The 230,686-nt window shown below is 52.8% G+C and carries 169 protein-coding genes and 1 other RNA gene (1 of these 170 only partly in view); 138 read left to right on the plus strand and 32 right to left on the minus strand.

All coding sequences use genetic code 11. From position 1 onward, the window contains the following. Positions 1–803: the 5' portion of a phosphatase PAP2 family protein gene (locus NSU14_RS04025; protein WP_076245250.1), read on the minus strand. It extends 22 nt beyond the left edge of the window; the window shows 803 of its 825 coding nt (coding positions 1–803); its start codon is at positions 801–803; the stop codon falls past the left edge of the window. Between the two features lie 116 nt (positions 804–919). Then, a complete protein-coding gene (locus NSU14_RS04030; RefSeq protein WP_340943029.1) occupies positions 920–1,312 on the minus strand; it encodes a TIGR04086 family membrane protein in 393 nt (130 codons plus the stop codon). Between the two features lie 322 nt (positions 1,313–1,634). Between NSU14_RS04030 and NSU14_RS04035 the strand changes: the two genes are divergently transcribed. After that, the gene (locus tag NSU14_RS04035) at positions 1,635–2,435 is read left to right on the plus strand and encodes a YetF domain-containing protein (RefSeq protein WP_418793972.1); all 801 of its coding nucleotides are present in this window, start codon (positions 1,635–1,637) and stop codon (positions 2,433–2,435) included. Positions 2,436–2,445: 10 nt separating this feature from the next. Here NSU14_RS04035 and spoVB read toward each other — a convergent pair whose 3' ends face one another. Next, complete coding sequence (gene spoVB, locus NSU14_RS04040; protein ID WP_076245172.1) at positions 2,446–4,047, minus strand: stage V sporulation protein B; 1,602 nt, start codon at positions 4,045–4,047, stop codon at positions 2,446–2,448. A gap of 211 nt (positions 4,048–4,258) precedes the next feature. On the opposite strand from spoVB, the gene NSU14_RS04045 reads away from it, so the two are divergent. From NSU14_RS04045 to NSU14_RS04070, 6 genes are all read left to right on the plus strand, one after another. After that, the gene (locus NSU14_RS04045; RefSeq protein WP_042238721.1) at positions 4,259–4,510 is read left to right on the plus strand and encodes a post-transcriptional regulator; all 252 of its coding nucleotides are present in this window, start codon (positions 4,259–4,261) and stop codon (positions 4,508–4,510) included. Between the two features lie 231 nt (positions 4,511–4,741). Then, positions 4,742–5,995 carry a protein translocase subunit SecD gene (gene secD, locus NSU14_RS04050; RefSeq protein WP_039294486.1) on the plus strand — a complete coding sequence of 418 codons (1,254 nt, stop codon included), beginning with the start codon at positions 4,742–4,744 and terminating at the stop codon, positions 5,993–5,995. After that, on the plus strand, positions 5,985–6,887 hold the full coding sequence (gene secF, locus NSU14_RS04055; protein ID WP_042238718.1) for a protein translocase subunit SecF: 903 nt from the start codon (positions 5,985–5,987) through the stop codon (positions 6,885–6,887). The genes secD and secF overlap by 11 nt, the downstream gene beginning before the upstream one ends. Before the next feature lie 120 nt (positions 6,888–7,007). Next, positions 7,008–7,970 carry a cation diffusion facilitator family transporter gene (locus tag NSU14_RS04060; protein ID WP_340943034.1) on the plus strand — a complete coding sequence of 321 codons (963 nt, stop codon included), beginning with the start codon at positions 7,008–7,010 and terminating at the stop codon, positions 7,968–7,970. Positions 7,971–7,999: 29 nt separating this feature from the next. Next, positions 8,000–10,402: a single-stranded-DNA-specific exonuclease RecJ gene (gene recJ, locus NSU14_RS04065; protein ID WP_340943036.1), complete on the plus strand. Its 2,403-nt coding sequence runs from the start codon at positions 8,000–8,002 to the stop codon at positions 10,400–10,402. Positions 10,403–10,490: 88 nt separating this feature from the next. Beyond that, positions 10,491–11,009 (plus strand): adenine phosphoribosyltransferase, encoded by a 519-nt coding sequence (locus tag NSU14_RS04070; protein ID WP_039294499.1) that lies wholly within the window; start codon positions 10,491–10,493, stop codon positions 11,007–11,009. Positions 11,010–11,115: 106 nt separating this feature from the next. On the opposite strand, the gene uraA is transcribed toward NSU14_RS04070, so the two are convergent. Beyond that, positions 11,116–12,426, minus strand: a complete 1,311-nt coding sequence (gene uraA / locus NSU14_RS04075) for a uracil permease (protein ID WP_042139539.1) — start codon at positions 12,424–12,426, stop codon at positions 11,116–11,118. Between the two features lie 308 nt (positions 12,427–12,734). Here uraA and NSU14_RS04080 point away from each other — a divergent pair, with 308 nt between their 5' ends. The 5 genes from NSU14_RS04080 to NSU14_RS04100 all read left to right on the plus strand — a co-directional run bounded on the left by NSU14_RS04080 (position 12,735) and on the right by NSU14_RS04100 (position 16,869). After that, the gene (locus NSU14_RS04080) at positions 12,735–14,915 is read left to right on the plus strand and encodes a RelA/SpoT family protein (RefSeq protein WP_039294505.1); all 2,181 of its coding nucleotides are present in this window, start codon (positions 12,735–12,737) and stop codon (positions 14,913–14,915) included. 37 nt (positions 14,916–14,952) lie between these two features. After that, positions 14,953–15,396, plus strand: coding sequence for a D-aminoacyl-tRNA deacylase (gene dtd, locus NSU14_RS04085; protein WP_042139538.1), 444 nt, complete (start codon positions 14,953–14,955; stop codon positions 15,394–15,396). A gap of 168 nt (positions 15,397–15,564) precedes the next feature. After that, a complete protein-coding gene (locus NSU14_RS04090) occupies positions 15,565–15,720 on the plus strand; it encodes a hypothetical protein (RefSeq protein WP_156118723.1) in 156 nt (51 codons plus the stop codon). A gap of 162 nt (positions 15,721–15,882) precedes the next feature. Continuing rightward, a complete protein-coding gene (locus NSU14_RS04095; RefSeq protein WP_336102555.1) occupies positions 15,883–16,389 on the plus strand; it encodes a type 1 glutamine amidotransferase domain-containing protein in 507 nt (168 codons plus the stop codon). A 33-nt stretch (positions 16,390–16,422) separates the two neighbouring features. After that, positions 16,423–16,869, plus strand: coding sequence for a hypothetical protein (locus NSU14_RS04100; RefSeq protein ID WP_039294513.1), 447 nt, complete (start codon positions 16,423–16,425; stop codon positions 16,867–16,869). A 698-nt stretch (positions 16,870–17,567) separates the two neighbouring features. Here the strand turns inward: NSU14_RS04100 and NSU14_RS04105 are convergent. Next, complete coding sequence (locus tag NSU14_RS04105; protein WP_340943043.1) at positions 17,568–17,750, minus strand: hypothetical protein; 183 nt, start codon at positions 17,748–17,750, stop codon at positions 17,568–17,570. 507 nt (positions 17,751–18,257) lie between these two features. Here NSU14_RS04105 and hisS point away from each other — a divergent pair. From hisS to NSU14_RS04130, 5 genes are all read left to right on the plus strand, one after another. Continuing rightward, positions 18,258–19,511: a histidine--tRNA ligase gene (gene hisS / locus NSU14_RS04110; RefSeq protein WP_042139535.1), complete on the plus strand. Its 1,254-nt coding sequence runs from the start codon at positions 18,258–18,260 to the stop codon at positions 19,509–19,511. A gap of 78 nt (positions 19,512–19,589) precedes the next feature. After that, positions 19,590–21,368: an aspartate--tRNA ligase gene (gene aspS, locus NSU14_RS04115; protein ID WP_340943046.1), complete on the plus strand. Its 1,779-nt coding sequence runs from the start codon at positions 19,590–19,592 to the stop codon at positions 21,366–21,368. Positions 21,369–21,444: 76 nt separating this feature from the next. After that, positions 21,445–22,203 (plus strand): tRNA threonylcarbamoyladenosine dehydratase, encoded by a 759-nt coding sequence (locus NSU14_RS04120; RefSeq protein ID WP_039294521.1) that lies wholly within the window; start codon positions 21,445–21,447, stop codon positions 22,201–22,203. A 234-nt stretch (positions 22,204–22,437) separates the two neighbouring features. Next, the gene (locus NSU14_RS04125; RefSeq protein ID WP_042139533.1) at positions 22,438–23,739 is read left to right on the plus strand and encodes an NCS2 family permease; all 1,302 of its coding nucleotides are present in this window, start codon (positions 22,438–22,440) and stop codon (positions 23,737–23,739) included. Between the two features lie 181 nt (positions 23,740–23,920). Continuing rightward, on the plus strand, positions 23,921–26,122 hold the full coding sequence (locus NSU14_RS04130; protein WP_340943050.1) for a HelD family protein: 2,202 nt from the start codon (positions 23,921–23,923) through the stop codon (positions 26,120–26,122). A 342-nt stretch (positions 26,123–26,464) separates the two neighbouring features. Here the strand turns inward: NSU14_RS04130 and NSU14_RS04135 are convergent, their stop codons facing one another. After that, positions 26,465–28,480: a methyl-accepting chemotaxis protein gene (locus NSU14_RS04135; RefSeq protein ID WP_042139531.1), complete on the minus strand. Its 2,016-nt coding sequence runs from the start codon at positions 28,478–28,480 to the stop codon at positions 26,465–26,467. 602 nt (positions 28,481–29,082) lie between these two features. Between NSU14_RS04135 and NSU14_RS04140 the strand changes: the two genes are divergently transcribed. The 4 genes from NSU14_RS04140 (at position 29,083) to NSU14_RS04155 (ending at position 36,934) form a co-directional block, all read left to right on the plus strand. Next, on the plus strand, positions 29,083–29,364 hold the full coding sequence (locus NSU14_RS04140; RefSeq protein WP_039294537.1) for a CD3324 family protein: 282 nt from the start codon (positions 29,083–29,085) through the stop codon (positions 29,362–29,364). Positions 29,365–29,551: 187 nt separating this feature from the next. Beyond that, positions 29,552–30,862 carry a replication-associated recombination protein A gene (locus tag NSU14_RS04145; protein WP_171720885.1) on the plus strand — a complete coding sequence of 437 codons (1,311 nt, stop codon included), beginning with the start codon at positions 29,552–29,554 and terminating at the stop codon, positions 30,860–30,862. Positions 30,863–31,315: 453 nt separating this feature from the next. Next, complete coding sequence (locus NSU14_RS04150) at positions 31,316–34,006, plus strand: glycoside hydrolase family 9 protein (protein WP_340948881.1); 2,691 nt, start codon at positions 31,316–31,318, stop codon at positions 34,004–34,006. Positions 34,007–34,036: 30 nt separating this feature from the next. After that, positions 34,037–36,934 carry a glycoside hydrolase family 48 protein gene (locus tag NSU14_RS04155; protein ID WP_340948883.1) on the plus strand — a complete coding sequence of 966 codons (2,898 nt, stop codon included), beginning with the start codon at positions 34,037–34,039 and terminating at the stop codon, positions 36,932–36,934. Between the two features lie 157 nt (positions 36,935–37,091). Here NSU14_RS04155 and mnmA read toward each other — a convergent pair whose 3' ends face one another. Next, positions 37,092–38,213, minus strand: coding sequence for a tRNA 2-thiouridine(34) synthase MnmA (mnmA, locus tag NSU14_RS04160; protein WP_340943058.1), 1,122 nt, complete (start codon positions 38,211–38,213; stop codon positions 37,092–37,094). 319 nt (positions 38,214–38,532) lie between these two features. On the opposite strand from mnmA, the gene cymR reads away from it, so the two are divergent. The 24 genes from cymR (at position 38,533) to NSU14_RS04280 (ending at position 68,866) form a co-directional block, all read left to right on the plus strand. Further along, on the plus strand, positions 38,533–38,952 hold the full coding sequence (gene cymR / locus NSU14_RS04165; RefSeq protein ID WP_039294546.1) for a cysteine metabolism transcriptional regulator CymR: 420 nt from the start codon (positions 38,533–38,535) through the stop codon (positions 38,950–38,952). Between the two features lie 657 nt (positions 38,953–39,609). Next, positions 39,610–39,807 carry a hypothetical protein gene (locus NSU14_RS04170; RefSeq protein WP_081970197.1) on the plus strand — a complete coding sequence of 66 codons (198 nt, stop codon included), beginning with the start codon at positions 39,610–39,612 and terminating at the stop codon, positions 39,805–39,807. Further along, positions 39,800–41,059: a DNA polymerase IV gene (locus NSU14_RS04175; protein ID WP_042139526.1), complete on the plus strand. Its 1,260-nt coding sequence runs from the start codon at positions 39,800–39,802 to the stop codon at positions 41,057–41,059. Before NSU14_RS04170 ends, NSU14_RS04175 begins: the two co-directional genes overlap by 8 nt. Then, positions 41,056–41,532 (plus strand): hypothetical protein, encoded by a 477-nt coding sequence (locus NSU14_RS04180; RefSeq protein ID WP_340943061.1) that lies wholly within the window; start codon positions 41,056–41,058, stop codon positions 41,530–41,532. Before NSU14_RS04175 ends, NSU14_RS04180 begins: the two co-directional genes overlap by 4 nt. A 701-nt stretch (positions 41,533–42,233) precedes the next feature. Then, complete coding sequence (locus NSU14_RS04185) at positions 42,234–43,979, plus strand: sensor histidine kinase (RefSeq protein ID WP_042139524.1); 1,746 nt, start codon at positions 42,234–42,236, stop codon at positions 43,977–43,979. Continuing rightward, positions 43,976–45,169, plus strand: a complete 1,194-nt coding sequence (locus tag NSU14_RS04190; RefSeq protein WP_340943064.1) for a response regulator transcription factor — start codon at positions 43,976–43,978, stop codon at positions 45,167–45,169. Before NSU14_RS04185 ends, NSU14_RS04190 begins: the two co-directional genes overlap by 4 nt. A gap of 149 nt (positions 45,170–45,318) precedes the next feature. Then, positions 45,319–46,575 (plus strand): ABC transporter substrate-binding protein, encoded by a 1,257-nt coding sequence (locus NSU14_RS04195; protein ID WP_340943067.1) that lies wholly within the window; start codon positions 45,319–45,321, stop codon positions 46,573–46,575. 32 nt (positions 46,576–46,607) lie between these two features. Then, complete coding sequence (locus NSU14_RS04200; protein WP_076245145.1) at positions 46,608–47,486, plus strand: carbohydrate ABC transporter permease; 879 nt, start codon at positions 46,608–46,610, stop codon at positions 47,484–47,486. Next, entirely contained in the window at positions 47,486–48,304 is an 819-nt protein-coding gene (locus tag NSU14_RS04205) for a carbohydrate ABC transporter permease (protein ID WP_076245142.1), read from the plus strand. Before NSU14_RS04200 ends, NSU14_RS04205 begins: the two co-directional genes overlap by 1 nt. Positions 48,305–48,338: 34 nt before the next feature. Then, positions 48,339–49,505, plus strand: a complete 1,167-nt coding sequence (locus NSU14_RS04210; protein ID WP_340943071.1) for a glycoside hydrolase family 172 protein — start codon at positions 48,339–48,341, stop codon at positions 49,503–49,505. A gap of 47 nt (positions 49,506–49,552) precedes the next feature. Further along, complete coding sequence (locus tag NSU14_RS04215) at positions 49,553–50,989, plus strand: glycoside hydrolase family 32 protein (protein ID WP_340943074.1); 1,437 nt, start codon at positions 49,553–49,555, stop codon at positions 50,987–50,989. 160 nt (positions 50,990–51,149) lie between these two features. After that, positions 51,150–52,610 carry a glycoside hydrolase domain-containing protein gene (locus NSU14_RS04220; protein WP_042139514.1) on the plus strand — a complete coding sequence of 487 codons (1,461 nt, stop codon included), beginning with the start codon at positions 51,150–51,152 and terminating at the stop codon, positions 52,608–52,610. 15 nt (positions 52,611–52,625) lie between these two features. Continuing rightward, positions 52,626–53,975, plus strand: a complete 1,350-nt coding sequence (locus NSU14_RS04225) for an ABC transporter substrate-binding protein (RefSeq protein WP_042139513.1) — start codon at positions 52,626–52,628, stop codon at positions 53,973–53,975. Positions 53,976–54,045: 70 nt separating this feature from the next. After that, positions 54,046–54,939 (plus strand): carbohydrate ABC transporter permease, encoded by an 894-nt coding sequence (locus tag NSU14_RS04230; RefSeq protein ID WP_083705588.1) that lies wholly within the window; start codon positions 54,046–54,048, stop codon positions 54,937–54,939. Then, entirely contained in the window at positions 54,939–55,775 is an 837-nt protein-coding gene (locus tag NSU14_RS04235; RefSeq protein WP_081970193.1) for a carbohydrate ABC transporter permease, read from the plus strand. The genes NSU14_RS04230 and NSU14_RS04235 overlap by 1 nt, the downstream gene beginning before the upstream one ends. 72 nt (positions 55,776–55,847) lie before the next feature. Further along, positions 55,848–57,587, plus strand: coding sequence for a cache domain-containing sensor histidine kinase (locus tag NSU14_RS04240; RefSeq protein ID WP_340943078.1), 1,740 nt, complete (start codon positions 55,848–55,850; stop codon positions 57,585–57,587). A 27-nt stretch (positions 57,588–57,614) separates the two neighbouring features. Next, entirely contained in the window at positions 57,615–59,198 is a 1,584-nt protein-coding gene (locus NSU14_RS04245) for a response regulator (protein WP_340943082.1), read from the plus strand. Between the two features lie 382 nt (positions 59,199–59,580). After that, complete coding sequence (locus NSU14_RS04250; protein WP_042139508.1) at positions 59,581–60,909, plus strand: ABC transporter substrate-binding protein; 1,329 nt, start codon at positions 59,581–59,583, stop codon at positions 60,907–60,909. A 157-nt stretch (positions 60,910–61,066) separates the two neighbouring features. Beyond that, on the plus strand, positions 61,067–62,848 hold the full coding sequence (locus NSU14_RS04255; protein ID WP_340943087.1) for a cache domain-containing sensor histidine kinase: 1,782 nt from the start codon (positions 61,067–61,069) through the stop codon (positions 62,846–62,848). A gap of 5 nt (positions 62,849–62,853) precedes the next feature. Continuing rightward, the gene (locus NSU14_RS04260; RefSeq protein WP_042139507.1) at positions 62,854–64,473 is read left to right on the plus strand and encodes a response regulator transcription factor; all 1,620 of its coding nucleotides are present in this window, start codon (positions 62,854–62,856) and stop codon (positions 64,471–64,473) included. A gap of 95 nt (positions 64,474–64,568) precedes the next feature. Beyond that, positions 64,569–66,482, plus strand: a complete 1,914-nt coding sequence (locus NSU14_RS04265; RefSeq protein WP_340943090.1) for a GH32 C-terminal domain-containing protein — start codon at positions 64,569–64,571, stop codon at positions 66,480–66,482. 17 nt (positions 66,483–66,499) lie between these two features. Then, positions 66,500–67,435, plus strand: coding sequence for a carbohydrate ABC transporter permease (locus tag NSU14_RS04270; protein ID WP_081970191.1), 936 nt, complete (start codon positions 66,500–66,502; stop codon positions 67,433–67,435). 23 nt (positions 67,436–67,458) lie between these two features. Continuing rightward, positions 67,459–68,298, plus strand: coding sequence for a carbohydrate ABC transporter permease (locus NSU14_RS04275; protein ID WP_042139506.1), 840 nt, complete (start codon positions 67,459–67,461; stop codon positions 68,296–68,298). Between the two features lie 388 nt (positions 68,299–68,686). After that, positions 68,687–68,866, plus strand: a complete 180-nt coding sequence (locus NSU14_RS04280; RefSeq protein WP_039300892.1) for a hypothetical protein — start codon at positions 68,687–68,689, stop codon at positions 68,864–68,866. Between the two features lie 112 nt (positions 68,867–68,978). On the opposite strand, the gene NSU14_RS04285 is transcribed toward NSU14_RS04280, so the two are convergent. The 3 genes from NSU14_RS04285 to NSU14_RS04295 form a co-directional block, all read right to left on the minus strand. After that, complete coding sequence (locus tag NSU14_RS04285) at positions 68,979–69,287, minus strand: hypothetical protein (protein WP_340943094.1); 309 nt, start codon at positions 69,285–69,287, stop codon at positions 68,979–68,981. 565 nt (positions 69,288–69,852) lie between these two features. Further along, positions 69,853–71,685 carry an alpha-glycosidase gene (locus NSU14_RS04290; RefSeq protein WP_083705587.1) on the minus strand — a complete coding sequence of 611 codons (1,833 nt, stop codon included), beginning with the start codon at positions 71,683–71,685 and terminating at the stop codon, positions 69,853–69,855. A gap of 255 nt (positions 71,686–71,940) precedes the next feature. Further along, on the minus strand, positions 71,941–72,624 hold the full coding sequence (locus NSU14_RS04295; RefSeq protein ID WP_076245122.1) for an SOS response-associated peptidase: 684 nt from the start codon (positions 72,622–72,624) through the stop codon (positions 71,941–71,943). 132 nt (positions 72,625–72,756) lie between these two features. Between NSU14_RS04295 and NSU14_RS04300 the strand changes: the two genes are divergently transcribed. The 9 genes from NSU14_RS04300 to NSU14_RS04340 all read left to right on the plus strand — a co-directional run bounded on the left by NSU14_RS04300 (position 72,757) and on the right by NSU14_RS04340 (position 86,830). Beyond that, the gene (locus NSU14_RS04300) at positions 72,757–73,245 is read left to right on the plus strand and encodes a DUF523 domain-containing protein (RefSeq protein ID WP_076245120.1); all 489 of its coding nucleotides are present in this window, start codon (positions 72,757–72,759) and stop codon (positions 73,243–73,245) included. 233 nt (positions 73,246–73,478) lie between these two features. Then, complete coding sequence (locus tag NSU14_RS04305; RefSeq protein ID WP_042139499.1) at positions 73,479–74,630, plus strand: cysteine desulfurase family protein; 1,152 nt, start codon at positions 73,479–73,481, stop codon at positions 74,628–74,630. Between the two features lie 88 nt (positions 74,631–74,718). After that, positions 74,719–75,240 carry a PRC-barrel domain-containing protein gene (locus tag NSU14_RS04310; protein ID WP_039300903.1) on the plus strand — a complete coding sequence of 174 codons (522 nt, stop codon included), beginning with the start codon at positions 74,719–74,721 and terminating at the stop codon, positions 75,238–75,240. 14 nt (positions 75,241–75,254) lie between these two features. Continuing rightward, on the plus strand, positions 75,255–75,464 hold the full coding sequence (locus NSU14_RS04315; RefSeq protein ID WP_039300906.1) for a hypothetical protein: 210 nt from the start codon (positions 75,255–75,257) through the stop codon (positions 75,462–75,464). A gap of 386 nt (positions 75,465–75,850) precedes the next feature. Continuing rightward, positions 75,851–80,389, plus strand: a complete 4,539-nt coding sequence (locus NSU14_RS04320; RefSeq protein ID WP_076245117.1) for a carbohydrate binding domain-containing protein — start codon at positions 75,851–75,853, stop codon at positions 80,387–80,389. A gap of 132 nt (positions 80,390–80,521) precedes the next feature. Next, entirely contained in the window at positions 80,522–81,919 is a 1,398-nt protein-coding gene (locus NSU14_RS04325) for a sugar ABC transporter substrate-binding protein (RefSeq protein WP_052422056.1), read from the plus strand. Between the two features lie 74 nt (positions 81,920–81,993). Further along, complete coding sequence (locus tag NSU14_RS04330) at positions 81,994–82,974, plus strand: carbohydrate ABC transporter permease (protein WP_081970185.1); 981 nt, start codon at positions 81,994–81,996, stop codon at positions 82,972–82,974. Then, a complete protein-coding gene (locus NSU14_RS04335) occupies positions 82,971–83,828 on the plus strand; it encodes a carbohydrate ABC transporter permease (RefSeq protein ID WP_076245114.1) in 858 nt (285 codons plus the stop codon). Before NSU14_RS04330 ends, NSU14_RS04335 begins: the two co-directional genes overlap by 4 nt. Positions 83,829–83,860: 32 nt before the next feature. Further along, positions 83,861–86,830: a GH36-type glycosyl hydrolase domain-containing protein gene (locus tag NSU14_RS04340; RefSeq protein WP_340943110.1), complete on the plus strand. Its 2,970-nt coding sequence runs from the start codon at positions 83,861–83,863 to the stop codon at positions 86,828–86,830. 5 nt (positions 86,831–86,835) lie between these two features. On the opposite strand, the gene NSU14_RS04345 is transcribed toward NSU14_RS04340, so the two are convergent. Beyond that, the gene (locus NSU14_RS04345) at positions 86,836–88,443 is read right to left on the minus strand and encodes a response regulator (RefSeq protein WP_076245112.1); all 1,608 of its coding nucleotides are present in this window, start codon (positions 88,441–88,443) and stop codon (positions 86,836–86,838) included. After that, positions 88,421–90,148: a sensor histidine kinase gene (locus NSU14_RS04350; RefSeq protein ID WP_340943116.1), complete on the minus strand. Its 1,728-nt coding sequence runs from the start codon at positions 90,146–90,148 to the stop codon at positions 88,421–88,423. The genes NSU14_RS04345 and NSU14_RS04350 overlap by 23 nt, the downstream gene beginning before the upstream one ends. Positions 90,149–90,291: 143 nt before the next feature. Between NSU14_RS04350 and NSU14_RS04355 the strand changes: the two genes are divergently transcribed. Continuing rightward, positions 90,292–91,872: an extracellular solute-binding protein gene (locus NSU14_RS04355; RefSeq protein WP_340943119.1), complete on the plus strand. Its 1,581-nt coding sequence runs from the start codon at positions 90,292–90,294 to the stop codon at positions 91,870–91,872. A 64-nt stretch (positions 91,873–91,936) separates the two neighbouring features. On the opposite strand, the gene bglS (NSU14_RS04360) is transcribed toward NSU14_RS04355, so the two are convergent. Continuing rightward, positions 91,937–92,671, minus strand: coding sequence for a beta-glucanase (gene bglS, locus NSU14_RS04360; protein WP_445670082.1), 735 nt, complete (start codon positions 92,669–92,671; stop codon positions 91,937–91,939). Positions 92,672–92,862: 191 nt separating this feature from the next. Continuing rightward, positions 92,863–93,552, minus strand: a complete 690-nt coding sequence (bglS, locus tag NSU14_RS04365) for a beta-glucanase (protein WP_371916283.1) — start codon at positions 93,550–93,552, stop codon at positions 92,863–92,865. Between the two features lie 228 nt (positions 93,553–93,780). Between bglS (NSU14_RS04365) and NSU14_RS04370 the strand changes: the two genes are divergently transcribed. Together NSU14_RS04370 and leuS are read left to right on the plus strand one after the other, a co-directional pair. Continuing rightward, on the plus strand, positions 93,781–94,848 hold the full coding sequence (locus NSU14_RS04370) for an AI-2E family transporter (protein WP_076245106.1): 1,068 nt from the start codon (positions 93,781–93,783) through the stop codon (positions 94,846–94,848). Between the two features lie 868 nt (positions 94,849–95,716). Beyond that, positions 95,717–98,164 carry a leucine--tRNA ligase gene (leuS, locus tag NSU14_RS04375; RefSeq protein WP_336101182.1) on the plus strand — a complete coding sequence of 816 codons (2,448 nt, stop codon included), beginning with the start codon at positions 95,717–95,719 and terminating at the stop codon, positions 98,162–98,164. 208 nt (positions 98,165–98,372) lie between these two features. Here leuS and comER read toward each other — a convergent pair whose 3' ends face one another. Beyond that, positions 98,373–99,224, minus strand: coding sequence for a late competence protein ComER (gene comER, locus NSU14_RS04380; protein ID WP_042139487.1), 852 nt, complete (start codon positions 99,222–99,224; stop codon positions 98,373–98,375). Between the two features lie 147 nt (positions 99,225–99,371). Between comER and NSU14_RS04385 the strand changes: the two genes are divergently transcribed. The 3 genes from NSU14_RS04385 to NSU14_RS04395 all read left to right on the plus strand — a co-directional run bounded on the left by NSU14_RS04385 (position 99,372) and on the right by NSU14_RS04395 (position 104,516). Continuing rightward, the gene (locus tag NSU14_RS04385; protein WP_340943125.1) at positions 99,372–100,361 is read left to right on the plus strand and encodes a ComEA family DNA-binding protein; all 990 of its coding nucleotides are present in this window, start codon (positions 99,372–99,374) and stop codon (positions 100,359–100,361) included. 566 nt (positions 100,362–100,927) lie between these two features. Continuing rightward, positions 100,928–101,446, plus strand: a complete 519-nt coding sequence (locus NSU14_RS04390; protein ID WP_039300969.1) for a deoxycytidylate deaminase — start codon at positions 100,928–100,930, stop codon at positions 101,444–101,446. A 193-nt stretch (positions 101,447–101,639) separates the two neighbouring features. Beyond that, entirely contained in the window at positions 101,640–104,516 is a 2,877-nt protein-coding gene (locus NSU14_RS04395; RefSeq protein WP_340943128.1) for a ComEC/Rec2 family competence protein, read from the plus strand. Between the two features lie 27 nt (positions 104,517–104,543). On the opposite strand, the gene NSU14_RS04400 is transcribed toward NSU14_RS04395, so the two are convergent. From NSU14_RS04400 to nrdI, 4 genes are all read right to left on the minus strand, one after another. Continuing rightward, positions 104,544–105,323, minus strand: coding sequence for an alpha/beta fold hydrolase (locus tag NSU14_RS04400; RefSeq protein WP_336103140.1), 780 nt, complete (start codon positions 105,321–105,323; stop codon positions 104,544–104,546). Between the two features lie 337 nt (positions 105,324–105,660). Continuing rightward, a complete protein-coding gene (nrdF, locus tag NSU14_RS04405) occupies positions 105,661–106,620 on the minus strand; it encodes a class 1b ribonucleoside-diphosphate reductase subunit beta (protein WP_171720951.1) in 960 nt (319 codons plus the stop codon). Positions 106,621–106,657: 37 nt separating this feature from the next. After that, positions 106,658–108,742, minus strand: a complete 2,085-nt coding sequence (gene nrdE / locus NSU14_RS04410) for a class 1b ribonucleoside-diphosphate reductase subunit alpha (RefSeq protein WP_076245094.1) — start codon at positions 108,740–108,742, stop codon at positions 106,658–106,660. After that, positions 108,729–109,088, minus strand: a complete 360-nt coding sequence (gene nrdI, locus NSU14_RS04415) for a class Ib ribonucleoside-diphosphate reductase assembly flavoprotein NrdI (RefSeq protein ID WP_042139483.1) — start codon at positions 109,086–109,088, stop codon at positions 108,729–108,731. The genes nrdE and nrdI overlap by 14 nt, the downstream gene beginning before the upstream one ends. 385 nt (positions 109,089–109,473) lie before the next feature. On the opposite strand from nrdI, the gene NSU14_RS04420 reads away from it, so the two are divergent. From NSU14_RS04420 to NSU14_RS04445, 6 genes are all read left to right on the plus strand, one after another. Next, a complete protein-coding gene (locus NSU14_RS04420) occupies positions 109,474–110,433 on the plus strand; it encodes a carbohydrate ABC transporter permease (protein WP_076245091.1) in 960 nt (319 codons plus the stop codon). Next, entirely contained in the window at positions 110,433–111,281 is an 849-nt protein-coding gene (locus tag NSU14_RS04425; protein WP_076245089.1) for a carbohydrate ABC transporter permease, read from the plus strand. Before NSU14_RS04420 ends, NSU14_RS04425 begins: the two co-directional genes overlap by 1 nt. Positions 111,282–111,392: 111 nt before the next feature. Then, positions 111,393–113,147 carry a sensor histidine kinase gene (locus tag NSU14_RS04430; RefSeq protein ID WP_076245086.1) on the plus strand — a complete coding sequence of 585 codons (1,755 nt, stop codon included), beginning with the start codon at positions 111,393–111,395 and terminating at the stop codon, positions 113,145–113,147. After that, positions 113,125–114,717, plus strand: a complete 1,593-nt coding sequence (locus NSU14_RS04435) for a response regulator transcription factor (RefSeq protein WP_076245084.1) — start codon at positions 113,125–113,127, stop codon at positions 114,715–114,717. Before NSU14_RS04430 ends, NSU14_RS04435 begins: the two co-directional genes overlap by 23 nt. A 155-nt stretch (positions 114,718–114,872) precedes the next feature. Further along, positions 114,873–116,177 carry an ABC transporter substrate-binding protein gene (locus tag NSU14_RS04440; protein ID WP_340943141.1) on the plus strand — a complete coding sequence of 435 codons (1,305 nt, stop codon included), beginning with the start codon at positions 114,873–114,875 and terminating at the stop codon, positions 116,175–116,177. 227 nt (positions 116,178–116,404) lie between these two features. Further along, positions 116,405–121,591 carry an S-layer homology domain-containing protein gene (locus NSU14_RS04445; RefSeq protein ID WP_340943144.1) on the plus strand — a complete coding sequence of 1,729 codons (5,187 nt, stop codon included), beginning with the start codon at positions 116,405–116,407 and terminating at the stop codon, positions 121,589–121,591. 397 nt (positions 121,592–121,988) lie between these two features. Here the strand turns inward: NSU14_RS04445 and NSU14_RS04450 are convergent, their stop codons facing one another. The 3 genes from NSU14_RS04450 to NSU14_RS04460 form a co-directional block, all read right to left on the minus strand. Beyond that, a complete protein-coding gene (locus NSU14_RS04450) occupies positions 121,989–123,791 on the minus strand; it encodes an ABC transporter ATP-binding protein (RefSeq protein ID WP_340943146.1) in 1,803 nt (600 codons plus the stop codon). Beyond that, a complete protein-coding gene (locus tag NSU14_RS04455; protein ID WP_340943149.1) occupies positions 123,748–125,484 on the minus strand; it encodes an ABC transporter ATP-binding protein in 1,737 nt (578 codons plus the stop codon). The genes NSU14_RS04450 and NSU14_RS04455 overlap by 44 nt, the downstream gene beginning before the upstream one ends. Positions 125,485–125,557: 73 nt before the next feature. Beyond that, positions 125,558–126,547 carry a LacI family DNA-binding transcriptional regulator gene (locus NSU14_RS04460; RefSeq protein ID WP_336103149.1) on the minus strand — a complete coding sequence of 330 codons (990 nt, stop codon included), beginning with the start codon at positions 126,545–126,547 and terminating at the stop codon, positions 125,558–125,560. Positions 126,548–126,794: 247 nt separating this feature from the next. On the opposite strand from NSU14_RS04460, the gene NSU14_RS04465 reads away from it, so the two are divergent. From NSU14_RS04465 to NSU14_RS04475, 3 genes are all read left to right on the plus strand, one after another. Then, the gene (locus NSU14_RS04465; protein ID WP_042139479.1) at positions 126,795–127,334 is read left to right on the plus strand and encodes an RNA polymerase sigma factor; all 540 of its coding nucleotides are present in this window, start codon (positions 126,795–126,797) and stop codon (positions 127,332–127,334) included. Then, on the plus strand, positions 127,331–128,440 hold the full coding sequence (locus NSU14_RS04470) for a hypothetical protein (protein ID WP_340943155.1): 1,110 nt from the start codon (positions 127,331–127,333) through the stop codon (positions 128,438–128,440). Before NSU14_RS04465 ends, NSU14_RS04470 begins: the two co-directional genes overlap by 4 nt. A 759-nt stretch (positions 128,441–129,199) precedes the next feature. After that, positions 129,200–130,225, plus strand: a complete 1,026-nt coding sequence (locus tag NSU14_RS04475; RefSeq protein WP_336103152.1) for a LacI family DNA-binding transcriptional regulator — start codon at positions 129,200–129,202, stop codon at positions 130,223–130,225. Between the two features lie 154 nt (positions 130,226–130,379). Here the strand turns inward: NSU14_RS04475 and NSU14_RS04480 are convergent, their stop codons facing one another. Next, positions 130,380–131,333, minus strand: coding sequence for a sugar kinase (locus tag NSU14_RS04480; RefSeq protein WP_042139476.1), 954 nt, complete (start codon positions 131,331–131,333; stop codon positions 130,380–130,382). 497 nt (positions 131,334–131,830) lie between these two features. Between NSU14_RS04480 and NSU14_RS04485 the strand changes: the two genes are divergently transcribed. The 6 genes from NSU14_RS04485 to holA all read left to right on the plus strand — a co-directional run bounded on the left by NSU14_RS04485 (position 131,831) and on the right by holA (position 136,307). After that, positions 131,831–132,472, plus strand: coding sequence for a bifunctional 2-keto-4-hydroxyglutarate aldolase/2-keto-3-deoxy-6-phosphogluconate aldolase (locus tag NSU14_RS04485; RefSeq protein ID WP_042139475.1), 642 nt, complete (start codon positions 131,831–131,833; stop codon positions 132,470–132,472). A gap of 199 nt (positions 132,473–132,671) precedes the next feature. Continuing rightward, a complete protein-coding gene (locus tag NSU14_RS04490; protein WP_042139474.1) occupies positions 132,672–132,914 on the plus strand; it encodes a hypothetical protein in 243 nt (80 codons plus the stop codon). An 88-nt stretch (positions 132,915–133,002) separates the two neighbouring features. Further along, the gene (locus NSU14_RS04495) at positions 133,003–133,167 is read left to right on the plus strand and encodes a hypothetical protein (protein WP_179093540.1); all 165 of its coding nucleotides are present in this window, start codon (positions 133,003–133,005) and stop codon (positions 133,165–133,167) included. A gap of 25 nt (positions 133,168–133,192) precedes the next feature. Beyond that, positions 133,193–133,744: an RNA polymerase sigma factor gene (locus NSU14_RS04500; protein ID WP_039309588.1), complete on the plus strand. Its 552-nt coding sequence runs from the start codon at positions 133,193–133,195 to the stop codon at positions 133,742–133,744. After that, positions 133,741–135,000: a zf-HC2 domain-containing protein gene (locus NSU14_RS04505; protein ID WP_340943163.1), complete on the plus strand. Its 1,260-nt coding sequence runs from the start codon at positions 133,741–133,743 to the stop codon at positions 134,998–135,000. The genes NSU14_RS04500 and NSU14_RS04505 overlap by 4 nt, the downstream gene beginning before the upstream one ends. A gap of 287 nt (positions 135,001–135,287) precedes the next feature. Continuing rightward, positions 135,288–136,307, plus strand: a complete 1,020-nt coding sequence (holA, locus tag NSU14_RS04510; protein ID WP_340943165.1) for a DNA polymerase III subunit delta — start codon at positions 135,288–135,290, stop codon at positions 136,305–136,307. Between the two features lie 165 nt (positions 136,308–136,472). Here holA and rpsT read toward each other — a convergent pair whose 3' ends face one another. Beyond that, positions 136,473–136,745: a 30S ribosomal protein S20 gene (rpsT, locus tag NSU14_RS04515; protein ID WP_039309591.1), complete on the minus strand. Its 273-nt coding sequence runs from the start codon at positions 136,743–136,745 to the stop codon at positions 136,473–136,475. A gap of 180 nt (positions 136,746–136,925) precedes the next feature. On the opposite strand from rpsT, the gene gpr reads away from it, so the two are divergent. The 6 genes from gpr (at position 136,926) to NSU14_RS04545 (ending at position 144,092) form a co-directional block, all read left to right on the plus strand. Next, positions 136,926–137,936: a GPR endopeptidase gene (gpr, locus tag NSU14_RS04520; RefSeq protein WP_042139471.1), complete on the plus strand. Its 1,011-nt coding sequence runs from the start codon at positions 136,926–136,928 to the stop codon at positions 137,934–137,936. 160 nt (positions 137,937–138,096) lie between these two features. Beyond that, positions 138,097–139,509 (plus strand): stage II sporulation protein P, encoded by a 1,413-nt coding sequence (locus NSU14_RS04525; protein ID WP_076245063.1) that lies wholly within the window; start codon positions 138,097–138,099, stop codon positions 139,507–139,509. 30 nt (positions 139,510–139,539) lie between these two features. After that, the gene (locus NSU14_RS04530) at positions 139,540–140,058 is read left to right on the plus strand and encodes a hypothetical protein (protein WP_076245060.1); all 519 of its coding nucleotides are present in this window, start codon (positions 139,540–139,542) and stop codon (positions 140,056–140,058) included. A 225-nt stretch (positions 140,059–140,283) separates the two neighbouring features. Next, positions 140,284–142,095 carry a translation elongation factor 4 gene (gene lepA / locus NSU14_RS04535; RefSeq protein ID WP_042216867.1) on the plus strand — a complete coding sequence of 604 codons (1,812 nt, stop codon included), beginning with the start codon at positions 140,284–140,286 and terminating at the stop codon, positions 142,093–142,095. A 240-nt stretch (positions 142,096–142,335) separates the two neighbouring features. Then, positions 142,336–143,508, plus strand: a complete 1,173-nt coding sequence (gene hemW, locus NSU14_RS04540) for a radical SAM family heme chaperone HemW (protein WP_042139467.1) — start codon at positions 142,336–142,338, stop codon at positions 143,506–143,508. A gap of 92 nt (positions 143,509–143,600) precedes the next feature. Next, positions 143,601–144,092 carry an N-acetyltransferase gene (locus NSU14_RS04545; protein ID WP_042141548.1) on the plus strand — a complete coding sequence of 164 codons (492 nt, stop codon included), beginning with the start codon at positions 143,601–143,603 and terminating at the stop codon, positions 144,090–144,092. Positions 144,093–144,309: 217 nt separating this feature from the next. Here the strand turns inward: NSU14_RS04545 and NSU14_RS04550 are convergent, their stop codons facing one another. Continuing rightward, on the minus strand, positions 144,310–145,014 hold the full coding sequence (locus tag NSU14_RS04550) for a hypothetical protein (protein ID WP_179093539.1): 705 nt from the start codon (positions 145,012–145,014) through the stop codon (positions 144,310–144,312). Between the two features lie 233 nt (positions 145,015–145,247). Between NSU14_RS04550 and hrcA the strand changes: the two genes are divergently transcribed. The 4 genes from hrcA to dnaJ all read left to right on the plus strand — a co-directional run bounded on the left by hrcA (position 145,248) and on the right by dnaJ (position 150,220). After that, positions 145,248–146,279 (plus strand): heat-inducible transcriptional repressor HrcA, encoded by a 1,032-nt coding sequence (hrcA, locus tag NSU14_RS04555; RefSeq protein WP_039309603.1) that lies wholly within the window; start codon positions 145,248–145,250, stop codon positions 146,277–146,279. Between the two features lie 73 nt (positions 146,280–146,352). Then, entirely contained in the window at positions 146,353–146,919 is a 567-nt protein-coding gene (gene grpE, locus NSU14_RS04560; protein WP_144026116.1) for a nucleotide exchange factor GrpE, read from the plus strand. A gap of 110 nt (positions 146,920–147,029) precedes the next feature. Continuing rightward, entirely contained in the window at positions 147,030–148,877 is a 1,848-nt protein-coding gene (gene dnaK / locus NSU14_RS04565; protein WP_042139465.1) for a molecular chaperone DnaK, read from the plus strand. Between the two features lie 218 nt (positions 148,878–149,095). Further along, positions 149,096–150,220 carry a molecular chaperone DnaJ gene (gene dnaJ / locus NSU14_RS04570; protein ID WP_042139464.1) on the plus strand — a complete coding sequence of 375 codons (1,125 nt, stop codon included), beginning with the start codon at positions 149,096–149,098 and terminating at the stop codon, positions 150,218–150,220. A gap of 94 nt (positions 150,221–150,314) precedes the next feature. Here the strand turns inward: dnaJ and NSU14_RS04575 are convergent, their stop codons facing one another. Both NSU14_RS04575 and NSU14_RS04580 read right to left on the minus strand, forming a co-directional pair. Beyond that, positions 150,315–150,794: a GNAT family N-acetyltransferase gene (locus tag NSU14_RS04575; protein WP_083705586.1), complete on the minus strand. Its 480-nt coding sequence runs from the start codon at positions 150,792–150,794 to the stop codon at positions 150,315–150,317. 558 nt (positions 150,795–151,352) lie between these two features. Further along, positions 151,353–155,891: a S8 family serine peptidase gene (locus NSU14_RS04580; RefSeq protein ID WP_340943179.1), complete on the minus strand. Its 4,539-nt coding sequence runs from the start codon at positions 155,889–155,891 to the stop codon at positions 151,353–151,355. A 304-nt stretch (positions 155,892–156,195) separates the two neighbouring features. Here NSU14_RS04580 and NSU14_RS04585 point away from each other — a divergent pair, with 304 nt between their 5' ends. The 12 genes from NSU14_RS04585 (at position 156,196) to mtaB (ending at position 170,743) form a co-directional block, all read left to right on the plus strand. Beyond that, positions 156,196–156,552 (plus strand): hypothetical protein, encoded by a 357-nt coding sequence (locus tag NSU14_RS04585; protein ID WP_171720967.1) that lies wholly within the window; start codon positions 156,196–156,198, stop codon positions 156,550–156,552. A gap of 35 nt (positions 156,553–156,587) precedes the next feature. After that, the gene (locus NSU14_RS04590; RefSeq protein ID WP_039300782.1) at positions 156,588–156,767 is read left to right on the plus strand and encodes a YfhD family protein; all 180 of its coding nucleotides are present in this window, start codon (positions 156,588–156,590) and stop codon (positions 156,765–156,767) included. Positions 156,768–156,887: 120 nt separating this feature from the next. Further along, entirely contained in the window at positions 156,888–157,262 is a 375-nt protein-coding gene (locus NSU14_RS04595; RefSeq protein ID WP_340943182.1) for a hypothetical protein, read from the plus strand. Positions 157,263–157,559: 297 nt separating this feature from the next. Then, positions 157,560–158,471, plus strand: a complete 912-nt coding sequence (locus NSU14_RS04600; RefSeq protein WP_042139457.1) for a methyl-accepting chemotaxis protein — start codon at positions 157,560–157,562, stop codon at positions 158,469–158,471. Positions 158,472–158,705: 234 nt separating this feature from the next. Continuing rightward, complete coding sequence (locus tag NSU14_RS04605) at positions 158,706–159,203, plus strand: RNA polymerase sigma factor (RefSeq protein ID WP_231575442.1); 498 nt, start codon at positions 158,706–158,708, stop codon at positions 159,201–159,203. Beyond that, the gene (locus NSU14_RS04610) at positions 159,163–160,821 is read left to right on the plus strand and encodes a DUF4179 domain-containing protein (RefSeq protein WP_340943186.1); all 1,659 of its coding nucleotides are present in this window, start codon (positions 159,163–159,165) and stop codon (positions 160,819–160,821) included. The genes NSU14_RS04605 and NSU14_RS04610 overlap by 41 nt, the downstream gene beginning before the upstream one ends. Positions 160,822–160,999: 178 nt before the next feature. Then, entirely contained in the window at positions 161,000–165,532 is a 4,533-nt protein-coding gene (locus tag NSU14_RS04615; protein WP_340943188.1) for an S-layer homology domain-containing protein, read from the plus strand. A gap of 407 nt (positions 165,533–165,939) precedes the next feature. Then, entirely contained in the window at positions 165,940–166,503 is a 564-nt protein-coding gene (locus NSU14_RS04620; RefSeq protein WP_445669808.1) for a DNA-3-methyladenine glycosylase I, read from the plus strand. 214 nt (positions 166,504–166,717) lie between these two features. Continuing rightward, positions 166,718–167,788 (plus strand): 50S ribosomal protein L11 methyltransferase, encoded by a 1,071-nt coding sequence (gene prmA, locus NSU14_RS04625; RefSeq protein WP_042139451.1) that lies wholly within the window; start codon positions 166,718–166,720, stop codon positions 167,786–167,788. Positions 167,789–167,790: 2 nt separating this feature from the next. Further along, the gene (locus NSU14_RS04630) at positions 167,791–168,474 is read left to right on the plus strand and encodes a site-2 protease family protein (protein ID WP_042139450.1); all 684 of its coding nucleotides are present in this window, start codon (positions 167,791–167,793) and stop codon (positions 168,472–168,474) included. A gap of 157 nt (positions 168,475–168,631) precedes the next feature. Then, a complete protein-coding gene (locus NSU14_RS04635) occupies positions 168,632–169,396 on the plus strand; it encodes an RsmE family RNA methyltransferase (protein WP_042139449.1) in 765 nt (254 codons plus the stop codon). A 3-nt stretch (positions 169,397–169,399) separates the two neighbouring features. Beyond that, a complete protein-coding gene (gene mtaB, locus NSU14_RS04640) occupies positions 169,400–170,743 on the plus strand; it encodes a tRNA (N(6)-L-threonylcarbamoyladenosine(37)-C(2))-methylthiotransferase MtaB (protein WP_042139448.1) in 1,344 nt (447 codons plus the stop codon). 134 nt (positions 170,744–170,877) lie between these two features. Here mtaB and NSU14_RS04645 read toward each other — a convergent pair whose 3' ends face one another. Beyond that, entirely contained in the window at positions 170,878–172,044 is a 1,167-nt protein-coding gene (locus NSU14_RS04645; protein WP_042139447.1) for an acyltransferase family protein, read from the minus strand. A gap of 401 nt (positions 172,045–172,445) precedes the next feature. Here NSU14_RS04645 and NSU14_RS04650 point away from each other — a divergent pair, with 401 nt between their 5' ends. The 4 genes from NSU14_RS04650 (at position 172,446) to NSU14_RS04665 (ending at position 178,055) form a co-directional block, all read left to right on the plus strand. Then, positions 172,446–174,680, plus strand: coding sequence for an Ig-like domain-containing protein (locus NSU14_RS04650; RefSeq protein ID WP_340943193.1), 2,235 nt, complete (start codon positions 172,446–172,448; stop codon positions 174,678–174,680). 177 nt (positions 174,681–174,857) lie between these two features. Further along, positions 174,858–175,427 (plus strand): ECF-type riboflavin transporter substrate-binding protein, encoded by a 570-nt coding sequence (locus tag NSU14_RS04655; protein WP_340943195.1) that lies wholly within the window; start codon positions 174,858–174,860, stop codon positions 175,425–175,427. 97 nt (positions 175,428–175,524) lie between these two features. After that, complete coding sequence (locus NSU14_RS04660; RefSeq protein WP_340943198.1) at positions 175,525–177,231, plus strand: ABC transporter ATP-binding protein; 1,707 nt, start codon at positions 175,525–175,527, stop codon at positions 177,229–177,231. Next, complete coding sequence (locus tag NSU14_RS04665; RefSeq protein ID WP_336102392.1) at positions 177,228–178,055, plus strand: energy-coupling factor transporter transmembrane component T family protein; 828 nt, start codon at positions 177,228–177,230, stop codon at positions 178,053–178,055. The genes NSU14_RS04660 and NSU14_RS04665 overlap by 4 nt, the downstream gene beginning before the upstream one ends. 88 nt (positions 178,056–178,143) lie before the next feature. On the opposite strand, the gene NSU14_RS04670 is transcribed toward NSU14_RS04665, so the two are convergent. After that, positions 178,144–179,133 carry a Na/Pi cotransporter family protein gene (locus NSU14_RS04670; protein ID WP_076245031.1) on the minus strand — a complete coding sequence of 330 codons (990 nt, stop codon included), beginning with the start codon at positions 179,131–179,133 and terminating at the stop codon, positions 178,144–178,146. A 102-nt stretch (positions 179,134–179,235) separates the two neighbouring features. Here NSU14_RS04670 and NSU14_RS04675 point away from each other — a divergent pair, with 102 nt between their 5' ends. From NSU14_RS04675 to rnpB, 30 genes are all read left to right on the plus strand, one after another. Then, positions 179,236–180,636, plus strand: coding sequence for a class I SAM-dependent rRNA methyltransferase (locus tag NSU14_RS04675; RefSeq protein WP_340943201.1), 1,401 nt, complete (start codon positions 179,236–179,238; stop codon positions 180,634–180,636). 772 nt (positions 180,637–181,408) lie between these two features. Further along, a complete protein-coding gene (gene addB / locus NSU14_RS04680) occupies positions 181,409–184,993 on the plus strand; it encodes a helicase-exonuclease AddAB subunit AddB (RefSeq protein WP_340943203.1) in 3,585 nt (1,194 codons plus the stop codon). Next, on the plus strand, positions 184,990–189,180 hold the full coding sequence (locus NSU14_RS04685) for a UvrD-helicase domain-containing protein (RefSeq protein WP_340943205.1): 4,191 nt from the start codon (positions 184,990–184,992) through the stop codon (positions 189,178–189,180). Before addB ends, NSU14_RS04685 begins: the two co-directional genes overlap by 4 nt. A 934-nt stretch (positions 189,181–190,114) precedes the next feature. Further along, complete coding sequence (locus NSU14_RS04690) at positions 190,115–191,302, plus strand: exonuclease SbcCD subunit D (protein WP_042139437.1); 1,188 nt, start codon at positions 190,115–190,117, stop codon at positions 191,300–191,302. Further along, positions 191,299–194,943: an SMC family ATPase gene (locus tag NSU14_RS04695; protein ID WP_340943208.1), complete on the plus strand. Its 3,645-nt coding sequence runs from the start codon at positions 191,299–191,301 to the stop codon at positions 194,941–194,943. Before NSU14_RS04690 ends, NSU14_RS04695 begins: the two co-directional genes overlap by 4 nt. A gap of 607 nt (positions 194,944–195,550) precedes the next feature. Then, entirely contained in the window at positions 195,551–195,910 is a 360-nt protein-coding gene (locus tag NSU14_RS04700; protein ID WP_340943210.1) for a histidine triad nucleotide-binding protein, read from the plus strand. Positions 195,911–196,048: 138 nt separating this feature from the next. Further along, positions 196,049–196,222 (plus strand): 30S ribosomal protein S21, encoded by a 174-nt coding sequence (gene rpsU, locus NSU14_RS04705; RefSeq protein ID WP_005547957.1) that lies wholly within the window; start codon positions 196,049–196,051, stop codon positions 196,220–196,222. Positions 196,223–196,237: 15 nt separating this feature from the next. Then, positions 196,238–196,681 (plus strand): GatB/YqeY domain-containing protein, encoded by a 444-nt coding sequence (locus NSU14_RS04710; protein WP_039310385.1) that lies wholly within the window; start codon positions 196,238–196,240, stop codon positions 196,679–196,681. A 379-nt stretch (positions 196,682–197,060) separates the two neighbouring features. Further along, positions 197,061–198,401 (plus strand): NfeD family protein, encoded by a 1,341-nt coding sequence (locus NSU14_RS04715; protein WP_340948885.1) that lies wholly within the window; start codon positions 197,061–197,063, stop codon positions 198,399–198,401. A gap of 87 nt (positions 198,402–198,488) precedes the next feature. Further along, positions 198,489–199,490 (plus strand): flotillin-like protein FloA, encoded by a 1,002-nt coding sequence (gene floA, locus NSU14_RS04720; RefSeq protein ID WP_039310446.1) that lies wholly within the window; start codon positions 198,489–198,491, stop codon positions 199,488–199,490. A 16-nt stretch (positions 199,491–199,506) separates the two neighbouring features. Then, positions 199,507–200,121 (plus strand): hypothetical protein, encoded by a 615-nt coding sequence (locus NSU14_RS04725; protein WP_076245020.1) that lies wholly within the window; start codon positions 199,507–199,509, stop codon positions 200,119–200,121. A gap of 263 nt (positions 200,122–200,384) precedes the next feature. Next, on the plus strand, positions 200,385–200,678 hold the full coding sequence (gene yqfC, locus NSU14_RS04730; protein ID WP_039304110.1) for a sporulation protein YqfC: 294 nt from the start codon (positions 200,385–200,387) through the stop codon (positions 200,676–200,678). Next, entirely contained in the window at positions 200,675–201,856 is a 1,182-nt protein-coding gene (gene yqfD / locus NSU14_RS04735; protein ID WP_076245018.1) for a sporulation protein YqfD, read from the plus strand. Before yqfC ends, yqfD begins: the two co-directional genes overlap by 4 nt. Positions 201,857–201,871: 15 nt before the next feature. Then, positions 201,872–202,843: a PhoH family protein gene (locus NSU14_RS04740; protein WP_039304117.1), complete on the plus strand. Its 972-nt coding sequence runs from the start codon at positions 201,872–201,874 to the stop codon at positions 202,841–202,843. A gap of 17 nt (positions 202,844–202,860) precedes the next feature. Beyond that, a complete protein-coding gene (locus NSU14_RS04745) occupies positions 202,861–205,140 on the plus strand; it encodes an HD family phosphohydrolase (protein WP_076245016.1) in 2,280 nt (759 codons plus the stop codon). Continuing rightward, complete coding sequence (gene ybeY, locus NSU14_RS04750; protein ID WP_076245014.1) at positions 205,112–205,615, plus strand: rRNA maturation RNase YbeY; 504 nt, start codon at positions 205,112–205,114, stop codon at positions 205,613–205,615. Before NSU14_RS04745 ends, ybeY begins: the two co-directional genes overlap by 29 nt. Continuing rightward, on the plus strand, positions 205,615–206,010 hold the full coding sequence (locus tag NSU14_RS04755; RefSeq protein WP_042139429.1) for a diacylglycerol kinase family protein: 396 nt from the start codon (positions 205,615–205,617) through the stop codon (positions 206,008–206,010). Before ybeY ends, NSU14_RS04755 begins: the two co-directional genes overlap by 1 nt. Positions 206,011–206,341: 331 nt before the next feature. Continuing rightward, on the plus strand, positions 206,342–206,761 hold the full coding sequence (locus NSU14_RS04760) for a cytidine deaminase (RefSeq protein WP_039304130.1): 420 nt from the start codon (positions 206,342–206,344) through the stop codon (positions 206,759–206,761). An 860-nt stretch (positions 206,762–207,621) separates the two neighbouring features. Continuing rightward, complete coding sequence (gene era / locus NSU14_RS04765; protein ID WP_039304132.1) at positions 207,622–208,515, plus strand: GTPase Era; 894 nt, start codon at positions 207,622–207,624, stop codon at positions 208,513–208,515. Between the two features lie 107 nt (positions 208,516–208,622). Then, entirely contained in the window at positions 208,623–208,766 is a 144-nt protein-coding gene (locus NSU14_RS04770) for a YqzL family protein (RefSeq protein WP_076244089.1), read from the plus strand. A gap of 36 nt (positions 208,767–208,802) precedes the next feature. Then, entirely contained in the window at positions 208,803–209,558 is a 756-nt protein-coding gene (gene recO, locus NSU14_RS04775; protein ID WP_076244088.1) for a DNA repair protein RecO, read from the plus strand. A gap of 461 nt (positions 209,559–210,019) precedes the next feature. Next, a complete protein-coding gene (gene glyQ, locus NSU14_RS04780) occupies positions 210,020–210,907 on the plus strand; it encodes a glycine--tRNA ligase subunit alpha (protein WP_039304138.1) in 888 nt (295 codons plus the stop codon). Beyond that, the gene (gene glyS / locus NSU14_RS04785) at positions 210,900–212,981 is read left to right on the plus strand and encodes a glycine--tRNA ligase subunit beta (RefSeq protein ID WP_340943218.1); all 2,082 of its coding nucleotides are present in this window, start codon (positions 210,900–210,902) and stop codon (positions 212,979–212,981) included. Before glyQ ends, glyS begins: the two co-directional genes overlap by 8 nt. 179 nt (positions 212,982–213,160) lie before the next feature. Then, positions 213,161–213,634, plus strand: coding sequence for a YaiI/YqxD family protein (locus tag NSU14_RS04790; protein ID WP_039304144.1), 474 nt, complete (start codon positions 213,161–213,163; stop codon positions 213,632–213,634). Positions 213,635–213,658: 24 nt separating this feature from the next. Then, positions 213,659–215,494 carry a DNA primase gene (gene dnaG / locus NSU14_RS04795; protein WP_216626863.1) on the plus strand — a complete coding sequence of 612 codons (1,836 nt, stop codon included), beginning with the start codon at positions 213,659–213,661 and terminating at the stop codon, positions 215,492–215,494. 40 nt (positions 215,495–215,534) lie between these two features. After that, positions 215,535–216,668, plus strand: coding sequence for an RNA polymerase sigma factor RpoD (gene rpoD / locus NSU14_RS04800; RefSeq protein ID WP_039304147.1), 1,134 nt, complete (start codon positions 215,535–215,537; stop codon positions 216,666–216,668). Between the two features lie 160 nt (positions 216,669–216,828). Then, the gene (locus NSU14_RS04805) at positions 216,829–217,653 is read left to right on the plus strand and encodes a hypothetical protein (protein ID WP_076244084.1); all 825 of its coding nucleotides are present in this window, start codon (positions 216,829–216,831) and stop codon (positions 217,651–217,653) included. Next, a complete protein-coding gene (locus NSU14_RS04810) occupies positions 217,650–218,438 on the plus strand; it encodes a tRNA (adenine(22)-N(1))-methyltransferase (protein WP_340943223.1) in 789 nt (262 codons plus the stop codon). The genes NSU14_RS04805 and NSU14_RS04810 overlap by 4 nt, the downstream gene beginning before the upstream one ends. Further along, a complete protein-coding gene (locus NSU14_RS04815) occupies positions 218,414–219,529 on the plus strand; it encodes a Nif3-like dinuclear metal center hexameric protein (protein WP_042139420.1) in 1,116 nt (371 codons plus the stop codon). Before NSU14_RS04810 ends, NSU14_RS04815 begins: the two co-directional genes overlap by 25 nt. A 72-nt stretch (positions 219,530–219,601) precedes the next feature. Further along, an RNA gene (gene rnpB, locus NSU14_RS04820) (RNase P RNA component class A) lies at positions 219,602–220,018 on the plus strand. Positions 220,019–220,132: 114 nt separating this feature from the next. Here rnpB and NSU14_RS04825 read toward each other — a convergent pair. Beyond that, positions 220,133–221,347, minus strand: a complete 1,215-nt coding sequence (locus NSU14_RS04825; protein ID WP_340943226.1) for an aminotransferase-like domain-containing protein — start codon at positions 221,345–221,347, stop codon at positions 220,133–220,135. 95 nt (positions 221,348–221,442) lie between these two features. On the opposite strand from NSU14_RS04825, the gene pdxR reads away from it, so the two are divergent. Then, positions 221,443–222,885 (plus strand): MocR-like pyridoxine biosynthesis transcription factor PdxR, encoded by a 1,443-nt coding sequence (gene pdxR / locus NSU14_RS04830; RefSeq protein WP_340943228.1) that lies wholly within the window; start codon positions 221,443–221,445, stop codon positions 222,883–222,885. A gap of 37 nt (positions 222,886–222,922) precedes the next feature. On the opposite strand, the gene NSU14_RS04835 is transcribed toward pdxR, so the two are convergent. Further along, entirely contained in the window at positions 222,923–224,800 is a 1,878-nt protein-coding gene (locus tag NSU14_RS04835; protein ID WP_336103777.1) for a S8 family peptidase, read from the minus strand. A 281-nt stretch (positions 224,801–225,081) separates the two neighbouring features. On the opposite strand from NSU14_RS04835, the gene NSU14_RS04840 reads away from it, so the two are divergent. The 6 genes from NSU14_RS04840 (at position 225,082) to thiI (ending at position 229,890) form a co-directional block, all read left to right on the plus strand. Then, complete coding sequence (locus tag NSU14_RS04840) at positions 225,082–225,579, plus strand: YpuI family protein (protein WP_042139416.1); 498 nt, start codon at positions 225,082–225,084, stop codon at positions 225,577–225,579. 176 nt (positions 225,580–225,755) lie between these two features. Beyond that, positions 225,756–225,977 (plus strand): DUF1540 domain-containing protein, encoded by a 222-nt coding sequence (locus NSU14_RS04845; protein WP_042141544.1) that lies wholly within the window; start codon positions 225,756–225,758, stop codon positions 225,975–225,977. Positions 225,978–225,988: 11 nt separating this feature from the next. Then, positions 225,989–226,390: a hypothetical protein gene (locus NSU14_RS04850; RefSeq protein ID WP_336103776.1), complete on the plus strand. Its 402-nt coding sequence runs from the start codon at positions 225,989–225,991 to the stop codon at positions 226,388–226,390. A 191-nt stretch (positions 226,391–226,581) separates the two neighbouring features. Further along, positions 226,582–227,295, plus strand: a complete 714-nt coding sequence (locus NSU14_RS04855) for a lytic transglycosylase domain-containing protein (protein ID WP_340943233.1) — start codon at positions 226,582–226,584, stop codon at positions 227,293–227,295. Between the two features lie 144 nt (positions 227,296–227,439). Further along, positions 227,440–228,591, plus strand: coding sequence for a cysteine desulfurase family protein (locus NSU14_RS04860; RefSeq protein ID WP_042139410.1), 1,152 nt, complete (start codon positions 227,440–227,442; stop codon positions 228,589–228,591). Between the two features lie 72 nt (positions 228,592–228,663). Next, on the plus strand, positions 228,664–229,890 hold the full coding sequence (gene thiI, locus NSU14_RS04865) for a tRNA uracil 4-sulfurtransferase ThiI (RefSeq protein WP_371916271.1): 1,227 nt from the start codon (positions 228,664–228,666) through the stop codon (positions 229,888–229,890). Positions 229,891–229,971: 81 nt separating this feature from the next. Here the strand turns inward: thiI and NSU14_RS04870 are convergent, their stop codons facing one another. Continuing rightward, positions 229,972–230,673, minus strand: a complete 702-nt coding sequence (locus NSU14_RS04870) for a TerC family protein (RefSeq protein WP_039304177.1) — start codon at positions 230,671–230,673, stop codon at positions 229,972–229,974. Positions 230,674–230,686: the final 13 nt, after the last annotated feature.

Genomic DNA, 230,686 nt, shown 5'->3' on the forward strand with positions numbered 1-230,686 from the left:
CTTCGTACTCTCAGCCGTTCTTCCCCGCTGCGCAGGGTGAATTTGGCAAGCTGCACTGCGACAGTTGTGGACAGAACGGCCAGCAAAGTGCCGCCGAGCATATCGGTCAGCCAGTGGATACCGAGATAGAATATTCCGAAGACGATAGCAACGGCCGAGATTGTACTAATCACCATCCAGCGGCGGTTGCCGGAACGGTAGGCCAGCAGCGCCATAGATACGGAAATGGCAGTATGCAGGCTGGGAAAGCAGTTGTTAAGGCCCGATAGCGGCCGGTACTCCTGTTCAAACTTCGGAAAAACATCCAGCATGGTAAATCGCACCCCTGCGGGCAGATAGGACCACACCTCATTTACCGGAAAATACAGATAGAATGGAATAGCAACAGCATAGGTTATCATGATCGTGTAGCAGGTCGCATAGAGCATCACGCGGTTCTTATCCAGCAGATAGATACCTAGCGAGGCGGCGAGCACCGATTGCAGCATGAAGATATAGAAGAAGACGATGATTGGGGTCAGCCAAGGCGTAAAGAACAGCTCTTGCACATGTCTGACAAAGTGGCCCTCGAGACCAAAGACAAAGGCTGTGTAATCCGAAGTCAGGTTCATCTTCCGCTCGATCTGCAGCTCATATTTATTCAGAGCAAGCACGCTGAACATTCCTATAATAATCAGAGTGAATTTATAGGACCGCAGCAGCTCTCTCCCGATTTCAACTAGGGCCATTAGCGGATTGCGCCGGGCGCCGATCCAAATCAATACCACTACAATGGCAACGGTGTATACAACTACAAGATTCATGGACTGGTAAAGCAAAGCATTCAAAGCCTCCTTGATAAATCCCTCATATGAAGTCAGATGCACTCAGTGTAACATATTTTCAAGGATAGGTTTCAAATTTCGAAAAATTATATTAATTAGGATTTTTGCAAATTAACCCCAAATATTCCCCCGAGTGCACCAATGCCTGCTGCAGCCATTACCCAAAGGAAATCAATTCCTGCCGGGGCGCTGTCCAGAGCCAGGAATCCGATCAGCAGAACAATTAATCCATAGAATGCGCCGGTGAGTGCTCCCTGATACCAGCCTTTGCTTGAAGCTCTGCCGCCTGCGGTCAAGCCTCCGAAAGCGGCAGCTATGCCGTGTACAATATAGGTGTACATGGTAAGATCCTGTTCCTGCAGTCCGCTGCCCCAGAGCAGCAGGGAGAGAACGAATGCGCCCAGCAGCATCCACAGGAACGACCGGCATAAACCCGACAATACAGGACTAGATATTTTCCATGAGAATAGACGCCTAATTAACGACATGGTAAAACCTCCTAAAAGTTTGTTTGCGTTACTTCCTGGACGGGCTCCTTACAAACTGGCTTGGAAAGCATACGCTAAGTTTGTTTGCGTTACTTTCTGGTTGGGCTTTGAAAAAAAGTGTCCTGCCTGAGCTGGTACTAATCATTGTATGGGAAGGCTTGCCCCAATAGTACAAGAATGGCAGACTGGACTTTTACCAGTAATTAATCAGCAGGCTTCCGAATGTTCCCTTGGCAGGCAGGTCAGAATAGGGGTACATTAATCCGCCCGTTACGGCTCTCAGCCGCCGGGTGAGAAGCGGAAGGGGAGCGAAGAGAATATGTTGTTCCAGCATATTACTGCCCATATCTTTCTGACCGTGCTGATGTATATCTTCATTTTCCTGAGTATGCGGATCATGGGCAAACGGGAGATCGGCAAATTGTCGGTATTTGACCTCACGATTTCCATTATGATTGCTGAGATCGCTGTGTTTGTAATTGAAGATATCGAGCGGCCCATCTATGACGGGTTCGTGCCCATGGCAACGCTGGTTCTGATTCAGGTGTTGGTCGCACAGCTCAGTCTGAAGAGCCGGAAGCTTCGCCTGCTGGTGGATGGCAAGCCGAGTATCCTCATCTCGGACGGTAAGCTCCACCGGGGCGAGATGCGTAAACAGAGATATAACATTGATGATCTGCTGCTGCAGTTACGCGGGCAGAACATAGACAGTCCGGCCGATGTAGAGTTTGCCATTCTTGAAACAAGCGGGCAGCTTACCGTGATTGAGAAGAATAAGGGTGTATCTTCGTCCAATCAGACCGGAAACAGCAGTTCAAGCGCTGAGCAGAAGGAGCAGAACAGCGGAGGCCAGGAGAGCTCCGGAGGTTCAGACAAATCAGACAAATCAGACAGTTCCGGTAAAGTTAAGCTTCCGAAGCACAAGATCCGCTACGAAGGCCTCCCGATTCCGCTGATAATGGACGGAAAGGTGCAGGACGACAACCTGGAGATGATCGGTAAGAACAGATTCTGGCTTAGAACCCAGATCCGCCAGAAGGGTGTCTCCGATTTCCGTGATGTTTTCCTATGCTCAATTGATCATAAGGGACAGATATATATTGACCCGATCGGCTCAAGATAAGGAGAAGATGTTAGCTGCGCCAGCGTTTGAAGAAGGGCACACGCTCCAGATCACGCCTGGAAATCAGGCCCGATAACAGGCAAATGCTAAAGTATACGCCCATCCCGCAGGCAGCGGCAGCCAGAAACTGTATCCACTGTGAGGAGGAGATGTGAACTGAGGTATAGACGTAAGACATTCCGGCAGCCATGATGATCGTAGCCGCTATAATTTTGACCGGATCCGACCATCTTAAGGACATGGCTGTCAGCCGGATAACACTGTATCCATGAAGTATAGTCACAAGGAGGCTATTGACAATAATGGCGATGATGGCTCCTTGAATCCCGTATTCCGGCCGGGAGGCGAGCAGGAGAATCAGCAGGATTTTGACGACCGCACCAATCAGTGTATTAATCAGTGCCTTGCCCGGGCGGTCCATTGCCTGAAGTGCAGCCTGCAGCGGGGCCTGGACATAGAGGAATAAAGCGAACGGTGCCATCATCCGCAGCATAGGTGCCGTATCCGCTGCATTGCCGTACATCAGTGTACACAACGGTACGGCAAGAACGTACATAACAGCAGCAAACGGAGCGCCCGTTACCATAGCCAGCCGCAGGGCCTGATGCATTCTTTTATGAATCGTGGGCAGGTCATTCCGGGCAGCCGCCTCGGATAAGGAAGGGACAAGGGACACGGCCAGCGAGGAGCTGAGCACACCCGGCAGCAGCAGCAGCGGGATAACCATTCCCTGCAGGGAACCATATTGTGCAGTTGCAGCTGCAGCAGCTATTCCGGCAAGTGCAAGGCTGCGCACAGTAATAATGGATTCGAGCAGATACGAGAAGGAACCGATCAAACGTCCGGCGGTTACAGGTACAGAGATGCCGATCAGCCGCTTAAGCACACTCCCTGGTTGTCTCTGCGGTTCATCTCCGGACTCAGCAGAGCTACCGGAAACAGCCGTTCCGGCAGGAGGCGGAGCCTCATTCTTGTCCTTTTTAACGATATAATAATATTGCAGCAGCAGGGCCAGCATTCCGCCAATCTCACCCACAGTAACGCCCAGCATCGCACCTGCCGCTGCAAAAGCAATTCCTTTCGGGAGCAGCAGCCAGGAAAACCAAAGCATAAAGAAGATCCGGATGACTGATTCCAGCACAGAGGAAAACGCTGAGGGAAGCATATTCTGCCTGCCCTGGAAATATCCGCGGTAGATGGACGAAACGGCCACGATTGCAATCATTGGAGTCATGCTGACAAAGGTGTAATATACCCGCTGGTCGGTCAGAATAACGCTTGATACCCATGAGGCGCTGAGTAGAGCTACAATGGTGAAAAAAATACCGAGCGTAAGGCTGATTGCCAGGCCCGTATGCAGGATTTTGCGGGACTGCTCCGGCCGGTTCTCTCCTTCTGCTTCAGCAACCATTTTGGCAATTGCCAGCGGGAGCCCGCCGGTAATGACGGTTACCAGTACGATAAAGAACGGATATCCAAGCTGATATAGTCCTACTCCTTCGGCGCCGATGATCCGCGGCAAAGCAATCCGGGGAATAAAACCAAGCATCCGGTTAATGATGCCTGCAAATAACAGGATTAATGTTCCTTGTATAAAGGTCTGTTTCCTCAAAGGGCACTCCTTCTTCCCAAATTAGATGAAAACTTCCGGTGAATTTGTTCCTCTCTCAAGCAGGCTTGTATAAGGATATGCTGCTACAGGTCAACTCCATGACAAGCTTTCCATATGACAAGTTTTTGGCCGAAAGAAGGAAAGAGCGGCAGAGGGGTCGAATATTTATCTCTGAGCATACGTAACGGGGAATCTTTGGAGGTGTCAACACGTGGAATCGGAACAATGGAGATATGACGAGCTTAGTGAAGAAATCGAAGCCATGTGCATCAGCAAAGCGGAGGAATTCCGCCTCCTCGGCTATGAATATGTGACCGGTAAGGATATTTGGGATTGTGTCAGCCGTAATTATGTTAAGGAAGGAAGACCTCCTCTGCATAAACTGGTCAATGATATTTATTCGCTGAAATCAGGCAGTTACATGAATTACCTGACCATTGCGGCCTACCGGGGGTTGAACTGACGGCCTAATTTGCCAAAAGGAACGATTTTCTTTTGCAAACGGCTACAGGAAGCAGTAAAGTAAGAGAAGAGTAATTCAACAGTTCCTATCCAAACGGATGGTTTGCGCCCAGAAGCAGAACCGGCCGTTTCTTTGTGTGAATCCGGCACCGTCATTCCTCTTGAATTGACGGTGATTTCGCACGTAGCTATAATAGGAATATTGAGTAATGAAAGGGGAACTAGCTAGAGCATGAAGAGAATGTTGAGCTTTATCATCACCGTGGTCGTTCTAACCGGCGTCATGGGATTTACAACTCCCGGGCTGCTGGACAAGGTCCGTCTAGGTCTTGACCTGAAGGGCGGATTTGAGATTCTGTACCACGCCGAGCCGATGGATACGGGAGGAACCCTGACCCGTGCTTCGCTGCAAAAAACAGCGGAGAGCCTGGAGAAACGGGCGAATGCACTCGGAACAAGCGAGCCTGAGGTTACAACCGAAGGTACGGACCGCATCCGTCTGAAGATTGCGGGCGTTACTGACGAAGCCGAGGTCCGCAAGAAAATGAAAGAACCGGCAGTTCTGACCTTCCGCAGTGCCGCTGATGGTGATGCACCCGGAGTCTTCAGCAAGATTGAACTGGTAGGCAGTGATTTTGTTGAAGGCGCGGCAGACGTGCAACGCGATAACCTCAACCGTCCGGAGATCAGCATCTCTATTAAGGACAAAGATAAATTTGCGGAAATTACTGAACGTCTCCTGGGTAAGCAACTCGCCATTTATCTGGATGAGACATTATTGTCCGAGCCTCCTTATGTTAGGGCAGTCCTGACCGATGGTAAAGCTTCCATATCAGGGGGATATACACTGGATGAGGCCCGTGAGATTGCAGATACGATCAATCTCGGTGCATTGCCGCTGAAGCTTACGGAGAAATATTCCCAGAGCGTAGGGGCAACACTTGGTAAACAGTCTCTTGACCAAACGGTTAAAGCAGGTATTGTGGGTTCCCTGATCATTCTGGTCTTCATGATGTTTATGTATCGTCTTCCGGGTGTACTGGCCAGCTTCGCGCTGATTCTTCATACCTGGCTGTTGATTCTGGTGTTCGTTATAGCTGATTTCACCTTGACCCTTCCCGGTATTGCCGCGTTCATTCTCGGTATAGGGATGGCGGTCGATGCCAATATCATTACCAATGAACGGATTAGGGAAGAAATGCGCAGCGGTAAGAGTATTTTGTCTTCCGTCAAAGCAGGTAACAAAACTTCATTCCGTACCGTTATGGACGCGAATGTCACTACGATCATTGTAGCGGCTGTCATGTTCGCCTTCGGTACAGGTGCGGTTAAAGGCTTCGCGCTGATTCTGATCGTGGAAATTGTACTTAGTATTGTAACAAACCTTTATTTTGCCCACTGGCTGCTGACAGTGCTGGTTAAAGCCGGCGCACTCAAAAAGCCGAAGCAATTTGGGGTAAAGGAGAGTGACATCAGTGCGCTTTAAGAAAGAGCTTGATTTCGTACATTTAAGTAAATTTTTCTATATTTTCTCCATCGCCCTTACTGTGGCGGGTCTGGTCTTTCTGGCAACCTTTGGCCTGAATTACAGCGTTGATTTCAAGGCCGGGTCCAACGTGGACGTGGCTCTCTCCAAGAGCATGACGCTGGCTCAGCTGCAGCCGGCGTTGGATGAAGCTGGAATTGGTCATGATCCTACAATTACCGTCGGGGATAAACGGGTTAATATCCGCTACGATGAAGAACTGGATGATACTCAGAGTGAAACCCTGAAAACGGCAATCAACAAGATTGACGATCAGGCATCTTTCGAAGTCAACACAGTAGATACAGAGATGGCTAAGGAATTGGCCCGCAATGCGATCTATTCTGTGCTTCTGTCCAGTATCGGGATTATTATTTATGTCAGTATCCGCTTTGAATGGCGGTTTGCGCTGGCTTCCATCGTGGCGCTGCTCCATGATGCCTTTATGGTTGTAGCGATCTTCTCCATCTTCCGTCTGGAGGTAGACCTGACCTTCATTGTTGCGGTGCTGACCATTATCGGTTATTCCATTAATGATACGATCGTTATCTTCGACCGGATCCGCGAGAACCTGCGGTTCGGTAAACAGAAGTCGTATGAGGATCTTAAGTCCCTGGTCAATAAGAGTGTGTCCCAGACCCTCATGCGCTCACTGTATACAGCCTTTACGGTATTTATTGCCGCATTCTTCCTGCTGATTATGGGCGGAGAGTCGATCAAAATGTTCTCACTTGCCATGGTAATCGGTTTGCTCTTCGGAGCCTATTCTTCGATCTTTATTGCAAGCCCGCTCTGGCTGCTGCTCAAGAAACGCCAGAAGACACCGGTAAAGAGCAACCCGGCCAAAGCCTAAAACTTAAGTTTCCCGGAAAGCCGTGTCACAAGCGACGCGGCTTTTCGGAATCTTTGGATCAGCATCTTAGCTGGTTTCATCATCATGAGATTACTTGCTAGTGGTAAGGAGGGCCTCGTTATGAATGACAAACAATTAGCTGCAAAAGACACCGTTGTCTGGACCGGAATCCTCAGTGATGTTGGGCTGGCTCTGGCCAAAGGCGCCTTCGGTTATCTTTCAGGCAGCAAAGCATTGATGGGGGATGCCATCTATTCCGGAGCAGATGCCGCCGCCAAGCTGGCAGGGGTTATTCCGTGGAACTCGAAGCAGAGTCACAAGTATGCAGCATCATCGGGCAGCCGGGCCGGTCAACGAAATAAAGAGCCGATGGCGGCCATTCTTTTTTCTGTGCTTATTCTTATGGGCGGGCTGCAGATTGCTTTCTCGGCCATTCGTGATTTAACCCGGGGACATTTATCGGCACCTGGGCAGTCGGCACTTGTAACCGTCCTGATTTGCATTGTGTTCAAAGAGGCTATCTTTCAATACCAATACCGTTATTATAAAAAAAAGAACGACGGCAGTCATGCCGCGTATGCGGATACCCACCGTTTCAGTCTATATACTTCCATAACCGTATTTATAGGTATTGCTCTGGCCATGACTGGCGGGTATTTCAATTGGCATCCTATGCTCTATATGGACCCGATTGCCGCACTGCTGACCGGATGTCTTGTTATCCGCAAAGGCTATTCTCTGATTACTTCCTCTGTCTACAGCAAAAAGATTCAGGAGCTTCCTTCCGAAGAGGCCGCCAGCTTCATTGAGACCGTCCAGCGTGTGCATGGAGTCATCCGGGTGGAGCAGCTCAAGGCAATGGAGGAAGGCAGTTATGTGAATCTTCATGTCAAGATCAGCGTAAATCCGCGGATTAGCGTGATGGAAGCCCAGGATATCTCGGAATGTGCCCGGAAGCTGCTGCAGCACCGGTTCGTTCATGTAGGCGAGGTTCAAATGGATGTGGTGCCGTATGACCCGGGTTATCCCTATAAAAGCAACCATGAGCTCGTGGATAATGATATTCCCACGCTGCTTCAGTAGTCTGCAAGGTGAGAGAAAGGTGAGCTGTATTGCTTCATTCAAAAACAAGATGGCAATCTCCGGCAGCCGATCCCGAGAAAAACCGGGAACTGGCCCGGAGCCTTTCTATTTCTCCGCTTCTGTCCTCACTGCTCGTGCAAAGAGGCATGGATACTGCCGATAAGGCGCTGGTATTCATGGATGGCGGAGCGGAGGATAGTCATGATCCATTCCTGCTCAAAGGAATGGCCGAGGCTGTGCCACGGATTCGAAAGGCATTGCAAGATGAAGAACATATTCTGGTGTATGGCGATTATGATGCAGACGGGGTGTCCAGTACTGCGCTGATGATCTTTCTTCTGCGTCATCTGGGTGCTTCTTTTGACATTTATATCCCGCATCGTTCCAACGAAGGCTATGGTCTGCATAATCATGCGCTCGACTGGGCGCTGCAGCAGGGAGTATCTCTCGTTATTACTGTGGATACTGGTATCAGTGCCTACCATCAGATTGCCTACGCTTCAGAGCTGGGCATTGATGTCATAGTCACAGATCATCATGAGCCGCCGGAGCTGCTGCCTGAGGCCTATGCACTCATTAATCCGAAGCTGCCGGACTGCCCGTATCCTTTCAAGGGGCTTGCCGGAGTGGGGGTAGCTTACAAGCTGGCCGAAGCTCTTCTTGGTAGCGGAGTTCCTGAAGAATGGTGTGAGATTGCCGCTATCGGTACCGTTGCGGATCTGATGCCGCTGCTTGGGGAGAACCGGAGTCTAGTACGCCGGGGGCTGACCAGCATGCGGAATTCGCCGTTTCCTGGAATTCGGGCGCTGCTCTCTGTCAGCGGAATTACGATGAGCACCGTAAGCGCTGTTAATATTGCCTTCGGCATGGCTCCGCGCATTAATGCCAGCGGAAGGCTGGACCATGCAGGCCGGGCGGTCACACTGCTCACTACCGCAGATGCTGAAGAGGCAGAACAATTTGCCGGTGAGCTTGACCTCCTGAATAAAGAACGTCAATTGGTCGTGGAGAGAATTGTAGGGGAAGCTACGGCCAAGCTGGAGCAGAGAATCAGTCAAACCGGGCTTCCGGATATTATTGTGCTGGCTGAGCAGGGCTGGAATGTCGGTGTTGTCGGGATTGTGGCCTCTAAGCTGCTGGAAAAATATTATCGTCCGGTTATTATTCTGGATATTTACCCGGATACAGGGATGTGCAAAGGCTCTGCCCGCTCGATCCCCGGGCTGGATATCTATGCGGCCTTGTCTTCATGTGCCGGATTGATGGACCATTTCGGCGGGCATCCGGCTGCGGCCGGAATGAGCCTGCCGCAGGACAAGCTTGAAGACTTTGATGCAGCGCTTAATGCTTATGCTGCATCTATCCTGACACCAGAGGACTTTGTAGCCGTGACGGCTGCAGACGGTGAGGTCTCTATTGCTGATTTGTCACTCCAGGCTGCGCTTGAACTGGAGCGGCTTGCCCCTTTCGGGATGGCTAACCCGCTGCCGAGATTCATTCTGCGCGGAGCTACTGTGAAGGAGACCCGCAAGATGGGTCAGGACGGCAAACATATGAGGCTTGTCCTGCAGCAGGATAAGGTGACGATCGAAGCGGTGGCCTTCGGCAAGGGATCGCTGGCTGATCTGCTGCCTGATGGTACAATCATTGATGTACTGGCGGAGCTGTCGGTGAATGAATGGAACGGCTCACGCAAGCCTCAGCTGATGCTGCAGGATCTTGCAGTGCCTGCCGCGCAGCTGTTCGACCTGCGCGGTGCTGCCGATGCGGTTAAGCAGGCAGCGCATATTCAGGAGCTGCTCCGTTCGTACAACGGCAGCAGTCCGGTTAAGACAGCGGCGGTATTTCAGAACAGCCGCAGATCTCCACTGCGCGAGCTGAAGGGCATGTCGCTGTGGGTCTACGATGAGGATGCAGGAATTTCACAGGTGCATCAGGGTGAGCCGGGGAATGACGAAGCAGAGATAACGCTGCTCTGTCTGCTGGATATGCCGGAAACGCCGGAGCAGCTGGAAGCACTGTTCACTGCGTTTCCCCGCACAGAGAATATTGCCCTGCTGCATTCGATCCGCGACGGCCGTGACCGGTTGCAGGTTCCTACACGGGATCATTTCAAGTCATTATATAAATTGATCGCCTCGATCGCAGCAATGGCAACCCCCGAGCATGAAGTACTGCTGCGGCTCAGCCGCCAGTCTGCACTGGGTGTGCGCATGCTGGGCAGGATGCTTGATGTGTTCGCTGAGCTTGATTTCATTGAACGCAGCGGCGGCAGCATTACCTTTGTCACGCAGCCTGCCGCCAAGAGCCTGACGACGTCAGAGCACTTCATCAGGCTGGGCAAGACTGCTGAAATGGAGCAGTATTTCATGGAGGGCAGCCGCGGCGAACTGCAGGAATTCATGCTGTCACGCCGGTTAGGCGCCTCGTAACGGGTGTAGCGTGCTTTCAGAGTAAGAGCTTTTACAGAGAATTCAGGTGAGGATAGCCTATCCTCATAACTTTTAGGAGATGATACTTTTGGATTTCAAAGACAGTATTCGTGTGATTCCGGATTTCCCGCAGCCGGGAATCAGCTTTAAGGATATTACTACCCTGCTTAAAGACGGGGCCAAGTACCGTGCCGCTATTGATGAGCTTAAGGCTCTCGTTGCCCATCTGGAGATTGATGTCATTGCCGGACCGGAAGCGCGCGGCTTTGTAGTAGGCGCACCGCTGGCGTACGCACTGGGCGTTGGCTTCGTGCCCATCCGCAAAAGCGGCAAGCTTCCTTACGAGACGATTGAAGTGGGATACGATCTGGAATACGGCAAAGATACCCTTGCTGTACACACGGATGCTATCCAGCCGGGACAGAAGGTTCTGATTGCCGATGATCTGCTCGCTACCGGCGGCACGATCGCTACTTCGGTAAGCCTGGTGGAACAGCTTGGCGGACAAGTTGTCGGCGCTGCCTTCCTGATTGAGCTAACGGCTCTGGCCGGACGCAATAAGCTGTCCGATATTGAAGTGGTTACCCTGTTGACTTACGAGGATTAATTCGCCCGGACAACTTTTCCCGGGAAATATAAAGCGGACTGCTGTCGATTTAAGACAGCAGTCCGCTTTTTATATTATAGGTTGAACGTGGTAAATGGTAAGAGGCTTAATGAGCGGATTTCTCTGTTTCCTGTTCATTGGACAGGCCAAGAACTTCAAACAGCTTGAAGAGCAAGGAGAGAAGCATACCGACGATAGTCGCCAATGCCATCCCTTTCAGCTGTACACCGCCAACCGTTAATGTGATGCCGCTGATACCTACCACCAGCACCAGAGTAGCCAGAATCATGTTGGTGGCTTTGGAGAAATCGACCTTCTGCTCTACGAAAATACGCAGGCCCGATGCGGCAATTACACCAAACAGTAAGAGTGAGACACCGCCCATGACCGGCTGGGGGATATTGGCAATGACCGACGAGAACGTTCCGGAGAACGAGAGCAGGATAGCGATCACTGCAGCGCCGCCGATTACGTATACCGAGTAGACTTTGGTAAGCGCCATAACGCCGATATTTTCACCATAAGTGGTATTCGGGGTGGAGCCCAGGAATCCTGAGAGTACCGTGGAAATCCCGTTACCCATCAGTGAGCGGTCCAGTCCGGGATCCTTGGTCAGGTCTTTGCCGACAATGTTGCTGGTAACCAGCAGGTGGCCGATATGCTCAACAATTACAACAAGCGATACAGGGATGATCGTCAAGATAACCTGCCAGTCGAAGGATGGGGTGATAATCGTTGGATGGGACAGGAAATGGGCTTCAGAGATAGCACCAGTATTTACCTGGCCCAGGATATAAGCGAGTACATAACCGGTAACGATACCGATGAGGATATGAATGATTTTGGGGAAGCCGCGGAATAACACGGAGCCGAGTACGGTAACGCCCAGCGTGACCATGGATAAGGTAATAGCTTTGCCGTCCGGAATCCAGTCAGTGGCGGCCACACCTTCAGGAGCGATCAGTCCGGCCATACGTGCTGCAACAGGAACGAGCTCCAGTCCGATGGTGGCTACGATAGCGCCCATAACCGCCGGAGGGAATACGACATTAATCCAGCCGGTGCCCGCATAACGAACGATCAAAGCGACTAGAATAAAAATAACACCGGTAACAATAAATGCGCCAAGTGCAAGCGAATATCCATGCTCATGATCGTCTGTGTGTTTAGCCAGGACCATAAGTACCGGCGAAATAAAAGCAAAGCTTGAGCCAAGATATGCGGGGATTTTGCCGCGGCAGATCCAAATGTAAAGCAAGGTGCCGATACCATTCATCAGCAGGATCATGCCGGGATCTACCCCGAACAGGTTGGGAACAAGCACTGTGCTGCCGAACATGGCGAACAAATGCTGAAGACTCAGGAGGAAACCCGGGCCCCAAGGGAGTCTTTCGTTAACTTGAATTTCGCGTTGCAATGGAGTTCACTTCTCTTTCTGATCTAATTTGATGTAAGCCTGGCGCTAAAAAACCGCCTTTACTAGATTAAATAGATCGGCGCCTTTTTACAACAACATTTTTGCGCGCGCCACAAAATTGTCTTTTCTTGTCCCTTTCCCTTACAGGAATACCACGCTATGGCAAGTGTTGACGTAATCCTCCGTAAGCGTCATAATTATAGACAACTTTAATCTGTGCGTAGTGCAGTTTGGAACATATGGAACCTGCAAATTCTGCACGGCTTGCGGGTTCATTTTATTATAGAAGGGAAACGGATACGACGAGAATGGGCATAGAGCAATTAACCGAAAAGGCCGGCGCCTATATAAAAGAAAAAGATCTTCTCCGCATCCGGGAAGCTTATGAGTTTGCCGATCAGGCTCATCACGGGCAGGTTCGGAAATCGGGGGAGCCATACATTCTGCATCCGCTGGCGGTCGCAGATATTGTCGTCAATATGCAAATGGATGTTATATCTATTATTGCAGCGCTGTTACACGATGTTGTAGAAGATACGACGGTGTCACTGGACCAGATTCGCGCGAAATTTGGCGATACCTGCGCAATGCTGGTGGATGGTCTGACCAAGCTGGAACGCATCCGGTTCCGCTCCAAGGAAGAGCAGCAGAACGAGAATTACCGCAAAATGTTCATCGCTATGGCTCAGGATATCCGGGTCATTGTGATCAAGCTGGCGGACCGTCTGCATAATATGCGCACGCTCAAGTACCAGTCGGAAGAGAGCCAGCGCCGAATTTCCTATGAGACTCTGGAGATTTTTTGTCCCATTGCAGACCGCTTGGGGATCTCTGCGATTAAATGGGAGATGGAGGATATTGCCCTCCGTTATCTGAATCCGCAGCAGTACTACCGGATTGCCAATCTTGTACACAAGAAACGGGCAGAACGTGAGCAGTTTATCGATAGCGTTATCGGGCGAATCCGCGCCAAGCTGGATGAAATGGGCATCGAAGGCGATCTTTCGGGACGTCCGAAGCATATTTACAGTGTCTATAACAAGATGAGCACCAAGAACAAGCAGTTCAACGAAATCTATGACCTGCTGGCCATCCGCATTATCGTCGACAATATTAAGGATTGTTATGCTACGTTAGGAATTATCCATACTCTTTGGAAGCCGATGCCTGGCCGGTTCAAGGATTATATCGCCATGCCCAAAGCGAATATGTATCAGTCTTTGCATACAACGGTAGTGGGTCCCGGCGGGGAGCCTACTGAAGTGCAGATCCGTACCTGGGAGATGCACCGCACTGCCGAATTCGGGATAGCCGCGCATTGGGCGTATAAGGAAGGCAGCAGCAACAATGTGAATCCGGAGAACCGGATGCCGTTCTTCCGCGAGATTCTGGAGCTGCAGCATGAAGCCAAGGATGCGGAGGAATTCGTGGAGTCGCTCAAAATGGACTTTTTCTCCGACCTCGTCTTCGTGTTCACGCCTAAGGGTGAGGTTGTAGAGCTGCCTGCAGGCTCTGTGCCGCTTGATTTCGCCTTCCGCATCCATACAGAGGTCGGCAACCGGACGATCGGCTCCAAGGTCAACGGGCGCATCGTACCGCTCGACCATAAGCTGAAGACCGGGGATATCGTGGAGATCCTGACCTCGAAGAACTCGTACGGGCCGAGCCGTGACTGGCTGAAGATTGCCCAGTCTTCACATGCACGCAGCAAGATTAAGCAATGGTTCAAGAAGGAGAAGCGGGAAGAGAACGTTGAAAAGGGCCGTGAAGCGATCGAACGCGAGCTGAAGCGCCTGAACGTGGAGATCTCTGACTGGCTGACGGAAGATAAATTGTCAGAAGCGGCGAAGAAATTTGCCTTTAATGATGTAGAGGATATGCTGTCCGCAGTAGGCTTTGGCGGAATTACGGCCGCGCAGATTGCCTCCAAGCTGACCGAGAAGCTGCGTAAGGACCAGGAAGAAGCTGCCGGTCATCTGGAGCTTACTTCTGAGATGAAGGAGATCAAGTCCAGCGGGGAGAAGCGCAATCAGCCGACCAACGGTGTGCGTGTCAAAGGGATTGATAATCTGCTTGTACGCTTCGCACGATGTTGTAATCCCGTGCCGGGCGACGATATTATCGGTTATGTAACCCGCGGACGCGGCGTATCCGTGCACCGTGAGGATTGTCCGAATATTCCGGGTGAAGGAGACGGGGAGGAATCAGCCCGTGTCATTGAAGTGGAATGGGAAGGCAGCATGGAAGCCAATTATAGCGTCGATATTGAGATTACGGGCCATGACCGCAACGGACTGCTGAATGAAGTGCTGCAGGCGGTATCGGAGAGCAAGACCAATATCTCGGCGGTTACGGGACGCTCTGACAAGAACAAGATGGCGATGATTCATATGACGATTCTGATCCGCAACACCGATCATCTGCAGTCTGTGGTGGATAAGGTCAAGCGCGTGAAGGATGTCTATACGGTTAACCGTATTATGCAATAAGGCTTGAAGGCAACAAGGCAAGGAGCTGAAGGATGGTATGAGAGTGGTTGTACAGCGCTGCAGGGATGCGAGTGTTACGGTGGACAGAACAGTGACCGGAGCGATTGGGGAGGGCCTGATGCTGCTGGTCGGCGTAACCCATGAGGATACGGAGAAGGATGCCAAGTATTTGGCTGATAAGGTAGCCGGACTGCGGATTTTTGAGGATGACGCCGGTAAAATGAACTTCAGCGTAACGGATGCCGGAGGCAGCGTCCTGTCCGTGTCCCAGTTCACCCTGTACGGGGACTGCCGCAAAGGGCGGCGGCCCAATTTCATGGCTGCGGCGGCTCCGGCAGAGGCCGAGCGGCTCTACGACTACTTCAACCAGGAGCTGCGCAGAGGCGGGCTTCAGGTGGAGACCGGTATTTTTGGAGCGATGATGGACGTCTCCCTGACGAATTGGGGACCGGTTACCCTGCTGCTGGACAGCCGGGGCTAGGCCTTGAATGAGGCGCAGCAGAGCGGGCTTAATATGCCGGTCTAATTTTACAGCTTGATGTGAGGACTCCACGTTGTGGGGTCTTTTTTGATATAGGATAGCGTTCTCCCCTGCTGGATAAACTAGTGATGAACGAATAATATTCACAAGTTGCGGGGAGCCAGTAGCATGAGACAATCACAGAAAGCGTGGATATGGAACAGTATACAGGGCCATACGGCGGGGTCGATGACAGAAGCTTCTGCAACGGCAAGGGGAGCCGGGGAGCAGAGGGATCTGCAGGTGCTGAAGGGAACAAGCCGCAATCTTCTGCCGCGAACGTAAGGAGTGCGGGGAAGGCGGCTTATTTCTCTGTTTTTTGGAGCGTACAAATGGTGTTTAGCCGGCGGGAATTCGCGAAACCTGTGAGGGCTCGTTAGAAAGCCGGGGAATGCGGGTAATAGAATGACGAGAACAGAATAGCGTAGAGAGGAGAAATTAATCTCAATGAGTAAAGTAGCATTTCTGCTCGCTAATGGTTTTGAAGATTCCGAAATGAAGGTGCCTTATGAAGAAGTACTGCAGGCAGGACATCAGGCAGAGATTATTGGTCTGAAGAAAAATGAGACCCTGCTCGGTAAAAAAGGCAGCGTGTCTTATGCCGCCGATAAAGCGGTCAGCGAGGTGAAAGCCGGAGAGTATGATGCTGTAGTCATCCCGGGCGGATCTTCGCCGGAGAACCTTCGTCTTGACCAGGATATCCTGCAATTTGTAAAAGATGCGGACAGTGCCGGCAAGCCTATAGCTGCTATCTGTCACGGGCCGCAGATTCTGATCAGTGCCGGTCTGGTACAAGGCCGCACGCTTACCTCCTATCCGCCGCTGAAGGATGATCTCATCAATGCCGGTGCGGAATTCAAGGATGAAGAGGTCGTCCTGGACGGCAATTATATTACTTCACGCACACCCAAGGATGAGCCCGCATTTGTGCGTGAGCTGCTTAAGGTGTTGTAATACATTTAAACAAACCACTGGGAGGGATTGACAATGACTAAAAGAATCCAAGCCTATTTCAGCACGGAAGATGCAGCGGAAGGTGCCAAGACTGCACTGATTCCATACGGTGTGGAAGGAATTGAAGTGTCGGCGCTGACAGATCCTCTGGATACGGGCGGAAACAACCGCCGCAATATTCTGATTCCGCTGGCTCCCTACAATACTTCGGCTACAGCTGCCGGAGGGGTCTACGCAGCAGGGGGCGCGACAGGGCCGCTTACCGGAGCAGCCATTGTGCCTGGAGTTACTGTTGATGATGATCTGGGCCGGACAGATGATGAACGTACGGCGGGAGAGGTTCACAGCGGCTCTGATTTGAAAAACAGCGATCTGGAGAACCTGCATTACGTCATGGATCTCAAAGTGGCCGAGAATCATTACAATGAGGTTGTTGAGGTTCTGCGCGGCAAGCAGGCCTATGTGGAGATTTTTGATTAAGCAGGAGGCCCTGCGTAGTCCGGATAACCAATTCAGCTCCAGTCCTCCCTCAGGGAGAGGCTGGAGCTGTTTATTTACCCGCAGGGCAGCGGAAACTGCATGAATTCTCTAGACAGGGAATAGGGTTGTAGTGTAACCTGTTGTGTAGGGTTTAGACACAGGCATGGACCACTCAATAAAACGCTTTCTTTTCTGTAATGCAACTGTAATATTACATTCATGATTCCTTAATATAGCGTGTTTATAATAGAAGCATGACCCCCTTTTTTATAATATATGATGATGGACCTGCAGCAATCGGCTGCAGGTCATTTTTTTTGAAATCTAAGAATTTACATGCTTCGCGCTATAAATTATCCTCATATTTCTCGCTGAAACGGTTCTGTCCTTATACAAGGACAGCAAAGCTGTTTCCACTTGTTTACAATATCAGAATCTACATGTTTCGGGGTCCCCGCAAAGTACCTGAGTCATCTATCTACGCCAAAGCCCCACTTTGTGGGGGTATTTTAGAGGGGGTTTGTGACTTATTGCTACTGTGGCGGGCATGCTTGGAGCAGAAGGGCGTCAGTAATCGGCAGCGTGAAGCAGACCGTGTAGCGGATCGTCTAGCGGACCGTGAAGCGGACTGAGAAGCCCTTATTTTCCATAAAAGCTTACGCTAGAGGATGAAACGGACTGAGATTCCGTTATCTTGTTCATTCCAGCTCGAAATGAGGCATCTCTGGACACATAACGGAATCTGAGTCCGCTTGCCCCGCGATTTTGCCGGATTTGTTCAAATAACGGAACCTCAGTCCTCCTGGCTGCAGGTAATCCTGAGGAGCCGCGCCCAGTTCCTGCGCAGGCCATGTGCGCTTGCACAGCTCCGGCTGATTCACCCTGGCTGCGGGCCGGGATACTCAATTCAATTCATTCCTTGACTTTAGCGCAGTGGTTCAGTAGAATCTAACAATATACGGTATGTTATATTGTTTTGATGACGGGACCAAGTAATCCGTAACCCACAACCCCAGAGAGGAATCCCGCTGATCCGGCGGCTGTCCAAGATAAGGACGGCAACACCTGATCCGCACGGCTGTAAGGATTCTGTTGATGAACGGATGAATGACCTCCCCGAGAACGCACGGCGAAAGCAGGCAGCAGCAGGTTGCCCAGAGTCAGTAGCCGATTGCGCGTAGGCGGGCGTTAACCGCTTAGAGCGGATTTGGAGCAGCGCAGCTGCTTAAGTCCGGAATGTGGGTGGTACCACGGGTGAATTATTGGTTATGATAATCCCTCGTCCCTGTTTGTAATTAAACAGGGCGGGGGATTTTTTGTTGTTTTTAGAAGCAGAGACAATGGGTTCCATGAGGAGTAAGAGGGGTTATTTTCAGGAGGGATAGGCTGTGGCTAAAGAAAGATTCGAGAAACCAACCGGTACGCAGGATGTGCTTCCGGGTGCAGTGGAGAAATGGCAGTACGTTGAGGGCAAAGCAAGAGATCTCTGCCGCCGCTTCAACTACCGGGAGATCCGCACACCGCTGTTCGAGCACACCGGGCTGTTTGAGCGTGGTGTAGGCGAGACAACGGATATTGTAGAAGGGGAAATGTATACCTTCAAGGACAAAGGCGACCGCGATCTGGCACTGCGTCCCGAAGGGACTGCAGGCGTTGTACGCGCGTATGTGCAGAACAAGCTGTATGGTGAGCCGGATGTCAGCAAGCTGTATTATATCGGCCCGATGTTCCGCTACGAACGTCCGCAGGCAGGCAGATACCGCCAGTTCCACCAATTCGGCATTGAAGCCTTCGGTGCAGTGGACCCGGCAATCGATGCGGAAGTGATTTCGCTCGGGTACCAGTTCTATCTTGATCTGGGGCTGAAGGATGTCAGAGTGGAGCTGAATTCCGTGGGCAACGCGCCTAGCCGCGCGGCTTACCGCGAGAAGCTGCTGGACTTCCTGAGACCGATGAGAGAGAGCCTGTGCAGCGACTGCCAGCGCCGGATGGAGCGTAATCCGCTGCGCGTGCTGGACTGCAAGGTCGATCAGGATAAGTTCGGCGGTGCCCCGTCTATTCTGGACAGTCTGGATGAAGAGTGCACAGAGCATTTTGCCAAGGTAAAGGGCCATTTGGACGTGATGGGCGTGGAGTACAGCATTAACCCCCGTCTGGTACGCGGCCTGGATTATTACACGCATACAGCGTTTGAGTATAAAGCGGCAGGCATCGGCTCCATCGACACGGTGGGCGGCGGCGGCCGGTATAACGGCCTGGTGGAAGAGATCGGCGGACCGGATCAGCCGGGTATCGGTTTCGGGATCGGCCTTGAGCGTATTCTGCTGATTCTGGAGAATCAGGGGGTAGAGCTGGAAGCAGTGAAGCCACTGGATGTGTACTTTGTCGCACTCGGTGAAGCCGCAGATCTGGAGATCACGAAGCAGCTGTTCCATCTGCGCAGCCTGGGCTTCTCCGCAGAACGCGATTACCTGGGGCGGAAGATGAAGGCACAGATGAAGTCGGCGGACCGCATGTCGGCCCGGTATACGGCGATTCTTGGCGAAGATGAGCTGAACAGCGGCGTTATCGCCCTGAAGTCGATGGAAACCGGCGAGCAGCGGACCGTTAAGCTGGAAGAGCTGGCGCAGGCGTTGAGTTAGGATTTTAAGTATGGATGTATCCGCAAGTAAGCTGCAGTCAGCACATGTAATTTTAACCATGAAGGGGTAGGATAAAAGATGACCAGAAGCCATAACTGTGGACAATTAACAACGGCGAGCATCGGCGAGACAGTAACACTGAACGGTTGGGTACAGACCCGCCGTGACCTTGGGGGCGTACTGTTTATTGACCTGCGCGACCGCACAGGGATTGTACAGATTGTATTCAACCCCGACTATTCCGGAGAAGCGCTGCAGATTGCCGATAAGGTGCGCAGTGAATACGTGCTTGCCGTAACGGGTAAAGTGGTTAAACGGGATGATGAAACCATCAACCGCAACCTGCCGACCGGCGAGATTGAAGTCCAGATTACAGATATTGAAGTATTGAATGCTGCCAAGACGCCTCCGTTCTTCATCGAAGACGGTGTGGAAGTGGATGAATCGCTGCGGATGAAATACCGTTACCTGGATCTGCGCCGTCCGGAAATGCACAAGACGCTGCTGCTCCGTTCGAAAGCGGCGAAGATCTTCCGTGACTTCCTGGACAGCGAAGGCTTCATCGATGTGGAAACTCCGATTCTGACCAAAAGCTCACCGGAAGGCGCACGTGATTATCTCGTGCCAAGCCGTGTGCATGAAGGGGAATTCTTCGCGCTTCCGCAGTCACCGCAGATCTACAAGCAGCTGCTGATGGTCGGCGGCATCGAGCGTTATTACCAGATGGCACGCTGTTTCCGCGATGAGGATCTGCGTGCAGACCGCCAGCCGGAATTCACCCAGTTCGACATCGAGACCTCCTTCATGCCGCAGGATGAATTGCTGTCCATGATGGAAACCCTGATGCAGCGCCTGCTGAAGGAAACCATTGGTGTTGAGGTTGCTACTCCGTTCCAGCGGTTGACCTATGCCGAAGCTATCGGCAAATACGGCTCGGACAAGCCTGACCTGCGGTTTGGCCTGGAGCTGATAGAGATGAACGATATCGTTGCTGCCAGCGGTGTGAAGGTGTTCGCCTCCGTGATCGAAAAAGGCGGAGAAGTGAAATGCCTTAACGCCAAGGGCTGCGGTACTTGGACCCGTAAGGAAATTGATGATCTAGGACCTTACGCTGCACGTTACGGCGCCAAGGGCCTGGCCTGGATTCAAGTCAAAGACGGCGAGTTCAAAGGACCGATTGTGAAGTTCTTCTCCGAAGAGGAAATTGCCGCCGTGAAGGAACGCACGGGTGCTGAAGAAGGCGACCTTCTGCTCTTCTCCGCTGACACTAAGAAGGTCGTTGCAGATGTACTCGGCGCACTCCGCCTGAAGATCGGCCGTCAGCTTGGCCTCATCGACGACAGTGTGTTCAAGTTCGCCTGGGTTACAGAATTCCCGCTGCTCAGCTATGACGAAGACCAGAAGCGTTACATGGCGGAGCATCATCCGTTCACACGCCCGATGGATGAAGACCTCCATCTCTTCGATACAGATCCGGGTGCGATCCGTGCGCAGGCTTATGACATCGTGCTTAACGGTTACGAGGTGGGCGGCGGCTCCCAGCGTATCTATAAACGTGAGGTTCAGGAGAAAATGTTCGAGGCACTGGGCTTCACACCGGAGCTGGCCCATGAGAAATTCGGTTACCTGATGGATGCCTTCGAATACGGAACGCCTCCGCATGGGGGAATCGCGTTTGGCTTCGACCGTCTGATTATGCTGCTGGCAGGCCGCACGAACCTGCGTGAGACGATTGCCTTCCCTAAGACAGCAAGTGCAACCGACCTGCTGATGGATGCTCCGGCACCTGTAGATGCTGCACAGCTCGAGCAGCTGCATATCAAGCTGGCGCCAAAACCGGAAAAAGAAAAGAAATAAAACATAAATGGCTGACGGGGCATAGGGCGGACTTAAGCGGCTATGCCCCGCAGGCTTGCTAAAGGAGGCTGACATCATGCTGAATCAGTTCTCGCGTACGGAACTGGCGATCGGACCGGAAGGTCTCGAGATCATGAAGAACAGCACAGTGGCTGTGCTGGGGATTGGCGGAGTGGGCGCCATGGCTGTAGAGGCCCTCGCCCGTACCGGTATCGGACGCATCATCCTGATTGATAAGGATTCCGTCGATATTACCAATATCAACCGCCAGATCCATGCGCTGACGACGACCATCGGCCAGAACAAAACCGATCTGATGGTAGACCGCGTCAAGCTGATCAACCCGGATTGCGAAGCGATTGCCCTAAACATGTTCTATACCGAAGAGACCTATGAGGAGCTGTTCAAATACAAGCTGGATTATGTCATTGACGCTTCGGATACGATTATCTACAAAATTCATCTGATCAAGGAATGTCTGACCCGGAAGATCCCGATGATCTCCAGCATGGGAGCGGCGAATAAGATGGACCCGACCCGTTTCCAGGTGGCCGATATTTCCAAGACGAGTATGGACCCGATTGCGCGGGTGATCCGCACAAAGCTGCGCAAGGAAGGGATCAAGAAAGGCGTTAAGGTAGTATTTTCAACCGAAAAGCCTGTGAAGCCGCGTGAGGATGTCACCGAGCAGATTGTTCCCGCCAATGCGCCGGACCGGCGTAAGGCGAAGCAGCCTCCGGCCAGTACGTCCTTCGTGCCTCCGGTAGTTGGTCTGATTATGGTTAGTGTTACGGTACGTGATTTGCTGGAGACCGGCGGCATCACGTTTGAATGAGGGTTTGACAGGATTCAAGGGCGTGCAGCTGATTCCCCGCTGCATGCCCTTTTATTGCTGCCTGGAGCAGCATACCGGTGAGATGGCTGATTACAGACCAGACAAGCCGGGTAATAGCCAGCGGAACTTAACATCATAATATAAGAAAACTTAAGATGGAGCAGTGGGCTGCGGCATTATTGCAGCTTCTTGTATAACATTCTTAAGTTCACGTTCTCTAGTGGAGGTTTTTAGATGAAATCGAATTTTTGGCGGGATAGCGTGGGACTTGCGCCGGGCGACAACTGGAAACGGGAGTGGGCGGCAGGCATCCTATCGTATTTCGCTTCGGTATATATTGTTATGGTCAATGCAGCGATTCTGCATGATGCAGGAATGCCGCTGCGGGCGGGAATGGTGGCCACACTGCTGACAGCGATTACAGGCTGTCTGCTAATGGCTTTTGGCGGCAAAACGCCGATTATCGTCGTCCCGGGTATGGGCATCAATGCCTTTTTCACCTATACATTGGTGCATTCTATGAAGCTGGATTGGCGTGAGGCGCTTGCCGTTGTTGTGGTGACGGGTGTGCTGTTCGCCATTGTAGCGTTCACTTCGCTCTACCGCATACTGAGTGATGCCATACCCCATAATCTGCAGCATGCGATAACTGTCGGAATCGGTCTGTTTCTGACGTTTATCGGCCTGCAAAAAAGCGGGATTGTCATTGCCCATGCCACGACATTTGTCGCCATCGGGCATTTCAGCGATCCTGCCGTCATTACCTCGGTGGTGACGCTGCTGCTCGCCCTGGTCCTGTTCATCCGCGGCACGCGCGGCGGCCTGCTGATCAGCATGCTGGCGGGGACAGGCCTGGCCTACCTGCTGGGAGCGGCTCATGCGCCTGAGAATACCGAATCCGGACATGTGTTCAGCGGATATGGCGATGTGTTCGCCAGTATGCAATGGAGCGGCTTCATCAGCCTCGTCTTTTGGATTGCCGTATTCCTGCTGCTGCTGATCGTTGTCTTCGAGAACATCGGCCTGATCTCCTCCCAGACACTGATGATAGGCCGTCCGGAACGCTTCAAAAGCAGTCTGCGGGCGCTGTCCATAGCCAACATCGCAGCAGGTCTGTTCGGCAGCAGTCCCGTAGTAGCCGCTGCCGAATCTACAGCCGGCATCGCTGCCGGCGGACGCTCCGGCTTAACCTCACTCGTCACCGGTCTCTTGTTCGGGGCGACGTTCCTGTTCATTCCGCTGCTGGCTTATGTGCCGGACAGCGCAATTGCGCCGATTCTGATCGTGATCGGCGGACTGATGGTCCAGAGTGTGCGCGAGATGGATCTCAGCGACATGACGGAGCTGTTCCCCGCGTTTCTGATTATGGTGATGATTCCATTCACCTACAGCATCGTGGACGGGATGGCGTTTGGGTTCATCACTTACCCGGTTGTGAAGCTGGCTACAGGCAAAGGCAAGGATGTCCCGCCGGCGCTGTACGGCATTGCCGGGCTGTTCGTAGCGAACTTTGTGCTCCATGCGCTGATGGGCTAAATGCGCCTCATATAGGGCAGGTGAGCCGTTCTATACGGCAGTTTGAAATATATGGCTTTCCCTGTCCTCTTGTGATATGATGTACTGCTCACATCACTTAAGGTGCATGCTTCCGGAGCGAGTTTTGCTCGGAGAGATTCAGGAAGCTAATGCCCGCATAACTTTTAGGAGGTAACTGAAATTGGAAGACAACTTTCAAAGTGCCTATCAAGAGGAAGAAGACAGGCTGAACCATGCGCTTATAGAGATTGACTCTACCCTTGAGCGGTTGCGCAGCACTCCGGTGTACACGGGACACGAGTATACGGAGCAAGTGCTGGAGGACTCCAGGGAACAGAAGCGCAAAGATCTTGCCAAGCTTAGGCAGGAGCCTTATTTCGGACGGCTTGATTTTCAGGGCAATGACGAGGAAGAACGCAAGGCACTTTATATTGGTAAAATCGGCGTAGACCGTGAGCAGGTAAGCGACCGTCCGCTGGTCATTGACTGGCGGGCACCGGTGGCAAGCCTGTTCTATTCGTTTACAGGAGGGACAGAAGCGGCCTCCTATGAAGCACCGGAAGGGCTGATTGAAGGGCTCGTCTACCTCAAACGCAACGTGGTCATCCGCAAGCAGATTCTGGAGCGGGTTGCGGATACGTATAACCGCGACAGTGATGCGCCGGCGGTGTCGGATGAATTCCTGGTGTACCGGCTCGGTGAGAACAAGGACAACCGGCTGCGTGATATCGTCTCGACGATACAGGAGGAGCAGGACAAGATTATCCGGGCAGCGAAGAACACGGCGCTGATTATTCAAGGGGTGGCGGGAAGCGGTAAAACCACCGTCGCGCTGCACCGGCTGGCTTTTTTATTGTATCAATACAAGGATCAGGTCTCGGCGGAGAAAATGATTATTTTCGCTCCGAACCGGATGTTCCTGGATTATATTTCAGATGTGCTGCCGGAGCTCGGCGTCGGCAATATTGCCCAGAGCACCTTCCCGGACTGGGCGGTGGGTGTGCTGGGCGTAACTTTGCCGGAGCAGGACGCTTCGGAAACGATGAACCGCTGGTTCGAAACAGCAGGAGCGATGCCTGTCATTACAGAAGAGACCCCGGGACGCTTCAAAGGCTCCACGGTGCTGATGAGTGTCATTGAATCCAGCATTAAGCTGCTGGAGACCAGCGCCGTGCCTGAAGGGGATTTCAGCCCGTGGGACGGGGCTGTGCTGCGCCGCTCGATGATTCTGCGCTGGCATAATGAGGAATATGCTCCGTATCCGCCGGCCAAACGCAAGGAACGCGTGATGGCGCGGATTCACCGCTGGATCGAGATGGAGCTGAAGAAGAGCCCGTCGGCCGCTGCGCTGAAGGACCGCAAGAAAAAAGGCGCAGCCCGCGAGAAGGCGTACAGCGCCAAGTGGCCGAAATATGAACCGCTGGCCATCTACAAGCAGATATTCCGCGCGGCGAAGACTCCGGAGGACTGGCCGGCTGAGGCGCCGGAAGAAATTCCGCAGGCTGTACTGAAGGAAACGGTGAAAGAGCTGAAGAAAGGTATTCTGCGCGAAGAGGATCTTCCGCCGCTGCTCTATATTCATTATCTTTTGAACGGCAATGAGGGAACCGAACGCTTCGACCATATCGTCATTGATGAAGCGCAGGACTTCTCCCCGTTCCAGATCGCCGTGCTGGATCTGTACGTGAAGGGACACTCCTTCACCATTCTGGGTGACTTATCCCAGGGGATTCATGCCTACAAAGGGGTACATGAGTGGAATGAGATGCAGTCGCTGTTTGCCGGGGAGTATACAGCGTATCACGCGCTTACCCGCAGCTACCGTTCAACGATGGAGATTATTGAATTCGCCAACGGTATTCTGTCCGCCGGCGTCGGCAGCGCGCTGCTGGCCGTGCCGGTCTTCCGCAGCGGTAATCCTGTACGGCTGATTTCCTATGAGGATGCGCAGCCGGAACCGGCTACAGGCGGCAGCCAGCGGCTCAGCGCTGTCAGAAGCGCCCTGTCGTCGCTCTCCGGGCGCGAATACCGCACAGTGGCTGTATTGACCCGCAGCCTGCGTGAAGCCGCTGAGCTGTACGCTGAGCTTGCCGGACAGTTCGAGGATATTCATCTCATTGACGGCAGCATCACCGAATACCGCGGCGGCTTGTCCGTACTGCCCGTATATTTGTCCAAGGGACTGGAGTTCGATGCCGTCATCCTGGCGGATGCGGACAGTGCGCACTACGGAGGAGCAGCCTGGGATGCCAAGCTGATGTATGTAGGCTGTACACGTGCCCTGCATGAGCTGTGGCTATTGCATGACGGCGGTCTTCCGCATTACGTACAGCTGCTTGGAGACGAAACAGTCTCCGGCTGGCCGGTACCCGAAGGGAATTAAGGTTTACATTATCTTGGGCAAGGGCAGCCCTGTTTTGGAATGGGATAGAGGGTTGCGCCTGGTGAGAACACTCCGCAAACGGAACGTTGTTCCAATCGCTGCCCAATTTTTAAAATTTCCTTAGCGGTGAAAATCCGGACACAAGGCGACCGCTAACGCTTTTCCGCGGGCCGTCCGGTCCGATCCGCTATTTAAGCGGGAAACGTATATGCAATCTTAAAAAAACGCAAAAAAGAAACCTCTCTTTGGTGAAATGTATTAACCATTTCAAAAGAGAGGTTTTTTTTTCGTGCTGAATGAGCAAATGAGGGGCATTAGTGCCCCTCATTACGCCGGAAGTTCTTAAGCCTTGCCCTTCGGCTCAAAGTGGAACCGTTCCACCTGTCCCTGCATATCCGAAGCCATGGCGGAGAGCGCAGCGGAGGATGAAGTGATCTCCTCCATGGAAGCAAGCTGCTCTTCTGTCGCCGCTGTTACACTCTGGAAGGATTCCAGCGCGGCCTGGGCGATCTTGGCCATCTCCTGAACAGACGCTGCTACTTCTGCGCTGCTGGCTGACATTTGCTCGGTAATCGCGGATACTTCATGAATTTGCTCGCCTACATGCCGGGTGGACTGCTCGATCTGGTGGAAGGCCTCGCTGGCTTCCTGTGTAAGCGCCATTCCCTGCTCCACATCTCCAACCACTTTATGCCGCATCACATCATAGGCGCTGGCAATCAGGTCCACCATCTCAGAGATGGTCTCCTGGATTTGTCCTGCACTGACATTGGAAGCTTCGGACAGCTTGCGCACTTCACCGGCGACTACAGCGAAGCCTCTGCCATGTTCTCCGGCCCGTGCAGCCTCAATGCCGGCATTCAGCGACAAGAGATTGGTCTGCTTGGCAATGGCAGAGATGGCCGTACTGGTGTCCGCCACCTTGGCACTTAATCCGTTAAGCTCAGCAATCAGCGTGCCGGACTGATGTACGGATTCGCGGATCGTCTTCATCTGTTCTCCGACATGCTGCATCTTGGCGCTGCCGGTGGAGACATCCTGTTCCGTCTGTACTGCGGCGCCCACTATCATCTCTGAGGCGGAGGCGATTTTTTGAATGCCGGTTGACATTTCATCCATCGTTATAGCCACTTCGGCGGAAGCATAAGCCTGGGTTTCCACACCACGGGTGGATTCCTCGACCAGCTCAGTCACATATTCGACCGCTTTGCTGTTCTCGCCGGTGCTGGCTGTCAGCTGTTCACTGGCTGCCGCCAGGTGGCCTGACGTTTCAGCGACCTCCTGAACCATTTTGCGCAGGGAAGACACCATCGCATTATAATTGCCGGCAAGCTGACCGATCTCATCCTTGCGGTTCGTTTCCACGGACTCATCCAGATAACCCTCGCTTACCCGTTTGGCCGAACGGTTCAAGCGTTCCACAGCGCCGGTAATGCGGCGGATGATAAGGAAGGTTACGATCGAAGCAAGCAGCAGGGAGACGACAAGCACGATACCTGACTTGTACAGAATCGGGTATACAGCCTTGGTGTATTCATTCTCCGGCAGCACACCGGCCATTTTGAATCCGGTCAGCTCGTTCGTAATGTAGAAGCCGTCCATTTGTGTATTGGCTGTATCGTCCTTGTAAGAGATTTTGCCTGCCGGGCCTTTACCCATTTCAGCCAGCATCTGGCTTGTTGCATCAGAAGCCACCTCCATGGTAGGGTGATAGATCACCTTGTTATTGCCGTCTAGAATATATACATAACCGCTGTCGCCCAGACTGACATTTTTGGTCAGCTCCATAAGCTCGTTCATGCTGATGCTGATGGTAACGGCACCCTTGCCGTCCGGAAAAGCCCTGGAAACCGGCAGAATGTAGCTGTTCGTCACTTTGGAGAAAATAGGATCAATAACCGATGTGGTCTCCGGTGACTTTAGAGCGTCTATGTACCAGTCCCGGATGCGGGGATCATAATCCTGCTGCTCTGAATCCGGAGCGAACATGTACTTACCTTCATCGTTGCCCAGAGCTACGATATCCACTTCAGGATGCTCCAGCTTGAATTTGTCGATCAGGCTGCGTACTTTTGCAGTATCGCTGGTGAGATCGGCGGCACTAATCTGGTAAGCAAGCTCATTCACACCTGCGCTCTCCAGCTGGATTAATTGCGAAAGGGTTTTATCGAGAATATGAATGCTTGAGTTTGTGGTCTCTTCCATCTTGGAGCGCAGTGCCGACTCTGAGGTTTCTGTGGATATGACAACCAGGGCAAGGGAGGGGAGCACAATGGCTATGATGATTAGCAGCATGAGTTCCGTTCTGAGCTTGGTGATGTGAAATACACGCTTTAAAGGATTCCGTGGGGTTGTCATAGAAGGTTCCTCCTGAATTTCTGAATGGATGGGGTTAAATTAATTTCCATATCTCGAAGTAAATAGATAATTTAATATATATTTCGACACTAATCGACTAAAAAATTAGTTTTTCGTCAAAATTTTTTTGGCTAAAATTACCGCTATGCCTTCCTCCTGAAAGTTATGATTAACGTGAGCTCAAGGTGGAGAACGATTATAACTATTCTTGAACTTGTAACCCGCGGATACCTGTGGCTTAATAATAAGTGTCCGGCCGGGCAAGATTACTTCTGGAAGGAGGCTGATGGCAATGTTTTCAGAATACGAGGTGGTTTCCGTCTAAGACGGAAGCCTGTTTAAGGGGAGGCCGCGAGGCCTCCTTATGTATAGATAGCGGCTATATATTTCAGGCTTAGCTAAAATATATAGAAGTACACTGACAAACCACTGATAGATTACTGATAAACAATGAATGTAGACGCTAACCGCAGGGTTTAATATAATGAATTTAGGTTATTTACCAAATTTGAGGAGAAGAAAGGAGGCAGGTGGCATGATTATCAAGAACAGCGCAGTGATCGGACTTAACGGAACACACCTGTTGAAGGAGGAACCAGAACGTGAGTTACGTAAATGGAAAGGATGTGCTCCCCCCGGGATTGCTCGAAGAGCTACAGGGCTACATCCAGGGTGAATTGCTATACATCCCGAAGAAGACGGAAGAGCGGGTACGATGGGGCGAGAACAGCGGCTCCCGGCAAGAAATTGCGAACCGCAATGAAGAGATCTTCTGTAGTCACAGCAGTGGCTGCTCGGTGAACGAGCTGCAGAAGAGATATCATTTATCCGAAGAAAGCATCCGCAAAATCATTTCAAAAATGCGGCTGGCACTGAACAGCTAGCCTGAATATTTGAAACAGCCCCACAACATATAAGTTCTAAGAATAGAACAAAGAGCATGCTCCCGCCGGTGATGGCGAGGTCATGCTCTTTTTAATGAAAGCTGCGGGTATGGTATGATAGAAGGCAGCCAGTTATTTCTATCGAAGAAATAGCGAAATACCAGATTACTAGCAAGGAAGTGGAGTTATGGATTTATTCTCGCTGGGTGAGGATAACGGGAACGGGAGCGGACGGCTGCTTGCAGACCGGATGCGGCCCGTGAATCTCGATGAATATATTGGACAGGAGCATATTGTAGGCCGCGGCAAGCTGCTGCGCAGAGCCATAGAGGCCGATCAGGTGTCTTCCATCTTGCTGTACGGGCCTCCGGGCTGCGGCAAAACAACCTTGGCTCATATCATATCGCATCATACCCAAGGTGAATTTGTCCGGTTGAACGCGGTGGAAGCCTCGGTGAAGGATGTCCGCGAGGTTATTGAACGCGCCCAGAGCAACAAGGCGCTGTACGGCTCGAAGACCATTCTGTTTCTGGACGAGGTCCACCGCTTCAACAGCTCCCGCCAGGATGCGCTGCTGCCGGCAGTGGAGAAGGGGACGATTACCTTCATCGGCGCCACGACGGAGAATCCGTTCCATTATGTGAACGGGGCGCTTATGAGCCGCTCCACGCTGTTCCAGCTGGAGTCCCTGACCAGTGAGCATAGCCTGATTGCCATGAAGCGGGCGCTCGCCGATGAGCAGCGGGGCCTGGGGTTCATGGATCTGAAGGCGGATGAGGACGCGCTGCAGCATATCGCCACGATGGCTAACGGCGATATCCGCCGCGCCTTGAACGCGCTGGAGCTGGCGGCGATGACCACTGCCCCGGAGAGTGACGGCAGCGTGCATATCACGCTGGAGGTGGCGGAGGAGTCCATCCGCCGGCCGATTGTCAAAGCGGACGAGTCTACGCAGTATGATGTGCTGTCCGCTTTTCACAAAAGCATCCGCGGCTCCAGCGACGCCGCCCTGTTCTGGTTCCTCTACGCCGTGGAGAAGCTCGGCATGGACCCGATGACCTTCATCCGCCGTCTGATCGCCGCGAGCAGCGAGGATATCGGCCTGGCTAACCCGCAGGCGATGGTTCAGGCTGTCAGTGCGCTGGATGCCTACCGCAACAACGGCTGGCCGGAGGCGAAGCTGAATATCGCACAGGCAATCCTGTTTGCGGTGGAGAGCCCGAAATCAAACGGCGTGGTAATGGCAATCGCGAACGTTATGGATAGCCTGGAGGATCTGAAGTCGGCTGAGGTGCCGCTGCATTTGCGGGATACGCATTATAAAGGCGCAGCCCAGCTGGGGCATGAGGGATACCAGTATCCCCATAATTTCCCCGGCCATTATGTGAAGCAGGACTATCTTCCGAAGGCGATCTCCCGGAGAGTGTTCTATCAGGCGACCGAGCAGGGCAACGAGGCGAAGATCCGCCATAACCAGCAGCTGCGGCGCGGGCAATAGCGCTCCACTCAGATGCATGGGAAGACCAATAAAGGAAGAGAAGTAAAGTGAGACCACCGCATGCACTCAACTGCGGTGGTCTTTTGCTTGCGTATCGGCGTGCACCTGAAGCGCGTTAGGCATTTTTTTCGGTTGATGAAACGGCAAATATGATAAAAATGGAAATTTTTTGACAAAACGAGTCTGTTTTCGGTGGATATAATTGTAAATATATAGAATTAAATTACTTTATGTGGTATATGTGTAGATAGGGAGATTATTTCCTTAATTTGTAAGTGGGGGTGGAGGATGGAGTGTACTGAATAGAATGTCTTATGAAATGTCTTCAATGGACGCTGGGGAGGTATCTGCGCGTGAGTCACCCGATCGGGCTGAAACGTAAGAATCGAAGGGAGATGAGTTAAGGTGAAGCAAACGAGACGGAAGACAGGCTGTATCGCAGCACTGAGCTTAATGCTAACCTGCACTATTGCTTCAGGGACTGTTATTCATCCGCAAGTCAGCAAAGCTGCAACCGCAGGGATTAATTATGCAGAGGCACTGCAGAAATCTATCTATTTCTATGAGACACAGCGGTCGGGTGATCTGCCGGCGAACAATCGTGTGGAATGGCGGGGCGATTCGGGGCTGCAGGACGGTGCGGATGTCGGCCACGATCTGACGGGAGGCTGGTATGACGCAGGGGATCATGTTAAATTCGGATTTCCTATGGCGTACACCTCCACCATGCTGGCATGGTCGGTCTATGAATACAAGGATGGATACGTGCAATCGGGGCAGCTGGATGAGATTCTGGACAATATCCGCTGGGCAACAGACTATTTTGTGAAAGCGCATACGGCTCCTAATGAGCTGTGGGGACAGGTCGGCAACGGCACGGCGGATCATAACTGGTGGGGACCGGCGGAGGTCATGCAAATGGCACGTCCATCCTACAAGATTGATGCTGCGCATCCCGGCTCTGATCTGGCAGCGGAGACCGCTGCTGCGCTTGCCTCAGCTTCCATTATTTTCAGGGATTCGGATGCCGCTTATGCGGACAAGCTGCTGCTGCATGCCAAGCAATTATACAATTTTGCCGATACGTACCGCGGGGCTTACTCCGATACAATCACTGATGCCAAGCAGTATTACAATTCGTGGAGCAGCTATGCCGATGAATTAAGCTGGGGTGGTGTCTGGCTGTACTTAGCGACCGGCGAGCAGACCTATCTGGATAAGGCTACTGCCGCCAGCAATCTGTGGGGCACGAACCAAGCCGGAGATTGGGGTTATCAATGGACCCAATCCTGGGATGACAAGCACTACGGTGCACAACTCCTGCTGTCCCGCATTACGGGTGATCCCAAATTCATTCAATCCACTGAACGGAATATGCAGTTTTGGACCACCGGAGTGAACGGTACCTCTGACCGGGTAGCTTATACTCCCGGGGGGCTGGCCCATCTGGACCAATGGGGGGCGCTGCGGTATGCGGCCAACCAGGCATTCATGGCCTTTGTCTATGCGGACTGGGTTTCAGATCCGGTGAAGAAGAACACCGCCCAGACCTTTGCGGAGCGGCAGATTACCTATATGCTGGGCGATAATCCGCGCAATAGCAGCTATGTGATTGGCTTCGGCGCAAATTCGCCCCAGCATCCCCATCACCGCACCTCACACGGCTCTTGGAGCGACAGCCAGACGACTCCTGCGAACCACCGGCATGTGCTGTACGGCGCACTGGTCGGAGGACCTTCCAAGACAGACAGCTACACCGATACAATCAGCGATTATGTCTCCAATGAGGTTGCAACCGATTACAATTCAGCCTTTACCGGCGCTTTGGCCAAAATGATGCTGCTCCACGGGCAGGGCCAGCAGCCGCTTGTGAATTTCCCGCCGGCCGAAACGCGTGAGGATGAAATGTTCACCGAGACCTCTGTGAACGCCAGCGGCAGCAATTTTGTGGAAATCCGTGCGCTGCTCAATAACCGCTCCGGGTGGCCTGCCCGCTCCAGCAGTCAAATGTCCTTCAACTACTATATGGACATAAGTGAGGCTGTGGCTGCAGGGTATGGACCAGCAGATATCACCGTCAAGGCGGGAGGCTACAATCAGGGGGCAACCGTCTCGCAGCTGCTGCCTTATGATGAAGCGAATCATATCTACTACACCAAAGTAGATTTCTCCGGCACACCGATTTATCCGGGCGGACAATCCGCTTACCGCAAGGAGGTCCAGTTCCGGATTGCCGGGCCGCTGAACACCACCTTCTGGGACAACAGTAATGACTTCTCGTTCAAGGGAGTGGCTCCAGGTGCTTCCTCGGCGACGAAGAATCCGTATATTCCGGTATTTGATGCGGGTGTCAAGGTGTACGGGGAGCTGCCTCCCGGCGGCGGAACCCCCGGTGAACCCCAGGTTCCGGGCCGTCCGTCCGGCCTGCAGGCGGTACCCGGCAATGCCAGCGTGGCCTTGAGCTGGAATGCGGTCAGCGGTGCTTCCCAGTATACGGTCAAGCGCTCTCTGGTGAGCGGCGGACCGTACACGGTGATTGGCACGGCAAACGGAGCCGTCTACAGCGACAGCGGGCTGACGAACGGAGTGGACTACTATTACGTGGTGACCGCATCGAACAGTGTGGGGGAGAGTACGGCGTCTGCACAGGCTACGGCCCGGCCGCGCGAGACCACCCCGCCGGTTACTGGAGCTTTGCGTGTACAGTACCGCACCAATGACACAAGTCCCGGCGATTCGCAGATCCGCAGCCAGTTCCGGATTGTCAACACAGGGACCGAGACCATTGCACTCAGTGGTCTGAAGCTGCGCTATTATTACACCGTGGACGGGGACAAGCCGCAGGAATTTCACTGTGACTACGCTGTTGTCGGCAGCGGCAACATGAGCGGAAGCTTTGTGAAGCTGGACGCGCCGGTATCCCTGGCGGATTCTTATGTGGAGATTTCCTTTGCCGCAGGGGCAGGAAGCCTGGCTCCGGGGGCGGATAGCGGGGAGATTCAGGTGCGGTTCAACAAGACCGACTGGACGGCCTACAATGAGAGCAATGACTATTCCTATGGAGGAACCCAGCAGACCTTCGCGGATTGGGAGAAAGCTACACTTTACCGTGCAGGAACGCTTGTGTGGGGCTTGGAACCATAAATCATTCCAGAGAGGAAGTATGCCGAAATGATGAAGCTGAGTTCAATCAAGAAACCATTCTCCATAGTAATGGCTGCCATCCTGATCATTTCTCTTACAAGCGGTATCTTTAATTTCAGACCCGGGACAGCCAAGGCTGCATCGGTAGAAAAGACAAGATTTCTGCAATTATATGCCCAGCTGAAAGACCCGGCGAGCGGCTATTTCTCGGCGGAAGGCATTCCTTATCACGCGGTGGAGACCCTGCTTAGCGAGGCGCCCAACTACGGGCATATGACCACCTCCGAGGCCTACAGCTACTGGATGTGGCTTGAAGTGCTGTATGGCTATAATACCGGAGACTGGAGCAAGCTCGAAGCCGCCTGGGACAATATGGAGAAATACATCATCCCGGTTAATGAAGGCGACGGCGTGCAGGAGCAGCCGACGATGAGCAATTACAACCCGAACAGTCCGGCAACCTACGCCTCGGAGCTTGCCCAGCCGGACCTGTATCCAAGTGCGCTGAACGGCAAATATACGCCGGGCAAGGACCCGCTGGATGGAGAGCTGAAGTCGACCTACGGCAATAACCAGACCTATCTGATGCACTGGCTGGTGGATGTGGACAACTGGTACGGCTTCGGCAATCTGCTGAATCCTGCGCATACCGCTGCTTATGTGAATACCTTCCAGCGCGGAGTGCAGGAATCCGTCTGGGAAGCGGTAGCGCATCCTTCACAGGATGACAAATCGTTCGGCAAGACGAATGAAGGCTTCATGAGCCTGTTCACCAAGGAAAATAGCGTACCTTCCGCACAATGGCGTTATACGAATGCTACAGACGCGGATGCGCGCGCTGTGCAAGCGATGTACTGGGCCAAGGACCTTGGATACACCAATACGGTCTATCTGAACAAAGCCAAGAAAATGGGCGACTTCCTGCGTTACGGCATGTACGATAAGTACTTCCAGAAAGTCGGCAGCGCTGCTGACGGCACACCTGAAGCGGGAACCGGCAAGGATTCCAGCCAGTATCTGCTGGCCTGGTATACTGCCTGGGGCGGGGGCCTTGGAACAACCGGCAACTGGGCCTGGAGAATTGGCGCGAGCCATGCGCACCAGGGTTATCAGAATGTGGTTGCAGCCTATGCACTGTCCACTGCAGACGGCGGCCTGATTCCGGCTTCGGCAACGGCCGGAGAGGATTGGGGCAAATCGCTGACCCGCCAGCTGGAATTCTACAACTGGCTGCAATCCTCTGAAGGGGCTATTGCAGGCGGTGCCACGAACAGTTATGGCGGTTCATACAGCGCTTATCCCGCCGGAACAAGCACCTTCTATGGCATGGCCTATGACGAGGCTCCAGTCTACCATGACCCGCCATCCAACAATTGGTTCGGGATGCAGGCCTGGAGTGTTGAACGGGTAGCCGAGCTGTATTACATTCTGGCTTCCAGCGGGGATACCACCTCGGCCAATTTCAAAATGGCCAAACGGGTGATTGAGAACTGGATTGACTGGTCTACAGATTATGCCTTTGCGGGCAGCCGTCCGGTAACGGATGCCGCCGGCTATTATCTGGACCTGCAGGGAAACCGGATTCTGGGCGGAGATGATCCGCAGATTGCCACCGTGTCCGCACCCGGCGAGTTCTGGATTCCGGGCAATGTGGAGTGGCAGGGCCAGCCGGATACATGGGGCGGCTTCAACTCTTTTAGCGGCAACAGCGGCCTCAAGGCAGTGACCAAAGATCCCGGACAGGATACCGGCGTGCTGGGCAGCTATATTAAAGCGCTTACGTTCTTTGCCGCAGGAAGCAAAGCGGAACACGGCAGTTATACTGCGCTCGGCGGAACCGCTTCACAATTGGCCAAGTCCCTGCTGGATACAGCCTGGGGCTACAATGATGGACTGGGAATTACGACGCTTGAGAAGCGTGCGGATTATTTCCGGTTCTTCACCAAAGAGGTATATTTCCCTGCGGGCTGGACGGGTACCTTCGGCCAAGGAAACACTATACCGGGCAGCGCGACAGTACCTTCTGATCCGGCCAAGGGCGGAAACGGAGTCTATGCGAGCTATACCGATGTGCTTCCTGAGATCAAAAATGATCCCAAGTGGAGTTACCTGGAAGGCAAGTACAACAGCTCGTACAACAAAACAACCAAGACATGGGACAATGGCGCACCTGAGTTCACCTATCACCGCTTCTGGTCACAGGTGGACATCGCTACAGCCTATGCGGAATACGACCGGCTAATCAATAACGGCAGCGGTCCAATACCGACAGCTACACCGACCACAACGCCAACGGCCACGCCGACGGTCACTCCAACAGCTACACCAACGGCCACACCGACAGTAGCGCCAACGGCCACACCAACGGCCACACCGACAGTAGCGCCAACGGCCACACCAACGGCCACACCAACAGCTACGCCGACGCCAACGGCTACACCAACGGTCACGCCAACGGCTACGCCTGCTGCGGCGAACCTGGTGGTTCAATACCGTACAACGGATACGAACGCCACAGATTCGCAGTTCCGTCCGCAGCTGCGGATTGTCAACAACGGGACGACAGCGGTGGACCTCAGTAAGGTCAAGCTCCGTTACTATTACACGATTGACGGAGAGAAACCTCAGCAGTTCAATGTCGATTATGCAACACTCGGCGGCAGCAATGTGCTGGGCAGCTTCGTGAAGCTTGATCCTGCGGTTGCAGGAGCGGATTATTATGTGGAGATTTCCTTCAGCGCCGGTGCCGGCAGTCTGGCACCCGGGGCGAACACCGGGGAAATTCAGCTGCGCATCAACAAAACCGATTGGAGCAATTACAATAAGGCCGATGATTATTCCTATGATTCAACCAAAACGGCTTATACAGACTGGAACCGGGTACCACTGTACTTGAATGGTGTACGGGTATGGGGGGTTCAGCCGTAATAAAGCGGACATTCTGTTGCCGGGAATCCGGCCGGAGTCTGCTGGTCTGAGCATTATCCCGTACAATAACGAATAAAAGAACCTTCAGCTCCACGATCCGGTGGTGTTGAAGGTTCTTTTGTATGCATTAGGGGCTCGTCTCAGGCAGGTGATGCAGTTACACCTGCGGCAGGGGCACAACCTTCTCGGCAGTCTCAATGGTTCCGCCGCCGAGACATGTTTCACCAAGGTAGAACACCACAGCCTGTCCCGGCGTGATCGCCTTCTGCTGAACATCAAAAGCAACATGCACGGTTCCATCTGCCTGCTTCGTCAGCGTAACGCCCTGATCCGGCTGGCGGTAACGGAACTTGGCGGTACACTTCAGCGGCGTATCGCCCAGTGTAGCTGCATCGATCCAGTTCACGCCTGAAGCCGTGAGGCTGGTGGAGTACAGGCTGACATGCTTCTCGCCCTGTACAACATACAGGGTATTGCTTGCCAGATCCTTCTCGGCCACGAACCACGGTTCACCTGTGCCGGAGCCGCCGATGCCAAGACCCTGGCGCTGGCCCAGCGTGTAATACATGAGGCCGTCGTGACGGCCTTTGACTTCACCGGTGGCGGTATCGACCATATTGCCCGACTGCGCCGGCAGGTATTGGCTCAGGAATTCACGGAAATTACGTTCTCCGATGAAGCAGACGCCGGTGCTGTCTTTTTTCTTGGCGGTGTAGAGTCCGGCTTCCTCGGCAATTCTCCGCACCTCCGGCTTCGGCAGATGCCCGATCGGGAACATGGCCTTGGAGAGCTGGTACTGGTTCAGTGCATTCAGGAAATAAGTCTGGTCTTTGTTGTTGTCCACGCCGCGCAGCAGCTTGAACATGCCATCCTCTTCCACTACCCGGGCGTAATGTCCGGTAGCCACGTAATCTGCGCCAAGCTGCAGCGCTTTGTTCAGGAATTCCCCGAACTTGATCTCGCGGTTGCACATCACATCCGGATTCGGTGTCCGGCCAGCCTTATATTCTTCGAGGAAATAGGAAAAGACTTTATCAAAGTATTCCTTCTCGAAATTAACGGTATAGTAAGGAATATCGATCTGCTCGCACACGCGGCGCACATCCTCGGCATCGGTCTCCGCCGTACATACGCCGAACTCGTCGGTATCATCCCAATTCTTCATGAAGATGCCGATGACGTCATAACCCTGCTGCTTCAGCAGAAGCGCTGTAACAGAGGAATCGACCCCACCCGACATACCGACGACGACACGGATATCCTGGTTAGCTTTTGTCATCGTGATCACCATTTTCTATGCACAAAATACCGGCGTTCTGACTGAACACCCGGCTCATTGTGTATTATAACATACCTGTCTACCCCAAACAGGACAAGGCTGGTATAAATTCCTGCGAAAAAGAGTCCAAAATTGACAATTTGTCCACCACTGGTGAACAAAATCGCGAATTATTCCCGTTGGGTGTTCCAAATGTGTCCAAAGATATGATAACATAAGCTGAGAGCAAACATCGGAATACGTTGATATGACATATCTCATGTCTAACCAGCGAAACAGGAACCACAGAACCAGCAACTAAACCGAAAGAGGTGCCCCTTTGAAAATATCAACCAAAGGACGTTACGGATTAACCATTATGATGGAGCTTGCCCTCAGATTTGGTGAAGGGCCAACATCACTTAAGAGCATTGCCGAGAAAAACGGACTTTCCGAGCATTATCTGGAGCAACTGATCGCCCCGCTGCGTAATGCCGGACTTGTAAAAAGTATCCGCGGCGCATACGGCGGGTATATTCTGTCCCGCGAGACCAGCACCATTACTGCCGGAGATATCATCCGCGTACTGGAAGGCCCGATTTCTCCTGTGGACTTCACAGAAGAGGATGACCCGGCCAAGCGCGACCTCTGGCTGCGTATCCGCGACAGCATTGCCGATGTGCTGGACTCCACCACATTATCCGATCTGATCAACTTCAAGGAAGAGAGCCACGCGGATAATTATATGTTCTATATCTAAGGTAATTAGGACACAAAGCCCCTTCGAGTCGTCCGCGACTTTGAAGGGGCTTTGTTGTGTTGCTGGATATACATCTCTTTAGAGATAAATGTTGTACGTTTTGCAACTTTGATTCATAGATAGCGAGGTATTTGGGAGGATTGTTGTATGAAATACAAGAATAATCCTGCTAAGCCGCTTGGGTGAGGTGAAATCCTGCATTTTATACAACAATGTTGGATTTGGGCCGATAGGATGAGGGGAAATGTTGTATTATGTGCAGGATTCTATAAAAAACCCCCTGATCTCTGCCACAGATATCGCTGGATCAAGGAATTCTTGCGTCAACATCAGCCGCCTCGCAGTCCGGATGCTTTTATCCCGATTTTCCAATAAATTCCGTAGCATCTTTACGCATAACGCCGCAAACAAAAAAAGGAGACTTTATAAGCCTGCCTTTTGGATGAGCCTAAGGCTCACATTATTCCTCATAAGATTTATCCCCACTGTTATCTCTCCCTTAACCCATCCCCACCATATCCGGTTCTAATAATTATCTGCAATGCATAAGCTACTCTTACCAAACAAGAACGCCTGTTCTATTTTACCATTGCTTAAAAAACTTAATCCTGGTTATAATACAAACAAATGTTCTTATTATACCGGAGGCGATCAGTCATGAAAATGAGTATCGGCCAAACGATTGAAATGATATACCTGGACAAAGCGGGCAAGATTACGCAGCGGAAAATTGAAGTGCATGGAATTCGTGACGGCCGCATACGGGCTACCTGTCTGAGCACCGGCCTGCCCCGTGTTTTCCTGACGGACAGCATCTTGTCCTGGCACCCGGTACAGAGGCAGAAATATGCCTAAAGACCGGATCATTCTGCTCTCGGATTGCCAATCCTTCTATGCAAGTGTCGAAAAGGCTGCGCATCCCGAGTATAAAGATATGCCTGTCGCAGTCGGCGATCCTACGCGGATGAACGGTATTGTCCTGGCTGCCTGCCCCATCGCCAAATCTCATGGTGTAACCACCGCATCACGCGTGGGTGAAGCCATGACCAAATGCCGGAATCTCGTAGTGATCCGCCCGCGGATGAGTACGTATATCAAGGTCTCGCTGATGATTTCAGAAATCTATAAGGGGTATACCGACCAGGTTGAGGCCTTCAGCATCGATGAGCAGTTTTTGGATGTGACCGGTTCTTTGAGTGTTTTTGGAGGAGATCTGCCGGATATGATTCGTTCCATCCAGCATCATGTCCTGTTATCTACGGGGGTGTGGACCCGGGTGGGGGTCGGACCGACCAAAATTCTGGCCAAGATGGCCAACAACTTTGCCAAGAAGAAGGAAGGAGGGATCTTCAGGCTCGATTACGACAATATAGACACAGAGCTCTGGCCGCTGCCGGTGCATGAAATGTTCATGGTGGCTGGACGGATGACCAAGAATTTTTACCGTATGGGGATTACCACGATTGGAGATATTGCCCGGATGGAGCTGGGGGAATTCAAGCGGAGAATGCGCACAACCATGGGCAAGCAGAGCGATATCCAGGCGGAATATTATTGGCAGACGGCGCGCGGCATTGATCCCAGCCCGGTCGTTACCGGGATACGCCACCAGATCAAGTCGGTCGGGCACGGGAAGGCGCTGCGCTGGAATCTCTATACCCGGCTGCCGGAAATTGAGGTTGTTCTGCTGGAGCTGGTGATCGAGGTGTGCCAGCGGGCGCGGAAATACCGGTATATGGGGTCGGTGGTGTCTATCGTGGTGGCAGAGACGGACGGTAACAAATCTAACTCCTACAGCAGACAAGTGACACTGCCGGAGCCGTCGTCTTTAACGCATGAGGTGGCAGCGGCGGCCTACCGCTTATTTGTGGATCATTGGACGGGGATGCCGCTAAGCCGTCTGGCGATCTCTATCTCCCAGCTGACCGATGACAGTGTCATGCAGCTCACCTTATTCGATGACCGCCTCCGTACATTGAGCAGAGAACGGGCAGTGGATCAGATCAAAACCAGATACGGCAGCCGGGCGCTTATCCGCGCATCCTCTTTGCTGGAATCCGGGGTTGCACTGGAACGGGCGCAGCAGATTGGGGGTCATTATAAATGAGCAAATTAAACGGAAATGAGCGGTGGAAAACTAAGATGTTGATGAGTGAGCATGTGGATCAGTTTGAGGAGAAGCAAGAGGATACGGTTAGAAAAATGATCACTGTCGAGGAGCGGACGATGGTGCGTGACCTCATTTTGCTCCCTTACATAGATACTATGGTCAGCCGGAGCCTGAAGGAGATCGAGCTGTCCAGCGGCATCCTTAAGCGCGCCTTTGTGATTGCCGGTCAAGCGATACAGCGCCGGATCATGCAGGATACCTACCAGCTGCAAAAAGAGCTGAAGCAGCGCAATATCAAAGTGCTGCCCGATGAGCAGGAGGAGTTCCTGGTGTATCACAAAATCTTGTGCCGGGGGTATCAGGAACGGTTCGGACTTACGCGTGATGTGATGCGCACGGAAATAAGCTTAAGGCTGACCAAATATACAGCGGAGCTCGGGGCAGCACTGAAGGATCATCAGAAATTATAACACCAGCTTAGCCGGTGCTGTGGTGCTCCAACGTTTTTAGGTCCCAAGGAGTCAGAACAGTCTTTTTGCCACTTCATTGCACGTTGAAACTCTTGTATACTGAAGCCCTGCCTCCTTCGAGTATAGTAATCTCATGTTATATTACAGGTCTCTAAGGAGGCCTTTTTTTCTTCCATTAATTTTGTCGTCAGACCCTTTGAAGGCATCGTGGGCAATCTGGAGCGCGCTTCCGTGAGAACAGTATTGGTTGTCACACTATTTTCGTCAAGCTCGCACTGATAGTAATCTTGAATGTGACTTGGTCACTGATCAACTGACTCTTCGGCTGGCATTTGAAGCATTGTTATTAGAGACAAGAGGGAAAGAGGCCTAGGAGATGGCAGCATTTTTTTGACGCGGGCGATTTCAGGAGCTATTCTATTGCTATTCTTCCTAAAAGTTGAGTTTTTGGCGGTGAGCTCCACCTATTCAGGTATACTCCTCTCAATCCCGGCGGAGCTGTTTGTGATGCATGACCCGCTATTCATAATGATATCGCTTACAATTCAAAGGAGCCTTCTTTGCAATTAGTTCCTTTCGAAAGCGGAATTGAGGAAGCTGTAACGGGGAAGGACATGGAGAAGGTGCAGGAGGCATTAGAGCTGTTGATACAATGGCTTTTGGATAGACTATATTAGGAATCTTAATGGAGGAAGTTTGTGATGGCGCTGCATCGTAAAATTTATCTTGCCTTTGTTGTATTTATATTGGTTCCGATCAGTTTGTTGGGGATCGTGTCCTACCGTTTGTCTTACGCCGCGATCAAGGAAAAGGTGGGCCAGGAAACACTTCAAACCCTGCGGGCGACAGACCTCAATATTCGAAATGTGGTAGAGCAGGCCGATTCCTTCTCCGGGTATGTGATTGCATCCGAAGAAATACAGAGTTTCTTAAAACATAATAACAAGGATTCCCTGCTGGACTTCTACTACCAGCGCCAGGCCATTGCCGGAATTCTGTACGGTCAAAATGCACTGGATGATCTGATTCTGTATAGCGCTGGGGGGAGCGACTATCACTTTATGAATGGGGACATTCTCCCGTTTCGGGATTTTCAGCAAACGGATTTTTATCGCCGCATGCTGGAAGCCGAGGGGAGGAGTGTATGGTTGCCGCCCACGGAAAGATATCCGGATCAAAAAAAATGGTCGTTCATGCTCGGGAGGACAATCAAGGATACGTTAACGTTGAAAAATCTCGGCTACCTGATTCTCGAAATTAATATCAAACGCTTCGATGATATCTTCCTCACGCGTTACCCGGATGGATCTAGGGAACTCCTGATGGACAGCAACGGGAACATTCTCTATGAAGCCAATCACGACAACATTGGAAAACGTCTGGAACTGCCGATCGTGAATAGCCTGTCCTCTGGGACCGAAGGTACCCTGATCGATACGGAAAGCGGTCAGAAGAGCCTGATTTCCTATATCACATCGGATTCGCTGCATCCGGGGGATGCCCCATACTATCTGATATCTATCAAGCCTTGGAGCGCGGTTTCCAAGGAGACCGATTACATCCGCAATACGACGGTTTGGCTGGTTGGTTTTGTCATCCTGCTGGCTGTGCTGTTTAATTTTCTGTATGTACGGCAAATCGTAAGCTTCATCATTCAATTGCTGGCCCGCATGAAAAAAATAGAAAGCGGTAACTTGAATGCATCCATGCCTGAATACCGTTCGGTAGAACTGTCGCGGCTGGCCTACGGTTTCAACCGGATGAGCAACAGGCTCCGCCAACTGGTCGAGGAGGTTAGGCTGGAGCAGGAGCATAAGCGGAAGGCCCAATTTCAGGTGCTTCAAAACCAGATCAACCCGCATTTTCTGTACAATACGCTTGAATCGGTGAACGCGCTGGCGCTGATGAACCATCAGAAGCCAATCAGCAATATTGTGATCAATCTGGGCAAGCTGCTGCGGTCCAGCATTCATGCGGACGATGAGGTTACAGTCAATCACGAGCTGAATCATGTGGTCAGCTATATTGAAATTCAGAAGGTACGGTTCGATGACCGCTTCTCCTACAAGATAGACGTAGATCATGCCTTGCTGGACCACCATGTACTTAAGCTGGTGCTGCAACCGCTGGTCGAGAACAGTCTGCTTCGCGGATACAGCAAGAAGAAGCCCGATTTTTCCATCCATATTACCGGAGGAATCAATGCGCGGGGGGATGGCTATCTTCGGGTGCAGGATAATGGAACCGGGATTGATGACGACACTTTACAGCGTATACTGCAACAGATGTCGGCTGCCAAGCCCGGGCTCGTTCACGGACTATCCAATGTGCAGGGGCGCTTGCGTATGTGGTACGGGGACACCTATGGTCTGATGATCTGTTCCCACCCTCATGAAGGAACGGCCATTCAATTGAACTTTCCACTGAAACGGGAGGCAGCTAAATGAAATATAAGGTATTGATCGTTGACGATGAGCCACTGATCCTAAAAAGTCTGCAAACTTCAATCAACTGGAGCGGCATGGATTGTAAGGTCATCGGAATCGCGGAAGACGGCGAGGAAGCGCTGGAGCTGATGCAGGCAGGACTTCCGGACATCATATTAACCGATATCTCCATGCCGGGCATGAACGGTATCGAGCTGTTGGAGCAGATAAGCCGCTGGCCCGAGCGCCCGGAAGTGATTATTCTCAGTGGATACAGCGATTTTGAATATGCCCGCAAAGGACTGCAATACCGGGTGTTCGACTATATACTCAAGCCGATTGATCCTCTGGAGCTTGAGAAATGCATCCACAGCATGATCGCATGGTTCCAGGAAAAGGAGCAAGTCAGACACTCCACAATGAAACAGCAGCTATACGATGCGATGATGGGCAGCCGGTTTGACTCCAGTAAGTTCCGCAGTACCGCCATGTACCGGACTGCAGTCATTCTGGCTGACGATTCCAGCGGTTTGCATCTGGTGCAATGGGAAGGAAGGGCGACTCCTGAAGGACTTCGCAGATTCGTCTATTCTACCTCTAAGCGCTACGCTGTGGTCGTATTTTACATAGAAAGTGAGAAAGATGGTTTTGCGGAGTTGACTGCGACTGAGTTGCAGTACCTGGGCAGTCTCCTCGGGGATGACATGTTGATCGCTGCCGGGTCGGTGGTAAGCGGGTTGGAGGAACTCGCGGAATCGTATGATGAGGCCGTCGGCATATTGGATCTGCTGCAAACGCTGAATTCGGCGGAGACTTCTCAGCACCGGGTGTGGACGATTCAGGAGGTGGACCAATCGCTGTCGAGCCGCAAAACGCCGGCCAAACAGATTGGAGCAGCGCTTGCATATATGAATGAGCATTATCGCGAGGATTTGGCTATTGATCAGGTGGCGAAGCATGTAGCCATGAGCACTAGCCATTTCAGCGCACTGCTTAAGCAGATAACGGGCAGCACTTTTTTAGAGCATATGACGGAGCTGAGAATACAGCAGGCCTGTATGCTGCTCTCGGGAACCAATATGAAGACATATGAGATTGCAAACCAGGTAGGGTATACCGATCAGCGTTATTTCAGCCAGGTGTTCAAGCGCAAAATGAACATGACGCCGAGTGAATACCGGGCGGGATTGTCCCGGAACGCAGATGTATGACCTTATATGAATGAATGACAGAATAGATTTTTCAACATGAATCATAGAAACGCCTCGTTTTTAGATACGCTTACAAAAAATATAATAGGGTTGTAGACAGAGAGGACAAGTTATTGAGAGCACTTACAAACAAAGAGGAGGTTATGATATTGAAGAATCACGGGGTCAAATGGGTAAGCATGATGCTAATGGCAGGGCTGGTTCTTGGCGGCTGCGGGGCGAAGAATAATGCTGCGGAAGAAGTGAAGGGCAGTGAACCAGCAGAGAAGAAAATTGAATTTTTTCAATGGAAAGTGGAAGCGGTATCCTTTTTTGATGAAAAGATCAAAGAATTCGAAGCTGCTAATCCCGGTGTCGAAATTGAGCAGGTCAATGTTCCCGACGGTCCTGCGGTGCTGAAGACCAGAGTTGCCCGGGGGGATATACCGGATATCTTCATTTCCTACCCGATTGAACAAGACTATGTGCTTCGCGCACAAAACGACTATCTGCTTGATCTTACTAACGAAGAATTCGTTAAGAATATCATCCCGGAAGTGCAGGACCGTTATTTGATCGACGGCAAAATGTATGGAGTGGCCTTGAGCCAGAATGCAATGGGCGTCATTTACAACAAGAAAATGTTCGCTGAGAACAAGATCGAGATTCCTCAAACCTGGGATGAATTTGTCGCTACCATGGAGAAATTCAAGCAGCTCGGCATAACTCCGATTCTGATGCCTAATGCGACAGCCGATGTTAGCGCCTTCAATATGAACCTGTTGGCCAACTCGTTTGACAAGGCATACTGGGAGAAAGCCAACAAGGGAGAAGCGATAATCGAGGGTGACCCGCTTTGGGAAGATATCGCCAAGAAAATGCTAGTAGCTTATGATTATGCGCAAAAGGATTCGATCGCAACCAAGGCGGATCAGATCAACCAAAGGTTCGTGAATGGTGAAGGCGCCATGTATGTCATGGGGACATTTATATTGCCGCAATTAGAAAAGCTGAACCCGGAATTTGAATATGGCATGTTCCCGTTCCCGGCCACCAATGATAAAGACAAGAATCTGGTTCTTGGCGGAGTGGACACCGGATTCACGATATCGTCCCAAGCCAAGTATCCGGAAGAAGCTAAGAAGTTCCTTGCCTTCCTCACCTCTAAAGAGAGCGCACAACAGTTCTCCGACTATGAAGGCAGTATCAGTGCGGTGAAGGATGTCCAAATGAACAAGGAGCAAGTGAAACAGATCGCTGAGCTAGTGAAAGAGGGACGTTCCTCGAACTGGCCTAACCACTACTGGCACGGAGGGACTGGAGCGGAGAACGATTTCCGTAAATACTCGCAGCAATTCCTGATGAGCAGAGACAGCAAGGCGTATCTAAAGAATCTGAACGACATGTTCATAATGTATAAAGAATAGAGAAATTATAGATAGAGAAAGGGTGTTGACACATGCGACAGAAAGGTGGGCGTGCCTCCTGGATAAATGCCGGGTTTATACTGCCCGGGTTGCTGTTGCTGATTGTCTTTCATACGTACCCGCTGATATCTGGATTTGTTTACAGTCTTACGGACTGGAACGGAGTGGCGAGAAGCTTTGACTTCATCGGGTTGGACAATTATGTATCATTGCTGACGGATGCCCGAATTCTAAATACACTATTATTCACTTTTAAGTATGCGCTGGTGTGCGCGGTCATAGCCAATGTAGTGGCTCTGGCCGCGGCCCTCGCGCTCAATCGCAAGATGAGGTTCAGAAATATGCTCCGTTCGATTTATTTTTTACCATCTGTTCTTGGCCTCTTAATTATCGGGTATATTTGGCGGGAAATCTTCGGCAAAGTGATTCCTTTACTAGGAAATTCTCTTCATATCAGTTTTTTGCAAAGTAATTTGCTATCCGATTCTGACTTAGTATTCTGGGCAGTTGCGTTAGTTACGGTATGGCAGTCAGCTCCTCTGCTGCTTGTGATTTACCTGGCAGGACTGCAGACCATTCCTACCGATCTGTATGAGGCGGCAAGCATCGACGGGGCAAACCGGTTCAATGAATTTGCTAAAATTACGCTTCCGTTGATCATGCCATCCATTACGATATGTTTTGTCCTGGCCATGAAGAATAACCTGATGGTGTACGATTTGCTCGTCGCCCTGACCGGTGGCGGACCAGGCTTCAGTACCGAGTCCGTAACGATGCTGATCTATAACGTCGGAATTCTAAATAACCGCTATGCCTATGGGCTGGCCTCTTCGATTCTGCTGTTTATCATTATTCTCCTGACCGCTTTGCTGCAAGTTATGCTGTTACGGCGGAAGGAGGTGCAGCTGTAATGAAGTCGAACCGTTATGCAAATTGGGCTATACAGCTTCTGGTATGGCTTGGGGCCGCACTGATGCTGTTTCCGCTCTATCTGACTGTTACCGTTGCACTGAAGAAGCCTGGGGAGGGCGGCAATATTATGACTTTTCCCAAAGAAATATACTTTGGGAATTTCAAACAGGCTATTGAGCTCGGACGATATTTCGAGGGATTGCTGAATTCGACCTTCATTACAGTCATCTCCCTGTTCCTGATCATTTTGTTCGGGGCGAGCACTGCCTATGGCATTTCCCGAAGCCGTTCCAAGTCTGCCCGCATTCTGTACTACTTCTTTATCAGTGGAATGTTCGTTCCGTTTCAGGTGCTTATGCTGCCTCTGCTGAAGCAGATCAGCGCATTTGGATTACTGAATAAATACGGTGTTATATTGCTCTATACGACTTACAGCCTGTTTCAAAGCGTCTTTCTCTACACCGGCTATCTAAAGTCGATTCCGAAGGAACTGGAGGAAGCGGCTCAGGTGGATGGATACGGGCCGTTCAGGCTGTTCTGGAAAATCATTTTCCCGCTGCTGAAGCCGATGACCGCCACGCTGATCATTCTGAATACGATCTGGATCTGGAATGATTTCCTGCTGCCGCTGGTTATGCTGTCCGATCCGGGCGAATATACGCTGCCTTTGCTCCAATATGTATTCCAGACACAATATTCTACGGATTTCAGCTTGGCATTCGCGTCCTATCTGCTGGTTATGCTGCCGGTATTGCTTGTATATTCCGGCCTGCAAAAATACATTATTAACGGGATCGTAAGCGGCGCTGTCAAATAATGCAGGCCCGGATCTGAAGGGAGATTATAAAGAGATGAGTGAACTATACAATCTGATCCACAAACAACCCGGCAAAAGCAGACGGCAATCGAGCTGGGACCAAACCGGGGGGAACCGGGATAATGTCACGGTCAAGGCAGGTGCCTCCTTATCCATCGGTCAAATGAAGGGATCAGGAATAATCCGTCACATTTGGATCACAATCGCTTCTGAAGAGCAGTATGTATTCCGAAAAATGCGTCTGCGCATGTTTTGGGATGGTGAAGCCGCGCCGAGTGTCGATTGCCCGATCGGTGATTTTTTCGGAGTCGGACACGGAGTAGCCAGCCATTTTGTGTCTCAGCCTCTGAATATGATTACTTCGCAGCATGAGATAGAGACCAAAGCGGCGATGAACTGTTTCTTTCAGATGCCCTACCGCAAAGAGGCGGTCATTGATATCGTGAATGAATGCGAGCAGGATATCGTGTTGTATTACTATATCGATTACACAGAAATGGCCGTAAGCGATGATTGCTTTTATTTTCATGCCCAGTGGAGACGCGAGAATCCAACGGCGGGCAACATGGACCTTGCGGCGCTGCGTCCGGCGCATGATCTGCAAACCGATCCGTGGTGGAGCGAGAATCAGGTGAATGCGGCCAAAAATCTGTCGGGAACCGAGAATTACTGCATCCTGGATGCAGAAGGAGAAGGTCACTACGTTGGCTGTAATCTGAGCATAGACCATATCGACCCGATTCCTGGCTTCAGCTGGCCGGGGGAAGGCGACGATATGTTCTTCATCGACGGAGACCAGTGGCCGCCGACGCTGCATGGCACGGGTACGGAGGATTATTTCTGTGCGGCCTGGGGATACCCCTCGGGGAAATATGATTCCCCGTATCACGGGATCTCACTAGCGGCACCGCTTCGGGGCTATGGACCTGCATGGCGCTCGAAGGCAACGATTCCCTTTAAAGATTATTCCGGTAAATGGACCATGTACCGGTTCCATCTATTGGACCCGATTATATTCAGCAAGTCCTTGCGCTTCAGCATTGAGCATGGCCACGGCAATAGTCAATCCAATGACTATTCTTCGGTCGCTTACTGGTATCAACGTGAGCCGCATAAGGCATTTCCGGAAATGCTGCCGGTGAATCTCCGGCTTCCGCTGTCCGAGAAGGAGAGCGCACGCAAATTTTATCAGGGCTTCTAGCAGGCGAGAGAATTAATTATTCAATATTTCCCGAGGAGGAATTTTTAATGAAGGGCAGCAGACATATTTTCTTTATGCCGGAAAAAGAACGGGCGCCGATGCCTGGTACTGACGTATGCGGGGATTTTATGCCATTTTACCATGAGGGTGTTTACTACCTGTTCTATTTGTATAAATTTTGTATTTATTATACCACCACGAAGGATTTCGTAAGCTACACCGACCCGGAGCCCGCACTCATTTGCGGCAGTCCCGAAGATCAGCATTGGCATATCGGCACCGGCAGCGTCATCCACCGGGACGGCGTCTTCCATTTCTATTTCTCGGCATTTAATGAGGGGCATAAGGATATTGAAGGGAAATTCGAGCAGGTGCTGATGCGGGCAACGAGCACGGATCTCAGAAGCTGGACTTTTGATCCTGACTTTTTTGTGACACCGGATGTGGAGCATTACGGCAATTTGCACTGGCGTGACCCGCATGCCTTTTGGAATGAAGAAGCGGGCTGTTACTGGCTGGCCGTGACGGCGACCGAGAAGGATGAACTGCTCCACCGGAGCAGCTGTACCCATATCATGACTTCTCCGGATTTGAACGAATGGACGCACAGCAAGAAGCTGTACGCCCCTCGCATGTTCGACTCCCAGGAATGTCACGACTTCTTCAAGATCGGCGATAAATGGTATATGATCTTCTCCAACCTGACCCGCTGGTGGGAGACCCGTTACCGGATGGCTGACAGCCCCGATGGGCCATGGATCACGCCAAGCTTCGATGATATGTTTGACGGACGGGCGTTCTATGCAGCTAAGACCGTAACCGACGGTGAGCGCCATTATCTGGTGGGCTGGCAGGGCATCCGGATGAACATGGACGACAACGCCAAGTATCAATGGGGAGGCAGTGTGCTGGTTCATGAACTGGTGCAGCGTCCGGATGGGACGCTTGGCGTGATGCCGGTCCCAGCGGTGGAGCAGTCCTTCGACCGCTCGCTGGTGCTTGACCCCGAAGTCCATCTGGGTGAATGGAGCGGGACAACCAGCATCACGGGTATTGAGCGTTATGGTTTTGGTTGGCAGGAGCTCGTGCAGCTTCCGGAACAAGCTCTGCTCCAGGTGGATGTAGACTGGAAGCCGGGAACCGGTGCCTTTGGCTGGATGCTGCACACGGGTGGAGACAAGCTGGAACAATGGTGCCAGGTTCGTATAGAGCCTGAGAGGGGGAGACTCCTGTTTGATCGTTCGAACAAATTCCACGATGATTATCATTATATCGAAGAACGTCCAATCTCCCTCAAAGCAGGGGAGCCGGTCCGGATCAAGGTATTCATCAGCGGCAACATCGTTGTCGCCTATGCCAATGATGTTGCGCTGGCCGCCAGAGCCTATGATTTCCCTACAGGGGGAGCCGGCCTGTTCATCGAGAACGGTGAAGCGGTCTTTACAAATCTTGAGATCAGAGGAAATGCCGAGGCATCACTTTAAACTAATAATTCAAAAGAACCTCCGGTTGCCACGTTGTGATGGCAGACGGAGGTTTTTTTGAAAACCAAAAATATTGAACACAGGATAAAGAACTTGGAATATAAAGCGCTTTCTTAATGTTATATACTCAAGGCACGTTAAAAGAAAGGGGTTGCAAACATTGTCGAATTTGTTTTACAGGCCAGCAGGAGCCTGGGTGGGAGACCTCATTCCCTACTATAAAGACGGTACATTCCGGTTGTTCTATCTTCATGACTGGAGGGAGAATAAGAGTATTCACGGGGAGGGAACTTCCTGGTTCGAGCTCCGCACAAGCGATTTCGTACACTACGAAGAAATGGGCGAAATGCTGAAGCATGGAAGTGTGAGCGAGCAGGATCTCAACTGCTACACCGGCTCGATCATCGAAGCCCATGGAGAATATCATCTGTTCTACACCGGCCTCAATCCGGATCCGGAATTCGTGGAGAACGGAGTGCCGCTCCAATGCGTCATGCACGCGGTGAGCACGGATATGGAGCAGTGGCGGAAAATCCCCGAGGATACCTTCTATTCCGACGGAATTCAATATGAAAGGCATGACTGGCGCGATCCCTTTGTATTCTGGAACGAAGAGGCGGGAGAGTACTGGATGCTTCTCGCCGCAAGGAACAAAGAAGGGCCTTCCCGGCGCCGGGGAAGTATCGGACTCTGTGCTTCCAAGGATCTGAGGCAATGGGAAATCCGCGAACCGTTCTGGAATCCGAAAATGTACGTGACCCACGAATGCCCGGACTTATTTCAAATCGGGGAATGGTGGTATCTGGTTTACTCCACGTTCTCGGAGCGGTTTGTCACCCATTACCGCATGAGTAAATCTTTAAGCGGTCCTTGGACGGCACCGAGAAACGATGCGTTTGACGCCAGGGCGTTCTATGCCGCCAAAACATGGAGTGACGGAAACAAGCGATATGCTTTTGGCTGGGACCCCAGCAAGGAAAACGAGGATGACTACGGTGATTGGCAATGGGCGGGGAATCTGGTCGTGCATGAACTCGTTCAGGAACAGGATGGAACATTAACGGTTCGTATCCCGGAGACAGTCTCCCGTCATTTTGCCAATGAACAGGCTGCCGTGTGGGGTTCCCGGCTTGGGGATTGGAAGGAGTCAGAGGGAGGCATAGCGGCGGTGGCTGACGAGACCTTCTCTTGCATATCTGCGGGTTCCATGCCGGAAATCTGCAAAATTTCGGCCCGGTTATCCTTCTCCGAAGGAACCAGAAGCTGCGGTATTATGCTTCGTGTTAGCGAGGACAACGACGATGCCTATTATATTCGCCTGGAACCCATTCATAACCGCCTGGTGTTCGACATGTGGCCCCGCCGGATAGAGGGTGAGATGCAGTGGCATATCAAAGGAGACCACCCGCATGCGGTAGAGCTGGAAGTACCCATAGAGTTGCATGCCGATACGGATTATAATATCGAGATCGTTGTGGAGAATTCGGTTTGCGTCGTATACTTGGCCGACCAGGTCGCCATGACTACACGTTTGTATAATTTAAAAACCGGCAACTGGGGCTGTTTTGTTCAGGAAGGCCGGGCGAATTTCGAACAGGCATCCATTTCGGTTCCCAACTAACAGGAGGTCTTATAAATGAAACGTTATGTCAAATGGCTGACTCTCTCGTTATCACTGGTTGTCCTGGCGGCGATGGTGAGCGCATGCGGAGGCAAAAATACTAATAACGGCGCTTCAGAAACCGGATCGGCAAATCCGCAGAAGGTGGACAAGAAAACATACAAGTGGTTCGTGGCCCGCGGCGTAGACAGCCCTCCGGCTGTTACTGTAAAGGAGATTGCAGATGAGTTCTCAAGGACGCATCCGGAATTCGAGCTGGTTCTGGAGGGCACGGGTGATCGCCCGTCCTATCTGCAGAAGCTGCGGACATTGATTGCGAGCAATGAGATGCCCGCCATGTTTGATACAGATCCGGATGCCTATGCTTCCAAGCTCGTGGAGCAAGGCAAACTGGTAGATATGAAAAAACTGCTGGAGGAGCTTGGGAAATATGAAGATTTCCGTCCGGTGGCCCTGCAATATCAGCAGTTCGCAGACGGCAGCATGTATACTTTCCCGCTGGAATATGGAATCGAGGTATTCTGGTACAACATCAAGATGTTCAAGGATCTTGGCCTGGAGCCGCCGAAGACGTTCGATGAGTTCATGGAGGTTGCCGAGAAGCTGAAGCAAAGCGGGGTTACACCGATTGCCGTCGACGGCAAGGATAAATGGCCGGTTCTCCGGTACCTGGCGTACAAACCGTTCCGCATGACAGGCAATGATTTTATCGAAAATGTAAAGCAAGGCAAAGCATCCTTCAAGGACCCGGCCGGCATGGAAGGGATTAAGTTCGTTCACGATCTGGGCACCAAAGGGTACTTTCAGCAAGGATTCACTGCAACGGATTACACCGCAGCGCGCGACTTGTACCTGAGCGGCAAAGCCGGCATGTATTACATGGGTTCGTGGGAGACCATGAACTTCGTAAATGATAAAGTAAGCGCAGAAATGAAGGATAATATCGGGTTTTTCCGGCTTCCCATGATGGAAGGCGCCACAACGGCTGACAATGATTATTTTATCAACTCGGGTATCGGCGTTGCCTTCAACCAGGAGACCTTCGATGATACGATGAAGGAATTCGTCAAATTCCTTCTGGAGCAATACCCGAAGGCCTATACGGAAAAAGGCCAATTCTCGCCTTTCAATTATTCACTTGATCAAGAACAGGGGATGCCGGAGCTCTTCTATAAAATTCAGGACGAAATCGCGAAATCCGGCAACGTCTTTGCGGTCCCGTGGGATACGCGCCTTGATCCGGCCACGAATGAGCTGCTGGGCAACGAATTGAATGCCCTGGCTCTGGGAGCCCATACTCCGGAAGAATTTGCCGAACTAATGGATCAGGCGATTAAAGAAAACGCGCCGAAATACTTCAAATAGCGATTCTAAACATGGCGGCCAGCCGCAAGCCGGTTGGCTGCTGTAAGTACAATAAAACTAAAATTAGGGAATGAGCAAGCATATGGATAAAGTCCTGCGCAACCGCAAAGCCGCTCTCGTCTTTCTGCTGCCTGCATTATTGGTGTATTTGCTCACCGTGCTGGCGCCTATCCTTTGGTCGATGTATTTCAGTTTCTTCTCCTGGGACGGAGTTTCAGATATGCTCTATATCGGCTTTGACAATTACACGAAGATGTTCGGCGGCGACAAAACATTCTGGAAGGCGTTCAGCAACAATCTGATCTATGTTTCCATTATTGTAGCCATGCAGGTATTTCTTGGTTTGTTGGTTGCCATCCTGCTGACCAGCATCACCAAAGGGAGAGAATTGTTCAAAACATTATATTTTGCCCCTGCCATCATCACATCAGTAGCGATAGCACAGTTGTTCCAAAATGTGTACTCGTTTGAGCCGGTCGGAATCCTGAACTTTTGTCTGCAGCAGATAGGTCTTGGAGACTGGAGCAAACCTTGGCTGTCCGACCTTAATTGGGCTCTGGGTGCGGTATCGGTACCCGAAGGCTGGCGTTATATCGGTCTTTATATGATTATCCTGTATAGTGCATTAATTTCCATTCCTTCCGATATCGAGGAGGCTGCCAGAATTGACGGAGCTTCTTCCTGGAATCTGTTTCGTTCGATCAAAATGCCGCTGATTAAGCCGGTTCTGATGGTCTCAATCATTATGGCGACTACGGGGGCGCTGAAAGGGTTCGACATCCCGTATATCATGACGAACGGGGGACCTGGCCGCGTAACAGAATTATTGCCAACCTATATGTATAAAACCGCATTCTCCAGTCTGGACTTCGGCTATGGCAGCGCGATGGCTGTATTTATCGTCATTGAAAGCCTCATTGCAGTTGCCTTTATCAGACGGATGATGGACAGTAAGGAGACCTGATGATGAAAATTTCTGGCTATTCGAAGGCGGTTCTTCTAGTTGTTTCCTTTGCTCTGCTTGTCATTCAAGTGTATCCGTTGGTCTGGGTGTTCATCTCCAGTTTTAAAGGGCCTAACGATTTTTCAGGGGATAATCCGCTCAGCCTGCCAAGCCAATACACTTTCGATAATTATTTCAATGTGTGGAGCAAAGGGAACCTGGGGACTTATTTTTCCAATAGTTTCATAGTCGCCGTGACGACCATCGTGCTTGTGATCTTATTCAGTGCCATGGCTGCTTTTGTGATCGAGAAGATGTCTTTTAAATGGAGCCAAAGTGTGTTGTTCTTATTTCTGTGCGGCATTATGATCCCGATTCAGGTCGTGCTCATCCCGCTGTTCATTCTTTATAACAAAATAGGAATTATCAATACGCTCGCTTCTCTTATTTTGCCCCAAGTGGGTTTTGCCCTGCCGATCTCGATTTATCTGTTCGTGAGCTTCTATAAATACATTTCGAATGAGATCATGGAGGCCGCTGTAATGGATGGCTGCGGTGTGTACCAGGTGTTCTGGCGGATGATTTTCCCTCTATCCCGGAATACGATCGTCACAGTTGTCGTTATGAATCTGATATTCGTCTGGAATGAATTTATTTTTGCCAATACGTTTATTCATGATCTGAAATCACGGACCATTCCAGTTGGCTTAATGGATTATATTGGACAGTACGGTTTGACGGATTGGGGAGCGACCTTTGCTGCAATCAGCATCACGACCATTCCGACGATGGTGGTCTATTTCATTTTCAACAAGAGCGTTATTTCCGGCATGACCGCAGGAGCAACGAAAGGTTGATCTCCCGCATCCCTTTGTCAGAAGGTATACTGAAAGTACCAGGCTGCAACTTTGCTGGGTCAGGGGGATCTCATGAAAATACACCGGCTGTTCCTGTCAATCAGCATCCGCAGTAAAATCATTATACTGTCCATCGCCTGTTCCTTGCTGCCGCTTGTCCTGATTGCTTCCTTAACCTTCGTCTATTTAAGCAAAGTGATCGAAAACAAGATGTCCGATACCACCTCCAACTTGCTGGGCTCCATCAATTGGAATATCCAGACGTTCGTGAATGATGTGGAAGCGATCTCGAAGCTGATGTTGTCCTCCCGTGACGTTCAGAATTTCCTTTCCTATACTAAAAATGATTTCAAGGAGATCTATGACCTTCAAAATGCGACCCGCAATCTGATCGTCAATATTACCAACAATAAATCCTATATACGTTACGTTTATGTGGGCAGCGGGCAAAGGGAACTGATTACCACGAACCAATGGGACAGGTTAACGTACGACAATATCTATCAGGCAGTCTCACGGACGAAATGGTATCAACAGGTGGGAGGGATGGGCGGGCGGGGCTTGTGGCTGAACAGCGATGAAGTCCGGCTTGTCAAGGACACTCCGAACCTGCTGCTGTACGGTAAACAGTTAAACAACCTGGAGACACTCGAACCGATCGGCATGTTAATTATTTCAATCGACAGGCGGGTCTTCGATGAAATGTTCCGGAATATTTCCAATGCGGAAAACGGGAATTTGATGATCCTGGAGCAAAATAAAGTCATTTATTATAATTCCCGCACTGCCGACTTGAAACAGCTTCCTCCCAAAGAAATGAATCTGCTCTATGGCTTGCCTGAACGGGGTACCCGCATAGAAACGATGGGCGGAGAACGATATGTTATCACCTTCGATACCAATCCGGTAACCCAGTGGAAAGTGGTCAGCATGATCCCTTATTCTAACATCAATTCGGAGATTGTCTGGATACGTAATGTTACGCTCACACTGACAATGGTGGCTTTCCTGTTGGCTGCCTATGGTTCGTATTTAATCTCGAAGCGTATCACGAAGCAATTGACGTTACTCTCCTCCGTCGCCAGAAAAGCGGCCAAACGGGAGATGATCGAAGGAATCCTCTTTCAGGAGGAAGATGAAATTGGGAAAATAGGCAATCAGTTCTTGAGGACCTTCCGCACCAACTCTGAATTATCGGACAAATTAATAGAAGCCAGGCTGAAGGAGCGGGAAGCAGAGCTGCACGCGCTGCAAAGTCAAATCAACCCTCACTTCCTATACAATACGCTGAATTCCATCTATCTAATGGCCGAACGAATCGGTGCCAAAAACATTTCGAAAATGGTCATGTCGCTGTCTAACATGTTTAAGTTAAGCTTGAATAATGGAGATTACATTACCACTGTCCGCAATGAGATCGACCAGGTGAAAAATTATTTGGAGATTCAAAATATCCGCTATAACGGAAAATTCGAGGTGGCCATTGAGCTCGAACCGGAAATTGAGCATATCCGTATGCTTAAGCTCCTGATACAGCCGCTGGTGGAGAATGCGATTTTTCATGGAATCGAGCTGAAGGAGAGTCAAGGGAATATTTACATTCGGGGACGTATCGAAGGAGAGACGCTTGTATTCGAAGTCGAGGATGACGGCGTAGGCTTTGATCCTGCGGTTACGCAGCCTAAGGGATATGCATTAAGGAATATCCAGGAGAGGATTCAATTGCATTATGGCCAGAACCACGGGCTGCGCATAGACAGCATTCCAGGCACCGGAACCAAAGTTACCCTAAGGATCGGAATAATGGATTAAGACCGGCTATGAAGGTGGGATTACATCATGTATAAACTGTTTATAGCGGATGATGAACAGCTGGTGGTGGAGACATTGTCGGCTGTGATCGACTGGAACTCGTATGGCATAGTGATTGTGGGGACGGCAACTAACGGCAAACAAGCCCTGGAACGGATTCTTCAGTCCGATCCGGACATTGTGCTGACAGATATCCGGATGCCCGGCCTGAATGGGCTGGAGCTGATCCGTGCCTTGAAGGAGAAAGGCCGTAAGGCGGAATGTATCATCATTAGCGGGTATTCCGAGTTTGAATACGCCAAAGAAGCCATTGAGCTGGAGGCGGTGGATTATCTGATCAAGCCGGCAGAGCTTGAGGAAGTAGCCAAGACTGTCTCGAGGGCGCTCAAGCGTCTGGAGCGTAAAGCGGATACAACGGGGAATCACCCTGAGCTTCGGAATGCAACAGCCTTGGACCGGGCGGCGTTTACAGATCTAATCGTCCATGCCAAACGCCCATCGTTTGATCAGACGCCCTACGAACGATATAACCAGTTTGCGGTCCTAGTGATTGGAAGCACGGAGACGCTGTGGCTCGAACGAATGAAGAACAATGGCGCTACAGATGCTCTCCTTAGCTTTTTGACGAATCACGGAATCGTTGTGGACCTACTCTACGAGCAACAGAAAGTCATCTTATTATGCATGGCGGCCATGGAGGACAACGAGCCATTAACAGAAATTTTGCTGTCTGCAGCCGAAGCCTTCTCGAATGACAGCTCAGCGGACGATATTTCATTGTCGTTTGGATTGGGTCCGGTTGTAGCTGGAATTATAGATGCAAATCTCTCTTTTGCGGCAGCCGACAAGGCATGTGAAATGGGGGTGTTCTTTGGGGTTCCGGTTATGGAGGGGAGCCGCTTAGAGGAGATTACCCGCGTATCCGAGCAGTGGCTGACCCGTTGGTCTGACAACACCCAATCCTTCGTCCGTTACGAACAGAAAGAGTTCGAGGAGATGCTTGAACGTTGGACGGAATGGGGGACGGGACGGCTGATGGCTCCTGTTCTGCTGAAGAAGGCAGGCATAGAGTGGGTGAACCGGATGCTCGATCTGATCGAACAGGACTATGGAATCAAGATTGAGAAAGTGATCGGCGCCCGCATGCAGCTGATTGACAGGATACTGGAAACGCCGGATTGGTCGTCTTTGCAGCAACAGTTGCAGGATTTAGCGAAGAGTGTGCAATTTTATTTGAGTGTAACCAAGACTACCATGAAGGAAAAGGTGGTTCAAGAAATCAAAGCGTATCTTGAATCCCATTACCATGAAAATATTGGGCTGGATCAATTGGCAGAACGATTCGGCCTCAATTCTTCCTATGTAAGCAACTTATATTCCAAGTCGACCGGACAGACCATTCTGGAATATGTTACATTGCTGCGCATTCAGACAGCGAAAAAGATGCTAAGAGAAAGCAGCTTTAAAATCTTCAAAATATCCCAAAATGTCGGATATGATAACCAGCGGTATTTCTGCCAGGTGTTCAAGAAGGTTGTGGGCGTAAGTCCCGGCCAGTATAGAGAAGAACATATGATGAAAAGTGAAGAGTCGTATTGTAAGGGGATATAAGCTATTTATTCCAACCCTGATTGTTAGTTGTCATAGCAAACCTTCATTGTTAAACGGTAAAACTCAGCAAAGCAGCGATTCTCCTGGTATTAGAGGATCGCTGCTTTGCGTTTTTATAACTATTGTCCATTTCCCGTTTAAACAGCGATTGGAACAACGGTCCGTTCGCGCAGTTTTGAAAAAAGATAAGGGTCTGCCTCTGTTCGTAGATATTGCCTTGCCTCTAATCATTTGTTACCCGGTCGTATCCGGTATAATTGCTTTTGATAGAAATACCGAACATTTTGAAAGTTTAGTGCAGAGGATAATGAATTTTATCATCGGGCATGTTTGATAATATTCAGTTGTAAGCGCAGACAGTAGATGAAAGGGGAGGGCATTATTGAACAGTAAGAGTAAAGTGGTACTAAGCGCGATGTTGGCATGCGGACTGCTCGCCGGATGTGGAAGCAAAGGGGATAACGCGCAGCCGGAGGCGGGAAGTTCGTCGGCACCCAAAGAAGAGAAGGTGTCGCTCACGTTCTGGAGAAACTCGGGCAATGACGCCGAGAATTCAGCCTATGACAAGCTGGTGGCCTCGTTTAATGAAGCGCATCCTAATATCAAGGTTGAGATGAGTCCGATTCCGTATGCCGATTACGATACCAAGCTGAGAACATCCATTGCTTCGGGCAGTCCCCCTGATATTATGGCCGTCGACGGTCCGAATATGGCTTCTTACGCCCATGCGGGTGCCTTACAGCCGCTGACCGCCTATTTCAAGAAGGACGGTAACCTGGAGGATATTCCGGAATCGACCATTGCCACGTATACCTATAATAATGAAATTTACATGGCTCCGCTCACCGAATCCTCCATTGCTCTTTTCTATAATAAAAAAATGTTTGAAGCGAAGGGAATCCCTCTTCCCTCCAAGAACCCGGAAGAGCCTTGGACTTGGGATCAGGTGCTGGATGCAGCTAAAAAGCTTAACGACCCGGCCAAAGGCGTGTACGGTATTGATCCGGCGCAAGGCTTCGGTAATGCAGGAACAACAGCATACTTTAAATATCCGATTATTTGGCAGTTTGGCGGCGAGATCATGAGCCCGGATGGAACAACCTCCAAAGGCTACCTGGATAAGCCAGAGACCAAAAAGGCGTTGCAATTCTTCTCCGACCTGTATAATAAAGATAAAGTGTCCTCCCTGGAATACCCGCCAGATCCGTTCCCGAACAACCAGCTGGCGATGACGGTTGACGGCTCCTGGTCACTGGGCAATTATGCCGACAAGTTCCCTAATTTCAAATTAGGCGAAGATTATGATATCGCACCACTTCCGAAGGAAACCCAGCAGGCTGTCGCGAACGGAAGCTGGTCGCTGGCCATTTCCGCGAAGAGTAAAAATGCCGAAGCTGCCTGGCAGTTTGTAAACTGGGTGACTGGTACTGAAGGGGCTAAGACCTATTGCTCTATCACAAAAGATATTCCGGCCCGATATTCAGTAGCCAACGAGTTCCCTGAGCTAGGTCAATATCCGAAGAATATCTTTGTCGTACAGAATCAGAAATTCGGCAGACCGCGTCCGATTACACCGATCTTCCCGCAAATGTCCGAAGCGGTAAACAAGATGATTGAGGAAGTGACCATCGCCGGACGCAACACGGATGCAGCCATTGCCGACGCCATCAAAAAGATTGACAAGGCATATGCAGATCTGCCGCAAAAATAATAAAATTTCCAAACATTGCAGAAACGGCAGCCGCCCTTTATCAAAAGGGCGGTAAAGCTGTTTCTTCTTTCAGCTTAAAGAAGCTTTAGATTTAGCTCCACGTTGTGGGGTTATTTTGAATTTTTGGACCATAATGATAGCAAGGGGCGCGGTTGTCATGTTCTACTCGTTACGCAGCAGATTGATGTTGGCTTTTTCGATTCTGCTGATCCTTCCGATTACGGCGGTTGTCTTTATCCTCAGCAAGGAATCGTCGGAGCAGATCCGAAAATCTACCCAGACTTCCACGCTGCAAACCATAGACCAATTTGCCTCCCATGTCAGCACACTGCTGACGCAGATTGAGGATATGGGCAACCAGGTGCTGAGCAGCGACATCACACAGGAATGGATAACCGCCGACCTGAACGATGAGAGCACTAAGGGTGAAAAGTATCTGGCCAAGCAAAAGATGCGGGAGCTGTTATCCTCTTATGCGATCAATAATTCGAATGTGATTTCCATTTCCACCTTTGCGGAGGGAAAGGGCGGGTTATGGACACAGGACCTGAGCTACTTGAAGAGCAGCTGGTACAGCCAGTATAAGGAGCAGGACGTACGCTGGACGCAGGCTCATAAGGACAGGGATCAGGCCGACGACAACATACGTTCGCGCGATGTCAATAGCCTTGTGCTCCCTTTGGTGCAGCTCCAGTCCCTTAAGGATGTCGGAGTGATCAAAATCAATTATCCTACGGTGCTGCTGCGCCAGGATTTGGATAAAATCAGCTTCGGCAAAAGCGGCAAAGCCTTCCTGCTGACGGCTGAAGGCCTCAGTGTACTCAATCAGGATCTGACAGGATCTGAGGGCCTGCTTAGAGACGGGCTTGCTACTGTGCAGAAACATAGTGGAGGACAGACCAGCGGTATGTTTCCGCTTCGCCAAGGGGGGACCGACTATCTGTTCTTTTACCGCAGGCTGCCTGCGCAGAACTGGCTGATCGTCGGCGAGGTGCCGGAGGCGGAGCTGTATGCCACCATCACAATGCTCAAAGAAACGCTGCTCGTTGCCAGCTTTGTTCTGCTGATCCTTGTCATTATTGTCGCGCTGTGGCTCTCCACCGGCATAACGAAGCCATTAAGTGCCATGGCCCGGGCCATGCGGCATGTCAAAAACGGGCAGTTCGAGCTGGCGATTAAGGACATGCCAAAGGTTAGATCACGGCAGAGCGAAGTGGACTATGTGGCCGGTGTATTTGAGCAGATGACCCATCAGCTGAAGTATCTGATTGAGACGGAATTCGAGACCAATCTGCGCCGGAAAAATGCCGAATACAAAGCGCTCCTGCTGCAAATCAATCCACATTTTTACAACAATACACTGGAGATCATCAGCGGTCTGGCGGCGATGAAACGGGAGGATCTGGTCATGGACGCCACGGAAGCACTGGGTAAAATGATGCGTTATTCGCTGAGTCTCGATACGGATCTGGTACAAGTCAGCGAGGAACTTGGCTATATCCGTGACTACCTGTTCCTCCTAAAGCTGCGGCATGAGGATCATCTGATGGTGACGGTCCGGCAGGATTCCGCCGCGGATCAGCTGCTCATCGCCAAGTTTATTCTGCAGCCGCTGGTAGAGAATGCGGTGAAGTACAGCCTGGAAAAAGGGGGGGTCGCCGAGGTGGCGATCACCTCCAGTGTGTGTGGAGAGCGCCTGCACTTGCAGATCCAGGATAACGGTCCAGGAATGACACCGGAACTGATCGCCAGCATTCTTGCCGATACGGAGCTTAGGAACAGTGTGGGAATCTTAAATCATAAAGGGGACAGCATCGGACTACGCAATGTGCTCTCCCGCTGCCGCCTGTATTACGGCGAGCAGTTTGAAGCCGTGCTTGATTCGAAGCTATATACAGGAACAACCATTACACTGAAGCTGCCGATGATAGAGAGGTGATAATCATGTATGAGATTATGCTGGTGGATGACGAGAAGGGGGTCCGCAACAGTATCAAAGCCAAAATCGATTGGGAAGCCGCCGGCTTCCGGGTGGTCTCGGAGGCCTCAAGCGGCAATGAAGCGCTGCAGCTGCTGGAGCAGGGACCGCTGCCGCAGCTGGTCATCTCCGATATCCGTATGCCGCAGATGGACGGCATTGAATTTATCCGCATCTGCAAAAAGAAGTATCCGCTGCTGAGGACGGTTGTGCTGTCGGGATACTCCGACTTTGATTATCTGAAATCGGCCATACAGCTTGGAGTGAAGGATTATTTGCTGAAGCCGGTAGCCCGCGCAGAACTGAATGAGCTGCTTGGCAAGCTGGGTGAAGAAATTAGACAGGAGCAAAAAAACCTGCAGGCCTCACGGCAGGATCTGCTGCAGAAAAATGAGCAGCTGCGGCTGCTGCAGGAGAATTTTTTGCTGCAAATGGTCAAGGACGAGTGGTACAGCTTGGCGGCTATCAGGGAACGGCTGCAGCAGCTCCAGCTGACCCCGCTGACGGCGGATGATCTGAAGCTGCAGTTTGTTGCTGTGGAGATGAGAGTGCCGGCGGGGCGGATGGCGGACCGGCAGGAGCGCCGGGATCTGCTCAATTTGGCTTTTCAGATGTTATGCCGGGAGACGGCTGCTAAGCGGAAAGGAATCTATCCGTTCAGCGATGTCGCCAATTCAGCGATGATGTATTTTCTGGTTATTATGAAGCCGGGGCCGGAGCATGCCGATCGAACGGACAGGTTCGTAGAAGAACTGAAACGAAACATCGCCAGTTACCTGAAGCTGGAATGTGTGACGGGGATTGGCGAGGAAGTGAACGGACTCAAGCGGCTGAAGAACGGTTATGCTTCATGCATGCTGTCCTGGAGCCAAAGCACCGTGTATAAAGATGGAAAGGGCGAACGGAGCCGGGTGATGGAGCTTACGCAGGCTTTTACCCCGGAGGTGGAGCGGAAGCTGGTGCAGGCGATTGAAAATTTGGACATGAGCACCTTCCGCCAGCAGCTTGACACCATTTTCAGTAGCGAAAGAGATACGCCGATGTTTGCTTTTACCTTTCTGGCCCTGCGGATGCTGCTGATGTTCAGCTCCATCGCCAAGAAGTTCGAGCTCGGCGGCTCCGCCCTGCAGAAGTATTTGTGGAACTGTCAGATGACCATTGCCGATTACCAGTCGCGTGAAGGCGTGCGGGGACAGATCGATGAGCTGGCGCAGCTGGTTATGGACGAAGTGAGGAAGCTCCGCTTCTCCAGCGGACAGCATATGGTCGAAGCGGTCAGAAAATACGTGGAGGAGAATTTCTCCTACGAGTTGACGCTTTCTTCCCTCGCCGAAATGTTTCATCTGAATGAGACCTATTTATCCGGGCTGTTCAAGCAGCATGTGGGCATTACGTTCAGCGACTATGTCACCAGGCTGAGAATGACCAAGGCGGAGCAGCTTTTGCAAGAGAACGAACTGAAGCTGACCGATATCGCCATGCTTGTCGGCTATTCCAGTTCCAGCTATTTCAGCACCTCTTTCAAAAAAAATAGCGGCAAAAGCCCCAAAGAATACCGTGAATGGTATTTGAAGAATCACCCCTGAAAACATCACAACTTCTGAGCCGATCATATTGAAATGATTTCTCTAGCCGTTCAGCTACAATAGTGTCAACCAAACAAGGAATAGGAGTATGCAGCATGAATGTTTCTGGAGAGAAGCAAGCACATAAAGAGAGCAAAGCTACAAGCAAACTGGCATGTGTGGCCGTAGTACTGCTGGTTATCGCAGGGTGCACTATTGGCGGCAACGGTAATCATACCAGCAATACTTCTGACTCTAAAACTCCGTCCAATGCCATCTCTGCTACTGCACCTGCGGCCTTTGAGTTTTCTGCGGTTCCTGATTACTACACGGAGCTATACCGCCCGCAGTATCATCTGTCGCCGGAAAGCGGGAATATGAGCGATCCGAATGGAATGGTTTATTTCGAAGGTGAATATCACCAGTTCTACCAGAACAGCGGCCAGTGGGGTCACGCCGTCAGCACGGATCTGATCCATTGGCAGCATCTGCCGGTAGCGCTCCTGCGCGATTCGCTCGGGGAGATTTGGTCAGGCAGCGCCGTGGTGGACTGGAAGGATACGAGCGGTTTTTTTGGCGGAAAAGCGGGACTGGTTGCGATCTTCACCCATTTCAAAGGTGGAATGCAGTCGCAGAGCCTGGCGTACAGTTCTGATAAAGGACGCACCTGGATCAAATATGAGGGCAATCCCGTGATTCCGAATCCGGGACTCAAGGATTTTAGAGATCCCAAGGTGTTCTGGCATGAGCCTTCGCACGCTTGGGTGATGGTTGTCTCGGTGGACAACCGGGTGAGATTCTATACCTCTCCAGACCTGAAGACCTGGCAGCTGGCCAGCGAATTCGGCGCCGATCAGGGCTCGCATGCCGCCGTCTGGGAATGTCCGGATCTGTTTGAACTTCCCGTGGAAGGCAGCAAGGAGACCCGGTGGGTGCTGGCGCTCAGCATCGGCAATAACAGCTCAACCCGTGGCTCGGCGGCGCAATATTTCATCGGTAGCTTTGACGGACAGACATTCAAGAACGAGAATGAGCCCTCCAAAGTGCTGTGGACCGATTACGGAAAAGACTTCTACGCCGCAGTGTCCTACTCTGATATTCCGCAGAGTGACGGCCGCCGGATCTATGCCGGCTGGATGTCCAATTGGCGCTATCCGTTCTCTATGCCAAGCGCTCCGTGGAAAGGGAATATGTCGCTGCCGCGGGAGCTGAAGCTGCGCGACATTCCCGGTGAGGGATTGCGCCTCGTCCAGCAGCCGGTACAAGAGCTGGAAGCCTTGCGTGGCCAAGCGGTCAAGGTGGGAACCCAGCGGCTCAAGCCAGGCAACAATCCCCTGGCCAGTCTGCACGGGACTTCCTATGAACTCGATACCGAGTTCACCGTGAAGGGAGAGGCGGAATTCGGATTCAAACTGAGAAAAGGCGGAGATCAGGAAACTATTATATCTTATAACAACGTTAATTCGACACTAACAGTGGATCGAACCCGATCAGGCGACAGTTCATTTGAAGCCGGGTTTGCCGAAACGGTTCAGGCTCCCTTAAGAGCGGTAAACGGTAAAATCAGGCTGCATATCTATGTGGATGAATCGACGCTGGAGGTGTTCGGCGCAGACGGTGAGACTGTGGTTTCCAGTATTCTTTTCCCGGGGGCTACCAGCAACGGGTTGGAGCTGTATGTGAAAAAGGGTGATGTGATGCTGGACCAGGCCGTCTTTTATCCGATGGCCAGTGTATGGCGGAATGAGGATCCGGACGGCTCGGAACCGCTTCGAGTCCTGCTTAGCCAATCCAGTGTGGATGTTCCGCTTGGCGGCACTGTGGAAGCGGCAGCGGCGGTCGTTCCGCTGACAGCTCCCCAGGATCTTACTTGGGTGTCGAGTGATGAGGCAGTTGCACAGGTGGAGAGCCGTGCCGGAACATCCGCTGTCGTAAAGGGGCTGAAGGAAGGCCAGACGGAGATTAAAGCTCTTGCCCCGGGTGGGCAAGTGTATGCCGTAATGAACGTGTACGTCTATAAACCGGATTGAAATGGAGTGAAAAGATCATGACAAGCGTTACAGCGGCAGCTGAGTCTGCCTCCAAAACTGCCCCATCAAGCAAAAAGCCCCGCCGGTTTCTGCGGGGAGAAGAAATGACCGCCTGGTGGTTCGTGCTGCCTTCTTTTGCTTTGCTGCTCATCTTTGTGTTCTATCCGATGCTGCAAGCCTTTGTGATCAGCTTTCAGAATTATAACCTGGTGGGATCGACCCGCAGCTTTATCGGGCTGGATAATTACAAGACTCTGGTGACGGACAGGGATTTCCTGGCCAGTCTCAGGCATTCGTTTCATTTTGCCATCGTAGTTATTCCGATTCAGACCTCGATTTCACTGGGCCTAGCACTGTTAATCCAGAAAAAGTTCAAGCTTACCGGTCTGTTCCGCACCCTCTATTTCATTCCGGTTGTCATTTCTACGGCAGTGGCCGCAACGGTGTTCAAACTGATCTACAACAAGGAATTCGGGATTCTGAACAATGTGCTGAAGACATTTCATCTGCCCACTACCAATTTCCTGTCCAACCCGGATACGGCGATGAACGGTGTGATCATGCTGGGAATATGGAAAGGCGTAGGCTTTTTCATGATTATCTTCCTGGCCGGACTGAACAACATTCCGCAAGATTTATACGAGGCGGCCCGGGTAGACGGTGCTACAAAAATACAGCAGTTCTTCCGCATTACGCTTCCTTTGCTGAACCGTACCACGGCCTTCGTTGTGATTATGACGACAATTGATGCCATTAAGCTGTCCGGCCTTGTTTTTGTATTGACCAGTGGAGGACCCAACGGGGCTACCGAAACCGCAGTCTATTATATTTATAAAATGGCCTTCCAGCAGATGCAGATGGGCTACGGCACCGCTGCCGCCTTTATTCTGTTCGCGATTGTTCTCGCCATCTCGCTCGTACAGATGAGACTGTTCCGGAACGCGGAATATTAATGAGACTACTAGGAGGAATCCACATGAACCGCTTTGCAAGCATTGCCAAGTATACGGTTATGACCGTCCTGGCTGTCATTTCAATTATCCCGATCCTATGGATGATCTCGGGTTCACTACGCCCTTATGAGGAATTGTTCAAGTACTCCTCCAGCCTGAATATTCATTTGTTCGTTCCTGTCCAGCCAACGCTGGATAACTTCAAAGAAGTTATCTTCAGTGAGGGTAACCCTTTTCTCCGCTATATCGCTAATACACTGTTTGTGGCAGGGATTGTAACCCTGCTGGTGCTGCTGGTGAATTCGATGTCGGCGTTTGCTTTTGCCAAGCTGCGTTTCCGTGGAAAAGCGGTTGTCTTCGCCCTGTTCATGTCGGCGATGATTATTCCCGGTGAAGTAACGCTGGTCCCAAACTATCTGCTGATGAATTATTTCGGCTGGCTTAACTCCTATAAGGCGCTGGTGATTCCTTCGATGCTGTCTGTGTTCGGAATCTTTCTGCTGCGGCAGTTCTTCGCGGAAATTCCGGATGAGATTCTGGAGGCGGCCAAAATCGACGGAGCCTCGATGTCCCGGACTTTCTCCAGTATTGTCTTGCCTGCGGCTGTCCCGCCGATGATCACCCTTGCGCTGATGACCTTTCTTGGCAACTGGGATTCATATCTGTGGCCTCTAATCGTTATCAATGACGAAAAGAAACAGATGATCCAGGTAGCCATTGCCACTTTCTCCTCGGTGGAAGGAACAGATTGGTCTAAGATTCTTGCCGCAAGCACCATTTCCACGGTACCGATCCTGATCCTGTTTCTGTTCCTGCAGCGCTATTACATTCAGGGCATTACGATGTCCGGTGTGAAAGGGTAATGAAGGAACGGGGAAAGCGATGAAATACGGTAGAGTGGCGCCCGGTTAATGTGCCGGCCGCATTGCCGCGGCTCGGCAGGCAAACGGCCGGATGACAGAAAAGGGATAGCCACTAGGCGTAAATAAGATGACTCTTGAATGAATCAGGAGTCATCTTATTTAGGTTTTAGCCAGTTGAGTGCCTGAACCGCGCGAAACAAGAAACCGAAAGGGCAGCTTGTTTCAAGGCCGTCTTCGGGAATAGATCTCTAAGAGGAGACGCACACTATTAGGGCGATTTACCATCCAGTCTCATTGCAAGCAGATACAGCTGCAGCGATCCGGAAACTCGGTGAGCGGCCTTGAATTGCACAATCATTAGAGAATAAGATGAGGAGGCCCTAAGTTAATGTCCAATAAAAAAAGCTATTATGCATTTGAGGATCCGCTTGGCACTACAATTGAATTTCAAGCTACAAGCTTACAACAAGCCATGGTGATTAAGAAGAAGAAGGCTCATGAATTGGGAATTCCTAAAGAGGCGTTTGAACTCACAAGTATACGCAAAAAGCCAACTCAGAGCACATAGCCTTTCTTCGGGTAGCTTCCTCATACCTCACAGCTTTAGCATGCATAAAGCTATGACAATTTCATCGTAAAGATCAATCTGCATTTACAATTCACTAGGTATGAGCCGAAAATTAACAATTTAGGACAAGAATATGGTTACCTATGCAGCCTTCCGGGATGACAAACATTTGATTGACGTTCGTGTCATCCATATAAAAACCATAAAATTGAATGCCGTCACCGAAAGTTGCGGTCAAGGAAGCATTGTAGTCGGAATAGGAGCGCAGCATCTTTTCAAAGTTTGGCTGGAAGGGCTTATACAGCATGGACGATCTTGGCGTATTCCCCATGTTCAGATTAATCCGGGCGGTGGCGGCAGCCTGCTCATTCTCCTCCGGCACCAAGGCTATGGCAGGAAGCTGATCGGGGCTGCCGGGCAATGGATCAGGAAGCTGGGCATTCAGCGGATGGGATTTATATAATTAGCGCTATCTGCGCCGGGGAAATAAGTGGATAAACGACATCTAAAGTTGGGGGATTTGCTGTTTGCGCAGGATTAGTTGGATAAACGACACTTATATTCACTAACGCTGCCTAATAACGGGGAATGGGATGGAAATAAGTGACGTTAATCCACTTGTTACCCGTAAAGTGAATTCCAAGGGATGAATAGATGCTGAAAATCCACTTATTTCGGGCGGTGTGGCAAAACTGGCGACCAACAAGTGTCTACAGGTGCGTACGGCGAACTTGAGTCGCGAAACGGTATACGAAGTGCGAGGCGACTATATGTTTGTCCAGGCAGTGAGGAGAATCGGCAAAGTGAGCAACCGAATAGTGTGCGCGAGTACGGAAACGATGAAGTGAGCGGCCGAAAGGTCCCTGCGATTACAGTGCGGCGGCGTTCTTAGCTGCAAACGTCGCTGTCCAGCATGCAAAGGAGGTGTCCCTGCAGCCAGTAATGGCTCCGGGAACACCTCCTTTTTTGGCAGCCTGCCGGGTCAATTAATTCTCAGGCTTCGCACCATCATCCGCAGCCTCAGCCACACTCCGCAGTATCCGGAACCCCAGCGGCTCCAGCGTAATGCTGATTCCATCGCCGTCCATCTCCACCGGCTCACCGCTGAAGGCGTCCTGCCAGCTGCCCCCGGTGAATGATTGCTGAAGGGTTAACGGTTCGCTGGAATTGTTCATCCAGACGGTAAAGCGGCTGTTGTCATCAAACCGTTCATACACGAGGCCCCGGCTATCTGCATCACTCTGCAGGAAACGGAAGTGACCGGTACGCAGTACCTCATGTTCCTTGCGCAGGGCAATCATGCGCTGATAGAAGCTGAATAGCTCACGGTCCTGACGGTCCTCCTCCCAGATCATACATTTACGGCAATCCGGGTCATCTTCTCCCGTAAGTCCGATTTCATCTCCATAGAAGATACACGGGGTTCCGGTAAAAGTAAGCAGGAAGGTGACTGTCAGTTTCAGTCTCCGGGTATCCCCGCCCAGCCGGGTAAGGACTCTGGGAGTATCGTGGCTGGCGAGAAGATTGAACAGTACTTCATTTGCCTGCCGCGGGTAACGCATCAGCAGTCCGTAGATATGGGAGGCGAAGGCTGCCGGATTTATCTCCTCTCCCCGGAAGTACTCCAGCAGCCGGTCAGAGAAAGGATAGTTCATTACGGAATCGAACTGATCCCCCTGCAGCCAGTTGAGGGAGTCGCTCCATACCTCACCGATGATGAACGCCTCCGGGTTAATCTCTTTGACCGCCTGGCGGAATTCGCGCCAGAATACATGGTCCACCTCATTCGCCACATCCAGCCGCCAGCCGTCGATTTGAACCTCACTGAGCCAGAAGCGGGTGATATCCAGCAGATATTCTTTGGTTTCCGGGTTGGCCGTATTCAGCTTGGGCATCCCGGCGAAGAAGCCAAACGTATCGTAATTGGGATTGTCACCTTCGGCTTTAACCGGATAATCATAGATATGAAACCAATTGGCGTATTTGGAGGCTGCCCCATGTTCAATTACATCCTTGAATGGCGGAAACTCCGCGCTTGTATGGTTGAAGACGGCATCCAGCACTACCTTAAGCCCTTTGGAATGGGCCAGGCTGACCAGCTGCTTCAGCAGCTCCAAATCCCCGAAGCTGGAGTCGATCGTTCCGTAGTCTACCGTATCGTATTTATGGTTGCTGGGAGCCTGGAAGATAGGTGTCAGATATAGCGCCGTTACGCCAAGCTCAACAATATAATCCAGATGGTCGATAATGCCCTGCAGGTCTCCGCCAAAAAAGCTGTCATTCGCCGGCGTAGCGCCCCATTCGAGCGTTCCTTCAGGATCATTCGCCGGATCGCCGTTGGCGAACCGGTCCGGCATGATCTGATAGAAGACCGCGGACTTCGCCCATTCCGGAACATGCAGCAGATCCACCTCGTGAATATAAGGCATTTCATAATAGCCTCCGGGAGGCGTAGGCTGCTCTTTCCTATAGAAGCCGGATTCAACCATCCATACCGTCTCCGCATCCGTTTCCAGGCGGAAGCCGTAGGAGAAACGTTTGCGTTCGGGCGTTACCTCAGCTTCCCAGTAATCGAAATAGGCATCTGAACCCACCTTGAGCATTTCCAACTCCTGATGATGATGCTCCCAATCGTATTTATCGCCCGTTAGCGCAAATACCCGTTTCACATTATTCCTTTTGCTGCGCAGACGCAGGTGAAAGGTAGTGCTGTTATAAGCATAGGCCCATTTGCCCTGCGGAGAATGATAGAGGCACTCAAGCTCAATGGAGGTGCCTGGTGCTGTTGCTGATGTCAGTGCATGTCTGCTGATAGCCATGTCTATTCCTCCTGGGATCAATAATGAATGGATATAATAACGAATGAATTATGAGCTTTAGTTAATACCCGGGATAAATAGGAATTAAACACCAGATGGAAGGGTCATGGGATGGAAAATAGTGGGTGAGCGGGAGCGGGGATAGAGAGCTTACAAAGGTGGGGATTTCCGAATCATACAGCCTCAGCTGGTCAAAACAACTGCCGGTCAGCAGATGGATGACCGGCAGATAATACCCGGATAGAGTGATGCAGCCTATATGGCATCTGCCCCGGCTCTGTTAATCAGCTCCCGGTAGTCATTACGCACATTGCCCACTGCGGACGAGACCGGATAAGCCAGCATCTGCCTTGCATCATAAGGCTGCAGCAGCTTCATCAGGGAGGGGATATCCTGATTGCTGCGGTCCAGCCACTGTGCTTCCGCGTCCTTGCCCAGAATGACCGGCATCCGGTCATGAATCTCCTCCATGAGGCTGTTCGCAGCTGTGGTGATGATGGTGCAGGTGGCGATTTTGTGGCCGCTTGGATCTGTCCAGATATCATACAGGCCGGCCATGGAGAAGAGCTGTCCGTCCCGCAAGGTGATGCGCAGCGGCTGCTTGCCGCTCTCCTTGACCTGCCAATCATAGAAGCCGTCTGCCGGAATGATGCAGCGGCGGGACGATACAAGCCCTTTAAATGAAGCTTTCTCCAGCAGCGATTCACTGCGGGCATTGATTAGCTTCGCAGCGTTCTTATCCTCCTTGGACCAGGAAGGCAGAAGCCCCCAGCGCAGCTGGCCAAGCTTATTGCGCTTGCCATCATGAATAACAGCCGGAATATACTGCATCGGAGCCGCGTTGAACTTCGGTGCATAATGGTCGAAGGAAGGATCGCCGGTGAAATACCTGGTCATCAGCTCTTCCAGTGTTACGGTAATCGTATATCTTCCGCACATTTTGCCCGTGCCTCCCTTTAGTGGCTGCCAGTTTACAGCATAGCCGCTTCGTGCTATGCTGCCTATATTTCTCATGATAGCATTACATTATAGAGGAAGAAACTTAAGGATTGTGAAGGAGGGGCGGCGGCTATGATTATCGTAAGTTCCTGCCTGGCCGGAATGAAGGTTAGATATAACGGCACGGATTGTCTGAATCCGGGTATCCAGCGTCTGCTGGACAATCAGCAGGCGGTTGCCGTATGTCCTGAACTGATGGGCGGCTTCTCTACTCCCCGGGAACCGGCTGAGATCATAGGCGGCAATGGCAGGGATGTACTGGAAGGCCAGGCCCGGGTGATCGACAGAACAGGCAATGATGTAACTGCAATGTATATAAAGGGAGCCTATGCCGCACTGGAGCAGGCAAGTAGCTTATCGGCAACTCTGGTGGTGCTCAAGGAGAACAGCCCGTCCTGCGGCAGTTCCATGATCTATAACGGAGAATTTGCCGGTGTGAAGGTGCCGGGAGAAGGTGTAACCTCAGCGCTCTTGCGGCTGCACGGCATTGAAGTGATCTCCGAGGAGCAGCTGGCTGCGCGGTTGCAAGAACTCGGGGCTGACGAACCGGCCAAGCCATAGTTTTTCCCAATAATACTCCATGGACAAATGTTACAATATTGTGTTTATTAACAGGTGGTAAAAGGGCTTGTTCAGCAGTATAATTGAGTAGTCCTGCAAGTGGAAACGGCCTTGCCGTTCTCTCAAGGACGGTACCGTTTCAGCGAGAAATAGAAGGATAAATTATCGTGTGAAGCATATAAATTCTTATATTTTAAGAAAATCCTGAATTTCAAGAAGCGGAGAATCTCGTTATGAAACCCATCTATTTGGACCACGCCGCCTCAACACCGGTTCATCCGGAGGTGGCTATGGTTATGTACAATATGTTATTGAACCAGTATGGCAATGCGTCCAGTGTACACCAGTTCGGACGGTCGGCCAAAAGAATCGTAAACGGAGCGCGCGACAGGATCGCGGGCTTTTTGGGCTGTTCCCCTGATGAGTGGGTGTTCACCAGCGGCGGTACAGAGAGCGATAATCTCGCCCTGTTCGGCGCAGCCTATGCCTCTATTCATAAGGGTAAACATATTATTACCACAGCAGTCGAACATCATGCGGTATTGCATACATGCGGACAACTGGAGCAACAGGGCTTCGAGGTTACTTATCTTCCCGTAGATTCCACAGGACTTGTCTCTCTGAGGGATGTGGAGTCTGCCCTGCGTGAGGATACAGTATTGATTAGCGTAATGTTTGTGAATAATGAAGTGGGAACTGTACAGCCTATAGAAGAGATTGGCAGATTGGCGGCCGGGCGGGGCATTCTTTTTCACGTGGATGCTGTACAAGCCCTGGGCACGCTACCTATGGTGCTCCGCGAGCTGCCTGTCGACTATATGAGCTTCTCGGCCCACAAGATTGGCGGTCCGCAGGGAATTGGCGGTTTGTATGTCCGGCGGGGAGCACCGCTGCAGCCAAGGCAACATGGCGGACTTCAAGAGCGCGGCAGACGGGCAGGTACGGAGAGCCTGGCCAGTACAGCCGGCTTCGCTACAGCGGTAGAGCTGGCTGTAGGCGGACTTGCGGAGCATCATGAGCAGGCTGTCAGTCTGCGGAGTACACTGCTGCAGGAGCTGGACAAGCATGCCGGAGCCGGCGGATATGTAATTAACGGAAATGAACAGCAGACGGTGCCCGGAATTCTAAATGTAAGCTTCCCGGGTGCGAAGACAGATGTGCTGCTGATGAATCTCGATATGGAGCGGATTGCGGCCGCCAGCGGTTCAGCCTGCACCTCGGGCTCTCTGGAAATCTCGCATGTCCTGCAGGCGATGAAGCTTCCGGAAGAACTTTTGAACTCGGCGATTCGCTTTAGTACAGGTTTGGGTAATACTAATGAAGAAATGCAGGTTGTTGCCCAAAAAGTTGGAACCATCTTAAACCGGCTGCGTACTAAAGACTAGGCATTTTTGCGGTCTGGCATCCGTTTGGAAGGTTTCTAGCCTCAGGGAACTCGTAAGTACTATTTAAGGTGAGGGGACTTTGGACGCCATGAAACTTCAAGATATGATTGGCCTCACCGTATATGAAGTTGAAGAAGGTACTGAAGTCGGTGAAATAATCGATATTGGACTGGATTCAAACTGGAACATTACGGGTATTGAACTGGAAAGCAAAACTTTTTTCTCCAGTCATGTGAAAGTTGTGGCATGGGATGATATTGTCGCTTATGGCGAAGATGCTGTCATGATCCGCAATAAAGAGTCGATTATTAAGACCGACGCTGACCATATACCCTATACTTTCCTCTTGGGAAAGAACAAGTTGAAGGATTTGCAGGTGCTTACAGCATCCGGAACGATACTTGGACGAATATCGGATGTTTATTTTGACCAAAAGATGGGAAACACAATAGTAGCGCTGGAAATCAGTGACGGGCTTGTAACTGATTTGATCGAAGGCCGCAAATGGCTGCCTTGTTCTGAAGGAATGTCTATCGGGGAGAATTCGGTACTGGTTCCTGCGATGAGCGAAGAACGGCTTCAAAAAGCCATTAATATTGTTAACGGATAGGTGGAATGTATTATATGAAGTGTCCAAACTGCAACTCCAAGGATATCGGCAAGATCGGTTCCCACCAGTTCTATTGCTGGGGCTGTTTCATCGAACTAACGGTCAACGGCGAGAAAATGTCGGTTTATCAGGTTGAAGAAGATGGCACGCTCAGTTCGCTTGACGATCTGTTCTCGGGTGAAGATGTTGCACAGGATTTCCCGCAGATCCATGCATCCTCCTGATCATTAGCCTGATTCATTCCCGGATAAAGTTACATAGATTCGCCGTGGGGCTGACCTCAAAGCGTCGAATGGATGCCTGGGTCAGCCTTGTTTGCTCTTAAGCAGGAGATCCGCAAGCCTGCGGTGGGTGTTCCACGTAACGGTTCTTCAATCTTCTGCAACACAAAAACCAGCCAATCCTGGACCAGGATTGGCTGGTTTTTGTTGTGTGTGGACCCTGGACAGCGTCTGTTTACAGGATAACTTCTCCTATAAATGCGGAAGTTGCATCTTTGTTATATGTGCTAACGAATTGGTATGTCGCCTCCGGGATACGGGCTCTATACTGAAATCGACTGGCGGCAACGCCGGATTCTGCAAGGTTCTGCATAAGGGGGAATATTGAAATGTACCGTAAAGGAATATCCAAGTTGCTGATTGCGGGTATGCTGCTGTCAGGGATTCAGCTTCCGGGAAACACGGGAGTGGCAGGAGCAGAGGGACTGGAAGAGCTTCCCGTATCAGCCGCAGGAGCAAGCAGCGCTATTGCAGCCGGAAAGGCAGCATTTGCCGATATGAATCAGCACTGGGCTTCGCCGGCGGTGGACAGGCTGGCAGCCGCCGGAATCCTGCAAGGGAACGGGCAGGGGAGATTTGGACCAAGCCGTGCAATCTCACGCGCAGAGATAGCGGTTATCCTGGGCCGTGTGTTTCGTTACTCAGCTCCGGGAACGGCTGTGTTCAGTGATGTAAGCGCTTCTTCCTGGTATGCCAAGGATGTGGGCGGGGTTAGTGCAGCAGGCATAATCCAAGGTTACGCGGACGGACGGTTTCAGCCGGGAGCAGCTGTAACCCGGCAGGAGGCCATGACGATGCTGAGCCGGGCTTTCGGCCTGGAGGCGGCCTCGCAAACTACGCTGGCTGCGCAGCCTGACGGGTCAGCGGTCAGCGACTATGCCCGGGAAGCAGTGAGTGCCATGCTTGACGCAGGCTACCTGCGCGGCGGGCCGGATGGCAAGCTGAATCCGCAGACGCAGATGACCCGGGCTGAACTGGCGGAGCTGCTGGGCCGGATGATCGGGTGGATCAGCTCAGGCGAAGGAAGCCATTCGATTGGCAGGGTGTCTGGCAATGTGATAGTCAACCGGGCGAATGTGCAGATCGAGAACGGGCCGGTTAACGGAAATCTCTATGTGACTGCCGGAGTAGGAGAGGGAGAAGTAACGTTCTCGGGAATCAAGGTGCAGGGAACCACTCATATCTCTGGAGGCGGTGACCATTCGGTAGTTTTCCGTAAATCTTCACTGGGGCAGATCAAGCTGAACAAGCCCAAAGCACCGGTACGGCTCGTTCTGGAGGATAGCAGCACCGTAGCCCGGATTGAATTGCTCCAGCCGGCCAAGGTTGAGATTGGGGCCGGCACAAGGGTGGAAGCACTGATTATCGGTCCCGGCGCTGCCGGATCAGAGATTGTGAACCGGGGAGACATCGGCTTGCTTGAGACCCAAGCGGATCGTGTGCTTCTCAACGGCCTAGCGCTCAAGGCAGGTGAGACGCTTCGGGGCTTGTCCGGCAATGGAGCCACACCACAGGCAAGTGCAGCCGCCACCTCTGCGGGGAGTGGCGGGAGTTCAGGCGGAGCGATGTCAACGCCAACGCCTGCACTTATGACACCTGCTCCAACAGCGACACCTGGGGCAACGCCGACAGCAACGCCGGCGGTTACTCCGCCAACCCAAGACAATCCATGGGAGCTGGTCTGGAATGACGAATTCGACGGCAGCTCCATAGATGAGACCAAATGGAATGTCCAGGATACCGGAACGGTATACAATAACGAGCTGGAATATTATCATCCGGGCAACGCTTCACTTACAACAGAGAGCGGACACAGCGTACTGGCGCTGGAAGCGCGGAAGGAGGCTTACGGCGGAAAAGAGTATACATCGGCCAAGCTGACCTCCAAGCTGAAGGGCGACTGGACCTACGGCAAATTCACGGTGCGCGCCAAGCTGCCGATTCAGCAGGGAATGTGGCCGGCCATCTGGATGATGCCAACGGATGAAGAGAAGCAATATGGACCTTGGCCCGGAAGCGGCGAGATGGACATTATGGAATTAACAGGACCGGTAGCCGGGGATAAGGAGAAGGCGGATCTGTATCCAAGAACCGTGCACGGCTCACTTCATTACGACATCCCGCATATGTCCCAGTCCAAGACCTACGTTCTACCGGAAGGCAAGACGTTCGCTGACGATTTTCATGATTTCACGCTTGAATGGCTTCCGGGCCTGATTCGGTATTACGTGGACGGTAAAATGTATTTTGAAACGAGCGATTGGGGAACCAAAAGTGAGGGCCAGCCGGATTACTATACGTACCCCGCACCGTTTGACCGGCCGTTTTATATGATTCTTAATCTGGCGGTAGGCGGTGACTGGCCGGGGAATCCGGCAGCTGACTTCAAGTCCGACGAGATGTATGTAGATTATGTCCGGGTCTACAAGTACAAGAACCTGGATCAATGGCCTGATGTGACAGGACAGCGTCCAACGAATCCGGAGCTCTCGACTCCGCAGCGTCCTGCCCTGGCTGACGGCAATCAGATCTATAACGGGGAGTTCGAGGGTGCGGTAGCAGCGGACGGCCTGCCGGAATACTGGGAAATGATCAAGAATGCAGGTGGTGAGGGAACAGCCTCGGTCATTGAAGACAAGGATAAGGGTGCGGCAGTGAAGGTTGCCGTCGAGCAGGCTGGAACGCAGAATTATTCCATTCAGCTCACCCAGAAGCCGCTTCTGCTGGAGAAGGGCAAAGCCTACAAAGTGACTTTTGATGCCAAAGCAGACGCAAACCGTCCGCTGATGAGCAAGCTGACCGAATTCGGCGGAGGATGGACGGCGTATTCCAAGGAACGAAATTTCCAGCTTTCGCCGGACTGGCAGTCATTTGAGTATACCTTTACCATGGCCCAGAATTCCGACAATAATGTCCGGTTCGAGTTCAATCTGGGACTGAGCGATATTGCCGCCTATTTCGCTAACGTTCGAGTGGTGGAGACGCAGCCCCTGCCAGTGGTACGTACTCCGTTGTCTGACGGCAACCTGATCTACAATGGCGGATTCGAGCTGGGAGAAGGGCGGCTGGGTTATTGGAGCTTCGCCGTTAAGCCGGAATCGGGAGCTGCTGCGAAGGCCAGTGTAACCAATGTCCTGGAGCTGCCGCTGATGAAGCGCGAATTCAAGGCAGATGTCCAGAAAGCCGGAGGCTCGGCTGAGGATGTGACGCTCATCCAGACAGGAATCCCTGTGACAGCCGGCGGAGTCTATCAGCTTGCGTTTGAGGCGAGATCGGAGCAGGAGTTGCCGGTTGGCATCAAGCTGGACGGCGGCGATGGGAAGACCGTCTATCCTGACGGGTCTACCTTCACGCTGACAACGGAGTGGAAGAGCTATACAGCGGAAATAGCGCTGTCTGGCGGGTCCGGTACAGAAGCGGCATTATCGTTCCTTCTGGGCCAGACTCCGGGGCAGACCGAGATCGACAATGTGCGTCTGGTTCGGATGGTTGATCCGCCTGTAATGAACGATTACCTGCATCTGCGGGGCGACCAGTACTGGAGAACATCGGGTACCGGCCTGATTCCGAGCGGCGAAGGCGGCAAGGACATCACGGATATGCACCAGGGCGACTATGTGGAATACAAAGTGGTTCTCCCTCAGGCCGCCAGTATTGTTCCGGTAACCCGGGTATCCAGTGTACGAGCAGATTCGGAGCTTACGCTGTCGGTGCTGGATGCCGGCAAACAGAGTGTAGTGACGACCTCTGTCTATAGTACGGCAATCGGAGATACCGGAGGACCTCATTCCTACCGCGCAATCATCGGGGCACCGCTTGAGCTGCCTGCCGGAACCTATTACTTCCGTCTTGGCGGCAGCGGCTACAATCTGGCTTGGCTGGATCTGACCCGCGAGCTGGTGGTGAACGGCAGCTTCAAGGGTGATTCTACCGAAGGCTGGACGCTGTACAAGAGGGACTGGGACAGTAATCCGGTGAAGAACACCGTAATGAACGCTGTGTACGGTGCACTGCGGGTTGACCTTGGCGGCACCGGTGATGACGACTGGAATGTACAGGTGAAGCAAGGAGCGATACCCGTAGAGCAAGGCAAGAAATATCTGCTTCGCTTCGATGCCGATGCCTCCATGGACCGGGAGATACGGGTGCTGGTTCAGCATGACGGCACTACAGACAACGATTGGACCCCTTATACGAACGAGACAGTAAGTCTGAGCGAAGCGGGCGGACATTATGAATATCTGTTCACTGCTCCGGCAAGCGATCCCGCTGCTGTGCTGCAGTTCAGTCTGGGCAAGGTTAACGAGCTGCTGGGAGAGCATACGGTTAGACTGAGCAATATTTCCCTGCTGCAGGTGAGCCCGGTCATGGCAGGTGAGGCGTACGGGGAGAATCTGATTCCGAACGGAGACTTCTCCGCTCCGCTTAAGGGCTGGAGCAGCTTCTCCTCCGACAGCGGCGAGTTATCCATTGACAATGTGAATGGGGCGCTGAAGATAAAGGTAGGTTCCACAGGAACGAACAGCTGGGACCGGCAGGTCTTTTATGAGGGAGTCGCTTACAACGAAGGCAATCATTATACACTTACCTTCAAGGCCAAGGCGGATCTTAAGCGCAAAATGAATATCAGCATCGGCTGGCTGGATGTGGCGAATAATTACACCTGGCACGGGTACACAAGCAAGATTGTTGATTTGGGTACGGAATACACCGAATATACCCTGGAATTCGACGTTGCCGGAGACAGTACCTCTATCGGCCGCATTTCGTTCGAGCTGGGCAACATTAAGGATGGCGGCACGGGTCAGCTTGCGGTGGATATCGATGATATTGTGCTTATGAATAACGGAACCGTAGCAGCACCCTGAACAAGCTTTAGAATTTGTTATCCAGGCTTGCGATTTGGTATTTAGACCGGCAAGAAACACTTTTATAATCAATACATGGAGGACGGGCAGCCGTTCTCCGTGATTTTCAAACGACAATGGGGGAGATTTATTGTGAAAAAGACAGCAGTATCCATCACCGCACTACTCATGGCATTTTCAGTAGTGGTCAGCGGATGTGGAGGCAATAACAATCAATCAAGTTCGGCTAACAACGGAGAAAAGAAAGAAGTATCCAGTGCAACTGCCGCTCCTGCAACGCCAAGCACGGACCCTGTTACCCTGAACGCGTGGGTGATGCCGAACAGTCCCAAGCCGGATGCTGACTTCCTGAAGACGCTTGATCCTTACCTGAAGGAGCATACGAATGTCACCGTTAAGGTAACCGTGCTGGACTGGGGGTCCGCCTGGACCAAGATTACAACGGCGGCTACAAGCGGCGAAGGCCCGGATTTGCTTCAGCTCGGCTCGACCTGGGTCCCTGCTATCGCCAGCATGGGGGGCATTGATAAAGTAACGGATAAGGTAGCTGATGTGGGCGGCGCCGAAGCCTTCCTGCCGGCAATCTGGCAGACTACCTCCATCGCGGGCGACAGTGAAGTCTACGGAGTACCTTGGTTCGTAGATGCACGTGCTATCTACTACCGGACAGATGTATTCAAGCAAGCCGGGGTTGATACAGCCACAGCCTTCAAGGATTGGGATTCCTTCAAAAGCGCGCTGCAAGCGGTCAACGGACAGACCGTTGACGGCAAAAAGATCGCTGCACTCGGACTTCCGGGTAAAAACGACTGGAACGTAGTGCATAATATCTTCCCTTGGATCTGGGCTGCAGGCGGCGATGTTCTCTCGGAGGATAACAAAAATGTTGCCTTCAACGAAGAGAAGGGGCTTGACGGCGTGATGTTCTACACCGGACTTGCCGCTGAAGGCCTTGTGGATAAATCTTCGCTTGAGAAGAATTCGTCTCAGATTGAGAGCGACTTCGGCGACGGTAAATCGGCGGTCATTATCTCCGGCCCTTGGCTCGCCAAGAACTTTGCGACACCGAAAGCAAACGGCGGTATGGATGACAAGAAAGCGGCCAAGAACTTCGCGGTGGCTCCGCTTCCGGCAGGTCCGGGCGGACAAGCTACCTTCGTCGGCGGCAGCGAGCTGACCGTATTCAGCGGCTCGAAGAACAAGGAAGCGACTTGGGATCTGATTAAGTACCTGACTGGCGATGAAGCGCAGAAGGCTTATGCTGCCGTATCCGGCCAACTCCCGGCTCGACTGTCACTTCTGGAATCGCCTGATCTGGATGCAAGCATGAAAGCATTCTCGGAAGCCACGAAATACGGAAGAACCTATCCATCCATTCCTCAATGGGGACCTACGGAAACGGCGCTGCAAAAGCATTTTGCCAACATCTGGGATATTGTCGCCGGTGTGAAGGGCAAATATAGTGAAGAAACCGTCAAGCAAGAGCTGGATTCTGCAGCGGCCGAAGTCAAAGCAATTATTAACCAATAATTATGAGGATTAGGGGGATGCCGCCGCGCGATAGGGTGCGGCGGTTCTTCCATTAGTAAAGTGAGGGATAAGAGATGGGACTCCATACTGAAAAAAATCTGCCTGCGAAGGCTGCTTCCGACAAGCGCGGACTGTGGCGCAAACGGGTCAGAGAGAATAAATTTGCTTACATGCTGATGGTGCCGACCATCATTTTCATGCTGTTGGTGCATTTGCTCCCTATGATTCAGGGATTCTGGATGTCATTCCTGAAGCTGAACCAATTTACACTGGGCAAATATCTCAAGGCGCCGTTTGTGGGGATCGACAATTATATTGGCCTGTTGTTCAACACCGATAACCCGGTCCGCCAGGGGCTCAACTTTGCCATCCGCAACACCGCGATTTATTCAGTCATTGTAACGATCGGTGTAATGATCATGGGCCTGATGATGGCCTTGCTGCTGAACCGTGATTTTCCCGGACGCAGCATTGCCCGTACAGCCATGCTGCTCCCATGGGTCGTTCCGTCTTATGTGGTCGGTGTGCTCTGGGGTTTCATGTGGCAGAAGGAAGGCATTATCAACTATTTCCTGGTCGATGTCCTGCATCTCTTCAATGAGAAGCCTTTCTGGCTGCTGGGACCGAATACGATCTGGGCGATCATTATCCCAACCATCTGGCGCGGCTGGCCGTTCCTGATGGTCATTTTCTTGGCTGGACTCCAGACTATTCCCGAAGATATCTATGAAGCGGCAACCATTGACGGTGCGGGCAAGTTCCGCCAGTTCTGGAACATGACGCTGCCGATGCTTAAGCCGGTTATTGCGGTACAGCTTTTATTCCAGATTATTAACAATGTGTACTCCTACAACATCGTCTCCACGATGTTCGGCAACGGTGCCGGATATCCGGGGGAATGGGGAGACCTCCTGATGACAGCCTTGACCCGCCAATCCTTCGGTTATTGGTCCTTCGGTTCGGGTTCTGCCGCTTCAATCATGCTGATGTTTGCCATGCTGATGGTCGTCGGTATCTGGTACCGCGCCTTTAGATCGGAGTTGAATGCCCAATGAGTACACACCGTAAACGTTCCGTCAGTTCGTTCCTGCTGACCTCACTAACCTGGGTCATCGTTGTATTGACGATATTCCCCATTTTGTGGATGATCTTCACCTCTTTGCACTCTAATGACCAAATTCTGAACGGTATCACTACCTTTAGCCTGCCGAAGCCGCAGTGGGTCAATTATATCAATATGTGGGATACCGTTAATTTTGCCGTCTATTTCCGCAACAGCCTTCTGATCTGCGGTGCGACAACCCTGCTTGCCGGCTCCTTTGCCGTTCTGGCCGGGTATGCGCTGGCCCGGTTTGATTTTCCCGGAGCGAAGCTGTTCAGCATGAGTATCATATCCACCCAGCTGATCCCGGGGATTATGTTCCTGTTCCCGATTTATCTGATGTTCCTGTGGATCAAGAATACGTTCGGTTTGCCGATGATCAATACGTACTGGGGAATGATTCTCGTCTACACGGCGTTCTACACCCCAATCAGTATCTGGATTATGCGGAGTTTCTTTGTCTCAATTCCAAGAGACCTGGAAGAGTCGGCTACGATTGACGGCTGTACGAAATTTCAGGCTTTCTACAAAATCATTCTGCCGTTGTCTCTGCCCGGCATTATTGCGACAGGCATCTTCATCTTCCTTACCGCGTGGGATGAGCTCCTCTTCGCCTGGGTTTTGACAACCAGCTCGGATGTACAGACGATTCCGGTCGGTATCCGCTTGTTTGTCGGCCAATACAATACCCGCTACGATCTGCTGATGGCAGCCTCCACGGTTGTAACCGTGCCGGTCATGGTCATATTCTTCATGACGCAAAAATACTTTATCAGCGGTATGACCGCGGGGGCCGTCAAGGGCTGACCCGCAGCATGCCAGGAAAGGTGAGAGCAATCATGCTGAAATTTACTACCGCAAGAGAAGCGATGGCTTCGGCTGAAGAGATCCTGAGACAAGCCTTCGCAGACCGGATTGGCCCCGGGGCGCACATCAGCGCCCTCTTTACGGATTCGGAACGCCGGGGGGCTGTAGGCATAGCTGGTCTGCCGCTTCGGCTGCCTGCCATTCAGGAGCTGCTGAAGCTCCCCGCTGTGGCAGCGCTGCTGCCGGGTGAAGCGGGTGCCTCCGCGTTGTTCGCCGTAAACGAAGAAGCCACGGAATTGTCACTGTATATCCGGCACGCCGGAAGACAGGAGCAGACTGTTGACGTACCGGAGGCTGCCGCAAGCGTGGCTTTGGCGCACTTGCAGGCTGCCCCGGGCTGGGCAGGCGCGCTTAACGCTGAGGGCGAGCATGTAATTGATCTGCGTTCACCCGTGCCGGGTCCGCATTTCGCGGTCAATTTGCTGATGGGCAACCGTCTGAGCTTTCCCCATCCGCTTCAGACCACCCCGAAAAGCGTTGTTGACCGGCTGGGCGGCGGCAGCTTCCGTTCACATGCGGCCACCCAGGTGCTGGCCACCCGCTGGGATATGCGCCAGGAGGAGAACGGGTTCCCGGCTAACCGGCAATTCTATCTGTTCGAGGACGGGAAGCAGATCTTCTATTCCGCGGACCCCGGAGATGAGGGAATGGAATCGGCGGTCTGCCGGCATTCACAGAATGTAACCCGAATCACCTGCCGCACGCGCTGCGGACTGGAGATTACACGAATCATCTCTATTCTGCCTCAATACGAGGGCCTGCCTCTGGCTACCGAATTACAGCGGATTGAGATTGAGAACCATGGAGAAGCCGACCGCCGTCTGCGGATCGTCTACACGGGAATGTTCGGTTCCGCCGCACCGGGTGCATTGTTTGAGGATGTGCTGTACAGCAACGTTATTATGCAGGGCGGAGTGCTCCAGGATAATACGGGAGCCGTGGCAGCCATCAGTCCGGATTATTATCCCGAAGGCGGCCGTCATGATCTGCGCTTCCACACAATGATCGTTCACGGGCCAGAAGGACCGGTGCTGCCCCGTGAATACTGCGTCAGCTACAATGAATTTGTCGGCACAGGCTCGCTGCACCGTCCGTCCGGCGCGCTCAGACTGAGTAACATTCTGCACCGTAAGGGGCCCGGCTTCTTCGCGGTAGCCGGGGAAATTCAAGCGGCTGCGGGAACTAAGACAGCTGTTGACCAGTTGACCGGTCTTGTCTCCGACAAGAGCGGGGCGCTCTGGAATGACACAGTGCTGGCGGATGAAGTGGGGGCTCTGGTCGCCCGTTTCTCCGACCCATGCGCGGCGGAATCAGCGCTGGCGGAATCAGCCGGGTTCGTGCGGGATTACAGCAAGTTCCTGCAGGTATTCTCCGATGACAAGAATTTCGATGTCTTTGTCAACCGCAATCTGCCGTTTCAGGTGCTCTATCAAAGCTTTGTCTCCCGTTCCTTTTGCCAGACACAGAAGGGCTACAGGGAGATCGGCTTCCGCGAAATCCAGGATTTGTACGCATCGATGTATTATTTTGTCGGCATGGGACGAAGCGCTCTGGTGAAAAGTCTGCTTAAGGAATGGACCGGCATGGTGTTTGAACTGGGCTATGCCTATCATAACTTCTTCTGGGCCGGCAAGGAGCCGGGCAAATGGTCCGACGATGCGTTATGGCTTGTTCAAGCCGTCTACCGCTATGTAATGCTTACCGGCGATCTCGAGTTCCTGGACGAGTCTTGTCCGGTAGCGGGACAAGACTCGAGCCGGCCGGTCTTCGAGACACTCAAGGCGATTATTGTCTATTCAGGGCAGATTTCAATCGGCCGCCACGGTCTGCCCTTACTGGACTTCGCAGACTGGAACGACTGTCTTAAGCTGGATGACACGTATCTGAACGGTCCAGCTAAGGAAAAGCTCTACCGGGAGCAATTGCAGGCAGGCGGGGTCTTCGGGGATTCACTGGACAGCGATTATTCCGAGAGCGTCATGAACGCCTTCCTGCTGAAGGTAGCGGTAGATGGACTGTCTGCTCTGGCTGCCCGCAAAGGGGAGCAGGATGATGCCGATGAGCTGAACCGCTTCGGAGCCAAGCTGCGCGGGCGTATTCAGGAGCATGCCTGGAAGGGCGATTTCTTCGCCCGCGTGCTCTTCAACCGGTACCCGGATGGCGAATACACTTATTTGGGAGCTGCCGGAGACGGTCTGTCAGCAGATCCGGCATCCGAGGGTTCTTACTTCTTAAACTCCTTCAGCTGGAGCATCCTGTCGGGCTGTGCCGATGAGTCGCAGATCTCGGTGATGCTGGACACTATGAAGTCGCATCTTATGACTCCTTTCGGATTGAAGCTGGTTTCGCCGGTTGCCTTGGGCCGGGTCTCTACCCACACAGCTTCGGACGAATACTTTCCGGGTGACCGGGAGAACGGCGGCGTATTCAAACATGCCTGCATGATGGCCGCAGCTGCGATGTTCAAGGGTGCCAAGGAAGTCTCGGATTCAGGGCTTGCTGCCGAGCTGGGCCGCCTCGGCTATTGGCTGCTGGACCGGATCATGCCGTTCAAGACGATGGAGGATCCGTTTGCAGTCTGCGGAAATCCGCGATTCTGCACTCAATATAATAACAGCGAGACCGGTGAGAATATCGGTCCGATGCTAAGCGGCACCTCGACCTGGCTCACCCTCTCGCTGATGGAAGCGCTGGGCATTGAATATACGGCGCAGGGCATCGCACTGAGTCCGATCCTGCGGGAAGAGCAGACAGAATTCTCTTACACTCTCAAGCTTGGCAAATCTTCGTACTGTATCCGGATCAGTAAACCGGAAGGCTTCCGCCGGATGCACGGCGGTGATGCCCGTCTGACACTGGATGGCCGGGCGCTGGAGGATCGGTTTATTCCGACTCCGGATGACGGGCTCACCCACGAGGTGGAGCTGCGGTTTGAAGAGTAAAGATGTTATAATGCCCGGTCACGGAATTCATGCGGGGTCATCCCCGTGTACTCCTTAAAGAGCTTGATAAAGTAATGGGCATTGGAGTAGCCCAGCTCGGCGGAAACCTCATAAATTTTCAGCGGCGTATGAATGAGCAGATACGCCGCTTTTTCCATCTTAACCTGACTAATGTAGTCGCTGATCCGCTTGCCTGTCTCAAGCTTGTACATTTTGGACAGATATACCGGATGCATCTGGACGTGATCGGCGATGGCCTGAAGGGAGACATAATGTATATTGCGGTCAATATATTCATGTACGTTCCGAATCAGGACTGTCCGGCTGTCCCGCCGCTCGGATTCGAAATGCTCCTTCAGCAGCTTAACCATCTCCAGCGCCCATTCCCGCAGCTTGTCTGCCGTCTGGAAGGGGGCCTGCTTCATTAGCGGATTGCCCACGATCTCGCCCAGCATCTTCTTATTCTTATGGGCGAAATAATAGAATGCCGTCTCCAGATGCAGGCGGGCCTCATGGATATGCTCAAGAGAGTGGTCCGGATTCCGGGCCAGCTCCGAAGCGATGGCGTTCAGCTTGTCTTCGATCCCCTGCCAGTTGTTCGCTTCGAATAAATGGAAGAAAAGCGGAGGCTCGTAGAGCGGCTGGAGAATTTCTACAGGGTTAAAGCTGCTGTTGTCCGTGGCATCCAGATAGATGCCTGTTTCGCTGCCGATATGCTGGCGGATAGCTGAGATGCCGGATTGATAGAGCGTGTACACCTGATCCGGGAATCCTCCCCAACCCGTAGTGACCACAGAAAGGCCGCCGCCAATCAGCGTGCTGACATGATTCTGCAGCTGATAGGCGGCCTGGGTGATATCATCTGCCAGATTCAGGCGGGGTTCAATGTCTTCCCTGGGCTGCAGCAGAAATACAAGATAATCATGGACATCCTTGCTTGACCAGATGTGGAACCGGTCTTGAAACAGCTCTTGCGCGATATTAATAATGGCGTATTCGAACAGCAGCATGCTGCCCATGTCCTGACGCCGGAAGAACTCCTCCGGTCTGACGATTACAAGGCATACCGGCAGGCTGGTGGAGAACGGCAGATCGAATTGGGAGAGCCGCTCGTGCAGCTGCGGCCTGGACATCTTCCGCCCCTGCAGGAGCTCGCCGAGCAGCCGGTCCCGCAGGAGCGGAAGATGCTCGCGGAAGGTCTGCATTGTCCGCTGATAGGAGGACCAAGTCTCCCATTCGCCGCGCAGCTCTTCCTGGAGCCTGCCAATAACGGCAACCAACTGGTCATTGGCAATTGGCTTAAGCAGATAGGCACTGGCTTGCTCTTCAATCGCCTTGCGGGCATATTCGAATTCGGCATAACCGGTCAGCATAACGACCCGGATATGCTTCCAGCGGCTACGGATGGAGGCGATTAGTTCGATGCCTGAAATTTCAGGCATATTGATGTCTGTGACAACAATGTCGATAGGATAACGCTGAAGCAGCTCCAGTGCCTCGTATCCTGAATAAGCCTTGTGGACTTGTTCAAATCCCATTTCCGTCCAAGGAAGCGAAATGGATAGATCGTCGACGACATAAGGTTCATCGTCAATCAGAAGAATTTGATGCATAGGGTTCCTCTTTCTTCTCCATGCGAAGAGTGATTTTTAAGCCGCCTTCAGGTGAAGGGGCGATCAGAAGGCCGGATGAATCACCATAATGGGACCTGAGGCGCTGCTGGATGTTCCATAGCCCGCAGCCTCCGTCCTCGCGCGCCGTTTCGGAAATCCGGGCCTGCAAAGCGGTAACTGCCTCATCCGTCATGCCAGCTCCGTTGTCTGCAACGGTGACTATGACACTCTCTTGTGTATGGGAGGCGGTGATCCGAATGGAGCCTTGGCCGATCTTTTTCTCAATGCCGTGAATGATGCTGTTCTCCACCAAGGGCTGGATCAGCAGCCGGGGAATCGGCAGACCCAGCAGATCTTCCGCGATATCCATCTCATAGCGGATGCGCTGTTTCCGCAAATTCTGAATCTCCAGGTAATTCTCCAGCAGCTTCAGCTCGTCCTGCAGCGTAGTGAGGGAATGGTCCGCCTTGGTGATGTAGCGGTAATATTCTCCGAGGTTAAGCGCCATAGCCTCCACCGAATCGGTGTCGCCGACAACGGCCTTACTCTTAATAAAGAACAGGCAGTTGTAGAGGAAGTGCGGATTAATCTGCGATTGAAGCTGTTTCAAGTGGGCATCCTTGGCCCGGAGCTGCTCCAGGTAGACCTGTTCAATCAGCAATTGAATTTTCTCTGCCATTTCATTGAATTCTTCGTTGAGCATTGTGAACTCAGGATTGGTCTTGGTATGAATACGGGTAGACCAGCGTCCTTCCTTCATCCTGTTGAGCGAACGCAGTAAAAGGCTAACCGGACGCTGCACTTGACGATATAGCTGCAATGAGAACAACAGGCTCATGACCAGGAGAAAAGCCGATCCCGTCAGGAAGAAATAACGGCTGCTGCGGATCGGCTGAAGAATCTGCTTCAGCGGCGAATAATGCACGACCCGCCAGTTAATGGCCGATGAAGGAACCGAACTGATAAGAAAGCTGCCCTTCTTGAGGTTGAGGATCTCCGATGTGCCCTGTCCGTCTGCGGAATCAAGCGTTGCGGTGATCCGTTCAGCCATTTCCCGGTCGGTATTGCGGGAGAGGATCATCCCGAAAACCGGATGGAACAGGAAGGTATCGCCCTTGTTCTGTGACTGGTAGGCATCGAACATTCGTTCAATGTTGGATACAGGGAAATACATCGACAACAGCAGTTCCGCCTCTCGGGGAGGGCTGCTTTCTGTAGCGGGATCTGACAGCAGCAGGCGGAAGCCCGCTTCAGTGCTGCCCCTGTCCTCAGAAATATACTCCCAGCCTGCCGGAAGCGGATTCTCCAGTACGGAGGAATCAAAGGAGAGTGAGGAATCTGACCCCAAGGTCTCACCGTTGTGCGGCTTGTACAGGACAATCCGGTTCTCCCACGTACTGGAGCTGGTCTGAAGGGAGAGCTTCTCCAGCACGGTCATAATGGTCTGGGCGGGGTCAATAAGATGGCCCAATTGCCGGATCTGCTCGTAGTCACGGATGGTCGGGTCTCTCTGAAGAGCATACATGCTGCCCGCCAATTGGTTGATATTGTTGTCCATCTGCTGGGTCAGGAACTCCAGGTGATTCAGGTCCGTTGTCTTGATCTGACTCGTGATGACTCCGATATCCTTGCGGTAGGATAATCCGTAGAATAAGAGTGTGGTTGATATAAGGGAGAGCAGGATTGCAACCATTTTAATAAACAAACTCGGACGCCAGGCCATAAAATCATCCTTTTCAGAAGCTTTCACTGTTAGCCGTAATAAAAGAAGTGTACCATGTGATGCCGAAGAAGATTATGATACAAGTTGTCCGGCCCTCCAGAACATTACGAAAAGCAGGTGGTTCCATGAAATTCAGATTGCCGTTGATCGCGCTGGTCCTGATATTGTCGGGCTGCACCTTCCGCAGCTCCGGGGGCACTCTCCCGGCAGCTTCCCCGGAGAGCACGGCGCCTCATTTTGACGTCAAAGCGGGTAAATATAATCCGCCCATAGACCTGTACACAGTGGGCTCCGTGAACCCCAATTTGACCTTTAAAAAAGGCGAGAGCCTTGAACATAATGTGCATACGGCCTGGGCGGAGGAACGGTTGGGAATCCGTATCCGTTATCTCTGGACCATCTCCGGCACCTCCGAGAACTACGCCAACAAGCTGAGGCTTGAGCTGGCCAAAGGCAATATGCCCGATGTTGTCACTACAAGGGATGCAGCCATCATTCAAGAGCTGATTGACTCCGGGCAATTCATGGAAGTCGGCAGTTTATTTGAACATTATGCCTCCCGGGTGTGGAAGAAGGCTGTTGCCGAGGACACCTCGGCATGGAATGCCTTCGTGCGGGACGGGCATAAGTATGCGATTCCCATCATGGATTACGAATACAACTCCGATCCGCTGCTTTGGATTCGCCAGGATTGGCTGGACAAGCTGAAATTGGAAACACCGCGGACTCTGGATGAGCTGGAACAGGTCATGGACGCTTTTGTCAACCAGGACCCGGACGGCAACGGATTAAAGGATACTTACGGCCTTGCGTTAGGATTCCGAAACGGTCCCAGTACCTGGATGGGGGACAGCAGCTGGATTTTTGGAGCATTTGGCACGGTTCCCGAGCAATGGAACCGCCGGAGTGACGGAACCCTGGAATATGGTTCCGTGCAGCCCGGCGCCCGGAAGGCTGTCGCGCTTATGAAGCATTGGGTCCAGCAGGGGTACTTGTCGACGGACAGTGCCTGGCTTGATGAAGAGGGCGCCGCCAACCGGTTTGTCTCCGGCAAGGCCGGCATGATTGCCGGCCCGTATTGGATGCGCGGCTGGCCTTTGTCTTCCCTGACTGCCGCAGACCCGCAGGCGTCTGTCAAGGCTGTTGCGATACCCTCCGGACCGGAAGGTACCGCTATGAGAAGAGGCACCTTACCTGTCAACGGAGCAATACTGATTAACAAGAAAATGAAGCACCCCGAAATCTTTTTTACCTATCAGAATTATATGTTTGATTATTATGCTACCTCCACCGGCGAGTTCATTAATGGTCTTGCAGAGGGCTATGACTGGGCAATGGCGGACGGCAAGGCGACCATTGAGCCCTCTGCGCTGCCGATGGGCGTCATCCGGGTGGCCTCCTACACACTGACCTTCGACGGGGCGAGAATTCCCTCCGAAGTGATCAAGGAGATTCCGGAGGATATTACCCCGGTGCTGCTGGGCCAGAAGGAGGCTTCCCGTAAGGAACAGTTCACGGGACCGCCCACCAAGACGATGAAGAGCGACGGTGAGCTGCTGAAGAAGCTGGAACAAAAAAGCTTTCAAAACATTATCTTTGCAGACAGCGGTATCGGGGAATTTGACGAGTTTGTCGGCAAATGGAAGGCCTACGGGGGATTGTCCGAAACCTCGGAGGTCAATGCCTGGGACCGCAGCCGCCGATGAGTCCGCAGGGACAAGAAACCGCCTTCATCAAGGCGGTTTCTTGTCGGAGAGGCGCTGGAGCTTCTTACTCGCCCCGGTCTGGCGCTGGAGTATAGCGGAATTCGTCATAATAAGCATGTAGCGGAGCCTTGCCGTCATAAGCCTCCAGCCAGGAATCCACACCTGTTCCGTTCCAGAGATTCATCATAATACGGCCCGGAGTAAAGGGGATACTCTCGGTCGCTGTATGAACAGGGCGGCCGTCTACATACCAGGTAATGGAATCCCTCTTCCAGTCGAAACCATACCAGTGAAATTCTTCTGACGCGTCAAAGCCGAGGTCAATCACCTTTTCATGTCCCCCGATGCCGTCTGTGAAGTAGTTCAATTGCATCTGGCGGGTGTTTTTACCCAAAAATTCAATATCGATTTCATCCCAGGGCTCGCCTTCCGAAGGGCCGGTATACGTGAAGAAAGAAGAGACTACACCGGGATTGGCCGCCGGCTTCATACGGATTTCATACTTGCCATAGCTGTACTTTTCCAGCGAACGGTATTCTGCACCGTCGAACTCGCCGGGGGACCGGCTGGTAAGAGACAGGGTCATAAGATCATCCCCGGCAAATGAGATGTTATCTTCTCGCCAGGTGCAGTTGAACATGTCTCCGTTGGAATAACCACCCGTTTTTTTCCAGAACTCCGAATTGAATTCTGTAAAATTGTCCTTCGCGCCTCCTGCTTCGGATCGGGGTGCTGTAGTGAAGGCCCATAGGCCCCATACTGCTGCTGACAGAGCAGCAACGGCTACGGATGCTTTGATTAACCTGTTGCGTATCAATTCTGTTCCTCCTGTGATGATGTTTCTTGCTTTTATCGTACAGAACCCAGGCTCTGGCCGCTATACCAATGTGTCAATCCGGATAACAAATTCTGAAGATAACGGCTTCCGGGCAGATGTAAAAGAACTCCGGCAGGTGCGCTCTGTGCACCGCCGGAGTCCGGATTTTGTTTTTAGTTGCCTGTAAATTTCAGCCAGTCGTAGTAAGCGTAGAGCGGGTTGGCTCCGTTATAGGAACCGAGCCAGGAGTCCACTCCCGTTCCGTTCCAGAGGTTCATCATAATTTTGCCGGGACGGGACGGAATATTGCTGGTGGCCGTATGCTTTAGAACGCCGTCCACATACCATTTAATGTAGCCCTGCTGCCAATCGAAGGCATACGTATGATAACCCTGGGAAGCGTCAAATCCCAGATTCACGATCTTTTCATGACCGCCAACCCCGTTTGTATAATAATTGAATTGGACTTTAGTGGTGTCCTTGCCCAAAAACTCGATATCAATTTCATCCCAGGGCGTGCCGTCGGAAGGTCCGGTATAGGTGAAGAAAGAAGAGACGATTCCGCTGTTCTTGGCAGGCTTCATGCTGACTTCATATTTACCGTAGCCGTACTTGTAGACAGACCGCATTTCTGCACCGTCAAATTTATTATTGCTGGGACTGGTCAGTGCCAGACGAAGCTGTCCGCCGCTTGTAAATGAGATATTGTTAGCGCGCCAGGTGCAGTTGAACATCCCGCCATTGGAATAGCCGTCGGCTTTTTGCCAGGTTGCGGAATTGAAGTAGGTCAGAGGCTCATCAAAGACGGTGGCTGCCGAAACAGACGGAGCTCCAGTGAGCAATCCGGCAAGCAGCAACAGCATACCTGCACCGCATAATCGTTTTAACCTTTTCATAATAAAAGTACCCCTCCTCGGAATGAAAGCGTTTTACAATATGATTTTAGCGGACCTTGATGCCGGCCACTATACCAACTTTCCAACCCAAATAACAAAAAACCAATTTTTTGCAGGCAAGAGTATTTCATTACCCTCTCACACATACTAATATTGCATGACTGTTAGAGGCTGTACATATTCAGGAGGGGTATTATGGAGCAATGGTCCCAAAGTAAATGGTTCCGCTGGATGATCGGCGTGCTGCTCTCCCTGATCATTCTGTATTTCGTCTGGCTGCTCCGCCCCATGCTGGAGGGAATCTTTCTGTTTCTAAAAGCGATCCTCGCCCCGTTCCTGGCGGCAATGATCATCTCATATGTGCTGAATCCTGTGGTTTCCATGCTCTCCAGGAGAAAAATGCCGCGCAGCGTGGCCGTCCTGCTGATCTATGCCGTATTTCTCACCTCACTCGCGGTAATTCTGATCAACCTGATCCCCATGTTCATCGAGCAGCTTGAGGAGCTTAACGAGCATCTGCCCGAAATGACACTGCATGCGCAGGGTCTGATGCGGAACATGAACTCCAGACTGATTCCGCCCGGCGTGGAGACGGGGATGAATAACTGGTTCTATCAGCTGGAAAACCGCCTGGCCGAAGGTATCTCCCATTTCCTTGATAATATTGCGTCGACGATCGGTATCCTGTTCAATGCATTCATTGTGCCTTTTCTGGTGTTCTACATTCTCAAGGACTTCGATGTGTTCGAACGGACCGTTGTATCCTGCCTGCCCCGTTCCCGCCGCAAGTCGATTGTCACCCTGCTGAAGGATATTGATGAGGCACTCGGCAATTATATCCGCGGGCAGTTTCTTGTCTGCATCATCATCGGCGTGCTGGCCTATATCGGCTATATGATTATCGGTATGCCTTATGCGCTGCTCTTCGCCTGCGTGGTAGCGGTCTTTAACATTGTGCCTTATATGGGTCCGTTTCTGGGTGCGGCTCCGGCCATTGTAATGGCTTCAACCCTCTCGTGGCGCCTGGTACTAATGGTAGCTGTGGTGAATACACTATGCCAAATGCTGGAGAGCAACGTCATTTCGCCGCAGGTCGTCGGGCGGAAGCTTCATCTGCATCCGCTGCTGATTATCTTCGCGCTGCTGGTCGGCGGGGAGATCGCCGGAATGATCGGACTGATTCTGGCGGTGCCGTTCTTCGCAGCCGGTAAAGTGGTCATTCAGCATATCATCGCCTATTATATCCGCAGAAAGCCGGCATAAAAGCAGGGATATTGCTAAATCATTGACGGTACATGTATCTTTTGGTTATAATGTGGTGAATATTACGAATAAGAAGCAGTACACATAGCAGTGCGATGAAGAGGAGTATTAATTCGTGAGACCGTTATTGCAGAGAGCCGGCACCTCAGGTGCGAGCCGGTTAACGGACCGCAGTGAACTCACCTCGGAGTAACGGCGCGAGCCGCAGGTTCCTTAAGCTTCATTAATAAGGAGACCGGCGTGTGAACCGTCGTCGCCTCACCCCCGCTAAAGGGTGTCAAAGTGAGTGCCGGACAAAGAATGTCCGCCGCTAACTAGGGTGGTACCACGGGAATTCAAACCTCTCGTCCCTAGCGATAATACGCTAGGGATGGGAGGTTTTTTTGCGGTTAGTCCGGCGGAGCGGCGGGAAGCCTGGGATGGTTCCAGCGGCGCCGCACGGTCAAGGATATTCCAGCAGTTCCGCGATCCGAAGCGGGGCCTGGGCTTTGCGGATTCTGCCGGTCCGGCGAAGCTTGGGCGGGTTCCTGCCAACCTGGCGAATCAACGGCGGGTTTGGCTTTTCAGCCCTTCCGGCCCCCAGCGAATCATTGCGGGTTCTTGGACTTTGCTGCTCCGCCAGGCCAGCGGATTGGTTTTACAGAACTTATGTAAAGATAAAGGAACGGATAGAAATTTTGGAGCTGGAGCAACGTTAGTGGCCGCCTTTAGATTCGGATTTCTACCGCGATGAGCGGTTCTAATCAGGAAATCCGAATATAACAGCGGGCGGAAGCCCAAAACTTTCTGCAGTGACCCTTATTTACAGTATTTCTTTTTATAACATTAGCCTTACCTAAGACAGCAACACTCCAAGGAGGAGCATAAGATGAGCGACAACACATTTACCCAAGCCCACACCGGCTACCGTGCCCAGACCATCGAGCCGAAATGGCAGAAATTCTGGGACGAGAACAAGACTTTCAAGACAAGTGAAGAAGCAGGCAAACCGAAGTTCTACGCCCTGGATATGTTCCCGTATCCTTCCGGCGCAGGGCTGCACGTAGGCCATCCTGAAGGCTATACCGCTACAGACATTGTTTCCCGCTTCAAACGGATGCGCGGCTACAACGTGCTCCACCCGATGGGCTGGGACGCTTTCGGACTTCCGGCTGAGCAGTATGCGATGGATACCGGACAGCATCCGCGTGACATTACCTTCAAGAACATTGATAATTTCCGCCGCCAGATCAAGTCGCTGGGCTTCTCCTACGACTGGGACCGCGAGATTAGCACAACTGATCCGGGTTACTACAAATGGACGCAGTGGATTTTCATCCAGCTGTACAACCGCGGTCTGGCGTATGTAGCTGAGGTTTCCGTGAACTGGTGTGAAGCGCTGGGTACCGTCCTGGCGAATGAAGAAGTGATCGACGGCAAAAGCGAGCGCGGAGGCCATCCCGTGGTCCGCAGACCGATGCGCCAGTGGATTCTGAGAATTACCGAATACGCAGACCGTCTGCTCGAGGATCTGGATGAGCTGGACTGGGAAGAGAGCATTAAGGATATGCAGCGCAACTGGATCGGCAAATCGACCGGCGCTGAGGTGACTTTTGCCATTGAAGGGCATGAGGCTACGCTTGAAGTGTTCACCACCCGTCCGGATACCCTGTTCGGAGCAAGCTATTGCGTCGTGGCACCGGAGCATAAGCTGGTTGATGTGATTACAACAGAAGAGCAGAAGGCTGCCGTTGCAGACTACCGCGACAAGGCTTCCCGCAAGAGTGATCTGGAGCGTACCGATCTGGCCAAAGAGAAAAGCGGTGTCTTCACCGGCGCTTACGCAATCAATCCGGTGAACGGCGCACAGGTGCCGATCTGGATTGCCGACTACGTGCTGGCCGGCTACGGAACCGGAGCGATTATGGCTGTTCCGGGCCATGATACCCGTGACTGGGAGTTCGCCAAGCAGTTCGGCTTGAATATTATTGAAGTAGTGCAAGGCGGCAACGTCGAAGAAGAGGCTTATTCCGGCGACGGCCCGCACGTAAATTCCGGATTCCTCGATGGCCTGTCGAATACTGAAGCTATCGCCAAAATGATTGCCTGGCTGGAAGAGAAGGGCAGCGGCAAGGGCAAAGTAACCTACCGCCTGCGCGACTGGCTGTTCAGCCGCCAGCGTTACTGGGGGGAGCCGATTCCGATTCTGCATCTGGAAGACGGCACAATGAAGACCGTTCCTGTGGACCAGCTGCCGCTGGTACTGCCGGATGTGGATGCCATCAAGCCTTCGGGCACAGGTGAATCCCCGCTGGCGAATGTAACCGAATGGGTCGAAACAATTGATCCGGAGACTGGAATGAAAGCCCGCCGCGAGACCAACACCATGCCGCAATGGGCCGGCAGCTGCTGGTACTACCTGCGTTATATTGATCCGCACAATGATCAGGAGCTGTGTTCACCCGAGAAGCAGAAGGAATGGCTGCCGGTTGACCTGTACATCGGCGGAGCCGAGCATGCGGTGCTCCACCTGCTGTATGCCCGCTTCTGGCACAAGGTTCTCTATGATATCGGCGTAGTCGATACGAAGGAACCGTTCCACAAGCTCGTGAACCAGGGGATGATCCTGGGGAACAACAATGAGAAGATGAGTAAATCGCGCGGCAACGTCATCAACCCGGATGAAATCGTAGAAGCTTACGGCGCAGATACACTGCGCGTCTACGAAATGTTCATGGGGCCGCTGGAAGCGACTAAGCCTTGGAATGAAAAAGGCGTGGAAGGCATCCACCGCTTCCTCTCCCGCGTATGGCGCCTGTTCGTGAACGAAGATGGCAGCATCAGCGCTAAGATCTCGGCAGATGGCGGTACCGATGAATTCAAACGGACCTGGCATAAGACGCTGAAGAAGGTAACCGAAGACTTTGAACATCTGCGGTTCAATACGGCGATCAGCCAGCTGATGATTTTCATCAACGACGCTTACAAGCAGGAGAGCCTGTCCACAGAAGCGGCAGAACAGTTCGTCCAGATGCTGTCGCCGCTGGCACCGCATATTGCCGAAGAGCTGTGGCAGCTGCTGGGTCACGAAGGAAGCATCAGCTATGTCGCATGGCCGGCTTATGATGAAGCCTGGACCGTAGATGCGGAAGTGGAAATTGTCGTGCAGGTTAACGGTAAAATCGTTCAGCGCGCACTGATCCCTATGGAAATGGGTCAGGAAGACATGCAGAACCATGCACTGGCCCTGCCGAACGTGAAGGCAGCCGTCGAAGGCAAAACCGTACGTAAAATTATTGCCGTTCCCGGCAAGCTGGTAAATATAGTAGTGGGTTAAGCGAAGAACGCAACATTGCCCGCAGCAACGGATGACTCCGTGCTGCGGGTTTTATTGGTTTCCGGCAGTGCACCGGAAGCGGAGAACGGAGCGGCAGAGCGTAGCATAAGGCGGGCATGGCAAGAGGGGAAGGACGATGGCAAGGCATACAGCCCTTGCAATAAGCTATGGCAATGGACGTTGGCAGAAGGCTATCGCCGCAGCTGCCTTAGCGGTCAAGTGGGCTCTGGACGATGCTGCTGCGCCCGAACAGCTCGTCGAGCTTTTCCACATCTTCATCGTATTTGTCATGCGTAGTGGTGATCAGGCGTTCGAATACCCCTTCCAGACTCGTGCGCAGGTGGTTCAGCGCTTCCGCTGTAATGCCTCCGCGGACGGCAACCCGTTCCTGCAGCCCCTGCGGGGTGAAGGAGCCTTCTGTCAGCAGCTTGCCTGTACCAAGCAGCATTTCACCGGCCAGACGGCTGACCAGGGCCTCATCAATGCCGGTTGCTTCTACAGCCGCTTCGATCCACCGTTCCAGGAAATAGCTGATGAACGCCGGGCCGCAGCTGGAGAAATCAGAGGCAATCCGCGTATGACTCTCCGGGATTTCCGCAGGAACACCAATACATGAGAATAGCCGGAGCAGGACCAGCCTGTCTTTTTTATTTAATCTGCTTCCGAAGATGCACAGAGAAGTCCCGCTTTTGACGGAGTGGGTGATGCTGGGAATAATCTTGGCAATTTTGGAGGGCAGTACGGATTCAAGATGGTACAGCTGAACTGGACTAGTAATGGATACGACAATCTGCTCGCTGCGCAGGTAAGGGGCAATCTCATCGCTTAACATTTTGAACTGCAAAGGTTTGACACACAGAAACACGATATCGCTCTCGGACGCGGCTTCGATGTTGCCCGAGCATACAGTGATTCCGGGATGAAGCTTCTTCAGCTCCCTCAGCTTGCCCGGGCTGCGGTTGCTGGCCAGCACATCACACGGGTCAAGGGCTCCCGAACGAAGAAAGGTGTCGATGAGCAGACCGCCCATGCTGCCTGTTCCGATAAATCCCACTTTCATCCTGTGGTTACCTCCTTTCTAATGTTGCTGGGTTCTGGGCTTACAGGAATACTCTTCGTTCAATGTATGCACGGCAGTCTTGGACAAATGACAGGTTTTAAGCTTGTTTTTGAATAAAATTCCAGTTTACTGAAGGAGGACAGCTTCATGGGCAAAAGAATGATCGGCTGCGCCATCGCCGCTGCCCTGCTGGGCGGTGGTCTGGTCTGGGCTGCAGACCACAGGGCAGAGAACGGCATCGCCGGGTGGGAGACCCTGAACGCCGGGATGGCGCAGGCGCTGGGGGTGGCGGATGGCGGCACGGGAACGGCAGGGGTGAGTGGTGAAGATGGTGGGAGCGGCGCTGAAGGGGCAGCGGCTATTAGTGGCAGCGGTGCCGGGAGTAGTAAGGCGCTGGCAGCGCCCGGAGGTGAGGGCGGTGCTGTAAGTGAGGCCGGAGGTAAGGGCGGTGCTGTAAGTGATAAGGCCGGAGGTGAGGGCAGTGCTGTAAGTGATAAGGCCGGAGTGATTAATGGCACCGGGATTGCTGCTCCGGCGGGGACAGCCGGGGCAGTGGCAGGTGGGGATGACGGGAATACGAACGGTAAGGCCGGGGCAGCGGTTGGTGGTGGGAACGCAGGAGTAGCTGGGAGTGGGACCGCTAGTGGGGGGATGGTTGGTGCAGTTGGGAGTGGCGCTGTAGATGGTGGTGTGGCAGGAGTAGCAGGAAATGAGGGCGGTGTAAATGGAGGGACGGCTGGAGTAGCGGGAAATAGCGCTGTAAGCGGAACGGCTGGAGCAGGAGGAAGTGGAGCCGTTAGCGGTGGTGAAGTAACTGGCGGTGCAGTGATTGGATCGGCGGGCAGCGGCGCTGCAAGTGGCGGGACAGTTGGTGCAGTTGGGAGCGCTGGAGCGGCAGGTGCCGCAGGTGCCGCAGGAGCAGTAGCTCCAGCAGTGGCTGCTGATGGCAGGGTCAATGTGAACATTGCCGATACCGCAGCCCTGATGGACCTGCCGGGCATCGGGGAGAAGAAGGCGCAGGCGATTATCGAGTACCGCAGCAGCAAGGGAGCGTTCCGCAGCCTGACCGATCTGGGTAAGGTGAAGGGGATCGGACCGAAGCTGCTGGAGCAGCTGAAGCCGCTGGTGGCATTTTGAGTCCAGGGACCCGCTGGATGATTCGAACGGGCGGCAGCATCCATACTGACGCTTGTATAAACTACAATTGGCAGGGAATTACCGGGTTGTTGTTACACAAAGTTGTCTGATGGAGCCGAGCCTACCCGCCATGCCCAACCGTATGCTCCGCCAGTCAGATAAGTGTATTTGGTACAACTAAAAACTGTAAAACTACTAATTTCTTAAAGTTAGTTGCACTTCGTACAACTAAAATACGTTGTGTGGCGATTTTAGCTCAGCAGATCGTGATATAAGTGTACGAAGTGCAATTAAACTGCTTTTCATCCGAATTTCAGTCTTTTTAGTTGTACAGAATACAGTTAAGTCCAGAAAATGAAAGGGAATAGTAACAGGTCAAGCCTGAGCCTGCCGGAAACTGAGCTTAACGCCAGAATCGACGTTTCTATCAGCAATTGCGGTTTACGCAGCATGATGCTGTAATGAGAACGGTTGGCAGGCTAGTGTTAGGACAAGCTGTATAGTGAAAGAATGCTGCATTATGTTACAATAATGAACAACTATCTAAGAGGAAGTGGAGATTGCTGATGACTGTGGCTTACCGCAAGAACTGGGATACATACTTCATGGATATTGCCTGCATGGTCTCCACCCGTTCGCGCTGTCCCCGCCGCCATGTCGGCGCTGTGCTGGTGCAGGGCAAGAAGCTGCTGGGCACCGCCTATAACGGCGCACCGATGGGTGTTCCGGACTGCTCGGAAGCAGGCTGTATGGTCTCCGAGCAATATGAGCGGGAGATCATTGACGGCGTAGAGACCATGGTGAAGAAGCAGCGCTGTATCCGTACAATCCATGCTGAGCAGAATCTACTGCTGTTCACAGACCGGAGTGACCGGGAAGGCAGTACCGTCTACGTCACGGATGAACCTTGCTGGACCTGTGCCAATATGTTAGCCAACAGCGGGATTGTAGAGATTGTCTATCTGCGTCCGTACCGCAAGGATATGGAGAAGGTTGAGGCCATGCTGTCTTCCAAAGGAATTGTGTTCCGCCAATTGGAGAACTATGAGCCGCCGAAGGAAACAATGATCTCGGTATCGGAATAACCGGAAGCATACCGGAGGACTTGCGTCACCACACAGAATAGGGACAGGTTAGTGTTATGGATAGCTTCAGATCTTCAGGGGAAGAACCTCTGCTTACGCATGTGTTTGCGTTTGCAGGGGTTCTTTGTCGTTGCTGCGGCAGCGGGACAGGAAAAGAGTAGTTCCATTTTGACGGGAAGAAGAGAATAGACCCATGATTAAAGGAGAGATGCTGATGAACAGAAGGCCGCTCTTAAGCTTCACGATCTGCTGGATTGCCGGAAGTGCGGCAGGCTGTCTGTTCTCCGGACGCAGTCTGCTGATCTACCTCGCAGGCTTGCTGCTGCTGCCTGCAATCTGGGCGGTCAGCGGCGGCATACGCTGGAGAACGGCTGCTGTGTTCGGGCTGGCGATTGCTGCGGCAGCCATGTACTGGGAGTGGAGTGAGGCGCGTAACGTGAGCCTGCTGCCGGAGCAATTGGAGCGATCGGCAACCGAACTGAATGAGGCTAACGTTACAGCCGCAGGCGTTATTGCTTCCCCGGTGGAGCGGGACGGGGACCGGGTTGATTTTACAGTGAAGCTGTCACGGATCGGACTGGAGCGGCAGGGAAGTCAGGAGACCGAAACAGCGGCGAATGTAGAAACGGGAGCTAAAGTAGCTACAAAAGAAAAAGTAGCTGTCGTGGTAGCGGCAGGGGCAGCAGCAGATGCAGAAAAAGGAGGAAGCGCAGCAGCTGAAGGTGCTGAAGCAGAAGCAGAAGCTGAAACAGGAGTAGGGGCAGACGCAATAACAGGAGCAGAAGAGGAAGCAAAAGGGGAACTGGTTGCCGTTCAAATCAAGCTTCAGGAAGAAAGCGAAATTGCTGTAGCCGCTCTTTGGCAGCGGGGAGACCGGGTAGTCATTGAAGGAGAGCTGGCCCAGCCGCAGATAGCGCGTAACTTCGGCGGATTCGATTACCGGGCTTATCTGCTCACGAAGAAAATCCACTGGCTGTTAAAAGGGAGCGGAACAGCCAGCGTTAAGATTGCCCCTCCGGCATCGTGGCAGCTATCCGGCATTCTGCGCTGGAATGATAGGATGCGCGCCACCCTCGGTGCAGAGATGGAGCGCTTATTCGAGGAGCCGCATGCCGGTTATATGAAGGGACTCGTCATCGGCATCCAGGAGGATCTGGACCCGGAGACCTTTAAGCAATTCTCACAGCTGGGGCTGACTCATATTCTGGCGATCTCGGGAATGCATGTTGCGGTTTATGTCGGGGTGATCTTATTTCTTCTGCGCCGCTGCCGCTTCACGAGAGAAACAGCACTCACGGTAACATTACTGCTTGTACCAGCCTACGTACTGCTGTCCGGTGCCGGACCGTCAGTGGTTCGCGCCGGGATAATGAGCATGATTGCTCTGCTTGCCGCAAGGCTCGGTATCCTTAAGGATGGAATGAACATTCTGGCCGCTGCGGCGCTGATGATGCTGGTCTGGAACCCGTATCTGCTGCTCAGCGTCAGCTTTCAGCTGTCCTTTCTGGTGACAGCAGGTCTCATGGTATATACGCCGCTGGCCGCGCCATTGTTCAGATGTTTACCTAACTGGCTGGGCAGCGCCCTCTCGGTAACCTTCATTGCGCAATTGGTCTCTTTCCCGCTAACGATATATTATTTTAACCAATTTTCGCTGCTGTCCTTTGCCGCCAATCTGCTGCTCGTTCCTTTCATCACGTTCCTGGTGCTGCCGCTTGGTACGCTGGCGCTGCTGCTTGGACGGTTCTGGAATACTGCCGCCCTCTTAACTGTGCAGCTTGCAGAGCTGCTGAATAATGCTACGTTTGAGGCAGTGGAGTGGGTAAACGGGTTTACAGCAGGTGTGCTGATCTGGGCTTCACCTTCATTACTGTGGATTTGCCTATACTACGGACTACTTTACGGTGTGTTGTATGCGTTGAAGAGACGGACGGAGATTACGCTTGCTCCACAGTATATGGAGGATGAGACCCGGCCGCTGACCGAGCTCGAGCTGCCGGGAAAGAGCCGTGGTAAGGCCGGCAATACCAGCTGCAGGGCGGCGCCAGCGGCAGCTGCGAGCAGCAGAAGAGCCGCGCTAGCCTTCCAGGCCTTTCCGCAGCCAGACGCTACGCGCTGGGGCAGCCTTGCCGCTGTGCTGTGCGCTACCGGTCTGACGCTTCTGCTGTACAGAGGCTACAATGCGGGAGACCTGGACGGTGCGGGAGCGATCAGCTACCTGGATGTGGGGCAGGGAGACAGCATCCTGATTACCACGCCGGGCGGAGCCCATATTCTGGTGGACGGCGGCGGAACGGTGAGTTTCGGGAAGAAGGAAGCCTGGCGAATCCGCCGCAGCCCGTTCGAGGTCGGAGCCAAGACGCTGCTGCCGCTGCTGAAGCAGCGGGGCATCCACCGGCTGGATGCGGTGATCCTGACGCATGGCGATCAGGACCATGCCGGAGGGCTGCAGGCGGTGCTGGAGGGTATGCCAGTGTCTGCTCTGCTGTTCAACGGGACGCTGGCAGATACGGAGCCGTACACCAAGCTGATGACTACAGCGCTTGCCGCAGGAGTCCGGCTGTATCCGGTACAGCAGGGCATGGTCCTGGCTCCGGATGAGGCGGCGCAGCTGCATTTTCTCTGGCCGGAGCCGCCTGCGGACGGGCAGACTCTGCCGGATGAAGTGGAGGATCAGAACCACGAATCGGTCGTGTTTCGGCTGGAGATGAACGGCCGCAGCTTTCTTTTCACAGGCGATATGGACCAGGCAGCGGAGGAAGCGATATTGCAATCCGCACAGCAGGCCGGAATACAGGCAGGTAAGCCCATCGACATCCTCAAAGTCGCCCACCACGGCAGCAAAACCGCCACCAGCGCAGACTGGCTGACCTTCTGGCATCCGGCAGCGGCGGTAATCTCTGCGGGTGTGAACAACCTCTACGGGCATCCAAATGGCGATGTACTAGACAGGCTAAAAGACGCAAATACAGAGGTATACCGGACCGACCAGCATGGCGAGATTCAGCTCAGGGTGGGTAAGAAAGCGATAATAATGAGACATAAGCTTAATATGAAGGATACGGAATAAACTATTTACGATGAACAAAAAAACACATCAAACCCTTTTGCATTCCTTGGGTACGTCACCTTTATGCACCCACGTGTCGACCATTTGATTAAAGAAGTCAGGCCTCGCCAGAGAGACCCCATGTCCAATGCCAGGGATGATCACGCCATTACAATTGGAGCTGGCAGCAACAAGATCCTTAGCGGATTGCTTCATCACAGCTTTTTCTTTCTCACCTACTGTAAACAGTATCTTGCCTGTGGCCTCACTGAAACCGGCTGGAATAGTGAACGTCATATTCTCTTCCAGCACTGCGATCAGGGCGTCAGGCTGCATCCGGCAGCTTTCTGCATAATATCGTTCAAAGTATTCATTGCCCAGATATAGTGTCTTAGCTTGAAGCCTGGAGAACCATCTCTGTTTAATTAAAGGGAAGGTTAGTCTGACTGCCGGTCCAATCCACTTTTTAGCGTACGGCATGGGTCTGACCAGAGCACTGTTTATTATGGCAAAATCAATGAGCGCAGGTCTCAGGCTTACCATCTGGACAGCAACCTGTGCACCTAAAGAGAATCCGACCAGGACGACTTTCTTTCCGCCTGCCTTTTCTCCGATTATTTGGATTAATTGTTCTGCACTGCTTTGAATTGAAAATATAACGTCATCATTACTTAACCCGTGTCCAGGCAAGTCTGGAACCATGCAATGATAATGGGCGAAATATTCCACTTGTCTATCCCACATCCAGCCGCTCACTCCGCCACCGTGCAAGAATACCATCAGATAAGATGCGCTTTGATCTCCATACTCCTGATAATGCATAACCAAGCAAGCTCACTCCTCATTGGAAAAAATCCACTCCTACTGGTACGTTCCTGCATGGAGTTAGTCTCAAAAAAAGCACCCGTCAGCTTGTCTCTCAGCTGGCGGGTGCCTTATTAATTAAAACTATATAAGCTGAATAAAAGAATATAACCATAAGCGGGAAGGACCGGAAGGGAATTTTGGAACTGTAGGAGCGTTAGAGTTCGCCTTTGTATACGGATTTCAACCGCGAACAGCGGGTTCAATCAAGAAATCTGTATACGGGCAGCGGCCGGAAGTCCAAATATTCTCTGTAGTGACGGCTGAGCTTTAAGTTAGCTTCTTAGATTCAGCTTCTATTTCAGAAGCTGAAATCCTCATCCCGCAAAGGCTCCACGTTCATCGCACGGACGTAGCCGTTGCCTTTTTTGGAGAAAAAGTCATGCTGCTTGGTGTGGGTGCTGATCCCGTTCTGGACGATCGGGTTGATCTCTTCCTCTTCGAACAGCGGGTCCAGCCCCAGGTTCATCATCGCCTTGTTGGCGTTGTAGCGCAGGAAGGACTTCACTTCATCTACAAGCCCGATCTGGGCGTAGATTTGCTCGGTATACTGCTCCTCGTTGGCATGCAGCAGACGCAGCAGTCCGACCAGCGTCTGGTAGACATCGCGCTGATCGTCTTCGGACAGCTCCTCGAAGATCTCCTGGGCGAGTACGCCGACGTAGACGCCGTGGATGCTCTCATCCCGCAGGATCAGGTCGATGATCTCGCCGCTGCAGGTCATTTTGCCTTGACCGGCCAGATAGAGCGGGTAGAAGAAGCCGCTGTAGAACAAGTAGCTTTCCAGCAGAACAGAGGCAGCCATTGCCAGATAGAGGTCTTTGGGCGACTCAATCTTCTTGTAATATTCCGAGATGGTCTCTGCCTTGAATTGCAGGAACGTATTGTCCTCCACCCAGCGGAAGATGCCGTCGATCTCCTCTGTAGAAGCCAGTGTTGTGAAAATACTGCTGTAAGACTTCGCATGGATCTGCTCCATCATCCCCATGAAGCCGAGGACCGCCTTACGCTGCAAGCCGTCCACATGCTCCATAATCTGCGGCATGCCGACGCCGCCCTGGATGGTATCAAGCAGGGTCAGTCCGCCCAGCACCTTCATATAAGAGTCCTTTTCGATCTCGCTCAGCGTGAGCCAGGACATTTTGTCATCGGATAATGGAATTTCGTCGTCGGTCCAGAACTGCATAATATTCTGATTCCAGAACATCAGCGAGTAGTCGTCGTCGGGACGGTTCCAGTTCACGGCTTTGATTGCACTCATAATGATCTATTCTCCCTTTCTGTACCTGTGCCCGCTCTTAGATGGAGCAGGACAGGCATTCCTCGACAGACAGTTTATTGGTCCGGGTGTAGTACAGGGATTTCAGCCCTTTGTGTGCCGCATACAGGTAAGAACGGGCCAGCTCACGGGTCGTTACATCACTGTTCACATGCAGGACCGTTGAGATACCCTGGTCGATATGAGGCTGAATTTCCGCAATCAGGTCAATCACCTTGAACTGGTCCATCTGGTACGCAGATTTATAGAAGAATACATTGTCCGGACGCAGGTAAGGCATCGGATAGTAGGTGGTCGAGTTGGCATACGTGCGTGTCTCGATCTGTTCTACAATCGGCATTACACTGGACGTGGCATTCTGGATGTAAGAGATGCTCGCAGTCGGCGCAATCGCCAGACGGTAGGCATGGTACAGGCCGTTCTTCATCACGTCATCACGCAGCTGCTTCCAGTCCTCGGTTGTAGGAATGTAGATGCCCTCGAACAGCTCCTGCGCTCTTGCAGTAACCGGACGGTAGTCTGTGGTCAGGTAACGGTCGAAATACACGCCGGATGCATAATCCGATTCTGCGAAGCCATGGAAGGTCTCGCCAGTCTCCGCAGCGATCTGCATACTCTTTTCGATCGAATGGAAGTTCATCGTCATGAAGAAGGTCCGGGCGAAATCGCGGGCCTGCTCACTCTCATAAGCAATCTTGTTCTTGGCAAAGTAACCGTGCAGATTCATCACACCCAGGCCGACGGAGTGCATCTCTTTGTTCGCTTTAGCCACACCCGGAGCATTGGAGACCGTAGTCATATCGCTGACTGCAGTCAGTGCGAGCATGCCTTCATGAACGGATTCACGAATCTTGCCATGCTCCATCACATTCACAATGTTGAGGGAAGCCAGGTTGCAGCTGATATCACGGCGGATCGCGTCCTGCTCTCCATAGTTGTTAATTTCGGAAGTCTCCTGCAATTGGAAAATCTCGGTGCACAGGTTCGACATCTTGATCTGACCCACATTACGCAAGGCGTGGGCGTTATTGGCATTGCTCTTGTTCATAATATACGGATAGCCCGATTCGAGCTGGATCATGGCGATTTTGGTCAGCATGTCGCGTGCGCTCATGGCAACTTTCTTCTTCACGCGCGAATCAGCAAGCAGGGTATCGTACATCACGTCCAGATCCATATCATCCAGATGCGTTCCATACGCCTGATACACAGTATAAGGAGCGAATACATGCAGCGGCTGATTATCCTGAGCGAGCTTGTAGAAGCGGTTAGGCACGATCAGGCCGATAGACAACGTCTTCAGGCGTGTCCGTTCGTCGGCGTTGATCTTCTTGCTGTCCAAGAATTCTAGTACGTCCCAGCCAAAAATATTATAATAAGCCGCACCCGAACCCTTGCGCTGGCCCATTTGGTCCGCGTAGGAGAAGCCGTCTTCCATGAGCTTCAGGACAGGCATGATGCCCTTGGCAGCATCCTCGACGCCCTTAATCGTCTCGCCGCGCGAGCGCAGCTTGGACAGATTGACCGCAACACCGCCGCCGATCTTGGACAGCTGCATGCAGGTGTTCAGTACATAGTTGATCGAATTGAGCGAGTCGTCCATTTCCAGCAGGAAGCAGGAGACCATCTCACCACGGCGGCTCTTGCCGGCATTGAGGAAGGTCGGGGTAGCCGGCTGCAGGCGCTGCTCCATCATCGAGCGGGCCAGCGTGCGGGCTGTCTCCACGTTGCCGCGTCCCAGATGCAGGGCCACCACAGCTACGCGGTCCGGGTAATGCTCAAGGTATTGCTTACGGTCATTGCTTTTGACGGCATAGTCTGTGTAGAACTTGGAAGCCGCCATATAGGAAGGGAACTGGAAGTTATATTCGTGGGCAATCCGGTAGACGTCCTCCATCTCAGCTGCGGAATAACGGTCATACAGGTCCTCGTAGTAATCATTGGCAATCATATAATCGATCTTCGCTTTGGTAGTTGTGAAGGTCAGGCTGCGCCGCTCCACATCCCGCATGAACTCGGCTACTGCCTCCTGGTCCTTATCCAATTGGAAAAAGCCGCTTTCGTCTCTCTTCATCAACATGTTGTTCAGTTCAATATGCCGCAACCCGGTCCACCTCCTGTTTTATGCGCTGTACATCACCAAATGTTCCCGACAACTCAAACTTGCCGACCACCGGTACGTTGTAACGCTGTGCAATTAAATCTGCGCTGTGCGCGTATAGCTCACCCCAGTTTTTGTTGCCGCTCGCGGCGATGCCTTTGAGCCTGGAATGGTTCTTCTCTAAGAAAGAAGCTACCTTCTCTGGAATCTGTCCAAATCCGGTGGTGTATGTAACAAGCACGTAAGGCTCGTCGATCGTCATATGCTCTTCGATTTGAACAGCAGGAAGCTTCAGCTTATTGATGAACCTTCTAACGTTGCCGGTCTTGGAATCGTAAGCAATCAACATGGTCCCTAACCTCCTATAACATGTAGCTATTTCTACTTGACAAATGATGACGGGCAATTTCACTAGATTTATTGGATTTTCTATTATATACACTATATTTAGTAACGTTTAATCATTTTACTACCATATATTGAAAAGTCAATAGACCCACAGGTCCTTCTAACCCCCTGATTTGCCTATGAAAAAGGGAGAAAACCACGCCCCGCCTGCATTCTATTCTCTTATAATTTATTAGTATTTTTTTTAAGCTTTTTTGTGCGCCGGTGTCCGGCGAGAATTGATCAATAGTGAAAGAAAAGCATTCATTACCCTCCTTCATGCCCGGCCCCTGTCAATCTATAATAAAAGAAAAGTTCCGATACAGAAGGAAGATAGGAGTAAATTCATGAATAATGCTGCTGCAAAGCAAGCCCCTGCGGGTTCTTTGAAAACGGTTCCGCCTGGCAAAACACGGATCAAACGCTGGGAATCTCCGCTCGCCGGCTATCTGTTTCTCTCTCCGTGGTTAATAGGTTTTTTCCTGCTGACCCTGGGGCCGATGATTATGTCCCTGTATTACTCGCTTACCGATTACTCGCTGCTGGAAGCACCGGAGTGGGTCGGATTTGCCAACTACACGAGAATCTTCACCCAGGATGATGTGTTTCCGTCTTCGCTGCGGATCACGATTACCTTCGTGCTGCTGACCGTGCCGCTGCGGCTGATGTTCGCCCTGGCGATTGCCATGCTGCTGAACCGCAAGATCAGGGGGATCAGCTTTTACCGGACGATGGTGTATTTCCCCTCATTGATCGGGACAAGTATCGCCGTATCGATTCTCTGGAAGAATATTTTCAGCCGCAACGGCTTCATTAATGACTTCCTGGGGATCTTCGGGATCAAGGGACCGGCATGGATTGCGGATCCGAAGTATGCACTGGGTACGCTGATCCTGCTGATGGTCTGGCAGTTCGGCTCGTCGATGATTATTTTCCTGGCCGGACTGAAGCAGATCCCGGGTGATCTGTACGAAGCGTCGTCTGTGGACGGAGCCAGCAAATTCCGCCAGTTCATCTCGATCACACTGCCGATGCTCTCACCGATCATTATGTTCAATGCCATTCAGACGATGATCAATACGTTCCAGATGTTCACCCAGGCATTTGTCATCACGAACGGCGGTCCGGTGAAATCTACGTTTGTTTACGTCATGTATCTGTATGAAGAAGCCTTTACCAAGTTCCACATGGGGTATGCCTCGGCGCTGGCCTGGGTGCTGCTGCTGCTGATCGGGCTGTTCACGGCCGTGCTGTTCGGAACTTCGAAATATTGGGTGTTCTATGAATCGCAAGGAGGCAAGAAATAATGGATGCTACCCGCTCAAGCAAAAAAATATTAACGCATGTATCTCTCCTCGTCGTCAGTCTGATTATGATGTATCCGATTTTTTGGTGGCTGGGTGCCTCGCTGAAGACGAATGAGGAGATGAGTTCGGCGGGTCTGTTCCCGAAGATTCCGCACTGGGCCAACTTCTCCGAAGGCTGGGTATCGGTGCCGAACTTTACTTTTACCCACTTCTATCTCAATACCTTTGAGCTTGTACTAGGTGTGCTGTTCACAAGTGTGATCTCCTGCAGTCTGGTTGCCTTTGCATTCTCCAGACTTGATTTCCCGCTGCGCAATTTCTGGTTCGCCATTATGCTGGTTACCCTGATGCTGCCAACCCAGGTTACGATTGTACCCCAGTATGTCATGTTCAGCGGCTGGGGCTGGATCAACACCTATCTGCCGTTCTACATTCCCCATCTGTTCGCCGGCGGGATCGGCGGCCCGTTCTTCATCTATCTGTTAGTCCAGTTTATGCGCTCCGTCCCCAAAGAGCTGGATGAGGCGGCCAAAATCGACGGCTGCTCCTGGTTCAGCATCTACTGGAGAATTATGCTGCCGCTGGTGAAGCCTGCGCTGGTTACGGTGGCGATCTATGCCTTCCTCTGGAACTGGGATGATTTCTTCGGGCAGATGCTTTATATTAATACTGTTGAAAAATACACGATCAATCTCGCACTTAAGCTGTTCATAGATTCACAGGGATCAGTGCCGTGGGGCCAGATGCTGGCCATGTCGCTTCTATCCATTACTCCGTCCGTACTGATCTTCTTCCTCGCCCAGAAGCATTTCGTGGAAGGGATGTCTGCGGGGGCGTTGAAGGGCTAGGATGCCTTATAAATTATCTAATAAGAGGGAATTAAAGCTGCGATGGTTCGCGGCTTTCTTTCTATGATTAGGACCATACAGGTTTCATGAGATATAGCAGGAGGATTCCACATGCGGGTTAACCCCTTTAAAACGCTGCGCATCGATGTTGTTTTCTTCTTTGGCTTCGCGCTGATTGTGGCAGCCCTGGTCGGCGTGACTGTCTTTTTCAGTTATGTAAGCGGGTCCAGAGAAATTGCCGGCAACACATCCTATTACCAGCAGAAGCTGCTCATTGAGCTGCATAAGAAGCTGAACACCAATCTCGTGGATATTGAGCAAAGCTCCAATACGGCTGCTCAGAATTTGAGCGACCAGTATGAAGCGATGCTGAATGGCACCCCGTATGATCGGGTGCGGGGACAAGCCAGTATCCGCTCCCAATTGAACAACTATGTATTCGGGATGCCGATCCTGCAGTCAATCCATGTCTATTCGGATATGACGCCGACTTATAATGTGCAGGAGTTTGTACAGTTCCTGCCGCTTGCACAGATGGAGCAGGAGGTCTGGTATGAGGATTTGCGCAACTCCGATTACAGCTGGCTGAGAGAGCGGATTATCAAGACCAACAGCGGGGATACCTCGGTGATTAGCTTTGCCCGCAAGGTCCATAACCGCTTTAACCGGTCGATTGCTGTGATGATCTTCAATGTTCGGGTTCCGGCCTTTCAGTCGCTGATTGCCACGGAGGACAACCGCTCCAACCTGGCACTGCTTGATGCCACGGGCAAGCTGATTACAGCTACAGGCGACCCCGGCTTCTTCGTGCAGAATGAGGCGCAGATCAAGACCCATCTCGATTCTCAGACGAACGGCGCCAAGCGGACCGGTGACGAATTTCTCGTATGGTCCTCCTCGCTCGATTCCCAGTGGTCACTGGTAGAGATTACCTCCTGGAGTCAGATCACGGCGGGAAGCCTGAAGCAGACGCAAATTATTCTGGCATTCGGGATCGCCACCATTGTGCTGATTCTGCTGCTGGCTGTATTCCTGTCCCGTCAGTTCGTCAAGCCGATTGGACTGCTGCTGAAAGCAATGAGCAATTTTTCACTAAGTAAACGGACTTCGCTGCCTGAAGATTATCGGAATGAATTCGGCCGTCTGTTCCAAGGCTATGAGAAGCTGACCTACCGGATTGAAGAGCTCTATGAGAGCCTGGAGGAGCAGCATGAGCGGCAGCGGGCTGCTGAGATTAAAGCGCTGCAGATGATGATCAACCCTCATTTCCTCTACAATTCGCTGGATCAGGTCAACTGGATGGCGATTGAGGCTTCGCAGCCGCAGATAAGCAATATGCTGGCGCATCTGGGACAATTTTTCCGGCTCGCCCTATCGAACAGTGATAGTCTTGTACCGCTGTCGGAGGAGCTGGCCCATATTGAGAGCTATCTGCAGTTCCAGAAGATCCGCTGGGAGGACCGCCTGGATTACCGTGTGCTGCTCGAAGATGAGGCCCGAAACCTGTTTGTGCCCAAAATTATTCTGCAGCCGTTTGTCGAGAATGCCTTCATACACGGGTTCCACGGTAAACAGCAGGCATCGTTAACTATTGCGGTCAGTATCCAGAATAGCCGGCTGCTGCAGATTAAAGTGACAGATAACGGCCGCCAGCTGCAGGAGAACTGGCAGGAGAAGCGGAGTGCCAAGGGTGGTTACGGGCTGCGGAATGTCCGCGAAAGGATTGTTGCGCTGTTTGGTGAACCCTACGGCTTCACGCTGGGCAACTCACCGGATGGCGGTACACAGGCGGTCATCCTTCTGCCTATAGTCCATACACCATCTCATAAAGGAGGATTGCAGCATGTGGAAAGTAGTGATCATTGACGATGATTTCCAGGTCGTGAGGGGACTCCGTAAAGTCATTCCCTGGGAAGAGCTGGACGCCGAATTTGCCGGTGAAGCCATTGATGGCGAGGCAGGCCTCAAGCTGATTGCCGAGGTGAACCCGGATATAGTCCTGACCGATATTTATATGCCTGTGATGAACGGGATTCAGATGATCGAACAGCTGAAAGCCGGGGATTTCGCCGGCCGGTTCGTGATCTTAAGCGGATACAATGATTTCGAATACGCCCGGACTGCGCTCCGCCTCGGGGTGGATGATTATTTGACCAAGCCTGTGACGGTGGAGCAGATCCGCAGCGTATTGTCGGAAACGATTGAGAAGCTGGAGGAGACCTATCTGCACCGTCTGAATCTTGGAGAGGTGCAGTCACCTGAGCGGCGCGAAGAGCTATGCCTTGAGGAATGGCTGGCTGGCGAGTTGAACGGCTGGGGCCAGAGCTCCGAAGCATCGGTTCCGGCGGAGCTGCTTAAGGAACGGAAATATACGGTGATGATCATCGAGGTGCTGTGGACCGAACGCATCCGCAGTATTTCCCTGGCGGATTGGAGCCTGTTCAAATTCGCTGTCTCCAACATTGTTGCCGAGGTATCCGGCCGGGAGTGGCCGGACACCTGCTTCGTCTGGCTGTTCGGCAACCATGGAGCACTGCTGCTGCCATCGGCAGAGCGGGAGGGGGAGCAGGCAATAGGGCAGGCTGCAGACCGGCTGGGAGAGCTGATGGTGGGCAGCATGAAGACCTATCTCGGACTTGAGATCCGCTTCGGAACCGGCACTGCGAAATCCGGCTGGAGAGGAATCAAACCGTCCGGCGACGAGGCGCTGCAGAGACTGTTCGCCAAGCAGCCGCTGAATCTGCAAAGCGGGAATAATCCGGATGATGGAAAAGCGGCTGCAGCAGTTGAGGTGTCCCTGCTGACCGATTACTACCAGAGTATAACCAAAGCGCTGCAGGAAGAGCGTGACGATGAAGTCATGCGGCTGATCCGCCTGTACCTGCACCGCAGACAGCCGGAAATGCCGGTGGATCCGGTATCCTTCCGAATGCTGGCAGCGGAGCTCTGGACCATGCTGCATAACGCCATGCTGATGGCCGGAATTCCCGGCCGCAGCGATGATGAAGGGCTGGCGCTGCGCGAGCTGAGTGAGATGACGGAGCTTCCGAAGATTGAAGAATGGCTGGAGACACAGCTCCGCAGCCTCCGCCGGGCGCAGGTTCCGGCTATTCAGGAGAAGCACCGCAAAGCGGTACAATTCATGACGGAATACATCCACAAGCATTATGCGGAGGATATTACGCTGGAGCTTCTGGCCTCGCAGCTGTATATCTCCAAGAATTATTTGAATCAGCTGTTCAAGAAAGTGACCGGAGAAACGTTCACCAACTACGTTATCCGTGTGCGGATTGAGAAGGCCAAAGCGCTGCTGCTGGAAGGCAGCCATCTGATCTATGAGGTCTCGGAGATGGTCGGATACCAGAATGTTCCATATTTCAGTACCCTGTTCAAGAAGTATTGCGGTGTCAGTCCCAGTGAGCTGATCAAACGCTAGATTGAAGTGGATATTGAAAGATTTGTGTTCATTACTCTTCTATACGGTGAATAGCCCCGGTGATAATATCGACCTATAAATGTTGGCTCAGCTGACAGAAGGGGGAAATTGAAATGCAGAAGAAGGTTAAAAAAAGTTTTCTTGCAATCGCTTTAATGACGATGGTTGCAGCGACTGCTGCTTGCGGAAACAACACTAATAACGCAGCGAACAGCACTACCGCGGGGGGCACTACAGCTGCGGCTACCACAGCTCCGGCAGGAGCAACTGGAGACGCCGGCACGCCGTTGACGCTCACATTAACCTGGTGGGGGTCCCAGGCAAGACATGACGCTACACTGAAGGCGCTCGACCAATATAAGGCGCTGAATGCGAATGTTACGTTTCAGACGCAGTTTTCCGGCTGGGACGGCTATTTTGACAAGCTGGCTGTACAATACTCCGCCAAAAGCGCGCCGGATATCATCCAGATGGATGCGGCTTATCTGAATGATTATGCGGCCAGAGGGCTGCTGGCTGATCTGAAGGACGTCAATGTGGATAATATTGAGGCTGCTACTGTAGACGGCGGTAAAGTAAACGGTACCCAATACGCTATGCCGCTGGGTGTTGCTGCACTTGGTATGGTATATGACAAGACGGTTGTTGAGAAGCTGGGCCTGGAAGCGCCGGACTTCGGCTGGACCTGGGATGATTATTATGCCTTCGGTGAAGCGGCCAAAGCGAAGCTTGGCGAGGATAAATATGTGTTCGCTGATCAGAGCGCCGATCTGGTAGACTACACCGCCTATCAATACAGCATGGGCAAAGGGTATATCTTCGACGCCGAAGGTAATCTTAGCATCGACAAGGACACATGGATCGGCTTCATGACCAAAATGAATGAGCTGCGTGACAGAGGCATCCTGACTCCGGCCGATATCACCACTACCGATAAAGAGCTTGACCCGCAGTTGGACAGCGTCATCAACGGCAATGCCGTAGTGCGTCACCTGTTCTCTAACCAGGTCGGCTCCATTGAAGCCCTGAAGCCGGGTGCATTCGGTTATGCCTCTATGCCGTACGGTACGGAAGCAGGCGGCTGGCTGAAGCCGGGAATGTTCTGGAGCGTTAATGCCCAGTCCGCCAACCAGGCGGAAGCCGTCAAATTTGTAGACTGGTTCGTGAACAATGAGGAAGCCGGCCAGACGCTGGGTCTGACACGCGGTACACCAATCAACTCCAAAGTGATTGAAGCACTCACGCCTACCTTCAGCGATGCGGACAAAACTTCGCTTGATTTCCTGAACAAGGTAACGCCGGATGCGCAGCAGTTCATCAATGACCCTCAAGGCTGGGGGAATTTCAAGAACGATTACAAAACGATTGTAGAAAAACTGCAGTTCAAGCAATCCACACCGGACAAAGCTTATGAAGAGCTGCTGAAGCTGGCAGAACAATACGCTGCGGAAACCAAATAATCCGCTATCGGGACCAGCCGCAGGTGCGGCTGGTTCTTTTTGTACAAGATAGTCCAGAATTGAAAGAACAACCGCGGAATGGAATGCATTTGTGTTCTAAAGTGAAAGATTCCGGTTCTATTCTCTCTCATGGAGAAGCTGAATGATCCTTTATAATGGGCACGTACTCATGATAACGCTTTCTTACGGGAGGCGGAAAATAGGTTACGGGGAGGTTAGTTATTATTATGAAGGCAATCAGGTGTAGCAAAAGTAAATCATGGCTGTCCGTGCTGATCATTACGGTAATATTGTTTGGAATGTTTCCGGGTGCAGGCCCGGCAGAGGCAAAGACAACTCAGGGTTCGGGCACCGTTTATTATGTTGACAGTACTGCAGGCAGCGACAGCAATCCGGGCACGGCTGACAGCAGTCCGTGGCAGACGCTGGGCAAAGTGAACGGTACGGTCTTTCAGCCGGGTGACCGGATTCTGCTGAAATCCGGCAGTATATGGAATAACCAGACGCTGGCACCCCAGGGTTCGGGCAGCGCAGGCAAGCCGATTATCATTGACCGCTACGGCAGCGGGGATAAGCCTAAGATCAAGGCGAACGGGCAACATGCCGATGCGATTACCTTGAGTAATCAGCAATTCTGGGAGATCCGTAATCTGGATGTATCGAATACCGCGCCGGTAACGGACAGCTTCGCCCAGTCGCTAGGCGATTTCCGCGGAATCCATGTCACGGGCGCGGATGCCGGCAAGCTTGAGTATATCCGTATCAGCGGTGTAGATGTGCATGATGTATCGGGAGAAATCGCCTGGATCAGCGGCACTGTGCCGCCGGTACCTGACCCGGGAATCCGCTTCAAGACCGGCTGGGACGGATCGAAGAAAACCGGCGGCATTGTGTTCGACACAAAGGTTGCCGACCCGAAGCACCCGCAGCAGGCTACTGTTTTCAACGATGTGATTATTGAGAATTCAACGGTTAAGAACACGTCATTCGGCGGGATCATATTCAAGCAGTATGCCGGTGATGGCGGCGGGGACAGCAGCAGCGGTGTCGTAAGCACCGGCTGGGGTACACGCGACAGTGAGAGTGATCCGAAATTCACCCCTCATACGAACATCATCATCCGGGGCAACTATATTACGCAGAAGGACACGGATTTCGGCTGCAATGCGATGTATCTGACGGGGGTAAGAGGTGCGGTCGTAGAGAATAACGTAGTGGAAGGTGCAGGCACCTCCGGGATTGAGACTTATTATGCTGATGATATAGTCATCCAGTATAACGAGGTGTTCAAGACCTCCCAAAAAGCAGGCGGAGCGGATTCCAACGGCATTGACCCTGACAAGGGAACGACCAAAATGCTGATCCAGTACAATTATGTGCATGACAACGGGGACGGTATTCTGATCTGCCAGTTCAGCTTCGGGGATACCATCATCCGCTACAATGTGCTGGAGAGCAATACCCGTTATCCGATCTACCTGCATTCGGACAAGAAAGCAGTAGCTGAGGTATACAACAATACGATCTATAATGATGCCAGCGGGTATATGATCTACGGCTACGGTACCTCGCTGAATGCCACCTACAACATCCGCAACAATATTCTGTATACAACCCGCGCCGTTCAGGAACTGACGGTGAGCCCGACGATTACTTATGACAATAACAGCTACTATTCTACGGTTGGCACACTTACGCCCCCGGCAGGCGATCTTCATGCCTTGACCGGTAACCCGCAGCTGACAGATCCGGGGAAGGGTATATCCGGTTCTGAAGCAGACGGACCTGCTTTAGGCAGCCTCGGCAGCATATATCAGCTGAAGCCGGAATCTATGCTGGTTAACCGGGGAGTGAATATTCTGGCTGAAAGCTCCGGAGTACAAGATTTCGCAGGGCAACCGCTCTACAATGGTAACGCTGATCCCGGGGCATTCGAGTATTATGATGCTTCGCTGAACACAGCAGCTGTGGCTGGCAGGGTGACGAACAGCGCAGGCAATGGCATGAGCGGCGTCACGGTAAGTGATTTGTCCGGCAGCGGGCTGCAGGCCGTTACGGACAACTCCGGCTATTATGTCATTAAAGGTGCCGTTGTCGGCAGCAGCATCAACCTGCAGGCCGTTAAGAACGGCTATACTCCAGGCGAAACCGGGAGCTTCAGCGTTGAGGCAGGCAATGTCATTACCCGCGATCTGCGGCTGACCTCTAACGCGGCAACAGGCTCCATCACCGGTAGGGTGCTGGATGGCGGGTTGGCTGCAGCGGCAGGAGTGACAGTGACCCTTATGCTGGATGGATTACCTGTACTGAGCGCTGAGAGTGATCTTAACGGTCTGTACAGCTTCCCGGCAGTGGAGGTAGGGGAGAATTATACAGTCTCCGCGGCTAAAGAGGGCTTCAGAACGGCAGAGGTGCCCGGCATTCATGTGGAGCCAGCGCTCAACACGGCCGTATCTGAGCTGTATGTGGTAAGCAAGCAGGCGGTCTTGCTGAGTGCTTCCGGTTACAATGATCTGGACACAGATGCCAAGCCGGGCGAACCTTGGACGGTGACGGCTAACGGCGGGAGTGTGGGGGCAGCTGAACTGCCAAGTGCCTCCGACAAAAGCATCAAGCTTACCCGCAGCAGCAATAGCGGCAATACCTCCATGGCGCAGACCTTTGCTGCCGGAAGTCTGAAGGGTATAGTCACGCTGACGGCCGATGTCATGAAGCTCGACAATGCGGGCAGTACGAACTGGATCAGCCTGCCTTATATTTATAGCAGTGCCGGAACAGCGAGTACGAACGTGGGTGTATCGCTGGCTTTTTCCAAAGGGCAGATTGTCGCTTACAAGGGCGGAACTTCGACTAATCTAATGCCTTATGAACCGGGTACATGGTACAACCTGCGGCTGGTGATGAACACCGGATCCGGCAAATTCGATCTGTACGTCAATGATATTCCAGTCGTCCAGCAGGCCGCCTTCCGTAATAAAATTCCCGATATCGGCCGCATTGACTACTACGCCAACAGCTCTAATTATGGCACGGCCTATATCGATAATGTACAGCTCTATCAAGGAATTCCCTATGAGCGTAATGATGCCGGAATAACAGAGGTTACGGCGGATCTGGGCCCTCTGACCAAACAAGGAGAGGATTACAGTCTGGAGGTTCCGTACTTTATGGAGACTGTACAGCTGACAGCGACGGTAAACAGCCCAAACATTTCTTCTTTGACTATCAATGGTCTGGCAGCTATAAGCGGACAGCCTTCAGAAGAGGTTATGCTGGAAGAAGGCGTTAATACCATTCCGGTAGTTGTTACTGCCGAAGACGGCGTTACAGCACGCACAGTTAATGTAATTATTAACCGTACACCTGCTGCACTTGATTCTACCCTGCGGAACCTGCGGATTGCTGGCAGCAAAGGTGAGGCATTATCGCTCTCTCCCGCATTTGCTTATGATCAGGACAGCTATACGGTGAGCGTTCCGGCAAGCGTATACGGGTTGAAGGTAATGCCGCTGGCAGGAGCATCCGGCACGGAGATCCGCGTGAATGGAACAGTGACCGGCAGCAGCGAAGCCTCTGAAGAGATTACGCTTAGGGAGAGCGTCAGTGAAATTGCTGTGACGACTGCCTCGGCAGATGGCACGGATTATAGAACCTATCTATTTACTGTCAACTGGGAAGGAACTTATATTCCCGCTGAACCTGAACCTGAGCCTGAGCCTGAGATTAGGGATTCCGCAGTGAATCCGTTATCCGCAGTCTTTGATAAGAATCCGGCAAATCGTCAGCCGGTTATGCTTGAAGTAGAGTGGAACGGCAATACGCTCTCAGCGATCCGCAGTGGCGGGACGGAACTGGGCGAAACGGATTACAGCGTCACCGGCAATGTGTACGGCATCGCAACTTCATACCTCGTTCAGCAGCCGCTGGGTACGATAACGCTGGTCTTCGATTTCGACCAGGGTAAGGATGCCACTGTGGCTATCCGGATTATGGATACGACTGAGGGAACAGATCCGGGAACATCGGAGCCAGGGACAGATCCGGGAACAACAGAGCCAGGGACAGATCCGGGAACAACGGAGCCGGGGACAGATCCGGGTACGACGGAGCCGGGAACAGATCCGGGTACAACGGAGCCGGGAACCAGTCCGGAGACAGGGACTGCTCCGGTAAATTCCGGCGGCACCGGCAGTTTAACTGCTGTGCTGCCGGCTGTGACGGTCAGCAGCGGTAAGCTGACCGCGAACCCGCAGTCCGCTGCCGGAGCGGCAACGGCGCAGGTGGCCCTGACCCGGGAAGCGCTGGAGCAGGCGCTTGCTCTTGCGGCGGCAGAGGGCAACAGCGGGAACCGGATAACGGTGACCGTTAACCCGTCCGCAGGCGCTGCCGCCTATGAAATCTCACTGCCCGCCACAGCTTTGAGCGCACCAGCGCAGGGGCAGACGCTGGAGATTCAGACAGCGTTGGCTACAGTAGTTCTGCCCGCCGGGATGCTGGAGGGTGAACAGGCGGTGCTGGAAGATACGGTGGTGCTGAAGATTTCTGCAGCGGATATAACCGCCGCGAATTCACTGGTTACCACTGCAAACGGAGGAAGACCCGCAGTGGAACTCTCTATCAGCTCCGGCGGCAAGGAGTTGAGCTGGAAGAATAGTTCAGCGCAGGTAGAGGTCAGCATTCCCTACAAGCTGACTACCGCCGAACTGTTGAATGCTGAATTCCTGGCCATATGGCATATTGATGAGAACGGCCTCAGCCACCCGGTTACCGGAGGCCGCTATAAACCGGAATCCGCAGCAATAAGCTTTAAGGTCCGCCACTTCAGCACTTATGCTGTGGTATTAAACCGCATATCTTTTGCTGATCTTGGGACTGCACACTGGGCCAGCCGGCCGGTTGCAGTACTGGCGTCTACAGGCATTCTGAATGGCGTCTCCGCCCATTCCTTCGCCCCGGACGCGGCCGTCACCAGAGCTGATTATACTCTTATGCTGATGCGTACATTCGGCCTGGAGAGCAGCGGGGCCGCAGCATCCGGATTCACAGATGTGCTGCCGGGCAGCTACTTCTATGAAGCGGTGAATGCTGCCCATAGGCTGGGGATCGTCAGCGGCAGCACGGATGGAAGCTTTGCTCCGGCTGCGCCGATTACGAGACAAGAAATGATTGTCATGACCGACAGAGCGCTGGAGCTTGCGGGAATCCATGCTCCGTCCTCTGATAGCAGTACTGCCGGGACCGCGGCGGCAGGCATCAGGGATCTGGATTCTGTAGCCGGTTATGCCGCAGAAGCCGTGAACCGCATGCTTGAAGCCGGATGGATTCAGGGGGACGGCGGAATGATTCAACCCGTAAAGACAGCCAGCCGCGCGGAAGCGGCAATGCTTCTGTATAATATTTACAAAGAAATGTAGCAGCCGCATCATTACAACCCCCAAGCGATAAGCCGCTTGGGGGTTGTTGTTTTTTTGCAGGACAGAGCCTGGCGAAGATAAGCTGCAGCTTGCTTGGTGCTTTAGCAGGTGAGCGCACCGTCAGCAGAATGAAACGGACTGAGAAGACCTTATTTCCCTGAAAAAAACTTTTCCGGGACTTAAGCGGACTGAGAATCAGCTATCTTGCTCATTTGAGCCTGAAACAGGCTGTCGCAGGCCAATTAACGGAATCTGAGTCCGCTTTGCCGGCAAATCTGCCCCATTTCGGCAAATAGCGGATTTTCAGTCCGCCTGACTGGCTGAGGTTCCCCGATGGGCTATGGGGCTAAGATAAGCCCCGCCAAGCACTATATTATTCCCCGTGTGAGCAGCGCCGTCACGAACTCATAATATGACTCCGGCTCTCCTCCAGCAGCTCGGCATAATATCCTCCCCGCTGCCGCAGCTCACGGGGATGTCCGGATTCGGCGATCCGGCCTTCCTTCATCGCAATGATAAGGTCTGCTCCGGCAATTGTAGACAGCCGGTGGGCGATGATCAGCGTCGTTCTGCCGCTGGCGACGTTGTCGATCGCCTTCTGGATCAGCTTCTCTGTATGTGTGTCGATGTTAGCGGTGGCTTCATCGAGCACGAAGATCGCCGGATCATGGGCGATGGCCCGGGCGAAGGAGATCAGCTGCCGCTGGCCGGCAGACAGAGTGCCGCCCCGCTCAGTGACCGGGCCCTCCATCCCGCTGGGAGAGCCCAGCACGAACTCTTCCGCGCAGGAGGCCTGCAGCGCTTCCAGCACGTTCTCCTCGGCAATATCATCGCCAAGGGTGATGTTGTCGCGGATCGTGCCGGAGAACAGGAAGACATCCTGGAGGACAACGGAAATATTCCGCCGCAGATCATCCAGCCGGATATCGTTCACATTGACACCGTCAATCAGAATCTCGCCTTTCTGCACGCGGTAAAAGCCGTTGATCAGACTGATAATTGTAGTTTTGCCTGCACCGGTCTCACCGATGAAGGCGGCGGTCTGCCCTTTAGCAATCACGAAGCTTACATCCTTCAGCACCCAGTCGGCGTCGTTATAGGCGAACCATACATGGCGGAACTCAATGGTTCCGTGCAGGCGGTCCATCGATAAGCCGCGATCCGGCTGCTCCAGGCGGTCCTCCTCACGGATCAGCTCATAGATACGCTCTGTGGATACGAGGGCAGACTGTATGGAGGTGTACTTGTCGGCCAGGTCGGAGATGGGGCCAAAGAACTGCTTGATGTACGTCGTGAACGCAAACAGCACGCCGATCTGCAGGTTGCCGCCGGAGATCCGGCTGATGCTGTACCAGACCAGAATGGCTACGGCCAGACTCTGGAACATATCCGAGGCGGGCTTCAGCACACTGTTGAGCCGGACCTGAATCAGGGTGGTTTTGAAATATTCCCCGTTCAGCTTCAGGAATTGATCCTCTTTTTCCTTTTCTGCGCGGAAGCTTTGGATAACACGCATCCCGGAGATACTCTCAGCAATGAACCCGTTGATCTGTCCAATAAAGTGCTTCATATGGAAGAAGTTCTTTTTGATCCGGTTCTTAATGAAGAGAACCAGGAAGGCCATCACCGGAATCACAGTAAAAGAGACCAGCGTTAAGGACGGGCTGAGCAGCAGCATGGCGTAGATTATCCCCAGCAGCAGCAGGACATCCTTGACCAGCGAGATGACCACATCGGTGTATAGCTCGCTGATCTCAGCGGTGTCGTTGGTGGCCCGGGTAATCAGCCGCCCGGAGGAGGTGCGGTCCAGATAAGGCAGGGGGAGCCGTTCAATGATGGAGAACACTCTGACCCGCAGCTCATGGATCAGGCTCTGTCCCGCTTTGCCGGCAATCAGCGCCTGGAGATAGGAGAAGATTCCGCCAGCCGCGGCTACGGTCACATACAGCAGGGCTAAGCCTCCAATCGAATTCAGTCCGCTCTGAGCAGCGCCTCCGATCAGGAAGTGGTCGATCACGCGCTGCAGAATCAGCGGCTGGATCAGAAAAGCGCCATTTACAATCACCACGCACAGACAGGCAAGCAGAAGCTGGAACTTGTAAGGGGCAGATAACCGCAGCAGGAGCCTTACTGCACCAGCTTCGGATTTGTCCCGTCTAGCAGACCTCTCCTTCTTCAAGCTGTTCGGTATAGATGTCATAATACATGCCTCCTTTCTTCAGCAGCTGCTCGTGGGTGCCCCGTTCGGCAATGCGCCCTTTATCCAGTACGATGATCTCGTCGGCTTCCATGATGCCCGATACCCGGTGCGAGATCAGGATATTGCTCTTCCCCTTGCGGGTCTGCCGCAGGCTGTTCAGAATTTGCCCTTCCGTTACCGCATCCACCGCTGACAGCGCATCGTCCAGAATCAGGATGGCCGGTTTCCGGATCAGTGCCCGCGCGATTGCGAGCCGCTGCTTCTGTCCGCCGGACAGGTTCACACCGCGTTCACCCAGCAGAGTGTCATAGCCGTCCGGGAACGCCTCGATACTTCCGGCAATTTGGCTGAGCGCTGCGGCATGCTGCACATCCTCGTCCGTATAGCCGTCTTTGAACAGGACAATATTGTCCTTCACGGAGGCGGCGAATACGAAGGTATCCTGCGGCACAACCCCAAGCCCCTCCCGCAGCGGGTCCAGGGCATAATCGTTGATATCCCGCCCGTCGAGCAGAATGTGCCCAGGCTTCACGTTGAAGAAGCGGAAGAGGAGGGAGGCCAGGGTGCTTTTGCCGGAGCCGGTCCTGCCGATGATTCCCAGCGTGTGTCCTTTTGGCAGAACGAGCGAGATCTCATGCAGTGCCGGAACATCGGAACCTTCGTAATAGAAAGTCAGCTGGCGCAGCTCCATAGATCCTTCCGGCTGAATAGGGACAGCGTTGGGGAGATCCGTGATTTCAGGCTGAACCCGCAGAATATCATTTAATCTTCCGAGTGAAGCCAACCCGCGCTGGAATATCGTCACGATCCGTCCGATCGACACAATTGGACTTACAATCAGACTGAGGTAGCCGTTAAAAGCGACAAAGTCACCAATACTGATCTCCCCCCGCAGCACCATCCGGCCGCCAAACATCAGATTCATGACGAAACAGACGGCGAAGCCGAATTCAATCATCGCAGGAAGGGCGGCGGACACTTTGATCAGATCCAGGTTGGCTTGCTTCATACGGCTGCTCAACTCACTGAATTTCTCCATTTCAGAGCGTTCCTGCACATAGGCCTTAATGACGCGGATGCCCGAAATGTTCTCCTGAACCCTGTCCGAGACGGCGCCGAACTGATTCTGTACGATTCTGAACCGGGTCTGAACCTTGCGGCCGCTGAAGAGCATCAGGAGAATGATGAAGGGGAGCGGGGACAATGTGAGTAGAGTGAGGCTGGGGCTGACTGACGCGAACATGAAATAGACCGAGGAGATACAGATAACAATTCCGTTAAAAGACATCGCCGTAGCCGGACCGAAGGTCATGCGCACCGCTGAAATGTCGTTGATGGCATAAGCGATCAGGTCGCCGGTCTTGCGGCTGCTGAAGAATCCGGGAGAGAGCTTCAGGAAGTGCCGGTACAGCTCCTCGCGGATGTAGCATTCCAGGTTCCGCCCGTTTGCGATAATAATGTTTCTCCAGAGGAAGGTACAGAGGAAGATGATAGCGGCAATCAGCACCATCCAGAAGACCTGGGTCAGCACCTGCCCCGGCTCAAAGCCGTTATTCTTCATCAGATCGACCGCACTGCCAAGCACCTTGGGGAACAGCGTTTGAATGAAGGAGGCGGCGAACATGAAGGCGAAGCCTATAATGTAGCTTAGCTTGCGTGACTTGAAGAACCGCAGTAATACAGATGAATTCATCGGTTTCCCACCTTTACAATACCCTTGTTATAGATAGTGCGCATGTTAAATAAAGAGCCCGGGGTTTACAAAATCACAGCTCCCGCACGGAGTCCCGCTCCACCAGTGTGCTGAGAATGGCGATGTTCTCAGCAGGCTTGCCGGGCTCAGCGATCCGTTTCAGCAGTGTGGCAACAACCGTACGGCATGAATATTCGATATTCAGATCCATCGTGGTCAAAGCGGGCAGCGAGAAGGCCGAGACCTCGGTATTGCCGCTGCTGAGCACCGACACCTCTCCGGGCACTTTGATGTTCTGCTCCTGCAGCTCGCGAAGCAGTTCAACCGCAGTGAAATCATGATCACAGATGAAAGCACTGGGCAGCAGGCCGTCCGCAATAAGGCCGGACAGTCTCAGATGAAGAGTTTCATCCCGCCCCAGAAAAAGCTCATCATCCACAGGCACCCCGTGCTCTTCCAATGCAGAGGTGATGCCGGTTTTCTTTTCCTTGTTGCGGTAAGCACTGGGATCTCCAATGAAACCAATCCGGCGGTGCCCCCGGTCCAGCAGATATTTGCACTGCTTATAGCCCGCGCCCAGGAAACTGAACCATACACTGTCGTAATCATAGGCCGGTGAATAACCGGTATAGAAAATCAGATTCGGAATCTGCTCATGGATAAAAGAGGCATATTCCAGATTAAACCTGCCGATCAGGATAACCCCGTCGAACTTGAACCCCCGGCTCAGGCGGTAAGGCAGGATCAGCTTATTCTGATTCTCCTTATCCAGAAACTCGATGCTGTAATCGGTCTCCGCCTTCTGCAAAGCGAGCTCAATCCCTTGTACCATGTAGCTGAAATTGCTGTTATCATGCGAATAGGGCTTCTGGTGCAGCACCAGAATTCGGGCAGGCGTATGCTTTTTGGGCTTAATATAGCCCATTTCCGCTGCTTTCCGTACAATGGCTGCCTTCAGCTCGTCGCTGATTCCGGGTTGATTGCTGAGTGCCCGGCTGATTGATACAGGTGAGAGGCCCATGGCCTGGGCGATATGTGTGATCGTTACTTTTTTAGTCTTCAAAAGAATCCCCCGCTTTATCGTGCTGCCGCAGTATATCGCTTCCGGCACTGTTATTATAATCATCCATTCCATAGGAATCTACGATAAAAAACGTAAAAAACAACGTAAAAAATAATTTTTTTAACGTAAATTTAAGGAGAATCGTGTGCATCTCTTATTCGCAAATAATTTTTGACATGAATATGGGGTTTACTGGGAACCGTTTCGGATCTGCGGAGTCTTATTGGGCGAGAGGGGAGAGTGAAGCATGCAAAGTAGAGAGATGCCTTATAGCGTGACCATCGCTCCGTCCATAACCCTGCGGGAAATGATGGAGACTTACGGTTCGGATGTGTGGAACTATGCTTTTTTCTTAACCCGCAGCCGGGAGCAGGCAAGTGATATCAGCCAGGAGGTATTCCTTAAGGCATATAAGAGTGTCGGCAAGTACCGGGGCCAGGCCACCTTGAAAACCTGGCTGCTGACCATCACGCGCAACACCGCGTTCAGCTGGAGGCGGAACAGCTTCTGGCGCAGATTCGCTCCGCTTGGCGACCGGGAGGATACCGGAGAAGCAGCCTTGTCCGCAGAGAAGGAAGCCATCGGCAATCAATATGCGAACCGCATCTGGGAGATCATTATGGAGCTGCCGGATAAGTACAGAGAGGTGCTGGTGCTGGATATTCAGCAGGACTTATCGGTGGCCGAGATGTCCGCTCTGCTCGGCATCGCGCAGGGGACTGTCAAATCCCGGCTCGGCCGGGCCAGAAATAAAGTGAGAACGGCGATAAAGGAGGAAGACCTGTGAAGAAGGAATACGGGGACGAACAAGTACAAGTAATGAGCGGAACGCAGGATTGGTATGGCAAAGCAGGACGCAACCCGCTGGCCGAGCCGGGCTTTACACCGCAGCTGATGGCCAAGATTGAACAGGCTGCCGAGGAGCGTTCTGCGGGAAAACGCAGTCTGCGGTTCGGGCGTATAGCAGGGCTTGGCGGACTGGCAGCGGTCTTGCTGTTCGGAGTGCTCCTATGGCCGTTCGGACAATGGGGGGACGGCAATCCGATGGGGCAGCTGGCGGCGATCTTCAATCAAAGTTCTGGTGCAGCGGCAATTCAGCCTTCGGCATCACCTGCAGCTACTTCTTCCTCATCGCCGCAATCTTACAATCCGCCGATTGGCTCTGCTGAATTTGAGATAGGCGGGATGAAGTACTACATGCCCCTTCCTTTAAACAGAAATAAAGGACTTGCGCGTGCCGTAGAAACGAATGCCGGGATTGTATGGTCGCCTCCACCCCCGATGGTAAATTACAGTAAGCCTAAATACACACATCCTACTGAGCCGTACACCTTGTATCTGTCTCCAAAAGGGCAGCCGGAGCTATCGGAGGCTACGTCTAAGCGGATCTATTCCTTTCCGCTGTATGCGGGAGGTTCGCAGACCTATTATGAATTGGGCGTAATCTTTGCCGGCGGCGATCATGTGGTTATGACCAGCAGCACATATACGTTAGGCAAGGGCGGAATCAGAACCCCGGTAAAACTCTCAGCCGTTAACGTAACTGCGGCCGCAGCCGGTGAGACCGTTACGCCAGTTGATCTGTTTACTTTGAAGAATGAACACTTCGAATACAGATCTTATCTTGCAATCGATAAAGTGAATGATGATATGCTGCTCGTCTATTATAGCGACAATAGTCATAACGGTTACGACGTCCATGGCCGGCTATACGACATGGCAACAGGCGGAATTCAGGACGTGGTCAGCAAGATCGGCATGGACATTCAGGGGCAGCAGCAGACGGCTACTTATGAAGTGAACGGGACAAAACGTAAAGCGGAAGTAGTGTTCCTCCTCGGCCGGAAGTGGTATTCCGATTCCGAATGGCTGAGTATGTTGAAAGGACAGTGAGTTACACAGCCAAAAAGGAAATTGAGCATCAGGGTTTAATAATGATAAAACTCAACGATGCTGAGTGATGAACAGATTCATGTTACATTGCTTCACTATCGTAGCAGGTGTTCCGGATTGCGCGAGTTGGAGCTTGGTGCTGCCTTAGATGTCGGCTGATGCTTCCCGGGGCTCCGGAGCTGACGCATGCGAGGAGATGCAGGAGGAAACCCGGTGAGATTACGGGGGACCTCTTCTTTTTGCTCCCAAATCCCCAGCTTCGCACATTCTGCGGTTTCCTGCCAAACTCCTGCCCCTTACGGACTGTAAAGCGCTTATTATCTCTATTTGGCACATTTGACCACTCTTGCGGACTGGAGTGCGCTTATTGTTTCCAAATCGCGCAGTTTTCAGGTGATTTACAGTGAATAAGAGCACTGGAGTCCGCAAGCAAGGCGAAATGATGTTTTTTGAGAAAATAAGCGCATCTCAGTCCGAGCCTATCGTGCTGGCTGTGTTTTTAGTACCCTCTACTATCGCCTGCCCGCCGCTAATGCCCCGGCACTATCCGCCCAATTCGGAATCACTTTCCCTAACCCTCGACACCTCATATTTCCAAATTCCGCGCCCTTAGCTCCATCCCTCTAGATAATTTACTAAAAAAAAGCTATACTTTTTGGTAATATCAGAAAGTAAAGTTTTTCTCCGTTTATCACTAGTAATCTTAGCGGTAACGTAACAACCGGGTTTGGTTCTATATAGAAGAGTGGGGCGGGGTAAATGAAAAAGCTGACCATAGAGGATGTGGCCCAGAAAGCGGGCGTATCGAAAAGCACGGTTTCGCAATTTTTGAATAAACGGTTCAAATATATGAGTGAGGCGACCAGACAGCGTATCGCTGAGGTTATCGATGAGCTGAACTACCAGCCGAATGGACTGGCCCGCAGCCTGAAGCAGAACCGTACGCATATGGTGGGTATTATTGTGGCCAATATTGATTATTCGTTGTCCATCCAGTGTATCCGGGCGATTGAGAATGAGCTGCAGCGCCACGGAATTCAGGTCATTATCTGCAACGCTGACGAGAATGCGGACAAGGAGAATACTTATGTGGAGACGCTGGTCGCCCGCCAGGTGGACGGTCTGATTATTTTCCCGACCGGCGATCTGCCTGCGCCATACATTAGGCTGATTGAAGCGGAATACCCGCTGGTCTTCATGGACCGGCTGGTAGACGGGATCTCGACCCAGAGCCTGCTGCTCGATAACGAGATGGCGGTGAAGACTGCGGTCAAGGAGCTGACCAAACACGGACATGAGGCGGTCGCCATATTGTCACTGCCGCTTGGCCTGAATGCTATTACCCCGCGCAAAGAGCGGATGAGCGGTTACAAAAAAGCGATGGAGGAAGCTGGCCTGCCGCTGCAGGATGCCTATATGCGCAGTGTGCCGCGGGATGAAATCGCCATTGCGCTGGATGAGCTGCTACGGCTTCCCCAGCCGCCGACGGCGCTGATCGCCGCCAATGATCTTGTACTAGGGGAGATCCTTAAGTACGCGAACCGTAATGCCATTGCCATTCCCGGCCAGCTGTCCGTCATTGGGATTGACGATGCCGAATTCGCCCGGATCTATAATCCGGACATCACTACGATCCGCCAGCCGGCTTATGAGATGGGCATGCAGGCTGCGAAGATTATGCTCTCCCTGATCAACGATGCGGACGGCTCCGTGCCGATTACCTACCGTTTTCCGCCTTCGCTGCAGCAGGGCCAGTCGGTCCGGCCGCCGGTGCTGAAGAAATAAAACGGTTTATATAAAGTTCTGCACGAAAAGGAGCGTCATAATAAGCCGGGTGGCTTATTATGACGCTCCTTATTTCAAAATATAAGATTTCATATGCTGTTTGCTGAATCGCACTTTTTTGGATCAGACGTTCCCGGCAGCTGCGGGAAGCCGTTTACACGCCAGCGTTCATGAATTTCTCCAGCCCGTCACGGGTTGGAAGTCCGTCCATATCGCCAGGGGACATCACTGCGAGCGCGCCGATTGCATTGCCGCGCTTCACAGCTTCGGCTACGCTCAGCTTCTCCAGCATGGCGCTGATTACGCCAACGGCGAAGCCGTCTCCGGCGCCGACTGTATCCACAACCTGCTCCACCTTGAAGCCGTCCACATAACCTTCTTCACCGGCGGACGTTTTGTAATAAGCACCTTCAGGACCGAGCTTGATGACAACAAGGGATACGCCGCGTTCCAGATAGAAACCGGCAATCTCTTCCGGAGTATCAAGGCCGGTCAGGATTTTGCCTTCACCGTGTCCCGGCAGGAACCAGTCGCAGCGGGTCGCCAGGTCATTGATTGTATTGACCATGGTTTCTGTGTCCGGCCAGAGGGTCGGGCGCAGATTCGGGTCGAGCGAGACGGTTTTGCCGCGCTGCTTCATGAATTCCATGGCATGCAGCGAGAACTCATGGCAGGAAGCCGAGAGGGCGGAAGAGATACTGGTGACATGCAAATGACCTGCAGAAGCGAAATAATCCTCATTGAAGTCAGCCAGGCTCAGCTTGGAGGCGGCGGAATTTTTGCGGAAATATTCAACCTTAGGATCTCCGGTCAGCACTTTGGATTTGATCAGCATGCCGGTGGAGAACTCCTTGGTCGTTGTAATGCTGTCCGTATTAATTTTCTCTTTATTCAGCGCACCAACGATGAATTGGCCGAAGTTGTCTTCGCCAAGCTTGGTCACATAACCGGTCAGGTGCTCCAGGCGTGACAATCCGGTGGCCACATTGCTCTCCGCACCTGCCAGCGCTTTCGAGAAAGAAGTAACCTCATGCAAGGGGCCGGCTTCATTGGCGTAGAACATGGCCATAGGCTCCCCGAATGTGACTGCATCCAGCTGTTTACTCATTAATAGTTCCTCCTAAAAGTTTTGATAGCATAAGGCTTCCTGAATTCACTTCGCAAAACTCGCTACGGAAGCGTACGCTTAAGTTTTGATAGCATAAGGCTTCCTGAATTCACTTCGCAAAACTCGCTACGGAAGCGTACTCGAAATGTTTGGTAAGCATAAGCAAAGGTTCAGCATGAACCCCGTATAAAGCTGTGGGATCGAATATAAATTGAAATTATCACATAAAACGGTTTTGTACAATATAGCTTTGCTCATTCAGCGGCCTTATTTTATTAGGAAGTTGCGTAACTTAAGTCGTAAATCCTTGATATATAAGCTTTTTATGCGTTTATTTAAAGTGTATTTCCGTTGTTCACATAAATATATATTGACTGATGGCAACAATATTATTACTATTTTCTTAGAAGGATAAAGCCTGGTGTTAGTAAATTAGATAAATTAGTTTATCTAAATAAATATTCTTATCAGAATGTACCCAGAGAGGAAGTTTCTAAATGAAGAAAATCAAAGTATTGCAGAACATCACGTCTGTTGGCGTTGTAGCCGTTATCCGCGCGGATAATGCCGATGATGCTTATAAAATGTCGGCAGCCTGTATTGAAGGCGGACTGAACAACATTGAAGTCACCTTCACGACTCCGGATGCAGATGTGGCGATCAAGCGCCTCGTTGCCGAATATGGAAGCCGCGCTGTGATCGGTGCAGGTACAGTGCTCGACCCGCTTACCGCAAGAATCGCTATTCTGGCCGGTTCGGAATTTGTGGTCAGCCCTTCTTTTGAAGAAGATACCGCCAAGATGTGTAATCTTTACGGCATTCCTTATATGCCGGGCTGCATGACGCTGAATGAAATGAAGGAAGCCCTGAAGCTGGGCGTGGATGTGCTGAAGCTGTTCCCTGGCAGTGCGTTCGGACCGGACTATGTCAAGGCAGTTAAGGGCCCGATGCCGCATGTGAACATTATGCCTACCGGCGGCGTGGATCTGAACAATATGGAGAAGTGGATCAAGAACGGCTGTATCGCTGTCGGCATCGGGGGCAACCTGACTGCACCGGCCAAAGAAGGCCGTTATGACCAGGTCACAGAATTGGCTGCACAGTATGTGGCGAAATTCAAAGAGATCCAAGGTCTGTAAGCTGGCAGAGCCGTTCGCGGATCTGAAGCTTTATACCATGTGAAATGTCTTGCCTCTATTGGGCAGGGCATTTTTTTGTCTGCCTGATTTCCCGGATGTGTAAATGATGGAAAAGGGCCGATCAGGGCAATACTTACAACTAGGATTGGGGTGCTGAAGCGCCTGCCGAAATTGATGAGCTTTCCTGAAAGGTGATGCTATGCCAGGCGACGATATTCGCAGCAAGCTGTATCCCACTTTGAATATGGAAGAGGCGGAGTATATAGAAATCCGCTCCGCTGTACACGGCTGCAGGGTGACTATAGGGGCTTTTTATAAGCTGCACCGGAACTATAATCACCCGCAACTTTTTACGCAGGGGGAAGTATATGTGCTTGATGATGATTCCAGGGAGAATTATGCCGTCCTCCTGCTATGCGCAGCTACACTTTATAAATTATAGGGCAGTCTTCATTCGCAGGGGGTTAACGTGCGGGGCTGCCTGCTTTTCATGTCATTTTTGTAACAAACTTCTATAAAAGAGTATTTGAATGATTGAAGCATCCCCTGTATGCTTAGTAAGGATTATGGACCGGTCTGCGGCAGCCGCAGAAAACGGAAACCTGGTCTTCCTTATGGCGTTATTATCCAAGTTTGGTATTCCAAAAATATTGATTACAGGCTTGCAACAAATTCGCAGTCTTGCGCGTCAGTAAGATTGCATAGAGAGGGGGAACCTTCGTGGTGGAGCAGGGACTCATCAGAGCCGCTCAAGCGGGCGATCGCGACGCTCTAATCACCCTATTGCGAGAAATTGAAGGACATGTGTACAAGACAGCCTTCTACATTCTGCATAATGAACAGGATGCTCTGGATGCATCTCAAGAGGCATTAATCAGGGTGTATACCAAGATTGGCTCCTATGAGGAGAAGGCCCAGTTCAAAACATGGGTTCAGCGGATCGTGACGAACATCTGTATTGACAAGTTCCGGAGAACGAAGCCTACTGTTTCTATCGATGAGCACGAAATGGTGTTCCAGGATAATAAACATAACGTAGAGCGTGAAGTGATGTCGGGTTACCTGGCGGAGGATATCCGCGAGGCGATCGATCAGCTTCCTGAACATCACCGGACGGTGATTGTACTCCGGTATTTACAGGATTTTTCTTACAACGAGATTGCAGACTGTCTGGATCTGCCTTTGAACACGGTGAAATCCTATCTGTTCAGGGCCCGGGCACAGCTGCAGAATAGACTTCAGGAGTATCAGAAAGGTGGTGTGTCAGGATGAAGTGCGCGGAGGTGATGGAATGGATGCACCGCTATTTAGATCATGATCTCAGTCAGGAAGAAATGCTTGAAATGTTCCGTCATATCGACGATTGTCCTTCCTGCGCGGAAGTCTTTGACCGGCTGACGATGCTCTCCCGGCAACTGGAGGAGCTGCCGGATGTGAAGCCTCCCTTCAGTCTGGTCGACTCTATCCTGCCGCAGCTTGAAGAGCTGGACCGCGGCGTCCGGGAGGAGCCTGTTATGGTGGGATCTGAAGATCCCAAGATTGTTCCCTTTACACGCCAAAGCACCCGCGGCAAGAAGCCCAAGGGCGCTTCAATCGCAACACGGACAGGCATCGGTGCTGCTGCGGCAGCGGTGATTCTGTTATTCGCCGTCTTCAACATGCCGGAGAGCATGCCGGGTGCGGATATGGATCAGGCGTATAATGCAGCAGGAAGTGAAGCTTCCTCTAAGATGATGACGGGAGCCGCAGACAATGCAGCTCCGGCGGATGCAGGACAGAACAACAGCACTGACGGCGGCGCTGAGATCTTCTTCTCAGAGCAAGCCACGGCGGAGCCGAATGCTGAAGAAGGTACTCCTCTGAACAGTACAGGGCCTGCTGCCGGGGATAGTGCGGATGTTGCAGACAATGCTGACGGAGCGGACGCAGGTCCGGCTCCGGCCAAGGAGCCTCCGGCAACGCAAGCCCCTTCCGCCAAACGCAATGCCACAGCACCGCCGGCAGAGAATTCCCGGAAGAGCAGCAGCGGGAATGATGACCTTGCCGCTGATCCGGCTGCCCAGAGCCAGATATTCATGGGCACGGCCCAGGAGGATGCAATGGCTGATATGGCAGCTCCCGAGGAGGGTGCATTGCAGCCTTCCGCAGCACCGGAGCCTGGAGCAATGGGTCTGTTGCCTGCTCTGGTAGCTTCCCAGCCTTCATGGCCATCCCCGGACGGCCGTTATACGGCTGAGCTGGCCGGACAGCAGGTTGTAATCTACAGCGCTCCTGCAGGCAGTGCAGAGGGAGAACGGGTTGCGCTGAATTCTCTGCCCATGGAAGGGACCTGGGTCTCCGGCGTGTGGTCGGAGGATAGCAGCCAGTTCACCTATGTAACACAGCTGCAGGATGGTACGCAGGCAACGAAGACATACACGGTTCCGGGAGAGACATCAGCACCGGTTCCTTCCGTTGCTCCATCAGCTTCCGCTTCCCCGCAGTCCAGCCCGGTGATTACTCCGGACGCGGCAACGTCCAATAAATAATCGTGAACTGGAACTTTTTAAGCACCTGCGGAATATGCTAGGGTATGAGGACAGGAATTACAGGATTTGCGAGTATCATCGGTATGACCGCCGGATGGTAAGTTTCTAGAGCTTCCCTCTCCGTCGTTTATATAGATGCGCCGCTGAAACGGAGCAACTTTGGCCCTGGCTGCCGAGGTTGCTCCGTTTTTGCCTATATTTGCAGGCGTTTTTTTGTTAAAATGTATGAATGTATGTGTTGTACGTTGTACGCAACCAGGCAATGAAATGGAAAAGGAAGTGGCGGGATGGATGCCAAAACGGCGGCCAAAGACATCAAACAGGGGAAAATTTCACCGCTGTATGTACTGTATGGCAGCGAGAAATTCCGGATGAATGAATTCACGGCCATGCTGGAGGAACACCTGATAGCCAAAGAGGACCGTGACTTCGCGGTGATTCCCTTCGATCTCTCCGAAACGCCGGTGCAGGCCGTCATAGAAGAAGCAGAGACGGTTCCGTTTATGGTAGAGCGCAAGCTGCTGCTGGTGCGGGATGCCGCCCTGTTCACTGCAGGCAAGGAGAACGGCAAGATAGAACACCGTGTAGAGCTGCTAAGCGATTATATGCAGCATCCTGCTGAATTCAGCGTGATTGTATTTATGGTGAACAACGATAAGCTGGATGAACGCAAAAAAATCGTCAAAACAGCCAAGGCCTCCGGCACCGTCTTAGCCTTCAATCCGCTGGGTGCGGAGGAGCTGCTGCGCTGGGTGGAAAAGGGCTTCCGCGACCGCGGCTGTACGGCTGCTCCGGGCACAGCTGAGGTGCTCATTGCAAGTGCCGGAACCGGGCTGCAGGGCCTGTCCGCAGAGATGGACAAGCTGTGCCTGTTCGCCGGTACTGGCGGTAAGGTGGATGCTGCGGCAGTAGAGAGTCTGGTCCACCGCGGCACGGAGCAGAACATATTTACGCTGGTGGAGGATATCGCGAATCTGCGCCTCGATAAGGCACTGAATACGCTCTATGAGCTGCTGAAGCAGCGGGAGGAGCCGATCAAGATCGCTGCACTGATTGCGCGGCAGTTCAGGATCATACTGCAGGTCAAGGATCTGTCCGGTCTGAGCTATTCGCAAGGGCAGATTGCCTCCCAGCTCGGGCTGCATCCGTATGCGGTCAAGCTTGCGGGAGAGCAGGCCCATAAGTTCGGCAGCCAGCGTCTGCGGCAGATTCTCAGCATACTGGCCGATCTTGATTATCAGATGAAGACAGGTGCAATCGATAAAGTGCTGGGGCTGGAGATGTTTATGCTTCGCCTTGGCGTGTAATCAGGTACAGGTTAGCGTAGCCTAAGAGCCTGTCCGCTCCGCATCCATGCGGGTGGGCAGGCTCTTGGGCTATTCCGGCATAAGAAAAAGAGCACAAAAAAACCTAACCGTATGCAGCATAGCGGTCAGGTTCTTCAAGTGCTCGTTATGATTGTCGCCCGTGGCTTAAGCTTGAGCCTTCAGAGCGTTCAATTTCTTAGCCAAGCGGGATTTTTTGCGGGCAGCCGCATTTTTATGAACCAGGCCTTTAGTTACAGCCTTGTCCAGCTTTTTGGAAGCAGCTTGGAAAGCAGCGTGAGCAGTTTCCACTTCCGTACCTGTCAGTGCTACATCAGCAGTTTTCACAGCTGTACGAAGCGCGGACTTCTGGGAAGCGTTCAGTGCACGGCGTTTCTCGATCGTCTTGACGCGTTTAACCGCGGATTTGATATTTGGCATTGCATTCACCTCCTGGAAGACATTCGAAATCATCATATGATTCACAACTTAAAATAGTTTAGCATGAAGGGTAGCAAAAAGCAACACTAAAAGCTTTTGAATTATAGCACCGGGGATTGTATAAACAGCGGCTTTCTCTCGCACACTATCGGCAATATGCTTAAGGAGGCTGAACTAATAATGGAACTGGATCTTCAGCTGTATTCGGTACGTACGGATTTGGCAGTGGAAGCAAAGGAAATGGCTCAAGCGCGGTCCAATGCGCCCATTCCCGGCGTCAATGAAGAGGTGCAGGAAGCAGATGGCATCAAGGTTACCCGGCTTGCTGTAGCAGACAATGCCGGTTCCCAGGCGATCGGACGGGCCATCGGCAACTACGTAACGCTGGAGGTTCCGGCACTGCGCGGAGGGGATACCGGCCTGCAGCAGAAGGTTTCCACTGTGTTTGCCCGTGAATTTGAGCATTTTCTGGACAGGATCGGCATTAACCGTAACTCCTCCGTACTCATTGTAGGGCTCGGCAACTGGAATGTAACTCCGGACTCTCTTGGGCCGCTGGTCGTGGAGAATTCGCTGATTACCCGGCAGTTCTATGAGCTGGTTCCTGATCAGGTCTCGCCCGGCTACCGGAATGTGAGTGCGATTGCCCCTGGTGTGCTCGGCCTGACAGGTATTGAGTCCAGTGAGGTTGTGCAGGGGATTGTAGACCGTACGAAGCCGGATGTGATTATAGCCATTGATGCCCTGGCCTCCCGTTCGCTGGAAAGAATCAATACAACGATCCAGATTGCCGATATCGGCATCCATCCGGGTTCAGGCATCGGCAACAAACGGCGGGGTCTGACCAAGGAGGTGTTGGGTGTCCCCTGCATCGCTATCGGCGTCCCTACTGTCTGCTACGCCTCAACGATCGTCAACAACGTGCTGGAGATGATGAGCAATCATTTCGGGAAGATGGAAGGCGGCGGTGCCCATACCAAAGAGATTATGGGCTTGCTGGATGATATCTCCGAGCAGGAGCGGCTGGCGCTGGTTAAGGAAGTGCTTGAACCGCTGGGGCATGACCTGATCGTCACTCCCAAGGAAATCGATGAATTTATTGAAGAGATCGCCAATATTGTCGCCAGCGGACTTAACGCTGCACTGCATGAAGCTGTAGATCCTGGCAATGTTGGTGCCTACACGCACTGATCTTCACCGTTCTTCACAGGCCCGCACAGTCTGCCGCAAGGCAGCACTGCCCTGCGGGTCTTCTCTATGTCCTCTCATTCTAAGGTTCTAGCATTACTCTTCCGCTCATAGATTTGGAGTATGAGAGATTACAGAGGGCTTAGAGGAGGACATAACAATCATGAACAGAAAATGGTTTCAGCTATGGAATATTGGCCGGCTGCGGGGAAGGCTGCTGGATGTTCTGTCGCTGGGGAGAACGATGCTGCTGCTGGCCGGAGGTTCACTTGTATTTTTCATGCTGCTTGGAGCCGGCGGATTGGCCGGACAGAAGCTGAACTCTTCACCCATTCCCTCTATGAAGGGCTTGGCTGCTTCACTCTCCAGCGGATTCTTCATGGAGCTGCTGGGCATGGAGGTTCCGCATTTGCCGCAGGGTGAGGAGCCTTCAGCATTCTCGGGCGACAAGGTTACCTCCTTCGTATTCCGGCTGCTCACCAGCGTCGACCCGGGCGATCCCAAAAGTCTGGTATCGCGTGAGATGCCCGGCCTTGCGGCAGATGATCCCTTCCTGCTCCGGGAAGGCTCCGGGGGGACAGGTACGGCAGGGGCGCCTGCGGATTATCATCCCGGTGTCGATGAATTAGCGGCTGGTGGCGAATCAGGAACCGGTGCTGATCCGGGAACGGACCTGGGCACAGGCACAGAGGCGGGGACCAATGATCCGCCTGCCGGAGGCGAAACGGACAACCCGGGCGGAGAAGTTGTGCAGCCGGAGGCTACGCCTGCACCGGATTCAAGCGGTACGGTTACAGACCCTGGTGAGAGCGAAGGTTATTCGGGGAGCGGAGATGCGGAGAACGGTACCGGGGATACCTCGATCAAACGTATCCTAATCTATCATTCCCATCCCCGCGAGGCCTATAATCCTCTGCTTGGCGCAGCAAGCGATAATCCAAGCTCTGCGGTTCCTTCCAAGAATGTAATGCTGGTAGGATCATATATTGCCAAGCGGCTGGAAGCCCGCGGGATAGGAACTGTCCATGCCCAAGAGGATTACGCCACGGAGGTGCCGGATTATAACTGGAACTTCTCCTATAAATATTCACGCATGACTGTGAAATCGGCGATGGCCGCCAATCAGGAAATGAGTGAGCTGATCGATATCCACCGCGACTCGCAGCGGCATGGCAAAACCACAGCAGAAATCAATGGTAAAAATTATGCACAGGTGTACTTCATCCTCGGGCATGCGAATAAGAATTGGAAACAAAATGAGGCCTTCGCCAATCAGATTCATCAGCTGCTGGAGAAAAATTATCCGGGAGTATCCCGTGGCATATGGGGGAAATCCTCAGGAAACGGGAATAATGGGGAGTATAACCAGACACTATCCCCGAACAGCGTGCTGATTGAGGTAGGCGGAATCGATAATTCTGCCGAAGAGTTGAAGCGGACAGCAGATATTCTGGCAGATGCCATCGCGGATGTGTACTGGGCCAGCCGGGATGCAGAGAAGGCGGCGGCGCCTGAAGAGGGCGATGTCAAACTGGAGGGCACGAGCGCGAAGACATCCGCAGGCGGTGCTTCCTGAGCTAATTCACTTGAAAAAGGAGCGGGGAATATGACGCGGTTCGGTAAAAAGCTGGTCATGGTCGGGATATGGGCGGGAGTCGGGCTTCTGGTGGGTCTGCAATTCGGCGGCGGCAGCGGTTCAGGAGTCTCCGGCGTGCTGCCGGGCTGGAACACTATGGCCGGGAATACTTCTTCGGCCGGTGGACAGCTCCCTGCAGGGCAGAGCAGCACAGCGGGAGCTGCGTCTCTTCCGGCCGCGGGTAGGGCTCAGGGCGGGCAAGCCTATGTATATGTGCCGGTTGTCATTGATCCGGCTACCGGGGCCTATAAGGTGCTGCCTGTGCAGCAGCCGGCTGCAGCTGGTACGGATACAGCAGCCGGGACGGGGAGCCTTCCGCAGCAGGAGGTGAAGGACTACACTACCCTCAGTCCTGAGCAGATTCTGATTCCCGGGGAACAGAAGCCGACCGTAGATGTGCTCGCGGACAAGACGGCAGGCCTGCTGCAGCAGGCTTCGCAGAAAAGCATCCGCTGGGTAGTCTCCCTCTTCGATTCATCGGAGGAGTGAAGGAGTGTCCGTGTGCAGCCGGACAGACTTCGAAGGTTAATATGTCATTATGGAACGGTTGCCGCTTAAATTGGAGCGCGCAGCCGTTCCTTTTTCACGGATTCTCCTGTAATTTTTGGCTGCCCCGGGTGTTTCTTTATTTTCCCGCAGCTGGCGGGATTGATGGGTGAAGCCCGTACTGTTATAATAAGAGGATTAACATTAGGCTGTCTGTGGGGGTAAGGAATGACTGACGTTCAGAAACGACAACAACAAATCCGCAATTTCTCGATTATTGCACATATAGACCATGGCAAATCGACACTGGCTGACCGTATTCTGGAGTATACAGGTGCGCTCACTTCGCGTGAAATGCAGGAGCAGGTACTCGATCAAATGGACCTGGAGCGCGAACGCGGTATCACCATTAAGCTGCAGGCTGTACGCCTGACTTATCGTGCCGACGATGGACAGGATTATTATCTGAATCTGATTGATACACCGGGGCATGTCGATTTCACATATGAGGTATCCCGAAGTCTTGCCGCCTGCGAAGGCGCACTGCTGGTAGTGGATGCAGCACAGGGGATTGAAGCCCAGACCCTGGCTAACGTGTATCTGGCACTCGATAACAATCTGGAGATTCTTCCGGTGCTCAACAAGATTGACCTTCCGAATGCCGATCCTGACCGGGTGAAGCAGGAGATTGAGGATGTAATCGGGCTGGATACGAGCGAAGCGGTTCTGGCTTCCGCCAAAGCCGGCATCGGCATTAAGGAGATTCTGGAGCAGGTCGTTAAGCAGGTTCCGGCGCCGACAGGCAACTCCGAAGAACCGCTCAAGGCTCTGATCTTCGATTCCCACTATGACCCGTACAAAGGCGTTATCGTCTATGTCCGCGTTATGGACGGAAGTATCCGTGCCGGTTCCAAGATTAAGATGATGGCAACCGACAAAACCTTTGAAGTTATCGAAGTCGGGGCATTCATGCCGCGTATGACCATTGTGCCTGAGCTGAACATCGGCGATGTAGGGTTTATTGTGGCCGGGATTAAGCATGTAGGAGACACGCGTGTCGGTGACACCGTGACGGATGCCAAGAATCCGACGCCTGAACCGCTGCCGGGCTACCGCAAGATCAATCCGATGGTCTACTGTGGTCTGTATCCGATTGAGACCTCTGATTATAATGATCTGCGTGAAGCGCTGGAGAAGCTGCAGCTGAACGATGCTTCACTTAGCTTCGAGCCGGAAAGCTCCAGTGCCCTGGGCTTCGGCTTCCGTTGCGGCTTCCTTGGACTGCTGCACATGGAGATCATTCAGGAGCGGATTGAGCGCGAGTTCAATCTTCCGCTGATTACTACAGCACCAAGCGTTATTTACCGCATCAAGCTGACTAACGGTGAGACCATTCAGATCGACAATCCGTCGCATTATCCGGAGATCGGGACGATTGACTTCATTGAAGAGCCATATGTGAAGGCAGGAATTATTGTACCGAATGACTTCGTAGGTACAGTTATGGAGCTTTGCCAGAACAAACGCGGCGAATTCGTTAACATGGAGTATCTGGATACGAACCGTGTAACCATTACGTATGAGATTCCGCTGTCCGAGATTGTATATGACTTCTTCGATCAGCTGAAATCGGGAACAAAGGGTTATGCTTCCTACGATTATGAGATCTCCGGATACCGCCAGTCGAATCTGGTGAAGATGGATATCCTGCTCAACAATGAGCAGGTCGATGCGTTGTCCTTCATCGTTCACCGCGACCGCGCTTATAACCGCGGCCGGGTCATCTGCGAGAAGCTGCGCGGCATTATCCCGCGCCAGATGTTCGAGGTGCCGATCCAGGCATCCGTCGGCACGAAGGTGGTTGCGCGCGAGACCGTTAAGGCGATGCGCAAGAACGTACTGGCCAAATGCTACGGCGGTGACATTTCGCGTAAGCGGAAGCTGCTGGAGAAGCAGAAGGAAGGTAAGAAGCGCATGAAGCAAGTCGGCAGCGTAGAGGTGCCGCAGGAAGCGTTCATGGCTGTGCTTCAGATTGAGTAGCAGCGTGCAGGCTCCTTGGAGCTGACAGCTGGATTATAGACCTGCAAGGGAAGCCGTAGGGCTTCCCTTTTCTGGAAATGTTATTTTTCCCGGAGAAACAGGATTAAGATAATAATCAATCGCTTATTTCTCGCAGAAACGGGTGCCGACCTAAGCAGGGCGGCGCAGCCGTTTCTTCTTACTTTTCAGCAGCAGAGGCTGCAAATAGCTTTTACATTAAATAGAACAAAGGAGACAGCTATGAACACAGCAAACAATGGCCGTCCCCCTGAGGCCGTATATATTCATATCCCGTTTTGCACCAATAAGTGCTTCTACTGTGATTTCAATTCCTATGTCCTGAAGGATCAGCCGGTCATGGAGTATCTGTATGCCCTTGACCGTGAGATGGAGTTGACCGTGAAGAACACGCCTCCCGGTGTAATCAAGACTATTTTTGTCGGCGGCGGTACGCCTACAGTGCTAAAACCGGATGAGATGGCATATTTCCTGCAATCGGTCCGCAGACACTTCCCGCAGTGGGATGAGAATATCGAGTTCTCTATGGAAGCTAATCCCGGCACTACCGATATAGATAAGCTCAGAGTAATGAAGGAAGGCGGCGTCAACCGGGTGAGCTTCGGCGTTCAGGCGTTTCAGAACGAGCTGCTTAGCGGAATCGGCCGTATTCATGATGTGGATGATGTCTACCGCAGTCTGGAGAATGCCCGCGCGGCCGGGCTGGATAATCTTTCGCTGGATCTGATGTTCGGCCTGCCGAACCAGACGGTGGATATGCTGAGAGAGAGCATCGACAAGGCGCTGGCGCTGGATCTTCCCCACTATTCTATCTATAGTCTTAAGGTTGAGGAGAACACGCTGTTCCACACCCTATTTAATAAGAACAAACTTCCCCTGCCGAATGAAGAGGATGAGCTGGCGATGTATCTGCTGCTTATGTCCACCATGGAAGCTGCGGGTTATACGCAATATGAGATCAGCAATTTTGCCAAGCCGGGGCTGGAGAGCCGCCACAATATTACCTACTGGCGCAACGAGGATTATTATGGCCTCGGTGCCGGGGCGCACGGATATGTGGGCCGCCAGCGGCATATGAATATCAAGGGCGTTAATCCGTATAATGAAGCTACGCGCAGCGGGCTGCCCCGTCTGGACAGCTTCCCTATCTCCGAGCAGGAGGCGATGGAGGATTTCATGATGGTCGGCCTGCGGATGCGCGAAGGGGTGTCGGATACGGCATTCCGCTCACAATTCGGGAAGTCGCTGGAGGATATTTTTGCGGGATCGCTGCATAAAATGCTTAAGGCAGGGCTGCTGGAGCAGTCGGGGGAAACCTATCGTCTGAGCAAGCAGGGAATCCTGTTCGGCAACGATGTATTTGGAGAATTTGTCGGTGCTTTGACAGAAGTTTAATTTTAAAATACCCCTTGAATTGTAATTCACTCTGTTGTATATTTATTCATATTAACAACGAGGGGTGAGTCAAAGTGCTTGTCAAAACGGATATGTTCCGCCAGTCTTCTCCTGCGGGAGATCAGCAAGTGATATGCAGAAATGCTACAGTGGAGGATGTAGAGCCGCTGTATCTGATGATAGAGGAATACGCTCAGCGCGGAATTATGCTGCCCCGTTCCAGGCAAGCACTGGCCCGCCAGATCGATCAGTTCGTGATTGCTGAAATCGGCGGCAGATTTGTCGGCTGCGGATCCTTGTTCAGACTCGGAAGCGACCTCGTAGAGGTACGTTCGATTGGTCTGCGGGATGAAGGCAAGGGCAAAGGCGTAGGCTCGATGATTCTGGAGAAGCTGACGGAAGAAGCCAGACGCCAGAAAATTCCGAAGATTATGGCTTTGACCTATGCCGTGGATTTCTTCCTCAGAAACGGCTTCGATGTGGTGGAGAAGGAGATTTTCCCGGAGAAGGTCTGGACTGATTGTGTGCACTGCAAGAAGCAGCATGCCTGCGATGAAATTGCTGTGCTGAAGAGATTGGATTAACCCGGGGGCCATAGGTTCTGCGGCAGCCTATATAATAAGAAACCACTGCCTACGGATCGGAAGCTCCGGGGGGAGTGGTTTTTTTGCGCGGATATGTGGATGTTACACTTCACTCTATATAGTGAATATTTGGATCTGTGCTGCTGTTGTTGCTTCTAAGCATTCAAGTTGTATAACGTACAACAATTCCGCTTTGCACACACATGCGGTTGACCGGTTACCTGGCATAAATAAGCTTGCGCTGCTGCTCTATCAGCTCGGCCAGCTCCGGAGTGGCATATGCAGAGTGAAATGAAGGGAACATTGTATTATAGGCAATCCTTCTGGTGGACCCGTCTTTCATTTCGATTTCCATCCAGTACAGATTGCCCACCCAGCTCTTGGTCTGTTTGGACAGCTCCTCTTGCGGGATGTACTCCAGCTTGGGGAATTCACGGATAAATATGGCGTTGGCCTCCGGAGTAAAGTCCATCAGGTCTGAACCGTCATTGCCGCTGATGAAACGGACGGTTTGTATTTTGCCCTCGGCATCCAGCAGATCGTTAAGGGTTCTGGCTGCAGGGTTGCTGTACGCCTCATAGAGCTGGTCACCCGCCCAGATTCTCGCCGAAGGTTTATATCTATTCACTTCATAGAGCTGAGTACCTGTCTTCAGATTCGTGGCATCTCCATCCTGCACCTTCTTACGGGGACATCTATGCTCGGTTTTGCTGTAGGTAATCTTGCCGATAGCCTTTCCTTTGCTCAGTCCGCTGAGATCACTATCCGTTTCACCGCCATAGAGGACACCATTCCATTGCAGGACGGATGCATAATCCACATCGTCAAAGTAACACTTGTTCTGAGTTGTTTTCACTGTATAGGCCGTAAGCAACAGCACACATAGGATCACGGCGGATAAGGCAAATAACCATGGTTTCATCAAGCGCATTTCATCACCCCTTGTTCTATCTGACGATGAAGCGGATGAATGGTTGCGGGGGCATATCCGAAATAATGGTTTTATCTTGAAAAAAATGCATCTGCCAGTGCTTTGTGATTTGTGAAACTGACTTGACAATGCCAAGGTCAGTTTGGTATTTTTGTATTAGTGGTTAGCACTCATCTGACTAGAGTGCTAACGAATCGGAGCCACAGCCGATAGGAGGGAATAACATGTTAACTGAACGCCAGAGAATGATACTGAATGCAATCGTAGATGATTATATTCTTTCCGCTGAGCCGGTAGGCTCGCGCAGTATCTCGAAACGCGGCGATGTAGGCTACAGTCCTGCAACGATCCGCAACGAAATGGCTGATCTTGAGGACCTGGGATACCTGGAGCAACCTCATACTTCGGCAGGGAGAATCCCTTCTCATAAGGGCTACCGCTATTATGTGGACCATCTGGTACCGTGGAATTCCGCCGAAACGGCCGAACTGGGCACGATCCGCGCTTTTTTCGCCGAGAAGCTGAATGCGACAGAGCAGGTTATCCAACATGCGGCAATGATTCTTTCCAATATGACGAATTATACTTCCATCCTGCTGGGACCGGAGGTTTTTCATACTTCATTGCGCCACTTTCAGCTGCTTCCGCTCGATGACAACACTGCGGTGGCGATTATCGTTACCAGCACGGGACAGGTGGAGAACAAGATCGTCAACCTTCCTCCGGATATTTCTGTATCCGAGATGGAGAAGGTCGTCAATCTGCTGAACAGCAAGCTGGTGAATGTACCGCTCTATAAGCTGAAGAGCCAGCTCTATTCCGAGCTGGGTGAGGAAATGCAGCGTCACATCTCCCACTATGAAGAATTAATGCAGGTGCTGGACACGGCGCTCGAAAGCGACCATGAACAGCGCATCTATCTCAGCGGTGCAACGAATATGCTGACCCAGCCGGAGTTCAAGGACGTCGACAAGGTGAAGAATATTCTGGATCTGCTGGAAGAGACGCCAACCCTGCTCAAAATGCTGACCCCGGCAAGCGGCGGAACAGGGATGCAAGTGCGCATTGGTACAGAGAATAAGCATGATGCTTTTGCGAACTGCAGTCTGATTACCGCTACCTATTCGCTGGATGGCAAGGCGCTGGGGAGCATCGGCATCCTGGGTCCGACCCGGATGGAGTATGCGCGCGTAATGGGCATTCTGGGGATTCTGTCCCGGGATTTGACAGCGATGCTGGCACACTGGTATAAGTGAACAGAGCGTAATTGATTACGGTGAATGATGATAAGGAGGTGAAGACAACTTGAAAGAGGAAGAGGTTCAGGAAATGAATGAACAGAATGATCCCTCCATAAATGAAAACCAGGCTGCTGATGAGGCGGAAGCTGCAGAAGGCACTGGCACATTTACGGCTGAAGAGGCCGGCGAGGCGGCTTCAGGCAGTGGAGAGGATTTCGGACGGCTGCAGGAGCTTGCGAATGAACATCAGGCGCGCGCACTGCGTGTACAGGCTGATTTCGATAACTTCCGCCGCCGCACACAGAAGGAAAAGGAAGAGCTGGCGCAATATGCGACTTCCAAGCTCGTAACTGAATTGCTTCCGGTACTCGACAATTTTGAGCGTGCATTGGCTACATCTCCGGCAGGCGCGGATTCCGAAGCGTTCACCAAAGGCATCAATATGATTTTCCGGCAGCTGGATGGAGTGCTGAGATCTGAAGGACTTACAGCTATGGAAACGGTAGGACAGCCTTTTAACCCTGAATATCATCAGGCGATCATGCAGGTGGAGAGCGAGGAGCACGAGGAAGGCATCGTGACAGAAGAAGTCCAGAAGGGCTATCTCCTGAAAGATAAAGTTCTTCGTCCGGCCATGGTCAAAGTCAGCATGTAGTTCTGTCTATATAAGTGAGCATTATTCTATGAAGACAATGTTACACCACAATAACAATATGAATGGTTGAAGCCCCGGGCTTCACCTTATGTCTGAGGAGGCAAATTACAGTGAGTAAAGTTATCGGTATTGACCTTGGAACCACCAACTCTTGCGTTGCCGTTATGGAAGGCGGCGAAGCCGTCGTTATCCCGAATCCGGAAGGCGCGCGTACAACCCCATCGGTGGTAGGCTTCAAGAAAGACGGCGAGCGTATCGTCGGCGAGACAGCTAAACGCCAGGCAATTACGAACCCGGACCGTACCATCGCTTCCATTAAGCGCCACATGGGTACGAACCACAAAGAAAGCATTGACGGCAAAGACTACTCCGCACAGGAAATTTCGGCGATGATTCTCCAGAAGCTGAAATCCGATGCTGAAGCCTATCTGGGCCAGACAGTAACCCAGGCCGTTATTACGGTTCCTGCATATTTTAATGACAGCCAGCGTCAGGCTACGAAGGATGCGGGCAAAATTGCCGGTCTTGAAGTTCTGCGTATTGTCAACGAGCCAACGGCAGCAGCACTTGCTTACGGTCTGGAGAAATCCGAAGACCAGACGATCCTTGTCTATGACCTTGGCGGCGGTACATTCGACGTATCGATCCTTGAACTGGGCGACGGCTTCTTCGAAGTAAAAGCTACCAGCGGTGACAACCGTCTGGGCGGGGATGATTTTGACCAGCTGGTTATGGATTATCTCGTGGCTGAATTCAAGAAAGAGCAAGGCATTGACCTGAGCAAAGACAAAGCGGCTGTACAACGTCTGAAAGACGCTGCGGAAAAAGCGAAAAAAGAGCTGTCCGGCGTACTGACAACTACTGTATCGCTGCCGTTCATCACGGTTGTTGACGGAGTGCCACAGCACTTGGAGGTCAACCTGACCCGTGCCAAGTTCGACGAACTGACTGCAAGCCTGGTAGAGCGTACGCTTGGACCAACCCGTCAAGCGCTTAGCGATGCCGGCATGACGCCAGCTGATCTGAACAGAATCGTGCTGGTCGGCGGTTCCACACGTATTCCTGCCGTACAGGATGCGATCAAGAAGCTTACAGGCAAAGAGCCTCACAAAGGCGTTAACCCGGATGAAGTAGTAGCCCTTGGTGCTGCTGTTCAAGCGGGCGTGCTGACTGGTGATGTTAAAGACGTGGTCTTGCTTGACGTAACTCCGCTGTCCCTGGGTATTGAAACTGCAGGCGGCGTATTCACGAAGATGATCGAGCGCAACACTACGATCCCTACAAGCAAATCGCAGGTGTTCTCGACCTTCGCTGACAGCCAGCCGAGCGTGGAAATCCACGTACTGCAGGGTGAGCGCCAGATGGCGAACGGCAACAAGACACTGGGACGCTTCATGCTGAACGAGATTCCACCGGCACCGCGCGGCGTACCGCAGATCGAAGTAACCTTCGACATCGATGCCAACGGTATCGTTAACGTATCTGCTACGGATAAAGGCACCAACAAGAGCCAGAAGATCACTATCACTTCTTCCAGCGGCTTGAGCGATGCTGAAGTAGAACAGATGATGAAGGATGCCGAGCTGCATGCTGAGGAAGACCGTAAGCGTAAAGAACTGGTAGAAGCGAAGAACAACGCTGACCAGCTCGTATACTCCACGGACAAAGTCATCAAGGACCTTGCTGACAAAGTCGACGCTTCCGAAATCGAGAAAGCCAATGAAGCCAAAGACAAAGTGAAGGCTGCACTGGAAACCGACAATCTGGAAGAAATCACTGCCGCTACAGAGGCGCTGAATGAGATCGTACAGCAGTTGTCAGTGAAGCTGTATGAACAGGCTGCACAAGCTGAGCAAGGCGCTGAAGGCGGCCAGGGAGCTTCTGAAGGCAATGCCAAGAAAGACAACGTGGTAGACGCCGATTACGAAGTGGTTGACGATGAGAAGAATCAAGGGTAACCTTAAACGATAAGTTTCTATTTGGTGAGAGGGGAAGGTCAAAACCGGGGCATCCCGTGTTTTGGCTTTCCCTTTAAAATGTAAGGGTTTATGGGTTTCCCGTCATAAATTTCTTCTTACATTTCTCGAAGAAACGGTGCCGTCCCCGCGGGACGGCGTAGCCGTTTCTACTTGCCATGTTAAGGGCAGAAGAATAACGATGTACGGAGGTGAAAGCAGTGGCAGATAAACGCGATTATTATGAGGTTCTGGGCCTCGGTAGAGATGCTTCAGACGAAGATGTGAAGAAAGCGTACCGTAAGCTGGCGCGCCAGTATCATCCGGATGTGAATAAAGCGGGCGATGCAGAAGCCAAGTTCAAAGAGGTTAAGGAAGCTTACGACGTCCTCAGTGACGGGCAGCAGCGGGCTCGTTATGACCAATATGGACATATTGATCCTAACCAGGGCATGGGCGGCGGCTTTGGCGGCGGCGGCGGAGATTTCGGCGGTCTTGGCGATATCTTCGACATGTTCTTCGGCGGCGGCGGACGGCGTGATCCGAATGCACCGCAGCGCGGCGGCGATTTGCAGTATACGATGACCATTGAATTCAAGGAAGCGGTATTCGGTAAAGAAACCGATATTACCATTCCGCGTACGGAGACCTGTGATACCTGCTTTGGCTCCGGTGCCAAACCTGGAACGAAGCCGGAGACCTGTTCCGTATGTCACGGCAGCGGCCAGCAGGAATTCGTGCAGAATACACCGCTTGGACAGATGCGTAACCGCCGTCCCTGCTCCCATTGCAGCGGCACCGGCAAGATCATCAAAGAAAAATGTACAACATGTGCAGGCCAGGGCAAGGTTAAGAAACAGCGCAAGATTCATGTGCGCATTCCTGCCGGTGTCGATGACGGCGCACAGCTGCGCATGACCGGTGAAGGCGAAGGCGGCACACGCGGCGGCCCGGCCGGAGATCTGTACATTGTCTTCCGCGTCAAGAATCACGATTTCTTCGAGCGCGAGAACGATGATATTATGTGCGAGGTTCCATTGACGTTCGCTCAGGCGGCGCTTGGTGACGAGATCGAAATCCCTACCCTTACCGAAAAAGTGAAGCTCAAGATTCCTGCAGGCACACAGACCGGAACCTTCTTCCGCCTCAAAGGCAAAGGTGTTCCGCATCTGCGCGGCAGCGGAGTCGGCGATCAGCATGTCCGCGTCATTGTGGTCACGCCTAGCAAGCTTAGTGATGAGCAGAAGGACCTGCTCCGCCAGTTCGCCTCCCATAATGGAGAGAACACTCATGAGCAGGAGCAATCTTTCTTTGACCGCGTGAAACGTGCGTTCCGCGGGGACTGATCTTCATAAGTGTATTATTCCTGCGGCCCTACGGAGCCGCATAGCAGCGCCCGCCTCCATGGAAATTGGAGGCGGGCGTTTTTTTCTCCTTAATTCAACGATGCCGGTTATTTGTTATTTCCCAATGAATCATTCCATCCTTTATACTAACTCTGGTCATTTCCAATTTCTCCAGAACATTAATGGAAGGAAGGTTATCTATAAGGCATTCTGCCACAATTTTCTTCACTTGTCCTGAGGAGAATGCCCATTCCATAATTGCTTTCACCGACTCTGTAGCTATCCCCTTATTATGCATGTCCTGAATTATTCCATATCCGATTTCTACAATTCCTTTTATATCCGGTCTCCCTTTATATCCAATGTCTCCGATAATTTGGTTATTGTCAGCTAATGTTACAAACCACACTCCCCAGCCCAGCAGTTCAGGGTCTTCCTCAAGATGAGCTAAATATCCGGCGGTATGCTTCCCGATAGGGTATGTTTCAGATACCTTCTTGTAATTTTGTTGGTCAAATGCAGTAATGATTAGCCGTTCAGTTATGATTTGCAGAGTTATTTCCTCCTCATGAATTAACTATTGTTCCGTTAGCTTAGCTTTCTGGTAAGCAGTATTTTCAATGGTGTAATTTAAGCCGTTTTATCCAATTAAGTATCCCGGCTGCTCCAAAACATCTAAATTATCCGCGGTATATGTTCTTTGCCGGGCAGAGGCTGGCGAAAATTTTGGGCATGAAAAGGGCTGCGACAGGCCCATTAGCGGAATCTGAGTCCGCTTAACCAGATAACCTTCCAGATTAGGGAAAATAGCGGATTTTCAGTCCGTCTGATTAGCTGAGGGCCCAGATGGGCTGTAGGAGGCCCTTTCGATTCCCCTTTTTGCCAATTCATATCTGATATTATTCTAATTGGATCCTATCCTATAGGGGCGATATAATTTGTCTATAATTAAAAATTACTGCCTGTTGGCTGAATTTATTGTCTAAGTCACCTGGCAAAGAGGCGGCAGGCAAACTCGGGTTTGTTTTCCTTAACGATTTGAAATCAGCACAAAGACGGCGGCAGCATCCACAAATCAGGATGCTGCCGCCGCTTTAGTAGGGCATATTAGTTAGGACACAGATTACTTGTCTTACTGTTTACGCAGATCCTCGAGTACACGCTCCAGGATGACAGCAGCCTGGGCACGGGTCAGGGTACCCTTCGGGTTAAAGGTGTTGTTGCCTACACCTTGGAGGTAACCTTTGCTTACTGCATAAGCGATTGCGTTCTTGGCGTTAGCCGAGATAGAACCTGTATCCTTAAAGGTCAGCGCAGAGGAAGTGACATCGGCACCAAGTGCCTCAGCCAATATTACCGCTGCTTCTTCGCGGGTCAGGACATCACGGGAGCCGCTTTCCTTGATGTGCGTTGTCCAGGTGTCACCTTTGCCAAGCAAACGGTCGAACAGGGTCAACAGTTCGGCCTGATTCAGGCTGTCAGCAGGCTTGAAGCTGGCGGTAGTTCCTTTACCGGCTACGATACCGTGAGCGGCAAGAACTTCGACGGCATCCTTGGCCCAGTGTGTGCCGATATCGGAGAAGCTGGTATTACGGGCGGCAGCAGTGTAGGTGCCGTCACCGGTAATGCCGAACTGCAGCAGGCCGTCTGCAGGAATGGTGCCTGGCTGCAGATAACTCCATGAGTTTTCAGCAGATTCTTTATAAGCCCCTGTCTTGCGGACATCCTTCAAGCCGTCAGGGTTCAGGGCAAGCTGTACAAATACAGGCTGGCTTGTGGTCCAGCCGTTCTTGAGGGTCAGTGAGGAGGAGCCGATATCAATACTTCCGGTACTGCCGCTTAGCGGAGCGGTATCCGCTTCCTCATGCAAACCGAGTGTGACGGTTAGGCCACTGGCGGTAATGAAGTCCGGAAGTGTGCCAGCCGGAATAGTTAGGGAGAATCCCTTGCCGTTCAGGCTGAGTGCACTTGCGGAACTCTTCATCTTGTCCGCCTGGGCAGATGTGAGCACAATGCTTACTTGTCCGTATTTGGAGAAGTCTACATCAGTGATGCTCAGTACGACATTGTTATTCACCGCACTCTTCAATGCCGCATCCAGAATGGAGTCGGAAACAGCCAGGCTCGCTGTAGGCTTACCACCTGCAGGATCAGCTGTTACAGTAAGCTGTCCGGAAGCCGCAGTAGTGCCTGAAGCCGGAGGTGTTGTAGCAGCAGGTCCTGATGAGCCGGGATTGCTAGGTGTTACAGGGTCGACAGGGGCAGTGACTACTACGCTTACAGTCGACAGGCCTGCCGGTACTGTAGCCGAGTAGCTGTCACTCCAGATCAGAGCATCCGAGACCTTGAAGGTATAAGTTCCGGCGGCTGTTGGTGTGAAAGTAAACTGTCCAAGTGAACCGTCGCCATTACCAAGGTATGCTCCATCCTTTACGTGAACGCCATATTGCAGCACGTCCTGTCCGTTCTCAAGATGAATAAGGTCAGTGAATACAGGCAACTGCTCGCCCGGGAAGTTCTCTTCTTGATAGGTGGCTAACTGTACGCTTGGCACTACAGTTGGTTGCTTCAAGGTGTCGTTGTACCAGAGATTGAAGGTAGCGCCATAAATACCATATACATTGTCGGTAACCGTAAAGCCAATATCTACGGTAACCGGCTGACCGACGACGGCTTGTGTTGTAGATATGGCAGGTGTTACCTTAGTGCTGCCCGCATCAGTACTATAACGTAGCAGCTGTGCATAATCTTCGTCTGCCGTGCCGTTGCCGGCTACGTCATAGACGTAGATATAGTATTGGTTCAGTCCCTCGGCTACTGGAGCCTCAATTTCAAAATATCCGGTCGGATCAATATATCCGTTAGCCTGCAGTACCTCGCCGTCAGGGCTCTCGAAGACTGCGGAAGTTCCGAATATATTATTGGGATCTTCACCCTCGGCAACAAGTTCAAGCAGCAGGTCCTCAGCGATATATCCGCTAATTGTTGCACTTCTTGGCTCATCAGCGTTATCCCGTGTATGTTCGGTTACAGTCAGACCGGTAACAAGCGGTGCAGTTGTATCCACAAAGATAAAGATGGCCTGCTCGTCCAGACTGGTTGTGCCGTCGATAACCGGTGTGATCGAATAGATTCCATCAGGGAGCTTGACCGAACTCTTGGTATTCTGGTCGATAACGGACCCATCCCAATGCAGTGTTTCATACAATCCGCGATAATATTTCTCCCCAGTGGCGTATACGTCACCGACGACGGTTCCTGTGTAAGCATTAGCGACTTCGATATGCAAGCTTTCTACAGGTTCGTTGACGGAGAAGGAGAAGTCTGTCTCATCCAGAAAGCCGTCACCATTTGGCGAGATAATATCTTCGCCAATATAGAGTGCAGTAACGGTATCCGGCTTGTATTTGTCACCTACCACTACACCCAAAGGAAGGGTTAGTATTTCAGGTGTGCCCTCGGCATCTTCTTCCGTAAGTGTTAGCAGAGCCTCATAAACTCCAGGAGCGGCATTGGCACCGATAGTTAACGAGACAGGGAAATTTTGTTCGCCGCTGACAGAGAGGCCGTCCAAGCCAGGAACATCAATACCCGCATGTCCGGTGAGCCAATTAACCTTGACGTTGAAGGTCTTTGGTGAGCCGGAAAGGGTATCCACATAGACCGTCTTCGTCACAGTACCTGCCGATTGAAGTCCAAAGGACAGGGAGCCTGTATCATATTCGACTTTGTCTATGTCCGGGCGGCCTGTATCCAGAATCTCAGAGATTCTGGCAATGGAATCAGCATCAACCACCTTAGACAAATCGATAAGTCCCGCGCCTTGCTCGTATATACTGTAATATTTGCCTGCACGATCCTTAAGAGGAGTTGCGCTGTTAGTTAAGAGAACCTTAACCTGATCCGGCGTCAAATCCTCTTTCCAGTCCAGGAGAAGGGCGGCAGCCCCGGCCACATGCGGGCTTGCCATGCTGGTGCCGTTGAACTTGGCGTATCCGGTTGAGCTTTCCCAGTCCGGAACCGAAGAATTCACCCCTACGCCAGGAGCCAGGACATCCGGTTTAATATTGAGTTCAGGGAGTGCAGGACCACGCGAACTGAAGCCGGCCAGCCAGTTGTTGGTATCCCAAGTAATTTTGAAATCAACGGTATTACGCTTCGCTTCAAGCTCTTTTTTAATTAAAGCTCCGTCGGCTTTGGTGATGCCGTAGGTTGGAGCGCCATGAGAATCAATAGCCATATTCAATTCGCCTTCAGCGTTATTGGCGATCAGCAGGCCTATGGCGCCAGCTGCCTTTGCGTTAGCGGATTTTAATACAAAAGTAATGCCGCCGCCGCGGTCAACGAGAGCTATTTTCCCTTGGACACCAGCCTTGGTATAATCCTCTACCGTACCACCCAGTCCGGCATAGACAATTTCTTTGCCGACGGCTGTATCAGGAAGGGGTTCAGATTCCGCTGCCAAAAGGCCGTAGATATTATCCACTGCACCAACTTTAAATATATTAGCGAAGGCTGGAGTTGTAGTAGCACCTACAGAGATTGTCCGATGTGCACCTCCAGGCGTGCCTACAGTTTCCGCGTTCGGCCCGGCGTTGCCCGCTGCAAGTACGACTGTAACGCCTGCCTTGGCAGCATTATCCACGGCAATGGCATCCGGCGAATACTGCTGGTTCACATCAGAACCAAGCGACAGGTTAATGACGTCGACTCCTTTTTCCACCGCCAATTCGATACCTTTGATAACATCGGCTGTTGTTCCTGAGCCGTAAGGTCCAAGAACACGGTATGCATAAATATCCGCATCCGGAGCAACACTGTGGATTATACCGGAAACATGAGAACCATGTGCAGTTTCATAAGGGTTTCCGTCTTTGGGGAGCATGCCCTCTTTGGGAGCAGTTTCCCAAGGTTCATCGTCCTTATCAACGACGTCATATCCGCCTTTATATACTTTTTCACCATTACGTTGAAGATAAGGATGATTGAAATCAATACCTGTATCAACAACAGCTACCTTGATACTATCGCCAGTAGCGCCCTTGCTATATAAAGCATCTGTATGAAAAATATCCCCGTTGCCCACTGTCTCTTGCGCTGATCCTCCTGAACTTGGAGGCGATTCAAGATCGGTTTCTGTTTCCAGAGCATGAACAGTTTGGTTAGGGAACACAGCCTTTACACCCGGTAGCGCAAGCAGCTTGTCTACTTGGTTGCCAGGAAGTGTCACTTCATAACCATTGAAGACCTCGGTATATTCATTTCCTGTCACTGCGCCGATAAGAGCGGCAGCCGACTTGAAGTTGCTGTGCTCAGCCCGCAGAATGTTGTGCTGCAGCGAAGGAGCGGCACTTTTTTGAGTCTGGTTCGCTGCAACTTTAATAGGGTCGTTCTGTAATTGCACAATGAAGGTGACAGGTGCTGAAGAAGTGCTTGTACCGGCATAATTCTGCGGCTTTACAGTTGAAGGTTTGTAATTCTGGATGAACTGCTTTAAAGTTTCCGAGGATAAGTCCAGCTTAGAATTAAGAGAAACGGGGCCTTGAAGGTCCGGTGCTGCAGGTAAGAAAGTGCCCGTACTGGCATAAGAGGCGGAAGGAAAGAGTAGAGAGATGGCTAAGCTTGTACTTGCTGCACCTATGCCTAATTTTCGAATGGAGCGTTTGAACATTTAATATCCTCCCCAGTAGTATTTAGTTTTGATTTCTGCAACCGGTTAAATCCGTTCTTCCCCTCCTAAGTTTCATATTGGGTATGAGACAAAAATAAATTGTGAAAATTACATTTATTTTACAGTCAATTTACAGATTGGAATATACTACTTTAGTACCATATTACGGTAAAGTACTGAATAAATTGTCGAAATCCGATTAATATACTGGGCTATTGAAAAAAAAGCATAAAAATGGCGTTGCCAAGACAACATAAACATGTACAACTAAGAGCTTGAATCTCAAGAGAGCGGGGATACGGTCTTGGAAAGATATATACTGGCGTACTTTAGGGCTCCGGAGGAAGCGGAAGGGGTCTCACGCAAGCTTCAGGCGCTGCGGGTAGAAGAGGTCTCCATTGACAGATTCAGCAGATTTGGCGGAAGCGGGCTGCAGTCCGGAGTGAATCCGGTCACCGGCAATTTGGCAAGTATGGATTCCATGACCGCTGTCAGTGAGCATACGGGCATCCTCTCTGCATCGCATACGAGCGGCAGCGGGATGAGTCACGGCGGGGATGGCGGACCGACAGGCAGAAATATTCTGCTGACTGTAATTGTAGATTCGGCTATTTACGATCAGGCGCTGTCACTCATTGAGGAAGCCGGCGGGATGATTTGATTGTCAGATAACACTACTTGGGAGGCTGATTAAAGGTGGACAGAGAAAACTCGAAAATTTTCTCCAAGACGGAAAAGTTGAAGATGCTCTATGAGGCAAAGGCAGAGGATGTTGAATTCTCAGCGGCTGAAGCGGACCACGATGATATAGAGGCAATGGATCGCTCCCGGGAGGCTGATAAAAGACAGCTGGAGGAGATTCTGAAGAAGGAATAGCGGAAACCTTCCTTATAATGTGAGTTTGATACTTTTGCCAAAGATGCCCCACAGAAGTGGGGTGTTTTTGTGCGCAGCCGTGTATAATGAAGAGACATGCCAAACCGGGAGGGTACTGAAGTGGATACTGTTATTTTATGGATTGGACTGGCGTTGCTGGTTGCGCTGCTAACCTTCCTGAACCAGAAGCAAGTCTATTCTTCCAAAGTAAAAAAGGCTTACCGGGAGCTTCGGGAGCTTACCGCGAAAGTCCGCACCGGACAATCGGAGGCTGCTGATCTGGAAGGCTGGGAGACTTCACTTGCCGAAATGGAGAAGCACCCTAATGAGTTCAATAAGCTGGAGAATGAGATCGGTCTGCGCCGGGCTTTCGTCCAGTATCTGGAGCGCCATTATCCCCAGGATGCCAGGCTCCCGGATATGCAGGAAGCGGCTGCGTACCAGAAGGATAGTGTATGGGGAATTAAGATCGGGGATTACGGACCCAGAAAATAGTGCGGAATCTGTACATATATGAGGAAGGCCACATCGGTTGATTTCTCACCAGACGCATAACCCCCTTCCAAGAAAGATAGTCCCATTCTCCGCCAGCCGGGGGTGGGGCTTTCTGTATAGCTGGACCGTGACTGGCATCGGGAAGCCTTCCTTGTGCAGCTGCTTCATTTAAGCTGATTTTTTTAATTCATTAATATAATCCAAACTGCCCGGATATCCGTTAATATGAGTAAAGCGAAGAATACCAAAACCAACAAAAAGCCGGATAAAAATTGAGATTTATAGGGAGTAGTCATAATGGAGAATCTATCAGCCCAAGTAGTTACAGACGAACTGGTTGTCAAAGCTTTGGAAAAGAATCTCGCATTGATCCGATTTGATCTGGACCGCCGGGTAGCGTATGTAAATGAGGTGTTTGCCGGTTCGATGAAATACAGGGTTGAGGACATGTATGGAATGCAGCACAAGGAGCTGTGTTTCCCATCTTTCGTGAACAGCCCCGGCTATGAGCTATTCTGGGAGAACCTGTTTGCGGGCCGGAGCTTTCAGGATAAAATCGAACGGATGGACGCGGACGGGGAATCAGTCTGGCTTGAAGCCACGTATATGCCGGTGTTTGATGAGACGGATACGCATGTCATTGGCGTGTCGAAGGTGGCGACCAATATCACGGGCAGACAGAATAATATGAACCGTGTAGTGGAACAGATGCAGGAAATGGCTGACAGCCTGAATCAGCGTGCGGAAAAAGGAATTGAGCGCAGTCAGGATCTGCTGGTGAGTATTGATAAAATTGCCGAAGTCTCGAGCGAAAATACCGATACACTGCTGAATTTGCAGACGCAGGCAGCGGCCATTCACGGCGTTGTGCAGACAATCCGAAATATTGCGTCACAGACCCACCTGCTTGCGCTTAATGCGGCTATTGAGGCTGCTCATGCCGGTGAGTTCGGCCGGGGATTCGACGTAGTGGCCAAAGAAGTACGCAAGCTGTCCGCAATGGTTCAGGATCAGATCACGGAGGTTCGCGACAGCGTCCAGGCCATCACAGAGGAAGTGGGAAGAATATCTAACGGACTTAACCTGGTTCAGGAGAATGTGGGTGTGAGCCAGCAGCAGATTCAGGTAGCCCTGAATGAATTCACTTTGATTGCATCTTCCGCACAGGAACTGGACAATCAGGCGCGTGAAGTAATGAACATCGTCTGACGGTTGCTTACTCCGAATACTGTTCCAGTTCCGCATAGAAGTTCCTTTTACAGCATGTATCCCGGGCATTTACGTGGAGACATGCTTTTTTTGCTTATTGTGAGTAGAAAATGAACCTTTTGAAGCCCCCGGTTGTTATATAGGTAGTCCAAACAAGAAAGGAGGCATGCTCAAGTGGGCAATAGGGAATTGTTCCAAACCTACAGTAAAGAGGTATACCGGACCTGCTACTATATGGTGCACGATGCTGCCGATGCTGAGGATCTATGCCAGGAGGTATTCATTACCCTTTTCCGCAGCCAGTGGCAGAACATAGATCATTTGAAGGCCTGGATTATGAAGGTCACGGTTAATACCTGCCTGAATCACTTGAAACGCAGGAATAGCCTGCAGCAGAAGCTGATGGCTAATCTGCATTTGTTCAAGGGGAGTCCGGAGCCCCCGGTAGAGAAGCTGGCGGAGCAAAAGGAAACGAAGCTGGAATGGGCCGGATATATGTCCCGTCTTCCGGTAAAGATCAGGGCTGTACTGACACTGCGGTATATGCATGATTTCAGTATGGATGAAATTTCCGGTATGCTGGCTATTCCGCTGGGAACGGTCAAATCCAGGCAGCACAAGGGGCTGCGCCTGATGAAGAAAATTCTGGAGGATACGGGAGTTCAGATTATAGCTAAGGAGGAAGAGCAGTATGGACAGAACCGAAGCACTGCTAAAGCGTCGCTTAAATGACGATAACGAGATTCTGTATCCTGATTTTGAGGAGATGTGGGGACGGATGGAGCAGGCCGGACATGCTGGTACAGTAAGCAGAACCGATGCAGGGGCTCCCGCTCCGCGCCGTCACCGCAGCTGGCGCAAGTTCACCATCGCTGCTTCGCTCAGCGCCCTGCTGGTGGCTGTACCGGTATATGCTGCTGTGCAATATGACTGGGGCATCCTGCTCAGAGATAGAGGCGGTGTACAGGCCGCGCTGGCGCAGAATCTGGGTCAGCCGCTTGAACAGACGATCACTAAGGATGGAGTAACCCTGACGCTGCATACGGCGCTCACCGATGAGAACCGGACGGTGATTCTGTACAGTCTGGATGTCGGTGCAGACAGGGAAAGCGGAATATGGAATATCCAAGGCATGTCCCTTAAGGATGCAAAGGGGAACGGCGATGAAATGGAATACAATTATCAGCAATGGGACGAGAAGAATCAACGGTATAACGGGTATTTCGAGTCGAATTGGACGCCGGATCAGGAGACGGTCAAGGTGAGCCTGACGGCAGAGAGAATCGAGTCGTATTCACAGCAGGAGGTCGATCTGAACCTGGATACCGATTCACCGCAGCAGCAGAGCTTCCCTGTGAACCGGGATGGACTGGAATCCTTCAGTGTTCAGCCCTTTAAGGAGGGGAATGAGCGTCTGATGCTGTCCACGGCGGCAGTCTTTAATAATTCGGAAGCGAAGGACTTAGCTTTCCCGCAAATCATAGCCTATAGAGACGGAGAGCTTGTCAGGAATTCTCAATCAGGTGCTTTTGGCAAGCCGGGAGACAACGGGGAATACACCTCGCTTCAGTATTATAAGCCGGATGACGTCCCCAAGGCTGATACAGTGTATAAGCTCAGTTATACCAAGCTGGAACGCAATATAGACGGCCCTTGGACGTTTGATCTGGAACTGAGCAAGAAGAAGATGGCAGACGCCACAATCAAGACGGCGCTGGATCTGCCGCTGGAAGCGGGAGACACGGATAACAGGATTGAGCAAATGGTAGTCACGCCTACGCAAATTCGTGTGTCCGTCCGGAGCAAAGCTAAATTCGCTGAATTGCCGTATGTTAATTATACACTCGAGGTGGACGGCCGGAAGCTGGAAGGCGGAGCATGGCATTCGACAACCGGGGACAGGGAGCTGACAACCCTGCGTTTCGAACGGCCGGCAGATCTTGAGATTATAAAGACGACGCCAATGACACTTGTAGGGAAATATAAAGTTACCCGGCATGGGGACGATAAGGTGCCACTCCAATTGACCAATATCTCCAGCGAGAAGCAGACGCTGATCCGGGAAACCGGTGGTTATCCGGTACAGTGGACCTACTATATGCAGGGCGCAGATCTCTATGTGGAGACGAAGAGCGATGATCCCCATTTTGGCGGCGTGAATCAGACTCATATCGGCACAGGGAAAGACCGGATCTTAGGTAAAATAGTGACAGTGAACTTCCGCGGAGAAGGAAAAAACCACAGCATTGATGTGTATAAGGACTTCAAAGGAACAGAAGCTTCTATATACATGTTCTTCTATTCCACCAACGAGCCGGACAAAGAGACGCGGGTGCAATTGCAGCCTTAAAAGGCAGTCCAAACCTGAAAAGGGGCGGACGCCTTTTTTTCTTAGGAGACACCGGGAAAATTGGGCTGAAGTATTTATTGTGCTTACATTGCGATGATCTCACGAATACGTTGCCGCGTTATGCTGGAATAACTTGTCCCAGGTGAACAAGAACAGACAACGAGGAGCGTGGCAGGCAGTGAGTAAGCAGCATCCGCTTGTAAAGAGAGTATTAACCGGGATATTGGCAATGTCGGTGTTGATCCCGTTCATTCCACCCTCCTTCTCATCATCGACCGTGTATGGGGATCCGGCTGAGCCTAACGGTGTCGTTATGCTGGAGGATTTTGAACAGGTGAGCCTGGCAGACTTGACGTTTGACAGTGCGCGCATCTACAGCGGCAATATGGCGCTTGAAAGTGATCCGAAATACGTCCGTGACGGGGCAAAATCCTTGCGGATTGATTATGATTTTATCGGCATAACCGATAATCCCTCCCAGGTTGCAGTCGGGCCTGCAACCCAGTTAGCCTTGACAGGCAGAACGCCCCACAAAATCGGCATGTGGATTTACGCCAATAACGAAGGGCATGGCCTAACCTCCAAGTTCTATGTTTCAGCCACCGGAAAGTCCAAAACGTATGAGATGAGGAGCGAAGAGACAGGGATAGACTGGAGCGGCTGGAAATATGTCGAGGCCGAGATAGGGAGTGATCTGACGCTGCCCGGTACCGTGGCGTTCTACTTCCAGATGAAAGAACGGCAAATGAGCAAAAAGAACAAAGGCTCCATTTGGATCGATGACGTCAGACTTATTTATGATGAGCCGGCGGATGAGGATATGGATGTTCCCGTGCTGGCTCCGGTTTCACCTGCACCGGATCAAATCTTGACTGCTCCCGTATCCGACATCATCCTGTCGGCGGATGATGCGGAGTCGGGCATTGACCCAGACTCGATCCAATTAACTGTGGATGGCCAGTCCGTTGCACCGGCCGCTTACGCTTACGATCTGGATACTAATGCAATCACATATCACCCGGAGGTGCCGCTGGATGGCGGTTATCATCAAGTGGTTGCTGAAGTGAAGGATCTGGCGGGTAATCCGGCTTCAGCGGAGTATGCTTTTACAATTGAGCATGGGGCGATGCTCACCTTGGAAGGGCCGGAGGAAGCGGTCAGCAACGAGCCTTACCGGTTGAAGCTGGCGGCGAAGAATACCGGCGGAGCAACAAACGTGTTGACTAAGATTAAGTTCGACCCGCAGACGCTGCAGGCGGAGGCTGTGCACGCTCGTGACGGACTAAGCAACGTCCAGAGCACCATCGACAATACAGGCGGTTATGTTGAATTTAGCGCAGAAGGACTGCAGGGAGATTCTGCGGATGCCTTGGCCAGCATCGATTTCGCCGTGAGCCGGTCCGCAAAAATGGAACGTGGCGAGACCTACAAGCAGTTCACCATGGCGGAAGGCAGTTTTGGTTATGGCAGCGGGACCGCTGTAAGCTCGTTTGCTTCTCCCGTTAATTATAAGATTGGTTTCCCGTATGCCTTAACCGTCAAGGGATCGGGCCTGCAAACGAAGAATATCATCACCGTTACTACCCATGCGGGAGCTCCGGTTGAAGGGGCGGAGATTGATTTTACCGATGTAAGCGGCCCTCAGACCTATGTGACGGTAACAGCCGCCAATTCGAGTATATATACAAGCGCTGATCATTCGTCCGCCGTGCTGCTTACAGCAGAGAACAACGGGCAATTCTTCGCTACAGCAGGAAGCACCTCCGGATTCGTCAAGGTATATCTTCCGGATGGAACAGGGATAGGCTATATTGCCTCTGCCGATGTACAGCAGAAGAGCCTTACCGAAGGATTGGGACTGACGGATGCCAAGGGTGAAATTCATACTTCGCTGGCCAATCTTGCAGTCGGCACCTGGAAAGTGCAGGCGGTCAAGGATGGCGGCACCAGTGAGAGCTTCAGCATGAACGTTGTGACCCAGTTCGGCGGAGACGATCCGAAATATGTCCAGACCTTTGTTACCGAAGATATGGGTACGATGCTGAGCGTGGGCTGGCAGACGGCCCCCGGAGTTCAAGCAACTTCGATTCAATATGTGAAGAACAGCGATTGGGTGGACAATGGGCCGGACAGTGCTCAGCCAAAGGCGGTAGAGCAGACTGCACTTACCGAAGTGGAGGTCATCCATGAAGTGGAGGGCGGGCCGCTGGGCGAAATAAAGTTCCACAAATCATTGGTTGCCGGCCTGGAGCCGGGTACGGCTTATCATTACCGGGTGGGCTATGAAGGCCATTGGAGTGCCTGGTACGAATACAAGACGCTGGATGCAGCACCGGAAACTCCCGTTTCTTTCGTATTCGTAACTGATTCACATACCAAAGGAGATAATGGGCTTGAAATCTATCAGCAGCTGATTAGCGATGCTCTAACCCGTTATCCGGATACCCAATTTGTGATGCACGGCGGCGATATGGTTGACGACGGAGGAATCCTGAATGAATGGAACCAGTTCTGGGAAGCTTCTTCGGTCTATGCCGCCTCCCTTCCTTCAGGCTACACGATGGGGAATCATGATGTGAAGGGTGAAGGCAAGGAGATTTTTGCCAAGGGACTAGATTTGCCGGAGAACGGCCCGGACGTTCAGAAGGAGTACGCCTATTCCTTCGATTCGGGTGAGGTACATTTCATTGTGCTGAACTCTGAGGCAGACGAAGTAACCATGGCTAAGCAAGCCGAATGGCTGCGCGGGGATGTTCAGGCCAGTGATAAAAAATGGAAAATTGCAATGTTCCATAAGCCTGCTTATCATACCGAAGATGGGCGCGGGAATGTAATTGAATACACGCAAACGTATTTTGCACCTGTTCTGGAGGAACTGAAAGTAGATCTGGTGCTGGAAGGCCATGACCATGTATATGCACGCACCTATCCGATGAATGGAGGAAAGCCGCTGCTAAACGGCGAGCGCGGGACGGTCTATCTGGACGGGGGCGCCTCCGGCTGGAAATTCTACGATGGTAAGCAGTATGAGTATCTCAACTTCATGTTTGACGAGGACGTTCCGGTGTATTCTGCCATTCAAGTCAGCCATGACAAAATCTCCATCCAGGCCCGTACTACAGAAAGCGATGCATTAATAGACAATTATATTATTGAAAAGAAGGATGAGCTTACGGTGACTTCCGTGGCGGTATCGCCTACAGTGCTGACATTGCAGGCCGGGGAGGAACGCGCGACAGTTCTCACCGCTACGTATAGCGATAAGTCCACAGCAGAGGTCACGAATGAAGCGATGTGGACTTCCTCCAATGACAATGTGGCTACGGTAGATGCCACAGGCGTGATTCACGCGGTAGCAGCAGGCGGTACTACAATCGAGGCACAATACGGAAACTTGCCGGCAGTCAGCATTGCTGTAACAGTTCAAGCGGAAAGCACGGTTCCTGTTCTGCTGAAACTGACAGCTGATCCAGGCACTCATAGGCTCCAAGTGGGCCAGACCGCAGCTTCTGTAATAACGGCAGTATATGATCATGCAGAGAATCTGGTGGTTACGGATCAAGTCATTTGGGTATCTTCTGACCCTGCTGTTGCTTCTGTATCGGACAAGGGGCTTATCACGGGCGTTGCGGCAGGCGAAGCAACGGTCACGGCTTCGTTCGGAGGCAAGTCCATTGCGATACCGATTGTGATTACGGAGGTTTCCGCACCGGCAGTGGTAGACTTGGAGGTGACTCCTGCATCTATCTTCCTGACGGCAGGTCAAACGCAGAGCATAGCGGTAACGGCAAAGTATTCCGACCTTTCTAGCGCCTTCAAGACCCTGGAAGCGAAATATGCCACCGGCAATCCTTCGGTTGCAGCTGTGAGCGAAGCGGGTGTAGTCACAGCAGTGGGTACAGGAACGGCAAAGATCACAGTTTCATACGGAGGAGTGAAGAAGGAGATTCAGGCCTCCGTAACGGCGGCTACAGGCAACAATGATGGTGGCACCGTACCTGCAGCAACTCCAAGGCCAACATCAACGCCAACTCAGGCGGCAACGGTAACGCCGACACCTACAGCAACGCCGACACCGGCTGAAACTACGGAGCCAACATTGCCAACCGTGACGAAGCCTGTGTTCAACGACAGAGTAGATCTTGATAAGGTAAAAGCGATCATGGCAAAAGGGCAATCCGCTCCTGCTGTGACATTCCCGGATACTCCTGCAGCTCTGTGGAGTGCCGCATTCATTGAACGTGCGGCCCGGATGGGGATTATAACCGGCTACGCGGATGGTTCCTTCCGCCCTGACGCCAAAGTAAGCCGCGCTGAGTTTGCAGCGATGCTGTTCAAGGCCTTTGGCCTGAGCCCTTCAGGCGGCACCGGCTTCTCGGATACGCGGGGGCATTGGGCCGCGGAAGCCATTAGTGCACTTCAAGACAACGTAGTGATCACCGGGTACGCCGATGGCTCCTTCCATCCCAAGCAGGAGATCACCCGGGCGGAGATGGTGACGATGCTGTCCCGTCTGACGAATTATGTGAGCAGCGATAGTGTTCCATTCTCTGACGTCACTGCGGGCTGGGCAGCAGGGCCTATCAATGCCTTTGCGGGAGCAGGTATCGTAACGGGAAAAGGCAATGGACAGTTCAAGCCGGAGGAACCGGCTTCCCGCGCCGAATCGGTAGTGATGATCCTCCGCCTTATGGATAAGCTCATGGAATAATAGGCAGCATTTTGTAGCGAGTATAGGAATAAACGAGTCCAATTAGGAAGAGCAGCCCGGCCGGGGCTGCTCTTTTTATGCCGTAAGCTAGCGGGCGCGTCATTTGGCGGACGGATCTCGCAGTAGATAAATATAAAGGGTTGGCCGTGACCCCATTACGGGATATGCGGTATACTTAAGTGCACTTTGTACAACTAAAACGTCTGATTTTCCACCGATTATCCGTTTAGTTGTATTTCATACAATTAAACAGCTCTATGTAGACGGATTATCGCCCATTGGGCAGATTTAGTTGTACAGACTACACTTATAAGTGCCAAGCATCCCTTTTCGCTGTTTTTAATTGTACATAATACAACTATCCTGAATTTCCATTTCAGTGAATAAGGAGAGAACAAGACTTGACGATAACACGCTGCGCCTGGGTGAATGAGGACCCTGTTTATATTGCTTATCATGATGAGGAATGGGGCAAGCCGCTATATGATGATCTGAAGCTGTTCGAGCTGCTGATGCTGGAGGGCATGCAGGCCGGACTGAGCTGGTATACGGTACTGAAGAAGCGGGAGAATTTCCGCGAAGCCTTCGATGGCTTCGATCCGCAGAAGATTGTGCTGTACGGGGAGGACAAGATAGCCGAGCTGATGCAGAATGAGGGGATTATCCGCAACCGGCTGAAGATTAATGCGGTCATCCGCAATGCGGAGGCCTATTTGCAGATTGGCCGGGAGGAAGGCAGCTTCGGAGAATATCTCTGGAGCTTCATAGGCGGAACGCCGGTGGTGAATCAATGGAAGAGCAGAGCGGAGGTTCCCGCTACCACTCCGCAGTCTGACAGCATGAGCAAGGCGCTGAAGCGCAAGGGGATGAAGTTTGTCGGTTCAACCATTTGTTATGCATTCATGCAGTCCTCGGGGATGGTGGACGATCATGTACTGGATTGCTTTTGCCGCACCCGTGTGACGGATTAAGGGATCTGACCCGCAGTTTGGCGCTGCACGGGTAAGAAATGCTATACTATCCTAGATATGCTTCACACAACTAAGCCGCGCTTTCGAATCCAGTTACGCGGAGTGATTTCAGGGAGACTGGGCTCTCATAACTAAGCGTATGCTTTCGAAACAAGTTTTGCGAAGCAGAACCAACGGAGCATATGCTACCAAACTTTCAGGAGGATTTACTAACATGCTATGGCACGAACTGACGGTACATACAACGGAGGAAGCACAGGAGATGATATCCAATCTGCTGTATGAGGCCGGTGCGGGCGGAGTTTCCATTGAGGAATCCGGAACGCTGAATAAAGTACGGGATACCCGTTATGGTGAATTATACGATGAGCCGCTGAATGACATCCCCGAGGGGGAAGCGGTAATTAAGGGCTATTATGCCGAAACGGCGGCAATGGACGAGATTGTGGCGGAGGTAACGCCAAGGGTGGAAGAGCTGAGAGGGTTCGGGATCGATCCCGGCAAAGCACTGATCTCCTGGAAGACGGTGGATGAGGATGAGTGGGCCCATGCCTGGAAGCAGTACTTCAAGCCGCTGCGCGTCTCGGAACGGCTGACCATTAAGCCTACATGGGAAGAATATACCCCGGCCTCCCCGGACGAAAAGATTATCGAGCTCGACCCCGGCATGGCCTTCGGAACGGGGACGCACCCGACGACGGCGCTGTGCCTGCGCGCGCTTGAGAAGCATATCGCCAGCGGCGATGAAGTAATTGATGTCGGCACAGGCTCCGGCATCCTTGCCGTAGGCGCTGTGCTGCTGGGCGCGAAATCCGTTCTCGCCCTGGATCTCGACCCGGTGGCGGTGGAGAGTGCCCGTGAGAATGTGGCGCTGAACCGGCTTGAGGCTGCCATCACGGTTAAGGAGAGCGATCTGCTCTCCCTGCTCGGCGGAGAACGGGCGGCAGATACTACAGCCGGAGATATGTGGCCTTCGGCCAGACCGGGCTATACTGCTGAACAGGCTGGACAGGAAGCAGCTATTCCTGCCGCTGCTCCGGCTGCTGAGGGACTGGGAGTTACCCTGCCGGTGCGGGTTGTTGTAGCGAATATTCTCGCCGAGATTATTGTGCTGTTCACAGATGATGTGTACCGTGCACTCCAGCCGGAAGGAATCTACATCACCTCCGGTATTTACAAGGATAAGGAAGGACTTGTAGCGGAAGCGCTGAAGTCTTCCGGTTTCGAGATTATAGAAGTAACCCGTGAAGAAGATTGGGTGGCGTTCACAGCCGGAAAGAGGTAGAGATGGAATTTCTGCAAAGCTTTATACGAATGCCGCTGGAACAGCTTCCGTTCCTGCTCATTACCCTGCTGATCGCCTTTACAGTACATGAGTTTAGCCATGCTTACTTTGCGAATAAGTTCGGGGACCCGACAGCACGCCTGCTCGGCCGTATGACCCTGAACCCGGCGGTGCATTTCGATTTCTTCGGAATTATTCTGCTTGTGGTCGCCGGATTCGGCTGGGCGCGGCCGGTTCCGGTCAACCGTGACAATTTCAGCCGCCCCCGTCTGATGGGCGTTATCGTATCTGCGGTCGGTCCGATCAGCAATCTGCTGCTGGGGTTCCTCGGAGCAATGATTTATTCGGCTCTGGCTGCGACCGGAGTGCTGGAGTCTATCAGCAATGACCGCGTGCTTCAGGCTATTTACTGGTTCTTCGGCATTTTCATTCAACTTAACTTCTTCCTGTTCCTGTTCAACCTGATTCCCCTGCCTCCGCTGGATGGTTACCGGATCGTGGAGGATCTGGCTCCTCGTCCGATCCGCGGGAGACTGCAGCAGTATGAGCAGTGGGCGGTCTTCATCTTTTTGCTGATTCTGTTTATCCCGGGTCTGCGTGCCTACACGATTACACCGCTGGATAACTGGGCCAATCAAATGAGCGCCGGAGCCGTGCAATTCTTTTACGGATTATTCGGCGGCTAGAATTCAGATTGAGGGATGTTCATGCAGCTCTAAACGTTGTACAATATAATGTGGTATTTTCGAGGTTTAATCATGTGAGTGAAGCGGCGGCCGGGACCTGATTTGACGGGAACGCCGCCGCTTTTACGCTGAATAACGGACAGGATGATGATAAAAGATGCAGCGTTATTTCGTAACACCGGCGCAGTTCGGCCAAGATAAGGTAAGCATTGACGGCGAAGATGCCCGGCATATTGCCAAGGTGATGCGCGGCAAGGCAGGGGATAAGCTGATCGTCAGCGACGGCGTTTCCCGCGAGGCATTGGCTGAGATCGCTGAAATAGAGATTGGCCTCGTAACCGTGAGCATACTGGAGAACCTGGCTATGACCCACGAGCCGCGGATTAAGATTACTGTAGCCCAGAGCCTGCCGAAGGGGGACAAGCTGGAGACGGTGATCCAGAAATGTACCGAGATCGGTGCGGTTGCCTTCACCCCGTTCCTCTCCGAGCGGACGATTGTGCAGTATGATGAACGCAAGGAGAGCAAGCGGGTAGAGCGCTGGCGCAAAATCTGCAAGGAGGCCGCTGAACAAGCTCACCGGAATATCGTTCCGGAAGTGCATTCGCCGCTTAGCTGGAAGCTTCTGCTGAAGAGCTTCAGTGAGTATGACGCGGTCTATTTCTGTTATGAAAAAGAAGAAGGGCTGCAGCTCCGCAGCGCAGCCGCGCCTTGGCTGTCCTCGCTGCCGCAGGATTCTACTGCGAAGGTAATGATTGTTGTCGGACCGGAAGGCGGCTTCAGTCCGGAGGAATGCCGCTCTGCCGAAGAGGCCGGTGCGGTCTCCGTAGGCCTGGGAGCACGCATTCTGCGCTGTGAAACCGCAGGTATGGTCGCCGCCGCCTGCATTCTATATGAATCCGGAGAAATGGGGGGAGCTTAAACAATGCCATCCGTAGCATTTTATACTTTAGGTTGTAAAGTCAATTTCTACGACACAGAAGCCATCTGGCAGCTATTCAAAAATGAAGGTTACGAGCAGGTTGATTTCGAAGGTTCCGCCGATGTCTACCTCATCAACACCTGTACGGTGACCAATACGGGCGACAAAAAAAGCCGGCAGATGATCCGCCGCGCGGTGCGCCGCAATCCTGAAGCGATCGTCGCTGTAACCGGCTGCTATGCGCAGACCTCGCCCGGAGAGATTCTCGACATCCCCGGCGTCGATCTGGTCATCGGCAACCAGGACCGCGAGCAGATCATGACCCATGTGAAGAATATCCAGGAATCACGCCAGCCCGTGAATGCGGTCCGCAACATTATGAAGACCCGGGAGTTCGAGGAGCTGGATGTTCCCGGATTCGCTGACCGGACGCGTGCATTCATGAAGATTCAGGACGGCTGCAATAACTTCTGCACCTTCTGCATCATTCCCTGGTCGCGCGGGCTGTCGCGCAGCCGTGATCCGAAATCGATTGTCGCCCAGGCACGTCAGCTTGTGGAGGCGGGATATAAAGAGTTTGTCCTGACCGGGATTCATACCGGGGGCTACGGCGATGATCTGGAGAATTACCGTCTGGCCGATCTCTTGTGGGAGCTGGATCAGGTGGATGGCCTGGAGCGGGTCCGCATCAGCTCGATTGAAGCCAGCCAGATTGATGACAAGCTGCTTGAGGTGCTGAACCGCAGCTCCAAGATGTGCCGCCATCTGCATATTCCGCTGCAGGCCGGTCATAACGACGTGCTGAAGGCCATGCGCCGTAAATATACGACCGAAGAGTATTATGCCAAAATGCAGCTGATCCGCCAGGCGATGCCGGATGTTGGCATTACAACCGATGTTATCGTCGGCTTCCCGGGCGAGACCGAGGAGATGTTCCGCGCCGGTTATGACTTCATGAAGGCGGTCAACTATTCCGAGATGCATGTGTTCCCGTATTCCAAGCGGACCGGTACGCCTGCAGCACGGATGCTGAACCAAGTGGATGAAGAGATCAAGAATGAGCGTGTCCAGCAGCTGATTGACCTCTCTGAGGAGATGCAGCTGGCTTATGCCCGGAAATTCGTCGGCAGAACACTGTCCGTCATTCCTGAGCGTGCAGCCAAGGGATCACCGGGACGCAGCATTCAGCACGGCTTCAGCGACAACTATCTGCAGATTCTCTTCAGCGGCGATGATTCGCTGCAGGGCGAGCTCTGCGAGGTGAAGGTGACAGAAGCTGGTGTAAATGAATGCCGCGGTGAGCTTGTCAGTGTGAGCAGAGCCACAGCAGAACCGCGCCGCGCGTAAGCGTACGCAAATATGAACAACACTCAGGGGATGCCTCCAAGAGCCGGTAACGGCTCTAAGGGCTCCCCTTTTTTTGCTTCCTGATCGATAGCTGACTAGTCTACTGACCCAAACCGCCTGCCGGTATCAAGAAATCAGATCTGCTGCGTCACAGCCTCAGCTTCAGGTGCCTTGTGCAGCGCGGAACGTCCCGCCCGGGGCCTGGTGACATAGCTGCTGAGATGCCGTCCGAGAGCCATAGCCGGCTTCTCCACCCCATAATAGCTTGCTGTAGCCGCCAGAATGCTAAGAGCCAGTGTAAGCAGGCCGAACAGCCAGTAGGGGATATAAGGCTGGATGGTGTAGGCCAGAGTGAGGAATACGATGAAATGGTAGAGATAGAGACTGTATGAGATTTTACCAAGGAAGCTGATGAAGTTCAGCGAGAGCAGCTTGATCAGCTGCGCTGAAGTAAGTGCCAGGATGATGAAGAATGCCACAGCCAGAGTGATCCCATAGTCGTCGATAACGCGGTTGAACGGCAGATGAATTTTGTCGGAGAGGAGACGGGAGTAGGCATAGAGCAGGATGGCTGCGGCCAGGCCGGCCGCCTTGTACAGCTGTCCGGCACGCCGGCAGAGGCTCATCAGTTCAGCCCTGTGTTTGGCCAGCAAGGCGCCGATGATGAAGAACGGGGTGTAATAGACGGTGTCCATATATGAGGTGTGAAATCCTCTGCTGGACTCCAGGCCGAAGATATCATTGGCTGCGCTGGCCATGTTCAGCAGGAGGCAGATGAGGAGATTGAACACCAGGCCGCGCCTGAGCACAAGGAGCATCAGCAGCGGGAAAATCAGGGAGATCCTCATCTCATGGAGCAAAGACCAGATGACGGTATTGTAGGCGTTGGTATTGAAGTTGGTGAGCAGCGTCAGATGCTCGGCGATCAGCCGCAGGCTGAACCCGCTCTGCCAGAAAAAGTAGAAGAATGAACCCACTTGACTCTCTGACTTGTTATGCAGCAGGCTGGCGGCAATGACAGCAAGGATCAGGGCCGCAAGATAGGGAAGATAGATCCGGCAGATCCGTTTGATGATGTAGGCGGAATACGGGGCAGTTTTGCCACTCAGGAACGGTAGGGCGAGTACGAAGCCGCTAAGGATGAAGAAGAGGATGACGGCCTGATGGCCGCCGATGAAGATCCGGGCCGGAGAATAATAGAATACAGCCGGCAATACCGGAGCTGACTGCCACAGATGATGAAGCACAACAGACAGCGAAGCCAGTCCGCGTATGGAATCCAGTTGAGCAAGCCGCTTCATGATAATCCTCCTCTGCATTGTTATCCGCGAACCCTAATGAATGATCATACGCAATACACTGTTATAGGAAGTAGGCAGAGACTCTCGTTGAAGTAAATGCGGATGGGGAGATACATAGAGTGAGGATGTTATAAAATACCATATCGGAAATGTAAATTTCAGACAATGGTGCAAATTAGGTATTTTATCTACTTCCTTTGGCGGTTGCCTGCCGGACTAAATGTATAGATATAGAGCACAATTTTTATAGTTATAAAGACCTGAATTCAGCAGAAACTGAAAATTAACTGAAAATGGGGTAAAGACTTGGGCTCCATTTGTCGATATAGTGGAAGAGTGTGGTAAAAGGCCACCGATAATAAGACCGTCTAAGGAGAGAACAGATGACCGTGTACAGGAAAATGACAAAAACGCTCCTCATTATGATATTGCTCGTTGCTGCAGCTTTTCCGGTAAACGTCTTTGCCGCTGCTGGAGACATCAACTCTATTGAAATCGACAGCTCTGACAAAATAGAGCTAACCGTTGGCCAGACACCGAAGCAGCTTAAGGTATATGCCAATGTAGAAGGCTCTTCCTCCAAGAGGGATGTGACGGCATCCGCCACATGGACCTCCTCCAAGAATGAAGTTGTCAGCGTAATTAACGGTCAGATCAAGCCGCTTACTTACGGGACGGCAATGATTACAGCTACTTATAGTAATAATGCGGTAGATACTGTTGAGGTATCTGTTACGTATCCGTATAAAGATCTGACACTGAAACGCAGCACGGAGGGCAGCTATAAACTAGGAGACAAAGAAGCCTCACTCCTGGTTACCGCAACGGCCAAGGGCGGCGAATCAGCCACTGAAGAGAAAAATGTGACGAAGGACGCCGACTGGAGCAGCTCGAATTCAGGCGTACTGACAATTACAGAGGGTAAGATTACGCTGGTTGGCGAAGGAACGGCGACAGTTACTGCCAAGTACAAGGGATTAACCGAGACTTTCAAGGCGGTTGTGGAGCTTCCTTATTCGGCAATCATGCTTAAAGACAAAGTGAGCGGTGCGGAAGTCAAAGAGCTTGAAATGCTGGTTGGAGACAACCCGGTGCAGCTGAAAGCAGTAACCAAAGCTACAGCGGTGAGTGATGAGCTCCCTATCGAGAAAGAGGCAGATTGGAGCAGCTCAAGCGAGAGCGTAGCTACAGTAAAAGACGGCATGATTACTATTCATGGCGTGGGTAAGGCTGTCATTACAGCAAGCTACCTGGGTGTGGAACAGTCCGTTGACGTCTATGTGCGGGCGCCTTATGAAGCGCTCCTGCTGACACCATCCGGCGACCAGTCCATTTTCCTGGGAGAAAGTCTAAATGTAACGGCAAAGATGCGTAATGCGGTCAATTCGACCACGAACGAAACGGCGTCAGCTACCTGGACCTCGGACAACCTGATGGCAGCTACGGTAGTTGCCAATGTTACCGATGCCAGCAATGCTTTTGCTACAGTGACAGGCAAAGCGGTAGGAACTTCTGTCATCAAAGCAGATCACCTCGGAATCAGCAAAACCTTCAAGGTAACGGTCTATCCAACCCTGACGGAGCTGACCCTCGAGAAGACAGAACAGGAAATATACACAGCAGACTCCGCCGGCTTGCCGAAGGTAAGCGGAACGAAATATGACGGAACCAAGCTGGATATCAGCGATGAAATCGAGTGGACCTCGGCGAATGAAGAGATTGTCTCGATTAAGGACGGGAAGCTTACCGGCGGCAAGGCAGGTACGGCTACCCTGACAGGCAAGATCAAAGCAGGTGCAGTAACTGTAGGTTCTGCGACCGCGATCCGCTCCAAGACGGTTGAGCTCAAAGTTACAGTTAAGAATAAAGTGCTTGTCCTGATTGGACCGGAAGATGCACTGGGTCTGGTCATCGGTGAAGAAACGCCGCTCCCGGCGGTTCAGGCCGTACTGGAGAACGGTGATGAGCTCGATGTGACAGACACTATTGTCTGGGAACTGGGCGGAAGCAACGCGGTTCTCAAGCAATCGGCAGCTGCCAAGACCATTAAAGGTCTGGTCAAAGGCTCGGCAACACTCAAAGGTACGTATTCCAATAAGACGATCAGTGTTCCGGTAACGATTGAGCAGAAGGTTGTGAAGCTTGTCGTAGAACCGGCTGTGCTTGAGATGAATATCAAAGGCTCCAAAACGATTAAGGTCACCGGATATTTCTCGAACGGCAAAACTGCGAACTTCTCGGGCGGAATGAACTGGGTATCGTCAAATCCGGAAGTTGCTTCTGTGAAGGGAACGTCAGTCAAAGCGATTACGGAAGGTACAGTAACCTTGAGCGGTTCCTATCAGGGAATTCCTGCCACCGTCAAAATCTCAGTGGTGCCGAAGCTAATGAAGATTACGGTCAGTGAGAATAAGCTGATTCTTGCTCCGGGTGCAGGCAAAAGCGTAGTTGTAACCGCGCTGTATGATACAGGCAAGAGCGCTATTGTCACAGGAAGCGTAGTCTGGACCAGCTCCAAACCTTCTGTGGCTAAAGTGAATTCCTCCGGGCAGATTACAGCGGTAAGCAAAGGAACCACTTCGGTTAAAGGCAAGCTGGGCACCAAGACAGTGACGGTATCTGTTTCAGTGAAATAGTACAGTACTGCCTGCTATCCTTAAGCATGATCATCAGACCTGAACATTTGCCTCTGGGCGGTGTTCAGGTCTTTTATTGTGTAACAGTTTCGGATATTAATTTGCTCTCCCCTATAGTAATCCCAAGTAAACCGATGTATAATTCGGAAAAGCATAGTATAAAGTCCATTAAGGGAGATGAAGCAGGTGGCTAAGCACAAGGCATTATCCATTCAAACGATTGTGGCAATCGGCATCGGTTCGCCGTTATTCGTAATACTGGGGAGGTTCGGTTCCATTCCTTCGGGTATTCCGAATACCAACATTGAGACTACATACGCACTTCTGGCACTGTTTGCGCTGCTATACGGACCGGTTGCAGGGCTCTTCATCGGACTGATCGGGCACACACTGAAGGATGCGATATTCTATGGCTCCCCTTGGTTCAGCTGGGTCATCTCCTCGGGACTGGTCGGACTGATTATCGGGCTGCTGGCAGCCAGAATAGCGATCAGGGATGGGGAGTTCGGCCGGAAGGAGATCATTGCCTTCAATCTCGCGCAGATTATTGCCAACGCCATTGCCTGGTTCCTGGTAGCGCCGGTGCTGGACATTCTCATCTACGCGGAACCGGCTAACAAGGTCTTCACCCAGGGGCTGATCGCCGGAGCGTCCAACATCGTAACGGTGGCGGTCATCGGAACACTGCTCGCTATAGCCTACTCCAAGACGAGAACGAAACAGGGTAGCCTGAAAAGACTGCAATAATATATAATTCAAACAGAAAGGCCGGTGCCCGTCACCGGCCTTTCTGTTTGAGCGGGTCAGTTAGGATACGTAAATCAGCATATGAGGAAGGTTACCCATGAGCAAAACGGTTATAGAATTCACCGATTTCACCTTTAAATACCGGGCCCAGCAGGAACCTACACTGCATAAGATTAACCTGAAGATTCATGAAGGCGAGAAGATTCTGATTGTCGGGCCCTCCGGTTCAGGCAAAAGCACCTTGGCCCATTGCATCAATGGCCTGATTCCTTTTGCGTATCCGGGCGAAATAAGCGGTACTCTTACCGTTAAAGGGACAGACACGAAGGAGCTGGGGATTGCCGGCCTGTCGGAGGTGGTGGGGACTGTACTGCAGGACCCGGACGGGCAGTTTGTCGGCCTGACCGTAGGCGAGGATATTGCCTTCAGCCTAGAGAATGCAGCGGTTCCGGTGCAGGAGATGCATGAGCGGGTAGAAGCTGCGGCAAGAGCGGTCGATATTCAGGAGCTGCTGACAGCTTCTCCGCAGGAGCTGTCCGGCGGACAGAAGCAGAAGACCATGCTGGCCGGGGTACTGGTCAGTAATGTGGACGTCCTGCTGTTCGATGAGCCGCTGGCCAGCCTGGACCCCTATACGGGAACCGGGGCGATTGAGCTGATCGACCGGGTGCAGCGTGAGACCGGCAATACGGTCATTATTATCGAGCACCGGCTGGAGGAAGTGCTGCACCGGCCGGTGGACCGGATCATTGTCATGAATGAAGGATTGATTGCGGCGGACCTGCCGGCTGCGCAGCTGCTGAGTTCACCGCTGCTTGCAGAGTCAGGCCTCCGGGAGCCGCTCTATCTTACTGCGCTCAAATATGCCGGCTGCGAGATTACACCGGAGATGAACCCGCAGCATCTGGACGGGATCAGGCTGGAGACCGGAGCCGCCAGGCTCCGCGCCTGGTATGAGGCCAGTGAAGTACCGCAGGAGGAGGAAGCAGCACCTGTGCTGCTTGAGCTGCGGGATCTTACCTTTGGCTATGACAAGCAGGCGAAGGTGCTGCAGGGGTTGTCCTTCAGCGTCCGCCGCGGCGAGATGCTATGCATTGCCGGTAGGAACGGTGCGGGCAAATCAACGGTGTCGAAGCTGATTTGCGGGTTCTACAAGCCGTCAGCGGGAAGTATTCTGCTGAACGGGCGGGATCTGGCAACGGATACGATCAAGGAGCGGGCAGAGCATATCGGCTTCGTGATGCAGAATCCGAATCATATGATCTCCATGACGCTGATCTATGACGAGGTTGCCCTCGGACTTAAGCTGCGGGGCTTCGCGGAAGAAGAGATACGCGGGCGGGTACATAAGGTGCTCCGGATTTGCGGACTGTATGAGTTCCGCGAATGGCCGGTTTCAGCGCTCAGCTACGGGCAGAAGAAACGGGTGACCATTGCCTCCATCCTGGTGCTGGAGCCGGAGGTGCTCCTTCTGGATGAACCCACCGCCGGACAGGATTACCGGCACTATAACGAGATTATGGAGTTTCTGCGCGGACTCGGCAGCTCCGGGATTACGGTGATTATGATTACCCATGATATGCACCTGATGCTGGAGTACGCGGAGCGGACGATTGTGCTGGCGGAGGGCAGGAAGCTGGCGGATGCCCGGCCGGATGTGATTCTGACGGACCGGGATATTGTGAGCAGCGCCAACCTGAAGGAGACATCACTGTTTGCTCTGGCAGTGAAGGCGGGACTTAACCAGCCTGTGGAATTTGTCCGGCGGTTTATCGAATATGACAGGGGGAACCGGCGCGGATGAAAGCTAAGATGCTAACCTATACCAAACAGGATTCTCCGGTGCACCGGTTGACGGGGGCAACGAAGCTGATTATTTTTGCCGTGTGGTCGGTCTCTGCCATGATTACCTACGATACCCGCTGCCTGCTGCTGATGCTGCTCTTCAGCCTGGCCGTATTCCGCATTTCACGGGTCCGGTTTCAGGACTATGCCTTTGTGCTCTACTTCATTCTGCTCTTCTTCCTGCTGAATCACATCGCGATCTTTGCCTTCTCACCGCTGGAAGGTACACGAATCTATGGCACCCGGCATGATCTGCTGCATCTCGCCGGACGTTATACGCTGACGGCGGAGCAGCTTTTCTACCAATTCAATATCGCTCTGAAGTATGCCGTGGTCATTCCGATGGCGCTGCTGTTCCTGCTGACGACAGATCCGAGTGAATTCGCCGCCTCGCTGAACCGGGTCGGGGTCAATTACAAGATCGCTTATTCCGTTTCACTGGCCTTGCGCTATATCCCCGACATCCAGCAGGATTATGAGAACATCTCATTCTCGGCACAGGCGCGGGGCATTGATATCTCCCGCAAGGAGAAGCTGCCTAAGCGGCTGAAGAACATCGTATCCATTCTGCTGCCGCTGATTCTGACCAGTATCGAGCGGATCGAGAAGATCAGCACCGCGATGGAGCTGCGCGGCTTCGGAACTGGCCGCACCCGGACCTGGTACCGGGCCCGGCCGTTTACCCGCAGCGACTATGCTGCGCTGTGTCTGATGGTGGGGATAGCCGCAGCCGCGACGATTATTACTTTTTATGACGGCTCGCGGTTTTATAGTATTTTCTGAGGGGGATGCTGGAAGTGGAGCTTCCGTAGAACTGCGGGGCGGATTGAAGTATAATAAGACAGTTGTAATCCTGGCCGGACGGTATGGATTAGAGCTGAAGCCGCTGCTCCAGCCTGGTCCATACGGGCAGGTAGCACAGCGGCAGTACCCCTAGCGAGCACACAACATTGAAGATGGTCTGGGCATGGGCGAGCTGTGCGGCAGGTCCGCCGCCGATCCAGGCAGAGAGTGACTGCAGCGGTCCGATGAAGGGCAGGAAGAGCAGGGCGCCGCCGACATTGAGCGCCACATGCGACCAGGCAACGAATACGCCGGACGGCGTGCTGCCGATGGCGGCGATTACGGTCGTGACGCAGGTGCCGATATTCGCGCCCAGCACGATGGCGATTCCCAGCTCCGGCGGCATGACGCCGCTGGTCGCGAGGCCCATCGCCATGCCGATCACCGCCGCGCTGCTGTGCACCATCGCGGTCAGCACGGCACCTGCTGCCAGTCCCCACAGTGCGCTTGTGGCGGCATGCCCGAGGAACCAGCGGAACAATTCGCTGCCTTCAAGGGCGGGGCCGACCGACTGCATGACCGCGATGCCCCACAGGACCAGGGCGAAGCCGGCCACCGCGAGGCAGATGAATTGCAGCGGCCCCGAGATCCGGCGGCAGGCTTCAACCAGCCGCCATGCCTGCGGGGATAGCTCGCCGGCCATCACTGCGGCCGCCCAGAGGCATAGCGCGGCGGCCAGCAGCGGCGCTGCCAGTGTGCTGATCTGCAGGCTGATCAGCTCTGTAGTCAGGCAGGTGCCGATGTTGCTGCCGAGGATAATGCCCAGCGTCCGGGCATAGGTCAGCAGCCCGGCATTGACCATACCGATGGTCAGCACGGTTACGGCCGTGCTGCTCTGCAGCAGCGCGGACAGCAGGCTGCTGGCAATCAGGCCTTTGGCCGGCGTAGAGGTTGCCTTATGCAGACTCCGGGTTAGCAGCGGGCCGGCGAGCCGCGACAATGAGGCTTCCATCACCTTCATGCCGGCGAGAAAGATGACAAGGCCATAAATGACAGGGAACAGCAGGTCACGGATCATAAGGACAGGCTCCTTTTTGGACGGGGGTTGTACACCAATATATGAAGGCATTGCATGGGACATGTATACAAATCGAGCTACAAGAACAGGGAGTTGAAGTCATTGGCATCGGTAATTCTGGAACGAAACCGTAAGAAAAGACTGGAACAGGGACATCCGTGGGTCTACGCCAGCGAAGTAGCCTCGGTAGACGGGGAGCCGCAGGCAGGGGGACTTGTGGATGTGCTGAATCATCAGGGGCGTTATCTGGCCACAGGGTATTACAATCCGGCCTCGCAGATCCGGGTAAGAATTCTTTCGCAGAGTAAGCTTGCGGCGATGGACACGGTATTTTTTGCCGGCCGGTTCGCAAGCGCTCTGCAGCATAGGGAGCGTTTCCTGCCGGGTGCGGATGCTTACCGCCTGGTGTATGGGGAAGCGGATTTCCTGCCGGGGCTGATCATCGACCGCTTCGGGGAGGTTCTCGTCGTACAGCTGCTGACGCTGGCGATGGATCAGCACCGCTCCGAGATTGTGGAAGCGCTGGTACAGGTTATGGCGCCGCGCGGCATTTATGAGCGCAGTGACGTCAGCGTCCGCGAGCTCGAAGGCTTAGAGCAGACCACAGGCGTGCTCTACGGGGAATGCCCGCGCCACATCACGGTAAGCGAGAATGGATTGAAGGTTATCGTCGATATTGAAGAAGGCCAGAAGACAGGCTACTTCTTCGATCAGCGCGAGAACAGAGCCTCCATCGCTCCGCTCATGAAGGGCTGGGGCGGGCGCAGCGGAATCACGCTGCAGGAGGTAGCGGCAGAGGACGGATCACTCCAGACGCTGCCGGTCAACAAAAGCGGTAAGCCGGTCACCTTCCCGTTCTGGGACGGCGCAACCGTGCTGGAATGCTTCGCGCACACCGGCAGCTTCACCCTGCATGCCTGTAAATACGGCGCCAAGAAGGTAACCTGCCTTGATGTGTCCGCGTATGCGATTGAGAGTGCAAAAGCCAATGTGGAGATCAACGGATTCACCGACCGGGTGGAATTTGTAGTGGATGATGCGTTTGCCTTCCTGCGCAATCAGGTTAAGGGGCTGGAAGAACGCTCTGAGCGGGCGACAGGTCCGGCGGCAGAGAGCAAACCCGGCGCTAAGCCGGCTGCCAAGGCGGATACCGCGAAGCCGATGACAGCAGGCGGCGGACGTACCTGGGATGTCGTTATACTTGATCCGCCCGCTTTTGCCAAGACCAAAAGTGCTGTAGCAGGCGCTGTCCGCGGCTACAAGGATATCAATCTGCATGGCATGAAGCTGGTCAATGAAGGCGGATATCTGGTTACGGCCAGCTGCTCGTACCATATGCAGCCGCAGCTGTTCCTGGAGACCATCCAGGAAGCGGCCAAGGATGCCGGCAAAGTGCTCCGGCTGATCGAGTGGCGGGCCGCAGGCAAGGATCACCCGCAGATCCTCGGCGTGGACGAAGGGCATTATCTGAAGTTTGCCATCTTTGAAGTGCGCAGCAAATAATGATGTTAGTTCAAGCCGGAAGGCTTGTCTTGAGAGTCTCAGCTACTGAGGCTCTCTTTTTTTCTCACAGGGAAGTTGCTGTGCACTGTAGCGGGGAACCGTCAGCAGAGCGAAGCGGACTGAGAAGCTCCTATTTCTCCAAAAAACCTCAGAATGGGGCTTAAGCGGACTGAGTCCGTTATGTTGCCGGCTGGATTCCATTAGCAGCTCTGACTGGTCCCTTAGCGGAATCTGAGTCCGTTTGCCCGGCGAATCCGCCTGATCTGCTCATATAACGGAATTTCAGTCCACTTCCCGGGCTGGGGATCATGAACTACGTAGCGGAATCGCGCTGGGTGCTGCCCTGCACTTGAGCCGGAATCAGCAGAGGAGTGACTCTGCTGATTTAATTGGATTTTCTCCATCTAATGAACTGGTTTCTACTTCCGGATTGATGCTAGATGGATTTATGACACTTAATTCTGCGGCTATCCCGGTTATATATCCGATCCGGCTAAATAATACACTCCATCCAGGCTCTCCCGACCAGCCGATCCATGGCTCCGGGAGAGTCTTCTTTGTTGTTGACCTTGGTTGCTGTGGCCTTTAAAAAAGCGGCAGGTATTTGCAAACAATGGCAAACGTACGTTCTGGAGCGCGCGGTGGAGGTATGCTATACTATTGGGACGAGATTATTCATAGATTCTGATATTCATCAGGCAATCCGCTTCTGTGTGTGCAGCAGCAGGGCGGCCTGCATTCTAATTCTCCGCCACGGAAGGAGTCTGCTGATATGACGGTTAACTTTTTGATCGGACGCTCGGGCAGCGGCAAGACAACTACAATATGGGAGACGGTATCCTCACGGCTGAAGACAGAGCCGCTTGGAGCGCCGATAATTATACTTGTCCCTGAACAGGGATCATTCGGTGCGGAGCGCGGTCTGTTGGCTGCGGGCAACGTGAAGGGCAGCATCCGCGCCCAGACACTCAGCTTCTCGCGGCTGGCCTACCGGGTGAAGCAGGAGACCGGCGGCAGCGCGAGTCTGCCGATCAGCGAGGAAGGCAAGAAGATGCTGATCTATAAGATCGTCAACCGGCGCAAGGAGGAACTGAAGCTGTTCGGCGCCTCCTCGGACCGGCCAGGATTCGTGGAACGGCTCAGCGACCTGCACACGGAGCTCAAGCGCTGCTGCCTTGGAGCAGGTGACCTCGAAGAACAGCTCGGCAGAATGCGGGATGCCCTGGGAGGAAGTCCGATTCTGGCCGGCAAGCTGGAAGATCTGCACCTGGTCTTCAGTGAGCTGGAGCAGGAAATGTCACAGCTCTACATGGATCAGGAGGACAGGCTGGCTGAGCTGGCTGAGCATATTCAGGATTCCGGCTATATCCGGGGATCCGAGATTTGGGTAGACGGGTTCCACGGGTTTACCAATCAGGAATTCATCGTACTGCGTGAGCTTATGCAATATGCTTCGGGGGTGACCATTGCCCTGACGCTGGACAGGATCTATCCCGCAGGCCAGGCACCGCATGAGCTGGAGCTGTTTCACCCGGCTGCGGTTACGTATATCAAGCTGCGCGGAATGGCCGAGGAGATGGGCCTTACAGTCTGGGATCAGCTTCTGGCGCCGCCAGCACTTCCAAGGTTCAAGGACAGTCCGGCTCTCGCCCATCTGGAGCGTGGATTCCAGCGCCGGCTGCGCTGGAACGGAGCAGCCGGGCAAGCGGAGGAGGCAGTCAGTATCCGGGCTGCGGCCTCCCGCCGGATCGAGGTCGAAGGTGTGCTGCGCGAGATGCTGAGCCTGGCCAGAGATTCAGAGGCCAAGTATGGTGAGATGGCTGTATTCATGCGGAATATGAGTGATTATGAGCCGCTGATTGCTCCGCTGTTCCAGGACTTCGGCGTTCCGTTCTTCCTGGACCAGAAGCTGAATGAGCTGCACCATCCGCTGGTGGAATTCATCCGTTCCGCTCTGGATGTAGTCCGCCGCCGCTGGCGCTATGAGGATGTGTTCCGCTGCGTGAAGACCGAGCTGCTGCTTCCGCTGGACGGAAGTATTACGCGCGCCAATATGGATGAACTGGAGAATTACGTGCTGGCCTGCGGTATTCACGGGTACCGGTGGACTGACGGCCGTTCCTGGAAAGGCATTCCCCGCCTCTCGCTGGAGGGCAGTGAGGCTGTAGATGAAGCCATGCTGGCCAGAATGGAAGCCTGCCGGAGCGCGATCACAGGACCGCTGCAGGCTTTTGAGCAGAGGGTCAAAGCCAGCCGCAGCGGCCTGGAGCTGTGCAGAGCCGTATATCTGCTGCTTGAGGACACAGAGGCGGCGCGCAAGCTGGAACGGATGGGGGCGGAGTCTCTGGAGCAGGGACGCCCGGAAGCTGCCCGTGAGCATAACCAGCTGTGGGGGGCTGTGCTGGATCTGCTCGATCAGATTGCCGAGATGATGGGCAAGGAAAGAATGGAATTTGAACTGTTCGCCGGCGTGCTGGAAACAGGGCTGGCTGAGCTCAAGATGGGGCTAGTCCCGCCTGCCCTTGATCAGGTGCTGGTCGGAACGATGGACCGTACGCGGGTGTCGGGAGTGAAGTATGCCTTCCTGCTGGGCTTCAATGAAGGTGTGGTTCCGGCACAGTTCAAGGAAGACGGGATTTTGTCCGAGGGAGAGCGTCTGCTGCTGGAGAATGCCGGTATGGAGCTGGCTCCCGGCTCATCCCGCAAGCTGCTGGATGAGCGCTTCCTGATCTACAATGCGCTTACAACTGCCAGCAGGAAGCTGTGGATTAGTTACGCATTGGCTGATGATGAAGGCAAAGCGCTGCTGCCCTCGGAGATTATCCGCCAGCTTCAGGGCATGTTCCCTGAAGGGCTGGATGAGAAGTATCTATCAGGATTCCCCCAGGGAGGGGAGGCAGCTGAAGACAGCATGTCTGCACAAACGGAAGCGGTCCACATGAATTTCATCGGCCATCCTGAGCAAACCCTCCGCATGCTGATGCTTCAGCTCCGGCAGTGGCGCCAGGGGGTAGAGATTCCCCGCTTGTGGTGGGATGTCTATAACTGGTTTGCGGCCGATGGACATGCGGACAAACCGGTGAACACACAGGCAGCGGCTGCTGGGCAGGCAGAAGTCTCAATGAAGCTTCAGCTTGAACGGCTGCTGGGCTCGCTGTTCTACCGCAACGAAGGGATCAGGCTGAAGCGGGAGACCAGCCTTCGGCTGTACGGCGGCTCCACACTGCGCGGCAGCGTGTCGCGCATGGAGAAATTTGTGGCCTGCTCCTTCTCTCATTTCGCTTCTTACGGGCTAAGGCTGAAGGAACGCCAGCTCTATAAGCTCCAGGCCCCGGATATCGGGCAGCTGTTCCATGCGGCTCTAAGCCAAATGGCGCAGCGGCTGCAGAAGGAGGGCCGCAGCTGGGGCAGCATGACGGCCGAAGAATGCCGCCGTGAGGCGGGTGAGACGGTAGACCGTCTGTCCCCGCTGCTGCAGGGCGAAATTCTGATGAGCAGCAAACGTTACAGCTATATCTCACGCAAGCTGAAGAATATTGTCGGCCGCGCTTCAGTGATCCTCGGCGAGCATTCGCGCAGAGGGAGCTTCGAGCCGGTCGGGCTGGAGCTGGATTTCGGTCCCGGGAAGGATCTGCCTCCGCTGAGAATTACACTGCCGAACGGCTGCGTAATGGAGGTGGTCGGCCGGATTGACCGTGTGGATATGGCTGAAGGCGAGCAGGGTATTCTGCTGCGGGTCATTGACTACAAATCAAGCCAGAAGGATCTCAAGCTGCACGAGGTCTACTATGGATTGTCGCTGCAAATGCTGACCTATCTTGATGTGCTGCTCACCTATTCCGAGCAATGGCTTGGCCAGGCTGCACTCCCGGCAGGCGCGCTCTATTTCCATGTTCATGATCCGCTGCTAACCTCAGCCAACGGAATGAACCGGGAGCAGGCGGAGCAGGAGCTGATGAAGCGCTTCAAAATGAAGGGTCTGCTGACGGCTGACCGTGAAGTGGTCTCACTGATGGATACCACACTCGACAAAGGCTATTCCTCTATTGTTCCGGTAGCGCTGAAGAGCGACGGCAGCTTCTACAGCAGCGCGTCTGTAGCTACCCCGGAGCAATGGGGTCAGCTGCTGTCTTCAGTGCGGAGCACGATTTCGGATATCGGTACGCGTATTACGGAAGGCGATGTGGCTATTCAGCCTTACCGCATCCAGCAGGAGACTGCCTGTACCTTCTGCTCCTTCCGCCCGGTCTGCCAGTTCGACGAGGCTGTGGAGGGCAATGGCTACAATAATCTGAGTAAGCCTGGCAAAGACGTAATCTGGGATCTGCTGTCCCGCAAAGGAGGAGAAAAATTGTGAGCATACATCCTGTAACGGAAGCGAAGCCGGAAGGGAGTCTGTGGAGTGACGACCAGTGGCGCGCCATTGCCGAGAGCGGCAGCGATATTCTCGTCGCGGCAGCAGCGGGTTCCGGTAAAACTGCGGTACTCGTAGAGCGCATTATCCGCAAAATCAGCAATGAGGAAGCAGGCTTCAGCGTGGACCGGCTGCTGGTAGCGACATTCACCAAGGCTGCAGCCTCCGAGATGCGGCAGCGGATCCGGGAGGCGCTGGAGCGCAAGCTGGAAGAGGACACAAGCGGTGAGAACGAATATCTGCGCCGCCAGCTTGCTCTGCTGGGCAGAGCCTCTATTACTACGCTGCATTCCTTCTGTCTTGAAGTGATCCGCCGGTATTATCAGCTGATTCCGATTGATCCGGGCTTCCGTATACTCAATGAGCATGAAGCGGAAATGATGCGCCAGGAGCTGCTGGAAGAGCTGATGGAGGAGAAATACGGTGAGGTCACTGAAGACGGGGAAGATAGCGTATTTGTCCGGCTTGTGGACTGGTTCAGCGGTGAGCGCAGTGATGACGCCGTGCATTCGCTGATTCAGCGGCTGCATGATTTCGCGCGCAGTCATCCCTGGCCGGCACAGTGGCTGCGGGATACGGCTGCTGATTTCTCACTGCCGGATGCGGAGTCCTTGAGCCATACCCCTTGGGTACAGAGCATTCTCGCTGAAGCCAGGCTGACGCTGGATGGTGCCATCAGCCAGCTGCTGCAGGCCCGCGAGATCGCGCTTCAACCCGGCGGACCGGCTCCTTATGCGGATAACCTGACGGCCGATCTGGATATGGCGCAGGGATTACGGGATGCGGTAGAATCGCAGCCATGGGCTGATCTCTATGATATTTTCATGGAGATTTCATTCGGCAAGCTGAAGCCCTGCAAGAAGGATGCAACCGATCCCGGCCTGCAGGAGAGTGTTAAGGCAATCCGGGATCAAGTGAAGAAGAGCCTGCTGGAGCTGCAAAAATCCTTATTCGGGCGCCCGGCGGAGTCTTTCCTGGGTGAACTCCATGAAGCGGCACCGCTGATGCACGAGCTGGCGGAGACGGTTATCGGGTTCGGTGAACGTTACCGGATGGAGAAGGCGGGCCGGGGGCTGGTGGATTTCAGTGATCTGGAGCATTACTGCCTGCAGATTCTGCGCCATCCGGACTCGGTTCCGGGGCATTCCCTGCCTTCTGATGCCGCGATGGAATACCGCAGCCAGTTCGATGAGGTGCTGCTGGATGAATATCAGGATACCAACAGCGTACAGGAGGAGATCGTCCGGCTGATCTCCCGTGAGTTCCCAGGCAACCGCTTTATGGTCGGGGATATGAAGCAGAGTATCTACCGCTTCCGCCTGGCTGAGCCGGGGTTGTTCCTGGACAAATACCGCAGGTTCAGCGCTGAGCCGTCTGCTGGCGGTAACGGCAGCGGTCTGCTTGCCGGTGAAGCGGATCCCCGGACTGAAGCCAGTCCCGGGCAGAACGATAATGGCGGCGGTTCGGTCATCGATCTGGCCCGCAATTTCCGCAGCCGGCTGGAGGTTGTGAATGCCGTAAATATGGTTTTCCGGCAGATCATGGACAGCAATGTCGCGGAGATAAGCTATGACGAGCGCGCAGAGCTGGTCTATGGAGCCAACTTCCCGGGAGCGGCAGAGAAAGGGCCGGATACTTATTTTGCGCCGGAGCTGCTGCTGATTGATAAGGGGACCTCTGCATCCGGTCAGCCGGAGGAAACCGGGGAGGACGATGAGCTGCCCCAGCAGGAGAATGAGGCAGTAGAGAGTGAGACTGCACAGCTGGAAGCACGGGCCATTGCCCGGCGCATCTCGCAGATGACAGGAATGACCGGCGGGGAACCGCTGCTGATCTATGATAAGTCACTGCGGATCATGCGTCCGGTAGTATACGGTGATATCGTCATCCTGCTGCGTTCCGCCCGTGTGTGGACGCCGCTGATGATTGAAGAGCTGCGGAATGAAGGCATTCCGGCATACGGCGACCAGAACAAGGGGTACTTCCAGGCTACCGAGGTGGAGATCGCCCTCTCGCTGCTGCAGATTGTCGATAATCCCCGCCAGGATATTCCGCTGGCCGGTGTACTGCGCTCGCCGGTGGTGAATCTGCGCGAGGAAGAACTGGCCAAGGTGCGCCTATGCAGCACCGGAACGTTCTATGACGCGCTGGTTGCGGCATCCGAAGCTGGGAATATACCGGGGGACAATCCTCCGGCGATGGGTTCAGCGGGTGCTGCCCTGCGGGTGGAGCAAGGGGGCGATGCAGGCGGTGATTTAACGGCAGAGACTGCTGCCGCGTATGATCTTTTTACAACATCAGAGCAAGAGACTCTGCTTGAAGACAAGGCTGCCGAGACAGAAGCCTCTGCGGCGCTGACGGCTATTCATCCGCAGCTGCGGATGAAGCTGAAGACCTTCCGGGACATGCTGGAGGACTGGAGAAACGCCGCCCGGCAGGGAAGCTTAAGCGAACTAATCTGGCGTATTTACCGGGAAAGCGGATATCTGGAATGGGTTGGCGGACTTCCCGGAGGCTTTCAGCGCCAGAACAACTTGAAGGCATTGTATGACCGGGCCGTTCAGTTCGAGAATGAGACCTCAGCCAGAGGCTTGTTCCGTTTCCTCGTCTTTATCTCACGGCTGAGAGAGAACGGCGGCGATCTGGGCGTTGCCGGGGGCAGCAGCGAGGAGGCTGGAGGTGTCCGGATTATGACGATCCATAAGTCCAAGGGTCTGGAGTTCCCGGTTGTATTCCTGGCAGGCATGGCCAAAATATTCAACCGCCAGGATCTGCATTCCCCGTTCCTGATGCATAAGGAACTCGGCTTCGGTCCCCGCTTCGTGGAGAGGGAGACACGGGTCAGCTACCCGACGCTGCCTTACCTGGCCATCAACCGCCGTTCACGGCTGGAGCTGCTGGCTGAGGAGATGCGCGTGCTCTATGTCGGACTGACCCGTCCGCGCGACAAAATGATCCTGGTAGGCACGGTCCGCGATTTGCCGCGCACAGTATCCGGCTGGACTGCTATGCAAGGCCGGGAGGAGCTGCTCCTGGCAGACCATCTGCTGGCCCGGGGCCGCAGCTATCTGGACTGGGTGGGACCGGCGCTGATCCGCCATCCCGCAGCCGCTATTCTGCGCAAGCTTGCGGGTAGTGAAGGCACGGTATCTACGGTGCTTCACGGCGATGAGTCCAACTGGAGCATATCGGTGCTCGGCGCTGCGGAGCTTGGCTCCGGATCTTTTCTGGCAGCAGACGGTGACAGTGACAAGAACGAAGAACGCCGTATAGCGCTTGATGCGCTCCGTCAGGGCAGGACTGTGCCTTCGCTGGGAACGGCCTCAGCAGGGCAGATTGCGGACAGGCTACAGTGGATCTATCCGTATGCGGCTGCTTCCGGCATTCCCGCCAAAACATCGGTGACCGAGCTGAAGGCACTGCTGTCCATGCAAGACCAGCCCTCCCTTGATTTTCTGGAAGAAACCTATATTCCCGGGGGAAAGAAGACAAGAAGCGGCGGTGCCGGATATGGGGACAGCCTGCATCTGCAGCGCCCGAAATTTATGGAAAAGCGGGGACTTACCCCTGCTGAGCGCGGAACCGCGTATCATACCGTTATGCAGCATATTCCGCTGGATGAACCGGTGGACCGGTCTGTTCTCGAGGCTACACTTGCGCGACTTGAACGGCTAGCCATACTCAGCAAGGAGCAGGCAGACGCGGTTGAACTGGGCGAAGTAGAGGATTTCTGTACTAGTGAACTGGGCCGCAGACTCTTTAAGTCTTCCTGGAAGACCAGAGAGCAGCCTTTCAGCTATAGCGTTCCTGCAGACGAGGCTTACCGGGGGCTGGCATACCTGGACGAAGCGGCAGCGGGACTCCCGGCTGACGGTGCCAGAGGAGCCTTCGATGAGACCGTTCTGATTCAAGGGGTAATCGACTGTCTGTTCCGGGAAGAAGGGCGCCTGATTCTGCTCGATTACAAAACAGATTTCGTCCCGGTGCAAGAGGGCGGGCTCGAATCGCTGACTGAGAAGTACCGCTTCCAGCTGGAGCTGTACAGGAAGGCGCTGCTTGATATTCTGGGCGAGCCGGTCAGCGAGGTCTGGTTGTATTTTTTCGATGGCGGACATGCTGTGAGGCTGTGAGAATAGGGGATTAAGGGGCTAAGAGTGCTAAGAGTGCTAAGAGTGCTAAGAGTGCTAAGAGTGCTAAGAGTGTTAAGAGTGCTAAGAGGCTAAGAGTGCTAAGAGTGCTAAGAGTGCTAAGAGTGCTAAGAGTGCTAAGAGTGCTAAGAGTGCTAAGAGGCTAAGAGTGCTAAGAGACTAACAGACTAACAGACTAAGAGACTTAGGATGCTATTAGACAAGAGGCTAAGGATTCTCATAGACTTAGAGATTTAAGAGAATGAGAGATTTAACATATATAGGTTGAACATGAAAGTATATAGACAGGGGAATGTGGCGCGGAACCATTTTGGAATATAGGAGCGTCAGCGTCTGCCATTGTCTGCGGATTTCCACCGTGAACAGCGAAATATTTCAAGAAATCTGCAGACGGGCAGCGGCCGGAGGGCGAAGTGTTCTCTGGAGTCACGATATAGTTTGAGCTGATAGACTGACGAAGAGTTACTATATAGACAGCGCTTAGACTGTAAACAAACAAGTAACCGGCCACCGCTATTCTGTCACTCGGAATCTTTTGATCTTTATATCTGATTTGTTAGTGGCAGAAAAGAAATGAAAGCCTTACGTTTACGCTGCACAGGAGCAAATGTTGTACGTTATACAACTTGAATTCTTATATTCATAGCTATTCGAAAGATTGTTGTACGAAATACAAGAATTCTCCTTCTAATCCGCTTTGAGAAGCAGAAATGCTGCCTTTTATACAACAATTCTGGATTAGGATCGATATTATGAGGAAAATGTTGTATTTCGTGCAGGATTTCAACAAAATACGCGGATGGTCAACACATATGGAAGATTATCAAAATTTTGCTCTGGCTACAGCAGCAGGAAATCCAAACATCTATATATAAATCTATGATTGCCGCAGACAGGCGGGGAAAAGAGGGCGGATATGCGCATATTGCACACGGGAGACTGGCATCTGGGGCGGACGCTGGAGGGCAGAAGCCGGCAGAAGGAGCAGGAGCAGTTCGTGGATGAGCTGGTGGGGATTGCAGATTCCTCCGGAGCGGATCTGATTCTGATGGCGGGAGATGTCTACGATTCGGTCAATCCACCGGCTGCGGCGGAGCAGCTGTTCTACGAGGCTGCGGCCAGACTGACGGCAGGCGGCAGGCCGCTGGTTGTCATTTCGGGCAATCATGATCAGCCGGAGCGTGTAGCTTCCGTGTCTCCGCTTGTCCGCAGACAGGGGATTACACTGGTAGGGATGCCGACCTCAGAGCCGGTGACGGTGCATGCTGCAAGGACCGGTGAGATTGCCAAAATCGCTGCGCTCCCTTACCCCTCTGAAGCCCGGCTTGGCGAGCTGCTCGCCGGTGACGGCGGAGAGGCTGAGCTGCGGCTGGCTTACAGCGCACGAGTCGGCAGGCTGATGAATCTGCTCGGCCGGGAGTTCTCACCGCAGACCGTCAATCTGGCGATGAGCCATATTTATGTACTGGGCGGGGTGGAGAGCGACTCTGAACGCCCGATCCAGGTTGGCGGTGCCTATACCGTAGATCCTTCGGCGCTCTCCTGCGGTGCACAGTATACGGCACTCGGGCATCTGCACCGGGCCCAGCGGGTCAAGGGCGACGGCATGATCCGCTACAGCGGATCGCCGCTCGCCTACAGCTTCTCAGAGGCGGGGCAGGCAAAATCTGTAGCTCTGATAGACGTTGCGCCCGGCGGGGAGCCGGTCTTCGAAGAAATCTATCTGAGCTGCGGCCGTCCGCTGGTTAATTGGAAGTCAACCGGCGGATTGCAGGAGGTCTACAGCTGGCTGGATGAAGGCAGGGATGCGGGGGCCTTCATCGATCTGGAGCTACGTCTGACGGAAGCGATGTCGATGAACGATATCCAGCGGCTGCGCAAGTCTCGGGAAGGCATTGTACATATCCGTCCGGTTTATCCGCAGATGGAGCAGGAGCTGGAAGAGATGGCACGTTCACGCATGCCTGTGCAGGAATTGTTCCGCAAGTTCTACCAGCGCCAGACGGGCGGTGCGGAACCGGATGACAGCCTGATTGAGCTGTTCCTGGAGCTGGCTGAAGAAGAAAGGCAGGAATCTGCGGATGGGGAGGAGATGCTTAAGTGAAGCCGATACTACTGAAACTATCCGGACTGCAAAGCTATAGAGAGCAGCAGGAAATAGATTTTACCAGTCTTACCGAGACCGGGCTGTTCGGGATCTTTGGTCCGACGGGCAGCGGCAAATCCAGTCTTCTGGATGCGATCACGCTGGCAATGTACGGGAAAGTGGAGCGCGCAGTGAACGGGACTCAAGGCATTATGAACCATTCTGAGGACCAGCTCAGTGTAGCCTTCACCTTCGAGCTGACCTCTTCTTCCGGAGCGCGCCGTTACCGGGTGGAACGCAAATTTAAACGGACCGGTGAGCAATCGGTCAGTAATACGATCAGCCGGTTCATCGAGGTCAAGGATGACGGCGATGTTGTGATGGCCGATAAGCTTGCGGATGTTACCCGCTGTGTGGAAGAGCATATCGGGCTGAAGATGGATGACTTCACCCGGGCGGTGGTGCTGCCGCAGGGCAAATTCGCCGAGTTCCTGTCCCTGCGCGGTGTAGACCGCAGGCAGATGCTTCAGCGGCTGTTTCATCTGGAGCAATACGGGGACGGGCTGGCCCTTAAGCTTAGCCGCCGCGTCAAAGAGAACGAGGCGGCACTGCGAGCGCTGGAGGCCGAGCAGCAGGGACTGGGCAGCGCGGGCAAGGCAGACGTGGAAGCGGCAGCTGTCCGGGTGCAGGAGGCAGTCCGGCATGCGGAGGAATGCCGCAAGCGGCTCACGGAAGCCGCGGCGCGCGCAGAGCGCTTCGCCCGCATCCGCGAGCTGCAGGAGGAGCAAGCCCGCCGGGGGCAGCAGCGGCAGGCTCTACAAGCCCAGGAGGAGCAGATTCTCCTCCTGGAGCAGAAGCTCGGCAAGGCTGACGATGCCGAGAAAAGGCTGCCCGCGCTGAAGGCCTGGCGCAGCGCGGAAGAGGCCTGGAAGAGCCGCCATGCCCGCGCGGAGGGCCTGGAGGCTCTGGCCTCCGCCGCCGGTCAGGAGGCGGCGGTAAAGGCGGAGGCGGAAGCAGCGGCACAGGCCGCGCTTACCGCCGGGGAGCCGGCCCTCCGGCAGGAGGAGGGCCTGTTCCGCCGCGCGCTCGAGCTGGAAGCCGAGCTCGGCGGGCTGCGCCGGGAGCGCGCGGCGCTGCTGGCGCGCCAGGACGAAGCCGCCCGGGGCCTGGCCGCCGGGCGGGAGAGCCTGGCCCGGGAGCGTGAGCTTTTGGCCCGTGGCCAAAAGAAACAGCACGAGCTGCAGCAGAGCCTGCAGCCGCTCGCGGTCCGCTCCCAGGAGCGGCAGTCTCTGCAGGAAGCCATGCAGAGACTGCAAGGGCTGCGTTCTGCCGAGCTCCAGCGGGAGTCGGCAGCCCGCGAGCACCGCGAGCGCGCAGCGGTGCTCGCTGCGGCGCAGGCGCGGCTGGCCGCTGCTTCTTCGCGGCGGCAGGCGCTTGGTGCAGGGCGCGGGGAGCTGCTTGCCGCCGCTGCCCTGCACCAGGAAGAGCTGCTTGCGGCCGAAGGTGCAGCGGGAGCCGCTGCCGGCCGCCTGGAGCAGCACACCAGCGCGCTTGAAGCTGCGCTGAAGGAGCAGGAGGTTCACAGGCTCTCGCTGGCGCTCGCCCGTGAACTCCAGGAGGGTGTGCCCTGCCCGGTGTGCGGCAGCCAGCACCATCCCTCCCCTGCGCTTAATCAGGAGCAGGGGGGACATGAAGAGCTGGACCAACGGCTCCGCCATGTCCGCGTTCTGGCCCGGCAGGCGCTGGAGACGCGCCATTTGTTCCGCAGCCTGCTGGAGCAGGACGGATCATGGCTTGCCCAGCTGGGCGGAGCAGCGTCCGAAGAGGCGATGGAGCAGTCTGCTGCCACTGCTGCCGGCGGCTCTCTTGCAGCTCTCGAGTCCTCAGCCGCCTGCGACTCTCTTGCAGCTCTCGAGTCCTCAGCCGCCTGCGGCTCTCACGCAGCTCTCGAGTCCTCAGCCGCCTGCGACTCTCTTGCAGCTCTCGAGTCCTCAGCCGCCTGCGACTCTCACGCAGCTCTCGAGTCCTCTGCTGCCCGCGGCTCTCACGCAGCTCTTGAGTCCTCTGCTGCCCTTGACTCCCTCGGAGCCCCTGCGTCCGCTGCATCTCTTGCAGCCGCAGACATCCCGGATGAAGCAGCATTATCCGGTTTGAATGCCCGGCTGTCCTCGCTGAAGGCGCGGTCTGGAGAATTGCGGCGTGCAGCCGCAGACTGGCAGCGCTCCATGCAGGAGCTGGAGCAGCTGTATCACAAGGAAACGGCCGGTGCCGAAGCCGAGCAGACCTGGGTGCAGGGACTGGCTGCCAAGGCGGAGGAACTTGCTGCCTCAGCGAATAAGCTTAGGGAAGAATGGAACGGGCTCTTTCCGGAGCTTGCGCCTGAGGAGGCGGAGAAAGCCTATCAGGAGCTGCTCGCCAAGGATGAGCGGGCCGAGGAGATCCGCAGCCGGCTGGAGATCAGCGTCAAGTTCCTGGACGAGAAGAGTCTAGCTGTACAGACGCTGCAGGAGCAGCTGGCCGGACTCGACAAGGAGCTCGCGCAGTGGGACGCCCAGCTTGAAGGCAAAGAAGCGCTCGCGCGTGACAAAGAGCAGCTGCTCCGGGAATGGACCGGCGGACGTCCGCCGGCGGCGCTGCTGGCGGAATGCGAGCGCAGGCTGCTGGAGCTTCAGACTGCGCTTGAACGCAGCCGGCAGGAGCACCGCCAGGCGGCGGACAACGCCCAGCAGCAGACCCGGGAAGCAGCGGTTGCCCGTCAGGCGGCAGAGTCTGCCCATGAGCATTATACGGCAGCCGACTCCCAGTGGAAGGAGGCGCTGCAGTCTTCGGCATTTACTTCAGCCGCTGAGGTTGAAGCTGCGTCGCTGGAGACCTCTGAGCGGGCACAGGCGGCTGAACGGGTGCGGGCTCACCGCGAGGAGGAAGCCGAGTGTGCATTGCAGCTGCGGAGCATAGAGGAGAAGCTGGATGGTGCTGTGCTTAGCGGTGAGGAGTGGCAGGAGAGCCAGGAGTCACTGCAGAAGTGCAGGGAAGAGGATGAGAGTTCACTTCAGGCCCGCGCACGTGCGGAGCGTGATCTGGAGGATCTGCAGCAGCGGCACATCCGCTGGATGGAGCTTGAAGGCCAGCGGGCGGGACATGCTGCTATGCAGGAGCGCTTGTCCAAGCTGCAGACGGTGCTGCGCGGCAACGCCTTTGTGGAATATATAGCGGAAGAACAGCTGATGCAGGTATGTCAGGCTGCCTCACAGCGCCTGCGTTTCCTGAGCAAGCAGCGTTATGCGCTGGAAGTGGACTCCGGCGGAGGTTTTGTCATCCGTGATGACGGGAACGGCGGTATGAAGCGGCCGGTCTCCACGCTTTCCGGCGGAGAGACTTTCCTGACCTCCCTTGCGCTGGCATTAGCCCTGTCAGCCCAGATTCAGCTGCGCGGACAATACCCGCTGCAATTCTTTTTCCTGGATGAGGGCTTCGGTACATTGGACCCGGATCTGCTCGATACCGTGATAACCTCACTGGAAAGATTGCACAATGACCAGCTGTCCGTAGGCATCATCAGCCATGTTCCCGAGCTTCGTGCCCGTCTGCCGCGCAAGCTGATTGTAGTTCCTGCAGAACAGGGCGGCGGGGGTTCAACCATTCTTTTGGAAAAAATGTGAAAGACGGGGTTGAATGTGACAACGATCACAGATACACCTTCAACCCCCTGTTATAATACAGCTAAGCCGACATCATTTGAAACACCTCGGCGGACGTATGACAGGGAATTTGTTCCTTCTCATACGTCCGCCGCCGAAGCAGCTCCTATGAGCTGTGAAGGGTGTTTCTTTTTTTTGTCTTTTTTTGAATGAAAGTTTCTATGCTTTACATCCTCGCTCCACCGCACCAGGATGATGCTGCCTGTTATAATACAGCCTTGTCCTCCTTGTCCTTGTTTCATTTTCTTCTCCCTGAGGCAGCCTTTATGCTTGGACTCCACCTTTCGTTATCGTTTAATTTCCTGTATGATTAGAGCCATAAACTATATTTGTCGCGAAGCGGATCAGGCCGGAATAACCAACAGATTCAGGCTAATGCGCCCCGCCGGCCAAAAGCTGAGCTAATGATTACAGGGCAAGCCCCTGTGAGCGGTGGATTTTTATGAAGTGGAAACGGCCGTGAATACGCCTGTTTTTACAATATAAGGACTGCCGGTGCTACAGATTTTACCGCGGAAAGTGCCGGATGCAAGCTTCTGCATCACAAATTTTGGGGAGGAAGCGTTGTATGGAAACTGTGTTCAGCAAAATTATCGAAGGTTCGATCCCGGCGAGCAAAGTATTCGAAAATGAGCGGATTCTGGCGTTCTACGATATTGAGCCTGCAGCCCCTGTGCATGTGCTGATCATCCCGAAGAAGTTCATCGCTTCGATGAATGATGTCACGCCTGAGGATCTGCCGCTGATCGGCGAGATCCATTCTGTGGCACAGCAAATTGCGGTAGAGCTGGGAATCGCTGATACCGGATACCGGCTAATTAACAACTGCGGACCGGACAGCGGACAAGTGGTGCCTCATCTGCATTATCATCTGCTGGGCGGAGCCAAACTCGGCGCCCTCGTCGGGAATTCTGCTTCCCACGCATAATCAGGAATTCAATAAAACAGACCGGCTAAAAAATAATAACACGAAGGTTGACACCTTATTTAGGTTTGACCTATAATGAAATTTGATGAACCGTGTTGTTATGCTCTTGGACGGTCTGGTCGGAGGGAGGGAAAACTGGTGTCTGAAACGAAAGTTCGCAAAAACGAGACAATTGATGCTGCACTTCGTCGCTTTAAACGTTCCATTGCTAAAGATGGTGTCTTGGCTGAGGTGAAGAAACGCAAGCATTATGAGAAGCCAAGCGTAAAGCGCAAGAAGAAGTCTGAGGCTGCTCGTAAGAGAAAGTTTTAGGAGGATTACCCACGCATGAATCTTAGCGAACGATTAAACGAAGATATGAAGCAAGCGATGAAGAGTAAGGACAAGTTCAGACTCTCCACCATTCGAATGGTTCGTTCTACAATAAAGTATCTTGAAATAGATTTGAAGAGAACATTAGACGACAACGAAGTGCTTGATATCCTTAGTCGTGAAATCAAACAGCGCAAAGATGCCCTCCAAGAATTTGAAGCAGCGGGTCGCGAAGAGCTTGCCGCGAGTACTAAGGCAGAAATCGAGATTATCATTCAATATCTTCCTGAACAGCTTTCCGAAGAAGAAATTAAAGTAATTGTACAGCAGACCATCCAGGAAACCGGTGCTTCTTCGAAAAGTGAAATGGGTAAGGTGATGAGCGCACTGATGCCTAAGGTCAAAGGTCGCGCCGATGGTAAACTCGTGAACCAGGCGGTTCAGCAATTTCTGCAATAATATAACGCTAGCACCCCTTTAATTAGGGGTGTTTTTCGTTATGTGGAGTGTTGCGGACTCCAAGTACCATAGCTTCGAATGCGGCAGTTTATCATAATGAAAATTTATTACCTCTATTAACATAAACCTCTCTAAACCTTTCTATTAACCTCTAGCTTCCCGTATTCCCTCCTCAAACAGTTTTGCAATCCATCAGTGAAGATGATCTTAATAGATACACTTTATCCACTGTTGAAACGCCTGTGCAGAAACTGGCGTACTAAGGATTATATGCTGCGTTTTATTATATGATAAGGATGCAGGTGGTTTTAAATCGTGCAGAGGGGAGGCAGCAAGCTTGAAAAAGTTACGCATAGGGGTCTTGTCCTGTATAGCCGCGATGATGATTCTGCTGATTCTGCCGTTAGCGGGCAGGGTCCATGCAGATAATGAAGCGGTTCGCGCGCCGGCTGCGGCTGCGGGTACAGTTGTGGGCGGTCCTGTGTTTATCATTCCGGTGGATCAGGAGATTGAGCGCGGATTGCAGAGCTTTCTGGAACGCGGATTTCAGGAGGCTGCCAATTACGGCGCGGTTCTGATTGTGCTGGAGATTGACACACCGGGCGGCCGGGTGGATTCAGCTGAACAAATCGGAAATATGGTCAGGGACAGCAAAATTCCTACCGCGGCCTACATCAAAGGCGACGCCGCTTCCGCCGGCAGTTACATAGCGCTTAATGCTGGCGCCATTATCATGAAGCCGGGCAGTATGATCGGTGCCGCTTCACTGGTAGACAGGAATGGCAATAGCGTGGAAGACGCAAAAATGGTATCCTACTGGAAATCCAAGATGGTAGGAGCCGCATCGCTGAACGGGCGTGATCCGGAAGTGGCTGCAGGGATGATGGATATCAACCTGGTGGTGAACAAGCCCGAACTTGGCGTGGCCAAGGGGCAGGGGAAAATCATCGCTCTGAGCAGTGAGGAAGCGCTCCAGGCAGGTTATGCCGACCGTATTGCGGGTACAGCCAATGAGGCCATTACTTGGCTGGGTTATTCTACAGATGACATTTTTCGCGTAGAGCATACCGGTGCGGAGAAAATGTCGCATTTTCTGACGAATCCGGTTATTATGACGATTCTGCTCTTTGTCGGCATCGCCGGGGTGTTCATTGAACTGCTGGTACCCGGCTTTGGGGTGCCCGGAATTATCGGGACGCTGGCATTTGCTCTCTATTTCTTCGGGAACTATGTGGCTGGCTTCGCCGGGGCGGAGACGTTGCTGCTGTTCATTCTGGGACTCGTAATGCTGGTGCTTGAGCTGTTTGTGCCAAGCTTTGGTATTCTGGGGCTGCTGGGCTCTGTCAGCCTTGTGGCTGGTGTTGTAAGAGCTGCTTACAGCTTTACGCATGCGATGTTCAGTCTGGGCATTGCTTTTTCGGCAGCGGCAGTGGTGATTGTGATTGTGGCTGTGGTCTTCAAGGAGCGGGGGATCTGGAACCGGTTCATTCTCCAGGATAGCCTCACCAAAGAGCAGGGGTTTGTGCCTGTGACGGAGAAGCTGAGTTTGATCGGAGCTTCCGGAATCAGCGTAACTCCGCTGCGCCCGGCCGGAACTGCCGCTATTGGCGGCGAGCGGATTGATGTGGTGACAGAGGGCGGATTCATCGGCGCGCAAACCGCTATTTCGGTGGTAAAGGTCGAAGGCGGCCGGGTGGTTGTGAAGGAATCCGTGAAATAGCTGTACCTCTGTTATGAGCAGGCAGCAGCGTGTAATACTGTATGGAAATAAGGTTAATCCCAAAAAATAACGGAGGTTGTAAAGCGTATGATGGAAGCATCTATGATTACTTTTTTGTTGATCGCGGTTGTCGTGATCATTGTACTAAGCGTCTTCTTCAGCTTCTTCCCGGTCATGCTGTGGGTTTCGGCCTGGGCATCGGGCGTTCGAATCAGCATTATTACGCTGGTAGCGATGCGTCTGCGCCGGGTAACGCCAAGCCGGATTGTCAATCCGCTGATTAAGGCTACCAAGGCAGGGCTGGGCCTGAATATCAACCAGCTGGAGAGCCACTACCTTGCCGGAGGGAATGTAGACCGGGTAGTGAATGCGCTGATAGCGGCACAGAGAGCGGATATTCCGCTGGAATTCACCCGTGCTGCAGCCATCGATCTGGCCGGACGCGATGTGCTGCTGGCGGTTCAGATGAGCGTTAACCCGCGGGTCATTGAAACTCCGATTGTTGCGGCTGTGGCCAAGAACGGGATTGAGGTCAAGGTCAAAGCGCGGGTAACCGTCCGGGCCAATATCGACCGTCTCGTCGGCGGCGCCGGTGAAGAAACGATTATTGCCCGTGTCGGTGAGGGGATCGTAACCACAGTAGGTTCGAGTGATTCGCACAAGGATGTGCTGGAGAATCCCGATTCCATCTCGCGGACGGTGTTGTCCAAGGGTCTGGACTCTGGTACCGCTTTTGAGATTCTGTCTATAGATATTGCGGATATTGATGTTGGGAAGAATATTGGCGCGTACCTCCAAACCGAGCAGGCGGAGGCGGATAAGCGCATCGCCCAGGCCAAAGCGGAGGAACGCAGAGCCATGGCTGTCGCCCACGAGCAGGAGATGAAGGCCCGGGTGGTGGAGATGAAGGCGCTGGTGGTTGAAGCCGAATCCCAGGTACCGCTTGCGATGGCCGAAGCGCTGCGCTCCGGCAAGCTTGGTGTAATGGACTACATGAACCTCAAAAATATTGAGGCCGACACGCAGATGCGCGGCTCCCTCGGTAAATTAAACGACGGGGACGACAGCAGCCGTCCGCCCCACAAATAAAGGGATGTGATTTCCCATGAGCAGCATACTCTACATCGTTGTCATTGCGGTGATCGCGGTCATCAGTAACTGGAACAAAAATAAAGGCAAGTCCGCCCCGCGCGGCGGCATGCCTACCTTTGGCGGCGGGGGCGAAGGCGGTCCGCTGCGCCGCCCCCGTGCTCCCGCCCGGACAGCGGATAGCGGGCGCCCTGAACGTCCGGGCAGCGGATTTCCGGAGCCCGGGGGGCGCCGGGGGAATTCGGGCCGGCCTGATCCCGCGCCGGAAGAGCGGGAATACGATGCTTCGCCGGCGTGGCCGGAGCGGGCAGAGCAGCCTTCGCCTGACTATGAGACAGGCGAAGGGATGTCCATGGAGCAGACCGGCGATATGGACGGTGTGCAGGCGCGGACAGAACGCATGCAGCGGGAGCTGGAGCGGCTGCAGGCGGCTTTTGACGGCATGGCGGCTGCAGTACCTTCCACAGGCACAATGACTGCCGGAGAGGGCGCCAGTCCGTCTCAGGCGGGTACAGGGCAACATCCGCTGGTGCAGGACCGTGAGGCGCTGCGCAGCGGCCTGATGTGGGCGGAGATTCTGGGACCGCCCCGTTCCCGGCAGCCGCATGCCTCTGTCCGCAAGGAAGGCTGAACCCCCGGCAGAAGAGCGGCTGCTTTGCACTGCGGTTACCTCTTTGCTTTGCCTGAAAGCTCGAATTTGCTCCTTAAGAGGAGCAGATCCGGGCTTTTTGCCGTGTTATCCTGTGGACTTATCCTGCAGAATCCGCTGCATATACCACTGCCTGACTGATGGAGCAGCAGGAGCCTCCCGGTACAAATGATGTGAGTTCTTCTCATAAACAAACGCCCTCCAGCATAAGGTGTACAGAAGGCAGGAAGGGGGAGCGTCTATATATGACCCGTATTGGCCGCAGGCTGCGGGGATGGACAAACGGGGTACTGGATCTTCCGCAGGATGTGCTGCAGGAGATGCCCCGGATCACCCTGATCGGCAATAAGGAATTGTATATTGAGAACCACCGCGGCGTGCTGCATTTCTCATCGGAGCAGCTCAGGCTGGCGTTGGCCAAGGGATATCTGGAGATTTCCGGTGAAGGGCTGGTCATCCGCAATATTCTGGGCCAGGAGCTTGCCGTTGAAGGTATTATCGGTGAAATCAGGTATAAGGAAAGTGGGGAGAATCCATGAAAGAGCCGCCTCTGTCATCGCTGCGGGGGTTCGTTACACTGCATGTGACGGGACCGCAGGTGGAGACCTTTATCAACGCTGTAACCGGAGCAGGCATCGTCATCTGGGATGTGAGGCCTGCCGGGGACGGCGCTTCGCTGAACCTGCTGCTGGATGATTTTTTCAGACTCCGTCCGCTCCTTAAGAAGACAGGCTGCCGGATGCATGTTACGGCCCGTAACGGAATTCCATTCCGGGCGGCCCGCTTGTGGAAGCGGAAGTTTTTTGCCGCAGGACTGCTGATCTTCGGTGTCGGGCTGCTGCTGCTGTCCTCTATGGTGTGGAGCATTAAGGTTGAAGGGAATACCCGCATTCCTACCGAGGACATTCTCGAAGCCGCACGCAAGGAGGGGGTGTACCCTTTTCAGTGGATTTGGCGGATGGAAGAGTCGGACAAGCTCTCCAGGGAGCTGACCACCCTTGTTCCGGGGCTGACGTGGGCAGGGTTTCACCGGACGGGGACGAGCATTACGATCCAGGTTGTCGAAGCCGACCGCCCGGAGACTAAGCCGCTACTCAGCCAGCGCCATCTGATCAGCAGGACGGATGCGGTTGTCACTGAAATCTATGCAGAGCAGGGCAGACCTGTGGTGAGCCGCAACTCCCGCGTCAAAAAAGGGGACATCCTCATCTCCGGAGCGCTGGGGGACGAGGAGAATACAGAGTTTGTAGTAGCCAAAGGCGATGTTAAAGGCCTGGTATGGCATGAATATAATCTTGAGGTGCCCCTCAAAAGAACGGGCAGTTCCTATACAGGAGAACGCAAAGACCGCACGTATCTCGTTCTCGGCAAATGGGCGGTGCAGCTGTGGGGGTACGGGGATTCCGGCTTTGAGAAGTCACGCACGCTTACGGAGCCCGATATGCTGTCCTGGCGGTCCTTTAAGCTGCCGCTGGGCATGATGACCGAGAAGGAGCTGGAGATTAAATATACCGCTGAAATGCTGACTCCGGAGGCCGCGCGGGAGGAAGGCCTGACGCGGGCCAAGAGTGATATTTTCGCGCGTTACGGTGCTGACAGCGTCATCAAAAGTCAAAAAATTTTGCATGAGAAGAAAGAGAATGGTAAAGTTTATATGAAAGTGCTGTTTGAGGTGGAAGAGAGAATCGCGGAAGAACTTCCGATAGTAAACAATTGAGGAGAATGAGGCTACTTGTCAGAACAGACTGCAAGCATTCGTATATCTTTGCAAAATGCGGGAGAAGCTCAATCCCTGTTCGGCCCGCAGGACGGATTCCTGAAAATTATCGAGAAAGAAATTCCGGCGGTTATCGACTCGCGCGAAGCTGAAGTTACCATACGCGGCGCTGAGCGTGAAGTGGACATGCTGGGCCAGCTGTTCAACGTGCTGCTGTCCCTGGTGCGGGGCGGTTACATACTAAGTGAACGCGATGTGCAGTACGCCGTAGAACTGGCGAAGGATTTCCGTGCCGATCAGCTGCTTGACCTGTTCAAAGGTGAAATTACAACAACTTTCCGCGGTAAACCCATCCGCGTCAAAACGATTGGCCAGAAACATTATGTGACAACCATCAAAAAGCGTGATATCGTCTTTGGCATCGGGCCGGCGGGGACAGGCAAGACTTATCTTGCCGTTGTGCTTGCGGTAACGGCGCTCAAGGAAGGGTCCGTCAAGCGCATCGTGCTGACGCGTCCGGCAGTGGAGGCAGGCGAGAACCTGGGCTTCCTTCCCGGTGATTTGCAGGAGAAGGTAGATCCGTATCTGCGGCCGCTCTACGACGCCCTATACGACGTTATGGGTCCTGATCAGGTGGCCAAGGCGCTGGAGCGCGGGCTGATCGAGATTGCGCCGCTTGCCTATATGCGCGGGCGTACGCTGGAGGACGCTTTTATTATCCTCGACGAGGCCCAGAATACGACACCAGAACAAATGAAAATGTTCCTCACCCGGCTGGGCTTCGGCTCCAAGATGGTCATTACGGGCGATGTTACCCAGATTGATCTGCCGCGCGGCAAGAAGTCAGGGCTGATAGAAGCCAAAGCGATATTATCCGGTATTGAGGAGCTCGGCTTTGTCTATTTTGCAGAACAGGACGTAGTCCGGCATTCCCTGGTGCAGAAAATTATCGTTGCCTATGACCGCTCTGCCGAAAACCTCCAATAAAAAAGGGGATTGTCTTCATGGCTTCAAAGCAACCATCGAAATTAAGCGGATTTGTATATAGCACTAACGGGTGGAAGTATAGCGCGGTCTCGCGCTATGCTCTTTTCCTGTTATTGGGGCTTGTCTTCTACTTCAGCCTGTCCTCTGATCTGCTGCCCAAAAAGTACGATATCAAAGAGGGTACACGCAGTGCCAAGGAAATCACGGCGCCCAAGCAAATCCCGGACACCAATGCCAAGCTGAAAGCCCAGGAAGAGGCGGCCGAGAATGTAACTAACCGGTATGCAATTATACCCATGCGGGCTGAGAATCTAGTAACCCTGCTGCTCGACCGGATTGACCGGCTGAATCAGGATGATACGATTTCACAAAGCGATAAGACGACGATCTACCGTGAGGAAATTCCGCGGCGGGCCAACGATTTTATTCTTAATTTTGTTGCTGCCAGCAGTAAAGCCGGAACGTATTCGGAGCATCTGCTCGCTGAAATGCAGTCGGTCATCAAGGACCAGGCCTATGTGATTCCTGAAGAAACGTATATTAAAATTCCGCGGCTAACCTCCCAGGATATCATTGAGATGAAGCCTGTTGCCCGGGATATTGTCACCAAACTGATGAATGACCAGATTACTGACGCCCAGACCGCGCGAGCTAAGGTGGCCGAGCAGGTCAGTGTCAGTTCGCTGAGCCAGCGGACCGCCCGTGAGGTTGTGCAGGAGCTGGTGCGGCTGGTCATTACAAGCAACAAGTTCTACGATGAGGATGCGACCAAGGAAGCGAAGGTGCAGGCCCGCCAGAATACACCTGATGTATTCATCGAGCAGGGGGATGTGCTGGTCGCCAAGAACCAGGAGATTACTCCGGAACTGTATGCCCTGCTGGACGAGAACGGCCTCTTGAGCAAAGAAGTTAATTATTGGCCGCAATTCGGACTGCTGCTGCTCTCCGTGCTGCTGTCTTTTGGCCTGATGACATTCATCCGCTACAACGGCGGTACATCCGGTTTCAAGTATAATAACTCCCAGCTGCTCATGCTGGTGCTGGTGTTTATAATTACAATTATTATGATGAAGCTGGCGGCATTCCTGCAGACGGATGTCCGGACGTATATAGGCTTCCTGGCTCCTGTAGCGATAGGCGCGATGCTGATCTCCATGCTGCTGGATATGACCTTGGCCTATTTCTGTTCCATTCTGTTCAGCGTTCTTGCCAGTATTATTCTGAATGTGCAGCAGAACACCGTATTTGATTTCACTTTCGGCTTCTTTGCACTTATTGTGAGCTATGTGGCTATTTTCTCCACCCATCGGGCAGGACAGCGCTCTACACTCCTGAAGGGCGGAATCATGGTCTCCCTGTTCGGCTGCCTGACGGTAGCTATACTGACCATGCTGGGCGGTGGTGTGTGGAATGAGACGCAGACGCTGTATTCCATCGGGTTCGCGTTTGCCAGCGGCCTGCTGACTGCCGTGCTGGTAATCGGCCTGATGCCATTCTTCGAAGCCACGTTCGGCATCCTGTCGGCGCTGAAGCTCGTGGAATTGTCTAACCCGAATCATCCGCTGCTGCGTAAGCTGCTTACGGAGACACCGGGAACGTACCATCACAGTGTTATGGTCGGGAACTTATCCGAGGCCGCTGCTGAAGCGATCGGTGCAGACGGCCTGCTGTGCCGGGTGGGTTCGTATTATCATGATATCGGCAAGACGAAACGGCCGTTCTATTTCATTGAGAACCAGAACAATATGGAGAACCCGCATGATTCGATTGAGCCCAAGCTGAGCAAATCCATCATTGTGGCCCACGCCCGTGACGGGGTGGAGATGCAGAAGGAGTACAAGCTGCCGAAGCCGATCCGCGATATCGCGGAGCAGCATCACGGCACGACATTCCTGCATTATTTTTATCATAAAGCACTGAAGATTGCGGAGGAGAAGGGTGTGGAGCCCGACTTCACGGAGGAGGACTTCCGTTATCCGGGACCGAAGGCACAGTCGAAGGAATCTGCAGTGGTCGGTATCGCCGACAGTGTGGAGGCCGCGGTCCGCTCCCTCCGCAAGCCTACTGTCGTGCAGGTAGAAACGATGATCGAGAAGATTATCAAAAGCCGGCTGGATGACCATCAGTTTGATGAATGCGACCTGACCATCAAAGAGCTGGACATTATTGCACGGACACTTAAAGAGACTGTAATGGGCATTTTCCATTCCCGGATTGAGTACCCCGAGGATGTGCGCAAGCCCAAAAAAGAGGAAGGGGCCATCAAAAATGAGCCTGAGCGTCGTTTGGAGCAATGAACAGGAAGATCATGAGATTAACGGCGAGCTGATCGCCCTGCTGGAGATCATTCTGCAGAAAGCGGGCAGCGCTGAAGGAATCGATGAGGGTGAAGTGGATCTTACCTTCGTTAATAACGAACGCATCCATGAGCTGAATCTGGAGTACCGGGGAATCGACCGTCCAACGGACGTGCTGTCCTTCGCGATGAATGAGACCGGAGAAGATGAGCCGGAAATTATATATGCTGTGCCCAATGGTGAGGGCGAGGTGCTGGAGGAAGTACCTAACGTGCTCGGAGATATCATTATCTCCGTAACGCGTGCGCAAGAGCAGGCGCTGGAATATGGACATTCGCTGGAGCGCGAGCTGGGCTTCCTGTTCGTCCACGGTTTCCTGCATTTGCTGGGATATGACCATCAGGATCCGGAATCTGAGGCCGAGATGATGTCTAAGCAGGAGAATGTTCTGGCTCAGGTCGGGTTGACACGCTAATGGTCAAGAACACGGCGGTCGGCCACAAAAAATTCTGGCATTCTTTTCGCTTTGCGGCTCATGGCATTGCTGCGGCTTTCCGGTCGGAGCTGAATATGAAGGTGCACAGCGGCCTCGCTGTTATTGTACTGGCTGCCGCCGCAGTATTCAGGCTCCCCCTGTCAAGCTGGATGCTGCTGCTTCTGGCGATTACGCTGGTGCTGACCGCCGAGCTGCTGAATACGGCGATTGAAGCGACGATTGACCTGGTGTCGCCGGAGATTCATCCCTTGGCCAAGAAGGCCAAAGATACCGCCGCAGGAGCTGTACTGCTTACGGCGGTGTTTGCTGTTATTACGGGAATCTATGTTTTTTATCATCCCGTGATGGACTGGATCACAAGTCTTATGTCATAATCAGTTTACAACTTCAGCTTAGGGAGAGGCGGATCCGCTTTGTGCGCTCCGTCATCTTTACTTAGAACCACAATACCAGGCCACGTTTAAGCGGCCGGTAGTGTACGAAGAATAATGGATGCGGTGCATGCTTATAAAGCGGGTTTTAGACGAAGAATAACCGAAGTGGTGGATGCTCACAAAACTAAGGTTATGCTTACGAAGTGAGTTTTGTACGAAGACTAATCGAAGTAGGATATGCTCACAAAACTAGGTCCATGCTTACGAAGTGAGTTTTGTAAGATGACTAATCAGAGAAGTATATGCTCACAAAACTTTTAGGAGGACAACTATGGATTCTGCTCTACTTCTTCAGGAAGCGATCAAGGCAAGAGCCAATGCATATATACCTTATTCCCGTTTCGGGGTCGGCGCTGCACTGCTGGACCAGGACGGGAATGTTCACCACGGCTGTAATATTGAGAATGCTGCCTACGGACCGACCAACTGCGGGGAACGGACCGCTATGTTTCGTGCGATTGCGGACGGGCATAAGCCTGGTACCTTCCGGGCTATCGCTGTAGTCGCGGATACGGACGGACCTGTCTCGCCTTGCGGCGTCTGCCGTCAGGTAATGGTTGAGCTGTGCGGCCCTGATATGCCGGTCATTCTCGGCAACCTGAAGGGCGACATCGTGGAGACTACAGTGCGCGACCTGCTGCCCGGCGCGTTCGGTCCTGCGGACCTGGAGCAGGGTCAGGCTCCGGAGTAGCAGCAAGACAGGTGAAGTATTTAGTTGGGTTTAATTATGCCTGTGATCATAGTTTAATTGTATTTTGTACAATTAGAATCCCGCTAAATCCGCTAAACTTCGATATAACTGCAAAAAGTACAACTATATTTGCTAGTTTGTCCAATAACAGCCTCTCAGTGAGGAAATAGTTGTACGAAATACATTTAAACCTGTAGAGTCTCTGATTCTAAACAGAATAAGTGTACAAAATACAACTAAGTTTGTTTTAGAGGGTTCAAGTATGGTTTAGGTGTTCAAGTAACCAGTCTTTTCCGCGCCGCAGTATAGCGTGTCAGTCACTTATTGCGCCGCAGTAAAGCGTGTTCCCGCAGGGAACTTAAGCGCTCATGCTCCAACCCCGCTTTCCCCGTGCCGGATGCTGAGTCCACGCCATTTCCGGGTGTCCAGAGGGCCGGGGCCCTTGGGGTCCCCCTTGGCTAAGGGGGACTTAGGGGGATCGAAAAGATTTGGAAGTATTGTTTTTGACCAAGCTTTGGGTTGTTCAAGTAACCAGTCTTTTCCGCGCCGCAGTATAGCGTGTCAGTCACTTATTGCGCCGCAGTAAAGCGTGTTCCCGCAGGGAACGTAAGCGCTCATGCTCCAACCCCGCTTTCCCCGTGCCGGATGCTGAGTCCACGCCATTTCCGGGTGTCCAGAGGGCCGGGGCCCTTGGGGTCCCCCTTGGCGAAGGGGGACTTAGGGGGATCGAAAGGTTTTGAAACGTTTTTGATCGAAACGTTTTTGATCGAAACGCTTTTGACCTAGTATCAAGGTTTCCAGATTGATCTAAAATGTTATGAACGTTTTTGACCAAGTTGTAAGATAAATAGGAGGATTATATGAAATTCAAATCAGGGTTTGTCGCCATTATCGGCAGACCGAACGTAGGCAAATCGACACTTATGAACCAGGTGATTGGCCAGAAGATCGCCATTATGTCGGACAAGCCGCAGACCACCAGAAACAAAATTCACGGGGTATATACAGCCAATAATTCGCAGATCGTATTCCTGGACACACCGGGTATCCATAAAAGACAGTCGAAGCTGGGCGATTACATGAACCAGACAGCGATGAGCACCCTGCATGAAGTGGAGGCTGTGTTGTTCCTGGTGGATGCTTCTGAGGGCATGGGCGGCGGTGACCGTTATATTGCGGAACAGCTGAACTCCATCAAGACGCCGGTCATTCTCGTGATGAACAAGATTGACAAAATCGAGCCCGAAGCGCTGCTTCCGATGATTACCGAATACAACAAGCTGCATGAGTTCGCCGAGATCGTGCCGATTTCTGCCAAAATGGGCAGCAATGTCAATACGCTGCTGGAGCAGGTGCAGAAGTATCTGCCGGAAGGCCCGCAGTATTATCCGGACGACCAGATTACCGATCACCCGGAGCAATTCGTCTGTGCGGAGCTGATCCGCGAGAAGATTCTGCATCTGACCCGCGAAGAGGTGCCGCATTCCATTGCGGTGGCGATTGAGGACATGAGCGTTGAACCGAATGGCGTAGTGCATATTTCAGCGGTTATTTTTGTGGAGCGCGATTCCCAGAAGGGGATCATTATCGGCAAGCAGGGTGCCCTGCTGAAGGAAGTCGGACGGCGTGCGCGGACGGATATTGAGAACCTGCTGGGTTCGAAGATTTTCCTGGAACTATGGGTAAAAGTGAAAAAAGACTGGCGCAATCAGGACCGCGTACTGCGGGATTTGGGCTTCCATAAAGACCAATAAACCTTCCCTCCGCTTCTACTTGGCAGGAATTGCAAGGATAGATCCCTGAGCTTCGTACATCCTACTTCTGAAGAGACATCGTGTTTCCGAAGAAAGGATGAATACGAATGCGGAACTTTTCGTGGAAGTATTTTGCAATGACTGGAGATGTCGATGCTTATTTGCTGTACAGAGAAGCTGGGGATTCGCCGGAGAGCAGCGGACCGCTGCCGGCGGAGGAAGAGATGGTCACTGATGAAGAAGCACAATAAGGACTGGTTGCTTGCCGAGTGGTTGGGAGAAGAGGCATGCTATACAGGGTGGAAGGGATCGTCATCCGCAGCATGGACTACGGCGAAGGGAACGCAATTATTACGCTTTGCACCGAGAACGCCGGTAAAGTAGGTGTTCTGGTACGGGGCGCCAAGAAGGTGAAAAGCCGCCATGCTGCCCTGATCCAGTTGTTCACAACAGGAGAATTTGTATTTTTTCGTAACAATGGAGGACTCGGAACACTGAATGCCGGGGAGATCACGAAGTCCCATCATCCGCTGCGTGAGGATCTTGTCAAAGCGGCGTATGCATCCTATGCCTGCGAGCTGCTTGACCGGGTATTGCATGATGAAGAGACGGGAAGCTTTTGGTTCCGTCAATTAAGCGCCTGCCTGAATGCACTTGAAGAAGACAAAGAGCCCGGCATCATCATAAATGTTTTTGAAATGAAAGTGCTGCAGGCGGCAGGCTATGGCCCGCAGCTTGATACCTGTGTAGTCTGCGATATGGACAAGCCGGATGAGGAGCTTAGAATCAGTCCGCGTCTTGGCGGTGTAATCTGCCGCAGCTGCCGGCATAATGATCCTCCCGCGATGGAGATTTCTCCGCGTGCACTGAAGCTGCTGCGTCTATTCGCGCTACTTGATCTGACCAGACTTGGCAATGTGGATGTGAAGCCAGAGACACGCGCAGAGCTCAAGGCCATTATGCGGGCATTTATGGATATGCAGCTGGGGCTCCGGCTGAAATCGCAGAGTTTCCTTGATCAGCTTGATAAATACAATATTTGACGAAATGCGAAATATCCGTTACTATAAGTTCAGTTTCTTTTTACAGCAATTTATAGGAATGCCGTGATTGCTCCAGACATGGAGAGAGTGCAGCGATCGGGAAAGTAATGAATCGATTTGTCGCTTCAGCGAGCCGGGGATAGTGGAAGCCTGGCAGGACAACGTTCATGAACATGGCGCCCGGGAGTACGGAAGCGGCAGAATGAAAAGTGGATTTCGCGTAGCGTAATCAAGTAGGGTGGAACCGCGGGAGAAGAATTCAGGCTCTCGTCCCTATGTCTGTTAATCAGGCATGGGGGCGGGAGCTTTTTTGCCTTGTGGCGGACTTATGAAGGATATACTCTCCATAACCTGCCGCAGGGATACAGAAAGAAGCCGGTGACCGCCTCCATCGCGCAGCAGCAAGAGCCAGTCATAAGTAAAGAGGCAGTACACACTTGTAAAGCGAAGGAGTCGGTAGTATGAACTTTCAGCAGATGATTCTGACACTGCAGCAGTTCTGGGCAGCCCAGAACTGTATTCTCGTCCAGCCGTATGATACGGAAAAAGGGGCGGGCACGATGAATCCCATGACCTTTTTGCGGTCACTCGGTCCGGAGCCCTGGAAGGTCGCTTATGTCGAGCCTTCACGCCGTCCGTCAGACGGCCGTTACGGGGAGAACCCGAACCGCCTGTACCAGCATCACCAGTTCCAGGTCATCATCAAGCCGTCCCCGGACAATATTCAGGAGCTGTATCTGGATAGCTTGAAGGCACTGGGCGTAGATCCCCTGCTGCATGACGTGCGGTTTGTCGAAGACAACTGGGAGAATCCGTCACTGGGCTGTGCAGGCCTCGGCTGGGAAGTGTGGCTGGACGGAATGGAAATCACGCAATTTACCTACTTCCAGCAGGTAGGGGGAATTGAAGCCAGCCCGGTAGCGGTGGAGATTACTTACGGTATGGAGCGTCTTGCCTCCTACATTCAGGATAAGGAAAATGTATTCGACCTGGAATGGGTAGACGGAATGACTTACGGTGATGTGTTCCATCAGCCGGAGGTGGAGCATTCCACGTATACTTTTGAAGTTTCCGATGTCAAAATGCTGTTCACCCTGTTCAACACCTACGAAGAGGAAGCGCGCAGAGCGATGGAGAACCATTTGGTTTTCCCCGCCTATGACTATGTGCTGAAATGCTCGCATACCTTCAACCTTCTGGATGCGCGCGGAGCGATCAGTGTAACCGAACGTACGGGATTCATCACAAGAGTGCGTAATCTTGCCCGCACCGTAGCGGCAACATATCTGGAGGAACGCGAGAAGCTCGGCTTCCCGCTGCTGAAGAAAGAAGGTGCTGACCTTGTCTAAAGACATTTTGTTCGAGATCGGTCTCGAGGAAATTCCGGCCCGCTTCATCCGCGCCGCCATGGAACAGTTGAAGGATAGAACAGCCAAATGGCTCGAAGCCTCGCGGATCAGCCACAATGGCGTTACCGCATTTGCAACACCGCGCCGTCTTGCTGTACTGGTGAAGGATGCTGCTGAGCGGCAGGAAGATGTGAGTGAAGAAGTCAAAGGCCCGTCCCGCAAAATCGCACTGGACGCAAGCGGCGAGTGGAGCAAGGCGGCACTTGGATTTGCCCGCAGCCAGGGCGTTGCGCCGGAGCAGTTTACCTTCAAGGAACTGGCGGGCGTAGAATACATCTATGCCACCAAGAGCAGCACCGGGATTGAGACAGCTTCCCTGCTCTCTGAAGGTCTTACAGGTATTGTCAATGCCATGACTTTCCCGAAAAATATGCGCTGGGGCGCTTATGATTTCAAATTTGTCCGGCCAATCCGCTGGATGGTCGCGCTCTTCGGTCAGGAGATTATTGACCTTACGATTACCGGAGTCAAAGCCGGCAATGTGAGCCGCGGCCACCGTTTCCTCGGAGAAGAAGCAGTTATCGCTGAACCTGCCCTGTATGCCGAAGCTCTGCGCAGCCAGCATGTGCTCGTAGATGTGAAGGAACGCGAAGAGCTGATCCTTAGCGGAATCAACAAGCTCGCCGAAGAGAAGAGCTGGAAGATTGCGATTAAGGAAGATCTGCTCGAAGAAGTGCTGTTCCTGGTAGAAACACCGACCGTCTTGTTCGGTACATTCGACCCTGCTTTCCTGAACATTCCGCAGGATGTGCTGATTACTTCTATGCGCGAGCATCAGCGTTACTTCCCGGTGTTCGGCGAAGACGGCAAGCTTCTTCCGTTCTTCGTAACTGTCCGTAACGGGAATGCCATATCGCTGGACGTAATTGCCAAGGGTAACGAGAAGGTGCTGCGCGCCCGGCTGCAGGATGCCAAGTTCTTTTATGAAGAGGACCAGAAGCTGCAGATTAACGATGCGCTGGCCAAGCTGGAGAATATCGTCTATCACGAAGAGCTGGGCAGTGTAGGGGATAAAGTGCGCCGCATCCGTGCCATCGCTGACCGTCTGGCTGTGAAGCTTGCGCTGCCGGCAAGTGCCGCAGCTGAAGTCAGCCGGACTGCGGATATCTGCAAATTCGACCTGGTTACGCAAATGGTGGGCGAGTTCCCTGAGCTGCAGGGTACAATGGGTGAGGATTATGCCCGTAAGGCCGGTGAAGCTGACAATGTATCCAAAGCGATCTTCGAGCACTATCAGCCGCGTTTCGCAGGGGATGCCGTTCCTTCAACGGAGGCAGGTCTGGTAGTCAGCCTTGCCGATAAAATCGATACGATTGTAGGCTGTTTCTCGATCGGAATCATCCCGACCGGTTCCCAGGACCCATATGCGCTACGCCGTCAGGCGGCAGGAATTGTGCAAATTGTGCTGGAGCATCAGCTTAGTATCAGTTTGCAGGAAATTTTCGCTGCAGCGCTGGAAGTTCATGAAAGTTTACGTTCAGAGAAACATTTCACCCCTGAGCTGCGTATAAACCTTTACGAGTTCTTTGGTCTGCGCGTCAAACGCCTATTATCCGACAACAATGTCCGCTATGATGTTGTGGATGCAGCTATTGCTGCCGGTTTCGATGATATCGTTGACGTAGTAGGCAGAAGTCTTGCGCTTATGAATGCAGTATCAGACGTAGCTGATTTCAAAATCACTGTGGATTCCCTGACCCGCGTCAGCAATCTGGCGGCCAAAGCAGCCGAAGGAACGGTAATCGACCCTTCTCTGCTCAAAGAAGAAGCCGAACGGAAGCTGTATCAGACTTGGCAGAGTATTCATGCTCCTTACCGCGAAGCTCTGGCTGCCTTGCATGCCGCAGAAGCACTGCAGATTCTGTCGGGGCTGAAGGATGCCGTTACCGGATTCTTCGATTCCGTTATGGTCATGGCTGAAGACGAGGCGGTTCGCGCTAACCGTCTGGCACTCTTGTCCGGCATTAACGCGGATTCCAGATTGTTTGCCGATTTCGGCAAGCTGGTGTGGTAATCAAGGATTGAAAATTCAGCTAATGTTTATGACTTATGGTATAGATTGAGGGTTTAGGGTATAAATATACGGAACGGTGCCAATGCGTAAGTTGACATTCGTTCCGTATTTATGCTTTACAAAGAAGGATTTCTGCCAAGCGGAGCGTATATATATTACACGGGAATTTGGTGAGAATCATGGTAAGGTCCCAGGAAAGAAAGATCGTCGTTGATGGGGATGCTTGTCCGGTCAAACAGGAGATTAATACCGTGGCCCGCAGCTTTGGCATACCGGTACTGATGGTTTCTTCTTACGATCATGTGCTCAAAGCTGAGGAAGGTGTCACGGTTGTCCAGGTGGACCGGGGAGCTGACAGTGCCGATTTGTATATCGCCAATCATATTTCTGCGGGAGATGTCGTAATTACGCAGGATTATGGACTTGCGGCGCTGGCGCTGGGCAAACGCTGCAGGGTGCTCTCGAACCGGGGGCAGGAGTATGAGGATTCCAAAATGGATTTTATGCTGGAGGGCAGGCATGCCCGGGCGGTAGAACGCAGGCGAGGCCACTATTCCAAGGGTCCAAAAGCGATTACCGCAGAGGAAAAAATTTATTTTCAACATAAACTGACAAAACTTTTAACTTTTTTGCAGGAGAATGTACAGCTGTAGCGAATTATATTTATTTGTTAAGAGATGAAGGTGGCTAATGTGGCTAGCGGACACGGTAATATTCCGGAAGAGGTTATCGAAAGCGTGCTGGCGCGGCATGATATTGTCGATACAGTCGGTAAGGTTGTCCATTTGTCCAAGCAGGGGAAATATTTATGGGGCCTCTGCCCGTTCCATTCGGAGAAATCCCCTTCCTTCACCGTCACCCCTGACCGGGGAGTTTTTCATTGCTTTGGCTGCGGTATGGGCGGAAATGCCATCAAGTTCAGGATGGAGATCGAAGGATTATCCTTTCCCGAAGCAGTCAGAATAATGGCGGAAGAAAGTGATATACCCGTGCCCGAGGGCAGAGGGGGAGCGCTCGCTCCACCCGATCCAGAGCGGGACCGGCTGATTCAGGCGTATGATTTATCGGCGAAGTATTATCATTATCTGCTGAAGAACACGGAATACGGCACAGCCGCCATGGATTATTTAAGAACCCGGGGTTTCAGCGATAGAATGATTGACCAGTTTCAAATTGGCTATGCGCCGGACCGTTGGGATACACTGCTGCAGTTTCTGGAGAAACGGAGCTTTGATCTCGCCGAGATGGAGAAGGGCGGACTGCTGTCTGCCCGGGGGGAAGGCAAGGGTTATCTGGACCGTTTCCGCGGCCGGGTCATTTTTCCGATTGCTAACCGCATGGGCAAGACCATCGCCTTTGCCGGAAGAATATTCGGTGAGGGGCAGCCGAAATACCTGAATTCCCCGGAGAGCCGGTTATTCAACAAAAGCCGGATCCTGTACAATTTGCACCAGGCCAAAGCATCCATCCGCAAAACGCGGCAAATCGTCCTGTTCGAGGGATACGGTGATGTCATTTCGGCTTGGGATGCAGGTGTGCATAACGGGGTGGCGACCATGGGTACATCGCTCACCGAGGGCCATGTGGCGCTGATGAAAAGCCTGGGGGATGAGATTGTTCTCTCCTATGACGGAGATAAGGCGGGACAAGCTGCCGCACTTAAGGCCATTCCGCTGCTCGAAGAAAGCGGGCTGAGAGTTAAGGTTGCGCTGCTCCCGAGCGGCCTGGACCCCGATGAATTCATCAACCGGCATGGCGGGGACAGATTCAGGGAACAGGTGATTGACTCCGCCGTATCATCCATAAAATTTAAGCTTATATATCTGAAAAAAAACCATATACTCCTAGAGGAAGACGGCAAAATTGCCTATGTCAAGGAGGCTCTGGAGATTATTGCCGGACTCCATTCTTCGACGGAGCGTGAGGTATATCTGAGGGAAATCGCCTCCGAGCTGGAGCTGTCCTATGACAGCTTGAAGCAGGATTGCAATTTACTTCGGGCGTCCATGCAAAAAAACATTCCCGAAGGGGATAATAACGACAAAAGGTGGAATAATGGTAGGCATAAAAAAGGGCAAGTGCAGACACCTACACTGCTGCCTGCTTACCATGTTGCGGAACGGCGCCTTTTATCACTGATGATTCAAGATCCGGAAGCGGCGGCCTATGTGGGCGAACGCCTTGGGGAAGAGTTCAATATTGATGATCATGCGGCAATTGCCGCTTATCTATATGCCTATTATGCGCAAGGCAAACCACCCGGCATCAGCCGGTTTCTATCATCGCTTCAGGATGACCGTCTGGAGAAGACTGCTACGGCGATCTCCATGATGGATACCCCTCCGGACTGGAATACCCAGGTTCTGGACGATTGTATTCGTGAAGTGCAGAAGTATCCTCTGCAGCGCAAAATAGAACCCAAGCGTGAAGAGATGATTCAGGCGGAAAAATCCGGTGACTTTTTGCGTGCAGCACAAATAGCAAGTGAAATTTTAGCCCTAGAGAGACAATGAGACATTGACAGGATGTACCTAGGGAGGAGGGAGTCGAATTATGGCGAACGATCAGCATACTGAACTGGAAGCGGAATTTACTCTGGATCAGGTTAAGGACCAGCTTATTGATCATGGTAAGAAAAGATCATCATTGAACTACAAAGATATTATGGAGAAATTATCGCCGTTTGATCAAGACCCCGAGCAGATGGAGGAATTCTACGAGCAGCTGAGCGATCTGGGGATCGAAGTTGTGAATGAGAATGATGAAGAGGTCAACAGCCTCCGGCCAAGTGAGGATAATGAGGACAAAGACAGCGATGATTTCAGCTTCGACGATGATCTGTCGCTGCCTCCGGGCATCAAGATCAACGACCCCGTCCGGATGTATCTGAAGGAAATCGGGCGTGTTCCGCTGTTATCGGCTGACGATGAAGTGGAACTGGCAATGAGAATCAAGAATGGTGACGAGGAAGCGAAGCGGAGACTTGCTGAAGCGAACCTGCGGCTCGTAGTCAGTATCGCCAAACGTTATGTCGGACGCGGCATGCTGTTCCTGGACTTGATTCAGGAAGGCAACATGGGTCTGATCAAGGCCGTTGAGAAATTTGACCACAATAAAGGCTTCAAATTCAGTACCTATGCTACCTGGTGGATTCGTCAGGCGATTACCCGCGCGATTGCCGACCAGGCACGTACGATCCGTATTCCTGTGCACATGGTGGAAACCATCAACAAATTGATCCGGGTCTCCCGCCAATTGCTGCAGGAGCTGGGACGTGAGCCTTCGCCGGAAGAGATAGCGGCTGAGATGGAACTGACCGTTGAGAAGGTTCGGGAAATCATGAAGATTGCCCAAGAGCCGGTATCACTGGAAACACCAATCGGTGAGGAAGATGATTCGCATCTGGGAGATTTCATTGAGGATCAGGAGGCGCTTGCGCCTGCGGATGCAGCGGCTTATGAGCTGCTGAAGGAACAGCTGGAGGATGTGCTGGACACGCTCACCGAGCGTGAAGAGAACGTGCTTCGCCTGCGCTTCGGACTGGATGACGGACGGACGAGAACCCTCGAAGAAGTGGGTAAGGTGTTCGGTGTTACCCGCGAGCGTATCCGCCAGATTGAAGCCAAAGCACTGCGCAAGCTGCGTCACCCGAGCCGCAGTAAGCGGTTGAAGGATTTCCTCGAATAGACGTATAAGGCCGGACCTTCTGCTGCACGGTGGCAGGAGGTCCTTTGTGTATATTCTGGGGGTCCCCGCAAAGTACCTGAGTCATCATCGAAGCTAAAGCCCCACTGTGTGGGGGTTATGTAACAGGTCAGAGGCAGGATCTGGAAAGAGGGATGAGCCGTTGAATTTGGAGAAACGTGACACTATTTTAAGAGAAATTCAGTACTGGAGAAGAAGCAAGCTGCTGCCGGAGCAATATTGTGACTTCCTGACCAACCTGTATGATGATCAAGCAGAAATTAAGGATAGCAATCCGGTGTCGCTGCGGAATCTCCAACAGGGAAGCATCAAAATATGGCTGTTTGGTTTTGGAATAATTTCCTTGATTTTCTTGATTAGTCTTTATTTTAGCGTTTTTCCCTGGCCTTTGCAACTTGCCACGGCGCTCTGTGTATTAATTGTATGTTATGGCTATTCTGCTATTTATCAGGACCGCAACAAGATGATCAGTCTGGTGCTGGCAGGAATCGGCAGCGTGTTAACCCTTGGGTTCGGGCTATGGTTAATTGCTCTGCATGATCTGGATCCGGACTTTTGGAGACCTTTGCTGATTGCAGCCTGCGGTCTTCTATGGTGTGTACTTGGCTTCTTTTTGCGTATCGGACTCCTTCATTTTTGCGGTTTTGCCTTTTGGGCCCTGCTGTACGCGGGATTCTTCGGCCAGGCGAGGCCGGATGCTTCCATTCTCATGCTGGAACTGCTCTGGCTTCCGCTCTGTGTGCTGATGATCTGGCTCAGCTGGCTTTTGTATCACCGGGTTAGCGGGGTCTCGGGTGTGTACCTGGGCGTCGGCGTTTCACTCTGGCTGATGCCGGAAATCGATGCGCTGTGGCTCAGATCGGGATTCCCGGAATGGACTTCGCTTGTATTAATACTGAAGATCGCTGTTGGCTTAGCGCTGCTGTTCATCTTCAGAAAAAAATGGATAACGTGGGTGGCCTCATGAATAACGTAAACAACGTAAAATTATCAGACCGGCTTCAGCGATTGCTGGAGCAGGTGCCGGAAGGAAGCAGGCTTGCTGATATTGGTTCAGATCACGCCTTGCTGCCTGTTGCTGCAGTGATGAGCGGGCGTGTGCCGTCGGCAATTGCCGGGGAAGTGAACCTGGGACCGTATGAAGCAGCAGGCAGAGGTGTAGCCGAAGCAGGCCTCAGCAAGCAGATTGCTGTACGGCGTGGAGACGGACTGGAAGTGCTGGAGCCGGGGGAAGCAGACTGCATCACAATTGCCGGCATGGGCGGATCGCTAATCGCTGCTATTCTTGAACGCGGCCGGCAACTGGGGAAGCTGGCAGGGGTGAAGACACTTGCGCTGCAGCCCAATGTGGGCGAGGATATTCTGCGCCGCTGGCTGCTTGGTAACGGCTGGGTGCTGATCTCGGAGCATATTTTGGAGGAAGACGGCAAAACTTATGAGATCCTGACAGCGGTCCCTGAAGGCACTGAAGCTGGCCGGACGAATGAACAGCTGTACCGGGAACAAACGCTCGCCGGCGGCAAGGTGGCCCTTGATCAGGGTCTGCTGCTGCAGATGGGCCCTTGGCTGCTGCAAGCGCCGAATGAAGTGTTCATGGCGAAGTGGCAGGGGGAAATCTCTAAGCTGGAAGGTATCCTGACCTCATTATCGCGTTCGGAGCTGGAGGCGGCAGAAGAGAAGCGCAGTAAGATCAGCGCACAGATCAAGCAGATAGCGGAGGTGCTGGAATGTTTGCCAAAGGACAGACTGTAATAGGATATATGGAGCAGCTTGCACCGAAGCATCTGGCGGAGGAATGGGATAATGTCGGGCTTCAACTGGGCAGTCTGCAGAAAGAGATCACAGGCGTGCTGGTCGCGCTGGATGTTAACGACAGTGTCGTGGACGAAGCGATTGCCCAGGGCTGCAATCTGATCATCGCACATCACGCGATTATTTTCCGGCCGGTCAAAGGCATTCTTACAGATACTCCCATGGGCCGGCTGTATGAGAAGCTGATCAAAAACGACATTGCCGTCTATATCAGCCATACCAATCTGGATGTGGCGGAAGGCGGAATGAACGACTGGATGGCGGAAGCGCTGGGGATTGAGAACGGTGCACCGATCAAGGATATTCATACGGAGCAATTGTCCAAGCTCGTTGTATTTGTGCCGAAGGATCACCATCAGAAGGTGCTGGATGCGATTCTGAATGCCGGTGCGGGCTGGATCGGCAATTACAGCCATTGCAGCTTCAACATTGAAGGCTATGGCACCTTCATTCCGCAGGAAGGGACAGACCCTTATATCGGCAAGCAAGGCAAGCTGGAGCGGGCTGAAGAGATCCGCATTGAGACCATTGTGCCGCATCCGATCCGGAACAAAGTTGTGCAGGCGATGCTGAAGGCTCATCCGTATGAAGAGGTGGCTTATGATCTCTATTCCATGGACCTCAAGGGCCGCAGCCTCGGCCTCGGAAGAGTGGGTAAGCTTAAGGAGCCGACCACGCTGGGAGAGTTCGTGGAGACCGTTAAGAGCGGTCTGGATGTCGGCCATGTGCGGGTTGTCGGCGATCTGAACCGTCCTATCCGCAAGGCAGCTGTGATGGGCGGGTCCGGTGCCAAGTATTACAGCAGTGCCATCTTCAAAGGAGCGGATGTGCTGGTGACCGGTGATATCGATTACCATACGGCTCAGGATGCACACCTGGCAGGCATTGCACTGATCGATCCCGGGCATAACGCGGAGAAGATCATGAAGGAGAAAGTAGCGGAATTTCTTGCCGGTAAGCTGACGGAGCATAAGTGCAGTACTGTGGTGCATGCCTCCAAGCTGAACACCGAGCCTTTTAATTTCCTCTAAGCTTGCTGGGCTGCAATTATTTACACTTGTGTCCGCTGGTCCAAGTCTGTATAATATACAATGTTGTTCCGGAAAGTTTGACAGACAATCGCCGGTGTGCGTGAGAACGCCGCGGGAGGAAAGTCCGGGCTCCATAAGGCAGGATGCTGGATAACGTCCAGTCGGCGCGAGCCGAAGGATAGTGCCACAGAAATGGACCGCCGATGGCTGCTTTCGGGCAGCACAGGCAAGGATGGAACCGAGGTGTAAGAGACCCCGAGGAACGCTGGTGACTTCGTTCCTGGTAAACCCCATCTGGAGCAAGACCTAATGAGACGCAGCGTCTTCCCTAACCGGAAGAAGCAGCCTTCGCCTGAGGCGTGTCTAGGTTGGTCGCTGGAGCTGTGCAGTAATGTATGGCCTAGATAGATGATTGTCGCTTATGGTGGGAGGGTAGTTCCCGTTTGAACCACAACGAGCACAGAACCCGGCTTACGGCAAACTTTCCTAACTGACAACGAATAAGCACTGTGCGGTAACTCAATACACATACAGACATTAAGACGGCGGCCTCCTCAGGGGGCCGCCTTTTGTATACAGTTACAGGTAACATCCGGGGGAAGGCTACATAGGAAGCAAACGCTCCTCATACCGGGACATGGCTGTCTCCAGCCGCTGCACCGCAAGCGGCAACAGCTCCGGCCGCGTATGGGTGAAGTTGAGGCGCATCGCATTCTTCAGCGGCCGGGCGGAGTAGAATACCTCGCCGGGAACGAAGGCGACGCCTTGCTCTACGGCGAGCGGGAGCAGCTCAGCGGTATGGATGCGGCCGGGCAGGGTCAGCCACAGGAACATGCCGCCGCGCGGCTCAAGGAAGCTGGCCCCCTCCCAGTTCCGCGAGGAGAGCTCAGCCGAGAGCAGCTTCATCCGTGACTGATATTCACGGGAGATCACTCGGATATGGCCCTCAAGGTCAAAACTCTGTAGAAGCTCATGCAGAGCGCGCTGATCAATGGCGCTGGAATGCAGATCGGCAGCCTGCTTGGCTTTGGCAACGACACGAATCAGTTCCAGGGGCCCGGTGATCCAGCCGGTGCGCAGTCCGGGTGCAACGATTTTGGAGAACGTACCAGTGTAGACCACACAGGAATCCCCGTCCATACTTCTGTCAATGGCGGCGAGCGCAGGCGGATATGCTCCCGGTGTCTCGTCGAAGGCAATCTCGCCGTACGGATTGTCCTCCAATATCAGCACACCGTATTTCCTGCATAGCCCTACAACTTGTTCACGGCGTTCTTTGCTCCAGGTCGCACCTGAGGGATTGTTGAACGTAGGGACGGCATACAGGAGCTTAGGCCGGTGCGTACGGAGCTGTTCTTCGAGATGCTCAGGCAGCATGCCATGTTCATCGCTGTCCACTACGCGGATGTCTGCGCGGTACGAGCCCAGCACCTGCAGGGCAGCCAGGTAAGTCGGGGCTTCCACCAGTACGGCATCACCCGGATCAATAAGTATTCTGCAGAGCAAATCTATAGCCTGCTGGGAACCGGTGGTGAGGAGCATTTCCTGTGCGGACACCTGAATGCCCTGCTGTCCCAATCTTGCAGCGACCGCTTCACGCAACGGAAGGTATCCCTCGGTTAAGCCGTATTGCAGCGCTGAAACATCGCTGGAGAGTACGCGGCTATAGGCATCGCGGACAGCCTCTACAGGGAACAGCTCCTCAGCAGGCAGGCCGCCCGCCAGCGAGATAATATCTTTGCCCTGCGTAATTTTGAGAATGTCACGAACAGCTGAGGACCCCAGGTGGTTCGTCATCTCAGCATAATTGATCTTCATGGTTCATGCTCCCCGCTAATCTGAATTTTGTTGTATCATAACGGTATAGCAGTATAACAGTAAAGCGTTAAATATAACAGTGAGGGGGAAACGGGATGCGTATTGATTTACTCCGAAGCGGCACTAAATCTCTGCCGCAGCAGATCAGTGAGACAATCGCCCAGCGGATCACTTCCGGACTTCTCCAGCCGGGGAGTAAGCTGCCTTCCGTAAGAGGTCTGGCCTCCTCCTTGAAGGTAAGCCAGGTAACCGTCAGCAAGGCTTATGCTGATCTGGAAACCCGCGGCCATATTGTCTGCAGCCAGGGCAAAGGCTGTTATGTAGCGGAGCGGCAGCGGAATTTGCCCGATACTTCAGCCGGATGGCAGGACAGTTATGACGACTACCTGCCGCGGGCACAGCTGTGGCGCAACTTCAATTATTCGGAAGTGAAGTATCCCTTCCATCTGGCAGCAATACACAGCAGCCTCCTTCCGCTTGAACCGATTGGCGCCACTATGGCGGCTCTGGTACAAGAAGAGCCGGAGCTGATGGCCTCCTACGGGAATTTCCAGGGGGATCAGGAGCTGCGGGAGGTGATGCGCAGGCATCTGCAGAGCCGGGGCATAGCGATTGGGTCCAATGACTTAATGATTACCAGCGGTTCGCAGCAGGGAATCGATCTGGTGGCCCGGACCTTTGTCGGTCCCGGGGACACCGTCTATCTGGAGGCACCCAGCTATACGGGGGCCATTGATGTTTTTGCCGGACGGGGGGCAGAGATGATCTTCGTTCCGATGGATGAGCAAGGGATGCGGGTGGACCGGCTTACTGCAATGTGTGACCGCAGACCGCCGAAGCTCATCTATACGAACCCTACCTTTCAGAATCCCAGCGGCGCTACGATGAGCATAACAAGAAGACAGCGGCTGCTGGAGCTTGCCCGCAGTTACCGCTGTCTCATTGTGGAGGATGATCCGTTCAGTGATTTGTATTTCCATCAGCCGCCCCCGCCGTCGATCAAATCGATGGATGGCGCCGGGCATGTAGTCTATATGAAGAGCTTCAGCAAAGTGCTCGCGCCCGGATGCCGGATCGCCTGCGTTGCCGCTGAAGGCAATATCCTGTCCAGGCTGATTGCCGCCAAGTCGTCGAGTGACCTGGGCAGTCCGCTGCTGACCCAGCGCGCGGTATTGCCGTTCATCGACCGTAGGTATGAGGCTTACGCGGCGAAGCTGCGGACCGCCCTGCGCCTTCGCAAGGAAGCGGCGGCGATGCTTCTGAAGCAGTATGCCCCGGCCGGAGTCAGCTGGACGCTGCCTGAGGGCGGCCTGAACCTATGGCTGCAGCTGCCCGAATCCCCCGGGATTGACAAGCTGCACGCGCTGGCTGATCAGGAAGGGATATCCTTCCTACCCGGAGATGTCTGCTATGCCGGAGATACGCCTTCCCGCCATATCCGGCTCTGTTATTCGCAGCTTACGCAAGAAGACATGGAGCGCGGGCTCAGACAGTTCCTGCACCTGCTGGACCGGCATCTGCATTCAATCCGCCAATAAGCCTTCCCGCGTCAGGCCAGGCGGACAAGCGCCTAACTCATTGCATGGATTTAAGCTGTTTACCGACATGCTGGGGGAATAACTGCAGGGGAACCTGACCTCCGCCGGCAGCCTGCAGTGTCTTGTAGATATCTACCTGACCCCAGCCATAGTATTTATCATGTCCGGCATCACCCAGATCCACCGCATTTGAGGTCAGCAGCTCGGTTACTTCCTTATTGGTCAGCTCGGGGTTCAGCGAGCGTACCAGCCCGGCGAGCGCTGCCACATGAGGGCTGGCCATCGAGGTGCCGGATAATGCCGCATACTGATTATCAGGATAGGTGCTGGCGATACTCTCCCCGGGTGCAGCCACATCGATATAATCCCCGTAATTGGAGAAAGACGCTCTTCCTCCGGTGGAATTGGTTGCGGCCACGGCAATTACCTCCTCATAGGCGGCAGGGTAGCCCGGCCGTTCGGTATTGTCATTGCCGGAAGCGGAGACAATGACAACGTCGCGGTCATAGGCATATTTGATGGCATCATGCAGGAACTGGGAGTCGGCATAATTGCCCAGGCTGAGATTAATCACTTTGGCGCCATGGTCGGCAGCCCAGATAATGCCTTCGGCAACGGAATAAGTGGTGCCAGCCCCGGAGTTGTCGAGCGCTTTTACCGGAAGGATCTTGTTATACCAGCTGATGCCGGCCACACCTTCCTCATTATTGGTCAATGCTCCGATAATGCCTGAGACATGCGTGCCATGCCCGACATCATCATCCGGCGCTCCACCGTTAGTTATCGCATTATATCCGGCCAGTAGCTGGCCCTGCAGATCAGGATGGTCCGCCTGAACTCCGGTATCTACCACGGCTACAACGACTTCCTTGCTGCCTTTGGACAGATTCCAGCCCAGCTCTGTTTCAATGGCCGGCAGATTCCACTGATAGGTGGAGAAGAGCAGATCATTAGGCGTTATAACATTGGCTCCTGTATTTTCGCTCAATGTATCATTGGTTAAATACATATAGTGAGGCTCGGAATATTGCGGGTGCCATTTATAAGCGAAGTAGGTTTTGAGCTGGGAATAGTTCATCTTCTCTGAGCGGAAAATATAGGCATACCCCAGCTTACGCGGCTCCTTGCACTGAATATCTGCGGCAATGGTCTGGAGCTGGCCTGCTGTAGGATGCCCGCTCCGGAACCGGACGACGATCTCGTTCTCGTAGTAGTGGCTGGCATTCTCGTTGTCATGGCCTGTCTTGACAGTGAGGTCCTTCAGCGTATCGGCATGAACGGATTCTACGCGGTACTTGCCTTCCTTAGGATAAGGGATCAGACGGAGATTCTTTAGCTGGTGCTGGGCTACCCGGTCAAGGATCTTCTGATTGATCAGGGCAATGACACCGAGCTGGCCCTCCTGGTCACGCTGTGCCACGAAATAATATTTCTTGCTGCCGATTACAAAAGACGGGGACTCATAGGCTTGATGCCCCTTGATGGCCGACTTGGCTGTGTTCAGGTATTTGAGCAGCTGCTTGTTCTCCTGGTCCGTTCCTTCCGGAAGAGAGGATTTATAGGTAGTTGTCTTCTGCGTGCGGAAATCAATCAGCATCAGCATGGTGATATGACCGTGTCCCTGCTGTAAGTTCCTGGCATATGCTGAGATATCCTCAGGCGAAGCGCCGTGGGTATCCGAGAGCATAGTTCTAAGATGTTTGCTTACATCCACGCGGTTCAGGCGGTCAGTAGCACTCACATCCTGTACCAGGGCTGTTTTCTTGATGGTTTTCTCCTGAGAGGGATTCGGCACAGAGGCTTGTCTGAGGGTACCGTTTATGGCGCTGTCTTCCGGCCGCAGGGCAAAAGTAAGCAGCACCACCGTCAGCGCAGCAGTGACCAGACCGGCGACGGTTAAATTTTTTCGTGACATGGTTTCCGCTCCTTCCTGGCATTGTAATACCCGTTAGGTTTAGAAGAGAGGGCCGGTTTTATGCATCGGAGAAAAGGATACCGCCGTACAGGGTTTTATGTTAATATCAGAAAATAAGCGCTTTCCGGGGCTTGTATCCGGTCTGCCGGACCGGGATGACTCTCCTCGCCTGCGGTGGGTGGAGACCGGTGAAGTTTTGTGATACTATCAAGATAGAACTACTCGAAATGATTATGTCGTAACGACTACAAAGCAAGGACTAATAAGGGGGAGCAATCGCCATGTCAGCAGCTAATGTGCAGAAATTGTGTGAATCGACGAGAGAAAAACTTAAATCCGTAATCGGAAAAATGGAACTGTTCCTGAACGAGCATGCGCTTCCGCAACTGGTTGCCGAAGAGGATGAAGAAACACTGCATTTCTATCAAGGGTTCTTGTCCGATCTCCGCCATCTGCTGGTGTTCTCGGAGATGTCTTATGAGAAGCTTGGGGTTGCTCTGCGCCGCGCCACTTTTGATGAAGCCTTCGCGCAAAAAGCGCTATATAATGTATATCATTTTGGAGTGAACAACTTCTTCTATCCTAAGAACGAAAGCTACTCCGAAGATGGACGCTATGCCTACACAGGTCAGGATGCGATCCGTTTCCGCAAGAAGCCGGTCCGTCCGGCACGCGATATTATTATGGAGATTACCAAGGTCTATGAAGAGCTGCGTGATGATCTGGCTTATTATGAGAACGATTATTTAACGGAGAAACGGATGCAGAATCAGGTGTAAAACCGGAGCTGCCGGTTTCAGGTAGAGGACCGGGTTTGTCATGAGCAACATGACAGCCTGGTCTTTTTTGCGTGCACATTTGGGTGTACATATGAACGGCTCCATTCATCAACTGGAAACCATTCAGCCGCATAGCAGTAATGCGGAGAGGACATAATGAAGCCGAGGTGATCATTATGACAAACGCAAAACCGCTTGTGAGATGCAGTGTGAGCAACTGTCATTATTGGGGAGAACAGAACCTGTGCCGTGCCGAAGAAATTGTTATTGAAATTGACAAGCATGCAGGCAGCCATTTCAAGGAAGAATATGCTGAAGAGCTGACGGCAAATAATCATCATGACCATGCCGGAACTTCATCCGCAACCTGTTGTCTGACGTTCAAGCCGAACGCCTAGAGGAGGCCCTTATGGACAATCAGAATGATGAACCCAAAGTGGACCGTTCGGAACGCAGGAAAATTGTTTTGCGTCCGCGCAGAGTGGATTATCCCCGCCGGGACAGAAGTCATAACGAGGAATATGCTGCTGAAATCAGTCCGCTTCCCGTGCAGGTCCATAGTACCTCCAACAGGGAAACAGAACGTACAACCGGCAGTGTAAAGGAAAGCGATGAACGGACAATCGGCTATATTGGCCTCGGATTTGGTGTGGTTTCCTTATTTATCTGGTCAATAATTATGGGGCCTATTGCTGCAGTGCTCGGGTATTATGCCTATGCCAGGGGGCAAAAAACTGCTGGCGCCTGGTCCATGGGACTGGGAATTGTCTCTACCTTAAGTTATTTTGTCTTAATTCCTTTTGCCCGTTAGAGTAAGCTGCATGCAGAAATTTGATTTCAAAACAGGCTTTCAGACCTAACTATGCGGGTCTGAGGTCTGTTTTTTCTGTTTGGCATATAGTAATTACTGCAAATAAATTGTAAAATAAAGCCGTATTTCAAATTTAAATAGAATGCTTTATTTTGTTTATATAGATTTATGATGAAAGAGGGAATGGGAGCATGGCAATCGACCCCGCTGCAGCAAGCGGAACCGGGCAACTGAAATGGGTTGATCTGAGGAGTTCAAGCATGAAGGGCGGAAGCGGCAAGGTTTCATCCGGAGTAACAGGTTCTTCGGCAGCGGAATTCGCGGCTTTACTACAGCAGGCGGCCCTGCAATCCGCAACCGGCGGCAGCAGCGGAAGCACTTTAACCTCACTCACGGATGCTTCTTCACTAAGTAATCTGCTCTGGCAGCAGCTTGGTGGAACAGCTGAAACGTACGACAGCATTTCCGGGGAAATAACGCACACGGTGCCGACAGATTACGAAGAGCTGATCCAGACGGCCAGCGCGAAATATGGCGTTCCTGTTGATTTGATCAAGGCTGTAATTGATACGGAATCCTCGTTTAATCCTAATGTTGTTTCTTCTGCAGGGGCCAAAGGGCTGATGCAATTAATGGATGGAACGGCGAACGGTCTGGGTGTCTCCGATCCCTTTGACCCGGCCCAGAGCATTGACGGAGGCGTACGCTACCTTTCTTACCAGCTCAAACGTTACAATGGCGAGGAGAATATGGCACTGGCCGCTTATAATGCCGGACCAGGCCGAGTTAATAAGCTTGGCGTCAGCAACGATGCCGAACTGATGGCTAATCTCTCAGAGCTTCCGAAGGAAACTCAGGCCTATATTGCCAAAATAGAACGCGCCCGCGCGCAATACGCGATATAATATAAAGGATCAAACGGAATCTGCATCCAGCCGCTCCGGCGGCAGCAGCCCGTTTGATCCTTTTTGCAACATATAAATAAAGTATGAATTTTGCTATACTTATTCTTTCTCGCTGAAACGATAAGCAAAGGAGAACGCCGATATATGCTGTATTGGGATTATGCCGCTGCTGCTCCGCCGTATGAGGAGGTAGTGCAGACTATGGAACAAGTCATGAGGCAGCACTTTGCCAATCCCTCATCTCTGCACCGTGCGGGGGCGGAGGCGGACAAGCTGATCAAGCGTGCGCGGGAAGTGTGTGCGGCAGCGCTTGGCGTGCAGCCGCAGGAGATAGTGTTTACCTCTGGAGCTACTGAGAGCAATAACCTGGCAATCAAAGGGGCGGCGCTGCAATATCAGGGCAGAGGCCGACATATAATAACTACCGAGCTGGAGCATCCTTCAGTCTATGAGAGCTGTCTTCAGCTGCAGCAGCTTGGCTGGGAGATTACCTTTATTGCACCGGACAGCTCCGGAGTCGTCGAACCCTCGCGGGTTGCAGCTGCGGTCCGGCCGGATACCGTGCTGGTCAGTGTAATGCATGTGAATAATGAGATTGGCACGGTGCAGCCGCTGCGTGAGATCGGACGGCAGGTCAAGGCGGTGAACCGCCGGACACTGTTTCATGTCGATGGGGTGCAGGGCTATGGCAAGCTGGAGACCCGGCTGAAGGAATGGCAGGCGGATCTGTACAGCTTGTCAGCGCACAAAATCCGCGGCCCGCGCGGAACAGGAATCCTGTATGTACGGGAAGGCGTAACCTTGTTCCCTCTGCTTACCGGAGGTTCACAGGAGATGGGCAACCGCGCCGGAACAGAGAATGTGCCGAATATTGTAGCCACAGCTAAGGCGGTGCGCATGAGCGGCGAACGGCGGCAGGAATTCACCCGCCGGATTACGCCGCTAAAAAAACAGCTGGAGGATTATATATCCGGAATTCCGGAGCTTGTGCTGAACAGCAGCGGAGACGGGGCGCCTCATATTGTCCATTTCTCTTACCCCGGAATGAAGGGGGAGGTTATGGCCAGGAAGCTGGAGGAACTGGGAATGGCTGTTGCCACCCGCTCCGCCTGTTCGTCACGGCTGGCCGAACCGAGCCGGGTGCTGCTGTCCATCGGGAGAGACCGGGCTGCTGCGCTTGGCGGCATCCGTATCAGTCTGGGTGACAGCCATACGAAGCAGGAGGTGCAGCAGCTGGAGCAGGCGCTGCTTGCCGCTGTCCAGTCTTTGAAGATTGCTGAAGGAGGCGTGAAATAACAAATGACAATTATAGAGTCAGACCACGGAGCAAACGCTGCGGGGATTGGAAGCAGCATTGAATATGCGGATATGCTTCTGCTGCGCTTTGGAGAATTTATCTTAAAAGGAAAAAACCGCAGCCGGTTCGAAAAAACAGTGCTCCGTCATGTGAAGGAGATGGTTAAACCCTATCCCGGTGTGGTGCTCAGCAAAGAATTCGGGCGGATATATGTCGAACTGAACGGTGAGCCGGCGGGAGAGTTAACGGATGCACTGAAGAATGTATTCGGCATTGCTTCAATTAGCCCGGTGAAGGTGTCCCGGTCGGAATTTGAAGAGATTCTTGCAGCCAGCAGGACATTCCTGAATATTATTGCCCCGGCAGCAGGAACGACCTTCAAGGTTAGTGCCCGCCGGGTATGGAAGGGATTTCCATATGGCTCCATTGAGATGGGCAAGCTTATTGCCACTCCTCTGCTGCAGGGATATCCCGGGCTGCTTGTGGATGTGAAATCTCCGCAGATGGAGCTGAGAATTGAGATTCGTGAAGGGCATACCTATATTTTCTGCGAGAATATTGCCGGTGTCGGCGGGTTCCCGCTCGGTACGAACGGCAAAGCAATGCTGCTGCTGTCCGGCGGCATTGACAGCCCGGTTGCGGGCTGGTCATCCATGCGCAGAGGACTTGAAGTGGAATGTGTCCATTTCTACAGCTACCCGTATACCAGCGAGCTTGCCCGTCAGAAGGTTGTAGATCTGACGCGGGTACTGTCGCGTTATGCCGGAGTGATCAAGCTCCACCTGGTTCCGTTCACGGAGGTCCAGACCTCCTTTACCGGAATTGGCCAGGATAATCTGATTATTACACTAATGCGCCGGGCCATGCTGCGGATTGCCACCGCTCTCGCTGAACGCGAAGGGGCGCTGGCCCTGATCACCGGTGACAGTCTGGGGCAGGTCGCCAGCCAGACGCTGCCAAGCATGAATGTCATTGGCCGTGCCACTGAGCTGCCGCTGCTGCGTCCGCTGGTGATGATGGATAAGAGTGAGATTGTCGGAATCTCCCAGAGTATCGGCACCTATGACTTGTCCATCCTTCCTTATGAAGATTGCTGTACGCTGTTCGTGCCCAAGTCTCCGACGACGAATCCGAACATGCGGATTGTGGACAAGATTGAAGCCACGCTGCCCGGGTACCAGACACTCCTGGAAGCGGCGGTTGCCGGAACAGAGACGGTATCGATTACACCATACGGTGATGAGAAGCCGAGCGATGTGATCCCTGTACAGGCAGGTTTACAGGAAGAATGGTTCTAGAATAGCTGAAGAAGAGGTGCCCTGCAGCCGGTAATACTGGTTGGCCGGGGCACCTCTTTCTGATATATGGCGATATATGCATTACCGGGTAGAATTGCCGCTATGCGGAATTCTGCCCTGTGCGCGGTGGCGCTGCCAGAGGCCGGCGGCAAGGATGCCTGCAATCACCAGAGCAATAAACAGATAGTGGAGCAGCGGCTGCTGTTCGAAGAAGGGGGCAATCCGCTTCTCACTGGTAATCATACTTGCGGCCGTGAACCCAAGCACGGCTGAGCCGATATAGATAATCCAGGAATATCTGTTGATCAGCTTGATGAACAGCGTGCTGCCCCAGACCACAATCGGCACACTGATCAGCAGCCCGAGCACCACAAGCGTAATATTGTGTTTGGCTGCCCCGGCGATCGCGATAACATTATCCAGCCCCATCGCCGCATCTGCGACAATGATCGTCCGTACGGCCGACCACAGTGTTCCTCCGGCCTGTATGTCCGTGTCCTCCGTATTCCCCCCTGTCAGCAGCCTGTAGGCGATCATAATAAGCAGCAGTCCGCCGAATAGCAGCAGCCAGGGCACTTTGAGCAGCCACACGACAAGGATCGTCGCGATAATCCGCAGTACCACGGCGCCCCCTGTGCCCAGCAGAATTGCCTTCTTCTGCGAACTTCCCTGCAGGTTCCGCGCGGCCAGGCCGATCACTATGGCATTATCACCGGCCAGAATCAGATCGAGGAAGACAATATTCAGCAGGGATAGTATGAAATCCGTAACGGATGGATTCAATAGGGGTCACTCC

The organism is Paenibacillus sp. FSL R10-2771 (genome assembly GCF_038000205.1).
Classification (GTDB): Bacteria; Bacillota; Bacilli; order Paenibacillales; family Paenibacillaceae; genus Paenibacillus_AQ; species Paenibacillus_AQ phytohabitans.

What these genes read in the sequence shown, in the direction of transcription:
- nrdI (WP_042139483.1), bottom strand. Translation starts at nt 109,088, where the DNA reads ATGTTGATTGCTTACGATTCCAAGACCGGCAACGTTAGAAGGTTCATC.
- NSU14_RS04650 (WP_340943193.1), top strand. Translation starts at nt 172,446, where the DNA reads ATGACAAAAACGCTCCTCATTATGATATTGCTCGTTGCTGCAGCTTTT.
- NSU14_RS04310 (WP_039300903.1), top strand. Translation starts at nt 74,719, where the DNA reads ATGAAACTTCAAGATATGATTGGCCTCACCGTATATGAAGTTGAAGAA.
- NSU14_RS04190 (WP_340943064.1), top strand. Translation starts at nt 43,976, where the DNA reads ATGAAATATAAGGTATTGATCGTTGACGATGAGCCACTGATCCTAAAA.
- glyQ (WP_039304138.1), top strand. Translation starts at nt 210,020, where the DNA reads ATGAACTTTCAGCAGATGATTCTGACACTGCAGCAGTTCTGGGCAGCC.
- NSU14_RS04475 (WP_336103152.1), top strand. Translation starts at nt 129,200, where the DNA reads ATGAAAAAGCTGACCATAGAGGATGTGGCCCAGAAAGCGGGCGTATCG.
- NSU14_RS04660 (WP_340943198.1), top strand. Translation starts at nt 175,525, where the DNA reads ATGAGCAAAACGGTTATAGAATTCACCGATTTCACCTTTAAATACCGG.
- NSU14_RS04060 (WP_340943034.1), top strand. Translation starts at nt 7,008, where the DNA reads ATGAATGACAAACAATTAGCTGCAAAAGACACCGTTGTCTGGACCGGA.
- NSU14_RS04125 (WP_042139533.1), top strand. Translation starts at nt 22,438, where the DNA reads ATGAAATCGAATTTTTGGCGGGATAGCGTGGGACTTGCGCCGGGCGAC.
- holA (WP_340943165.1), top strand. Translation starts at nt 135,288, where the DNA reads ATGGATGCCAAAACGGCGGCCAAAGACATCAAACAGGGGAAAATTTCA.
- NSU14_RS04665 (WP_336102392.1), top strand. Translation starts at nt 177,228, where the DNA reads ATGAAAGCTAAGATGCTAACCTATACCAAACAGGATTCTCCGGTGCAC.
- NSU14_RS04855 (WP_340943233.1), top strand. Translation starts at nt 226,582, where the DNA reads ATGGCAATCGACCCCGCTGCAGCAAGCGGAACCGGGCAACTGAAATGG.
- thiI (WP_371916271.1), top strand. Translation starts at nt 228,664, where the DNA reads ATGCTTCTGCTGCGCTTTGGAGAATTTATCTTAAAAGGAAAAAACCGC.
- NSU14_RS04760 (WP_039304130.1), top strand. Translation starts at nt 206,342, where the DNA reads ATGGATTCTGCTCTACTTCTTCAGGAAGCGATCAAGGCAAGAGCCAAT.
- NSU14_RS04600 (WP_042139457.1), top strand. Translation starts at nt 157,560, where the DNA reads ATGGAGAATCTATCAGCCCAAGTAGTTACAGACGAACTGGTTGTCAAA.
- rpoD (WP_039304147.1), top strand. Translation starts at nt 215,535, where the DNA reads ATGGCGAACGATCAGCATACTGAACTGGAAGCGGAATTTACTCTGGAT.
- NSU14_RS04205 (WP_076245142.1), top strand. Translation starts at nt 47,486, where the DNA reads ATGAAGTCGAACCGTTATGCAAATTGGGCTATACAGCTTCTGGTATGG.
- NSU14_RS04670 (WP_076245031.1), bottom strand. Translation starts at nt 179,133, where the DNA reads ATGATCCGTGACCTGCTGTTCCCTGTCATTTATGGCCTTGTCATCTTT.
- NSU14_RS04335 (WP_076245114.1), top strand. Translation starts at nt 82,971, where the DNA reads ATGAGTACACACCGTAAACGTTCCGTCAGTTCGTTCCTGCTGACCTCA.
- NSU14_RS04265 (WP_340943090.1), top strand. Translation starts at nt 64,569, where the DNA reads ATGAATGTTTCTGGAGAGAAGCAAGCACATAAAGAGAGCAAAGCTACA.
- NSU14_RS04825 (WP_340943226.1), bottom strand. Translation starts at nt 221,347, where the DNA reads ATGAAGATCAATTATGCTGAGATGACGAACCACCTGGGGTCCTCAGCT.
- NSU14_RS04715 (WP_340948885.1), top strand. Translation starts at nt 197,061, where the DNA reads ATGATGATTCTGCTGATTCTGCCGTTAGCGGGCAGGGTCCATGCAGAT.
- dtd (WP_042139538.1), top strand. Translation starts at nt 14,953, where the DNA reads ATGAGAGTGGTTGTACAGCGCTGCAGGGATGCGAGTGTTACGGTGGAC.
- ybeY (WP_076245014.1), top strand. Translation starts at nt 205,112, where the DNA reads ATGAGCCTGAGCGTCGTTTGGAGCAATGAACAGGAAGATCATGAGATT.
- NSU14_RS04635 (WP_042139449.1), top strand. Translation starts at nt 168,632, where the DNA reads ATGCAGCGTTATTTCGTAACACCGGCGCAGTTCGGCCAAGATAAGGTA.
- NSU14_RS04345 (WP_076245112.1), bottom strand. Translation starts at nt 88,443, where the DNA reads ATGCATCAAATTCTTCTGATTGACGATGAACCTTATGTCGTCGACGAT.
- hemW (WP_042139467.1), top strand. Translation starts at nt 142,336, where the DNA reads ATGAACACAGCAAACAATGGCCGTCCCCCTGAGGCCGTATATATTCAT.
- NSU14_RS04860 (WP_042139410.1), top strand. Translation starts at nt 227,440, where the DNA reads ATGCTGTATTGGGATTATGCCGCTGCTGCTCCGCCGTATGAGGAGGTA.
- NSU14_RS04370 (WP_076245106.1), top strand. Translation starts at nt 93,781, where the DNA reads ATGGAGCAATGGTCCCAAAGTAAATGGTTCCGCTGGATGATCGGCGTG.
- NSU14_RS04645 (WP_042139447.1), bottom strand. Translation starts at nt 172,044, where the DNA reads ATGAAGCGGCTTGCTCAACTGGATTCCATACGCGGACTGGCTTCGCTG.
- mtaB (WP_042139448.1), top strand. Translation starts at nt 169,400, where the DNA reads ATGCCATCCGTAGCATTTTATACTTTAGGTTGTAAAGTCAATTTCTAC.
- NSU14_RS04745 (WP_076245016.1), top strand. Translation starts at nt 202,861, where the DNA reads ATGGCTTCAAAGCAACCATCGAAATTAAGCGGATTTGTATATAGCACT.
- NSU14_RS04170 (WP_081970197.1), top strand. Translation starts at nt 39,610, where the DNA reads ATGAAAATGAGTATCGGCCAAACGATTGAAATGATATACCTGGACAAA.
- NSU14_RS04480 (WP_042139476.1), bottom strand. Translation starts at nt 131,333, where the DNA reads ATGAGTAAACAGCTGGATGCAGTCACATTCGGGGAGCCTATGGCCATG.
- aspS (WP_340943046.1), top strand. Translation starts at nt 19,590, where the DNA reads ATGACCAGAAGCCATAACTGTGGACAATTAACAACGGCGAGCATCGGC.
- NSU14_RS04605 (WP_231575442.1), top strand. Translation starts at nt 158,706, where the DNA reads ATGGTGCACGATGCTGCCGATGCTGAGGATCTATGCCAGGAGGTATTC.
- recO (WP_076244088.1), top strand. Translation starts at nt 208,803, where the DNA reads ATGCTATACAGGGTGGAAGGGATCGTCATCCGCAGCATGGACTACGGC.
- NSU14_RS04690 (WP_042139437.1), top strand. Translation starts at nt 190,115, where the DNA reads ATGCGCATATTGCACACGGGAGACTGGCATCTGGGGCGGACGCTGGAG.
- NSU14_RS04305 (WP_042139499.1), top strand. Translation starts at nt 73,479, where the DNA reads ATGAAACCCATCTATTTGGACCACGCCGCCTCAACACCGGTTCATCCG.
- NSU14_RS04455 (WP_340943149.1), bottom strand. Translation starts at nt 125,484, where the DNA reads ATGAATTCATCTGTATTACTGCGGTTCTTCAAGTCACGCAAGCTAAGC.
- NSU14_RS04390 (WP_039300969.1), top strand. Translation starts at nt 100,928, where the DNA reads ATGACTGTGGCTTACCGCAAGAACTGGGATACATACTTCATGGATATT.
- NSU14_RS04180 (WP_340943061.1), top strand. Translation starts at nt 41,056, where the DNA reads ATGAGCAAATTAAACGGAAATGAGCGGTGGAAAACTAAGATGTTGATG.
- NSU14_RS04315 (WP_039300906.1), top strand. Translation starts at nt 75,255, where the DNA reads ATGAAGTGTCCAAACTGCAACTCCAAGGATATCGGCAAGATCGGTTCC.
- dnaG (WP_216626863.1), top strand. Translation starts at nt 213,659, where the DNA reads ATGAAGGTGGCTAATGTGGCTAGCGGACACGGTAATATTCCGGAAGAG.
- NSU14_RS04270 (WP_081970191.1), top strand. Translation starts at nt 66,500, where the DNA reads ATGACAAGCGTTACAGCGGCAGCTGAGTCTGCCTCCAAAACTGCCCCA.
- NSU14_RS04490 (WP_042139474.1), top strand. Translation starts at nt 132,672, where the DNA reads ATGCCAGGCGACGATATTCGCAGCAAGCTGTATCCCACTTTGAATATG.
- NSU14_RS04100 (WP_039294513.1), top strand. Translation starts at nt 16,423, where the DNA reads ATGACTAAAAGAATCCAAGCCTATTTCAGCACGGAAGATGCAGCGGAA.
- NSU14_RS04245 (WP_340943082.1), top strand. Translation starts at nt 57,615, where the DNA reads ATGTATAAACTGTTTATAGCGGATGATGAACAGCTGGTGGTGGAGACA.
- NSU14_RS04255 (WP_340943087.1), top strand. Translation starts at nt 61,067, where the DNA reads ATGTTCTACTCGTTACGCAGCAGATTGATGTTGGCTTTTTCGATTCTG.
- NSU14_RS04430 (WP_076245086.1), top strand. Translation starts at nt 111,393, where the DNA reads ATGCGGGTTAACCCCTTTAAAACGCTGCGCATCGATGTTGTTTTCTTC.
- NSU14_RS04610 (WP_340943186.1), top strand. Translation starts at nt 159,163, where the DNA reads ATGGACAGAACCGAAGCACTGCTAAAGCGTCGCTTAAATGACGATAAC.
- NSU14_RS04845 (WP_042141544.1), top strand. Translation starts at nt 225,756, where the DNA reads ATGACAAACGCAAAACCGCTTGTGAGATGCAGTGTGAGCAACTGTCAT.
- NSU14_RS04280 (WP_039300892.1), top strand. Translation starts at nt 68,687, where the DNA reads ATGTCCAATAAAAAAAGCTATTATGCATTTGAGGATCCGCTTGGCACT.
- NSU14_RS04835 (WP_336103777.1), bottom strand. Translation starts at nt 224,800, where the DNA reads ATGTCACGAAAAAATTTAACCGTCGCCGGTCTGGTCACTGCTGCGCTG.
- NSU14_RS04135 (WP_042139531.1), bottom strand. Translation starts at nt 28,480, where the DNA reads ATGACAACCCCACGGAATCCTTTAAAGCGTGTATTTCACATCACCAAG.
- NSU14_RS04210 (WP_340943071.1), top strand. Translation starts at nt 48,339, where the DNA reads ATGAGTGAACTATACAATCTGATCCACAAACAACCCGGCAAAAGCAGA.
- NSU14_RS04175 (WP_042139526.1), top strand. Translation starts at nt 39,800, where the DNA reads ATGCCTAAAGACCGGATCATTCTGCTCTCGGATTGCCAATCCTTCTAT.
- NSU14_RS04080 (WP_039294505.1), top strand. Translation starts at nt 12,735, where the DNA reads ATGGGCATAGAGCAATTAACCGAAAAGGCCGGCGCCTATATAAAAGAA.
- NSU14_RS04095 (WP_336102555.1), top strand. Translation starts at nt 15,883, where the DNA reads ATGAGTAAAGTAGCATTTCTGCTCGCTAATGGTTTTGAAGATTCCGAA.
- NSU14_RS04260 (WP_042139507.1), top strand. Translation starts at nt 62,854, where the DNA reads ATGTATGAGATTATGCTGGTGGATGACGAGAAGGGGGTCCGCAACAGT.
- comER (WP_042139487.1), bottom strand. Translation starts at nt 99,224, where the DNA reads ATGAAAGTGGGATTTATCGGAACAGGCAGCATGGGCGGTCTGCTCATC.
- NSU14_RS04840 (WP_042139416.1), top strand. Translation starts at nt 225,082, where the DNA reads ATGTCAGCAGCTAATGTGCAGAAATTGTGTGAATCGACGAGAGAAAAA.
- NSU14_RS04440 (WP_340943141.1), top strand. Translation starts at nt 114,873, where the DNA reads ATGACGATGGTTGCAGCGACTGCTGCTTGCGGAAACAACACTAATAAC.
- NSU14_RS04790 (WP_039304144.1), top strand. Translation starts at nt 213,161, where the DNA reads ATGGTAAGGTCCCAGGAAAGAAAGATCGTCGTTGATGGGGATGCTTGT.
- NSU14_RS04090 (WP_156118723.1), top strand. Translation starts at nt 15,565, where the DNA reads ATGAGACAATCACAGAAAGCGTGGATATGGAACAGTATACAGGGCCAT.
- addB (WP_340943203.1), top strand. Translation starts at nt 181,409, where the DNA reads ATGACGGTTAACTTTTTGATCGGACGCTCGGGCAGCGGCAAGACAACT.
- NSU14_RS04235 (WP_081970193.1), top strand. Translation starts at nt 54,939, where the DNA reads ATGATGAAAATTTCTGGCTATTCGAAGGCGGTTCTTCTAGTTGTTTCC.
- NSU14_RS04445 (WP_340943144.1), top strand. Translation starts at nt 116,405, where the DNA reads ATGAAGGCAATCAGGTGTAGCAAAAGTAAATCATGGCTGTCCGTGCTG.
- NSU14_RS04290 (WP_083705587.1), bottom strand. Translation starts at nt 71,685, where the DNA reads ATGGCTATCAGCAGACATGCACTGACATCAGCAACAGCACCAGGCACC.
- NSU14_RS04295 (WP_076245122.1), bottom strand. Translation starts at nt 72,624, where the DNA reads ATGTGCGGAAGATATACGATTACCGTAACACTGGAAGAGCTGATGACC.
- NSU14_RS04655 (WP_340943195.1), top strand. Translation starts at nt 174,858, where the DNA reads ATGAAGCAGGTGGCTAAGCACAAGGCATTATCCATTCAAACGATTGTG.
- NSU14_RS04275 (WP_042139506.1), top strand. Translation starts at nt 67,459, where the DNA reads ATGAACCGCTTTGCAAGCATTGCCAAGTATACGGTTATGACCGTCCTG.
- NSU14_RS04385 (WP_340943125.1), top strand. Translation starts at nt 99,372, where the DNA reads ATGGGCAAAAGAATGATCGGCTGCGCCATCGCCGCTGCCCTGCTGGGC.
- nrdF (WP_171720951.1), bottom strand. Translation starts at nt 106,620, where the DNA reads ATGAGTGCAATCAAAGCCGTGAACTGGAACCGTCCCGACGACGACTAC.
- NSU14_RS04230 (WP_083705588.1), top strand. Translation starts at nt 54,046, where the DNA reads ATGAGCAAGCATATGGATAAAGTCCTGCGCAACCGCAAAGCCGCTCTC.
- NSU14_RS04810 (WP_340943223.1), top strand. Translation starts at nt 217,650, where the DNA reads ATGAATAACGTAAACAACGTAAAATTATCAGACCGGCTTCAGCGATTG.
- NSU14_RS04525 (WP_076245063.1), top strand. Translation starts at nt 138,097, where the DNA reads ATGAACAGAAAATGGTTTCAGCTATGGAATATTGGCCGGCTGCGGGGA.
- NSU14_RS04330 (WP_081970185.1), top strand. Translation starts at nt 81,994, where the DNA reads ATGGGACTCCATACTGAAAAAAATCTGCCTGCGAAGGCTGCTTCCGAC.
- NSU14_RS04485 (WP_042139475.1), top strand. Translation starts at nt 131,831, where the DNA reads ATGAAGAAAATCAAAGTATTGCAGAACATCACGTCTGTTGGCGTTGTA.
- NSU14_RS04850 (WP_336103776.1), top strand. Translation starts at nt 225,989, where the DNA reads ATGGACAATCAGAATGATGAACCCAAAGTGGACCGTTCGGAACGCAGG.
- NSU14_RS04725 (WP_076245020.1), top strand. Translation starts at nt 199,507, where the DNA reads ATGAGCAGCATACTCTACATCGTTGTCATTGCGGTGATCGCGGTCATC.
- NSU14_RS04185 (WP_042139524.1), top strand. Translation starts at nt 42,234, where the DNA reads ATGGCGCTGCATCGTAAAATTTATCTTGCCTTTGTTGTATTTATATTG.
- leuS (WP_336101182.1), top strand. Translation starts at nt 95,717, where the DNA reads ATGAGCGACAACACATTTACCCAAGCCCACACCGGCTACCGTGCCCAG.
- NSU14_RS04425 (WP_076245089.1), top strand. Translation starts at nt 110,433, where the DNA reads ATGGATGCTACCCGCTCAAGCAAAAAAATATTAACGCATGTATCTCTC.
- NSU14_RS04770 (WP_076244089.1), top strand. Translation starts at nt 208,623, where the DNA reads ATGCGGAACTTTTCGTGGAAGTATTTTGCAATGACTGGAGATGTCGAT.
- NSU14_RS04580 (WP_340943179.1), bottom strand. Translation starts at nt 155,891, where the DNA reads ATGTTCAAACGCTCCATTCGAAAATTAGGCATAGGTGCAGCAAGTACA.
- NSU14_RS04240 (WP_340943078.1), top strand. Translation starts at nt 55,848, where the DNA reads ATGAAAATACACCGGCTGTTCCTGTCAATCAGCATCCGCAGTAAAATC.
- NSU14_RS04200 (WP_076245145.1), top strand. Translation starts at nt 46,608, where the DNA reads ATGCGACAGAAAGGTGGGCGTGCCTCCTGGATAAATGCCGGGTTTATA.
- NSU14_RS04700 (WP_340943210.1), top strand. Translation starts at nt 195,551, where the DNA reads ATGGAAACTGTGTTCAGCAAAATTATCGAAGGTTCGATCCCGGCGAGC.
- NSU14_RS04755 (WP_042139429.1), top strand. Translation starts at nt 205,615, where the DNA reads ATGGTCAAGAACACGGCGGTCGGCCACAAAAAATTCTGGCATTCTTTT.
- NSU14_RS04120 (WP_039294521.1), top strand. Translation starts at nt 21,445, where the DNA reads ATGCTGAATCAGTTCTCGCGTACGGAACTGGCGATCGGACCGGAAGGT.
- NSU14_RS04435 (WP_076245084.1), top strand. Translation starts at nt 113,125, where the DNA reads ATGTGGAAAGTAGTGATCATTGACGATGATTTCCAGGTCGTGAGGGGA.
- NSU14_RS04300 (WP_076245120.1), top strand. Translation starts at nt 72,757, where the DNA reads ATGATTATCGTAAGTTCCTGCCTGGCCGGAATGAAGGTTAGATATAAC.
- gpr (WP_042139471.1), top strand. Translation starts at nt 136,926, where the DNA reads ATGGAACTGGATCTTCAGCTGTATTCGGTACGTACGGATTTGGCAGTG.
- NSU14_RS04545 (WP_042141548.1), top strand. Translation starts at nt 143,601, where the DNA reads ATGTTCCGCCAGTCTTCTCCTGCGGGAGATCAGCAAGTGATATGCAGA.
- era (WP_039304132.1), top strand. Translation starts at nt 207,622, where the DNA reads ATGAAATTCAAATCAGGGTTTGTCGCCATTATCGGCAGACCGAACGTA.
- yqfD (WP_076245018.1), top strand. Translation starts at nt 200,675, where the DNA reads ATGAAAGAGCCGCCTCTGTCATCGCTGCGGGGGTTCGTTACACTGCAT.
- hrcA (WP_039309603.1), top strand. Translation starts at nt 145,248, where the DNA reads ATGTTAACTGAACGCCAGAGAATGATACTGAATGCAATCGTAGATGAT.
- NSU14_RS04815 (WP_042139420.1), top strand. Translation starts at nt 218,414, where the DNA reads ATGTTTGCCAAAGGACAGACTGTAATAGGATATATGGAGCAGCTTGCA.
- NSU14_RS04420 (WP_076245091.1), top strand. Translation starts at nt 109,474, where the DNA reads ATGAATAATGCTGCTGCAAAGCAAGCCCCTGCGGGTTCTTTGAAAACG.
- NSU14_RS04145 (WP_171720885.1), top strand. Translation starts at nt 29,552, where the DNA reads ATGGATTTATTCTCGCTGGGTGAGGATAACGGGAACGGGAGCGGACGG.
- floA (WP_039310446.1), top strand. Translation starts at nt 198,489, where the DNA reads ATGATGGAAGCATCTATGATTACTTTTTTGTTGATCGCGGTTGTCGTG.
- mnmA (WP_340943058.1), bottom strand. Translation starts at nt 38,213, where the DNA reads ATGACAAAAGCTAACCAGGATATCCGTGTCGTCGTCGGTATGTCGGGT.
- grpE (WP_144026116.1), top strand. Translation starts at nt 146,353, where the DNA reads ATGAATGAACAGAATGATCCCTCCATAAATGAAAACCAGGCTGCTGAT.
- prmA (WP_042139451.1), top strand. Translation starts at nt 166,718, where the DNA reads ATGCTATGGCACGAACTGACGGTACATACAACGGAGGAAGCACAGGAG.
- NSU14_RS04215 (WP_340943074.1), top strand. Translation starts at nt 49,553, where the DNA reads ATGAAGGGCAGCAGACATATTTTCTTTATGCCGGAAAAAGAACGGGCG.
- NSU14_RS04155 (WP_340948883.1), top strand. Translation starts at nt 34,037, where the DNA reads ATGAAGCTGAGTTCAATCAAGAAACCATTCTCCATAGTAATGGCTGCC.
- NSU14_RS04550 (WP_179093539.1), bottom strand. Translation starts at nt 145,014, where the DNA reads ATGAAACCATGGTTATTTGCCTTATCCGCCGTGATCCTATGTGTGCTG.
- NSU14_RS04710 (WP_039310385.1), top strand. Translation starts at nt 196,238, where the DNA reads ATGAATCTTAGCGAACGATTAAACGAAGATATGAAGCAAGCGATGAAG.
- NSU14_RS04395 (WP_340943128.1), top strand. Translation starts at nt 101,640, where the DNA reads ATGATTAAAGGAGAGATGCTGATGAACAGAAGGCCGCTCTTAAGCTTC.
- NSU14_RS04450 (WP_340943146.1), bottom strand. Translation starts at nt 123,791, where the DNA reads ATGACATCTATACCGAACAGCTTGAAGAAGGAGAGGTCTGCTAGACGG.
- NSU14_RS04505 (WP_340943163.1), top strand. Translation starts at nt 133,741, where the DNA reads ATGAAGTGCGCGGAGGTGATGGAATGGATGCACCGCTATTTAGATCAT.
- NSU14_RS04320 (WP_076245117.1), top strand. Translation starts at nt 75,851, where the DNA reads ATGTACCGTAAAGGAATATCCAAGTTGCTGATTGCGGGTATGCTGCTG.
- secD (WP_039294486.1), top strand. Translation starts at nt 4,742, where the DNA reads ATGAAGAGAATGTTGAGCTTTATCATCACCGTGGTCGTTCTAACCGGC.
- NSU14_RS04030 (WP_340943029.1), bottom strand. Translation starts at nt 1,312, where the DNA reads ATGTCGTTAATTAGGCGTCTATTCTCATGGAAAATATCTAGTCCTGTA.
- NSU14_RS04355 (WP_340943119.1), top strand. Translation starts at nt 90,292, where the DNA reads ATGAAATTCAGATTGCCGTTGATCGCGCTGGTCCTGATATTGTCGGGC.
- NSU14_RS04150 (WP_340948881.1), top strand. Translation starts at nt 31,316, where the DNA reads ATGCTAACCTGCACTATTGCTTCAGGGACTGTTATTCATCCGCAAGTC.
- NSU14_RS04495 (WP_179093540.1), top strand. Translation starts at nt 133,003, where the DNA reads ATGATTGAAGCATCCCCTGTATGCTTAGTAAGGATTATGGACCGGTCT.
- rpsT (WP_039309591.1), bottom strand. Translation starts at nt 136,745, where the DNA reads ATGCCAAATATCAAATCCGCGGTTAAACGCGTCAAGACGATCGAGAAA.
- bglS (WP_371916283.1), bottom strand. Translation starts at nt 93,552, where the DNA reads ATGCTGTTGCTGCTTGCCGGATTGCTCACTGGAGCTCCGTCTGTTTCG.
- NSU14_RS04225 (WP_042139513.1), top strand. Translation starts at nt 52,626, where the DNA reads ATGAAACGTTATGTCAAATGGCTGACTCTCTCGTTATCACTGGTTGTC.
- lepA (WP_042216867.1), top strand. Translation starts at nt 140,284, where the DNA reads ATGACTGACGTTCAGAAACGACAACAACAAATCCGCAATTTCTCGATT.
- yqfC (WP_039304110.1), top strand. Translation starts at nt 200,385, where the DNA reads ATGACCCGTATTGGCCGCAGGCTGCGGGGATGGACAAACGGGGTACTG.
- pdxR (WP_340943228.1), top strand. Translation starts at nt 221,443, where the DNA reads ATGCGTATTGATTTACTCCGAAGCGGCACTAAATCTCTGCCGCAGCAG.
- NSU14_RS04465 (WP_042139479.1), top strand. Translation starts at nt 126,795, where the DNA reads ATGCAAAGTAGAGAGATGCCTTATAGCGTGACCATCGCTCCGTCCATA.
- NSU14_RS04630 (WP_042139450.1), top strand. Translation starts at nt 167,791, where the DNA reads ATGGAATTTCTGCAAAGCTTTATACGAATGCCGCTGGAACAGCTTCCG.
- NSU14_RS04340 (WP_340943110.1), top strand. Translation starts at nt 83,861, where the DNA reads ATGCTGAAATTTACTACCGCAAGAGAAGCGATGGCTTCGGCTGAAGAG.
- NSU14_RS04530 (WP_076245060.1), top strand. Translation starts at nt 139,540, where the DNA reads ATGACGCGGTTCGGTAAAAAGCTGGTCATGGTCGGGATATGGGCGGGA.